The following is a 230,686-nucleotide window of genomic DNA, read 5'->3' as shown; positions in this document are numbered from 1 at the left end:
CCGACGTTGCCGCCTCGGTCGCAGACGCTAAAAACGGCATGTGGCAAAATGCGGTGAGCGTCGTACCGAATGGAACTTATCTCCGGATAATGGTCGATTACAACCTCAATATTCTGGCTGGGCGCTGGGCCGGGTTAATATTTGAAATGCGTCTGCCGAAGATCCTTGCGATGTTTCTGCTCGGCTTTTATGCCTATCGACGCGGTATTTTTCAGTCCCTCGGAGAAAATAAAGCCTTGATCAGTCGCGTACTTGTTTACGGACTCCCTGTGGGTATCGTTCTCAATCTTATTTTTGCTTATTATGCCGGCCGCGAATCTGTTCTGCCGCCGGAACCGATCGGATTGCTGGGCGTTGTCACATACGGCTTTGGCGTTCCGGCTTTGGCACTCGGAATAATCGCGCTGACTGTAACAGCATGGCAATGCAATTGGGGGCAGAAGATCCTATCGATCTTCGTTCCGGTTGGACGTATGGCCATGACCAATTATCTGCTTCAAACCGTCGTTGCGATCACTATATTCTACGGTTTCGGATTTGGCTTGTATGGAACAACGGGAGCCGCCAAGGCGACGGCGATCGCTCTGACGGTCTTTGTTTTTCAGATAATTCTGTGTACGGTGTGGCTTAAATTTTTCCAGTACGGACCGATGGAATGGATCTGGCGGCAGTTGACTTATCGCAAACGTCTGCCGCTATTGAGATCAAGCTAAGACCTTTTCAAAAACAAACTCATTGCAGCCGAGCCCAACCCCGCCGGATTTGACCTTCGTAAGGTTAAATCCGCGTGCCTTGTAGAATTCGAAGATCTCATCGACCGATGCTACTTCGTATGGATATCCGCCGACCCAGTCGATAATATCGTACCAATGGTTCATGCCGCGGCTGCCTTTGTAATGGGTCCACGAACGAATGTATTCGCCTGGATTCAAGCGTAATAGCGAGCCCGCAAAGCGTTTGGTTTCCTCGGGGAGGATCGTGAGGACGGCGAAAGGTGTCTTCAGCAAACCGGGGAGACGGCAATATGTTTTCTTGATCCAATGCCAGCGTTTCGCTTGATTTCCGGTGTCGTTGTAGATCGCAATGAATAGTTTCCCGCCCTGTTTGGTTGGAATTACGGCGTTCTCGAGAGCTTTCCACATTTCACCGGTGTGGTGCAGCACGCCCCACGAATATACGATATCGAATTTACCCAAACTTGCAACGTAATCGGCATCGAGAGCAGAGCCTTGCTCGATACGCCAATTTGGATCGTTGGGGAAATACCGTTTCCGCAGTTCCTTCGTACAGGCAAACGCATTGCTGTCAAAATCGAAGGAATGAACCCTCGCACCGAGCTTTCTCGCTGCAAGCGAGAACAATCCGCTCCCCGAACCGATGTCGAGAAATGTCTTACCTTCGAGCGTTTCGACCTCGAGCATTGACTTGAGCGAACTGACGGCGGTATCAATGCGTTCGTCATCGAGGACGGATAGAAACGCACTCCAGTTCTTGCCAAATTCGAACCTCTCACCATTCGCAACTTCGTTGCGATGCTGCTCAGCAACATTCAGATTTTCGACCATCGATGTGTTCATATTGAAAGTGGGCGTGGGAGTAGCCCGCTTATCCAAGAAAGGTAGAATAAGTAGTAAATTTCAAAGAATTACGGCATTTGAGCAGTCATCAACGCACGTAACTCATCAACTTTCGCATCCCAGCTTTCGTGAGCGATCGCGTCGCTGACCTCTTCGCGAGGTTTAGGATTGGCGATCGCGTCCTCGATCTTGGCGATAAAATCATCGTGATCCATACCCACCAGGCAGTCAGGCAGAATGCGTACTTCGGGGATATCGGTTGAAACGACGGGCAATCCGGCGGCAAGATATTCGCGGACCTTCAACGGGTTTGCAGCAAGGGTCAATTCATTGATGGCAAATGGATTCAGTGCAACATCAAAGCCTTTGCAATACGCCGGAAGCTCAGCGTACGGCTTTCGGCCGAGGAAGTGAACATTCGGAACATCGTTCAGAACCTTAACTTTCTGTTCGGCATCGACAGCGATCTTACCGATCAGAACAATCGAGCCGTCCTTAAAATGCTCGGCTGTCTTTTTGATCAACTCGAAGTCAACCCAATCGGCCAGAAGGCCATGAAATCCAATGATCGGCTTCGGCAAATTCGCGATCTCATCCGGGAGCTTGGTCGATTCGTTTAAGGCAGTGCGGAAATGCCGCCAGTCGGTTCCGTGCCGAATGATGTGAGTGTTTGGGTTAAACTGCTTTTTAGAATCGTATAGTTTTTCAGCCGACACAACGACCAGATCTGACACGCGAAACAACTCTTCCTCGATCTCTTTAAGAGCAGACGAGCCGGTAAACGCGGTGTATTCATCGACGCAGTAATAGATCAGCGATTCCTCGCCGACCTTGCCGGCGATCATTCCCGCTGCCGGGTTGAACACCATGTTGATGACGTTCGAGAAACCGAGCTTTCGCATCGCCTTTTTGACCTGGCGAATGAGCGACCGTTGATTGAGGTTTACAACCGTCTTGTTGCCGTACGCGGGGATCGCGAGCGGATTAAGAAGAAAAATATTGGGCTCGACCTCACGAATAGGTTCCGTAAAGGCTTTTAATTTCTTGTAGATGCGCGACAGGTCTTTTGATGAGGTCGTCGGCATTCGGTTAGCGATCGCGTTGATCCAGAGAATGCGATTGTCTTTCGAAAGCACACGCATCAGATGTGTTTTCGACAGCGGATCGCCAGTCCAATCATGCGAAAAGCACAGAATATCCCTCCCACGAAGCACGCCCGTTTCTTTCGGTTTATTTGTTTCTTTTGGGTAGCTGACTAACATACTCTAATGCTTCTGCGGCTGGAATTCGAAGCCGAGTTCCGGAAGGTTATAAATACGTCGGATCTCAGACGGCTTCTTGAGAAGCCATGTTTTCCGATCGTAATTTTCACTCTCGAGGTTAAATTTCTTCAGTTTGCGAATCGAGGTTGTAAAGCGCGGCGGATTGAGAAGCAGAAACTGCAACGTACGGAAAGGTGCCTTTTTCAGATCTGCCGCCGTCGGATAGCATGCAAGCAAATTCATACAGATCGATTCGAGATCGACCTCGGCTGTCTTCTTATCGGCAAAATGAATCTCGGCCCCGTAACCAACGCAGATAACATCGGCTCCCCAATCGCTGCCGATGGAATAGCGCAAAACAGAGCTCGAAAGTTCCATGACTAATAGGCTGTCGGCATCCGCAGCAGACGAACGCTTAACCACTGCGACACCATCCGGGAAGGAAATGTTGTATAAATTTAATTCCTGAACGTCAGTTACACGAAGCGAGAATTTCAAACGGCGCAGCTTTTCTGCCGGAAAAAGCGTCATGCGTTTCGTTACATTTCGGAGTAGTTCGCCACGCAAACTTTCTGCGTCGTCTTCGCCAACGGTTGCTTTCAAACGCCGACCCACTATCTCAGTTTTATACTGTTCCTCGACCAGATGATGGAGACCGCCATCCCTCATTTCGCTGCGATAGGGCGAAGATGGAATCATAGTGGTTCCCTCAAGCCTGTCCCCCGAATACATATCCGCGATTTGCGGTTCGTATCCATTTTCGGCAAAGTGCTGCCGATAATACCCCGCGATTTTTGCTCTCGGAAAGCGGGCGTCGTTTATCCATCTTTGATCATCGTCAATTAGGCAAAAGTCCGCCGCAAAGGGCACGGCTACCGCAGGATGAAGTGCTTTGACGATACTACAAAAATTATGAACAAAAAGTTGCTCTCGCGCCAGGCTCGTTCTGTAATCGTCTTTGCCGGCAAGGTGCATTGTATTCGGAAAATAGCTTGCCCCGCCAAATCCGCAGAATAGCACGTCTATCTTCGGCCAGCGCTTTTTGATCTCATTGACGTAAAATGCAATCACTTTCTCGGACGAGGAATGGAGAGCGTCATTCGCATTGATGACAACTTTTCCGCCGCTTTCGATGACGATGACGCTGTCATGCGAGTTGATAATGAACGTGACTTCGGTCTTTTCGGAAATACGGTACTTCTTAAACGTGACGCATTCCCTTACGTCTTCAAAACCCATGCCTTCAATGTATTCCCTAGCTCCACCAAAATAGCTATATGGATAAAATACCTTCGCATCCTTGGGAAAGAGTGACAGTGTGGGTTCATTTAGGTGATCTTCGTGACCGTGTGAAATGAGTATCGCGTCAACCTTATCGGTAAAGCTGGTATTCACCGGTTTAGGGAAAACATACCATTTATCGCAAAAAACCGGAGCCGCCCACCATGGATCAGTTGCGATCCGGGCATCCTCGGTCTCGATAAATAAACATGCGTGGCAAATGTATTCGATCTTCATAGTAACGAGAATGGAATTAAGCGGCGACGAGCATCTCTGCCACAGCGTCTTGCTTGATCTCAAACTGTTCGCCGTCAAAGAACTGACGATGCCAGATCTCGAGATTTACCAATCGAAAGATCCTAGTCGAATTATCCTCACCGGAATTGTGGGCCAAAACAAGTTGGCGAACAAAATCGGAGTCAAAAATGCCGCGGTCAAGCGAGCGTTCACTGAGAACAAACTCGTCAACGATGTGTCTGTAGTCGTTACGAAGCCAGCCGCCGAGTGGAACGGGAAAGCCCATTTTTGGACGCGTGAGTATCTCCTGAGGCAGAAAGCCCTTCATTGCCTCACGAAGTATCCATTTAGTTGTTCCGCCGCGAAGTTTCATCTCGGTTGGCATTTGTGCGGTGAATTCAACAAGTCTGTGGTCGAGGAACGGTACACGGCTCTCGATCGATGCGGCCATAGACATTTGGTCCTGCTTCATCAGCAGTTCGTGCAGGTATGTTTTTGTGTCGACGTATAGAAGCTTATCCAGAACGGCTAGCGCATCAGTGTTGTTAAGCAATTCATTTTGCGGGGCGTAAGGGTTCAAATCGATGATCTTGTCGCGGGTGGCCCTCGAAAACATCCGGGCTTGCATTTTCTTTGGAAAGATAGCGAAGTTGTCAAAAACAAATTCTCAATATCCGCATCGCGAGAAAGAAACGTTCGGCCCAGCTTACGGTTGAGTGAATCTGGCAGCGTTGCAACCCCACCTCGAACGGCGTTCCGCAGAAACGCTGGGGTCATCTTCTCGTATCTTTTGCCATAATCTAACAGAGCGAGCGCCTTCTTGTATCTACCGTAGCCGGCCATCGTCTCGTCTGCACCTTCCCCGGTTAAGACCACTTTTACATGCTCCTGGGCGAGCTTCGAAACAAAATAGAGTGGGATGGATGACTCAAAACCGATCGGCTCATCCTCATGCCAGATCAGGTTTGGCAGCTCGGCAAAGAATTGTTCTGGCGAAATGGTTATCTCGTGATGCTCAGTTCCGAAGGCGTCGGCAACGAGTCGAGCATACTCCAGTTCATTCGCTTCGCGGTCGCCGAACGCGACCGAAAAGGTCTTTATCGGCTCACTTACCATCGTCGACATCATCGCCGCGATCGCTGACGAATCTATGCCGCCCGACAGGAACATTCCCAATGGCACGTCCGCCATCAACCTCAACTCGACCGACTGACGGAAAAGATCCCGCCATTCCTCAATATATTGTGCGTCGCTTTTGGGTTCGTGTTTGGGTTCGAATTTGAGGTCCCAGAATTCGCGAATATCAAGCCTTCCGTCTTTCCAGACCATTGTATGACCTGGCGAAAGGCGTTTGACTCCGGAAAAAAGTGTTTCGTCGCCTGACGTACCGTGATTGGCTAGTTGATCGGGTAAGGCGTTGTAATTGAGTTCGGGCTTGACGGCTCCGGCTTCGAGAAGTGCTTTTATCTCAGACGCGAAAAAGAGATTCCCTTCGCTGTCGTGAACATAGTACAGAGGCTTCACACCAAAACGGTCGCGAGCAATGAAGAGTTCCTGTTTTTGTTTATCCCAGATCGCAAAGGCGAACATTCCGCGAAGATGATCGACGCAATCGCGGCCGTATTCTTCGTAGAGGTGAAGGATCGTTTCGGTGTCGCTGCGGTTTTGGAACTTATAGCCTTTCGATTCGAGGCTCTCGCGATGGTCGGCGTGATTGTAAACCTCGCCGTTATATACAATTGAACACGAGCGGTCACTCGAGAACATTGGCTGTGCCCCGTGTGTGACATCCACGATGCTCAGGCGCCGATGGCCGAGCCCAATGTTTCCATCAAGATAAATGCCACCATCGTCAGGCCCGCGGTGATGAATTATGTCGCGCATTCGCACGATTCTTGCTTCGTCAACTTGTCTGCCCGAGCGTGGGGAAAATGCTATTCCGTTGATACCGCACATACCGAGATTAGAAAGAGAGAATAGAGTGGTTTTTGTAGATTTATTTCGCTGTGGAAGCGGCTATTTAGAGATTAACCGTTTTTAACACTAATTACCACGTTTTTTTCGTGTTGTGTGGTGGATTCTGAGGTCTTTTGGTCCTTTAATGTAAGCGTTGGAGAAAATGTGGAAAATCTGATCGTGGTAAATACAGTAAGAGTTAAACAAAAAGAAGTAAAACGCCGCCGTTCGGTGCGATGGCTTTTACCCGTTCTCGCCGTGCTCGTGATCTGCTCTGCGGTCGGCGGAAGCGTCATATATGAATGGAATTACGGCACCTTCGGCTTGATAGGTCCCCAGCCAACCGTCAAAGCGACCGCAGCAGGGCGAGTTATCAAAGTTCCCCCGGGCGGCAACATCCAGGCGGCCCTTGAACTCGCAACGAGTGGCGACATAATTGAACTTCAGGCCGGAGCCGTTTATTCGGGAACCATCACGCTGCCGAATAAGCCGTTGACGGATTATGTAACGATCCAGTCATCCGCCGTTGGGAATCTCGTACCCGACAAACGGGTTTCACCTGCACAGCGCTCGTCGATGGCGACCATCACAGCGGGAATGCTTGGTCGCCCCGCGATCGCAACCGCGAAGGGAGCTCACCACTACAAATTCATCGGGATCGAGTTTGCGGCAACGTCATCGACGTACAACTACGGTCTTGTCGTTCTGGGAAATGGCGAAACCGCCGTGAATCTGCCGCATCATATTGAGATCGACCGTTCATATATGCGGCCCAACAAGACCGGCGTCGTCCGCCGGGGCATCGCTCTGAACAGTGCCGAAACGATCGTCAAGAACAGCTACATCGAGGGATTCGGCTTTCCAGGGGAAGAAACACAAGGCATCTGTGGTTGGACCGGAACTCGGAACGTCAAGATTCTCAACAATTACATCGAAGGAGGAGCCGAGAACATCATGTTTGGGGGGGCTGATCCGGCATCGGCGGATCTGATCCCTATTGATATAGAGGTGCACGGGAACTACCTGAATAAACCGCAAGCGTGGGCTGACAAGGTGTCGGTCAAGACGCTGTTTGAGCTAAAGAACTCAAAACGTGTCCGATTCACCGGTAATCTGATGACCAACAACTGGAAAGGCTCGGCGTTCCGCATCACCATCCGAAATCAGGACAACGGAGCTCCGTTCTCGACGATCGAGGATGTTCTGATCAAGGACAACATCATTGATGGTGCGGGCGACGGAATCAACATTTTGGGCAAAGATGATCTTTATCCGAGCCAGGTACTCAAGAATTTAACGATCGAGAATAATCTATTTCTTAACATCCGAGGCGATAAGGAATTCGAAGGCGGCGGCTATTTGATCCAGGTGACACAGGGCGAAGGCATTACGATCGTGAACAATACTGCCTTTAACTGGGGCAGCACGATAAAATTCTACGACACGATGCCCAAAGCTTTCGTTTTCCGCGATAATATTATCGGGCACGGTTTGTATGGTGTTCACGGCATCGACAATCGCTCTGCGCAAGCCCAAACGCTGCTGCAAAATAACGTTTTTATGAATCTGAATCGCGTTCCGACCAGCGACTATGCCTTCCCTGCCGGAAACACGATCGTCGCGAGCATGGACGAGATCAGATTCGCGGATCCGAACGCAAAGGATTTCCGTCTAGCACCCGCCAGCAAATACCGAGGAAAAGCTAAAAACGGAAAGAACCTGGGCAGCGACCTGGCTCCGATGCCTAGGTAACGAGCATTTGTTCGTAGAGGTCGATCACTGCGTCGATATTATCCGTATCCCCAATTCCTCGCGGCTCCCTGTGTATTGTCTGAGAGATCTCCCGAACCTTCTCGAGGAAATTCTCCTTGTCGCCGATCTGGATCAAATGCGTACCTTCAGGCCTCATGCCATTTTCCGTTGCAATAACCGGCGTTCCGAGGAAAAGCGCTTCACGAACTGAGATCGCATCTCCGTCAAATAGCGTTGTTCGCAATAAAATATCGGCTTTGTCTATCAGGTGAAGCGTAGCGGCGTGTTCAACGTTGCCGGCAACCAGGATACTTTCAGTATAATTACTTCCGGCGACCGCATTTTCGACCTCGCTGCGGAGCGAGCCTTCGCCAACCAACAGCAACCCTGCTTTTGGAAAATCTTGTAAGACCTGCCGCATCGCCTCGATCTGAAACAATGGATCGTAATCCTTTTCAAGGCCGCCTACAGAAAGCAATAGCGGTGAATGATTTGCAATAAAGCGGGCTAGCTCGAGCGGAACGGCAACGCTCGCGTCCGGCGGCCTCAACGAAAATGGCAGTATCTTGTGTATTTTTTTATCCGCGACGCCAAATCGGCGAAAAGTCTCAGCAAGTGCATCGTTAACCGCAATGATCGCTCCAAAACGGCGAAACGTGATGCCGTGTTTCGAAAATCGCCTGGCAACTTTTGCTTCGTCGGTTAGCGGAAATGCTCCGGAATGTACGGTAAGCACACTTCTCTTACGGCCAAAGAGCGATGCGATCATGGCAAGGCTCAGCACTCGGCTATTAAGCTCGCCGCCGACATGGAGATGCACAATCTCGTATCTCAGCGACGACAGCAGCTTGAGAATTTCCGAAGCCCCGGTTGGATGGTAGACGTCGGGTTCGTCCCTGATCGAAGTACTTCGAGATGTGGCAATGATCGAGCATTTATCACCGCGTTTTACTAGCTCGTCTCGGATCGCAAGCATATTCCGGCTCACGCCGCCCTCGGGCGGCGGATATGGGCCTAGTTGTAAAACGTGGATCGACATCGGACATTATGTTACCGCAATAGGGACTCGTACAGCTGAACCGTTTGCTGTAACTGAGTCGATTCAGAGAAGCTTGAGGTTGCGATCCGCCTTCCTTCGGCACCAAGACGAGCCGCTTTCGAAGGATCGCCGAGGAGATCGAGCAGATGTACGGCGAGCGATCCGTCGTCATCAGAATTTATCAGATAGCCGCTTCGATCATGGACGATCGCCTCGCTCGCACCGCCAACATTCGTCGCGACGACTGGTTTAGCCGCAGCCATGTATTCGAGGATGGCATTTGAAAACCCTTCAGCAGTTGATGTGAGAACACACGCATACGAATTCGTAAGCAGTTCCGGAACATCGCTACATCGGCCAATGAAATGAACGTTGTTGCCGATACCAAGTTCAATCGCCATTGCCTGCAAACCGTCTTTTAAGCCACCTTCGCCGGCAATTACGAAATGTGCTGTAGTATCTGAAGCTAGTACGGCCGTGGCCGCCCGAAGCAGCATCGGGATATTCTTAACATCGTGACGCAGGTTCGCAACGAGTGTGATCAGTCGAATTCCATCATCTTCGGGCAACAAGTACTTTTGCAAAAAACCCGCTCGATCGTTCAAGGTAATGTTGAATCTCTCGGTATCGAGCCCATTGTAGATCAGGTGGATTTTCGTAGCTGGAATTCCACGGACCTTAAGATAATTTACGACTGATTCGGAATTTACAACGATCGTATTCGCCCGGCCAAAGGCGAACTTCTCTACCATATCCTGGCGAACGGACCTCATACCACCGGTTTCACGTTTCGAAGCAATTCGAGCTTTCACATTTGCCATCGAGGCGGCCGCCATTCCGAAAACATTCGTATAAAAATCATGCGTGTGGATGAGATCTATTTGATTTTCTTTCAGGTATTTAGCGCACGCACGTACCTGCTTGACGAAGTTCGCATTGTAGAAGGATGTTAGTGGAAATTCGGGAATCGCCGGCAGCCCGATCTCGTCGATCTCCGCCCGCAAAATGCCTTCATTGCTGAGCGTCGCGGCGAAAACTTCGAATGATCCTTCATTCTTCAGCAATCGTGATAGAGCTATCGCCTGGCGTTCCGAGCCGCCCTGGTTAAAGCTCCCGATAAACTGTAGAACTCGTTTTTTCACTGTTCGGCACGGCGGCGGTCGGAGTTTAGCAGACGGCGGTCTTTCTTTCTGCGGTCGATGAACCGGAGAGGGAAAGTACGCATTTCTTTCTGAGTCTTGACGTAAACATCGTTGCCAAGCCGCCGTATTGCAGCGTATTCGACATGCCCTGATTCGAACGCTTCATTTCCCTCGAGCAACAACTGATCTCCATCGATCAATACGAATTCGTCCGGGGCAGACTCTTCGCTGCTGAGCCGCGCCCACGAATATCTAAAACTTGACGAGAATATTCCGTTATCTAGCAAACCACGCTCGTCATTGACGACGAAAACGTCCATATATCCGACATATCGAATGACAAATGCTCTACCTGATGCCATCTCAACTTCAGAAACCTCGGGTGGCGTCACACCAGCGTCCATCGGCATTACGAAGGTAAAAAACTCTTGTTTCCCGCTGCCCTTGGAAATGAACCGCATGAACGGGGCATTTGTCCGGTTCCCGTGGTTCTTCGAGATCCAGCTTTCTTTATGATCCCAGCTACCGTTGTCTCCGAAAGTGTAGATGCGATGGTCAGTTCCGCCGATCCATCTGCCTTCGCCGCCTATATTTGTTCGAACGCCTGTATCGAAATGAAAATTCAGAGAGTATTGATGTTCGCCTTGTGTCTCAACCAGGTCACGAATGATCCAATAATCATTTTTCAAAAACAGAATGCTCCGACTGTGCGTCGCCGGGTCATTCAACCGCTCGTAACCGTTGTGCGATCCTTCAAACAGGTCAAATCGATCGGTAGATATCCAATTATCTCTTTTTGCCTCTGCTCTCGTCTTCCAGCTAAATGCGGTTGCCGGCTCAGATGAAGAAACGCCGTCGATCTCGAGCGTATTGTGTGCCGCCGTGGACCGGAAATAGTCGCGAAGCTCACAGGACTCGTGATATGTGTATGTTCCCGAATCAACAAGCAGCGTCTTACCGTGAACCGCAACCTCAATAGACATTGCATCGGCATGGCCGTGACCACCCGCAAGCGAACCAACTTCGCCGCAATCGACGATGAGATAATTGTCCGTGTCGCTCCATCCATCACGCATGACGCAATAGCCGCCGTTGGCGAAATCAGTTGAGGTTATGGCGGGTTCTTCTGCCTCGATGGCCGTGAATAACTTGATCGAATCCGGACCGGTCAACCAGAATAGATCTTCGCTCGGCTTTTCGCTCACATATTTTTGATCGCTGCGGTCAAAAATAACGGCGCTCAGAGCTAGAGTTCCGCGAAAATCGTCCGATTCGGCGGTCGTCAGCGGAAGCATACGGCCGCCGTCGTCGTCGCCGATGATCGGGGTTTTTCCGTCCGGCATCGTCACCTGCATAAGGAAGTCGAACGTTTGCTCTAATCGGTTTTCCAGATCAACAGCCGCGGGATGATAATAGGGCTCGCCCCACAGAGATCTCAGCACAACAAAGTGAGCATAAAAATCCGCTGTATATCGCTGATACCACGTGCTTTGCTCAAAATATACCCCATCACGGAACACTTGCTTTGGGATCTGGCTGAACAGGATATCTTCGCCCAACTTTCGCCAATGGGCCGCTTTGTCGAGAAACGGCAGTTGTGTTCCGAGGTAATAAAGACCGAGGGCTTCGCCAGTAATGTGCGTATTCGGGCTGTAGTATGTCGAGAGATATCGCTCTATATGACGGCCGTGAAGGTATAGATACTTGACAGCTCCGTGAAACAGCTCTGGCGTAAATCGGTCGGAATTCTTGAAGAAATGAAACGCCCAGATCCACGACATTGACCTGAACGCGACCTCTAGGCTGCTCGCCCAGTTTATGCCGAGTCCCGGAGGATTCTCCTTCATCCAGGAGTCTAGATGGCGGACAAAGGCGTCTGCAAAACGTTCTTCCCCGGTTAACCAATACGCCACGCCGAGCGTAAAGAAATGCTGATGACGGTTGAGTTCCCAAATGACCTTCTTGTTTCCAGTCTCTGAAGTATCGAGGTCATCGAACTTTTTCCAGTGCTTGAGTGGCGACCGCTTTGAAGACAGCGGCTCACGATGCCAATCTATCTCTCGGCCGACGTACAGATTCTTAAGCCCCATCAGATCGATGCGGCCTTCAACAATATTCTCAGCCGCAGAAATGAAGGACGTGGCGACTTCCTCGCCAAATGTCGAATTGAACACCTCGATTGAGGCATTAGGCTCTTTGAACGAAAGAAAGAACTTTTCCGAACCGTTTTTGAAGAACTTCTGCCAGATGGTTTCGGCAATGACCGGCTTTCCTGCGAACTGGTCCGCTTCGATCAGTTTTACGAACTCCTCATCGGTCGGTATCTCACCACCGCCGCCGCGTTGTTCCCGAAACACCGAAAGAGCCTGACCGCCGCGCGTTAGCACCTCATCCAGACTGCGGATCTTCTTGAATTTATCGAGCGGTTTTGCCATCGTCGCTAACGCCATCTCTTTACACAAAAACGCCCTGTTCACAGAAAATTCCGAAAGGAGCCCAAATAAATGCTATAGCTTTCAGAACCCGTTCTTTTCGCATTATCGAACGCAGCCTGTAATCCCTGAATTTATGAGGATCGCCCGTCTTACCGTCGATTGCGGCGAGAACCATGTTAAATGCCTCCCGTGCACTCGCAAAATGAACCTTAAAATCTCCTTGTTTCTCCGATCGCTCTATTATTTCGCTGAAAAAGCGCTTTGCACATTCACCGATAGTTGCGGATTGATCGTAATCAAAGAAGCCGTGGCAGTATAGTTTGATGAATACCCAGTCAGGTTTGCCCGCAACCGAGATATTTGCTGACCGCCAGCGACGGAAGCGGCTGAGGTTTAGGGGCTGGTTCGCCGCTAACGCGCCGTCATCAATTCGCGGAAACGGCAAACCAGCTATACGCCGGGTCCAGTTAAGGACCAGCGGTCCGGTAAATATCAGTGGTAATAGAGGAGATTTTCCATTTGTTGCGACCCGGACGCCCGAACGGTGCGGAACTGGTTCGTTCATAGGATGCGCACATTCGTATATTTTATTAAAAATGGGCACCTGCGACTGATCGGGAGCCGATGGCAAGGTCATATCGGCATAGCATCCGGTTTCCTGCAAAACCTCCATCTCGTTGTCCACGCCGCAATAAAGTCCTCCGCAGGAATTCGCCAGAGCTAGATTTCCATGAACGAACGCATACATTGGATCTCCCGTCCCGTCCATCCTCGACAGGCAGCCGTGCCTATCAGCAACCGTATCGCGAAATCTCAAGATCGTTGAACGGAAGTTCTCTGCCGTGTCGGGCTCATGACCCTCGTGATGAAGATGGACCTCGATCTCGCCGAGGCCCTCAGCTTCCATCTCGGCCATGATCTCCAGCAATTCGCGATCGTATTGTTCCGCCGGATAGAAGTTCGTATGCCGAAACGGAGTTCCGTCCGCATCAAGAACTGTACCGGCCTGTTCGCGAAACTTCTTTCTATACTCCTTCAACCGTTTCACCTGAGTGACTCGGTCGAGAAAACCGCCCTCCGGCTTCCAGCCGGGCTCGAAGTGATTGGCTACGGTGAATATGACGTGCTGCTTCTGAAAAGCATTCCTCTCGAGCATCGCCCCGGCTCGCACCCACGGGTAACGGACGAGCCACGGCAAGCTCCATTTAAGTTTTTTGATATTTGAGGGCTGTCCTATCGGCATTCTTATTTTTCACCGTCAATGTAGCGACGATGCCATAATTCGAGCATCCAGAGCGTCCAGAGCGGGTTAGAGTGATCGCGCCGTCCGCGGCGGTGTTCATCAAGTAGCAATTTGATGTACTTCGTGTCAAAGTAGCCACGTTCCATTGCCCGCTGATCCGAAAGATCGCTTGTCATGCGTTCCTTTAGCTGCACATTTATCCATTCGCTAATGGGCATCCCGAAACCTTGTTTTTCACGGTACAGGATCTCCCGTGGAACAAATCCTTCAACCGCTTTCTTAAAAATATATTTGGTTTCCTTTCCTTTCAGTTTCATCGACGATGGGATACGCGTGACAAATTCGATCAACTCGTGGTCGAGAAGTGGACTGCGGGCTTCGAGCGACGACGCCATCGACATGCGATCGACCTTGGTCAAAATATCGGACGGTAAATACGTTTTGCTGTCGAGATAAAGAAGATTCTCGACGGCGTCTTCGGAACGAACGCTTCCCGCGATCTCGCGGAAAAGTTTCTCACCACGTTCGAAACTGCCGTTCATTTTTGTTCGCTTTTCCGCAGAATATAGCTTCCGCTTTTTCGGACCGTTGAAATGCGAAATGCTGTCGATGTAACGCCCGGCCGCGTCGAGAGAAATGTTGAAAAGGTAGTTCTTGCCTCTAGTTCCGTGCGGCAGTGCTTCGCTCAAAGGCCTGAGAAGTCCCGAACGGAGGCCGTTCGGGAGCTTTTCGAAACCGCTTTTATCGCGATCCGTGACGTATCTTGTATAGCCTGCAAACAACTCGTCCCCGCCATCGCCCGACAGTACGACGGTTACGAAGTCCCTCGCCATTTTTGAGACCATAAAAGTCGGAAGTGAACTCGGGTCCGCGAACGGCTCGTCAAAATGCCATACTAGGTCGTCAACGATGTCAACAAAATCCGGTGTGAGAATAAATTCGTGGTGATCTGTCTTAAAATGCTCCGCCGCAAGACGTGCGTATTTCAGCTCGCTATAACTGTCCTCATTAAACCCGATCGAAAAGGTCTTGACCGGCTGATCGGTTATCTGAGACATCAATCCGACCACCGCACTCGAGTCAACCCCACCGGACAGGAACGCTCCTAACGGAACTTCGGATATGAGCCTAACGCCGACGGCATCACGGAGTTTTTCGAGCAGTTCGACTGCTATCTCGTCCTCCGTGCCCGTTAACGATTCTTGCGAATAATCGAAATCCCAATATTGCTCAGTGCGAACCTTTCCGTCCTTAAATATAAGAAAATGCCCCGGCTCGAGTTTGCGGACGCCCTTAAATATACAAAGCTCCTCAGGAACGTAACCAAACGTGAGGTAGGCGTCGAGTGCACCGGGTTCGATCTCTCGAACAACACCTCCATGTTCAAGCAGGACCTTCATTTCCGATCCGTAAACGAACTCCCCGTCAGTCGTGATCGTGTAGAACAACGGCTTCTTCCCAACACGGTCTCGAGCAACAAAGAGGCTTTCCTCCCGGCTATCCCAGATCGCGAAGGCAAACATACCGCGCAGACGCTTCACACAATCCGGCCCGAATTCGTCGTAGGCATGAATTATCGCCTCAGTATCAGAGTTGGTGCGGAATTTGTATCCGCGGGATTCGAGGTCTTTCTTAAGCTCCCGATAGTTGTATATTTCACCATTGAAAACGATCAGTTTGGATCTGTCTGTGTTGTAGATAGGCTGCTGCCCGGTGGCAAGATCAATGATCGACAGCCGACGCATGCCCATGGCGGCACGGCCTACGACGGCTGTCCCCTGCTCGTCAGGGCCGCGATGCGTGATGACACGGCACATCGCATCGAGCCGCACCCCGCGGCTGTCAGCGTGGTCGTCAGTTCTTGAAATGAATCCAGCTATACCGCACATAATTAGTTTTTTAGATCGACCAATGGAGCTACCCTTTGTTTCGGAAGAAATTTACGGATAAGGTTCATCACCGATCTTTTATCCGCCTCCTCGATCACGCCCCAGAAATTGGCTCCCAAGAGATAGATAGGCGCAAAGACCAGTCCGGAAATGAGTAGAACGAGGCTGCCGCCCACAAAATTCAATGTACTCGCCCTGTTCGTCGTAAAAGCCTCTTGGGCAAGCCGTTCGCCTATTTCCTCAACATAAACGTGAACGTTAACGTAAACGATATATGTGATCAGTCCGGCAAAAAGTGTTATTACCGCTACCTTTCCGACGTCTTTCAAAAGCGGCAGGTCTTTCCATCCAAGGCCGAGCTTCTTGATCACCATCGATTCGCCGATCACCTTTTCTAGTACGAGAGCGGCTACCGCAACCGTAATTACACCGGTCAGACTGAAATGGTCGAGCCAAAAATAAAGAACGCCGATCAAAAGCGTCAGAACGAATATTCGCGTCAGCAGAAAGAATCTACCAAGCTCCTTGTAGGATCTGACGATCGGGTCGGTGACCAGGATACTCAGTGGGATCAGCGTGAGATTGATCATGAATATCGGCGTACTCTGCAAATACTCTTTAGTAAAGAGTGTGAGCACAAATGTCTCAGCGGTTATCATCAGGAACGCGTATATGGGGAAATAGAAAAACGCGAGCTTCTGCGTGGCACGCACCGTAAGCCTCAGCATTTCCTCACGCTCGCCAACCTGCTGCAGTGCGTTCATCCGTGGAATTAAGACCGACGAGATCGACTCAGCAAGCATACTGATCAGCGGCAGCTGAAAACATCCATAGGCGTATATGGCAAAGTCAGCGGCGGTGAATTTATAAAAGACGAAATAATTGTGAATATCCGTCTGGGCTGTCCATAAGATCGCCGTTAGTCCGAACGGGATCGCGTACCTCATTTGTTCGCGGAAAAATGCGGGATCGAAATCTCGCCAGAAACCCGGAAATCTTGATCGTAAGTAATTCAGAAGGATCGCCGTCTGAATCACGCCGTGGATCATCGATGCGTAAATAAACGCCTCGACGGTGGCGAATCCCAAAACTGCCCCGCCCATCAGGAGCGTCTTCGAAAATGAGGCAAAAACAATAAAATACGTCGCTGCCTTGGCCTCTGAATTTGCGATAGCGACGGTCTCGAGAAAAGTTGAGAAGATCCATATCCAGATCACGATACCGATCGCCGGGCCGAGCCGGGTAAGTTCTTCGCTTCTGGTCAGACCGCCGAGAAGTTGTGGGTAAAGGAAAAGCGTCAGAGCTGCTAGTCCGCCGACTACGAAATTAAAAAGCAGAATATTCAGTACCGCAGCTCCGCGACGCTCCTTTTCGCGGGCAAGAAAATAGTACGCGCTCATCGAAAATCCAAGGGGCAGGATCACCAGAGCATTCGTAATTATCTGAAACGCTTCGCGATAATGCCCCACCTCGTTGAGCGGCATAAACCTCACTATCAAAAGCGGCAGTGCAAAGCTAAACCCGAAGGCAATGATCTTGGCGACCAATAGCCATGCGCCTTGCTCTTTTAGCGATTGAGTTTTTGTGTCTTCGTTTTTCAAGCTTTTTGACCTATTGGGAAGCAGCAGTTCTGTCGAGTTTGTGCACAAAAGCTATCTCATCCGCGTTATTAACCTTGTATATCTTCAACACCAGCCGCGGAACCAGACGCAGCATGACCGAGATAGCAGTGAGCTTTAGAGATCTGCGATGTCGATTTGCTTCGCGAAACGAGCGGCGCGCTAGATCAAAATTGCCGCCTATCAAGAAAGCCTTTCCCTTCTCCATTTCAAGATCAGACTCGAATCCTGCGATCCGCCGTTTGAGGATCGATCGCTGCTCAGAGCTAAGGTCCAGATCGCGATCGAGCCTCTTGAAAACATCTATCGCCCTCTCGACGCGGTTGACAGCGTGGCCGGAAAGCCCGTCAACACTTACTCGATATTTGAGGAGTCTCTTTCTCTGGTATCCGATTGGTTCTCCAAGGTGAGCTATCCTGACCCAGAGGTGAAAGTCTTCCGAAAGGACGCGTTCGTTCTCAAATAATCCCGCCGCCTCAACCACGCTTTTCTTGACGATCGTGCCGGAGGTGATCACGTTGCATCGCAGATCAAAAAGCGACTCAACCGTCACTTCGCCAGATGAAGGCGATCCTTCCATGAAAGTCTTACCGGCAACTGAAGGCGTCCCGAATAGGTCGGCATCGCAATAGACCATGGCAAATCCGCCGGTCTCTAAAAATTCGACCTGTGAAGCCAGATATTCAGGACTCCAAACATCATCACCATCAAGGAATGCGATGATTTCCCCACGCGATTTTTTGATGCCGGCGTTTCGGGCTGCTGCAGCCCCCGCATTTTGTTGCTTTATGTAGGTTATCCTCTCTAAATACGGCTTTATCACCTGTTCAAGCTGCTCGGTATCTGGTGAACCGTCGTTTATGATCAGGATCTCAAAACGCGGATCGGTTTGAGCAAATACCGATTCAAGTGTCTCGACGATGCTTCCCGCCGCATTATAAACAGGAATGACAACCGAAACTTTCGGGATTTCTGACGAACTACTTCGAAAGTCTCTGCCCATACTGAAGTTTTTGGCGTTACGTTTCTTCACAAGTCATTTTCGGACTGAGTATTTTCCGTACAAGATAACAAGGACTCACAGTCTTTCCCCGCAGGGTTAATATGTCCAATAGCGCTATCTTTTCACTTATTTGAGGGGCAAAAAGGGATAATTTGAAGACGGTTCAGAGCAGAACTATCTCAACCATTATAATACAGCCCGGTTCGTAACTGCTAGTAAAATATTACTGTTAGGATCTCTGGTTATTTGGGCGGGCGATATCTCTGCTCCTCCTGCGGATTTTTCCACAACTCCTTGCCGCTAATGCGAATTTTTTCCGCGTTCAGGGTATTAAATCCTCGAATTTTCACCCACTTCGACTGGCACGGCGCTTGCGAATGGAAGGTAGGCGGGTTTCAATCCTTCCGAATATTTCACTCGATCAAAGGAGTACTGCGATGTCACCAAAATTCTATGGTTCTTTATGGGTAGTATTTGCCGCTTCGGCTGGTGTGTTATGGCTTGCTAATTTCTTCACATTGCTTACGCTTGTGGTCTTCGGCTTCATCGCTTTTGGACTTGTATTTGCCGGCATGATCTGTGTACTTCCCGGTACGGTGAGCCATCCTACGGCAAAAAAAGAGAAAGGGTCGTCAGCCGAGAAGGAACCGCTTACGAAGAATTTCGGGAAGCCCGCCCATGCGTTTCGGAGCTATCGCTCGGCGTAACTTCGCGGATCGTTGAGTTGTCAGGCCAACTCTGCCATAAGAGCGACGGCCGCCGGTACTCCGGCGTTGAGCCGTGGGTCGATATCCTAGTGGGATTTTCCTCTTTTTGGAGAAGTCACTGATTCGGAGATCTGCATTTTAGATGGGCTGAAAAAGGAGAAAGAATGATGAGCGACAACCAGACACAATTAATGAAGGCAGAAAACCCGGAAATGGCCTCGCCGGTATTTGTTGAGGCCGAAAAGATGTTTGACAAGTTGGCAGAGATCACAAAGGAGACAGCTGCCAGGGCATATGATTTCTTTGTCGAGCGCGGAGCTCAGATGGGAACTCATTTAGAGGACTGGCTGAGAGCCGAAGCAGAGATGCTTCGTGCCGCACCGGCGAAAATCGCGGAAACCAAGAAGTTGGTTAAGGTACAGGTCGCCGTCCCCGGATTCAAACCGGACGAGATCGAGGTCAGCGTCAAGGACAACGTCCTGATCATCAGCGGCGAAACAGTCGCCGAGGAAAAATCAGAGGACGAGAACACCGTTTACAACGAATGGCATAGCGATCGATTCTTAAGGAAACTCGACCTTCCAGATCTCGTCGAGACTGATGACATCAAAGCGCTGCTGAAAGATGGCGTTTTGAAGCTTACGTTAAGAAAGAAGGCCGTGGTGGAAGCCACAAAAGTGGCCGTTCAATCTGCGTAGGCTCGAGGAGCGGCAGCGAATCTGTGAAGAGAGAGCCACATTTCCGCTGCCGTCTTTTTCGAAAAACTTTTGAAGTAGAGGCTGGCGAAAAAACTAGCCTCTTTTCATTTTTAGGGGTGAAAAAATGTGTTCGTTCATCGAAACGCCAATTTTTCATTCAAAAAGTGTGAATCGTTTCACACTTTAAATAAAAGCCCTGTTTATCGCTTTATCAAGACTCAAACGGCTATTTGGGTCTAAGGAAAATGCTGGGCTGTCGGCCCAAAATGGACTGATTGGTAGAGGTATTTGGCCGATTGGTCAAACGTTTTTGCCGCCAAACTACTCTACCAAACGAGCGTCGCCTCATTTTAGGACGGACGCCGCTTGTATTTGTGCGTGATCGGGCGGCGGCGGCCGACACCGATAGCATTTTTTGAAATGATCAGCGTCGGCGGAAGCTGCTGGCGTTTGAATTCGTTCGCCGGATGCTCGACCTTATTGAGGATGCCGTAAACAAGCTCGGCGTCATTCCCTGCGGCAATGATCGCTGACGGCGATGCCTTTTGCTCAAAATACATCTGCAGAACCGGATCCATCAGCTCATACGGCGGCAGTGAGTCCTGGTCGAACTGGTTCGGGGCGAGCTCCGCCGAAGGCTTTTTGTCGATGATCTTTTCAGGAATGATCTCACGGCCCGCCCTGCGATTTATTTCACGCGATACCTGCCATACCTCAGTTTTCAGTACGTCTCCGAGCACCGCCAGCCCGCCGTTCGTGTCGCCATAAAGCGTGCAGTAACCAACCGCGAGTTCGCTCTTGTTACCCGTCGATAGGAGCAAACGGCCTTCGGAATTAGAGATCGCCATCAGGATCACTCCGCGAATTCGGGACTGCATATTCTCGGCCGCGAGCGATTCGCCGCCTTTGGTCGGTTTGTGCAGGTTCATCTGTTTTAGCAGGACTTCGAATGTCGCCGAGATCGGTTCGATGCGGCTTTCGCAGCCAAGATTGCGGACCAATTCCTCGGAATCCTTAATGCTGCCCTCCGATGAAAACGGCGATGGCATCATCACGCAGAGCACGTTTTCCGGCGCCAGCGCTTCACACGCGAGTGCCGCGACCAAAGTCGAATCGATACCGCCCGACAAACCTAAAACTGACTTCTTAAATCCATTCTTCGCCGCGTAATCGCGAATTCCCAGCACCAGAGCCTGATGTATCGCCGAGATCTCACCGCCCGTGATACCGCGAGCGTCCGGCTTTCGCACGTCGAGTTCGACCGTCTCGACAAACTCCTCAAACGCCGCCGCCTGCAAGATAATGTCGCCTTCCTCGTCAGCGATCAGGCTCGCACCGTCGAATATGATCCCGTCATTTCCCCCGACGAGATTTACAAAAACTATCGGCTTCTTCTGCAGTTTTGCCCGATGGGCAACCATGTCGCAGCGAAGCTTGATCTTCCCTTTGTTATACGGCGAAGCGTTGACCGAAACGATCACGTCGGCTCCCATCGCGATCACCTCGTCGGTCGGATCGCTCTCGTAAAGCCTTTCTTTCCAAAAAGTTTTGTCGTTCCAGAAATCCTCGCAGACGACGACGCCAAGCTTCACGCCATTTATCTCAAACAGCCGCCTGTTCTTGCCATCGCTCGGTTCGAAATATCGCGGATCGTCAAAAACATCGTACTCGGGAAGCAATGTCTTGTCCGCAAATCCGATCAGTTCACCGTCAGAAATAACCGCTGCCGCATTATACAAACGCCGTCCATCAGTGTCGTCATTTCGCCGGATCGTACCGATAACTGCCGCAATTCCTTTAGTTACAGGAATAATATCCCGCAGCGGATCGCCGACATGCTCAATAATATCGGCATCCTGAAACCAATCCTGCGAAGTATAGCCGTGCGTCACGACCTCAGGAAAAACCACCAGATCCGAACCATCAGACTTCGCCTTCTCGATCGCCTGAATTATCTTCGCAGTATTCCCGACAATGTCTCCGTTGGTAGTATTGATCTGGGCGATGGTGACTCGCATTTATTTACTGTATTTCAAAATCAGCCGGTTTCGATTGGCTTGGTGTAAGACTCTTTAAAGTACTGAATGCGTCATCGTCGAAGATCAGTTTCACATCATCGCCGTCGTTGAGATTGAGCCGCTGCAATATCTCTTCTGGGATTGCGATACTGCCATCATCTGCGAGGATTGCTGAGAAAACTCCGTTTTGGGAAGCCATAGTCGTTTCTGTTAATCGATAGTTGCTTCAACCGCCTTCTTCACCATCGTCAACCTATTCCCGCGGTCGTTGTATTTGACCTCGTCCATGATGTTGTAGATGAAGAGGACGCCGCGGCCGCTGGTTTTGAAGAGGTTTTCGGGGTCGAGCGGGTCGGGGATGTTCTTGACGTCAAAGCCTTCGCCTTCGTCTTCGATGGTGAATTTGGCTTCCTGCTTTGAGACTTCGGCGGTGATTCGGATGAGTTTTTGGGCGTCGAATTTGTTGCCGTGTTTGACCGCGTTGACGAAGGCCTCGTCGAGGGCGACGAAGAGGTTTGACTGCTCGGGTTTGATCACACCGAGTTTCTCGACGCGTTTCATCAGATACTCGAGAACGATATGCATTAGCGAGATCGCACTGGGCAATTCGAACTCGATGTTTTCGTGCATATCGGCGACGACATCTTTTTTATCGACGAAGCGTATCTTGTAGTCGAGAACGGTCGCGACCAAGTCTTTCAATTGGTCTTCGTCGAATTCGTCACGGCGAAAATTAGCCGCACACAGCTTGAAGGCCTTGATGTGCTCGCCCGGTTTCGCTTCCGGCATATTAGGCAGGCATACGGCTCCTTTCCCATTGGCCGATCCGGCAGATTTGCCATCAACATCGAGGTCGGTGATCACCAGATCGAACGATTCGAGATCAAGCTCAAGTGCATCAACGCGGCGTTCAAGCACACTTACCTTGTGTCCAACGTGGCTAAAAACTTCATCGAGAGCCGTTGCGAGGTCGTCGTGGTCGTCGATGATAAGGATCTTTCGCTGCATAGGCGTTTTTGGAGAGGCAAATGGGTTACGATTAACCTGGAGTCGTTGTTGCAAATAATAACCCAAATTGATACTTATTTTCTACCTGTGCCGGAACAAATCGACAAAGTTTATCAGTTCAAACCGCTTGATGGCTACACGTTCAAGCAACGCGTGATGATCCGTCTCGCGGGATGGGTGTTCTATGTGCTGATCAAAGTTATCTCAAGAACTCTACGTTTTGAGACTGAAGGCGTAGATTGGCTCACGGACACATCGCGATCCTACGACCAGCCGATCATGTGCGTCTGGCACGATCGTATCTTCGCCGGAATGTACTATTTACGGAACCGCGGACTGGTCGTAATGTCTTCGATCAGCTTCGACGCGGAATATACCGCACGGAGCATTCAGCGGCTCGGCTTTGGCGTGATAAAGGGTTCGTCGACACGCGGAGGAACGCGGGCTCTGGTTGAAATGATCCGGCTGATGAAACAGGGCGTGCCGATGGCGTTCACGATCGACGGCCCGCGAGGCCCGCGTTACGTGGCGAAACCCGGCCCTCCGCTTCTCGCCAAACGAACCGGAAACCCGATGATCCCGCTCGGGGTCGAAGTCGAAAAATATTGGACTCTTAATAGCTGGGACAAATTCCAGATACCAAAGCCGTTCTCACGGGCAAAGATGTTCTTCGGTGAGCCTATATTTGTTCCGGCTGACGCGGACGATGATGGGCTCGAAGCAAAGCGTCTGGAGCTGCAGAAAGCGCTCGACGAACTCGTCGAGCGCGGTAAGGAATGGTCAGAGAGCCTGAGCTAAGGCAGGTCCTCAACCTCGGCACCTTCACCGATCGATTCCGAAGACAAGAAGCTTGCCGCAAACATCACAAAACTCATCCAGATCAAGTCCGCAAAAAGCAGATGCCCGAGCTGCATTACGATCGGAGCGAGGGTCAAAAGCGTCGCCGCACCGAATGCTATCTGGGCGAGGATCAGGATCGAAAGAATATTTGACCAACGGGATACACTCTTGTTCCCGGCTCTCTCTTTTGCCAGCCAGCCGCTAAGAAAGATCACAAAAACGCTGGTCAATATCGCCGTTATCGGGTGCAGAAGACGTAGCCGCAAAAGGATATGAGAAGTCTCAGAAAAGTCCTTTGCAATTCCCTCCGAAATAGTTCCCGACGGAAAGATCATGCTCGAAAGAGCCGCTATTGAACCGCTGATACCGACAATGAAGATCGCTATAACACCCGCGGCGAGTCCGCCGAGATACTTGGGCTCGACTCGAAAACTCAACCTTGGCAGTCCACTTGCCGAACGTGCCGTAAGAACCAGAAACGCGAGCAGCGTAAATGTATTGACCAGATGAGCAGCCATCCAGAAAGGCCGGGCGGCGGTCAGCGTTTCTGCTGTGTTGCCCGTTAATACCAAGCCGGCCCCGACAGCTCCTTCGGTCAGCACGAAGAAAAATGAAACCGCCGCCATGATAAGCGTGCTTTTCGCATTTACACCACGGCCCTTTCGCCAGGCAAGGAACGCCCAAACAAGCAATATCAGCATTAGCAGCCCGTCGGCGGCGCTCATTATGCGATGCGTAAATTCAATAACCGTTTTGAATTCGGGTGCCGTCGGCAGCACTTCGCCGTGACACGTCAGCCAATGCATCCCGCATCCGTCGCCCGACTTTGAAGCACGAAGAAAAACGCCCCACAAAACAACGAGAATATTGTATGCCAGAACGAACCACACGAATTTTGCAAGACCGGACAGCTTTGTTTTCATACCCATTTTGCTTAGAATATCACTTTCAGTCGCACAGAAAAATGAGACACATCGCAGCCACAATTTTGCTGCTGTTATCGCTTGCCGCTATCTCCGCAGGAGCGGTGCCGTATGTTGTCGTACTTGGGGTTGGACAAGACGCCGGAGTCCCCCAAATGGGCTGTGAAACGCCCTTTTGCCGTCGAGCTTGGAATGACAAATCCCTTAGACAAAATGTTTCGTCGATAGCCCTGGTCGATCCCGACACGAAGAGCCGATGGATATTTGACGCGACGCCTGATCTGCCGGAACAGTTTGAATTACTGAAGGCGATAACCGTCGATCGATCAAACACTATCTCGGGAATCTTCCTCACCCACGCACACATTGGACACTATACAGGCCTCATGTATCTCGGGCGGGAATCGATGGGATCGAAAGAAGTTCCGGTTTTTGCGATGCGGCGAATGAAGCAGATGCTAGAAACGAACGCTCCATGGTCGCAGCTCGTCAGCCTGCACAACCTAAAACTTACGCAATTAACTGACAAAGTTCCCTTCCGTTTATCCGATCACATTTCGGTCGAACCATTCCTCGTTCCTCATCGCGATGAATTCTCAGAAACGGTTGGATACCGGATCCGTTCTGGCGAAAAAACGCTGATCTTCATTCCTGATATCGATAAATGGCAAAAATGGGCGACTTCGCTCGCCGAGCTCGTACGTTCATCGGACTACCTTCTGATCGACGGCACTTTCTATGCAGATGGCGAGATAAATCGGCCCATGAATGAGGTGCCGCATCCGTTTGTTTCGGAAACGATGAATATCCTCAGGGAATTGCCGGCACGCGAACGTTCGAAGGTCTATTTCATTCACTTCAACCATAGCAATCCTCTCGTTCAGGGCAGCCGCAAGCAGATCAGTGAGGTCGAACGTAAAGGCTTTCACATTGCCAGACGAGGCATGAAACTATACTTGTGATAGCTAAGGAACGCATCGATAAACTACTGGTCGAGCTGGGGCTTGCCGACTCGCGCAACCGTGCTCAAGCTCTGGTGATGGCGGGCGTCGTCCTGGCAGATGACCGGCGCGTCGAAAAACCATCTGAAAAGATCAATATTTCTGCAACGGTCCGGCTAAAAGGAGCGTCTTTAGAAACTAAGTACGTCGGGCGCGGCGGCTTAAAGCTGGAGGCCGCTCTAAGGGAATTCGAGATCGATCCGACCGGATGGGATTGCATCGACATCGGGGCTTCAACCGGAGGATTTACGGATTGCCTGCTACAGCACGGGGCGAAGCGGATCGTCGCTATCGATTCCGGCACAAATCAGCTCGTATGGTCTCTTCGCAACGACGCGAGAGTTGAAGTTCGGGAGAGAACCAACGCCAGAGATCTGACGCCTGACGACTTTGATAGAACTTTCGACCTCGCCGTGATGGATGTTTCGTTTATTTCGGTCAAGAAAGTTATTCCGGCGATCATTCCGCTGCTCAAACCAGCCGGAATGTTAGTTGTGCTGATCAAACCGCAGTTCGAGGTCGGCCGCGGCGAAGTCGGGAAAGGCGGCATTGTTCGCGAGCCGGAAAAACACGAACGCGTAGTTACTGAGATAAACGCCTTTGCGGTCGAAAACGGACTGGCCGTTAAAGGTATTATCGACTCACCGATCCTGGGAGCCGAAGGAAACAAGGAATTTTTGGCACTTTATGCACGATAGTGTTCCACCGCGATCTCAAGGCGAAGAAAAACTAGAAACCTTTGTCGAAGGCCGCGATTTCTACTTTGAAGACGGCCTGATGGTGCTCACTCGTCGATACCTCGCGAATCGGGGTTTCTGTTGTGGCAATCAATGCCGGCATTGCCCATACGACCAAGGCGGAAGGCCGAGCTAGAGAAGGTATATCGGCAGCTCGTCGAACCGATCCTCGCCAAGGCTTGTATGCGAAATATCTTCTTCCGATCGATGTAATTCTTCTATTGCGTTGTTGTTTGCGATCACGGAATGGCCAAGAACGGCCGCGAGAGCGGAGTTCAGAACCGCTGTAACTGCAGGATCTGCCTGCGGCTCGATACCATAATAGATCCACTTACCGTCCCGTCGGGTTGAAACAAGCCCCGCGGTTCGGAGGTACGCAAGGTGCCTCGAGATCTTCGGCTGGCTCTCACCAAGTTCGTCTGCCAGAAAACCAACCGACACTTCTCCCGTAGCCATAAGACTCAATAATTTAATGCGTGTCTTATCCGACAATGCAAGAAACAGGTTCTGAAGCCCAGTCATTAGTTTATCGTTCATAGGATTTGCTTCTCGTCTGCTTTCATATTACCTCAGACATATATGTACTGCAAAAACGACTATCTGAGAATCCATAATTGCTCAGGATTGGGTTTCCGTTTACGATATCCACGGAATCAAGGGATAATACTCACAAATGACCAATAAATCACTGTTTACAAAAGCCGTTCACGCAGGCGACGACCACACGCAGCATTTCGGAGCACTTTCCGTGCCCATCTACACGGCATCGGTATTTGGCTTTTCGGATGCGGATGAGGCCGCATCGATCCATAACGAGGAAAAAGACGGTTACTATTACGGACGACTCGGTAATCCGACTCAACGTGCCCTTGAAAGGGCTGTGTCGGAACTGGAAAACTGCGAAGCAGCCCTCGCCCTCGCCTCCGGAATGGCCGCCGTCTCGGCCGCCGTATTCACTCTTGTCAAAACCGGCGACCACATCGTTGCACCCGAATCAGGCTACTCGACCACCACCAATTTTCTGAAATACATCGGGGAACGATTCGGGATCGAAACAACTTTTGTCGATGCCGCAAACGCCGAAAACTACGTGGCGGCGATCCGTCCCAATACAAAGTTGTTCTGGATCGAAACGCCGTCCAACCCGATCGTCCGCGTCACCGATATCAAAGCTGTCTCCGCGATCGCAAAAGAGCACTCGATATTGACGGTGGTGGACAATACGTTTGCAACTCCGTTCAATCAGAGCCCTTGCGAACTTGGAGCTGATGCTGTCATTCACAGTGCCACAAAGTATCTCGGCGGCCATAGCGACCTTACCGCGGGCGTTCTTACTGGAAAACGTGAGATCGTTGAGGCTGCCCGCCAGGGGGCGAACAAGTTCTACGGCGGAAACATCGCTCCGCAGGTCGCATGGCTCGTACTACGCGGGATAAAAACACTTGCTCTGAGAATGCGGCAGCATAATGATAACGCATATGCTATAGCGAATATGTTAGCCTCACACCCGAAGGTCATTGCGGTTCATTACCCGGGGCTTCCGTCCCACCAGAATCATAAGGTTGCGGTCCGTCAAATGCACGGCGGTTTTGGCGGAATGATCGGCCTCGATGTTGGTACGGTTGAGGCAGGAAAAACGTTTGCAAACAGCGTCCGGCTTTGCACACTTGCGACCTCGCTAGGCGGCGTGGAAACGATATTGCAGCATTCGGCGTCTATGACCCATTCCACGTTTTCCCGTGAAGAACGGCTAAAGGCCGGGATCTCTGACGGGCTGATCCGACTCTCGGTCGGGATCGAGGACGTAAACGACTTGATAAGTGATATAGAACGGGCTCTCGATAAGATCTAGATGATATGAACTATATTCTATCCTTCGATCAGGGCACAACGAGCAGTCGAACGATCATCTTTGACCGAGACGGTGTCGGGGTCGGCTTTGGACAACAGGAATATCGTCAGATCTATCCGAATAGCGGTTGGGTCGAGCACGATCCGCAGGAGATCTGGAATTCCCAGATCGAGACAGCACTGGCAGCCCTGTCCAACTCTGATCTGACCGCAAGCGACATTGCCGCCGTCGGGATCACTAATCAGCGTGAAACGACCATTATCTGGGACCGCCTAGCCGGTAAACCGATCTACAACGCTATTGTATGGCAGGATCGGCGAACATCAGCCTATTGCAATGACATTCGTCTGAAGTATGGTGACCTAATACGGGCTAAAACCGGCCTTGAAGTTGACGCCTACTTTAGTGCCAGCAAGATAAACTGGCTGCTCGACGAGATTCCGAATGCTCGAGCTCGAGCTCAGAACGGCGAACTAGCCTTCGGTACCGTGGACACCTGGCTCGTTTGGAATCTCACCCGCGGCAAACTGCACATAACCGACCCATCCAACGCCTCGAGGACGATGCTTTACAATATCAATACTCTGGCTTGGGATGACGATCTGCTCTCGATCTTTAATATTCCGAGGACGATCTTACCGGAAGTGCGTTCGTCTTCAGAGATCTACGGCGAGATCGAAACACCCGCCCAACTTCGCGGAATCAAGATCGCGGGAATCGCGGGCGACCAGCAGGCAGCACTGTTCGGGCAAGCCTGCTTTGAGGCCGGCTCAACAAAGAATACTTACGGAACAGGCTGTTTTATGCTCCGGAACGTCGGTGAAAAGCCGGTCGAATCGGCGAACAGACTACTTTCCACGATCGCCTGGCAGATCGGCGGACGGACCGAATATGCGTTGGAAGGCAGCGTTTTCATCGGCGGAGCAGTTATTCAATGGCTCCGGGATTCGCTTGGCGTGATCGGAACATCGCAGGACGTTGAGGCTCTTGCAGCTGAGGCGGTTGATAACGGCGGTGTTTACTTTGTACCGGCATTTGCCGGCTTGGGAACGCCGCATTGGGATCAGGACGCTCGCGGTCTGATCATCGGCCTGACCAGAGGAACCGGCCGGGCTCATATCGCCCGGGCCGCCGTCGAGTCGATCGCCTTTCAAACGGCCGATCTGCTTTCTGCAATGAATGCCGATTCTCATTTCGATCTTAGCGAACTCCGGGTTGATGGCGGAGCAACCCGGAACGCCGCTTTGCTCCAGTTTCAGGCGGACATTTTACAGATCCCGGTCGTTCGTTCAAAGACGGCTGAGACAACAGCCCTTGGAGCTGCCTATCTGGCGGGTCTCGCAGTGGGATACTGGAAAGGGGTGGAAGAACTTGCAGAACATTGGGAGTCAGATCGCAGGTTCGAACCCAGTATTTTCCAAAGCCAGGCGGCAGAACTCAGGGAAAAGTGGCACGAAGCCGTCCGGCGTTCGCTTGGCTGGGCAAAATAAAAAAAGGAAGCGGCTGTTGTTCCGCTTCCATTCATTCCTAAATATCGTCAAGTAGCTTAGACGTCGTTATTCTCGCCTTTTGATTTGCTCATTCCGGCCGCAACCTGCGAAGCTGGCAGCGGAAGTCCGACGGCATCGGCACTGATCAAGGGCTCATTGTCATCCGTCTCATCTTGTGGTGAGCCCGCAATGATCATCTTTCCGGACTGCTTCCGGAAGGTTAGCTGCTCCATCTCCTCATCAAAATCGACCACTACATAGTCGCCCGTTTCAACCTGTTCGGTCGCAACGAGATTCGACAAAGGATAGACCAGAAATCGCTCGACCGACCGCTTCAGGTGCCGGGCACCGTACTTGAGATCGATACCTTCGCTAAGCAAAAATTCCTTTGCTTCGGTCGTACACTCAAAAACGAATTTCGTACCGGCAGATTCGGTGATCCGATCCTGAACCGATCGCAGCTCGATCTCAAGGATCTGCCGCAAATGATGTTCTTTAAGGCTGCGGAAGACCACGACCTTGTCGATGCGGTTCATAAATTCCGGTGAGAATTTACGTTTCGCGGCTTCAAGAGCTGTGCGGTAGATCTTTGTGTCGATCTCGTTATCTTCTTTTGCCTGATCTGTCTTCGTCGGCATAAAGCCAATGCCGCCGGAGATCATGTCGGACATTTCACGAGCTCCAAGATTCGAGGTCATTATGACTATCGTTCTGGAGAAATCGACGCGGCGGTTGTCGCCGAGCGTCAACGTTGCTTTGTCCAAAATGCCTAATAGCAGCTGCCAGAGCGAGTCCGAAGCTTTTTCAATTTCGTCAAAAAGAACGAAAGTAAGCTTGGTATCTTCGGTATGAGCTTTGTCGAGATTCTCCTGCGTGAGCATCGGCGAGGTTTCGCGATGGCCTAGGTATCCCGGAGGCGAACCGATCAATTTGGCGATCTCGTGAGAATGCTGAAACTCAGCACAATCGATCTTGACGACCGAGTACTGGTCATTAAAAAGAACTTCGGATGCTGCCTCGACGACACGCGTCTTGCCCGAACCCGTCGGCCCGAGGAAGAGCATAGTTCCGATCGGGCGGGATGGGTTGTTCATCCCAGCCAGATAGATCTGGAATAGCCCGCTCATCCGCCTTACAGCCCTTTCCTGACCGACGATGCGCGACGACAGTTTGTCCTCGAATTCAGCGGCCCGCGGACTTTTTCGGTCCGGATCCAGTAATATCCCCGAGTCAGTGTTTTCTCTTTTTTTCGCCGTTTCCTGTTTCATCTTTCCCTCTTGAGGACCGTTCTGTCCCTCATGCTCTAAGAACGTTGTTCCCGGTACAAACTTGCTGTCACATTGACGACAGGTTTGTCGTCAATAATGATGATGTCAAAAGATTATAAGTTGGCTGGACTTTCGTGTCTGGGAGGGTATCGTCCAGAGGCAAGCGAGTATGAAGGCCCGCTATGCTTCTATAACTAGCACATCCAGAGTCCACCACGCAACAGAAATAAGCCAAAACCGGAAACTTTTTCTGGAAAGTACTTAGGATTAAAAATGAGGATGGCCGGCTTTCAAATGAAAAGCCGGCCATAAACAGATGATCAACTACGCCAAACTGACATACTTAGTCGTAGTATTCAAGCCCAAGGTGAGTAATTAACTCTTCACCCTTCATGTGACGGAGTGTGTTTTTCAGCTTCATCAGCTGAATGAAAATATCGTGCTCGGGGTAGAGGCCCGGAGCGGTCTGTGGTGCCTTAAAATAGAACGACAGCCATTCCTGAACGCCTTTCATTCCGGCACGCTGAGCGAGGTCCATGAACAACGCCAGATCGAGTGCGAGCGGTGCGGCCAGGATCGAATCGCGGCAGAGGAAGTTGACCTTGATCTGCATCTTGTAGCCGAGCCATCCGAAAATGTCGATGTTGTCCCAACCTTCTTTGTTGTCACCACGCGGCGGATAGTAGTTGATCTTAACAACATGGTCGAAATGGCCGTAAAGGTCAGGGTAAACTTCCGGTTGGAAGATATGCTCGAGAACCGAAAGCTTCGAAACCTCTTTCGATTTAAAGTTCTCTGGATCGTCGAGTACTTCGCCATCACGGTTGCCAAGTATATTTGTCGAATACCAGCCATCGAGGCCCAACATTCTAGATTTCAGGCCGGGAGCGAGGATGGTTTTCATCAGCGTCTGCCCGGTCTTGAAATCCTTGCCGCAGATCGGCATTTTCGTCTCGTGCGAAAGCTGGGTCAATGCAGGAATATCAACCGTCAGGTTCGGAGCACCGTTTGCAAACGGCACGCCGGACTTCAGAGCAGCGTAAGCATAGATCATCGAAGGAGCGATCATTGGATCGCTGTCATACATCGCTCTTTCAAACGATTCGATCGTCGCGTGGATCGCTGATTCCTCAATGTATATCTCGGTCGAAGCGCACCAGACCATCACAAGTCGGCTGCAATTATTGTCTGATTTGAACTTAGCGATGTCTGCGATCAACTGCTCGGCAAGTTCCATCTTGTTCTTGCCGGTTTTGACGTTCTCGCCAGTGATGCGTTTGACGTAGTTCTGCTCAAATACGGCCGCCATCGGTTTGAGCGATGAAAGCGGTTCCGAAAGTTGATTGATGAGGTCTTTGTCGAGGACGCCGGCGTTCATGGCCGCGTCGTACGCACTGTCGTGAAAAATATCCCAAGCACCAAATACGATGTCATCGAGCGACGCGAGCGGCACAAAATCCTTAATGAGCGGCGAACGGTTATCCGTACGCTTACCCAGACGGATCGTTCCCATCTGCGTGAGGCTACCGACCGGAGCCGAAATGCCTCTTTTAACCGCCTCAACACCAGCGACAAGTGTCGTACTGACAGCCCCAAGGCCGACCAGCAAAATTCCAAGCTTCCCTTCCGCGGGAGCAATCTCCACACCCTTCTCTACCATTAATTTCCTCCGAAAACCAAACATAAAGAATAGCTTTATCGAGTGATTTAGGCAAATACGATAGGAATTTAGTAGCAGCGGTATCGAAGGTAGGATTTCATGATAATTGCGAAAAACTAAGCGTCGACGTAAATCTAGCCTGCATAAACTCTAAAGTCGATCTCAGCGAAAATATTATCGCGGTTTTCTATCTCATTCAGCAGTTCGTGGTCGACGTCGCCGCAGTCGAGCATTTTGGCGAGCAGGTCGAAGCGGTGGATGTGGGACTGGAAGCGGCGAGACGAATATTCGACCGTCGTGCCCTGATATATCTGGAACGCCCAGTCGCTGGATTGGGCGAGGAGGAGTTCGCGGGCTAGTTGATTCAGTATCCGTCCGGCCGGAACGCGGGAGCCCTCGCCGTGGGCGCCGGTTCCTCCGGCGTGATGCTCGTTGGCCGACGAAGCGTCGCCCATGCCGACGAGGGCGTCGGCATTCCCGGCGAACTTATTCGCATACGCCGTCATTTTTCTCTCAGCGTCGTGCTGATAAGGATACATCCAAGAATTCCCTTCGTTGATCCATACCTTGTAATAGCCGTTCTCGCCCCAGCTTGAGGCGGTGGGCTGCTGGACCTGGATGGGCAACCCGCTGTCGAGGAAGTCGCCGGGTGTGATGCATTCGATCTCGTTTTGGTCGAAATGGATCTTGCGGAAAAAGTAATCGATGAACTGCGGCCCTTCGAACCACCAGTGGCCGTAAAGCTCTGCGTCATAGGGACTTACGACGAGCGGCGGATGGCCTTCGAAGGTTTCGCGGAGCTTGTGTGCCTGCTTGATACGTTCGCCGATGAAATGCGTCGCGTTCTCGGCCGCTTTGTCGCGGGCCATCGCAGGAATGTATGGTTCTTTGCGGTTCTGCGGCACGTCCCGGCCGGTAATGCGGTGATATTTCAGCCCAAGATGGCGGCGTTCGCCGCTCGAATGCAGGTGCGGCTTTAGGTAATCATAGGGAGCATCGAAGCCGATGTCGCGGTAGAACTCGCGGTAAAGATCGTTGCCCGGATAACCGATCTCAGCCGACCAAACCTGCTGACTCGTGTCCACATCGCGGGCAAAAACCGCCGTTCCGTTCGGGCAAACCACCGGAGCATGAACACCATAACGCGGCCGCGGATCACCGTAAAGTATGGCGTGCGTGTCCGAGATGAAATATTCGATACCGCTGTCTTTTAGCAGATCTTCGACGCCCGGCTCGTACGCACATTCCGCGAGCCAGATGCCGCGAGGCTGTCGCCCAAAGTGCTTCTTGTAATTGGCGACAGCGATCTGCACCTGCGCCCGCCGGGATTCCTGCGTCGAGATCAGAGGCATAAAGCCGTGAGTCGCACAGCACGTAATGATCTCGATGACGCCTTCGTCCTGCAATTCGCGAAACGCGTTGATCAGGTTTCGCTGATAGCGGTTATTCCAGAGATCGAGCGACGCCGAGAGGTTGTCGACGTACATTTTTGCCACGTCACGAAAATTCTGAGATTCGCTCTGAGTGCGGTGAAGTTCTTTTTTCGCGAGCTCAAGCAGGTTTTCGAGATGCCGCGTGTAGCGTTCCTGCAAAAGCGGATCAGCCAGCATCTCACACAGCGGCGGCGAAACATTCATCGCGAGGCGAGGTTTAATTCCCTGCTCGTGAAGCGACTGAAAAATGAAAATGAGCGGAAGATAAACCTCGGTGATGGCCTCGTAAAGCCAGTCTTCTTCTAAGAATTCAGGATATTCCGGATGCCGGACAAACGGAAGGTGAGCGTGAAGGATCAGGCTAAAGTATCCGGTTGGCATAGTCGTCAGGTTATAGCTAGTTTTCGATCAGAGCTTTGATCCTGGAAACAACCTTAGCGAAATGATCGTCCTTTACAGTACTGTATTTCCGGAGAATTTTCCCTTGATCGATCGTAAATAATTTGTGAGCTTTGACCAGCGAAGTTTCCGGTAGAACGCCGATCTCAAGATCATCGTCTGTTAACTCTACCGAATAGGCGTCCTTGCGAAGATTCGACGTTATGACACAGACCAAGACATCCTTAAATTTTTCGTTGTATCGATCATTAGAAATGATCAAAACGGGACGCCTTTTTGCGCTGCTTAGATCAGAATACGGAAATGGAACCAGTACTATATCCTTCTGGCGATATTTAGTGCCACTCACTTGCCGATTCCTCCCAAGCGTCGTCCATCACACTCTCGGTCAAGTCGCCGGTGTAATCGCCCATATACAGTCCATATTTGTCCTGATAAAGAATATCGATGAGCTTGTTTACATTCTCAAGCAATGCGCTGTCCTTAAGGAGCGTCAATTCCTCCTTCAGGCTCTGGTATTCACTAACTGGGATCTCAATAGTTTGCATAACTAAACCTTAACGTCCTAAGGAGTGCGAACTCACCGGATTGTATCTCGGTGCTAACTCTATTGAGGGCTTCTTGTTTGAAACTGTTTTCGTTTTCAACGTCTTCGGGAAATTCACGAGGCTGGCTCCGTAAACGGCGGGGCCGAATTCTTCCTCGGTAAATTCCGTTTCCTCGATCTCGAAATGCTCGGTGAGCGACGACATTGCACGTCCCGCGTTGATCTGTCCGGCATTCGCCTGAAGTATCGCAAACAGCGTGGGGCTTACCTTGCCGCGAAGCTCCTCGAGCGTCATTCCCGACGCGAGTGCGATCAGAGCGTAACGGAGTTCGTCCGACGAAATGCCCTCGATCTGCACCTCGCCGCTGCCGATAAAGCTCGTAAATGCCTGTTGCGAGGCGTCCTGAGCCAAAGCGATATCGTCGCCCGCCATAGCAACGTCAAACGCATCTCGCGAAAATCCGGCGACATCAAGAACCTCGGCAAACTTGTTTGCACTCACACGCCAGTCAGAATCCGTCGCCGCACGTGGGCTGGGCGAACGTCGCGGCGTCTCGATCGAATTCGAATGGAGGATGCGGAAATACGGGCGTCCCGGAGCAAAAAATCCGACCTCAGCCTGATATTTGCGGTCAGGTTCGACATCGAACCACCAATTCCCTTCGGCCTCGCACTGATTGATCGTCTCGTGGCCGTAGGTTTGATCGATAAGCTTGATTACGAGCGTGTAATTGCCCAGATCGCTGCCGAAAACATTTGTCAGTATCGCCCATGGGTTTTCCTTGACCGACCAGTAAAAATAGATCCGAGTCGGCGTCTGCATCTGCAAACGGGCACGGTTTTCTTTTTGCAGTTCGGGCAGTTTAACATCTGCGAGAGCTTTGAACGTCGGCGAAAGTTTGACCTTTGGCTCCTCGACGGCAAGTTCGGCTGTGATGTCGAGGTTTTTCTTTCTCGAATCAGCCTTGCCCGGAACTTTGGCGGCTTTGGACGCGGCTTTTAACGCTCGCGCAGTCGTTTTCGCAGCCCGCTTTTTCACCGGCGAAGCGGTGGCTACAGTCGTTGCGAACGGGTCAGATTCGATGGTCTTAGCCGTCTTTCTGACACGCTTTTTCGGGGCGGCGACCTCTCCAAAAACTTCTGCCGCGACCTTACGCAGACCCGTTTTCTTGACCGCTTTTACCTCAACCACAGATTCAAACGGATCAACCTCGGATTTTGCCTTCGCCGAACGCTTGCCTACAGGGGTTCTTTCTTCTTTATCAGTTTTCGTAGCCATAAAATAAATTACGCGACATTGAAGTATGCGGTCTTTTAAGAAAAGTTACAAGCCTTTAGCTCCAGGGCATTAGGAAGCAACCACTGAAATGCGCGAAAAAACACTAAAAAGATATCTTCTTTTTAGTACTCGTTTTGTGTAATTTCGTGGTTCCTGTTCCTAACTCGGCTTCGTCATGGCCTTGAGTTTGATCTCGACCTTACCGTATTGAGTATCGACTTGAGCCTTTACCGGGGTATGCAGTTTATCATCGGTGAGCCAAAGGACCATCTTGCCTTTCTGCTCGATCAGGCGGCCCGGTCCAAATATCTCGGGCTCGACCCGCAGGCACCAAAATTTACCGATCGCCGTCCCAAGTTGCTCACGCTTTGTAACTGCGACCGGCACCTTGTATACCAAACCGGAATCACTGACAGAAAGTTCGAAACGGTCGCCCACCGCCAGTTCGCGCAAACGCATTGCGTAGATCGCGGAGATCATGTCGTTCATCGGATCGGAGATCTCAGATGCGATGCGGCGGGGCGGACGATTGACGTCCTTCGGGTCGGTCTCAACATAAGTTACCCGCTTCATCTGGTAATCGAACTCGGCCTCGCTATCGCGAACACGCTGTTTCTGAACGTCCTTTTTAACCGTCTTTACAATGCGAAAAGTTGACAGATCCACGACCGATTCGTAGTCCTGCATAAAGCTGTAGCGAAACAGCTTCAGCATCGTGCCTTTTGATTCGGCGATCGATCTGATCGAGATCTGATCGCCTTTCGGTGTTATTGCGGTACTGAATGTAAGGTCGGCAATGGAGATGCTTAGCTTTAACTTGCTGGCCTTGCCCTCGAATGTCAGCTTTTCGCCATCGAATTTGCTTGCCGGCATGGAAGCAGAAGGCGACTTGTTTCCCGCCACACTCCCAGGCAGTGTTGGGCCCTGGGCCAAACCGACAACTGTGGCCGCGAATAACATTGCGGCAAAGAGCATCGATCTGAAAAACAACAGCTTCATAACTAAGTCAGAAAATACGCCTTCGCGGCTAATATTGCGACAACGACTGCGGCACCGATCGCCGCCCGATATTCGCGATACTGCGAGTATAGCTGAAAGTCGAATTTTTCGCCTGTATTCCGCCATACCGTGATACGCGGAATTAACAACGGGACATTCTTCTCGTATTCGTCGAATTCCTCGCCGAATATCCTCCGCATATCACCTATTTCGACGCGCATAACCGGCAAATAGATGCCGAGGAACAAAATACAAAATAGGATCGCGAGCCACCATACACCCGCCGCAACCGTAAAACCAAGCCCGAGGATCAGACTGCCGAGATAAAGCGGATTCCTCGTGTATCCATACGGACCGCTGACGGCTAAGGTTTTCGCCTTTCTAATATGCCCCGAAGCCCACGCTCGAATCAGTACGCCAACGCACACAACGGCCGAACCGATCGCGAGTGTAGGCAGCGTCGGCCGCGCAAAGATCAAAAAAACGATAGCAAAAATGAAACCAAGTGGAACCCGGATGCGTTGAACAATGCGTTTGTCGAATTTGATCATAAGCGTTTGAGTCGCTCGCCCACGGCGGTCAGAACAGTCTCAACCTCGATATCCATACAGATCCATTTCGAACACGTCCGCCGATGGCAATCGACGCGGCAATCGATGTCGTCTCGCTCGACGCAGATATCGTCGGCACGCGGACTGCCGTTTCGCCACCATTCCGTCGGGCCGAATATGCCGACGATAGGTGTTCCAGCCGCTACCGCAATATGCGTCGGCCCAGTGTCGCCTCCGACGTAAACTGTCGCCCTTTTTGCCAGCTCGTAAAATCCTTTCAGACTCGGCTCGGCAAGCGTAAGTTTACCAGAATGGCTATTCGCGGCTGCCTTTTCCGCAAGCTCCGACTCTTTTGGCCCCGTAACGACGACCGATGCCATACCGTGCTCTTCCCAGATCCGGTCGGCTAACACACCGAATTTCTCCGCATGCCAAAGCTTCGTTACCCAGCCGCCTGCTGGGTTGAGGACGGCAAAACACTCGCGTTGCACAAGCCCGCGCGTAAGCAAGGGCGAATCATTCGAGTGGAGCGTTTCGCTCTCGCTCACGCGCGGGCTTGTGCAGACAGCTTCAATTATCGCCTCAGCCTCTGCAACGTGTTCGGAAAAAGTCGCGATCGGAAACTCAAAATACGTATCAGGAACCTCAATATTCAACGCTCCCGCGGCGAGAGCGAGATTCTTTCTAATAATATGGATTCCAGTTGGAACGGCGACCTGATCGGTCAACAGCAGTCGGCTCGCGGGTTCCCGCAAACCATCTTTAGAGAATCCGAATCTTTGCCTCGCCCCCGACAACTTACCGATCATCGCCGATTTCAAAAGCCCTTGAAAATCGATCGAGACATCAAACTTGAACCGACGCAGCTCCTTGATCTGCTTAGTCGCCCCGAGCAATATCTCCTCGATCACCTTCCCGCCTCGAAGGCTCTTGGTATCGACCTCGATCAGGTTGTCGATCAGCGAATTCCCGCGCAACATCTCCGCCGATCGCTCCTCGACAACCCACGATATCTCTACATCCGGCAATGCCTGGCGAATAGCTGATAATGCTGGCAGCGTGTGGATAATATCCCCAATACTGCCGAGTTTTACGATAAGGATGTGCATCGAGTCAGAATAGTAAACAACCTAGTCGATAATAATAGCAAGAATATATGGTTCGACTATTCGCGAGGTTCGTCCGTCTAATTTCAGAGCTTGCGACGATTGCGTACTACCCTCACATGGGAAAAAATATCTTCTTATTAATACTCATCATGCTTTCAACCGGCCGGATATCTCTCGCACAGAGGCAAAGCTCGCTGATCTTGCCCCAAACTACCGACCCTGGTATCACTACCAACTTAAACAACCATTTCGTTTCGATCAACAGGTCGGTCACGCAAAAGAATCAGCTCTTTATATTCCTACCGGGAACCGGCGGCGTCGGAATTACCGCCAGAGAGATCAACTGGACAGCAGCCGATCTTGGCTTTCATGCGATAAACCTAACATATCCGAACGACGAGGCGATAAACGACCTGTGCTCCGCGACGGCCGATCTTGATTGCTATGCGAACGCCCGTCTCGAAGTCCTAGACGGCACCAACCGCTCCTCACTTGTAAACGTTAGCCGCCCGAACTCGATCGAAAATCGCCTGATCAAGCTACTGATCTACCTGCGGACTCAGTCACCGAATGATAATTGGGGCCAATTCCTGATCAACGATTCGACCATCGATTGGTCAAAGATCGTTATTACTGGTCATTCACAGGGCGGCGGGCATGCTGCGATCATCGGCCGATACCACGCGGTCGCGAGAGTGGTTATGTTCGCCGCGATGGACTTCAACGCCCGATCCAACGCCCCTGCTAACTGGATAGCCCAGCCGAACACAACGCCAAACGCCACGACACCCGACCGATTCTGGGGATTTTCACACACACGCGACGATCAGGTGAATTTTACGCTTTTGACGAATCGGATCTGGCCGGCATACGGAATGCCAACCTTTGGAGCGGTTTCGAATGTCGACACTCAAGGTCCACCATTTTCGAATACCCACTCGCTGACAACCGATCTGGACTGCGATGTAACTCACGGATGCATCGTCGTTGACGCGAGGCTTAGCAGGCTTCCAGACGGAACGCCGATCTACAAGCCTGTCTGGGAATACCTATTGTCAAACACCGTCGCATCCTCGGCATCCATCTCAGGCCGCGTCCTGTCACCGTCAGGTATCGCCATTCGAAATGTCATCGTGACACTTACTGATTCGCAAGGCATAAGGCGAACCGCCGTAACTGGCTCGTTCGGTACTTTCACTTTCGAAGACGTGCTGGCAGGACAAACCGTCATAATCGGAGCCTCCTCCAAGCGTTATCGATTCGCCCCGATCTCCATTTCCCTGACCGCTAACCTCTTAAATGTGGATCTGATCGGACTAGAGTAGTTTTACTCATTAGGCCGTCATCGCAGGGAATACAGTAATTTTTCATGAATCCCGCCAAATCCGCCGTTCGACATACCCGCGATGACATCGCCATCGGCCATTTGCGGAGCGAGGTGATCGCCCGTTGAATCGGTGTCGGGTAGAACTCGTCGAGTAAGCGGCAGCGTCTGTAGAAAATCGCCAATGCTGCCAGGAACTCCGATGAGAAGATATATCGCTCCCTATCGTAGCTGTTTGCTTCCTAGAATCGAACTGAAGAGCAGGGGAAAAAGTGGCAAATACCTTTTTCGCCGCCTACCTGCCGCTGGCCAGGACTACATCGCTTACAGCGGTTGATCGGCTGAGAACCACTTGCGTGGAGCCGGGGAACAGGGCGAAATCTTCAATTTTGTGCCATTCGAAATTAGTGATTTGCGTCGCCGTGCCGCCGTCCAGTGGTACGCGCCAAATATTTCCGATATCTCCATCGTTATCGACTAACATAAGCGACTTACCGTCGGTCGACCAACGTGCCACGCGATCCGTGATTCCATCAGGTACGTTCACACTTGGCCCCATTGGCCCTCCGTCTATTGACACGGTGCCAACTCTCCACTTGTCATCGTCCATATAAAAGAATGCTACGGTTCGCCCATCAAATGAAACAGTCGGCCGCATCGCAAAGTAATTAGTTAACTGCATCTCTTCGCCGCCGCCGTCGAGAGATATTTTCCAAAGGGTGGATTTGATCCCAAAGCCAAACCCCTTTTGAAAGACAACCGAACGATTGTCCGCCGAGCAGTTCGGGTAAAATTCGCCATCGCCGTTAGTCAATTGCAGCATTTCGCTGCCGTCGGGTCGGCTACGCCACAGATTTACTTTTCCTGATCTACGAGATGGGAAAACTACGTATTTCCCATCGGGCGTTAGACACAAGCCACGTTCGTCGACCTGACCGTCAACAGTTATCTGCCTTCTGGCTCCGGAGCTCTCAATGACCGACAAATTCGATCCTCCATTGGCATTTGAGCGAAAAGTAACTGCGCCACTGCTGGCTGCTGCAATTGTGTCTAGCTCACCCGTTTCTGATATGAGGTTTCGTGTGGTTAAAGCCCCTTGTCCAAGCGTTCCGAGCCAGAGGCTACTGGTTCGACTTTCCTGCACCGATACAAATTGTTTTCCATCGGGAGTCACGCCGATAAACGAATATTCATTCAAGTCGTTCGTCAACCGGCGAACTTCCCCGTCGGCCGCGGAGATAAACCAAACCTGACTCGGCGACTGCGCCGTGTCGCTCCCGGTTACGAGCAAACCACTTTCGTCCCTCAACCATTGTACGCTGTTGAGTGATCGCCACCTTTTTGCGGTCAGGGCTTTTTCTGAACCATTCGTAGGATCGACCCCGATAATATTTGAATAACTTTCATCTCCCTCCCGGAAACTGTGTATTACGGCGATCGTCCGCCCACTCGGTGACCACGAACAGGGCTGTCCCATAACTTGTAGACCGGCCGGTCTTCGTCGCGATATCAACTCGCGGCGTTCGCCGCCATCGAGACTGTCGATCAGCAGGATCGTTCGACTACTTCCAGAATCCGAGACTACGTGGGCGAATTGCCTTTTATCGGGTCCAAAGGACATTGAAAAGCTTGATAACGCAAGTTTTTGACTCAGGCCGCCCAAAGCGGGCACCGCGAATACCTCTGCGTCGACTTTGTCACCGGGAAAATACCCGTAATAAACGATTTTGCCGTCAGGCGAAAAGATGAAGAAGCTAAACAATCCTTTCTGCGGACCAACCAATTCAATTGAATTGCCTATATCGATCTGCCTTACCGAAAGACTGACGCCCTCTTTCCCCACGCTCTCAAACGCAATGAGGTTACCGTCCGGCGAAAGAGCGACTTTGCCGACGTTCCCCGAATTTGTCAGGCGACTTAATTTTATTTCCGGGAAAGGCTCGCCGGGGGTTTGCGTAGATTTGTACGCACGCCAACTCACGATCGAAATAGCCGATATCGCGAAAAGGCAAACTAACGCGAGCCTCCGACGCGATAGGAGGGGCTTACCGGTTCTGCCCGGCATATCCACCTCAGCAGCTACCTGCAGATCGGATGTCTGGAGCTCATAACCACGACTTGTGTCCGCATCTCTGCCAGCCGTTAGCTCAGGATTCTTGCCAAGGGTACTTACCGGCGTCACAAATCGATAGCCTTTTTTTGCGACCGTTTCGATGAATTTACTGCCGTTCTCGTCTACTCCTAAAACTTTTCGAAGCGTATGGACAATTCGTGTAACATTCGCCTCTTCGACAAATGAATCCGGCCAGACTAAGCCCATTAATTCTTCTTTTTCGACGAGATGTCCAGCGCGTTCGACGAGAATAACCAGCACGTCAAAGGCTTTTGGCGTGAGAGCTACGACCTGCTCACCTTTTATCAGTCGGCGCTCTTCGACATCAAGTTCGAAGGTACCGAATCTGTAAATACTTCTAATCTCCGCGTCGGTGCCCATAAGGAGAAAATTAGGAGAAAACTAAGATTTTATTCCAAAGACCGCTCGGCCTAAAAGAGCTAGATTACATAACAATTCGATGAACTGTCTCTGATTTTGAGACGGTAGTATAACTCAGAATCAGTATCGTTGGAACGAAAAAAATATCGACGATTCTGCTAAGGGTGTTGATGATGGATTTGCCAGAATCACGAGGTAACACGATGAAATACTTTTCGATAGCTCTCCAGGCTTTCTTAGTGACACTTTTTATAGTTTGCACCTTCCCGTTATTTGCAACCGCGGCTTCTGGATCGCTGGATCCGACTTTTGGAATCGGCGGTGTTGAAAGATTCTACGATTCGTGGGGTCAATCGATCAGAGTTCAGCCGGATGGCAAGTTAGTTGTCCTCGGGGCAGGACTCCGACGGCTTCTCCCGAATGGGCAGCCTGACCCGAGTTTCGGCATAAACGGGACTGCCTCAGTGCCCGCCGGATATGGCACTGGATTTAGCGCCAAGATCCAACCGGACGGCAAAATCGTTGTGGTTGGCGTTTACAGAGTGCATCCGTCGACCGGAGAATTTGCCGTTTGGCGATACAACCCTGATGGAACGCCGGATACGCTTTTTGGCAGCGCCGGTGTCATCTTGACCAATTTCAGGAATACGTCCGACACCGCAGCTTCGGTTACATTGCAAACCGACGGAAAGTTGGTTGTCGTGGGTTCGGCAGGCGACGGTGACAGCTTGGGCTCTTCAGTTGCGGTCGCGCGGTTTGCGGTGAACGGCTCGCTCGATCCCACTTTTGGCAACGGCGGAAAAGTTTTGACAAACCTCACCGCTACCCACGATGAAGCCACAGGAGTCGTCGTCCAGCCAGACGGCAAGATCGTGGTGGCAGGGAGCGGAGGCAATCAAACCAGCCTCCACGTGGTGCGATACATGGAGAATGGCTCTCTCGATCCGGCGTTTGGGTTCGGCGGCATCGCGACAATCGGGGACGCAATCGGCGATGCTGTAGTAATCCAAGGCAATGGTCGCATAATTGTTGCTGGCGGAAGCCTTATCGGCTTGAACAAGGTGTTTTCCCTCTTCGGATTTAACCAGAGTGGGAATCTTGATTCAACATTTGGCGAAGACGGTCTCGCTCGAGGCTTCGAAACAGGTTACGGCTCCGCAAACGATCTTATTTTGCAGCCGGATGGCAAAATTGTAGCAGTTGGTGGGGCGGCCAATGGCTCGCGAGGCGCCATAGCGGTCGCACGATTCTTATCCAACGGAGCGAAAGACGTCTCATTCGGCACTGATGGGCAGACGCTCACGCAGATAAGCGATTCTAGCGATTCCGCAATTGGAGTCGCACTGCAATCGGATAATCGCATTGTCATTACTGGTTTTGCTGGTTTTTTCGACTATGAATCGATCACCGATATGTTGGTTATGCGGTACGACAACGATTCCGCCCAGGCCGGTGTGACTGTCACGGGACGCGTGCTGCTCCCAAGCGGCGCTCCACTACGGAACACGACGGTTTCCCTGATCGATGCATTTGGGAATTCTCGAAGCACAACATCCGGATCGTTCGGCGTCTACACCTTTGAGGCCGTTGCCGCGGGCACCTCGTACACGCTGGTCGCAAGATCGAAACGCTACCGCTTCGCTCCGCGCATACTTACGCCGAATGAAAACATTTCCGGCTTTGACCTCATAGCTGTCGAATGATCCTAGAGGAGGGCGAAACGCAAATGTTATTTTGTTGGATCAATCAGGCACACGAAGGGTCACCACTGCCAGTTCGTTCGGTTTTTATGAATTTACAGCCGTCCAAACTGGCCGTTCCTATACCGTTTCGGTCGTCTCGAAACGCTACAGATTTCAAGCGAGAACTGTTACTCCGAGCGACAACATCACTGGATTTGACTTCACGGGGATGGAATAGCCAGTGAATCGATCAGCCGATCAGCGAGACCATAGAGGTTTCTATGTTTATAAGACTCAATCGTTATATCGTTGTCCGATTATTTCTCGCAGTTCTTTTTCTGTCTGGTACGTCAGCGGCACAGTTGGACCAAACCTTCGGGGTCGGGGGAAAAGTCGTTTTTTCTCCTTTTCCTGGTGGAGCAACTGCCCGGCGGGTTAGGATACAGCCGGACGGAAAGATCGTAACCTTTGGAACTACCACAATATGGTACGGCAGTTCATTTCTAAGCCGGCATGACTCAAATGGCGTGCTCGATCCGAGTTTTGCTGGTGATGGGATCGTCGAATTTTCCGACGGTTTCTACAACGACATGGTCGTTCTCTCAGGCGGCAATATCTTGGTGACAGGGGAAAGTGCTTATTTCGCGGGCGCAACGGGTTTTCGTACCTACGACTCAAACGGCACTAGACTGCTGCGACCAGCAGAAGCTAGCTGGGACGACACCCTGGGACGACGCCTTCTGGTGCAGCCCGACGGCAAGATCATAATCGTTACTTACACCGGAACACCAAACTTCGCCGCAAATGATCTGGCCGCCATTCGGTATATGGACACCGCCGAGTACTTTGACCCGTCATTTGGCAACTTTTCCCTGGCAGTTTCCAGTGTTCCAGTACGGCGGGATACAGAATTTTGGAATGATCTCTATGGAGCCGATTTCCTTGGTGATGCTGCGATCCAGCCGGATGGGAAGATCGTCATGATGGGTAGCGGGACCACAGGTACGAAGGTGGTACGGCTCACAACCACAGGAGTTCTGGATGGAAATTTCGGGAGCAGCGGGATCGCCTCGTTGCCAGGCAGCCTCGCATACGCCCACCCCGGCGGTATGGTGATCCAGAATGACGGAAAGATAGTTATCAACGGCGTCCTTACCGAATTTGGGCTCAACTCTTCGTTCATTGTCCGACTCAACGCCAACGGAACTCTCGACGACCAGTTCGGAACCGGCGGAATAGTTTCGATCTTAGAACCCGATCCGGACGCACGCGGTATCGGCACAGCTCTCGCGATCGATCCGACCGGCAAGATCATAACCGCCGGCGACCGGGGCGGAAGCTTTGCCCTGATGCGTTTCCGCCCGTCCGGCCTTCTCGACACCTCGTTTGGCACAAACGGTGTTCTCGTAACCCCGATGACAACGGAGCGAAGCTCGATCCACTCGATCGCGTGGCAATCCGCGGGCAAACTCATCGCCGTTGGCACCGTCGAGGGAACAAATCGAGCGGTCGGGATCGCCCGATACGAAATTACCAACAGCGGAATCACTATCTCAGGACGTGTTGTCACGCCCAACGGTACCCCAATTCGAAATGTGTCGGTAACTCTTGTCGATTCTCAGGGATCAAGACGAACCACGAACACAGGATCTTTCGGACTTTTCGTCTTTGACAACGTAACTGCAGGGTCTTCGTATACCGTATCTGCTTCGTCCAAGAGATTTAGATTTCCAGCGCGGTCGATCCAGCCAACCGGCGACCTCACCCTTGAAGATTTCGTAGGACTCGAGTGACTTTATGACGAAACTTAAATTGCTGTTCCCTTTAAACATCAACAAACCAGAGGATCTCATGAAAATAAAACTGGCAGTGTTGACCGTATTCAGCTTATTTATTGTAATGCTGAGCCATGTCAACTCGGTGGCCGCCCCAGGCGACCTTGACCCGACTTTCGGCGGCTCGGGGACGATCGGCATCTCGGCCAACACTATACCTACGCGTGTCAGAATACAATCGGATGGGAAGATCGTTACGTTCGGCTACTACCCGTATGGCAAGTATTCCTATATCTCGAGGAACAATGCCGACGGGACGCCGGACTATACATTTGGCTCCGGCGGAGTGGTTACGATCCATTACTATCCAAGCTTGGAATTTCTGGTTGACTATGTCGAATTGCACGATGGTAAATATCTGGTTGTCGGCACGAAAAACAGTGCTTTTGCTTTGTTCCGCTACAATTCAAACGGGACCCGAGATGCATCATTCGGATCAAATGGTGTCTGGACACCTCTGGGCAGTGACGGCCCCTCCGAGGGAAACGCGATCATCATACAGTCTGATGGTAAGGTCATTGTCTCTGGATTTTCAGACACGGGATTTCTAATTCGTTTCAACCAAAATGGCTCTCCAGATGAGAGTTTCGGCATAAATGGCAAGGTCATCTCAGCCTTTGGAAATTTAGGCGAACTAACGATCCAGCCCGACGGCAAGATCCTCGCATGGGTTGAGGGCCAGAGCCCAAAGATTGTCCGATACAACCCTAACGGAAGTCCCGACGGCAGTTTTGGGGCCGGCGGAGTTCTCACTCCTGCGATCGATTACCGAGGGGATATGGCCCTTTCGCCAGACGGAAAACTCGTTATCAGCGGGCGCTTGATCAATTTGCGGTCTGTGATTGCACGATACAATGCAAATGGAATTCTTGATGCATCATTCGGAATAAACGGGGAGGTTTCCCTAACGGAAACCCCGGAAAATTCGTACTCGTCCGGAAAAGCTCGGGCGTTGGTGGTGCAGAGAAACGGCAAGATAGTGTTCGCCGGAGATCGTGATGCTGTCTTTTCGATCTCTCGCCTCAATTATGACGGGACGGCCGATGAAACTTTTGGGACGAATGGTACTGTCATTACGCCGCTTGCTCCGATATGTCGATTTTACGACGTTACGATCCAAGCTGACGGCCGGATAGTCGCTGTCGGGGATGCTGGCAGCAGCAGTAGTGCTCAATATGTGGGCCTGATACGTTATATCGGCGATCCCCCGCCGGTTACACTGAGTGGCAAGGTAACGACGCCCAACGGCCGCGGGTTGCGAAATGCTGTAGTTAGGCTGACCGATCCGTTAGGGGTTGTCAGAACCGTAAACACCAGCTCATTCGGGCTCTACCATTTTGACGACGTGACACCAGCCGAATCGTACACCATCACGGTTTCGTCGAAGCGGTACCGCTTTGCTGCGGCTAACGTTTTGGTAAAAGGCAATATGGTAAATTTCGATTTAGTCGGAATGGAATAAGATCAATGCCTGAGGACTTCGAGGATCTTGTCGTGAATTGATCCGAATCCACCATTAGACATAACGGCGACGACATCGCCGTCGACCATTTCCGGAGCAAGGTACGCAACGATCGCGTCGGCGTCGGTCAAAGTCATGGCAGGTGTACCATTGGCGGTTATTTCGCCGACGAGCTTTGGGACGTCGAGTACATCGCCATAGTTTTTTGCGTCTTCGGGGTTGAAGACGCCGGCGATGATGACGAGGTCGGCGTGGGCGAAGGCGGCTTTGTATTTTTCTTCGAAGACCGACAGGCGTGACGAGCGGGAACGCGGTTCGAAGACAGCGATCAGTCGGTTATCGGTGTAGCGTTGGCGCAGGGCTTTTAAGGTTTCGTCCACCGCCGTTGGGTGATGGGCAAAGTCGTCGATGACGGTAACCCCGCGTTCCACTCCGCGGACCTCCATCCGGCGTTTCACGGACTCAAAGGTGTCGAATGCCTCCTGCATTTTCGCTTGAAATATTCCCCACGCATCGGCGGCTATAATTACGGCGAGGCAGTTGCGGACGTTGAATTCGCCGATCATCTTGGTAGTGAATTCGCCCCATTTTTCGCCGCTCTGAAAGATCTGAAATTTCGTTCCAGCGGCTGAAAACTCTATGTTCCGAGCCTGCCATTTCGCTTCAGGCGACAGGCCAAATGTCTCGACCGTCGTTTGCAGTTTGCCTTTCATCTGCTCGAGCACTTCGCCGACGACCGGCGAATCTATGCCGCAGATCAGGCGGCCGTTGCCGGGTACGAGGTTCATCAGCCGTGAGAATTGCCACTTGATCGCTTCGATGTCTTTGTAGATATCGGCGTGGTCGAACTCGATATTGTTGATGATCGCGATCTCTGGCAGATACGACATGAATTTCGGCTTTTTGTCGAAGAACGCCGTGTCATATTCATCACCCTCGATGACGAAATAGTCGCTGTCCGTCACGCGAAAGCTCTGCCCAAAATTCTGCACAACCCCGCCGACCAAAAACGTCGGATCGAGCCCGCCGACCTCGCACATCCATGCCGCGAGACTAGTCGTCGTGGTTTTGCCGTGCGTTCCGGCGATCACAAGCGATCGTCTGGCACAAGCCCGCGCGTCAGCAAGGGCGTCACCTCGACGAATGAAAACATCGCGGATCGTCTCCGCCTGCGATCGATACAAAAGCTTCCGGTTCAGGACCTCTTCGAGCTCCGGATTTCCACGCATTATCGTGTTACCGACAACGGTAACATCGCGTTCAACATCCGTGTTCTCCGCCTTGTAACCCTGCATGATCTCGATACCCAACGCCTCGAGCTGCGTCGACATTGGCGGATAGACATTCTGGTCCGACCCGGTCACCTTGTGCCCGCGTGCCTGCAGCATCCCGGCCAAACTCGCCATTGCGGTGCCGCAAATTCCAATCAAATGATAGTGCATTAACAGTTTCTATTTCCCTTTCAAAAGTGCTGCAAACGGCAGCTTTGCCGTCGTCAAATAATAATCAACCTCGTCTCGATCGTCGCCCATGACGCCGTCGGAATGTTTTTTTGGTTTCTTAGATCTTAGATCGAGGTATTTCTCGGTCATATGGATCTGCTTGCCTTTGTTGTCGAAAAACCTTCGACGGACGACCATGAAATCGCCCAGAAATGTGCGGTAATCAGACTCGATCATTGCCAACGAACCATCTGCCCGAAAGTAGTGATCGTTGTACTTCGCCCAGTCGCCGGACTGACTCGACAGCGTAAAAGTAGATTGCACGATCTTGCCGCCGCTCAGCCAGTTAAATGCGATGTCGTAAACTTCGTTCCTGCTTCTAAATGTCTCCAGAGCCTTTTCCGAGGCAAATTTCTGCCACTTTGCCGATTCGCTTTCCGTACCGGCCGTGTCACCGAAGATCAAGCTGGGTTTCTTCAGCTTTTTGCGGACCGCGTCAACCGTTTTCACGTAAGCGTCGATCTTTTTTACATCGGGCGAGACCTTACCCTGTGCCGATACATTAACTAATGCTCCAGCAAAACTCAGCGCAACAAGCGCGGCGATAAAAGCGATCTTTCTCATCTTCAATTCTCCGATCGAAACCCAGGCTTGCAAGATCCCTATTAATTCGCCAGCAATTCCTTTACTAGCCCATCTGCATCATAAACCTTTCGCAGAGACTCGATGATACCTGCAGAATGAACGCCGACCGCGCGTGAGCCTTCGTTTTCTTCGATGTACCAGTAGCGGTTCGAGAGTTTTTGGTTGTTGCTGTCGAAGTTAAGGCCGACTAGTTCGCCTTTGCGGTTGATGACGGGCGAGCCGCTGTTGCCGCCGATGGTGTCGGCGGAGTAGACGAAATTGAGCGGCGTTGAGAGGTCGATCTTGTCGCGACGCGATCTGAGGCTCTCTGGCAGGTGGAACGGGTCTTTTTCGCCAAAGCTCAGAGCTCGGTCGTAGAGGCCGAAGAAAGTCGTCTTGTACGGCACGAGAGTCGTGTCTTCTTCGTAGCCTTTGACAACGCCGTATTCGATGCGAAGCTGGCCGTTGGCGTCGGGCGGCATCGATTTGCCGTAGACGGCGAAGCGTGCCTGAGCGATGCGTGTGCCGTTGGCGGTCTCGACGTTGAGAACGTTTTTCTCGTTCCATTCGCGGAGCTGGCGAATGACAGGCTCGACACGCCGGGCGAGCGTGATCATCGGATCGGTCGAGGCGTTCACCGCCGCCGCACCGCCATCGAGCATTGCCTTGCGGACCGCCGGATCGCCGAGCTTTGTCTCGCGGATCGCGCGGCCAACAACCTCCGCCGGTTCGGCATCGCCGAGGGCCGCTTTGACGAACGGGTCACCGGCACCGAGCACCTTGACGCCTTCTTCCAGCCATGCCTGCAGTGCAGCCTGCTCCATCTCCGGATATATCGGAGCGGGCGAAAATAGTGCGGACTTGAACGCTTCGAGCCGTGTATCGCGGTATTCGGGATACCGCTGGCCGTCTGGTTTTGCCGTCTCGATATGGAAAGTCACGATCTGCTGGGCGATCGTCGCGAGGCGTGAAGCGGTGATGTTTGAGAAGGCGAGCTGTTTTGCCTTGCCGCGTAGTTCTTCATTGGCTTTCGCGATCGCAGTCCATGCCGGAGCATATAATTTGTCCAGTTCCGGCTTCGCCGCGAGTTTGTCACGCAGTTCTTTTTCCTCGGCCTCTTTGCGAGCGAAGTTTCGCGGATTGAGCAGGCCGTTCTGCTGGCCTTCGAGGCGTTTGAGTGAGTTGGCAAACGAACGCATCCCCGGATTTGCCTGACGCTGCTGCTCGGGCCCGCGTTTGGAATATTCCTCGAGAGCCTTGCGGCGGGTCTTCCAAACCTGTTCCTGCAATGGATTGCCGAGGTCCCGTTGATATGCAAGCTGTGCGACGGTCAAGAGCCGAGCGGTCGAGCCTGGATAGCCCGAAACAACAACAAATTCGCCCTCAGGAGCACCCGTCGCCGACCATTTGAAATAGTTCGGCGTGCTCGCTGGTTTGCCGTCTTCGTACGCACGCAGGAATGTGAAATCGAGGTCGAACCGCGGGTAAACAAAATTGTCATAGTCGCCGCCAAAGAACGCCGCCTGTTCCTCAGGAGCCATCACGAGTCGAATGTCGGTGTAGCGTTTGTTGCGGTAAACCCAATATTCTCCGCCGCTGTAAAGCGAAACCACTTCGCAACGAAGCCCGGCCGGGCAATCCTTCTCGATCGCGGCGATCTCAGCCGTGCGTTTGGCAGCCATTTCGGCGTCTGTAGTTCCGGTTTTTGCGGCATTGTGAACGCGTTCCGTGACGTTGTCATAGGACTGCAGGATAGACACGTTGCCGTCCGGCACTTTCAATTCTTCAGCCTGCGTTTTAGCGTAAAAACCATTCTTCAGCAGGTCCCGTTCCTTGCTCGAAAGGCGTTCGATAAAACTCGATGCGACATGATGATTGGTAGCGATCAGGCCATTCGGCGAGACAAAAGCTCCCGAAGCTCCCGGAAACTTCGGCGAAGCCAGCCGCACCTTATCAAGCCACTCCTTCGAGGGCTCAAAACCATACCGTTCCTTCCACTGCTTCAGCGGCGGATTATCGAACGTCCACATGCCGTCGTCGGCAAGGATGAATGGAACGCTGCTAAAAACGAAGGATGCGATAATTAGATAAATGGATAACTTTTTCATGGTTCTAAAACAGGTACGGAGCTAATTTCAACTATTTCCTCACCGGATTTGAGCAGTTCGACCGCATCAGCCAGCGTGTTTGTCAAGATTTTCTGAAGGAATTGGTTAGAAGTATTTCCACACGTCAGCCAAATAACCTTTGGCGGAGGACCAAAGCGTTCCAACAAATCCAGAAAATCGCGATCCTAAGTTAAAACGACAGCGTCTTCTTCACGCGCCGAATCAAATATTTCGATATCTTCAGAGTCGCGTAGCCCCAGCTCGCGGATCGCTATCGCTTCAAACTCAAAAAATTCGCCGATCCAAGCGGCGATTCGAGGCGATAGTTGGGCGTCGATCCATATCCTCATGCAAAGGCCGGCAAAATTGGATGGTCAAATCTACGAGCCGCATATTGAAGAACCGCATCAATGTCCTCCATCTCAAGATCCGGCATTTCGTCGAGTATTTGTTCCTTTGAAAGGCCAGAGCCAAGTAGATCAAGAACATCCGTCACACGGATTCTCATTCCGCGAATACAAGGTCTTCCGCCGCACTGTTTTGGATTGATCGTTATTCGCTCGTTGACACTCATAAGCGTATTTTACACCCGATTTGAATCAATTATCGCAAAACTCGTTGCAGTTTTTCCATCGCACCTTCCAACACCGCGTCCTCACGGGCGATGCAGATGCGCACATACGCGTCCCAATCATCGCTGTCGGCGAAGGCTGAGCCTGGTGTCATGCCGACTCCGGCGTCGCGCATGAGCATTTCGTTGAAGGCGATGGCGTCGTTGTATTGTTCGGGAATTCGGGCCCAAAGATAGAACGCCGAGCCAGAATCGTAGATCTTGAAGCCTAGGTCGGTGAATATCTCGGACGTGAATCGACGTTTGCCGTCGAACGTGTCGCGGAGCCGTGGATAATAGCCTTCGTCAGCCATCAGAACTTTTGACAGAGCCGTTTGCAGCGGTGTCGCCGGGCAAACGTAGATGACGTTCGCTGCGGCGTTGACCTTTGAGATCAGATCGCCGGGGCCGTAAGCGTAGCCGAGACGCCAGCCGGAGATGTTCCAAGATTTGGAGAAGGAATTAACCGTGATAGTCCGTTCCCACATTCCCGGAAACGAAGCGATCGGCGTGTGCGGATTTTCGCCAGTGACGTAGTGCTCGTAGACTTCGTCTGAGACAACAAGCAGGTCGAGTTCTTTGGCGACTTCCGCGATGGCCTCGAGTTCGGTCTGCGACATAACTTTGCCGCTCGGGTTTGCGGGCGAGCAGACGATGATCATCGTGAGCGGAAATTCCTTGCGGTCTTTCAGTTCTTTACACCGAGCGAGCAGCGCGTCTTTTTCGAAGCTCAGGTCCGCCGGGTTCAATTCAAAGGTTTCCGTTTTCGCACCAAAATCTTCGAGAATGCGGCGATGATACGGGTAATATGGCTCAAAAACAAGAGCTGCATTGCCTCGCAAAAAACTCTGTGCGATGCCGATCAATGCTCCGGTTCCGCCGTTCGTGATCATCAGCTCGTACGGGCGGGCGTCGACATCGACGTCGATGTTGTTGTATTTCGCGATCTTTTCGGCGACGGCTTTTCGCAGTGCTTCTACGCCTTCGCTGCCGCCATAGTGGTTTTGGCTGGCGGCGATAATTGCGGCGGCTTCGGCGGCAAGCTGCGGGTCAATGGGCAGTTCTGACTGGCCCTGAACGAGGTTTCCGCTCGGCGGCACGAGCCGCGTGATCGCACGGATATCCGGTTTTACTTTCATACGCTTTGGTTCTGACATAAACTAAGAATGTAGCACGTTTTGACTGGAGAATCCTAGATGCCTGACGGTGGAAAAACAACCTCGATCGCAATGCCGCCGACGCTCAAACTCGGCTGGCTCGACCGCCGTTTCCCGATGATCAGGCTCGACCGGCTTGAGTTTTTGACTGCTCAGTCGGAACTCGGCGACATCACGCATTTCCGGGCGGGGCCGTTCACGGTATATTTCATAAATCACCCCGATCTGATCCGCGATGTGCTGGTCGTCAATGCCGATAAATTCATTAAAGGCAGAGCTTTACAGCGTTCGAAGACGATGCTCGGCATGGGCTTGCTGACGAGCGAAAAGGAATTTCACCTGCGACAGCGACGGATGATCCAACCCGCATTTCACCGCACACGCATCGCCGAATATACGCGGGCGATGACGCACTTTTCCGACGCCATGGCCGAAACCTGGCGTGACGGCGAAACGCTCGATATCGACCGCGAAATGATGCGGCTAACGCTCCAGATCGTCGCAAAGACACTGTTTGATACTGATGTAACAAAAGATGCTGACGACGTAGGCCGTTCGTTGACAACTCTGGTTGAGATGTTCAATTTGCTGTTGCTGCCGTATTCAGAGATACTGGAAAAGCTACCGTTCCCACAATCGATCAAGCTAAAGAAAGCACGCAAAACGCTCGACCGTATCATCTACGGAATGATCGACGAACGCCGTGCCTCCGGCGAAGACAAAGGCGACCTGCTCTCGATGCTCCTCGCCGCCCGCGACGAGGACGACGGCGGCCAGATGACCAACGAACAGGTCCGCGACGAAGCCCTGACGCTCTTCCTCGCGGGCCACGAAACCACGGCAAATGCCCTGACATGGACCTGGTATCTGCTCTCACAAAACCCCGAAGCCGAAGCAAAATTCCACGCCGAGATCGACCGCGTACTCAATGGCCGCGTGCCGACGATAGACGATATTCCAAACCTAAAATACACCGAACACGTCCTCGCCGAATCCATGCGGCTCTTCCCACCCGCCTGGGCGATCGGCCGTCAGGCGGTCGAAGATCACGAACTCGGCGGTTTTAAGATCGCAAAAGGTTCGACCGTTCTCATGAGCCCATTCATCCTCCAGCATGACGCTCGTTTTTGGGATGATGCGGACAAATTCACACCCGAAAGGTGGGAAACCCAAAGCGTAAAAGAAGCCGGCAACCGCAACATCTATTTCCCCTTCGGCGGCGGCATCCGCCGTTGTATCGGTGAGAGTTTCGCCTGGTCGGAAGGCATTTGGGTGCTGGCGACAATGGCGAGAAAATGGAAACTCCGTTTAGATCCGAATCAGAAGATAGGAACAAAATCCTTGATCACCTTGCGGCCTAAGTTTGGGATGAGAATGGAGTGTCAGAACCGGGAGCGATAGCGACTGGGTATTTCGATGGCGTCTATGCTATTCGGCGAAGAACCCAGTCGCTATCGCTCCCGGTTCTGACCCTTGCTGACGAATTCGTTCCGCGAGATCCAAAACCGCCAAGGCTTTTCCGCATCCTCGCCTGCGTAATCAATCCCAACGCGTTTCCCGATCGCAATTTCTTCATCACGGAAAGTTTCATATTCCTCCAGCCATATATTTTCACCGCTCAGGTTTTCGCCGTTAACGCGACGATCGATATTGAGGGCGATGCAAAGTTTGCCCGGACCGGACGTGAGATTTTTATCGGGCATCTGCCGATTCGCTATCGCTCCCGGTTCTGACTTTTTACGGCTTCGACGTTCCCGCATGATCTCGATTCCCTCTACTGGTTCGACCGCTCGGATCAGAACGACGTGGGGCGTGTCGACCTCACCGCAAACTATGTTTAGCTGGTAGTACATTCCGTAAATAAAAAATACGTAAACGTGGCCTCCGACGGCGTAAGTGATCTCATTGCGGGCAGTTCGTCGGCCGCCGAAGCTGTGGGCGGCACGGTCGGTGGTGCCGAGGTAGGCTTCGGTTTCTACTATCATGCCTGAGACACGTTGGCCGTTTTCGTCGGGGACGACGAGAAGTTTGCCGAGCAGGTCCCGGGCGATCTGGACCGTGTCTTCGCGAAGGTAAAAGCCGCTTTTCAGTTTCATTCCTTTCGATTTTCGCATCGAACGAACTCCAGGCCGAAATAATGAATCATAAATACTTGCGGGCAGTTGTCGATCATTACGGTATCGTCGACCACGATATTTCGGTTCAGCAACGAATTGATCGTCCGAAATTTGTTAGAATTACTGAACATCTATGAGACCTCTTTTTGTTTTTGTATTCCTTATTATTTTGTCGCTCGCCGCATTCGCCCAAAAGCCAGAAGATGTGCTTGGAACCGCTGCGGGCCGATCGATCAAATTGGCCGATCTCAGCCCTGAGACGCAGCAGGCTGTGAGCAGTTTACCGACGCGGCGGTTTGGGACGCGATCCGCGATACTCGACCAAATGGTGAGCCAGAGGCTGCTTGACGCCGAAGCAAAGGTAACTGGTATTTCGGCGGGCAAGCTCATCGCGGCTGAGAAAGCAAAGGTCGCAAACCCGACTGATGCCCAAATTAAAGAAGTCTACGACGCTAATCAAAAAGCACTTGCCGAATCAACCCCTGAGCAGGCAAGAAAGCAGATCATCGCCTACCTCAGACGCGAGCCTGAGCAGCAGATACTCGGAGCATTCTTCGCCAAACTCAAAACGAAATTCAAATACACAGCCGGCAAGCCGGTAAATTCGACTCCCTTAGCTGCAGCCGACGTCGTTGCAACGGTCAACGGCGTGCCGATAACCGCAAAGGAATACGAAGAATTCGCTGCCGTCGCTCTTTACGAACTCAACGCAGACGTCGCGGATCTCATCATGCAGGACCTCAACGAAGCTCTCTACAACGCGATGATCGAGGAAGAAGCAAAAGCTTTGAAGATGGAACCGAGTGCTCTGCTTGCCCGTGAGATCACCAACAAGTTGAAGGATTTCTCGAACGAAGAGCGGGCAAACCTTGAAATCGCGTTCAGCAAAACTCTCGCGGCGAAATACAAACCCGCGATCACCTACAAATACCCCGATCCGATCGTTCAAAAAATATCGGTCGATGACGATCCCGCGATCGGCCCGGCGAACGCCCCGGTGACTGTTGTGATGTTCAGCGATTTTCAGTGTCCGGCGTGCGCCGCTACACATCCTGTCTTAAAGAAAGCGATCGAGGCGTTTCCGGGTAAGGTGCGTTTCGTCGTTCGCGATTTTCCGCTCGAGAGCATTCACGCGAACGCCTTCAACGCCGCCCGAGCCGCCTCAGCCGCAAACGCACAGGGGAAATTCTTTGAATATGGCGAGTTCCTCTACAAACACCAGGATGCACTCGACACGCCTTCCCTTCTGAAATACGCGGCTGAAATGGGTTTGAATGTAAAACAATTTGAGATAGACTTTAACTCCGAAAAGACCGCCGCTGAGATCCGCAAAGATCAGGCAGATGGTGATAGTTACGTCATAAATTCGACGCCGACGATCTTTGTCAACGGAGTCCGTATTCGTGATCTTTCATTCGAGAGTTTCAAGGCCGCTATTGAAAGGGCTTTGCCGAAACAATAGCCGCCGAGCGAGATTTAATATATGCGTTTCCTTATCATTTCCCTTTCCTGTTTCATCGCCCTCGGATGCTCGGGCTCTGCAAACTCGACCAATTCCAACGTCAACACCGGAAAAACCGGCAGCTCGAATTCAACAAAGGCCGCCCCGCTTCCGGTCTATGGCTATGAGGTCGTCAAATCCTATCCGCACGACGGCAACGCCTTTACGCAGGGCCTCATTTTTCACAATGGTTTTCTCTATGAAAGCACGGGTGAATACGGCGAGTCCTCGCTCAGAAAAGTGGATATTGAGACCGGAAAGGTGCTGCAGAAATTCGACGTTCCGAAGAGCGATTTTGCCGAAGGGATCACGCTGCTTGACGGCAAGATCTACCAGATCACCTGGCGCGAGGGAATCTGCCGTGTGTACAACGTAGATGATTTCAAGCTGATCCGTGAATTCAACTATCAGGGCGAAGGCTGGGGCATCACCAACGACGGAACGAATCTCTATATGACTGACAGCACACACGTTATCCGTGTGCTCAACCCGGAAACCTTCAAATCGACCCGAATGGAAGCAGTCATGCGGGAAGACGGCAAGCCATTGATGAAGCTGAATGAGCTAGAGTTCGTGAAAGGCGAGATCTGGGCTAATGTATGGCATTCGGAACAGCCCGACACGCTCGGAAAGCCGAATTATATCGCGCGAATCGATCCCGCCACCGGAAAATTGCTCGGCTGGATAGATCTCGACGGCATTTCGCCGGACGATACCCGCCGCGACTCGGAGAATACACTTAACGGCATCGCCTACGATCCGGCAACCGACAGGATCTTTGTCACCGGCAAAAAGTGGAAGAAACTTTTCGAGATCAAGATAACGGGGCCGAAAACTCAATGACGGAACTAGATAAGCAATTCATGATGCGGGCCGTCGATCTCGCGAGGAGCGGTATGGAGGCAAATGCAGGCGGCCCCTTCGGATGTGTTGTGGTAAAGGACGGCACGGTTGTTGGCGAAGGCAACAATCAGGTGACATCGACCAATGACCCGACAGCCCACGCTGAAGTAGTAGCGATCAGGAACGCGTGCGCAAATCTCGGAACATTTCAGCTTGACGGCTGCACGATCTATACGTCCTGTGAGCCGTGCCCGATGTGCCTAGGAGCGATCTATTGGTCGCGTCCCTCGGGGATCTTTTTCGCCGGTACGCAGGCAGATGCGGCGGCAGTCGGGTTTGATGATGAACATTTCTACCGGGAACTCGCTAAACCCAACGAGGAACGGCAGCTCCCGATGGTGAATCTTCTTCGCGAGGAAGCCCAAAAGGTGTTTGCAGCCTGGGCTGAAAAGGCCGATAAGACCGAATACTAGTCCTCAATGTCGAATAACATCCTTCTACTTTTCGTCGCCCTTCTGGCAGGCGCGATGATGCCGACACAGGCAGCGACGAACAATAAGATGGCCGTCGTCACGGGCAGCCCGATCCTTGCTGCGTTCTTATCGTTTCTCGTCGGCACGGTTGCCTTATTTGCGTGTGTCATCGCCGCAGGAACGCCGCTGACGAGCTTTGCATCGATCAAGGAAGCTCCGCCGATCGCGTGGGCCGGAGGATTGTTTGGAGCATTTTTTGTCACGGCCGCGGTTATGCTCGTGCCGCGAATTGGTGTCGCGATGACCTTTAGTGCATTGATCGCCGGGCAAATGATCGTAACGCTGATAATCGACCACTACGGGCTGCTGGGTGTGCCGGTAAAGGAAATAAGCATTGCGCGAGTGATCGGTATCGTACTGATCGCGGCCGGAGTGATCTTGATACGAAGGTTTTAGAATCTGCCTGCGAAAAACGCCAAAGTGCGCGAAAAGTAGAATTCTCAGGGCTTGCCGCTTCGATAGGCTATCTCAGAATTAATCTGCTCTTGTAAGTTAAGCCAGAAGATCCGAATTCGCGTCATTTCGCGTATTTCGCGGGTAAATATTCACAGAATGATCTCATTCATCCTCAACAACGACGAAATCTCGACCGATCAGCCGCCAGGTTCGACGGTGCTTGATTTCGTTCGCTACCACAAAGATCTAAAAGGCACCAAGATCGGCTGCCGCGAGGGCGACTGCGGGGCCTGTACTGTTTTAGTCGGCGAATTGGTAGAGAAAAAGATGCGATACCGCTCAGTGACGTCATGCCTGATGCCTCTCGCCAACGCCGCCGGAAAACACATCGTCACCATCGAGGGCATCAATCCCGAAAACGGCTCGCTCACGCCTGTCCAACAAGCAGTGGTCGATGAAAGTGGAACCCAATGCGGATTCTGCACTGTCGGATTCGTGATGTCGCTGACCGGATTTTGCATTGACGGTTCCGCCAAAACGCGTGAAATGGCTGTATCGGCGATAGACGGCAACATCTGCCGATGTACCGGTTACAAGTCGATAGAACGAGCCGCTTGCCGTATCAGCGGCCTCATGTCGGAAGTGCCTGCGTCAGCGGGCGGAACGAACCATACTATCGCGAACGCCGTTGTCCCAATATATTTTGATGATATAGCCTCGCGGCTTAACGGCCTTTTATCAGCCCGTGTACCCGAAGATCGAGCATCGTCCCGCCCGCTTACGCAGGCGGTTCTGACCGGAGGCGGCACTGATCTTTACGTCCAGCGCCACGATCAGATGGCTGAATCCGAGCCAACGCCGCTTCTCTATCATGACGAGCTAAGAAGCATCCGCGACACTGGCGAATATATCGAGATCGGAGCCTCAGCAACGGTCACCGACCTTCTCGAATCGTCAGTAGTGCAGTCGACCTTCCCCGATCTTTACAAGCACCTGAAACTCGTATCATCCACCCCGATCCGCAACATGGCCACCCTCGCCGGCAACTTCGTCAACGCCTCGCCGATCGGCGATATGACGGTGTGGTTTCTGGCGTTGGATGCGGAGATCACGCTTCTTAACTCCCCTCCTTACACGGTTGGCGGGCCTACCGGCAACACTGGCACGCACTCTTTGCCAGAACGAGGGGTGGCAGCCGCTTCGGCTGACGGGGTGGTTCTCTCTCGCGCAATCAAACTTCGCGATCTCTACCAAGGCTACAAACAACTCGCGAAGTGGCCGGACGAAATCATCGCAAAGATCACATTCAAAAAACCCACGACCGATTTCCGCTTCAACTTCGAAAAGGTCTGCAAACGCACATACCTCGACATCGCAAGCGTAAATACGGCCATCTCACTGGAACGTCGGCAGCCTGCCGGCAAGTTTTCATTTGAGACCGTCCACATTTCCGCAGGCGGCGTAGCACCGATACCTTTATATCTAAAACAAACATCCGAATTCCTTCGAAACAAGGAAATTAACGATGAGACACTAGAACAAGCCAACGAGATCATGCAGTCCGAGATATCGCCGATCTCGGACGTGCGCGGAACTGAACAATACAAACGATTGCTATTGAGACAACTCTTCCATGCACATTTTGTCGAACTTTTCGGCTTCGAAACGCTATAATACACCTATGAAAACTCACGTCATCGAAGGTGAAAACGGCGATTTTACGATGTGGCGTCTCGGTAAAGATGTTAAGGAGATGGATCGGTCGTTTGACATCGAATTTTGGCAGCGACAGGGCGATGCCGCCATCTTCAACGCCGCATGGGAACTGATCGAGTTTTACCTTCGGTCAAAAGGGATAAATGAGTCCAGACTTCAAAGAGATATTGTCCATTTTCAACGAACACGAGGTTAAGTATTTGATCGTCGGAGCGTTCGCGGTGATGAAATACTCTGAACCCCGATATACCAAAGACCTTGATATCTGGGTCGAGGCTTCAGATGAAAATGCGCCCCGGGTTTTCGCCGCTTTAGCGGAGTTTGGGGCACCACTAAGCGGAGTAACTGTCAGCGATTTCGCTGCCGACGGCTTTTTTCAAATGGGCCAGCCACCGGTCCGGATCGATATCATGATGTCGCTGGAAGGCGTGTCTTTTGAGGACGCTTGGCCAAACCGGCAATACGGTGATTTCGATGGCATCCCATCGATTTTTATTGGCCGGGACGACTTGCTGATCGCAAAAACGGCGGCTGCGAGACCGCAAGACATCCTAGACATCACTTCGATCCAGACACCCCGTATAAAAGATTGAAAAACATCGATTCAAAATCCCACGTTCGCGGCGAATCCGTTTATTTGGATGACATTCCGGTTGTCCGCGGGACGCTGTATGCGTGTGTTTTTGATTCGCTAGTTGCTCACGGGAAGCTGAAGAGTATTGACACGAGTGCGGCAGAAATTTCAGAAGGTGTTTTCAGAGTTATAACTGCAAAAGACCTGATCGGCGAGAATCAGATCGGCGGGATCGTGCCGGATGAGCCTTTGCTGGCAGAGGGCGAGGTGCATTTTCAGGGGATGCCGATCGCGGTCGTAGTTGCGGAATCAGAGGAACTGGCAAGAAAAGCCGCTAAGAAGCTCAAGGTTGAGATCGACGAACTAGCTCCTGTCACCGACCCGCGAGTTGCGGCCGCGAATGGCGATCTGATCGTACCGCCGAAGAAATTCGTCATGGGCTCGACCGCCGACGCTTTTAGCACCTGTGAACATATCTTCGAGGGTAAAGCCGAGATAAACGGACAGGAACATCTTTATATCGAGACGCAGGGGGCGTATGCGGTCCCGACTGAAAACGGCGGTTTGAGGGTATATTCTTCGACCCAGGGCCCGACGGCGGTGCAGCGTGCAGTTTGCCGAGTTACCGGTCTTGCAATGCATGAGGTCGAGGTCGATGTTCAGCGGCTGGGCGGTGGTTTTGGCGGCAAGGAAGATCAGGCTAACGCGTGGGCCGGGATCGTCGCGGTCGCTGCACAGCTTACTAAACGTCCGGTAAAATATGCCCTTCATCGTATGGAAGACATGCGGATGACCGGCAAACGGCATCCGTATTCCGCCGATTACAAGATCGGCCTCGATAAAGACCTGAAGATCGTCGCCTACGAAGCCAGCTTTTATCAAAACGCCGGTGCATCCTGCGACCTCTCGCCTCCGGTGCTGGAACGCACGCTTTTTCACTGCACAAATTCCTATTTCATTCCGAACGTCACCGCAACCGCCTATTGCTGCCGCACAAATCTACCGCCGAATACAGCATTTCGCGGTTTCGGCGGGCCGCAAGGAATGTTCGTCATCGAATCAGCGATCGCTCACGCTGCCGATAAAATTGGCGTTTCAGCCGCCGAGATCCAGCGGCGAAACCTGCTCGAATCGGGGGACGAGTTTCCGTACGGCCAGATCGCCGTGAGCGAAGCTGTAACGAGCTGGGAACAAGCTGACAACACATACGGTTTGGCATATATGTATCGCGAGGCCGACGAATTCAACGCAAATTCCAGGTACTTCAAGAAAGGCGTCGCCATGATGCCGATCTGTTTTGGCATCTCATTTACCAAAACGCCGATGAATCAGGCGCGTTCTCTGGTCCACGTTTACACTGACGGCAGCGTCGCGGTCTCGACGGGAGCGGTTGAAATGGGCCAGGGCGTTAATACAAAAATGGCACAGGTCGCGGCGAAGGTTTTCGGGCTCGAACTCGCCGATATTCGCGTCCACACAACCAACACTTTACGTATCGCTAACACCTCGCCGACCGCCGCCTCGGCCGCCGCTGACCTTAATGGCAAAGCGACGCAGATCGCATGTGAAACGATCCGAGAACGACTGCTTGAGATCGCTCTTCCGCTCATCGAGGCAGCGAGCGTCGACGACCTTTCGATCGAGAACGGCATGGTTCACCGCTCCGGAGAAAAGACCTCGCTCTCGTGGCAAACGCTCGTCATGGAAGCCCACCTGAAACGTGTAAACCTAAGCGAGCATTCGCATTACGCAACGCCCGGCATCGGTTTCGACTGGTCAACAGCTAAGGGCCATCCGTTCGCGTATCACGTTTACGGGACGGCGATCGTGGGTGTGACGGTCGATTGCCTTCGCGGGCGTTACGAGGTCGACTATGTGAAATGCTGCCATGATTTTGGCACGTCGATGAACACCGCCGTCGATCTCGGCCAGATCGAAGGCGGCATCGTTCAGGGCCTCGGCTGGATGACAATGGAAGAGGTCGCTTACGATGAAAAGGGCAAGCTGCGCTCAAACGCCCTCTCGACCTACAAGGTGCCCGACATCTATTCCGTCCCAAAAGAGATCGCGGTGCTTCCGTTACAAACGGAAAAGAACAACCTCGCCATCTTCAACTCAAAAGCCGTCGGCGAACCGCCGCTGATGTATGGGATCGGCGCGTATTTTGCGATCCGCAATGCCGTTAAGGCGTTCCGCGAATGCGAACCCGATTTCGACTGCCCGTTCACGCCGGAAAAGGTGCTGATGAATCTATATCCGGCAGGCTAATTGAAACAGGATGGACTGGATCTACACGATATTTCTTAACTTCTATCCTGATCATCCTCTATACCCTGTTCGAATTTGGCTCAAGCTGAAGACGACTCTGCGGTAGAATCTTTTCAGTGTCCAAAGAACTCGAATTATGGCAGTTTATCGAAGCACAGCTCAGAGGAGCTGAACGGGTGATGCTGCTCGTCGTCGCCGACAGCTCAGGCAGTAGTCCCGGCCGTGCCGGCTACAAAATGGCGGTCGGAAAGAACGGCGAATTGTGCGGCAGCATCGGCGGCGGCTCGATGGAAGTGAAGCTTGTTGAACGAGCGAAAGCTCTTCTGACAGAACGGGAAGCGGAAGCGACGGTTTTCCCTTTTACAGAGATCATCGACCAGGTGCATCGACGGGACTCGAATAATTCAAGTGGAATGATCTGTTCGGGGCGGCAGACTGTAATACTCAGGGAGTTAGCTCCGAGCGACCTCACCACAGTTGAGCGGATCATCGAGTCCTTTTTCGAGAACTGGGGATACCTGTTGATCGTCGATTACACGTTTTTTAGCGCCGCACCGAACTTTTGCGGAACCGGCAGGCTCGAGCCCGGCGGATATGAGCCGATAAGCTTTCGCCGAGACGAGGATGGATTTACCTATTCAGAAGAGCTGAACCAAAGCGAACAACTCTACATCATCGGCGGCGGGCATTGTGCTCTGGCTTTGAGCGAACTGGCGGCGAAGTTGAATTTTCGGATCAGTATTTTCGACGACCGGCCGGAGTTGAACACGATCGCGAAGAATGAGTTCGCGGACGAGGTTGTGATCATCGATAACTACGAGGAGATAGGTAGGCATATCGAATCTGGCGAGCGTACGTACGTTGCCGTGATGACGCTCGGATATGCCTCGGATGCGGTAGTTATCAGAAAGCTTATTGATCACGACTTCAAATATTTCGGCGTACTCGGAAGCCGTGCGAAGATGGCTACACTATTTAAAGAACTGCGAGCTGAGGGCGTTAGCGGAGAACGACTATCGCTGATACGCACACCGATCGGGCTCTCGATCAATAGCCAAACGCCCGAAGAGATCGCAGTTTCGATCGCGGCGGAGATCATTTCGTTTAAGAACGCGTAAGCGACTGGAGCGCACGCGTCCCGCTTGCCAACGCCGGTTCCTCCGGCGTGACGCGTGGAAAGAAATTCAACATTCTTAATCCCCGGCCCCGTCAGCGTTCTTTCGAACGCTTGGCAAGCAAGATGCTTGCGTCCAGTCTGTGCTACAATCTCGTTTCGACCCGAGTGCCATGGACAGCAAGAACGTCTCTAAGCCAACTAAACGCAGTTATTTACGCAGCCTGCTCGGGCGCGAATATTATACGGTGCGGCGCCAGATTAAGTGGCTTGCCAACTCCCGCTCGTTTGGCCGTCAGGAACCTGAGACAAAGCTCGAACACTCGATTTTTCGCCACAAAACGATGATGCTGCGGCCGCTTCGGGATGTGGAGATGTATCTGCAGCACAACAAGATCACAAATTTGCGGCTCGCGATCGCACCTATCACTGGTGTGGTGATCCGTCCCAGGCAGAGTTTTTCTATCTGGAAAATGGTCGGCCGCCCGACAGCGTCAAAGGGCTTTCTCGAAGGCCTCGTGCTTCACAACGGCAAGATCGAAAAAGGCATCGGCGGCGGGCTTTGTCAGCTTGGGAATCTGCTGTATTGGATCGCTCTGCATTCGCCGCTCACGGTGACCGAACGCTATCGCCACGGCTTTGACGTCTTCCCGGACATCAACCGCAAGATACCGTTCGCCTGCGGTGCCACGCTCGCCTACAACTACATCGATCTACAGCTTCGCAACGATACCGATGCGGCATTCAGGATCGATCTCTGGATAGACGATGAATATTTGAACGGTGAGCTGACGTCGGACCGCGAGAAGGAATTTGAATTCGAGGTCTTCGAGACCGACCACCTGATCAAAATGCAGCCATGGGGCGGCTATACGCGCCACAACCGCATCTGGCAGCGCCGCACGAGCCTCATCGACGGGATGACATCCGAACAACTCATAACCGAAAACCACGCCATCATGATGTACAATCCGCTCCTCACCGCGTGACTTCTGATAAACCATATTTCGAGGGTAAAATACGTTTGACCAATCTCCGATTTACCTCTACCAATCAGCTGCTTTTTCGCCGACAGACGGTGATTCACGTTTGACCATACCGCCCCTTTTAGTCCAATTTTTGTCGAAAATACGCCTGTTTTTAAAAAGTGTGAATCGATTCACACTTTTTTGACCCTCTTTGGTCCGGCGCGTATTTTTACGGGAAAATTCTTCCCCCAAAAACGTTCGATCCTTGCGATCTTATTCGGGAACAAAACCCGAAGCCCGGTGTCTAACTTGTCAGCGGCTGGCACCGGCGCTCACACAGGAGGATCTGAAAATGTTTGATCAATTGGTAGAAAGCGAACCACAAGGAGCGGACTTCAAAAACCGCCGTCGTTATTTTATGGTCTCATCGGTCGTCGTCGGAGTGCTCTTTACGACCGCAGTCGTTATTAGTATCTTTGCCTCGGATTACGGTCTTGGAAATGGAAATTTCGAACTTGTAGAAATGATCGCCCCGGTTGCTCCGGAAGCAGCCGAACCGGAAGTCCGCGAGCAGCGGCCGCCTGCGAGTTCATCCTCGCAAAGCAACATCCCAACCAGGCAGGTAAATATGGCGAGGGTCGATGAACCAACGATCGCCCCGACGTCCGTCTCAACCGCCCCGAATACGGCGTTGGCAAGGCCGCAGTTCGGGCAATACAAGATAGGTACGATCGACATCGACACAGGAACCCCAGGCGGAATCGGCCGCGAACCAAACACGTCGGGACCGAGCACCTCTACCCTCGGTGAAACTCTCTCGAAATCCGAAAAGGTGGAACCAGAAGATACGACACCGCCGCCCGCGATCAGAAAGCCCGCCGTTAAGCCGCCGGCCATATCTAAAGGCGTATTAAACGGAATTGCGAAGGACCTACCGAAGCCGAACTATTCAGCTACAGCAAGACAGGTTGGAGCCCAAGGCCAGGTCAGTGTCCAGGTTACGATCGATGAAACGGGCCGTGTAATTTCGGCAAATGCAATAAGCGGCCACATCCTGCTTCGCCCGGAAGCCGAACGTGCCGCTCGCGGAGCACGCTTTTCTCCGACATTGCTTTCCGATGTTCCCGTCAAGGTTACAGGTGTGATCACTTACAACTTCGTTAAGTAAATTCTAAAGTCCTGTCATCAATTTTCGAGGTTTTTTGTAGAGGTTGCCGCCTTTACAAAAGGCCTCGCTTTTTTGACGAAACTTTGCAAAAGTCGCACTTTTTATAGCGTTTAATAATATTGACGGCACATATTTATATCCGTCGGAGGGCAATTATATGTTTGAAGAATTAGTAGAAACCCAGCCGCACAGATCAAGCGGTACAAATCGCAAGAGTTATTTTCTTGTCTCAGGAGCTGTTCTTTTCTTTGGATTGACGGGAGCATTGATATTCAGTCTATTCGCGGTTGACCTTTCCCTGGACATGAATGACATGGACATGGTCGAGCTCGTCGCGCCGGTTGATACAACCCCGCCGGAGAAGCTTCCGGAACCGGAAACCGCTCCGAAAGAGCAACCGAAATCTCAGCCGGGGCCGTCTGCCGCACCGCGGATGACAATGAGGCAGGCTATAGTCGCGAGCCTTGACGAATCGCCCCGCGAAGCACCGACGGCTGTTTCGACCGTCCTAAATAGCGAAAAGGCACGTCCGACGAACGGTTATGTTCAGATCGGTAAATTTGATGCCGATGGCACTCCGGACGGCGTTGCCGGACGCGGACCAGGCGGAACCGGAACAGGTGACGGCACAGGCGGGCTGGGTGATGGAACCGCCCTCGCGAAGGTTGAGACGAACGACGAACCACCGCCACCAGTAAAGAAAGATCCGCCGGCTCCCAAGAAGCCGCTGGTACTTTCGATGGGCGTAGTGAATGGTAAGGCAACGAGTTTGCCCAAACCGGACATTCCCGTGGCAGCAAAAACTGCCAATGCAGCCGGCACGGTCAGCGTTCAGGTACTTATCGATGAAAAAGGAAATGTTATCTCTGCGAATGCAGTTTCGGGCAATATTCTGCTGAGAAGTGCTTCGGAGTCTGCCGCGAAGATCGCCAAATTCAGCCCCACGCTTCTATCGGGTTCCCCGACAAAGGTTTCGGGAATAATAAACTACCATTTCTCGTGATATGAATCGTACGTGCACGATTCATTTCTCCGTAAGGCGGGTCTAACGATCCGCCTTTTTTTGTTCGAGCATCGAGATCAGGATCTCCGTATCAACCGGAATAATTGGGACCGGAAACTGTTGTTGAAGATCTTCGAACTTCATTCCGTCCAGGAAAATAGGCTCGTCTGACTTAATTGTTATCTTCGGGATAGTCACAAAATCACCGACGATCCGGTCCCTGACAGCCATGAAATCCTGTCCCGTCAACAATCCCGCAACCGAAACGTCACCGCCGAAATATGTATTTGGAACCGCTAAGACGTGAAGCCGCGAGCCGATAAGTTCATTGTATTTCTCGATCTGCTCGCGCAGGATCGGGGCGAACATCTCACCGGTAAGGATAGTGCCAAAGTCAGAACCGCCTGCGTAAGCGGGCGGAATAAACTCAGCATTGGGAACCAAAGCGGCCGCGTGTGTACGTAGGTCAACTCTCGCCGAATTCTGCTCTTTGGCTGAGGTTAAGAATTTCTCGAACGAATTCACAAACGACCGCACCATTCCGACGCCGTCCTCGATCTGAGGATAGTTGCCGTAATGCCGTCGCGACGGAATTTCGAGACCTCCCTTTATATAGATCTCGTCGCCTAAGAACGCGAAAGTAACGCCGAGCGTTTTTCGAAATTCCTTTTGCAGCTTTTCGACTTCTTTTACCGTTCGACGGCAGAATTCCGGAGTTACGCGGGTCAATCTTTCGTCGGTGTTGTAGCGGGTCAAAGCAACCGGAACCACGGCTGTCGAAACGACCTTAGGATAGTGAGCGGCAAGATCACGGAGTGTCTTTTCGAGGACCGCTCCGTCGTTGATCTCGGGACAAAGAACGACCTGTGCATGAAGTTCGATATCCGCGGCAAGCAGGCGTTCCAATTTATCCGAGATATCCGCACGAGATTCTTCGACACCAAGCAAATACGCCCGCGTTTTAAGATCCGTCGCGTGAACCGAAACATATTGCGGCGACAAACGCTGTTCGATGATGCGTTTCATCTCGTCCTCGGTTATCGACGACAGAGTTGTGTAATTGCCGTAAAGGAACGAGAGGCGAATGTCTTCATCGCGGACAAAAAGCGACGGGCGTGCGTCTTCAGGATTGCCTTTGCAGAAGCAGAACAGGCATTCGTTTGCACATTGCCGCGGGACGATCTGCTCGAACATCAAGCCGAAATCTTCGGACTCATCGCGGTCGAATTCGATCTCGATCGTCTCACCGTCAGGCTTTTTGACCTGAAACGTAAGGTCCGTTTCTCCCGCAGTCTGAAATCTGAAGTCCAAATAATCACGAACCAGTCTGCCGTTAACCCTGACGATGCGGTCATTTGGCTCAAGTTCTAGCTCCTCGGCGAGACTCTCCGGCGCGACCTCTGTAATGATCACGCCCGGACGGCGAAGCTGAGTAACGGCTGGTGTAACGGCAAATTCGTACATATCGAAACTACCTAGTGTAAGTTTTGTGCCGCGGGTTGGCAACAAGTTATTTCCTCGGCTTCCCAAACTTGTGCCAACCGAATCCTCTCGTTTACACTCAAGCTATGTTAGAAACAGAACTAAAAAAGACGCCGCTGAATGCAGCACATCGGGAACTTGGCGGAAGAATGGTCGATTTTGGCGGCTGGGATATGCCGGTCCAGTATCCTGCAGGCGTGATCGAGGAACACATGCGCTGCCGCACGCGTTCGGGCCTTTTTGATGTCTCGCACATGGGCGAGATCTGGGTCGAAGGACCTGATGCGACCGCCTTTGTAAATCGTCTCACAACAAACGATGTCACAAAACTTATTGACGGCCAGGCACACTACTCGGCTCTCACAAACCAGAACGGCGGTGTTGTCGATGACTTGCTCGTTTACCGTTTTAGCCACGATAGGCTGCTACTCGTTGTAAACGCAGGAACGACCGAGAAGGATTGGGCTTGGATCAAGTCGCATCATTCGGAACATGACGACCTTGGCTTACGAAATGCCTCTTCCGACTATTGTCAGATAGCCGTCCAGGGGCCGGATGCAACGGGTATCCTGCAGAAACTGACCGGAACCGATCTCGGCGCGATCAAGTACTATCACTTCACGACCGGCCAGGTTGACGGCGTTGACGCGATCATCTCGCGTACCGGTTACACGGGCGAAGACGGTTTCGAGGTCTACGCCTCACCCGAACACGCCGAGCATCTCTGGAAAAAGCTCCTCGAGACGGGCGAATACGGCGATCCCGAAGGCATCCTTCCCTGCGGACTGGCCGCGAGAAATACGCTGCGTCTGGAGGCCGCTATGTCCCTCTACGGCCACGAACTCGGCGACGACATAACGCCTCTCGAAGCCGGCCTTGGCTGGATAACCAAGTTACAGAAGGGAGACTTTATCGGGTCGGCAGCACTGGCAGCTCAGAAAGAAGCCGGATTGAAGCGAAAGATAGTGGGCTTTGAGATGACAGAGCCAGGAATCGCCCGCGATGGTTTTGACGTTTACGTTGGCGACGAAAAGGTTGGCATCGTCACGAGCGGCAGTCCTGCTCCATATCTCAAAAAGAACATCGGTCTCGCGTTTTTGCCTCTGGAGTTTGCAAATGTCGGACAAGAAATTAAAATTGACGTTAGGGGCCGACACATTGGGGCAATAGTAGTTCCGACGCCTTTCTATAAGCGGGCAAAATGAGTTCTCAGCAGTACGCGTGCAGTAAGTGCGGCGGCAATATGACCAAGGGCTTTGCTGCTGACAAGAGCGAGCATTATTATATGAAGCTCGGTTGGATCGACGGCGAACCCGAACACGCTTCCCTGCTCGGAATCAAAGGCGATAACGTCAAAGTTCACGACCGCGTTCGTCGCGATGTGCGGGGGCTTAGATGCGAAAAATGCGGTTTCCTCGAACTTTACGCCGTCTGATCAGAAAATAATTTTTATCTAAAAACCTATGTCAAACATTCCTGAAAATCTACGTTATAGCAAAGACCACGAGTGGGTCGCTGTTGTTGGCGATACTGCTACGATCGGCATCACCGATTACGCTCAACATTCGCTCGGCGACGTGGTCTACATTGATATGCCCCGCGTCGGCGACAAGCTAAACGCTCACGAAGCTTTCGGCTCGGTCGAGTCGGTCAAAGCCGTGTCCGAAGTCTTCACGCCGCTTGCCGGCGAGGTAACCGAGGTAAATGACGGTATTAACGATACGCCGGAAGCCGTAAATAACGACCCGTATAATGCTGGATGGATGATCAAGGTCAAGCTCGATAATCCGGGCGATGCCGACGCGATGCTGTCCGCAGAAGAATATGAAGAGTATCTCGCTGCCTCCGCATAATGGTCAGAGATCGTACAGAACGACAAGACGAAATTCGAAATTCCTTTCGTACCGGTCTGGCCGGTCAAGTTAGTTTTGAGCCGTTGGCATTTGCTGACGGCTTTTTCGCTTTGAATAAATGATTTTGATATCATCATAATTTGCTGAATAAGTTTGATTATACCTGTTTTCATACCACCGAAATTAGATGAGATATATTCCAAATTCGCCCGAAGAAAGAGACGAAATGCTTAGCGTTGTCGGTCTCTCGAACGCAAAAGATCTTTTCCGCTCGATACCAGAAAATGTTCAGCTTAACCGTGCCTTGAATGTGACCGATCCGCTTGCGGAATCCGAAGTCATCTCGGCAATGGAAGCGATGGCTGCGAAGAACACCGCTGCGACCAAACCCTCGTTTTTAGGAGCGGGCGTTTATTCACATTTTTCGCCGACAATCGTCGATCATTTGATCCAGAGATCGGAATTTTTCACATCCTATACGCCCTATCAGCCTGAGATCTCGCAGGGGACGCTGCAGTACATTTTCGAATTCCAAACCCTCGTCTGCCAACTTACCGGGATGGAGGTTGCGAATGCCTCGATGTACGATGGCTCGACCGCCATGGCAGAGGCGTACCTTATGGCTCAGCGCGTAACTCGCCGGGAAAAGATCGTTGTCGCAAAAAGCGTACATCCTGAATACCGTGAGGTTGCCGCGACCTATGATCAGCACGGCGACAGCGAGATCGTCGAGATCGATTTTGACGAGCATAGTGGACGAATTAGCGGTCTCGAAGCTCTGGATGACAAGACCGCGGCGTTGGTCGTACAGTCACCCAATTTTTTTGGATGCATCGAAGATCTGAAGTCTTTGGCCGATGCGGCACATGCAGTTGGAGCGTTGTTCGTTGTGGCAGTGACAGAGGCGATATCGTTCGGCCTGCTTAGATCGCCTGGCGAATGCGGTGCTGATATTGTGGTGGGCGAAGGCCAATCGTGGGGCATCCCGATGAGTTTCGGCGGCCCGCATCTCGGCCTGTTTGCCACGCAGGAAACATTCGTTCGCAACATGCCGGGCCGACTGTGCGGCGTCGCATATGACAAGAACGGCAACCGCGGCTTCGTGCTTACATTATCGACCCGCGAACAGCACATCCGCCGAGAAAAAGCGACATCCAACATCTGCACTAACCAGGGATTGATCGCCCTGGCGGCAACGATCTATATGGAATCGATGGGCAGAAAAGGCCTGCAGGAAGTCGCGGAGCAGAATGCTCAAAAAGCGGCGTATGCTGCAAAACAGATCGCAGCCGTAGACGGATTTGAGCTTGCATTTTCGGCACCGTTCTTCAATGAATTTGTCGTTCGTGCCCCGAAACCGGCGGCTGTCATCCTGGAGAATATTCGAGCCAACAACGGGATCGTTGGCGGCCTCGCTCTTTCAAAATACTACGGTGGGCATGACAACGATCTTCTGGTCTGCGTGACGGAAACGAATACGCGTAACCAGATCGACCACCTCGTGAAGAGCCTGGCGAATGTCTAGTGACCTTCGCCTATAGGAGGCAGATGGCAGGAAGAACCCAGCAACCGACCATTGCCCACATTTTACCGTGGAAAGCGATAGGCGGAACCGAACTTGCCACCCTGCGAATGGCTCGCGTTACCCGCGAGGCTGGTTTTCGCAATGTATTTTTTGTGTTGCGTGATTGTGACGAAGTAGCTGAGCTTTTTCGGGCCGAGAACTTCGAAGTGTGCGAATTTACGGAGATCGAACCAAGCATAAGACACTTCGTAAACTACAAAGCCGAATCGTCGAAGTTAGCTCGACAATTCCGCGAGGTCAAAGCAGATCTAATTCATTGCGCTGACTTGAGAGGCTCCTTTTATGCTACTTTGGCCGCATTCCTTTCGAGGATCCCGATCGTTTCACACGTTCGCGGCCAGCAGCCAGAAATACCTAAGCGGGATCAGCTCTTTCTCAAAGCTGTTAAAAAGTGGATCTTCGTTTCCAGAAACTCACGGCAGTCTTTTGGAATGCATGTTAGAGATTCACGGGCTGCGGTGATCTACGACGGTATTGACATAGATAACGTTGAGGACTCGGACAGAGCGCAGAATCGGGCCGAGATTCGAAGGGAATTCGGGATCGAAGGTAAAACCAAGATCATCGGGATGGTCGCAAGAGTCGCTCCTCAGAAGGATTTTTTTACGTTAGCCAGGGCCGTCCGTGAATTGAAGGGAAAAGGGATCGACTTCAAGGTTTTGATCGTTGGTTCGATTTCTAAGGAAGCAGTAAATAAGACCCACTTCTTAGAAATTCAAAAGCTGTTGGGTGAACTGAAGATCGCCGATAGATTTATCTTCACCGATTTTCGGACAGATGTAGAGAAGTTCTTCGATTCCTTTGATGTAAATGTCCTCTCGAGTCATGGCGAGGGGTTTGGGCTGGTGCTGCTGGAGGCAATGGCGAGAAAGATACCGGTCGTCGCAACTAACGTCGGCGGCATTCCGGAGATCATAGAACATGGCATGAACGGGCTACTCTGCCAACACGAAAATAGCGAGGAATTAGCAGCAGCGATAGAAAGTCTGTTACTGAATTCGAACTATCGCAGCAGAATTGCTGCCGCAGGCTTTAAACGGGTCAAAGAAGACTTTAGTCGACAGAAATTCGCAATTGACATTGTCGATTTCTATCGTGGCATACTTAATTAACCACTTCGGTTTCGAGGAGCAAAAATGATAAGAAAACAACGTTTTGATAAGGACATCGATCGAAGGAGTTTTCTATCGACCGCCGGCAAAGGCCTTGGCCTGATGGCACTTTCGTCAGCCGCAGTTGGGTCGCTCTTTGAAAACATTAAGGCGGCCGGCCGAAGCATCGATCATCTTTCGCCCCTCGAAGCCGCGATGGATGAGGACTATTGGTCGACGATCCAGCAGGCGTTTTCGGTCACTCGCGGGATCGTCAATCTTAACAACGGAGGGGTTTCGCCGAGTCCACGAATGGTCACCGAGGCGTTCGTCCGCTACACGTGGCAACAGGAAGACGCGACTGCCTACACGATGTGGCAGATCCTCGAACCGCAATCGGAGACGATAAGAACCGGGCTTGCTGAGGTCTTTGGCTGTTCACCCGAAGAGATCGCGATCACGCGCAACGCGAGTGAATCGCTCGAAATTCTCCTGATGGGAATGGACTTCAAGTCCGGCGACGAGATCCTGACCACAACGCAGGATTATCCACGAATGATCACCACGCTCAAACAGCGTGAGATGCGCGAAGGCCTGAAATTAAACCTTATCAAGATCCCGCTCGCACCGAATAATGTCGACGATATCGCGGCTGCATTCGAACGAGCGGTTACGCCGAAAACTAAACTGATCCTCGTCTCGCATCAAATAAACCTAACGGGACAGATCCTGCCGATCAAAAAGATATGCGAAATGGCTAGGTCGAAAGGGATCGAAACGATCGTTGACGGAGCACACGCGTTTGCCCAGTTCGATTTCAAACGCGACGACTTGCAGTGCGATTATTACGGCACTTCCCTGCACAAATGGATCTACGCCCCTAAAGGTACGGGAATGCTGTATGTCAAAAAAGACAAGATCGCGAAGGTCTGGGCTCTGATGGCATCGGAAGATAAGAATCGTAACGACATCCGTAAATACGAAGAGATAGGTACGCACTCAGCCGCGATGCGGCTCGCGATCGGCGAAGCGATCCTGTTCCACAATGCGATCGGCGGCAAGCGAAAAGAGGAACGCCTGCGCTTCCTCGCCCGCTACTGGATGAACAAATTGAAAGACGTGCCGAAGGTCGGCTTTAACACCTCTTTTGACCCCAAACAGTCGTGTGCGATCGCCAATTTCAAGATCGACGGCATCGACCCGGTGGCCATCGGCGGTTATTTGATGTCAAGGCACAAGATATTTACAACACCCATCGTTCACGAGGAATTTACCGGCATTCGGATCACGCCGAATGTCTACACGACGTTATGGGAACTCGACCGTTTTAGCGAGATCGTTGAGTCGATAGCTAGGAAAGGGCTGCCGAAAGCCTGATGTTAAAAGGACCATATTGTAGAATAGAAAAGATACTATGGCCGCTCTTACAACATTGCCGCACGAGTCAGTCGCAACGTACTTAACGGACGGCGGCCTCGAGACAACGCTGGTCTTTTTGGAGGGTTTCGATCTACCTTGTTTCGCAGCTTTTGATTTATTGAAGGATGAAAAAGGGTATCTTGCTCTGAAAGGATACTATGAACGATATTTGAATATTGCCAAAAACTTTGGCTTTGGCTTTGTCTTGGAGAGCCCAACATGGAGGGCAAATCCAGACTGGATCGAACGGATCGGATATCCTAATCTGGCGACGACAGAAGTTAACAGAAAGGCGGCCAGGCTGATGTTCGACCTTAAGGAAGAATTTGGCGAACCATCAACGCCGATAGTCGTAAGCGGATGCGTTGGCACGAGAGGCGATGGCTATCAGGCGGAATCCGGCATGAGCCCTAAAGAAGCTCGTGACTATCACTCGGAACAGATACGCGCGTTTGGGGAAGTTCAGGTCGATATGATCTCGGCAATAACTATGACAAATGTTGAGGAGGCGAGCGGCATCGCTGCTGCCGCCGCCGACGCTAGATTGCCATCGGTCATCTCGTTCACGTTGGAAACAGATGGAAAACTGCCGTCAGGAGCCAGTTTGAAGGAGGCCATTGAGACTGTTGACAGCGAAGTCGAAACACCGCCGATATACTACATGATCAATTGTGCCCACCCGAGCCACTCTGCTGATGAACTGATTCTCGGCCGAGGGCAGCCGTGGATCGAACGGATACGAGGCGTCCGTGCTAATGCGTCGCGAAAAAGCCACGCGGAGTTGGATGACTCTACCGAGCTTGATCGGGGAGAGATTGACGATTTTGGCAGTGAACATATGTGGATCTCAGATCTACTCCCTCAACTGAAAGTCTTCGGCGGATGCTGCGGTACTGACGAAGAGCACATTCTGGAGATAGTGTCCGTATTGAGGGGAAACCGCCGCATTCCCGTTACCAGGAATTAGGAAGAAAAATGAGCATTAAAAAAGTAACACAGCACCCGAGCCAGAATGAAGGCTTGATTTTTGAACGTTCGCAGACGGGCCGTGTTGGATATCGTTTGCCCAAACTTGATGTCGATGCCGTAAGCCTCGATGAGCTTTTACCGGCTGACCTTCGTCGTAACGACGATCTCGAAGGAGTTCCCGAAGTCTCGGAAGTCGATGTTGTCCGCCACTTTACGCGGATCTCGACCTGGAACTACTCGATCGATCTCGGAATGTATCCTCTTGGTTCGTGCACGATGAAATACAATTCGCGGCTCAACGAGAAGGTCGCCCGAATTGGTGGATTTACCCAGCTTCACCCGCTTGCTCCGGAGCAAGAATCGCAAGGTGCGCTCGAGCTTATCTTTCGCCTCCAAAAGGATCTCGCAGAGATCACAGGCCTCCCGGGAGTTTCGCTTCAGCCTGCGGCCGGTGCTCAGGGGGAAATGACTGGCGTTATGTTGATCCGGGCATTTCTCGATCACCGCGATGGCGAGGAATCCAAGAATCGCCGCGTAATGCTAATTCCCGATTCGGCTCATGGCACAAACCCCGCTTCGGCAGCGATGTCAGGCTTCACGGTCAAAACCATCCATTCGACGGCTGAAGGCCTGACCGATATGGATCACCTTCGCCAGTTATGCGACGAAGGCGGTGTTGCCGGATTGATGCTTACCAACCCAAATACGGTCGGTATTTTTGAACGCAATATTAAAGAGATCTGCGATACGATCCACGCCGCAGGCGGCCTCGTCTACATGGACGGAGCTAATATGAACGCCCTCGTCGGCGTTGCACGTCCGGGCGACATGGGCGTTGACGTGATACATCTGAATCTCCACAAGACCTTCTCAACCCCGCACGGCGGCGGCGGCCCGGGCTGCGGACCATGCCTTTGCACTGCGGATCTGGCACCATTTCTTCCGACTCCGAGGATCGAAAAAGACGGCGATCGTTATTTCCTTAACTATGACGTCCCCAGCTCGATCGGGCGTGTTAAGGCGTTTTTCGGCAATTTCGGCATGATGGTGCGCGCACTTGCTTACATCTATACTCACGGAAACGACGGACTGAAGGAAGCGACCGAAGCGGCCGTTCTGAATGCCCGCTACGTCTCACACGCTCTCGCGGGGGCGTTCGACAAGCCCTATGAGTCAGATTGTATGCACGAAGCGATCTTTTCTCACAAAAAACAGGCACCGACCGGAGTTCATACTCTCGACATTGCTAAACGCCTGATCGATTACGGATTTCACCCGATGACCGTTTACTTCCCGCTCGTGGTCGAAGGTGCGATGCTGATCGAGCCGACAGAATCAGTCGGACGTGCCGATCTCGATGCATTTATCGAAGCCATGATCGATATCGACAAGGAAGCTCAGGAAAATCCGCAGCTCGTCATCGACGCTCCGCATTCGACACGTATCGGCCGGCTCGATGAAGCCAGTGCCGCGCGTAAGCCTGTTTTGCGATGGAAGAAAGATCTTGATTCTCTGAGCACAGCGGCTTGAGCAGCTCGCGTTTTGGGGGAAGTTTTTTCGTGTAAGACCAACTGACGTTGGTTTTCACGTTCCAAAAGTGTGAATCGTTTCACACTTTTGCAAAATAGGCGTGTTTTTGGTGTTTTTTGAGCAAAAACTGTCTGCTTGGTCGAATGATTTCCTCCTTTTGTCGATCGAAAACTACCCGATTGGTAGAGTTATTTTGATGATTGGTCAAACCTTTTTTGGGAGATAGATCTTTTTGCCAAACGACATTTGTCGTTTATAAAGGGCGTCACCGATCGGGCTGCATCACCATCTAGCTCCCATCGTGGGTCCCATTTCGCAAGTTTCGCTTCCGCGGTTTTTCCTCGTGAACCAAGGTCCTTTGTGAGAACATATCACGTTGAAAACACGGATCTCTAAAACAACCTCTATCGTCAGAACGATAATCCTCGTCATCTGGGCGACGATCGTTTTGGCATGTATCGGCACATATCTTGCCGATCCCTCCAGGTTCACGGCGGAAAATATTGCGGAATTTCTAAGGCGATTCAGCGGCTCTATCTGGTTGATCTATCTTGCCTTCTCCGCTCTTCGCGGGATAACGCTGCTGCCATCGACGCCGCTTGTGATCGCGGGCACTCTTTTGTTTCCTGAACAGCCTTTCGCCGTGCTGCTCGTTTCAATGACAGGGATAATGCTTTCGTCGACCATGATCTATTTCTTTTCGGAATATCTCGGTTTCAGCGAATATTTCGAGGGACACAAGCCTGAACTAAGCCACAAGATAAAGGCGAAGCTGGAACATCCGCTCGGCTTCCTGTTCGTCGCGGGATGGGCGTTCTTCCCGCTCATCCCAACCGATCTGGTCTGCTATCTCGCGGGCTCGACGAAAATGAATTACTGGGAGTTCATCGCCGCCGTTTTCGTTGGCGAGCTAATTCTATGTGTTTGCTATATTTATTTCGGCGGATCATTACTAGAATTCGTGCGATAAAATAAAAATTATCGTATTTTAGAACGCGTCAGTATTTTTATGCATCGAAGAAGCGGAGGAATTAACAAATTGAAAGATTGTAATGAAGTTATAGATTGTTCGAGTCGCCGGGAATTTTTGGTCAAGGCTGCCTTTATGGCCGGTGGTTTGGCACTGACTGTGTCGGGAGCAGGAAAACTACTCGGTAACACGGTTGAAGATCTCGTCGTGTCGATCGACGAAAAAAGCCCGCTGAACAAGGTTGGCGGTTCGACCGTTGTTGCATCTCCGGCAGGCAAGATCATTATCGTTCGCACGGGCGAAACAACATTCGTCGCCTACTCAGCCAAGTGCACGCACAAGGGCACGACGATCGAGTACGACGCTGCGAAGAAGCAGTTCGCTTGCCCGAATCATGGTTCGACATTCGATGTCGCAAGCGGTGCCCGTACAGGCGGCCCGGCAAACGACCCGCTTCCGGCCTTCAAGGCATCGGGAACAGCAGCCTCAGTTACGGTAAAGACCAGCTAGAACGATCGGCTTCACAATTTTTAATCATGCCCGCGTGATCATTTTTTGATTGCGCGGGTTTTGTTTTTGGATATATAATCCCGCGCATCGTTTTTACCACAAATACTTGGCTCTCTCACGTACATCGATCAGGAGGGATCTATGACGGAAACAATTCGATCAACAGAGATAAATGAAGACAAAATGCATGCCTTTATGGGAAAGGTGGTCGGTGATTTTGGCGCGAGCCTGAGCACCATCCTCGGTTACATCGGCCACAAACTCGGGCTTTATAAAGCTCTCGCCGATTCTGACGGGCTAACGCCTGCGGAGCTCGCGGCAAAGACGAACACGACCGAACGCTACGTCCGGGAATGGCTGATAAATCAAGCTTGCGGTGAATACGTTCATTACGATCCGCAGACGGGCAAATACTCGATGCTGCCGGAACAAGCGGTCGCCTTGACCGACGAGGAAAGCCCATTTTATGTCGGCGGCGGCTTTTACGTGATCAAGGCTATGTTAAACGCTCAGCCGCGCATCGCCGAGGCATTTGAGAATGGAGGCGGGATCTTGTGGGGCGAGCATGATTCGGACCTTTTTGTTGGAACTGAGAAGTTCTTTCGTCCGGGTTATACCGCTCACCTTGTCGGTGAATGGATACCGGCACTTGCCGGCGTTAAGGAAAAACTCGAGGCCGGGGCAAAGGTCGCGGACGTCGGATGCGGGCACGGAGCGTCAACGATCATCATGGCAAAAGCGTTCCCAAACTCTCAATTCTTCGGCTTTGACAATCACCAGGCATCTATCGCAACCGCCCGTACCAAGGCGGAAGCAGCAGCCCTCGCCGGCCGGGTCCATTTTGCCGTTTCTAACGCGGGCGAGATCCCGCTCGACGGTTACGACCTGATCTGCTTCTTTGATTGCCTGCATGATATGGGCGACCCGCACGGGGCTGCACAAAGAGCTCGTCAGGCTCTCGCCGCCGGCGGAAGCTGCCTGATCGTCGAACCTATGGCAGGTAACACTGTCGAAGAAAACTTCAATATCGTCGGCCGAACTTTCTCGGGAGCTTCGACTCTCTGCTGTACGGCGAATTCTCTTGCGCTCGGCGGCCCGGCACTCGGAGCGGTGGCCAGCGAGGACGCATTACGCGAGGTTGCAGAGTCTGCCGGGTTCGGTTCGTTCGAGCGGGTGTCCGAAACACCATTTAATCGCATTTATGAGGCGAAAGTGTGACACGTATCACTCAAACTGACCTGGAACTGACAGAAAATTAGTTCATGTTCAGGCCGTATCTCGAAATATCACCGCCGTTGCCCAAAATGGGTCGGCGCTTTTCTACGCGCTGAACATCTAGGAGGAGGAAGTATGTACACAAGAATAAAAACAGTGGGTATCTTTCTTTCATTGATATTTTTAGTTCTCGCCGTTCAGGCCGCATTCGCAAGTCCGGTCATTCCGCAAACATCGCCGACACCGGATAAAAGTTCGTACACGGGATACAAGGGACTGCTCATCGGAGTGTCCGCCGCGGACGTTCGCGGTAAGCTCGGCGGCCCAAAAGAAAAATCCGACACAATGGATCTGTTTGTGATGTCGGAAACGGAATCCGTGCAGTTTTACTATGACGCAAGCCAGGTAGTGACCGCTATAATGATCACCTATTCCGGCGACCTAAAACTAGCACCGACACCGACTGATATTTTTGGCGAAGACGTCGCACCGAATGCCGAAGGCGGGATCTTCAAGATGGTCCGCTATCCGAAATCGGGCTTCTGGATCTCATATAACCGTTCACCGGGCAGCGATGCTGTCGTCAGCATCGCCATCCAAAAGATGTAGCGAGCAAAACGGTTATCGCAGAGTTTTAACTGCCTAGGGGTTCACGGCGGTTTGTCACAGGAGTGCTTATCGCTTAGAATTCCTAAAAGCCGCATCCTTTGGCCCTTTCATTGGCGAGATAATTTATGACAACGATCGGTATTCCGAAAGAAATACATCCGGGTGAAAAGCGCGTTGCCGCGACCCCGCAAACCATTCTGAAACTAAAAAGCTGGGCTTTGACGTCGTTGTCGAATCCACGCCGGCCACGGTATCAACTGCGATCGACAGCGAATACCGCGAGGCCGGTGCGACCGTGATCGAGGGCACCAAAGAGCTTTGGGCAGCCTCCGACGTGATAATGAAGGTTCGGCCGCCTGAGGAGAACAAGGAACTGGGCGTCCACGAAGCCGACCTTTTGAACGAAGGGGCAACGTTGGTCGGTTTTATTTGGCCCGCCCAAAACAAGGAAATGCTCGACCGCCTGGCGAAACGCAAGGCTACGGTGTTCGGCATGGACTGCGTTCCGCGTATCACGCGTGCTCAGAAGATGGACACGCTCTCGGCAATGGCAAACATCGCCGGATACCGTGCGATCATCGAGGCCGCGAATCATTTCCCGCGTTTCTTTACTGGCCAGATCACAGCCGCCGGCAAGATCGATCCCGCAAAGGTTCTGATCATCGGTGCCGGTGTCGCCGGGCTTTCGGCGATCGGTGCTGCGAAGGGTTTAGGGGCGATCGTTCGTGCGTTTGACCCGCGTTCGGCAACTAAAGATCAGGTCGCCTCGATGGGAGCGGAATTCCTCGAACTCGACGTCAAGGAAGAAGGCGAAGGCAAAGGCGGTTACGCCAAGCAGATGTCGGACGACTTTCTCAAAGCCGAGATGGCACTGTTCGCTGCTCAGGCAATGCAGGTCGATATCATCGTCACAACGGCTTTGATCCCTGGCAAACCGGCTCCAAAACTGATCACGCAGGGCATGGTCGAATCGATGAAGCCCGGCTCGGTCATCGTCGATCTCGCCGCCGAACAAGGCGGCAACTGCGTCCTCACCGAACCCGGAACCGTCGTCAAACACAAAGGCGTCTCGATCATCGGCTACACCGATCTGCCGTCAAGAATGGCGTCGATGTCGTCACAGCTTTACGGTGCGTGCATCGTCGCGTTGCTCACCGATCTGGCGAAGGAGCCTGTGGCAGAACCAGGAGCGGTTGCGGCTGAGACAGCCGAGGCTGAAACCAAGATCCACGTCAATCTCGAAGACGAAGTGGTCCGCGGAGCCATCGTCCTGAACCAAGGCAAGATGATGTGGCCGCCGCCGGCACCGCCGACTCCGGCTGCACCGCCTGAGCCTGGAGTTCCGACAAAAAGTTCTGCCAGCGTCGCCGTCGCCAAGGCCGCCTCAAAGGGACACGGACACGGCGAAAGCGATGGCATAAATCCGTGGGTCCTTGCAGTTGCCGGCATCGTGCTATTTGGCATCGGCTACCTGGTCCCGTCCGAGATCAAAGCGGCCGGGGGCGATACGCTCAGCCATCTGACGGTGTTCATTCTCGCGTGTTTCGTCGGCTTTCAGGTCGTCTGGAGCGTCAAACCGGCTCTTCACACTCCGCTCATGAGCGTCACCAACGCTATTAGCGGCATCATTTTAGTAGGCGGCATGCTCCAGCTGATCGGAACCGATCTCAGCGTAACTACGATACTCGGAGCCATTGCCGTACTTGTCGCCGCGATCAATATCGCGGGCGGATTCCTGGTAACTAATCGCATGTTGGCGATGTTTAGAAAATGAATCAAAGCCTAATCACAGTCGCTTACATCGCCGCGAGTGCGTTGTTTATTTTGAGCCTGGGCGGGTTGTCGCAACAGTCGACTGCCCGGCGCGGAAATCTTTACGGCATCCTCGGAATGCTGATCGCCCTGGTCGCCACCGTATTCGCGATGAAGGACGGAAATTATGCCGTTCTCGCAGGTGCTCTCATTCCCGGCCTCGTTATTGGAGCGATACTCGCCGCGCGGGTGCAGATGACCTCGATGCCTGAGTTGGTGGCGATGCTGCATAGCTTTGTCGGTCTCGCAGCCGTATTGGTCGGGTTTGCGACTTATCTCGGGCCGCATAAGGCGATGTCGTCAGGCGAGAACACGCTGCATCTGGTCGAAATTTTCCTCGGCGTCATTATCGGTTCGGTCACATTTACCGGTTCGGTAATCGCATTCCTCAAGCTTCGCGGAACAATCGGCGGAAAACCGTTCATGCTTCCCGGGCGCCATGTGATCAATCTGATCATGCTCATCGCCACGGTCGGACTCGGAGTTGCTTTTCTGATGTCGCCTGATACGGCGTCCGGACAATGGCCGCTCCTGATCGCGACCGTACTTACGGGAATCCTCGGCGTTCATTTCATCATGGCGATCGGCGGAGCTGACATGCCGGTTGTCGTGTCGATGCTGAACAGCTACTCAGGCTGGGCGGCGGCGGCAGCGGGCTTTATGCTCGGCAACGACCTGCTCATTATCACCGGTGCACTGGTCGGCTCAAGCGGAGCGATCCTCAGCTATATCATGTGTCAGGGCATGAACCGCTCATTTGTGAGCGTGATGCTCGGCGGTTTTGGAACCGACAGCAGCTCGAGTTCGAGTTCGGCCGCGGTGCCGGCGGGCGAGGTCCATTCGGTCGACGCGGCCGGTGCGACGGAACTCCTGCTCGACGCAAAGAAAGTCATTATCATTCCCGGCTACGGCCTCGCGGTCGCACAGGCACAGCATTCGCTGGCTGAGGTTTGCAAGATCCTCAAAGAAAAAGGCGTTGACGTAAAATTCGCCATTCACCCGGTCGCCGGCCGCCTGCCCGGCCACATGAACGTTCTGCTCGCCGAGGCAAACATCCCGTACGACATCGTCTTCGAAATGGATGAGGTCAACGATGATTTCCCCTCGACCGACGTCGCCTGGGTCATCGGAGCCAACGACATCGTCAACCCCTCAGCCATGGACGATCCCGGCTCACCCATCGCCGGTATGCCCGTCCTCCACGTCTGGGAATCACGCCACTGCATCGTCATGAAACGCGGAATGGCCAGCGGCTACGCCGGCGTGGATAATCCGCTATTCTACAAAGACAACACGCTGATGCTGTTTGGTGATGCTAAGAAGGTGGTGGATGAGATATTAGGTGTAATGAGGGGATAGTTTCCTCGCTCCCCTCCTTACGAAGTGGGCGTTATCGAGTTTTTTTTCTTTTCTTTGGTGCGGCCAAACCCATGTTTATCCGCCCCTCCTTCTCTCCCCCCCAATATTTTGGGGGAGAGGCGGGGGCCCCCTTTCGCCCCCCGCCCGGCCTCTTGGTCTAAGTTCCCAACCGCCCCACTCTGACGAAAATAGGTGGGAATGCGGACAATCATTTTCGGCCAATTTTGTCTTGATGTATTCCAGCTCCTTGACAAGTAAATCAACACCTTCGGAATCAAGGTGCATGAATATTTGATTTTCTTGATAAACCAGGCTAATAGTCTTTTCTCAATCTTTTCTGTAACCATACAATCGAGACCTCTCAAACCTAGAAGTGGCCTTCTAGCTGCATCAACGCCAACCTCTCCACAACCTCGCCACCCTCAATATGCTTCTCCACGATCTCCGCTACATCTTCCGCCTGAACTTGCCCGTATAAAGTCCCGTCCGGATAGACCATGACGGCGGTTCCGACGGTGCAGAAGCCGATGGAGCCGCATTCTGTGAGCAATATAGAGCCCATTGGGTTGCGGCCTTTGGATTCTTTGCCTTGGCGGATGCCTTTTTCTTCGAGGATGCGTTGGAACTCGTCCCTGACGTCCTGGGCCCCGACGGCGTTGCAGGATTTTCCGGTGCAGACGAAGACCTGGCGTTTGATCGGAGCCTTGAGCATCGGGGCGAGCTTTTCCAGTTCGTCGCGATCGGAGATGAATTTGGGCTTGGCCATATGAGTTTTATTTTGCCACGCGGACGCAATTATTACATAGGCTTGCGTTCTCTTTATGTTAGAATTTCATCAACGAAACACGTTCTATCACGATGGCGATCGGCATTATCATCCACATCACAGTCGGCACCGAAAAACGGACCGAATTCTTCTCTCAGGAACGAATTCGGATCGGTTCGGATGAGACCTGTGACCTCCAGATCCATGCACCGCAGACAGGCGAGGAGAGGCCGTGGTTCGATCTCGAAAATGCCGAGGGCGTTTATCGTATCGTCGAATTTGAGGATTCCCTCTCGCTCAGGATCAACCAAAATCCGATCCGCCGCTACATCGCGATAACCGACGGCGACCTGATCGAGATACCGGACGCGGGAATTTCGTTCGCGTTCTTTTCGCTCGAGACGAAATCCTCGCTCATAACTACTAATCGCGATCAGCCGCATATTTCTCGGTTCATCGAGGACGCGGCGCTCGAATCGGCTGCGTCGGTCAAACGCGACGACGCCAAGAACTTCCTTCGCGAATTCGTTCGCGAGCTGTTCCGCGAGATTTCATGGACGACGAAACTTATCAGTTTCGTTCTCATCCTTGGCTTTATTACCGGGATCCTGTACATCGGTTTCGCCGTAAACAGTGAGCTTCGCGAGAGCCGAAAACAATCGGAACAGCAAAGCGCAATAATTACCAAACTCGAGGAAAAACTCGGTCAGACGACCAACCAGATCGAGGAACTCGACGAGACAAACAAAAAGCTCATTAAAACCGTTTCGCTCGCCCCGAATCTGCGGGTGGAATACGGCAACGCTATTTGTCTGATCGTCGGTGTCTATGACCTCGTCGATAAAAAGAGCGGCAAAGTGCTTCGTTACGCTGATCCACAGGCGTTCCGGCCTAATCCGTATGAGACCCAGACGGAAGATCCCAGCCGACCGATGATGCCGCCGCAGGTCGGTTTGACGACCGAGGGCAACGGCTCGACGGTCGAATACGATTTTATCGGCACCGGATTTCATGTCGGCGGCGGCTATATCGTGACCAATCGCCACGTCGTACAGCCATGGGAGGAAGATGACCAGGTTCAGCAGATGATACAAGCCGCAAATGGCCGAGCTCGTCTGAAACGTCTTGTTATTTACTTCCCGAACTTCGCTCAGCCCTTTGCTTTAAAGATCCGCCAACTTGGTGGACGCGAAGATGTGGCGATCGCCACGATCGATCCGGCGATGCTTCCCTCGGAGATACCGACGATCCCGCTTGATGTTGATACCGATTCGGCGACCGTTGGGAAAACCGTTGTAACTATGGGCTATCCGAGCGGACCGGATCGTCTGCTCGCGATGGTCGATGACGATGAAGCGAAGTCTATCAACCAGCGCTTCGGCAATTCGCGCCAAAATCTGATCAATTTCCTCGCCCAGTCTCAGAAGATCGTTCCACTTCTCACGCAAGGTGCTATCACGGACCTGGACGCCCGGCGTATCGTTCACGATGCGAAAACCGCCGAGGGCGGCTCAGGAGCTCCGCTGTTCGGTCAATCAGGCAAGGTTATCGGGGTAAACTTCGGAGTTTTCACCGAAAATACAGCCGCAAACATGGCTGTACCAGTTCGGTTTGCCCTCGAACTTCTGAGAAAGGCCGGATGGAGATCGCCGGAAGAGATGCAGAAAGCCGCTGACCAGGATTCGCAGATCGCAGCGAGCCCGGGCAATTCCAACTCGGCTCCGCAAACTAAACCTCAATAATTAATCGATCTTGTCGCTCGCGACGGGTTGATTTCTGGCATTGATCGTCGTCTGCTCCGCCATTAGCATTGTTTCCCCGCAATCATCGTCCGCCTTCGGATCATCGATTCCATGGCGCCGCTTCGGAAGTGCGAATGAAACTATCAGGGCCATAAGGCATACGCCTACCCCGACCCAGAAAACCGGCCGAACCGCGGCCGCCATCGCCTCCTGTAAAACGTCCAGCGTCGCAGCCGGAATGCTTGCTCTGGCAGCCGGTTCGATGAGAGCATTCGGATTCGATGCAAACGCGGCCGCTTGTTCTACTGTAAGAACGCCGTCCCCGCTCGCGGCTGATCTCATTAACTGGTTACTCAAGCCCGCGGTCAACACCGCCCCCATGATCGCCACTCCAAATGCACCGCCGATCGCTCTTGAAAACTGGTTTAGTGACGTAACGCTACCAAGTTGGTGGCGTTCGACCGCCTGCTGAACCGCGATCAGCAGCGTCAGCATGGTCATGCCAAGCCCGCACCCGATGAGGATCAGATCGATGTACAGAAAGTAAACGGGCGTCTGGCGGCCAAATGTTGCCAGAAAAACAAACCCCGACGTCATCACAACAAAACCAGAGATGGTTATCGCTCGATAACCAACTTTTAAAAGCAGACGTCCGCCGATAATCGACATCGATACCCAGCTAAGCATAAGGGGCGTCAGCAACGACCCAGCTTTGGTTGCCGTCATTCCCAGTGCTCCCTGGGCGAAAAGCGGGATGAATGAGATCGCCCCGAACATCGCGATCCCGGCCAAAAACCCGCAGGCGACCGAAACAGCGACCGTCCTGTCGCGGAACAAATGAAAAGGAATTATCGGATCTTTCGCCCGCTTCTCTGCCCAGCCAAACAAGACCAGCAACAGCCCACCACCTGCAAACAGCACCAAATTTCCGGGTGCGAATAGCGACTGCATCGAATTCCCGCCCTCGACCATCGCCAGCATCAGCAGGCTTATTGCGAGCATCAGCGAAGCGGCCCCTGCATAATCGACAACTGGTTTTTGAGTTTTCTTAGGCTCTTTGAGAGCAAAACCGATGATTATCGCCGCTGCGACGCCTATGGGCAAATTGACAAAAAATACCCAACGCCAAGAGAGCTGATCGGTAATAAAGCCTCCGATTATCGGCCCGATCACGCTGGACAAACCCCAGACGCCGCTAAAATATGCCTGCATCTTGGCACGTTCTTTCAGCGTAAACGTATCGCCTATGATCGTCATACCGAGCGGCACGAGAGCTCCCGCTCCAAGGCCCTGAATGGCGCGAAAGACGATCAACTGCGTCATTGACCCTGCCATTCCCGAGAGCAAAGTTCCAAGCAGAAAGACACCGATCCCGATCTGATACAGAAGCCCGCGGCCGTAAAGGTCAGAGAGCTTTCCCCACACGGGAACGGTGACCGTCGAAGTTACCAGATATGCCGAAAATACCCAGCTGTAATGATTGATCCCGCCGAGCGAAGCGATCACCGTCGGCATCGCCGTTCCTACAACTGTGGCCTCGAGAGCTGCGATCGCCATGCCGGTCATGACGCCTATAGTTACGGCCCAACGACGGCCATTGGACATTTCCAGAGTCGGCCGTTCCCCTTGCTGGTTTATAGTTTCTGAGGTTGCTTCCACTTGCCTATTGTAAATATTCGAACACAGGATCAAACGAAGTTATGTATTCAAGCGAACTTTTCGCGATCCATTTCGCCAAGCTCGGCTATCTTCGTCATAAGAAAATCGGAGATCTCCTTATGAGTTCGCAGGCGGTCGCCCTTCTCGTAAAACGGGGTCAGATCCACCTGCTCCCCGAACCAGATGCGAACTTTCTCGCCGCCGGTCCAGTTCCCGAGGATCTGTTTTGGAAGATCATTCCCGAGACCGGCTATAAAGACAGGTATTACCTGCGGATGTGCCGAATAAATAACCTTCCCGATCCCGGGCTGTGCTGGCAGCATGTCATACGGCCCGCCCTCGAGATTGCGCCTGCCTTCCGGGTGAAAACCGATCATGTGGCCGCGGCCTTGGCTGCAAAGCTGGATGAGCCGACGCATGGAATATTTGTCGAATTCACGCTTTTTCACTTCCCTGTCTTCGCGAAAGAACGGCGGATACATCGAGAACCAGCCCATCACAAAATTAACGAACCAGCCAACCGGACTGTCATAAAAAAACTTCGCGCGTACCGGGAAGAACAGAGTGACCGGACGCTTTGTACGGCGAAATATCACGCTCGACACCGTGTACATATCGAAGAAGGAGCGGTGATTGGCGACCAGCACCAATGGTTTATCGACCGCAGCATTTTCAACATTCTCGATGCCGAAAACGTTCATCAAATTGTAGGTCGCGATCAAGATCCACAGCGATCCGATATGGCGTTGGCAAAACGTCATCAGGCGTTTCCAAACGCCAAGGTTCATACGGTGAGCCAGACGAAAGCCTATCCGTTCGCTGCCGTCAAGAACTGCAATTTCGGCCGGCTCAGGCACAAGTGCCTCAGCAGCCAGTTCTAATGCGGTCTGTTGGGATCTTTTCCAGCGATCTTGGCTCCATAAACAAGCAGATAGTCTAGCATTTTAGAGCGTTGCCAACGAGGGCTGATCTACTTCGAACTACGACGAGTGATAGTACTTTGCGTACTAGGCTGAAAATTATGGACAGGCATGAACATTTTTCATAAAATGAGATAGTCAACTCAACTACGGAGCATATCGCTCGACCCATTTGTCGGTTAGTCAAGTATTTTATTTTTAGGAGAATTTTTAAGAATGTCATTTTTTAGGACAATAACAACAGCACTTGCCTTTCTTATGCTCGTGTCGTCTGCGGTCGCTATTTCGGCGGCTCCGGCTATGGGAGACATCTGGACGGCGATCGATGACAGTGAACTTAGCCGTCGGCCCGCAGAACGGACCCGAACACCGGAAAACTACCGGACATTTCGGCTCAATAAAGAAGAATTACAAAAGCCTTGGCTTCGGCTCCGGAAGAATTCTCTCGATCGGCGGAGGAACGCACCATCGAGCTTCCGATGCCGGATGGCAAGCTTGCCCGATTCAGCTTCGAACACTCCTTGGTTGGTGGAGCCCGGACTCCTCGGAAAAATATCCTGAACTGGGAGCAACCTATGTAGCCCGAGGTATTGACGACCCGACAGCAACGGCTCGATTCGATTTCCTGCCGAACGGTTTCCACGCCATCATCTTGTCCGCGGAGGGAACCGTTCTCATCGACCCTTACGCAAAAGGCGATACCGAAAATTACGTAACCTATAGAAAGAACGACCTGCATCGCCTGAACGATTTTAATTGCGAGGTTGGCGAGGCGACCCTGGATTCACTTCTTAATGCCGATCTGCTCAAAACACAGGAAATTGTTGATGGCCAGCGACCGGATGTCACTTCAGGCGGGCAGCTTCGTGTATACCGTCTAGCCCTCGCGGCAACCAACGAATACGCAGTAGCGGTCGGCGGCAACACAATAGCCGGTACACTTGCCGCTCAGGTGCTTATCATGAACCGCGTCAACGGCGTTTATGAGCGGGACGTTGCCATCCGAATGGTCATGATCGCGAACAACGACCAGATCGTTTATGCAGGCGACAATATGAATTGCCCGGTCGGCACCGGAGGTTCAGCGTGTACAGCGGCAAATGACCCATACACGAATAACAGTGGCAGCACGATGCTGGGCCAAAATACGACCACCCTTAATGCCGTTATCCTTACGGCCAACTACGACATCGGCCACGTTTTCAGCACCGGCGGCGGCGGCGTTGCGACGCTCAACGGCCCGTGCGGAGGCAGCAAAGCCCGCGGCGTGACCGGCCTGACAAACCCCATCGGCGATGCCTTCGCGATCGATTACGTCGCTCACGAGATCGGACATCAATGGGGCGGAAATCATACTTTTAACGGAAGCGTCGGCAGTTGTTCTGGTGGAAATCGGGCAGGCTCTGCTGCTTACGAACCCGGCAGCGGCATCACCATCATGGCGTACGCCGGAATTTGCGGAAACCAGAATCTTGCTCTGAATAGTATCGACACGTTCCACGTCAAGAGCCTCGAAGAGATCATCGCATACAGTCAAACCGGTAACGGCAACACGTGCGCAGCATCGACCGCGACCGGAAATACGCCGCCCACAGTTTCGGTCGTTGGCGGTCCAACTTTCGACATACCAAAACAGACTCCCTTCACGCTTACAGCGGCGGGAAGCGATGTTAATGGCGACACGATCACCTACGATTGGCAGGAATATGATCTCGGAGCCGCGACCTCGGCGGTGCCTAATACCGACGCCGGCGGTGCAATGCCGATCTTTAGGCCGTTTCTTCCGACTACAAACCCGGCTCGAACGTTTCCATCTCTTGCCTACGTTCTCAACAACGCAAATATACCTCCGGCGACCTTCGGCGCAAGCTTGTTGACGGGCGAACTCTTGCCGCAGATCGGCCGTACTATGTTATTTCAGGTCATCGCTCGCGATAACCGGCCAAATGGCGGTGGTATTAACACGGCAACAGCAACGGTCGTTGTTGAGGGCAACAGCGGCCCATTCCAGGTCACGTCACAGTCAACCGCTGCGATTTACACCGGAGGATCCACCCAAACCGTAACCTGGGATGTGAATGGAACAACTAATGCCCCGGTAAGCGCGGCAAATGTAAAGATCTCATTCTCGACTGATGGCGGCCAGACATTCCCGACCGTCTTGAGTGCAAGCACGGCTAATGACGGTTCGGAGAGCGTCACGATCCCGAACACGCCGACCACGTCAGCACGAATCAAGGTCGAAGGTGTCGGAAAGATATTTTTCGACATCAACGATACGAACTTCCAGGTGATTGCAGGTGCCGGGACTCCACCCAGCGTTTCATCGGTTACAACCAACGTTACGACAGCGGGTGCAACCGGACACACGATAACCAATACCTACACCGACGACACGGGCATCAATATCAGCACCCTGGACGGATCCGACATGGACGTTTCGGGACCGAATCTTTTTGGGGCTACGCCAGTGTTCATATCCGTAAATATTAATTCCAATGGCACGCCTCGCGTCGCGACGTATTCATTGATACCTCCAGGCGGAAGCTGGGATGCGGGAGACAACGGTACTTACACCATCACTATGCGAAACAACCAGGTTGCCGACATTAGTGGTAACTTCGTGCCTGGAGGCGTTATCGGAACATTCACAGTGAACATTCCGGGAGTTCCGACGCCGACGCCGACGCCGGTTGCAACGCCGACCCCAACGCCGGTTGCTACACCTACTCCAACTCCTGTCGCTACACCGACGCCGACGCCGGCTGCAACGCCGACGCCAACGCCTGCTCCGACACCAACGCCGGGAACGAGGACTATCCGTGCAGTCAATGTTGCAACGCAGCCCGGACAGCAGGTGACGGTGTCGTTCGAATTACTTGCTCTCGGTGACGAGTCATCAGCCAGTTTCTCGGTATTGACCAATCCGGCGATCCTGAGCAATCCGGTCGTGACGCTCGGAACCGGTGTGCCGGCGGGAACCAATTTGGGAACGAACCTAAATGACGCTGCCAATGGCCGCGTTGGTATCCTCGTTGATTCAACAAACACTTACGCCGCGGGAACGCGACAGATGATCACGATCAGGTACAATGTGGCAGCAAACGCACCGATTGGCCTGACCCCGGTAACATTTGGCAGCGTACCAACGTCGCAAAGTGTTTCAAATGCTCTCGGAGCGTTGCTGCCAACGACCTATCAGGCGGGCAACGTGCAGATCGGATCAACTGCCGCGGGCGTTATCGTTTCCGGTCGGGTCCTGACGCCTGATGGCCGCGGCGTGAGAAACGCTACTGTGACCATAATCAGCCCTGACGGAACGAGACGCACGGTCACAACGGGATCGTTCGGTTTCTTCCAGTTTGTTGATGTTGAGAGCGGACAGTCCTACGTGATCGCCCCATCTGCCAAACGATACAGGTTCAGTCCGCGTGTCGTTCAGGTGGTCGACACGCTGTCAGACCTCGATTTCATTGGGTTAGAATAGCTGAATAAGCGATGAAAAAAAGAGGCTGGCCGGAATTCTCCGGTCAGCCTCTCTTCTTTTGTGTCATAGATCCTATTCGATATTAAAGTACTTCGCGTCCGGATGATGAATGATGATCGCGGATGTCGATTGTTCGGGATCTAGCTGGAATTCTTCCGTCAATTCAACCCCAATACGTTCCGGCTGAAGAAGTTCGAAGATCTTGACCTGGTCTTCCAGATCGGGACAAGCCGGGTATCCAAAACTGTAGCGCGATCCTTGATACCCTTGATGAAATAGTTTCGCCATCTCCGGAGCATCTTTTCCAGCAATACCAAGTTCCTCGCGAATGCGTTTATGCCACATCTCCGCCAATGCCTCAGCAGATTCTACCGACAGTCCGTGGAACAAAAGATAATCAGTGTAATTGTCGCTCTTGAACAGCTTTGCCGAGTGCTCGCTCGCCTTGCGGCCCATTGTGACCAGGTCGAACGCCACAACATCGATGACGCCGGATTTAACCGACGCGAAATAATCAGCAAGACAAAGATTCTTGCCGCCCCGCTGCTCAACTGGCTGACGCGGAAACGTGAACCGCATTCGTTCCGTCTTTTCATCATCTTGATAAATGATCAGGTCATTTCCTGATGACTGACACGGAAAATAGCCATATACGAGCTTTGCCTGAAGCAGCTTTTCGCGGATCGCCTGAGCCTTGATCTCTTTGAATTTAGGATAGACGGTCTGTTTTAAGATCAGGTCGTATTCCTCTTTCGTTTTGCGGCCCTGTTTGTACTGCCACTGGCCCTTGAAAAGAGCGGTCTCGTTTATGAAGTCGAAAACCTTGGTCAGATCTGTTATCTCGACTACCTTTGAACCGTAAAACGGAGCCTTTGGCCGATCGACATTCTCCGCGATATCCGATCGCGTAGTGTGCGTCGTATCACCGGCCGACCGGGTCGAAACGCGAGCCGCAGCCTTGCCAAGCTTTGCGTCCTCTCCGACGAGGTCTTCCTCGTCACCGACCGTGACAATATCCGTGTCCGCAGTCAGGTCAGAACCGGGAGCGGTAGCGACCCGGTTCTTCTCGCCGCCGTCAGGGAACCCGGTCGCTATCGCTTCCGGTTCTGACCCGCTGGTCAATTCATCCATCGCGTGCAAACCGTCAAAAGCATCGCGAGCGTAGAACAATTTCCCGTTGTAAAGCGGAATAAGATCGGCGTCGACATAACGCCGGTTCAACGCCGCGCCGCCTAGAATGACGGGCGTTTTTATCCCACGTTCGTTCATCAATTCTAGGTTGTCACGCATGATGAGCGTCGATTTGACAAGTAGCCCGCTCATTCCGATCGCATCGCAATTCGATTCTTCGGCAGAACGCAGAATGTCATCGATCGGCTGCTTAATACCAAGATTTATTACTTTGTAGCCGTTGTTAGTGAGGATGATATCGACCAGATTTTTCCCTATATCATGAACGTCGCCCTTTACGGTCGCGAGAACCAAAACGCCCTTGTTCGAGCCCTCGACCTTCTCCATGAACGGTTCGAGGAATTTCACCGCAGCTTTCATCGATTCAGCCGACTGCAGGACGAATGGCAGCTGCATCTGCCCCGAACCGAAAAGTTCGCCTACCGTCTTCATCCCGTCGAGCAAAATATCATTGATGATCTCGAGCGGCGGATATTTCTCGAGAGCGACTTTGAGCGAATCTTCGAGCCCGATACGTTCGCCGTCAATGATGTGATGTTTCAGCTTTTCTTCGATGGGCAGATTCGAGATGTCAGGCTTGATCGACTGAGCCGATTTGCCCTGAAACATATTCGAAAAATCGCCAAGCGGATCGTAAGTGCAGATATCGCCCTCGAATTTCCGACGGTCATAGATCAGATCGCGAGCCGTGTCGATCTCAAGTTCTGAAAACCGCATCAGCGGCAGTATTTTTGAAGCATTAACGATCGCCGAGTTCATTCCAGCATCAACGCAATCGTGTAAAAACACCGAATTTAGAACGACACGAGCCGCCGGATTGAGACCGAAAGAGATATTTGAAACGCCGAGAATGATATTCGCGTCGGGCATTTCCTCGTGGATCGTTTTGATCGCGTTGATCGTCTCGACAGCGTTCTTGCGGTCTTCCTCGATCCCGGTCGAGATCGGCAGAGCCAGCGGATCGAAGAAGATATCGTGTGATTCAATGCCGAATCCGACTGCCTGCTTGTACGCACGGCGGGCGATCTTGACCTTGTCCTCGAACGAGCGAGCCATTCCGTCTTCGTCGATGAGACCGATGACAACACCAGCACCAAAACGTTTTGCAAGATCGAGAACTTTTAGGAAACGCTCTTCGCCGTCCTCGTAATTTGTTGAGTTCAGAAGAGATTTGCCGCCCGCGTGTTCGAGCCCGGCCTCCATCTTTTCCCACTCGGTCGAATCGAACATGAGCGGAATTTTGACAGCCGTCGCGAGTCTCGAAGCAAGTTCGTGCATGTCCGCAACGCCATCGCGACCGACGAAATCGACGTTCACGTCAAGAATGTGGGCACCTTCTTTCTCCTGCGACTTGGCGAGGGAAACCAGTCCGTCCCAATCCTCGGCATCGAGCAGATCACGCATCTTCTTTGAGCCAGAAGCATTTACGCGTTCGCCAACGATCAAAAACGAAGCATCCTGAGTGTAAGGCTGTTGAAAATAGATAGACGAAGCCGACGGAATCAGTTTCGCATCACGCTCCTTCGGCGAAATGCCGCTCAGACGCTCGACGACCTGCCGCAAATGTTCGGGCGAAGTTCCGCAGCAGCCGCCGACGATATTGGCTCCAAAATCGTTAGCAAAATGCTCGACCTGTGCCGCGAAACTCTCGGGGGTCTCGTCGTAGTGCTGCTTACCATCCTTGACCTCAGGCAATCCCGCATTTGGCAGAACTGAAACCGCGATCGGCGAATTTTCGCAAAGATAACGGAAGCTATCAGTCATGTGCTTCGGCCCGGTACCGCAATTCATACCGATAACATCGATGGGAAACGGTTCGAGTGCGGTCAAGGCAGCCCCGATCTCCGTCCCGTTGAGCATTGTCCCAAAAACTTCGATCGTGACAGATGCGATTACCGGCAGCTTGATCTTGTGCTTTTCAAAATGCTCAAATATCGCGGCCAGAGCTGCCTTTGTCTGCAGCAGATCCTGACACGTTTCGACCATCATAAGATCAGAACCGCCATCGATGAGCCCTCGGACCTGCTCGCGATAGGCGTCCTTTAGGTCGTTATAGGTAATGTGTCCGAGTGTCGGCAGCTTAGTTCCCGGCCCGATAGAACCGGCGACAAAACGAGGCTTGTCATAGGTTGAATAATCGCCGGCCAGCCGCTTTGCCAACTCTGCTGCTTTCTTGTTCACATCGTAGGTCTTTTCAGCAATGCCAAACTCCGTCAGCACAACTTCGCTGCCGCCGAAGCTATTCGTCTCGATGACATCACAGCCGACGTCGAGAAAACTCCGATGAACCGTTTCGATCGCATCCGGCCGCGTGTAGAGCAGATTCTCCGAACAATTCTCAAAATTTGACCCGCCCCAGTCGTCTATCGTCAAATTCAACGCCTGCAGATTACTACCCATTGCACCGTCAAAGACGATGATCTTTTCCTTCAAAAGTTCAAGAAAGCTCAAGCTCATAAAATTACGCACCTTCAACGGCCGCTGATCTGAAAAATATTGCCTTCGGGGTCGGCACCGTCGCAGACTTCGATCTCGCCATATCGCACCGTCTCATTCATCCGTACGCCGCGATCAAGTAAATATTGACGATCCGCCGGCACATCTGCCGAATAAAAAACGAACTTAACGTAAGTATCTTCGCGTTTCGGATACTCGCCGCTTTCAGATCGATACTCTGCCGGCAGGCTGTGAAGGCAAACCTGCGATGCACCAGCCGCAAAACAAACAAAACCATCCGATCCGCCCGGAAGTTTGTCGAGACCCAAAACGCCCTCGTAAAACTCAGACATTTTTTCAATGTCGTCAACAAACAATATCAGCCGTGACAGTTCCGCTTTCATAGCAAGTGCACTAAATCAAAAAACTCTATGCTAGACAAGCACAGAGTTTCGACAAATCGTGAATTTCACTCTTGCTGTTTAGCGGTTTATTTTACGTGGCCGCAAGTTGCTTTAACTCACCACTATAACAAGATACGAGTTTAGATAGTCCTTGCTTGCGAGTCAAATCGCTTTTCTTGCACTGAGGAATGCCACGGGCCAAAAAAGAAATGCAACTAATCAATTATCCAGGCGTTTATTTATACTGGAACTCAAAATTAAGGCGTTGGATTCCACTGACATAATACATAAACTCAAAGGCGGGTAATGATTTCCCCGCCTTTTTTCTTTGTCGTTTCTTATGGTTTGATCGCCGCTTTCAGGGCCGCTTCCTGGGCGGCGACGAACTGCATCGCTCCCGGATTGTCCTTGAATTTAACCTTCAGCATATCGATCGCCTCCCGACCGCGAGGATCAGCAAGTTTTACGATCGCCTGAATACCGTTAACGATTCCCTGCACGTTCCCCGCATCATATGCCGTCTTGAATTTCTCAAAGATCAGCGGATAGGCCCGAGCATCGCCTTTGCCGGTCGCACCGACAACGCCAAGAGCGGCCGTTCTGACATTGAACGGCAACGTTTTGTCCGTAGCGGCTTTAAATCCCGCATCAAATCCCCGTTTATCAGCGAGTTCTGCCAGAGCGTTAAAACCTGCGATCTGAATACGGCCCTTCCACGACGGCGTCGCCGCTAATTTGGCGAGAGCGTCATAAGCTCGGGCATCCTTTATTCGTCCCAACGCGAGGGACGACTGGTCGATAACCTCATAGCTGCGATCATTCACCATACCCAGAGCGAGATCTACATACTTTTTATCCTGCGTCTCGCCGAGCAGTTCGATCGCATCACCGCGGACCGCTGATTCTTTGTCCCTGGTCAGACGGATCAGCATCGCCTCGACATTCGCATCGAGCTTCGCGGCAGGACGCGGCTGGCCGGGACGCGGATCAGGTGAGTAGAGATTGGCGATCACCGACAAAGCCGCTCGGCGAATACGCCAAAACGGATCCTTCTCCGCCGAAACGATCAATGCATCTATCACTCGCGGACGTACGCCGGCATCTGCGGCTTTTTTCTCAAGCTCGCCCATCGCCCAACGACGGCCTATGACGTCTTTGTCGTTCGCCATCTGGTAGAGCAGGTCGTCGGTCGATTTTTCGAACTTCATCTCCTTGAGCAAAGTTCCTTCGTAATCGAAATTCACGAGCTTCGGCTTCGTGGCCGAATCGAAGGTAAAAACATTCTCAGCCTTTGGCTCGAGCCAGACACGTTGGACCTTGTTGTCTATCGCGACATCTATGTATGTCTGGAAGAATTCGGTCTGCGGATATTCGTTGTTTACATCGATCTTTTGAGTTTGTTTTACGCTGAGCGTCAGCTTTTTCGCTGCTTCGTCATAATTTTGCGTGATCTCAAAGATGGGATGGCCCATTTTGTAGAGCCATTCGTCAAAGAACCAATCCATCGACTGCCCGGTCGTTTCCTCGATCGCGATACGCAGATCCTCGGTCGAGACAGGCTGATGGGCGTTCTGGGTCAAATAATGTTTGAGCGAAGCCGAAAACAGCCTGTCACCGAGATGTTTACGCAGCATGTGCAGAACCGAACCGCCGCCCGGATAGGCGTAAGTATCGAACATCGCGTCCTTGTCCGCATAGTATTTGGTAACGATCGGTCGGCGAACGCCCTGATTCCACGTACCTATAACGCTGTTCTGATTACCGCGGATGTCCGTGTATAAGAATTCGTCATGGCCCTTGAGTTTCTCGGTCCACATCGTCTGCATGTAGGTCGCAAAGCTCTCGTTCAGCCAGATCTGGCCCCAATCCCGGCACGTTACATAGTCGCCAAACCACTGGTGAGCCAGCTCGTGTGACTGCAGCGATTCGCTGTCTCCGTCGAGCAGTTCGCGTTCGTCGTGGATCATCTCCTCGATCTGCGTCGTCGCCGAAATATTCTCCATTCCGCCGCCAAAATCCTCGACAAATGCTTGTGAATATTTTGGATACGCGTATTTAACGCCGGTTAGCTCGGAAAAGAACTTCATAGTCGCGGGCAGATTTTTGACCGTCGCCGCAACCTCTTTGGTCTCGTTCGTATAGCCGTAGTTGTAAACCGGAATGCCTTCGAAATCCTGAACCACCGGCGTCGTCTCGCTTACCACGATCGACGAGAGATAGTTGGAGAACGGAATGTCCATCTTCCAGTAAAACGTCCGCGTGTTGTTGCCGTTGTCCTTGGTGTCCATCAGCTTGCCGTTCGAGACGACAAAAAACGGCTTTTCGACCGTTGCATGCAATTCCTGGGTGTGAAAATCGTTGGGTGTGTCGTATGACGGGAACCAGTAGCGGTTAAATTCCGATTCGCCTTGAGACCATATCTGACGCGGTTTCGAAGGGTTGTCTGCCGTCGGCTTGATAAATCGAAGCCCACGCCCAAACCCGCCGATCGCGGTATCGCCCTCGGCTTTGTTAACGTAGTTGGTTGCGTAATCGACAACGACCTTTACGTCCTCACCCGCCTTGTAAACGTGGTCGAGCGTGACATCGAGATTGTCACCGTCTTTTTTGCCGTCGTAGGTATATTTGAGGTCAGGACCGCCCACGAGCTTGACCGAATTGATCGTCATCATCGCTGCATCGAGCTGGAAGATGTTTGTATCGTTGAACGGTGAAAAGGTCACGGTCGTCCTGCCCATCGCCTGTTCTTTATCCCAGTCAAATTTAAGATCGATCGCAATATGCTTCACATCGATCTTGCGGCTGCGGATGTAATTGACCGGCGGCAGCTTTTTCTTCTCGTCCTGCTGAAAAACCGACGGAACCGGCATCGGACGAGCCTGAACAACGCCCGAAACAGCAAATGTCGCAAGCATCAACCCCGCAAACACGCGGCGGGCAAAACTATTACGCATAAAATTAAAACCTCTGATAATCGAAAATACGGTAATTTCTTAGATGCAGGTATAACGAGGCGGGCGGAAGATTTGTTTCAGCTAACTCTATTGGGATGCTATGAAGCGTTTAGCGAAGATTCCAACGATCCCAAACCGCCTTCGCGACCCGAGCAATTACAGTCTCGCGAGCGTCCTGATCAGCCGGAGAATCTGAGACGAAAACCGCTATCGCAATATGTTTGCCGTTTGGCAGCGTAATAATGCCGATGTCGTTCGTCGCGGCTGTGATGCCGTTTTGCGTGCCGGACGTGCCGGTTTTGTGGGCGACGATCGTATTTGGAGGCAGTGAGCCTTTGAAGCGTTTTGCCCCGGGGATAGATGCTTCCATGAACCACATTACCAGTTCGTCGTTCGCCTTGTCCTCGGCAAGTTTGTCGCTTGCGTCGTTATCATCAAACCTTTTCGGCGTTGCGGTAGACGTTTGTAGCCATCGAAGCAGTTCGATCGCGTCGTTTGGAGTCGAATAGTTCTGATACTGCTTCTGCCAATCGAGTGCGAGATCCTTCTCAGTATTCAGGACCCGCATATTTTTGACGCCGATCTGCGTTAGAAAATTCTGGATCTGCGGCCCACCGCCGGCGATACGCATCAGAACATCACTCGCCGTACCGTCGCTTTCGACCAAAGCGAAGCGGATCAGTTCGCGGATGGTGAACTCGCCGCCGTTCGGATTTGCGTCGCGAAGCGGCGAATGCTGGCTTTCGCCGACCATGTCCTCTTTCGTGACGCCGATCTTTTCATCGAGATCGAGTTCGCCGCGGCGGGTCTGATCCATCACCGCCATCGAGATCGGCAGTTTGTAGACGCTCTGCATCGGGAAACGCTGGTCAGAATTGAGCATTGCAGAATCACCCGTTTCAAGCAAAACCGCCGCGACGCCGACCTTGCCTTTCGCCGACTCAGCGATCTTTGCGATCTGTTTCTCAAGCTCGGCATCCGGCTTGAGCGTCATTTTTTCGAGCGGCGTCGCCGGAGGAACCGGCGGCGGAGTTGGAAACTCGGTCGGTAGATCTTTAAGGTTACAGCCAGCAATCAACGACGCAATCAACAGCACAAAAAACAGCTTCTTCATCGCATCAATGCCTCCACATGTGATTTGACCGTGCCGCCGAGCGTTTCGAGATTGTAACCGCCCTCAAGCACCGAAACGACGCGTCCGCCGCAAACTTCGTCAGCCCATTTTAGGACCGTTTCGGTCATGGAAATGTAATCCTCATTCTCGAGCCGCAATTGCCCGAGCGGATCGGTCAAATGGGCATCAAAGCCTGCCGAGATGAGAATAAAATCAGGTTTGTAGTTGGTCGAAATATCCTCTATCGCCGCCTCGAACATCCGTTTCTGCTCCGCCGCCGGCGTGTTGGCTTTGACCGGCAGATTCATCGTCGAACCGAGCCCTCGGCTGTGGCCCATTTCCCCTCGCGTTCCAGTTCCCGGATACCACGGATATTGGTGCATAGAAAAGAAATGTACGCTCGGGTCGGCGTAAAAGATCCCTTGCGTACCGTTGCCGTGGTGGACGTCCCAATCGATGATCGCGACGCGGTCGACGTCTTTGTAATTCTGAGCGTGCTTTGCGGCAACGGCGACGTTATTAAATATACAAAACCCCATCGCATGCTCACCCGAGGCGTGGTGCCCCGGCGGACGTGCCGCCACAAAAGCGTTCTTCGCCTCGCCCTTCATCACCGCATCCACCGCCGCGACCGCTCCGCCCGCCGCAAACATCGCCGCCTCGAACGACTGCATCGAGATCGTCGTATCAGCATCCAGACGGTCCAGCCCATGCTCGATCGCACCCTCGACAAACTTAAAATGATTAGGCGTATGCGCCGCCTGAATGTGCCCTTTCGAAGCTCGTTCTGGCGTGATCTCGGTCAAATTCGCCCAAAACGTGGCGTCCTGACGAAGGGCGTCCATAACCGCCGTGTATCGCAGCGAAGTCTCGGGATGTCCCGGGCCGGTGTTGTGTTTTTGATAGATGGGATGGTGAATGAGTGCGGTTTTCATAAAGGTAATATCCACAGATTAACACAGATGGACGCAGATATTTTTGACGAAAAAATCGATTTACTCTCAGTGTAAATCAGCGTCCATCTGTGGTTTAATTCTCGATATCATATGTCCGAAGTTAAACGAATCAAGGCCATCGACTCGCACACCGGCGGCGAACCGACGCGCGTGGTCATCGGGGGTTTTCCTGATCTTGGAAGCGGAACGATGGCGGAACGGCTCGAGACTTTCCGCCGCGATCATGACAAATTGCGATCCTCGATAGTCCGTGAACCTCGTGGGCACGATGCTGTCGTCGGTGCACTTTTGTGCGACCCGGTGGATCCGGATTCGGCTGCTGGTGTGATCTTTTTTAACAACGTCGGCTTTCTTGGCATGTGCGGCCACGGCACGATCGGGCTCATCAAAACCCTCGAACACGTGGGCCGTATTTCCGCTGGAATGCACAAGATCGAAACGCCCGTCGGCACGGTCGAGGCCGAACTCAGCACCGACGGAATGGTCACGATCACCAACGTCCCGAGCTATCGCCACACAAAAGATGTCGCCGTCGATGTCGAAGGCTACGGAACGATCCGCGGCGATGTCGCGTACGGCGGCAACTGGTTTTTCCTCGTCGGCGATCATCCCTTGACGCTCGAATTCAAACACCTCGACGATCTGACCAGTTTCTCAGCCCGCATTCGCGATGCTCTGGTAAAAGGCAACATAACCGGAGCAAACGGAGCCGAGATCGACCACATCGAGCTTTTTTCGCCGACGCGGACAGCTGACAGCCGCAATTTCGTCCTCTGCCCGGGCATCGAATACGACCGCTCGCCCTGCGGAACCGGCACGAGTGCAAAACTCGCCTGCCTATACGCCGACGGCAAACTAGCCGAAGGCCAGATCTGGCGTCAGGAGAGTATTATTGGCAGCGTTTTTGAGGGAACGGTATCGATCATTGACGGCAATATCATCCCATCGATACGTGGCTCAGCATTTGTGACGGCGGAGGTCGAATTGATTCTTGATCCGCTCGATCCATTCTGCTTCGGTATTTGAGCACAAAGGGAGAACCAACTGCGTAAGCGGGTGGTCGCTATAGGGCCTATGCTATCTGTACATTTGCGTCGACTTTTTGCTAATAATGACACCTCGACCACCCGCCAACGCAGGTGGTTCTCCCTTTAGTTTTATGACTTTCGATGTTGCCATTGTCGGTGCAGGTATCGTCGGTGCAGCCGGCGCCGCGAGCCTTTCTTCGGCAGGGTTACGCGTCGTTGTTATAGATGCGAACGAAGTGGCTACCGGAACGACAGCCGCCGGAATGGGACATATCGTCGTTATGGACGACAGCGAAGCCCAGTTCGCCTTGACGAACTATTCGCAAAAGCTCTGGAATGATCTCGCCCCGACGCTGCCTCAAAATAGCGAATACGAACACTGCGGCACGATCTGGGTTGCGGCCGATGATGAAGAAATGGACGAAGTTCGCCGCAAAAAAGATTTCTACGCGAGCCACGGTGTCGAAGCAGAAATACTAAATGAAACGGCACTCCGAAAGGCCGAACCAAACCTCCGCGAAGGCCTCGCTGGCGGTTTGCTCGTAAAACAGGACAGTGTCGTTTATCAGCTTTGTGCGACCGATTTTTTGATCGAAAAGGCAAAGCATAACGGATCCGTGGTAATGAAGGGCAAGAAAGCGGTCGAGATCTCAGACGGAGGTGTAAAACTTGAAAACGGAGCGCTTATTGCGGCCGGAAAGGTAATAAACGCGGCCGGAGCGCTTGCCTCAATCTTGTCACCTTCGCTTAAAATATTGAAAAGAAAAGGCCATCTCGTGATCACCGAACGTTATCCGGGCTTCGTTTCGCACCAGCTTATCGAACTTGGTTACCTGAAATCAGCCCATGGAAAGGACACGGATTCTGTCGCATTTAACGTCCAACCACGAAGCACTGGCCAGATCCTTCTCGGTTCGTCGCGGCAGTTCGGTTCAGAAGACACGGAGATCGATTACAATATTTTGAATCGAATGGCAGCACGGGCATTCGAATACATGCCAAAATTGAGAGAGCTATCGGCCGTGCGGACATGGACAGGTTTTCGCCCGGCAACGCCAGATAATCTGCCGTACATCGGCCTGATCCCGGGATTCAAAAGCGTCTACGCGGCGGCGGGTCACGAAGGTTTGGGGATCACGACATCGCTGGGAACGGGAGAGTTGATCGCCGATCAAATCCTTGGCAGACAGTCGATGATCGATGCGAGCCCATATTCGCCGTCCAGGCTCGCGGCAGCGTGACTGGAGCGCAAGCGTCCCGCTTGCCAGCGTCCAAAGGACGCTCAAGCTCCGAGATAAAATTAAACGTTAAATGCCAAGCAGCATAACACCGCAGAAGCTGCGGCGTGGCAAGCAGGGATGCTTGCCGCTCCAGTCGATTGAAAAATGCCAGCGATCACGATCAACAAAACTCTGATTTCAGTCGAACCGGGCACAACCGTCGCCGTAGCGATCTTGAACGCCGGTGTCGATCATTTTCGCACTTCGGTTAGTGGTTCCGAACGCGGCCCGCTGTGCGGAATGGGAATCTGCTTCGAATGCCGCGTCACGATCAACGGCATCACAAACCTACGAAGCTGCACGCTGCTCGCAGAAAACGGAATGGAGGTCACCACGTCAGAACCTCCTGCGTGAGCGGGCGGAACGAATCAAACCTCCATCCATGTCGATTGTAGAAACAAACATCCTAATAGTCGGCGGCGGCCCGGCCGGAATGGCGGCGGCTCTCGCAGCGTCGTCGAAAACTGATGCCAGCGTCACACTTGTCGACGACAACCCGCGTCTCGGAGGCCAGATCTGGCGTGCGGAGTTGGGAAAGACCAAATCCGAGGACGCAGCCAACCTCATCGCCGCGATCGACTCCAAAAAGATCGATCTCGTAACCAACGCTCAGGTTTTCGCCGCGTCTACCCCAAATACTCTCAAAGCCGAAACATCGACCGGCGCAGTCGAATTCCAATATGAAAAACTGATCCTAGCCACCGGCGCCCGCGAGAGATTCTTGCCGTTTCCGGGTTGGACGCTTCCCGGCGTTTTTGGTGCGGGCGGATTGCAGGCGTTAGTAAAAGGTGGGCTAAAGGTTGAAAACAAACGCATTGTCGTCGCGGGCACTGGCCCGCTGCTTCTCGTCGTTGCGGAATCTCTCAAATCCAAAGGAGCACGAGTTCTCGCTATCGCCGAACAAACGCCAGCGTCAAAACTCAATAAATTCGGCCTGAGCCTCTGGCGATATCCGTCGAAGGTGAAGCAAGGAATAGCACTCAAAGCCAGGATCCTCGACATTCCATACCTAACGGACACATGGGTAACGCATTGCACAAGCCCGCGCGTAAGCAAGGGCGAAACTCGAACGTTGAATGATTCGCCCTTGCTAACGCGCAGGCTTTCGCATCTCGGCTCAGTAACGCTCAGCCAAAAAGGAAAACTCCGCTCCATCGACTGCGACTACCTCGCCATCGGCTTCCATCTGATCCCAAATACCGAGCTTGCATCAATTCTCGGCTGCCAAATAACAAACAGTTTCGTATCCGTCGATGAATTTCAGCAGACAACGTGCGAAAATGTATTTTGTGCAGGCGAACCAACTGGAATTGGCGGTGTTGAGGCATCTCTGGTCGAGGGCAAGATCGCAGGATTTGCAGCGACCGGTCAATTCGAAGAGGCTCGGAACTTATTCCGCCAACGCGAGAAAACACGGCGGTTTGGGGAAGCTCTTAACAAGACATTTGCACTGAGAGATGAATTAAAAACGCTCGCAGATAGCGAAACGCTGGTTTGCCGCTGTGAGGACGTGAGTTTCGGACCTCTTAAGTCGTTTGACTCGTGGCGAACTGCAAAATTACAGACTCGATGCGGCATGGGGCCGTGTCAGGGCCGCATTTGTGGGGCGGCGACGGAATTTTTGTTTGCTTGGACGGTTGGAGCGGCGAGGCCGCCTATATTTCCTGTAAAATTGGAGAATCTATGAGACTAGAATGGACGGGCGTGATGCCCGCGATCACGACTTGTTTTGATGAGAATTTGCAGATCGATCACGAATTTACGGAACGCCACGTAAAATGGCTGGTCGAGAACGGTTGCACCGCTATTGTCACTAACGGCAGCCTCGGCGAAGGCGGAGCTCTGTCGATCACGGAAAAGATCGCTCTTTGGAAAACGGTCGTTGCGGCAGTAGGCGACAAAGTTCCGGTCGTTGCCGCGATCGCCGCGATGACGACTGCTGACGCGTGTGCCCAGGCGGTCGAAGCGGCTGCAGCCGGCTGCACCGGCCTGATGGTTTTGCCGCCATACGTCTATCGCAGCGACTGGCGCGAGACCAAATATCACATCACCGAGGTCTGTAAGGCTACCGAACTCTCGTGCATGCTCTACAACAATCCGGTCGCGTACGGGACGGATTTCATACCCGAACAGATCGCCGAACTTGCCGCCGAGATCCCAAATTTGCACGCTGTTAAGGAATCCAGCACAGACGTCCGTCGCGTCACGGCGATCCGTGCTTTGCTCGATGACAAACTCACGATCCTCGTCGGCGTGGATGATTGCATCGTCGAGGGCGTGAACGCCGGAGCCACCGGCTGGATCGCTGGTCTCGTCAGTGCATTCCCTAAAGAATCGGTCGATCTCTACAAATACGCGATGAACGGCGAGGCGGACAAAGCCCGCGTTCTTTACGAATGGTTTCTCCCGCTTCTGCGTCTCGACACGGTTCCAAAATTTGTTCAGCTCATCAAGCTCGTCCAGGAAAAGGTCGGCATGGGCAGTGCCCGTTGCCGTCCGCCGAGGATGGAACTTGTTGGGCAGGAATTGGCTGATACTTTGAAAATAATCGACAAGGCGATCGCGGAGAGGCCGTAATCCTGTGCAAAAGCCCGCGCGTTAGCAAGGGCGATTCGCTAACGTTGAATGATTCGCCCTCGCTCACGCGCGGGCTTTCGCATCTAAGTTTCATCATGGAAATCACACTCACAGGAAGATCGATCATTGGTTCAGCCCGCGGCAACGAAGGCGGCAAGACTTTTCGTGCCTTCAACCCGCAAACCGGCGAGGCAGTCGAGCCGTCGTTCCACTCAGCCTCGCTCGAGGAACTAAACCGTGCCGCCGAACTCGCCGAACAAGCTCGAATTCCCTACAGCCGCCTTTCTGGAAAAGAGCGTGCGAAATTCCTGCGGGCGATAGCGGACAATATCGAGACTCTCGGCGACACGCTGATCGAACGTGCAACTCTTGAAACCGCATTGCCAAATGCCCGGTTCGTCGGTGAACGCGGCCGTACATGCGGCCAACTCCGAATGTTTGCCGATCTGCTCGACGAAGGCTCCTGGGTCGATGCCCGTATCGATCATGCGATCCCCGATCGCCAGCCGATACCAAAGCCCGACGTACGATCGATGCTTCGTTCACTTGGCACGGTCGCGGTCTTTTGTGCGAGCAATTTCCCGCTCGCTTATTCAGTTGCAGGCGGCGATACAGCATCGGCACTCGCCGCCGGCTGCCCCGTCATCGTCATCGCCCACACCGCTCATCCGGGAACCGCTGAACTAGTAGGCTCCGCGATCGCCAAAGCAGTAACCGATTGCGGCATGCCCGAAGGCGTGTTTAGTCTCCTGTTTTCAGACGGTTACGAGATCGGCCAAGGTCTCGTCAAACATCCGTCGATCAAAGCGGTCGGCTTCACGGGTTCGCGTCGCGGAGGCCGTGCGCTCATGGACATCGCCGCCGCCCGCTCAGAACCAATTCCCGTTTACACCGAAATGAGCTCGGTCAACCCCACATTCTTCCTGCCAAGCGCGATCGAAAAACGCGGCGAGGCTCTTGCAAGCGGCCTCCACGCGTCGGTCACCGGCGGGGTTGGGCAATTTTGCACAAAACCAGGACTCGTGTTTCTATCACAAACGTCTGAAAGATCAGGGTTTATCTCAAATTTCAAATCTCAAATTTCAAATACCGTACCTGCTCCGCTACTGACCGGAGGAATACAAAAGGCCTACGACGAAGCCAGCAACCCGCGGAAAAGCGAGGTCGATCAATTTACCGAAAATCTGTCGACCGAACTGAACGGCTTCGACGTAAATCCGTCTGTTTTTGAAGCGTCTGCGACGGAATTCTTGACCAAACCTGAACTCAGCGATGAAATATTCGGCCCGACGACTCTGCTTGTAAATGCAGATAATAAGGAAGATCTTCTCGCGATCGCACGTTCGCTCGAAGGGCAATTGACCGCTTCCGTTCATGGCGATGAAATCGACCTCGCTGAATACGCTGATCTCATCGCTATCCTCGAAACCAAGGTCGGCCGCTTGATATTCAACGGTTTTTCAACCGGCGTTGAGGTTTGCCCATCCATGGTCCACGGCGGGCCGTACCCGGCGACGTCGGATTCGCGTTCGACGGCGGTCGGTTCGCGGGCGATCACGCGGTTTGCACGATTAGTTTGTTTTCAGAATTTTCCTGACGCGTCATTGCCCGAGGAATTGAAGGACGCAAATCCGCTCGGGATCTGGCGTATAGTAGACGGGGAATTTGGGAAATAGTCCGTAGGCACGAGCCCGCGCGTAAGCAAGGACGAATGCAAGAGTTCAGATATCGCCTTGCTTACGCGCGGGCTTGTGCCATAGAAATCAGATCACTCCGATTCAAAACCCGATAGTTTCAATACAAACTCGGGAACCATCGGCTCATCCGGCAACACATTTTCACGGCCGCGATCTAAAGCCCAGCGGTGGAGCCACGAGATTCCCGCTCCGCCCGTGAATTTGTCAGGTAGGCGGTAGGCGTCGTCTTTGAGAGCAGTTTCAAGATCGACGAATTTGTAGGCGCGTCGCTTAAACATCGCGGCCAGATCGTCAAAATAATCCGAGTTAATAAAATTCGCGTGAATCAGCAAAGTCTGGCTCATTTCCCTGCCGAATAGCTTCATCGACTGCCTTTCCCAATATTCCAGCTTCTTTTCCATGTAAGGAACGTACGCGTTTCCTACCTGCTTCATCAGTTTTTTGTCGTTTTTATCGAAGGCTACATCGTAAGCCCGCGAGAAAATGTAATCGGCGTTGTCGAACGTGATCGGGGCGATCCGATAGCCGTGCTCGCTCAAAAATGCATCGAACTGAGCCTTGGTCTCGAGCGTCCGTCCCGTCTGCAAAAATGGATGGCGAAAAAATCGGATCTCGCGGCCTTTTTCCCCTAGAAGTTCTTTCGTGATCGTCTCGCCTTTCATGAGATCCGCCTCGTAGTCGGCAATCGGGATCTGATTTAGACTGCGATGTGAAAACGTGTGATTTCCAAGCTCAAGTCCGGCTACGAGCCACATTCGCAGGAGATCGATCTGCTTTTCGTCACGCTTATCGCCTGCATAAAGCTTGTTCTCATTTACGAACGCGATTGCCGGAACCTTAGCTTTGGTGATGTGTCCGATCAGCTTTTTAGTGATCTGTTGACGGTTCTTCAGATCGCTCCGCGTCGAGACGACAGGCAGATCGTCGATGGTGATCGCCACGGTGCGATTCGTCGGCTGTCCGGAAATTGAAATCGCGGCCATCGCCGCGACAAAGATCATTCCAATAAACTTCATAAATATATGCTATCAGTTTACCGCTATCAGCTTTCAGCTATTTCGAAGTAGCTGAAAGCTGATAGCGGTAAACTGATATTTCTACTTCGCGAACACTTGCGAAAAATCGTTGAACGCCTTAAATTCCAAAGCGTTCCCGCTCGGGTCGAGGAAGAACATCGTCGCCTGTTCGCCGACCTCGCCAGCGAAGCGGACCTTCGGTTCGATCACAAATTTCACGTCGCTTGCACGCAGACGTTCCGCCAATTCGTGCCATTTATCCATCTCCATCACGATCCCAAAATGCGGGACCGGCACGTGATCGGAATCGACCTCATTCGAAGCCTTAATGCCGGCATCAGGAGCGAGATGTGCGACGATCTGGTGGCCGTAGAGGTTAAAATCGATCCAATGCTCCGAGCTGCGGCCCTCTTCGCAGCCAAGCAGGCCGCCGTAAAACTCGCGTGCAGCGTTAAGATCGTTGACCGGAAAGGCGAGGTGAAATAAGTTTTTCATTTTGTGCTAACCTTTTTCTAATGTCAGAGAATGCAGATAAATTTTTAGGAACTCTTGCTGAGAGCCTGGAAAAACAGACTTTTGTTAAGTTGACCCTCGGCAATTATAAAGGCCCGGACGATCAACTGCAAAAAATGCTCGTCCGACTCGTCACGACCAAAAAAGGCACGCGGTTATACTTTCTTTATCGCGGAGCAACGCGCGATACGGCGAAAAACTACGATCTTGATACGGGGATCGCGTTGATCGGTGATGCTCTCGATAATGGCTTCCGCAGCGCTCATCTTTTCACCACTGAGCACGACTATCAGCTCGAACTCGGGAAAAAGGGTAAGTCGCGGCTAAATGTTGGCAAGCCGACGTTTACGGCGGCTCCGGCGGCAACGCATGATCGCGATAAAAAAGAGCAGGTCGACCCGAACAGCTTTTATCTTCGCTCGCTCGGCATCACCGATGACAACGGCCGCGTTCGTGATCGTGACCAGCATAAATGGCGGCAGATAAACAAGTTCGTCGAGGTGCTCGCGAGCCTCGTCGACAAATCGGAACTGAAAGACCGCAAACAGCTTCGCATCGTCGATATGGGCTCGGGCAAAGGCTATCTGACCTTTGCGGCGTACGATTATTTCAAGAATACGCGAAAAGTCGATGTGCAAATGACCGGCGTCGATACCAAGAGCGAACTCGTCGAACTTGGAAACGGGATCGCGGCAGCCGCCGGCTTTGAAGGGCTCAATTTTGTGGTCGGCAGCATCGCTAACTATGACGTTGGCGATGTTGATATCCTCATCGCGCTTCACGCCTGCAACACGGCGACGGACGACGCTATTTTCAAAGGGATAACGGCCAAAGCCGATCTCATCGTCGCCGCTCCGTGCTGCCATCAGGAGATCCGCCCGCAAATAAAACCGCCCGCGATGCTTCGCGATATCCTCAAACACGGTGTCATGCTCGAACGCACCGCCGAAACCCTGACCGACGGCCTGCGTTCTCTCCTACTCGAACGCAGCGGCTACTCGACCAAACTCTTCGAATTCGTCGCCCTCGAACACACCCCAAAAAACAACATGCTCGTCGGCACCCGCTTGAAAAAGCCAACGGAGCCCGAGCAATTTGAACAGCAGATCGCCGAGATCAAAGCGTTTTACGGCATAGAAAAACAGCATCTCGAAACGCTTCTGAAAAAATCTGATCCAACGTAGCTTTTTTTTCAAAAAAATTGAGCCCCTTTTTTGTTGTCCGTCGCATGTATCAGTAAAAGCGGAGGATCACATAAAATGCTCAAACAAATAAAAAGCTACAAAACCGTTCTTACATACACCTTAGCAGCCGGGATCATCTGTCTCGCCGCGTTTGCGATCCCGATGAGTTGGCAACGAATCACGGCATCGAGTGCCGGCATTGTGCAAAAGCCGGCGGACGACGCAGTCCTATCACCGTCTGCAACTAACGGCAAGATCGTTTTCTCAAGCGGCCGAGCTCCCGGCACCGCGAGCAATCTCAAAGTCCATACGATGAACGCGGATGGCAGCGATGTCAGCTGCCTGATGTGCCTTGATTCGCGTATAGGGCGGCTGCCGGCGATCTCGCCGGATGGCAGCAAGATCGCATATGTGGACACCGCAAGTCCGACCTCGATACGCGTGATGGACGCAAACGGAGGCAACGACCGTGTCCTGACAACGGGTTCGTCACCTGCTTGGTCGCCTCAGAGCGACCGGATCTTATTTACTCGGAGTGTTTCAACGCCAACTCCACATAACGAGCTTTTTATCATCAGTGCCAATGGTGGCACCGAAATCCCGCTCAATACTTCAACGAGCCACAATAATGTGCTGCCGGCCTGGAGTATCGTGACGCCCGCATTCCCTGACGGACGTATTGCATTCCGGACTTCTCGCGACGGAAATTCAGAGATCTACGTAATTGCCCCAACCGCCGGCCAAACTTTCCAAACCGCGGCCCAGATCAACGTTACAAATAATCCGGCAACTGATTCCGACCCAGCATGGTCACCCGACGGCACCAAACTGGTGTTTCAGAGCGACCGCTATCAAACCGGGGCTCTGGGAGAGATATACACGATGGCAATGGACCCCAACCCGGGAACAGTCACGCGATTGACAAACGATGGACCATCGCCCAACGGATTCCAGGACTCGAGTCCGGTGTGGTCGCCCGACGGCACGAAGATCGCCTACGTCAGCTTTAGGAGTAATTTTGAGATCATCGTCATTAATGCAGTTACCGGAGCCCCGATCGAACCGCCGGTGGGCGGCAATATCACGAACAACGCGGCCATCGATTTTGATGTCGACTGGGCACCAGGCACTGCCAACAGCCGCGTGATCCGCGCCGTCGATGTGTCAGGCACTGCCGGGCAGCAGGTTGTCGTTTCGTTCGAGCTAAACTCGCTCGGTGACGAAGCCGCTGCATCTTTCACGGTAAATTTCGAGCCGACTAAGCTTTCTAACCCAGTCGCGACCATCGGCAGTGGAGCCCCGTCCGGAGCGCAGGTCGGGACCAATATCAGCGAGGCTGCGAGCGGCAGGGTCGGCGTTCTGGTCGATTCGGCAACCGCCTTCACAGCCGGAAATCGCCAAATGTTTACCCTGAGATTTAATGTGGCATCGAGCGCGACGGCGGGCGCCTCTGCCATCACTTTCGGGAATACACCAACTGCTCAGTCAGTCACAAGCGCACTCGGTGCTCTGCTTCCGACAACCTATACTCCTGGCAACGTCAATATAACCGCTGCGACGGTGACGAACGGCAAGATCGCTTATCAGCAAGGCGGACGGGCTTCATCGAGCATCTATACGATCACGCCGGGCTCGGGCATATCTACGGGACTGCGCCGCGGTTTTCATCCGGCTTACTCGCCGGACGGGACAACAATAGCGTTTACGGACAATACGGCGGGTCCAACTGACGGCTTCCTGATGCTGATGAACGCCAACGGCACTAACGTCCGTCAGCTCGCGACTCCGCGCCAGGGCTTCACGCCTACGTGGTCACCCGACGGATCGCGACTAGCGTTTATTCGCGGAGATTTCAATAGTGTCGGCGATAACGGCAAGGGACAGCTCTATATCATTGACATGACCCAAGGCAACGAAGGCGGGAGCGAAGTTTTGATCCCGACGGGAACCCGGTCGATCTCGAAGCCGTCGTGGGGCGCGACAAACCGTATCGTTGCCGCTTGCTACGATCCGTTTGGAACCAGCGGTACCGATCCTAAAGGAGTGTGCGTCACGGGCCCGATTCCGCCATCCCAAGACATACCGGCTAATCCGCCGACGTTTACCCTGATCTCCGGGCAGAATACCAACGACCGCGAGGCAACTTGGTCTCCTAACGGTAGTCGGGTAGCCTTCATAAGTACGCGCGATTACCCTATGTTCAACGCGTCCGAGATCTATTCCGCAAATCCGGACGGCTCGAGCCCGACGCGGCTGAGTAACACTGTCGACTTCAAATCGCAGCCCACGTGGTCGCCCGACGGCACAAAGATCGCCTACTCCCGCGGCGGTTCGCAGGGCTCAACCAACGCCGTCCTACGCAGCGTCAACGCCGACGGCAGCAACCCAACCACTCCCGCCATCATCACAAACTTCGGCTCCGGCGACGTATTCCCGAACTGGGGAGCCCTTTCAACGACTCCAACGCCAACGCCGACACCGACGCCGACACCGACGCCTGCTGGTATAGATTTGTCGATGGACTCGATGAACGACGATTCTGATCCGGTTGCGGTCGGTAGCAACTACAATTACCAGTTCTCGCTTCGCAATCTGAGTATCACTGCGGCTACGGGTGTAAAGATCGTTTTCGATCCGATTCCTACCAATATACGAGTTCATCCCATCATGTTGAATTGCAGCATGGCAGCCGATCGTAGGGTAACTTGCACATTCGGTAATATCGCGGCAGGTGCAGTGAGTTCGCCGAGCGTCACCTTTATAGCCGAGCAGGAGGGCTTTATCTCCGTAAGAGCGACGGTTTCGGCGAACGAAACCGATCCGACGACCTCTAACAACAGCCGAACCGAGACAACAGCCATTTTGCTCCCGGTGGACCTCGCGGTCTTGAACGTCGTAGCTATCGACCCAGTCACCGTAGGCGACACATATTCATACACGGTCCAGGCGCGGAACAACTCTACGACCACTCCCGCAACAGGCGTAAAACTTGTATTTGGTCCGATTCCGACAAACGTACATTTGCGGCCGGGATATTACCCGTGCACGGTGGGTTCAGATCGGAAGATCGAATGTCCAACAGCGAATCTGGATCCGGGTGCGATCAGGAGCGTGTCGGTCCCATTTGTCGCCGACACGGCAGGGACGATCGTAGTCCCGGTGACGATCAGCTCGGCTGTGCCGGAAAGCCCGTCCACGATCAGTGATAATTCACAATCGGCTACGACGCATATCAATGGTCCGCCAGCCCCTCCGTGTACGTTCAATATCGACCCCGCGGACATATCGTTTGGAGCGAGCTCCAACACCGCAACTGTTAACGTAACTCAAACATCAAGCGGACCGCCGTGTCCGTGGCGTGTTCAGACCAACCCGTCATTCGGCGGAGATTTTCTAACCGTAGTCTCCGGTTCGAACGGCAGCGGGACCGGAAGCTTCACATTTGGTGTTGCCGCGAATACTTCCGGATTCACAAGGAGTGGCGAGGTCATGCTGATCGATACAGGCGCCGACCGTTTAGCGTCGAGGGTCTTTGTAGATCAACTTACAACCGATGGAAGCTGCACATACAAGATCTCGCCAAAGACAGCGTTCTTCGACATTCCGGGTGGTGAAGGCACCTTTGATGTGATTGCTCCCGCCGGGTGCACCTGGACAGCGGAAGAATCCAATCCGCTATCATGGCTAACCATCGTTGGACCGAGCAGCGGCACCGGAACCGGCGTTGTCCGATATACGATAACCCCCAATGACGGCCAATACCACGCCTGGCGCGTGGGTAGTATAATAATTAAGGAGATCGCACATTCGATCTCTCAAACAGACGGCTCAGACTGTCCGCAGAATAACATGAATCAAACGGCCTTATCTTCAGCAAGTGAAGACTCGCCCGTTCAGAAAGGCATGTTAAACCTCGACGAAACACGAGCGTTTCGCGACCAGGTCCTTTCTAAAACCGCACGCGGCCAGCAGTATACACAGGATTATTACGAGTACGCAGGTGAGATAACCAGGATGCTTGTCTTCAACCCAAGGCTGTTTTACCGCTCCAAGGAAGCGCTTTTAAGATACCAGCCGGTCGTGGGCTCCGTGCTTACTCGCGAACAAGCTAAGGCCGATCTAAAACAGCGTGGTGAAACGGCCGATCAAACGGCCTTGGAAGCCACCGTCGTTAATGACGCCGAACTGGACGATATTGACGAGTTGTTGGCGTCGCTCGCATCTGAGGCCAGCGCTCAACTACGTCAAAAAATAGACAATGCTCGACGCGACATCCGCGACCCGCAGGTCCACGCGGAGTTCGGCATTCGAATTGCCCACGGTGACAAGCGGGCGTTGCCGGACGAAGGTGGAAGGCTGACACGAGTGCTCGGAGCCTTATCGACCTTAAACTTTGGTGCGGCAGTGCAGTACCTCAACCCATTTGGCTCGTCGCCCACCGTTGCGGAAATAGCGCGTGGTGATAGATCGACGCCATCCCGACCGCCCCTCACCGGCGATGCTTATGGTCAGATCCCCCTTAGCTTCGAGGCGAATCGGGGCCAGATCGACCCGCAGGTCAAATACCTCTCACGCGGGATCGGCTATAGCCTGTACCTAACCCGCGACGAGGCCGTCATTGCAATGGGAGAGCAGCCGAGAGTTAACGGCAAGGCCGAACTCAGCAAGGTGGTCGCTGATCTTTCCAGTTCACGAGCCTCAGCTTCGTCAACGACGCTTCGTATGGGGCTAAAGGGTGCCAACCGCGCACCCCGTGTTGACGCAATCGGCGAGATGTCCGTTAAAAGCAACTACTTTATCGGCAATGACCCGGCCAACTGGCAAACCGGAATAGCGAATTACTCCGCCGTTGAATACAAGCAGATCTACAAGGGCGTGGACCTGGTCTATTACGGCAATCAGCAACAGCTCGAATATGACTTCAAAGTAGCACCCGGCGCCGATCCGAGACAGATCGCAATGGGATTCTCCGGGGCCGATAAGGTCGAACTTAGCGATTCGGGAGATCTCCTGCTCCACACTGATGGCCGTGAGGTGCGAATGCGTGCGCCCGTAACGTATCAGGAAAAAGGCGGAGTAAGACAGGAGATAACCAGCCGCTACATTCTGACGCAAAGTTCAAACCCCGAAGTGCAAGGTCCAGGGTCGGCGACTGTCGGGTTTGAGGTCGGGGCATACGATACGAAGCGACCGCTCGTGATCGACCCGGTGCTGGTTTACTCGACATACTTAGGCGGCAGCGGCGATGACAGTGCCAACAGCATAACCGTCGACTCCGCGGGCAATGCCTACGTGATCGGCTATACCGATTCGACCAATTTCCCGTTAGCCGGTGCAATGCAAACGACTTATGGGGGGAATCCGCAGGATATCTTCGTCTCGAAACTGAATCCCGCGGGTACAGCTCTTGTGTATTCAACTTATATCGGCGGCAGCGGCCAGGACAATGGCAGCGATATTGCCGTCGATGTGGCCGGCAATGCCTACATTACCGGATTTACCGGATCTACGAACTTTCCAACTGCCAACGCCTTACAACCGGGCCGCACGGGGCTATTCAACGCATTTGTGGCGAAACTGGATCCGACCGGTTCTCAACTGATCTATTCGACCTATTTCGGCGGTACCGTCGGTGAACAGGGCAGTTGTATCGCCGTGGACGCCGCCGGTAATGCTTATGTCGCTGGCGTCGCGTCATCGCCGGACTTTCCGAAACTTAATGCCTTCCAGTCACAATATGGCGGCGACCTTGCCGATGGATTCGTGACGAAGTTCAGCCCCGATGGAGGCCAGATCTTATATTCGACCTACCTCGGCGGCAGCGGGAACGATGGGGTAACGGGCATCGCCGTTGACACCACCGGTAACGCCTACGTAACCGGCGTCACATACTCGACAAATTTTCCAACGGCAAATCCGGTGCAGGGAACATACCGCGGCGGTTCCTTCGATGCGTTTGTTACAAAACTGAATCCAACCGGCAGCGCGCTGGTCTACTCGACTTATCGCGGCGGCTCGGACGAGGATCGAGGCTATCGTATCGCCGTCGATGGCTCAGGGAACGCCTATTTAGCGGGTCACACTTTGTCGGCGGACTTCCCTACAACCGCAGCGTTGCAGCCAACTTTAGGCGGCGCCAGCGATGCTTTTGTAAGCAAATTCGCCCCATCGGGGGCGGTAACGTATTCCACCTTTCTCGGCGGCAGCGGAGACGATGGAGCAACGGGAATCGCTATAAGCCCGGCTGGCGATGCCTACCTGACAGGTTTCACCAGCTCCACGAACTTCCCGCTGGCCGAACCGTCTCAGGCAATCTACGGCGGCGGTCTGTTTGATGCCTTCGTGTCGAGGTTGAACCCGGCCGGCTCCGCGCTCACATACTCCACCTATCTTGGCGGCGGCGGGTATGATACCGGTTTTGATATCGCGGTCGACGCGGTCGGGAGCAGTTATGTTTTCGGCAGAACGGCGTCTGCCAATTTTCCGACAATAGGCCTTCCAACCAACTAACGGCGGCGGCGAGACCGACGTTTTCATCACCAAACTCGCCGCAGGCGTTACCGTTTCAGGCAGAGTGGTAACCCCGTCTGGAATAGCTCTGCGGAACGCACGGGTTTCGATCATAGATGCTCAGGGTGTTCGCCGAACGACTACGACGAGTTCGTTTGGCATATTCTCGTTTACGAATGTACCGAGCGGAGAAACGTTAACATTCTCGATCGGATCGAGACGCTATCGCTTCACGCCCCGAATCCTGCAGATCGTTGGCGATATAACGCTTCCCGATTTTGTCGGCCTCGAATGAGATCTTGAGGGCTGATCTGGTTTTAACGTTTGGACACGGTCAATATCGTTGGCCGTGTCCATTTATTTTTGCTTGATATAGATCGTGATATTTTGAACGGAAATGTTTTCAGGAGGTCATTTACACACGCCGAAAAACAACATGCTCGTCGGCACCCGCTTGAAAAAGCCAGCGGAACCCGAGCAATTTGAACAGCAGATCGCCGAGATCAAATCGTTTTATGGCATCGAAAAACAACGACTTGAAGATCTGTTATCCGACGGCAAACCGGCGTGATAATCCTTCCCTCTGTTATTTACAATTTTTTTTTCAAAACTTGAGCTTATTTTTTGAGATCTGTCGCATGTATCATTAAAAGCGGTTAAAAGCGGAGGACCATCAGAAAATGCTCAAACACATAAGAAGCCACAAAACCATCCTTATTTACACCTTAGCAGCCGGGATCATCTGTCTCGCCGCGTTTGCGATACCGGTCAGTTGGCTGCATATCGCCGCGTCGAGTGCCGGCACTGTACTGCAGCCGGCGGACGACGCCGTTCTATCGCCAACCGCACCAAACGGCAGAATTTTTTATTCCGACGGCCAGAATGCTAGTTCCAGCATCATTTCTTTTCTACCGGGCGGTAACCCTGGCGGCGCGGGGACAAATCTGGGCCGAGGTTTTCAGCCAGCAGTTTCCCCCGACGGAACTAAAGTGGCATTTGTCGATAACACCGCAGGGGCGGTTGCGAACGGTGGGCCGATAATGCTCATGAACCCGGACGGCACAAACAGGCGTGCGTTGCCGAATCCAGCAGCCGGTTTCACTCCCGCCTGGTCGCCGGACGGAAACCGACTTGCGTACGTTGTCGGCAACGATTCGGGCGGCAGCGGTGGAAGCGGTGAGATTTGGGTGATGGACTTGACTCCCGGATTTGTAGGAACGAATCCAGTAAAGATTCCAAATACGCGAAACGCCCAGGCACCGCACTGGGGCGTGAATAATTTCCTGGTATGGTGGAGCCGTGACGGCGTATTCGGCATTGCTAAGCTCGGGCCGGTACCGCCCACTTCACAGATCGCGACGGGTTCGCCACTTCCGACTAGGCTGCCGGGTGTGCAGACATTCGACGTCGAGCCTGTCTGGTCACCCGATGCTACTAAGATCGCTTTTAATAGCGTACGGGATTATCCGAGCGGCGGCGGTTCGGAAATTTACACGATGGACGCGAACGGCGGCAGCCAGACTCGCGTTACCAATATTGCGGGATCCAAAGCTTCGCCTACTTGGGCTCCCGACGGTACCGCGATCGCGTTCGAGCACGACTTCGTTCTCAAAAAAGTAAACCCAAACGGGAGCGATGGCGGAAACCCGCCATCCGTTCAGACCAGCGGCTTCATCTACAACCGTTTGCACTGGGCGGCCGGAGCTGTAAATAGCCGGGTTATCCGCGCTGTCGATGTGTCAGGCACCGGGCCGCAAGTTGATGTTTCGTTCGAGCTGAACTCGCTCGGTGATGAGGCCGGGATCTCTTTTTCGGTAAATTTCGACCCGACCAAGCTTTCTAACCCGGTCGCGACTATCGGCAGCGGCGCTCCGTCCGGTGCGGTAGTCGGGACCAACGCCAGTCAAGCGTTGATCGGCAAGGTCGGCGTCCTTTTAGACTCGACCACGGCCTTCACCGCCGGAAATCGCCAGATGTTTACGCTGAAATTCAATGTCGCATCGGGCGCCGCACCCGGTGCGAGCACGATAACTTTCGGAAATACTCCGACTGTTCAGAGTGTTACAACCCCACTTGGTGCCCCGCTAACCACGACCTATCAAGCCGGAATCGTCAATATAACCGCTGCGACGGTAACCAACGGAAAGATCGCCTACCAGCAAGGCGGACGAGCTTCATCGAGCATCTATACGATCACGCCGGGCTCGGGCATATCAACCGGACTGCGCCGCGGGTTTCATCCGGCTTACTCGCCGGACGGGACAACGATAGCGTTTACGGACAATACGGCGGGTCCAACGGACGGCTTCCTGATGCTGATGAACGCCAACGGCACTAACGTCCGTCAGCTCGCGACTCCGCGCCAGGGATTCACGCCCACGTGGTCTCCCGATGGAACACGGCTGGCGTTTGTTCGCGGAGATTTCAACAGTGTTGGCGATAACGGAAAAGGACAGATCTATGTCGTTGACATGACGCCAGGCAGCGAAGGAGCCAACGAGGTTTTGATCCAGACCGGCACGCGTTCGATCTCGAAGCCCGCCTGGGGCTCGACCAACCGGATCGTCGCAGCCTGTTACGATCCTTCCCAATTTGGCACCGATCCTAAAGGAGTGTGCGTCACAGGCCCGATCCCGGCAAGTCAGGACATAGCGGCTAATCCGCCAACTTTCGCTCTGATATCCGGCCAAAACACCAACGACCGCGAGGCAACATGGTCGCCCGACGGCAGCAGGGTGGCTTTCATAAGTACGCGCGATTACCCTATGTTCAACGCGTCCGAGATCTATTCCGCAAATCCGGACGGCTCGAGCCCGACGCGGCTGAGTAACACGGTCGACTTCAAATCGCAGCCCACGTGGTCGCCCGACGGCACAAAGATCGCCTACTCCCGCGGCGGTTCGCAGGGCTCAACCAACGCCGTCCTCCGCAGCGTCAACGCCGACGGCAGCAACGCAGCCACACCCGCCATCATCACAAACTTCGGCTCCGGCGATGTATTCCCGAACTGGGGATCTGCACCACCGGCTCAAGCGGACGTTCGAATTACCAGCATCGGTGATACCCCCGACCCCGCCGTTCTTAATCAGAGAGTTTTCTATCAGGTTCAATTGTTCAACGCCGGGCCCGCGGCCGCCACGGGAGTGAGACTCACCACCGACCCGCTGCCGGCGAGTGTGGATTTTTCAAATCAGAGCCCTTCCTATTGCGCCTTTGGAGGCGATCGCGTAGTGACCTGCACGCTGCCGAATGGTCTTGGGACGACCGGCCTCGATAATAGCCTTCGGGTAGATATTGCGGTGATCCCGCGGCAGCTTGGCACTATCGATTTCAGGGCTCGCGTTACCGCGAATCAACAAGATACAAATCTCACGAACAATGAAGCGACTGCAACCACCAGCGTTGTGCCCTCCTCGGATCTGTCACTGGATGTGACGGGACCGACCCAGGCAACTATTGACAGTAATGTTGTCTATCAGATGTTGGTGACCAACAACGGCCCCGACTCAGCTTTGGGCGCCCGGGCCGAGTTCAATATGCCTACCGGGGTTGATTTTGTATCAGCTGAGCCAAGCGTTTTTAGCTGCATTCCCACGTCGATCAGCGGCGGCACCAAGGTCACCTGTAATCTAGGTACCGTAACGCTCGGAACCCTCAGCACGATCCCAAGGATAACCGTTAAGCCGCGCGTCCTCGGGCCGATCCTCGTTGGCGGCCAGGTTTTTGTCACAGGATCGAGCGACACGGTGCCGGGGAACGATGCTGATTCGGTGAGTACCGTGATCGTCGATGTTCCGCGAGCGGATCTGGGAATTACGGTTGCGTATTCACCCAACGTTCTTAATAACACAGTGAGGGTCGGAGATCAGTATTCCCAATATTTCACCGTCAGGAACTTCGGCCCCGCTGCGGCGACGAACGTGACCATCATATTCACGACCGCGGCCGGAGCCACGGCCGTGCCAAACCTTACCGATCCGCGTTGTGCCTCAACGACCAATGGAGAGGGAGCAACTCTCTACGTTTGCAGTCTTGGAAACCTGGCAAATGGAGCAACTGTTGATTTCGTCGGAATCACGGTCACTGCTCTCACCGCTGGTACCCGGCATGACACCGCGTCTGTAACGGCAAACGAACCAGAGCCGACCGGCACAACAGGCAATAACACGGTGACGACAAATGTATCGGTTCTGGGTGGATTGGTTGATCTCGAAATGATCGCAGATTTCCCTCCGCAGATATTTTTGGGAGATAACGCGACCATAACGGTCCGCGTGAGGAATAACGGGCCTTCATCCGCGTCAAACGTTCGGATCCAAATCCAAAGATTCTCTGGAACATTTTTCGTTTCGGTCAGCAGTCCCAGCTGTACGGAGACCCTTGGGGTTCTTACCTGTCCGCTCGGCAACTTAGCTGCGGGGCAATCAAGCGAAATACTAACCGCAGCGTTCCTTCCGGCTAGTCAAGGGAACATGCAACTAGCCCTAAGTACAGATTCCAGTACTCAGGAGCAGAGTCCGGACCCACATCCCAATAGCGGTAACATAAATGTCCCCGTATTGCCTCGAGTTGAGTTCCTCGGAATGGAAGTTACACAGGGCGTTCAGGACCTGAGTAATAGCATTCCGGTTATCAAAGGGAAACAAACCTATGTGCGCGCCTACATAAAAACACAGGGTTCGGCCTCAGTCACACCCGAACTTACCGGCCGGCGCACGTCCGGAGGCGGTTCAGCTCTGCTTGGCACTTTACCGCTCAGTAATTCGGGCCGAACTTCGATCTCTACAAGTGCCGATCCTGACCGGGATTCCTTTGAAAACAATCCGTATTTTCTGATCCCTGAGACGTGGAGAGATGGAACGGTCGTTTTTGAACTTTCATTAAAGGGAAATCCAGGCCCGCTTATATGTAGTGATGTGGACGGCGTCGGGGATTGCAAGTCAACCGTTACGTTCAGAAACCCGGTTACCTTGCCAGTTGAGTTTATCCGCATGACCTATACGTCGGGAACAACGAACTACTCGCCGTCAAAGGAGCAGCGCCAACTTGCAACCGATCAGATCGACTCGATATTCCCGGTGACGTCAATTACATGGAACGAGACCTATATGACGATCGACCCGAGCGTTTCAGGTTTTCCGTGTAGAGCAAGTACGGATCTAACCCGGATCTTGAACCTGGTGGCAGGCAAACGCGCACTAGACTGTCCGTCGGGCCAGTGCACGAAACGATATCTAGGCCTAGTTGCCCCATCGGCCCTTCCTACGGGGGCGACAAATTGCAACGGCGGGATCGCATTTAGTCCAGGTTTTGCAGGAATGTCTTTCGTCTATCCCATTACAAGTAATGGCGAACTGAATCCCGCCCATGAATTAGGCCATAGCCTAAGTCTGCAGCACACTGCTTACACACTTAGCCCAGGCGGCACGGCTGCCGGCCCCGGTCCCCATGATCCACCTGACGGTACCATCAGCGTAAAAAAAGACGACTTCGACAAAGACACTGTTTACGGCTTCGATGTGTGGAATCTGAATCGGTACGACACATCCCCGACGCCGGGAACCCAGAGAGTTTTCGGTCCGAATACCCCGAATTTCATGAGCTATGCAAACGCTCGTAAATGGGTGTCAGAGCTCGATTATAAGCGTCTCTTATTCTATCTCGAAGGCGACGGAGCAATTGCAACTACCAGGCCGACGGAAGCGGATAGGATCGAGGTTGACGATATCGTTCTGGTTAGCGGGCTCGTTCCCTTGCTCGCCGGCGGCACAGCCGAACTGAGCCCTATCTATACTGTGACATCACCCCGCGCGATCGTTCTGCCGACATCAGGACCTTATGAACTTCGGTTCGAAGGTTCTCAGGGACAATCCCTCGCCAGTTACAATTTCGAGCCCGAACGCGGCTCGGATGGCATTGGTAGCCTGACCGGATCCTTCACTTTCGTGCTGCCGCGGATACCCGGAACCACCCGCGTTTCTGTCTGGAACAACGGACAGTTGATCACGGCTCGGCAAAGCTCTCCAAGTGCACCTCAAGTTGCGGTTGTCTCGCCAAACGGCGGCGAGACCCTTAGCGGTGCGACAGCAAACATCAACTGGACGGCCACCGATGCCGATCCGGGGACAACGCTGAGCTATATCCTTCAGTTCAGTCCTGACGGCGGTACGACATGGCAGACCATCGTAAACGACTGGCGCTCGACCACATACGCGCTGGATCTGAGAAACCTCCGTGCCACAACGCAGGGAATCGTTCGCGTTCTTGCGAGCGACGGTTTTACAACGTCGCAGGATCAATCAAATTCAACGTTTACCGTAACCCAGCACGCCCCTGAGGCTGAAATCAGATCACCGCGAAGCAATGCATCCATTGTGGGCGAGCAAACGCTCCTGCTCGAAGGCGAAGCGTATGACGTTGAAGATGGCCTGCTGGCAGATGCCGGCCTAACGTGGAATTCAAATAGAAACGGCGATCTGGGTACTGGACGTTCACTGGCCGTAAGTGCATTAACACTGCAAGAGGGTACTCATACGATCACCCTGACCGGTCGTGACAGTAACGGCCAGACCGGAACGGCCACTATCACACTGGTTGTTTCGCGTGTCGCTCCGGTCCTACCCCCTAGCCTGTCGCTCAATCTGTCACAGGCATTCTTCTCGGCGTTCGCAGGCAGTGTTCCTACCACACCGCAAACGGTAACTATTACTAACAGCGGCAGCGGAACTCTTTCCTGGAATGCGTCTGCAGACCAAGAGTGGATCAAGCTTGGATCACAATCTGGAACGGCTCCCTCGAATCTCGACGTAAGGGTCGACCCCACGGGCCTCGCGATCGGAACCTATTCCGGCAAGATTACTATCACCGGTCAGGGCGTCGCAAATAGCCCGCAGATCGTAAACGTCTTCCTGGCTGTGGTTCAGGCTCCACCAGCGACCGTGACCGGAAGAGTCCTCACGCCAAGCGGCTTGGGTCTGCGAAACGTGGTGGTCTCGCTGATTGCCGAAAGCGGTGTGCGGCGGGTCGCTTCGACCAGTTCGTTTGGGTTATTTTCGTTCGCTAACGTTCCCAGCGGAGCGACCTACACGATCTCGGTAGCTTCAAAACGTTACCGGTTTGCCCCGCGGATCGTTACGGTCAACGGAGATGCGAACCTTGGTGATCTGGTCGGGTTAGAATAGTAATTTCCCATATTGGCAAGAGATGGGCACGGTCAAGATCATTGGCCGTGTCCATTTATTTTTGCTTGATATAGATCGTGGTACTATGATCTGAAATATTTATAAGGAAGGCATCCACTATGCAATCAACTGCAAAAACTCCGGATGAATACATCGCCGGGCTTCCGGAGGATCGGCAGATCGCGATCTCGGAGATCCGCAAGGTCATTAATGACAATCTTCCGGCGGGATTTAAGGAATGCGTGATGTATGGCCACATCGGTTGGGTTGTGCCGAAGGAGACGTATCCGCCGGGCTATCACTGCGATCCGAACCTGCCGCTCGGGTTTATGAGCCTTGCGTCGCAGAAGAATCACATCGCACTTTATGCAATGTGCCTTTACGGCGTTGAGGAGCAACTCGACTGGTTTAAGGCCGCGTGGCCTAAGCACTCAAAGAAAAAGCTCAACATGGGCAAATCCTGTATCCGGTTCTCAAAACTTGAGGACGTGCCGCTCGATCTGATCGCCGAACTCGCCGCCCGGGTCACGCCGCAGCAATGGGTCGAGATCTATGAAAAAGCCCGAGGCGTCGCTGCCTGATATTCAAAACTAGATTGGTAAAGTAGTGAACGTTTGACCAAACCCGCAAATAACTCTACCAAACAGGCAGTTTTGCCACGAAAGAACACCAAAGACCATCGACCAATCCGGCAACTTTTCTCGTAATTTGTCCTAAAAGACGCCTGTTTTGAAAAAGTGTGAATCGATTCACACTTTTTCTGTCGTTTTTTGCGATTGCACAAAATTTTCCCCCGGAAAATGAAAAAGGCCGCTCGAAAATTCATTCGAGCAGCCCATTTTTTTATGGCGACTATTTAGTCGTCTTCCTCATCCATCGCGAGCAGCGATGCACTTGTGACCAGATCGTCGTCGCCGCATTTGATCAGCGTGACGCCCTGAGCCGAGCGGCCCGTCTCGCGGATCTTGTCAACGCCCAGGCGGATCAGCTTCGCCTGCTGGGTGATGATCATGATCTCACTGTCTTCCTCGACCGGGAACGCCGCAACGACCTTGCCCGTCTTCTCGGTCGTTTTCATATTGATAACGCCGATACCGCCGCGCTTGGTCAGGCGATAGCTGTCCACCATCGTCTGCTTGCCAAAGCCTTTTTCGGAAACGGAAAGGATCTTCTCAGTTCCCTCAGGAGAAACAGAGCAGACCGATACGACATAGTCGCCCTTGCGAAGATTGACGCCCCTCACACCTCTCGCCACACGGCCCATCGGACGAACGTCGGATTCGTTAAATTTGACCGCCATTCCGTCATGGGTCGCGACAAATATCTGCCGCTTTCCGTCGGTGCGGATGACCTCGAGCAGCTCGTCGCCTTCGTCGATGTTGATCGCGTTAATGCCCGACGCACGGATGTTCTGATAGTCGGCAAGCGAGGATTTCTTAATAATTCCCTGCTTGGTGACCATCGTGAGATAGATTTCCTCAGCAAAATCGCGAACCGGCATAACCGCCACGAGTTTGCGTTCTGATGAGAGTTGGACGAGATTCACGACCGCCTTTCCGCGAGCCGATGTATCTCCCTCAGGGATCTCATGAACCTTCATCTTAAATACCTGCCCGTCGTCTGTGAAGATCATCAGATAAGCATGCGTCGAGGCGATAAACAAATGCTCGACGAAATCGTCATTCTTGGCCTTCGCCCCCAAACGCCCTTTGCCGCCACGGCCCTGCCGGGTGTACGCGGTGACCGGTGTTCGCTTGATGTAGCCGGCGTTTGTGACCGTGATCGCGACGTCTTCGTCGGGGATCAGATCTTCGATACTGAGTTCCACTCCGGCATCGACGATCACTGTACGGCGTTCGTCTCCGAAAAGGCGTTTCACCTCGGTCAACTCATCAACAATGACCTGCCGGAGCACGCTTTCGTTCTGAAGGATATTCTCGAGCTCGGCGATATATTTAATGAGCTCCGCGTATTCGTCGAGGATCTTCTGACGTTCGAGGGCCGAAAGTCTGCGTAACTGCAGATCGAGGATCGCCTGAGCCTGGATCTCAGAGAAGTCAAGGCTAGAGATCACCTTGTTGAGTTCCTTAACGAACTGCTCTTTCGACTTCTCACCGGTAACACCGCGCCAAGTTGAGATCTCGCTTGCCGTGGAAAGATTGGCGGTCAGCCATTGTCTGGCCTCATCCACCGAACGCGAATTACGGATCAGCGGAATAATATAATCAAGAGCGTCGATCGCCTTGTTCAAGCCCTCCAAAATATGAGCGCGCGCTTGAGCTTTCCTAAGGTCAAATTCCGTCCTGCGACGTACAACCTCGCGCCGAAACTCAACGAAAGCCTCAAGCATATCCTTGAGCGTCAGCAATTTCGGCTGCCCGTCAACGATCGCGATGCTTATGATGCCGAACGACGACTGCATTGGCGTCAGTTTGTAGAGTTTGTTAAGTACGACTTGCGGCACGGCATCGCGTTTGAGTTCAATAACGATGCGCATGCCCTCGCGGTTCGATTCGTCGCGGATCTCCGAGATGCCGTCAAGGCGCTTCTCATGAACCAGTTCCGCTATCTTCTCGATAAGCTTAGCTTTATTTACCTGATACGGGATCTCCGTGATCACGACCGCATCCTTAACACGGTCGCCGCGGCCGATCTCGTCAACCACTGCCCGGGCACGCATTTGAATGATCCCACGGCCCGTTTTGTAAGCACGATGGATCTCTTCGCGGCCATAGATAAAGCCCGCCGTCGGAAAATCGGGCCCAGGAATGAAACTGATCAGTTCGTCGATCGTCATCGCCGGATTCTTGATCAGCTCAATAGTTCCTTCAAGTATCTCGGTCAGGTTATGCGGCGGGATCTTTGTCGCCATCCCGACGGCGATACCTTCTGATCCGTTGACCAGAAGAAGAGGAACCTTGGTCGGAAGAACCTTTGGTTCCGAAAGCGACTCGTCGTAGTTAGGCTGAAAATCGACGGTTTCCTTCTCAATATCGTCGAGGACCTCGGTCGTGATCTTCGCCATGCGGACCTCGGTATATCGCATCGCGGCAGCATTGTCGCCGTCGATCGAACCAAAGTTTCCCTGCCCGTCAACGAGCATGTAACGCATGGAAAATTCCTGAGCCATTCTCACGACAGTATCGTAAACGGCCGTGTCGCCGTGAGGATGATATTTACCGATAGTGTCGCCAACCACACGAGCCGACTTTTTATACGGCTTGTTGAAGGTATTGCCAAGTTCGCTCATTGCCCAGAGTACACGGCGATGAACAGGTTTGAGCCCGTCGCGCACGTCGGGCAAGGCTCGGCCAATGATGACGGACATTGCGTAGTCGAGATACGACCGCCGCATTTCGTCTTCGATATTGATCTGATTGCGTTCTAAGAGTGAATCCATTTATATTTCGTTCCGCTTTTTGTGGATCAGTGCCAGGGCGTGAATTTCCAATTTCTGGAATAGTGCGCTGCTTAACTATTTCTATATTTTACAGGCAAAGAGCCTGGTTAGCAACCTGTCGATATTCCCACTTAGCCGTGTATTTAAGCTTATTCTGTCATTAAAGATGCTTACCGCAACGCCCGAACAGACACGCTCCATAACACCCGTCGCTCCTAAACCGACGGTCGTTAAGGAGAACCGTCGGATCCAGCGAATTTCGCTGCCTCTGCCAGTTCGGGTCGAGTCTAAGATCGACGCCGAGACGAGTTGGAACGAGATCACGCGTCTGAGTGATGTTTCAGCTTTTGGAGCGGGCTTCGTCCTAAAGCGTCCGTTAAAGCGTGGCCGCTTGGCGGTACTAACGCTACCTATGCCGAGACAGCTTCGCTCATTTGATTTCACCGAACCGCAATACCGGATCTGGGCTGTTGTTCGCCGATGTATATCAGTTGGCCGCACCATCGACAAACCGGAATATTCCGTCGGGGTCGGCTTTATCGGCAAAACACCTCCCGATAGCTATTTGCATAACCCCGCGCAGCTTTTCGACATCTTCCACCGCGAAGACAATGGCCAGGGCTTCTGGCATGTCGGCCCGGCCGATCTCCTTGCCGATGACAGCAGCCTTCCGACTGATATCCGAAAACAGACCCGCTTTCACATACCCGAGAGTCTGAAAATAGACCGCGTCGATGCTCTGGGAAATATATTGGAATCCGAAACAACCGTCACCGAGAACATCAGTCTGGGTGGAGCCGCTGTTTTTACTTCAATGAAAGCGGATGCAGGTACTTTTTTGCGTGTCTCCAGCGACCGATTTAATGTTACAATACTATCGGTGGTGCGTGCTTCCCGCGTCGGTCAGGATGGCATTACGCGGCTGCATCTGGAGTTCATCGACCGTCTATTCCCTCTTGAGGGTATCAGCTAGGTTTATTTTGCTCTCCGCCCGCCACAACTCTCTCTCATTTTATGTCTTCAGATATTAGTTCTAGTACAACAACTGCGCCGGAGAATCGTCGGGTGGATAGAGCAGACTCAGAGTTACGAACAATCGTTCAGGTCAAAGAAAGTGACACTGAAACATGGAAGGAAGTTACGAAGGTAACCACTGTTTCGCGTAACGGAGCCGGGTTCAGCCTGCCGCGTCCAGTGATCGTCGGACGGCTTATCACCTTGGTTATGCCGCTCGCCCCTGAACTGCGTGCGTATGACGAGGACAAGGAACTTTACCCTGTACTCGGCCTGGTGCAGTATTGCAATCAAGGAATGGTAGATGGCAAGGCCGTATACCATGTTGGGGTAGGATTCGTCGGGAAAAATATTCCTGACAGTTTCAAGGCGAACCCCACGCAAAGCTATCGCATTAGCGGTATGAAAAAAGACGGCCTGTGGGAAATAACCGAGGCCGAATCTCAATTTAAGAACCGCAAACAGCCAAGATACTGGATCTCGCTGCCGGTCACGATCTCATTGCTGCAACGTGCAGAACAACCGGTCGCCCGTGAAGAGACATATACGCAGAATATTGCGGCCGGAGGGGTGTCAGTACCCTGCTCCCTTGCCGCAGGGGTCGGTGATAAGGTCAAGTTCGCGTGCAAAGAGATCGATTTCTATGCTGTCGCAATAGTTCGCAACCGCAAGGTTCCTTCAAATGAAAGCCCAACGCTTCATCTTCAATTCGTCGATGTCGAACTTCCGGTTGAGAAGGTCATTGCTTCGCGAACCGCACAGATGTCCTGATCTGACTGCGTGAAAGATACGGCATCGTTCAAATACCCTTCCCTCCTGGTGATGGATCTCCTGCGTCTGATCGGTTATACGATCAGCAAGATCCTGTGGCTTCTTCGCTACGAGGGTGTTAAAAACATCCCGCCGAATGATTCGCCCCCATTTCTGGTCGTCTCCAACCATCAAACTTACATTGATCCGGTTTGGGTCTGCCTGCCGATGCGGAGGCGTATCAGGTATATGGCGTTCGCTCCTGCATTCGAATGGCGAATCGTCGGCCCGCTGATCAGATACATCGGGGCTTTCCCTGTTTTGTCCGATCCAAGATTTGCGGTCACGGCAATGAAAGAAGCTGTCAGATCGCTGCGCGACGGGGCGATCCTGACCATCTTTCCCGAAGGAGCACGAGAATTTGCAGACGGCGAAATGATGGAGTTCAAGACCGGTGCCGTCCGGATCGCTCTCGATGCCAACGTTCCTGTTCTGCCGGTAACGATCAGTGGAGCTAATCGCATCTGGCCGCAAAAACAAAAATACCCTCGCCTTTTCAGGCGAGTAACTGTCAAGTATCATCCGTTGGTTGATGTCGTCGAAGATAGTTCACTCAACCATCGAGAAAACCTCGAGTTTTGGACTGCGAAGATCAGATCGGTTATCGAAAATGACGCTGCAAACGCAGACTAATTCTCAGGTTTTGGCGAAGCCGGCGGTCGAAGCTCTGGATTATTTCGCAGGGCGCGCTGCAGTTTCTGCCGCTGCGCGGGCGTTAACTTGCGCATGTCAAAATTCGGGGGCAAAAACGGGTATGGGCCATCAGTCGGTGGAGGACGCTGTGCATTCGGCGGCCCGATCGGATTGACGCGCAGCGTGGTGATCTTACCGTTAGAGTCGCGATCAGTTAACACGACACCGCCGCGCGGTATATCCGGATCATCGATCTGGACATCCATCACGGTTTCATTTGGGTCGTTCGTATTGCTTGCCTTCGACGAGCCGGTCGGTTTAGTTACGTTTTTCGTTGTTTCAGCCGGTTTCTCCGGTACCGCGGGCCGAACGTCTTCCGTCAGCACCTTGGCGGTATTTGCCTCGCCCTCTGGGATATTCTGCGTGGAAGTCGCATTTGCCGAAGCTGTACTCGAATTCGAACTAACGCTCGAACCCGCCGTGACGGGAACGGTTGTTCCGGTATCAGCCGTTTTTCCGCTGTCTCCATTAATACCGAAGACCGACGGTTTGACCAGATAAAGGCCGCCCGCGACCACGACACCGACAAGCAGCATCATCAGAGCTCCCGCCGCAACGCCCAGCCCACGGCCTTTCGCTGGCGGAACCGAAGTCAGCGGAGCGGCGGCCAGATTTGTTTTCGCCTCCGGATCACCACCTCGAACCGAAGTAACCTGCGAACCATAACCCGGCAGGACTTCAGTCTTCGCATTTGGATCGCTAAATATTGGCTTCGTGCCCTCAGGCATCAATTGCGTCGGCTGGGCAAAGACCTTTGGATCCAAATTGCGGTCGATAAATGTCGCTGGCTCCGCAAGATAGGCATAATCTTCACTCTCGCGAAGCATTTGCCGCATCTCTGCGGCGGACGCGGGACGTTCGCTGGCGTTTAGATCCATCGCCTTCTGCAAAACACCCGCAATACCTCTCGGAACCGCAGGATTTAACGAACTCGCCGGTGCAAGCGGATCAGGCTTCTGACTCAAAACGCTCATCGCCCGTGTCAAAGCGTCCTCGGGAGCAACGCCTGTCAACAAGTGATATAGCGTCGCAGCAAGCGAATACAGGTCGCTTCGCGGATCTGTCCCGGTTCCCTGGATCTGCTCGAGCGAGGCGTAGCTCCGTGAATATCCAAATATGCTCTTAGCCGCCGTCTGGTGGCTCACATCCGACGGATTGCCTTTCGCGAGGCCAAAATCCAGCAGAATGACCTGCCCCTGCGGAGTGAGCTTCAGGTTTTGGGGTTTGATATCGCGGTGAATGACCGGGACTTCCTGATTATGAAGAAAATCGAGAGCGTCGAGCAATTGATCGCCCCATTTGACCATCTCATCTACCGGAAAGGGTTTCCCTCGTTCATCGAGCACGCAGCATAGATCCTCTCCCGGAATGTATTCCATCACGAGGAACATGATCCCGTTTTCTTCAAAGTGATCTGTAACTTTTGGCAGTGCAGAATGTTTGAGACTGTTGAGCAGACGAGCTTCGCGTTCGATCGCCTTGCGGAAATTGTCGTCCATGCAAAGCGTTTCTTTGATGGCAACCGTGCTGCCAAACCGCTGATCAGTCGCAACATAGACCGCACCCATTCCGCCCTGGCCGATCTGTTTGTCGATCTTATATCGCTGCTGCAGTACTGTTCCGGTCTCGATCATCGCTTTTGCCTCATCCGCTTCGAGTTTTGCAACATAATACTACAAAAAACCGTTCGCGTGAATTTCGTCTGGCCTCACAAACACAATAAGCAGCCCCGCTCACGAGCCTGCTCATTATTACGTTGATGCTGGCGTTTTGTTCTAAGTTGTAAGCGATCGCTCAAGCAGGCGGAAGAAGATTAACGCAGCAGGTCAGCGGAAAGGCAACCAGTTCGGTTCTGCCACGGCTTAAGATCTTCCGGCTAGATCCGATCCACGCCCAGAGAATTGCAAAGCCTCCGCAGGCTTACTCAGCCGTATCTGACGCGGCCGCATCCTCCGTTATCCACTTCTCGGTCATATCACACCAAATAACGAGGCCACGCCACTCACCGAATCTTTCATAGTGTTTTTCGATCTTTTTGTCGTCGCATTTCTTTTCGCCATTGTGATTTTTATAGAACTGCGAGCGGAGCCAGGAATCCAGGGCGAGGCCGTCGTAGCGGCCTACTTGTTTAAGCAGGTTTTCGGCCGCGTAATCCCCAACGCCCTTGACCTTTTTCATTTCTTTCTTCAGGTCAGCCGTCGGGAGGCCACTGGTTAGCCATTGTTCAGGATCCAGTTTGCCAGAAGCGACGGATTCGGCGAGCTCGACGAAATAAGGAGCTCGGTAACCGGCTCGCATTTCGTTGCGGTAGAAATCTTCATTCATCGACGCCATAGCTTCGGCGGTTGGGAATGTTCTGAACCCAGTCGCTATCGCTCCCGGTTCTGACCCGGCCGCTACCCCGAGTTTTTCGACCAGATTCCCAACCATGATCTTCGTCAGCGCCCAGGAGCAGTTGGTGGTGCAGATCGTCTTTACGAGATCCTCAAAAACGGTGGGCGAACGCAGCAGCCGGCCGGCACGTCTGTCGCCGACCCATTTCAGGCGTTCGTGGCCGGCTATCGAATCATAAAAGCCTCCAAGATCGTCATCCAGTCTCAGCAAATGCCGGACATCGCTAAGCACTCGTTGCTCGTCAAAACCATTTCCGCCGAGATCGATCCGGATCTTCTTTTTTTCCTCGAAAATAACTGCCGGGACCGCTCCGATCTTTTCGTCACGAAAAACATAGCTCAGCCGCCAGTTCTCGGTGTCCAATGTGAATGGCGCCAGTTCGCACCAGCCATGGCTATAAACCGTCGCTCTAAAACTGAAGTTCTCCGGCGTATCGATAAATACTGTATTTGGCATAGTTAGCAGTTGGTACAGAATAAGCCGATTTACATATCTTTACATTTATTCGGCTAACGCAGTATATTGTACGTCTAAGTAAGCAGTAATTCATTTTGCACCTTATTGTGCGGTAAATTTTAGTACTTGTTTTTATCGCGAAATTGGTGTAATTTTATATTTGTAAAACATTATTTAACGAGTGTAGTTCCCGCGTACTCGGCAATCTTTTTTTTCAGTAGATCAGTTCAGTTTGTTTCTTCAGGAGGACCGTATGACTAGCCGAATATCGCGAACATTTTTGCGAATTTTGACTTCACTGGCATTGGTCTCGGCAGCCGTGATGGCAGCCGCAGCCCAGGATGGCGACCCGAATTCGCCAACACCGGTATTACTTAGCGAAAGCGATTCGACCCGTGCACTGGCTCAGGAACCGGGGAGCATTCGAACAACCGCCGACCTCGCGAGAGCGAAGAGCCCGGCATTCCTCCCTGAAGATAAGGTCGAACTATTCGTCACCAGCCTCGACCTGATGGACGACGAAGGTGCGAACGCATTCCGCGTTTATGCAATTGACCGAAATCAGCACCAATTCCGTTTTCCTGTCCTCGCCATCGAACCGATGGAAGGCACGGGCGGCGTTTACCGCGTCACGATCCTCCTCAAAGACGAGATCAGATTCTGGGACGCACCGGCCGCTGACGGCGACCTGCTCATTTATCTGACATGGCGCGGGCTTTCGAGCAACCAGGTCAGGCTCGGCTTCGGCCGCATCGGCGGCGATATCAAGGAAGATCCCTCAGCACGCCCAACACCATTTGGTACAAAGGGCGAGCGGGCGGCTTCACGCATCGATTCGGTCAACGATATCTCATACCGCTGGGCGGGTGACCGGTTCCGCTTTGCTCAACAGGCCACATTTGGTCCGAACACGACCCTCGACAACAAACTCCGCCGCATTGGTTTGCGAGCATGGATCAACGAGCAATTCGCGGGTCCATATCCGTCGACGGGAAATCCTTTTCCCACCAATGTTCTGCAGCCCGTCAATGCTCCGGCCTTGTGCGACGGCGGTGCGGACGACGCTCCGGCGAATTGTTTTCGTGACACCTACACTCAATATCAGCCGCAGACATGGTTCATGAGAGAAGCTCTCTACGGCGATAATCAGCTCAAGCATCGCGCAAACTGGGCCCTTTCTCAGATATGGGTGACATCCGGCAACGACATTCAGCAAGGCCGTCATATGGTCGAATGGTGGAAGATCATTAACAGAAACTCGTTCGGCAACTACCGCAACCTGATGAAAGAGATGACGCTCAACGCAACGATGGGCGATTATCTCAGCATGAGGGAAAGCACGCGAACGGCTCCGAACGAAAACTATGCTCGCGAGATCATGCAGCTGTTTACGGTCGGGCTCTTTATGCTTAATCAGGACGGCACCCTGCAGCTTGATGCCCAGAACAATCCGATCCCTACCTACACGCAGGATACGGTAAATAACCTGACGAGAGTCTTGACGGGTTGGAGTTTCTGCAGCGCACCTGGTGCAAACTGCCCAACTCTGGGAACACCGGAAGTTCTCGCAGGCGTTGTCAATTACATTGACCCGATGATAGTCAATCCTGCCCTTACCACGGGGGCAAGTAATCGCCATGATATTGGAGCAAAAACACTCTTGACCTATCAAGGTTCAACAACCTCAAACATTCCCGCGTGTCCCACAACCGGCGCCGGAGCCTGCGGACTGACATGCCCGCAGACGGGAAATTGTTCTCTTGTTGCTCCAACAACCAACGCTCAGGCTCTGGCTGGTGTTCAAGTTTACTCGAGTGCTTCCCTCGAAACCGCTCTCGACAATATTTTCAATCATCCAAATGTCGGCCCGTTCGTCAGTAAGATACTGATCCAGCATCTGGTGACCAGCGATCCGACGCCGGCGTATGTCGCTCGTGTGGCTGCTAAGTTCAACAACAACGGCTCCGGCGTTCGCGGCGATATGAAAGCCGTTTTCAGAGCGATCCTGCTCGACCCGGAAGCCCGCGGCGACCTCAAGACCGACCCGAACTACGGCAAGCTTCGTGAGCCGGTCTCGTACGCGACTAATTTCCTGCGTGCCTTCAACGCACGCGGTGCTGCTGGTACGGGACAGTTCGATGGCTACATAACGGGCCGCGGTGAGTTTAACGGAATGGCTCAGATACCATTCATGGCACCGACCGTATTCAACTACTTCCCGCCGGGATACGGAGTTCCGGGAACGACTTTGATAGGTCAGGAGTTCGCCATCATGAACACCGGAACCTCGATACAGCGAGCAAATTTCATGAACCGTATGATCATGGCCGGTGGCTTAGGCAGCACGACCGTTCCGATCGCGGTCGCATTGCCAAACTCACCAACGGGTTTGTCGCTCGATCTTGCCGACCTTCAGGCACTTGTGACTGCTGACACGACCAGCAGCCAATTGCTCGACGAACTCAATCGCCGCATGCTGTATGGCAGAATGACCGCACAGAACAAGAGCACCATCCAGACGGCTGTTAATGCGATAACTCTTTCGCCTACGCCGACGGCCCAACAGATCCTGAGCCGTGTTCAGCAGGCAGTTTATTTAGTCGCGACATCGTCGCAATACCAGGTACAGAGGTGATCAATATGAAAGAATCAAGACGCGATTTTATAAAGAAATCCGGCAGCTGTGCACTCGGCATGGCGGCTATGGCCACTCAAATGCATCACCTCGGCACGATGACCGCAATGGCCCAAAAGGTCATTGACAGTCAGCCGGATGGCGGAGCGAACTACAAAGCGCTCGTCCTGCTTTACTGGGACGGCGGCAACGACACCAATAACATGGTGATCCCGATGCACAATGACGCTAACGTCAGCAATTATGCGGCCTATGCTGCAGAACGCAGCTTTTCGGGGCTCGCTCTGACGCAAGGCCAATTAACCAACACCCAGATCAACGTGCCTCGGCTCGGCCTTCCGTATGCTCTTCACCCGGCTCTCGGGATCGGAACCGCAGGTGCAATCAATAACGGGATCCACGAGCTATATACGCAGGGCAAATTAGCGATCGTCGCTAACGTGGGAACACTTGTCCGTCCGCTAACAAAGGCCCAGTATCAAAGCTCAGCTTTTGCAAAACCTTATCAGATCGGGTCTCACTCGGATCAGAAATCGCAGTTCCAAACGAGTGTTTCGAATACCCAGGCTTACACCGGCTGGGGCGGACGTGTATCGGATAAGTTGACCGCATCGCAAAACCCAAGCGGACTGGTACCGATGATAACATCGATAGCAGGTGCCCAGCTTTTCACATCCGGACAAACAACTCTGCCGATTGCTATCGCGGACGCGGGAACTGGGGCAAACAATCTCAACTCCGTATTAAATCCGGCAGGATTTGGTACTAGCCCAACAGGTTCGACGCTTGCTCGTCTGAACGCGTTCAACTCACTTAGAACACAAGATCTGAATTCAAACTATATCTCCGCCGCCAGTCATGTAACGGATCTTGCGATGCAGGCGAATGCCGCGCTGCAGACGTCACAGGAGGTAACGGTTCCCTTTCCAACTACTACCGGAATCGGCCGACAACTCAAGCAAGTTGCTCGTCTCATCAAGAGTCGCGATACCTTGAACGTCAATCGCCAGATCTTCTACGTGCAGATCGGCGGATTCGATACCCACACGAACCAACTGGGCCAGCAAACCACCTTGTACAGCCAATTCAGCCAGGCGATGCGTGCGTTTTATGACGAAATGGTCGTTCAAGGCGTCAGCAATGACGTTACGACGTTCACAATGTCGGAATTTGGGCGTACGTTTAATCCGGCTGGAACCGCCCCTGGTACTGTCGGGTCGGATCACGGCTGGGGCAGCCACATGTTCGTTATGGGCGGCTCGGTCGCCGGCGGAGATGTATACGGCAGCCGAAGACCGGACGCCACCGGGAGCGGCAACTATTTCCCGACGCTCACCAAAGCCGGCCTCGACGACGCCGACTCAGGAACCGGCGCACGCGGACGGTGGATACCAACAACATCGGTCGATCAATACTCCGCCCAATTTGCGAAGTGGTTTGGACTTCCGCAAGACGCGGCCACGCTCGCAACGGTGTTTCCGAACCTCGCAAATTTCAATACGGGCACCTTTCCATCGCTCAACTTCTTGCCGTAGATCGTTTTGGCGAGGTGATCTTAAAAAGGCGGGCTTCGGTCCGCCTTTTTCAATTGGAGAGCCGACGGCTCGCCCGGCTTGTTCCTTTTCTGGCGGGCAAAATACACGCTCTCCGGCCAATTGAATTTTCGCCCTGTTCGACCTAAACTCTAATCAACCGTGAACCTGCCAAATTACATTACTGTCGGCCGCATCGTCGTAGTTCCGCTCCTCGTGGTGGTGCTGCTGACGCCGGTTGCTGAAAAGTGGTTCGGCATGAGCGGCTATGCTCTGGCGATAATACTTTTCATCGTAGCCGCACTCTCAGATATTGTTGACGGCCAACTCGCTCGCCGCCGCAAACAGGTGTCGACACTCGGCAAATTCCTCGACCCCATCGCCGATAAACTGCTGATCTCAGCCGCCCTGATCGTTCTCGTAGAGAAACATCTAGCCCCGTCATGGGCGGTCGTCGTGATAATCGGACGCGAATTCATAATCACCGGACTCAGATCAGTCGCGGCAACCGAAGGTATAGTGATCCAGGCTCAAGGCATGGGCAAGATAAAGATGTGGGCCCAATGCGTCGCCATCGTCGCCCTGCTCGTATGTGCAGCAAATGGCACGCCGCCCGTCTCAAACTTCGGCCTCGATTACCCGGCAGCCTTTTGGGAAGTCCCCGAGGTCCAAACGGCGTTCGAAAATCTCGCAAAATTCACGATCAACCCGAACGACTGGAAGGTCTTCGGCTATCTGGTCGGCAGATCGGCCCTGTGGGTTGCAGTTCTTACGGCGATCTGGTCAATGTACGGTTACTTCGCATTCTTCATAAAAGAAAGATCCGCGCGAACGGACGCCTGAGATACCTGACTGGAGCGCAAGCATCCTGCTTGCCAACGCTTGTTCCTCCGGCGTAAGGCCGCAGCCGTCACACGCAGCCGTCACACGGGTGTCCAAAAAAAGAGCAAAGCCGGACGTTCGAACGCCCGGCTTTCTTGGCTAAAGTAGTTTATCCGTTACTGGATCTCAACCCAATCGCCGGTGTGGATCTCCTGGCCGGTTCTTGTAATAACAACGGTCGCTGTTCTTTCCTTGACGTTAAGCACGACTGCCTCGCCAACGACCTTTCTTAGGTACTTCGGGCGATCCTTCCGGGCATTCTGCGTTCTGACTTCCTGGTCGTTCGCTTTGTCACCGGTCTTTCGGGCAGACTGATTTGAGAATTTGCCGCCTTTATAAACGTCGCTCTCAAAACCATAATCGCGCGAACTTACACCTTCCCGATCGGAATTAAGGAACAAGTTGCCCTTCTCCAGCGGACGGAAAACCGTAAGTCGGTCGCCGATCTTCACGCTGTCATCCGCTCCGAGATCAACGTACGCGATCTGGTCACGGGTCAACATCTCATGCCCGTCGCGCGCCATTAGAATGCGGCCCATGGCTTTGCCCGACGGGTCGCCAAAGCGGTCAAACGGAGCTAGCGGTTCGACGACAGGGCTCGTCCTGATAGGAACAAGTTCGATCAGATCACCGAGCAGGAAGTTATCGCACGACGTTTTGACCCGCACAACCGAAACTTCGCGTTTCACATTCACGACCTCGACTGCTCCTACCTCCTGCACGTAAAACCCGACGTCCTTAGTGGTCCATTTGCTCTTCACACCTCCACGCGGCCGCACAACGGCAAAGACGTCGCCGACATTCACGCCCTTATCATTCCCCATATTTATATAGAGATAGTCATTCTGAGCGTAAAAATATTTGTCTGACTCGTCCTGGCCGGCAATGATCTTGTTCGCGGTGCTGATCGCGTTCGACTGGATGTAGCCGGCACAGTATAAATTGTTTCGTCCCGCGATCGCCTGCGCCGGTTTCGGCCTCTCATTCAGCGTCACCTGGACAACAGGTTGTTCGCGATTACCTTGGGCAAACGCGACAAACGGCATTGCAACGGCCATTAAACTCAATAAGATCAGACGGGATGAGAATGATTTTTGAAAATTCACGATTTTCTCCTTTTGCGTTTCGGATAATTTCGCCGCGAGAACTCTGGAAGGGTCATCAAAGCACGGCTCTAGACGGTGATACCCACTGGGCCACAAGTATTATAAAGCCGCACGGGATGTTTGGTCAACAAGTTTTTACAATCTTAAACACGCCCCGCGATTTGCGTGTAGGAAGGCACTTTTGCTAGTATCTTCGTTTGCGGTCAAACACCCAGTTCGACCCGTCAGCCGGTGTAGCTCAGTTGGTAGAGCAGTTGATTTGTAATCATCAGGTCGTAAGTTCGAGTCTTATCACCGGCTCCACATTAAACCTAATAAATTCAACCATTTATGGGAAATTAAAGACAGCTCTAGGGGCTGTCTTTTCGCGTGTTGGACTAAATGTTGGACTATTGCGAGACTATCTTTTAATGGTTAAAATAGATTCTAGGCACGGTTCGGCGTGCCGGTTCATCTTTCCGATCACCTAGTGCCGATTGCATCACATGCACAATGAGCGATGAATTTCCTTCACCCGGCACGTTGAACATTTAAGTAATTTGGAGGCATGAGCATGAATAGCATTACGGACAATCCAAATCCTGATGTGACGATGTTACAAAAAACCACGGGTAATCGGGGCGGTAACAACGCTAAGACGATCGCGACGAGAAAAATCTTCATCGAGGCATACGAGGAGCACTTCGGTAACGTGACAGCGGCATGCAGCATCGCGGGAATTTCTCGTCAGACATACTACCGTTGGATGAAAAGCCTTTCGCGGACAAACGTGAAGTTTCGGGAACGACTGCGATTAACTAACCCTAAAGAACGATATCTCGATTTTCTTGAGAGTGCTCAGGTGAAGCGGGTGCTAGAGGGTTCCGATGCGATGATCAAACTGGGTCTCGAACGGAAAGGACAATCACGAGGGTGGGCGGGTGAAAGACCGAAAGAAGAACAGGAGAAGATCGATCAAATAGGGGAGGCTTATCTCGGGTGGGTAGCAATCCATCCGGATGGCACGTTGAAAGACAAAAGAAGATGGCTCGGCATATTCGCTGAGAAGGCCGGTGTCTCCGCTGAGGAACTCGGCGAAAAGGTTGGACTCCCTCTCGCTAGGACAACCGAATTCGGTAGGTAAACGTTCTGAACCAGACTCCAAAGACAAAGTTGTAGACCTCGAACAGCGTGTAAGTATGGGCGTGACTTTCGACCTCGATCTTCGAGATCGCGATGATCGAAATGCTCACGCTAAGTTTATTCCAATGGCAGTACGGGCTTGAGCAGACCGTGACGCGATCCCAAACCCGGGAGCGTCAAATGTACCCGTGGTTGGAACAGGGGAAGCTGCCCCCCCCCCCCGCGGGCATAAACAACGGTAAAACGCTACCGTTTCAACGCCCGCGTCGTAGACCTGACCGACAGCCTGACCGACGTGAACTTCATCGGAAACGAATAGCATCGTTTCCTTATCGAACTGAAGACCGGCCGCAGATCCGGTCTTCACAAGAATAGAAAAGCGTCGCATTTAGGGTCGCTTTTTTTATCTTGGAGGCGGCACAAACGAGGGACAATTACCATTTCCAACGGGTAATCTTATTAGGTTCTCGGTGAGAAGAAAATGACGCCAGATAAGCACGGGCTTCGGAGTAATTACTCGCCAGTAAGGAATTTGTACTGTCGATCTGGCTGATCCGGTCGAAGATCGTCAGTGATTCCTTCAGTTGGGTAAGCCCGGCTTCTTTCTGGCCACTCATGATCAGGGCATTTCCGAGGTTGCTTTTCGAGATCGCCACATCAATTTGTGATTCGAAATATTGTGGATCGCTTTCGAGTACTTGCCCGCTCAAATCGAGGGCCCGACGAAGATAAGGGACAGCGATCGCTGCGCGGTTTTGTTTGATCAGGATCTGTCCCAGCAGAATACCTGATATAGCTGAATTTCGGTGATATCCGATATCTCGCGGGCTGGTAGCCAAGAGGTTTTTCATCATTGATAGGGCCGCTTGAGCGTGTTCGAGAGCTTTTGCAGGCGTTCCGCTTAAGTCTTCCGCCGCCGCAAGGCGGTGGTTCGTTAGCCAAAGATAGTAGCTAATACTCGTGTCATTTGGATTTGCCGCCTGCTCCGATTTGAAACCACCCATTGCCGTTTGCAACTCAGAGATCGCGGTTTTGTAGTCACCGGTCAAATTTAGTGCGGTGGCCATCTGAAGGTGTGAGCGGGCGATCAAAAACCCGACGTCCGCAGGTGAATTCGCTAGACCGCGTAGTTCCTCGCTTATTTCCACTGATCGGCGGCTTGCCGCAAGACTTCCGGGGATATCGCCTGACATTGCCTCAAAGGCCGCCAGTTGGCCATAGGCGTCATGAAGATGCCTAAGATGAATAGAATTCCCTGGCTCGTCCTTAGCGATCTGATCGAAGATCGACACCGCAGTTTTACTGAGTGTGAGTCCTTCCGCGACCGAGCCTCGAACTTTTTCTGTGTCGCCGAGTTCGGTATATGTCACACCAAGCTGCTCGCGGTAATGGATATTATTTCGCTCGCTGCGCAGCAGATTTTCGTATATTCCGACAACTCTCCTCAGAACTTTATCCTTTTCATCCACCGGCATGTCCGGAAGCGAGGCACGATTGAAATATGCGGTTGCGAGTTCGTCCTGCAGCGAGTTGTCGTTCTCAGATTCTTCAGCGAGTAGGTCGAGCTGATCGACCGCACGCCTGAGGAGGAGCCGCCGGGCCGGCAGGCTGCCTGGAAGGTTTTGGATCGCACCGTGAACCTCGGTTACGAATGCATCCGAAAGCTTTCGCAGATTCTCAAAACGCTTTTCGGCAAGCTCACGTTCGCGTCGTGCCTCGCGGGCATTCAGAATTGTCGCTGTCAGTCCGACGAACAGGCTTAGAACAAGCAGGGCCGCAAGGGCAACCATGGTTCGATTCCTCTGAACAAATTTCTGTGCCCGATAAGAATATGAGATACGCCGAGCCGATACCGGCAGATTCTGGCTGTAACGCAGTAGATCATCGGCAAGACGCTCGATGGAACCGTATCGTAGATTCATATCATCATGGGCGGCCATCGCCAGAATATTTTGTAGATCGGATCTTCCGTTCCGTTTCCGCCGGTGATGTCCCCCATCTGCCGTCGCACGCACCTGGGTCGAGCGATCGAGCAGTTCACCAAGTATCTTTCCTAAACTGTAAACATCACTCGCGGTGCCTATCACTAAACCCGCTGCTTGTTCGGGCGAGGCGTAACGAGGCGTCATTACGCGCTGGTGCTCCTGCGTGGCTCCAGCATCTGTATCATCGAGGAGTTTCGCTATACCGAAATCAAGCAATTTCGGCTCGCCGCCCGCTGTGATGAGAATGTTCGAAGGTTTTAGATCGCGATGAACGATCAGTTTCTGATGGGCGAACGAGACCGACGAGCAGACCTTTCGAAATGTCTCTAAGATCTCTTTCTCCTTAAGGTTTTTGCAGAACTCATCGATGGGCACGCCATCGACATATTCCATTACAAAAAACGGGAGGCCGTTTTCCGTCGTTCCTCCATCCAGTAGCTTTGAGATATTTGGATGATCAAGGCTTGCAAGTATCTCGCGTTCACGCACGAACCTCGCCAGGATCGCGTCCGAGTCCATTCCGCGCTTAATGATCTTTATCGCAACCTGCTGCTTAAAATCTGCTCGTTCGCCCAGGAAAACTATTCCCATTCCGCCGCGTCCGACCTCTCTGACAACCCTGTATTTATCTATTAGATTCCCGATGAGATCTTCACTCAAGATCTTTTGGTAGGAATTTTGAATAACGCTCGCGGCCGAAAGGCCTTCTAGAAATCCGTCTGCTTCCTTCTGGAGCTGAAACAGTGAATCTACCTCTTGTCGCGTAGCCTGGTCAGTGCAATTCTGGACCAGAAATAGCACACGGCTTGACGCATCGAGGTCGAAGGCGGCCGCAAAAACCTCTTTAACTTTCTTGTAATCGCTAGAATGCATGAGCGGATTTAGATACGCAAAACACCCACATTCAGTTTTGAATTGTCTTGAGTTCTCGAAAAAGCCAGATCCTGGCCATTTCCCAATCGCGTTTTACGGTAGCCGGCGATATATCGAGTAACTCTGAAACTTCCTCGATCGTTAAACCACCAAAAAACCTGAGTTCCACGATCTCTGCCTGTCTTTTATCTAGATCTTCAAGTCTTTCGAGAGCTTCGTAAAGTGTAAGAATATCTATGTTTTGCGTCTGAAAGAAGCTTATAGCGTCATCCAACGCTACCATCGATTGTCCACCGCCGCGCTTTTCTCGTTTATTAGCGATCGCGTGGTTGACCAACACCTGACGCATTAAACGCGCCGCTATACCAAAAAAATGCGCCCTGTCCTTCCAGGATATTCGGTCTAAATCTCCGACCAGCCGAAGGAATGCCTCGTGGACAAGCGCGGTCGGCTGCAAAGTGTGGTTTTCGCGAAACTCTCCGCGGAAAACTCTGGAAGCGACCGCACGCAATTCGTCGTAAACGATTGGCAACAACTTTTCGAGTGATTGCTTATCACCTGCTTGAAGAAGTTGTGTGATCTCACCGGCCTGATCCATTTCCTTGCTAATAAAGGGTTAGATTACAAGGTTTATCGATCCATGTCGATAAAAATGAGCCGGTTTACGGCTAAATATTGCATGAAGTAATAGAGATATAAATAAACAAAACACCGCTCGCGGCGGACATAAGACGGAAACGGGTCGAAACCATAGTCGTCACGAGATATACCCAAAAAATATGTTAAAAAACCAGAGGTCGTTAGGTTTCTTACGCAGCCGCGTCGCGTTGCTCGCAATAGCTGGAATTTCGGTCCTGTCAGTCGTTGCCGGTAGTTCGGCGAGCAGCTTTTCGGGTTCGATCCGTGAATTTTTTGGTGCAGCCCCCACCGAACAAACCGTCCTAACGGAGAATATTTCAGTTTTGGATGAACGCACTGCGGCCCCGCTGGTTCTGGCGAACGGGCCGATCATCTTTCAGAGAGGTGCTTCAGCAGCGTTTGATACTCCCTATAACCGCGGCGGCCAGCTTTACAGAGTTGATCCGACAAACCTAAGCGAAAACCCATTCGGCGAGGGCAGTCAGCCGAACTATTCATTCGACGGGTCAAAGATAGTTTTCTTGCGCAATACTCAACTGACGACGAGCCCCGCGAGTAGTTATTCACCAACGGGCTTGACGCTATTAGGCGGTGGCTCAAATATTGTCGGCCTTTATCCAAAGTACTCACCTAACGGAAATGCGATCGCATATAATTCGACAGCAAACATCAACGGTTCCTTGTACTATCACACAAAGATCATCGGCGGTAGTTGCTCCGCATGTGATACCACAACCAACACCCACGACTTTAATCCCACCGGCCCAAGTTCGTATCTTTATCCGTCGTGGAACCCGCTCCCGACCGCTCCGGTAACTGCCCAAGTCGTATTCGTGAGAACCTCTGCCGTCAAGGCTGATGTAGACAGCGGTAATTTTACTGGCGATCTTTACACCGAAACTTTCACGATCAACCCTGACAGCACAATAACCGAGGGCCAACGCCAGCCGCTCACCAGCAGTCCGGCTCATTATGCTTTTCCCGTATACTCGCACGATGCTGCGAAGATCGCTTTCGTAAAATTCAACGCTGACGGCACCAGTTCGCTGAACGTGATGAATGCGAACGGCACTAACGCCACGGTGCTCGTCACGTTGCCCAACGGTTCAACCGCAGTACACCACCCAGGCTGGTCGCCGGATGATACGTCGATCGCATATTCAGATACAAACCGAATCTACCGCGTCGCGGTCGCTACCAATCAGGTCACTGCCGTAACGAGTGCCGCGAATGCCGACTATGATCTATGGCCGACATGGGCTCCAGGAACTCGAACGATCCGGGCCATAGCTGCGTCCGGACTCACTGGACAGCAAGTTACTGTCCCTATCGAACTCGACGCTCAGGGCAATGAATCGGTAGTAAGTTTTTCGGTAAACTTTGACCAAACAAAACTCTCGAACCCCGTCGTAACCCTCGGCAGCGGGTCACCCGCCGGTACGTTTCTTGGTACTAATCTAAGCCAAACCGCGGGCGGAAAGATCGGCATACTTCTCGATCGCAATGGGGCAGTTTTTGCATCGGGCACGCGGCAGATAGTTGATCTTCGCTTCGATATAGCATCGGGCGCCGCGATGGGAACGACGCCGGTCAGTTTCGGCTCCACGCCTACCGCTCAGTCCGTCTCCGATCTGTCGGGAGGAATTCTCCCAACGGCCTACACCGGCGGAACCATAACGATCGCTCCCGGAGCGACACCAACGCCCTTTCCTGCCACGCTTTCTTATGAAGGGCGGCTGAGGGACCGTGTGGGCAAGAGCGACTCAGGTATTCCCGTCGATGGCGAGACGGATGGCACATTTACTCTGACGCTGCCAGCGGCTACTTCAACAAAATTGATGCAAACGATCGTTCTCACCGGGCCGAACGGCAACGAATGGGACACCATACCGCAGCCGCCGCCCGTTCCGGCCAATCAGGTGAAATGGGTTGTCGGAATTGCTGACGGCCTCGATGCTCCTCTACTGAACTGTTCGAATGGCTCACTCTGCAGTACTCCCCAGGTCGGAAATCTCGGTGTTTTTAAACTCTTTGTTCCCGATTCCACACCAACTTCATTCTCGTTGAATTCGACGTTCAATCTCACTATGACATTTACGGACGGAACCAGGGCGACCGGCTCCGCAACCATCGGACGCACGCAGGCAGACGTTTCCGTGGTCTTTTCGCCTCGGCCGTCAGCCACGGCGACAGTGGGCGACACGGTAGCGTTTTCGGCTATCGTCAACAATAATGGGCCTGAGATTGCGTCGGGTGTAACGTTCGACGGCTTTATCGATACTGGCTTTAGCAATCTTGCAACAACCACCAATGGCTGCAGCGTTTCAGGCAGCCATGTCATCTGCTCGCTCAGTAGCATCGACCCAGGTCCGGCGGGAGCAACCTCTGGAAGTTCGACGCGCCGGATCAACTTTACCGCCCGGGCCGCGACCGTAATCTCAGCCAACATACGTCTGACGACCTCGGTCGATGCCAATAATACTATCGACCCAAACCCGGCCAACAACCTCGACAACGCTCCGGTCGCGATCGCGGCTCCGCAGGCCGATCTCGAAGTGCGATCAGTCGCGGTTCCGCCCGCTGTTTCGAATGCTGGCGACAACATAACGTATCAGCTATTACTTCGTAATCTGGGCCCGTCTCCGGCCACGGGCGTACAATTCAGGTTAAACTTTTCGGTTCCGGCGCAGGTCGTGACGATCTCGGGTCCGGGATGCAGTTTGGCGGGCGGTTTCCTCGTCTGCAATATAGGAAATATTGCGTCGTCGGTCAGTAGTTCGACGATCAACATTACCGCACAGCCGCTAAGTGCCGGAGATTTCGTCGCTACAAGCACAGTAACTGGATCCGAACAGGATCCCAATCCGGCTAATAACACTTTGAACTTACTAACCGTGGTAAAGCCGAAAGTCGCACTTACCGGCCTTGAAGTAACGCAGGCAGTTCAGGATCTTAGGAACAGCGTACCGTTGATCGCGGGAAAACGTACATTCATTCGGGCCTATGTAAAGGCTCTCAACTCTGCGTCGGCCGGCGCCACTATATCGGCTAAACTCATCGGCTCAAATTCCGCCGACGGCATCAGCCGTACTATCAAACAGTCCAAAAACTTTGGCGGTCAGATCGCCGTGAAGGAGATGCCTGATCGCATAGATCCGGATCAAGGCTTTTATTTTGAACTGCCTGATGAATGGACTGCCGCAGGAACATTGCAGTTCCGTATCGAAGCCGATTATCCGCTCACCTGCAGCGAGCCGGACCCGACACCGAATTGTGCGACGAGTGTTACGTTCAACGCTCCCACCAGCGCGCTCGACATCAGGTTCTTTCGCCTCGCATATACGGTTGGCACGTCGACATTTCAAACAACGACGACAGATGTAAATCAGGTCGTTGAGGAATTCAAAGCGATCTTCCCGACAAAGGATGTCTACTTTGACAGTTACAGCAGTTCGGTTCCCGCGGGCGTAGGCAGACCAAGCACATTGGCGGATTTTCAAAGCATCGATAGCAAACTTCTTACCCAATTCCGCCTTGATTGCCGCAATCGAGCGTCAGTTTGCCCGAAACACTACGTCGGTTTACTCACCAACAGTGTAGGTGGTGTCGTCGGTCTCGCCAATGATATCCCGGGCGATGTGTGCGCAACCTACGTCGACGGTACGCTGATCGCCCCGCACGAGTTAGGCCACGATCTCGGGCTCAGTCACACTAACTACAACCTTCAGAATGGTATAGCACCTGCCGAACAGGGCTCCGGGCCACACACGCCAGCCGACGGGACGATCAGTAAGAACAAGATAATGTACGACCCGAGCGCCATCTATGGTTTCGACGTCAACGATACGGGACGCTACCTGACCACCAATCCCGGCCGGGTGTATGGACCGTATACGCCGGATTTCATGAGCTACGCGCCGCAGCGTCACTGGATATCGGAACATAACTACGGCCGCTTACTCACCAGCATGCAGGGTATAACCGGTAGCGATCCGAATAACCGGCCTGCGAGTGAGCCAAAAGTCGTCCCTGAATCGGTCGAAGCAAACGATATTGTTTTCTTAAGCGGAGTTTTATCTCTCGGTCCCGGCGTCTCTCCGCAATTGTCCTCTGTTTACGTGGTAAATTCTCCAGGTCCGGTCGATCTTCCCACCGCAGGCGGCTACGCTGTGCGATTCGAGAATATCAACGGCCAGCCGATCGCGACCTTCCCCTTCGAGCCCGATCATCCATCCGAAGCCGGTGATCAGGCTACGTTCAACCTGATGCTACCGTGGGACAACGGCACAAAACGCATTACGATCCTGCACGACGGTGTACCGGTCATCTCGCGACAGGCGTCAGCGAATGCTCCGACGGTCACTGTCACCTCGCCAAACGGCGGCGAGATCCTCACCGGGCCAACCGCAAACCTGACGTGGACATCCGCGGATGCTGACGGCGAAACGTTGAATCAAATAATTCAGTACAGCTCGGACGGCGGCACGACCTGGCGGGTTCTTGCCACAGACGTAACGACCAATTCCTACACTTTAGATCTTACGACCATCCCTGGCTCCGCCCAAGCACTGATCCGCGTGATCGCGAGCGATGGCATAAACACCTCACAAGACCAGTCAAATGCGACATTCACCGTACCGGCGCACGCACCAGAGGCGACCATCTCGCTACCGCCCAACGACAGCATGTTCGTGGGCGAACAGACGATAATTCTCAGGGGCTCGGGATACGATGCAGAAGACGGCCTGCTGCCGAACGCAAGGCTTACCTGGACATCAAATCTGAACGGTGCCGTCGGCACCGGCTCTTCGGTTTCTTTTGACGCAACAAGCCTCCAGGAAGGAACACACACAATAACGCTAACTGCCACCGACAGCTCAGGCCAGTCAGGCACCTCGACCCGGACGATACGGGTATTCCGCTCGCGGCCCGTTCTGCCGGCCGCCCTTGCAGTCAGTTCCGCCCGACTGAGCTACGTTGCGATCTACGGCTCACCCATACCACCTCAGACACTGTCCATTAGCAACTCCGGCGATGGCATATTGACTTGGACAGCTACATCAGATCAGCCTTCGATACAGCTCGATCTCGGAACCGGGATGGCGCCGTCAAGTATAAACGTGAGCGTAGATCCATCGGGCCTCAATCTAGGCGTCAACACTGGAAGGATCACGATCACACCTACCGGCGGAACCGCTAGCCCAAAGATCGTTGACGTAACGCTCATTCTCACGCCGGGCTCAACCTCCACGATCAGTTCCAGGGTAACCACCCCGACGGGCATCGGCCTTAGAAATGCTCATGTGACACTAATAAGTTCCCAAGGTGTTTCGAGATCAACGACCACGAGCTCATTCGGCGTTTTCTCCTTCAGCGGTGTGGCAAACGGCGACACTTATACCATCAGTATTTCGTCGAAAAGGTATCGATTTGCTCCCCGAATTACGCGGATATTGACTGATCTAAACCTTGCAGATTTTGTAGGACTCGAGTGAGAGTTTGAGTGTTGATCTGGTTTTAGCATATGAACACGGTCAAAATCATTGGCCGTGTCCATTTATTTTTGCTTGAAATGGATCGTGATATTTTGATCGGAAATTTCTTAAAGAGGTCATTTATAACCATCTAGAAAACTTCCTACAGTTCGAAACTTAGCCCCTATTCTTGGACGTGTGGCTGCATCGGAAAACGATTACATAGGAGGCGACGTAAGTCGCCACATCCGCCAATTTGTATCTTCTAAATAATCTGTGTCGTTTAACTGCAAATATGGCCGGTATGCACTTCATTTCGGGTGGCCGATCCTTTTTCGGCAGCGAGCCTTGTTTCTGCGGCTACTTGTTCAACGGGAGATCCTGCGAAAAGAAATTGCGTTGATAATCGAGAAATAAATCAGGCACGGGAGTCGTTACGTCGATCGATCCGGTTGAGTCGACAGCCCATCGAGACCCGGTGTCAAAAAACCCATTGAAAATCGTTTGAGAAAAAGGCAGATCTTTACGGGATTTATACTCCCGAAATGAAGATGTCAGAAATCTAATGTTTATTGGCGTTCACAAGTGGCTCCATTGCAAGCGACACATCGTATTCTTTGTCACGGATTTCGTCAGGAGGGCTCGAATTTATGGTTGGCCTGAACGTTTCTGAGAACAAGATCTATAAGAAATGGAAATGCGGGCTCGAGAGTCCGCATTTCCATTTAGTTTATCTCTCCGAAGATCGTACAGATAAATTTATTTTATTCCAGGCCGACCAGGTTCACATCGCTTAGGTTTTCCGTGAGGTTTACTATGCGGGTTGCGAATCTGAATCGTTTGCTGGCCACCGTCAGCAGGTAGTCGCGTCCGACCTCGAGCCCTTCGAACTGGTAGGCTCCGAATGAGCTTGTTACCGTTGTTCTACGGTTGCCCGCCGTGTCGATGATCGTGACCGTCGCGTTTCTCAGGCCCTGTCCGGCTGCGGTTGTTACTCTGCCGGAGATCGTGGCTCCGTCAAGCAGTGTGCCGCCGGTGAATGAGACCAGCCCGTCCGTCCAGTACAGCATCGGCAGCGGGTTGTTCTCCGCGTTTCTCACGTCCCTTTGAGTTGGGAAGTCGCCGAATCTGATCTGGGCACTCGTCGCCGGGCTTTGGAACGTCGGGAAGGTGATCTTCACGAGTTCTCTTGTTCCGGCCGGTAGTGCCGCCGTCGGGGTGATCGTGATGCCGACCTTGCCTTGCAGCGAGTTGTTGACGGCCAGTGTGCAGTTCACTGCTCCCGTGCCGCATGTCACCGTCGGGATGCCCAGTGCCGTTACCGGATATTCCACCGTAAAGGCGACCCTGGTCTCAACACCCGTCGTCGTCATCAGCACCGGAACAGTTACAGGCTGTCCCTGCGTTGCTATCTGGCTCACCACCCTCGCCGTTCTCGGTATCGCGTTCGGGCCCGGTACATCGTAGGCGATGAAGTCCCCGCCCGTGATATTGCCGGCCACGTTGGTGTACGTTCTGCTTGTCGCCTCAAACGCCTTGCCGAGGCCGCTTGGGGTGATGGTATAGCTGCCGCCGGTCTGCGTTACTCCGAATGAGTAGTTGCCGTTTGCGTCAGTTGTTGTCGTTGTGGCCTGCTGCGTTGCGGTGTTCAGCAGGGTCATTGTTACGCCCGCGAGGTTCGTGTTCGTGCCGAAGGCGATGAACTGCTTGACGTTGCCCGTCAGGCCGATCACCACATTGTGCTGGACTGCCTGTGACGTGCTGCCTCCGAAGTTCGCATCGCCGGCGTAGGTCGCCGTGATGGTCTTCGCTCCCAGTGTCGAGGCGAGGCTGCATGTGCCCGCTCCGACCGCTGCCGTACATGTGTTGCCCGTACCGTCGCTCACTGTCACATTACCCGTCGGTGTTCCCGCTCCCGGGGCGACCGGGCTCGTTGTCCAGTTGACCGGGTAGTTCTGCCCGACCACCGTTGAGCTGCCGAGGGCTGAGGCGTTCGTGATCGTTGTCGTCGTCGCCGCCTGTGTCACCGTCAGGGTTCCGTTAGCTGTCGCGAACGTGTAGTTCGGGGCTGCTAAGGTTCCCTGTGCCGCTGTGATCGGGTACGCTCCCGGACCCGATGTGCTCGTTGCCGAGGTCGAGATGTTCGGTGTTCCCGTCACTCCGCTTGTCGCCAGCGTCTCTCCGTTCTGGAAGCCCGTGATCTGGAATGTCAGGGCCGGGTTAGCGGCTCCAAACACTCTTGTCTGGTTATTCGCCGTCACCGTCAGTTGGGATTGGGTGATCGTCAGTATGCCGTTCGTGAATGTTGTGAACGCGTAGTTCCCTGATGCCAGTGTGCCCAGTGCTGCCGTGATGGCATACGGGCTGCCCGCGACCGGGCTCGAAGGCGTCGCCATCGTTGACAGCAGCGGGCTTCCCGTCACGTCGCTTGTTCCAAGGTTCTGGCCGAGGACAAAGCCCGTGAAGGTTGCCGTCAGCGTGGGGTTCGCGGCTCCGTAGGCACGGCTCTTATTATCCGCCGTTACCGTCAGGCCTTTCTTGTTGACTGTCACGTTGCCGTTCACATAGTTGAAGCTGTAGTTGTTCGAGACCGCTCCCGTACAACTGGACGGATACTGCGAGCCTGAGACCGGTGAGCCCTGGACATACGTCGTCGAGCACGTCGGCTGGGTCGTCAGGTTGGCCGTCGTTTCACCAAGCACGAAGCCCGTGATCGCTGCCGTGATCGCCGGTGCCGCATCGCCGTATGTGACCGCCGCCGATGAGGCCGCGACATTGAGCGGTGCCTTGCCGATCGTCTGGGTCGTCGAGCCGTTGCTTGTGAGGTAGTTCGCATTGCCCGAGTACACTGCCTGGATGACCTTGCCCACTCCCGCCGGCAGCTGGTTCGTCGTACAGACCGCCGAGCCCAGTGCCGTCACCGCTACATTCTGACAGCCCGCTATCGGATTGCCGCCGTCATTGAAGTTCACCGTCCCCTGCGGCGTTCCCGATCCCGGTGCCACCGCCGTAATGGTCGCCGTCGCCGTCAGCGTCGAACCGTAGTTCGGTGCATTGATCAGCGTCTGCACCGTCGTCGCCGTCTGAGCCGGGTCCACCTGATGAGGTGCCGTCGCTGCGGTGCTTCCGTTAAAGTTAGTATCGCCCGAATAAGCCGCTGTCAGAGTCTTCGGCCCGGCCGATGTGCTTGCGAGCTGGCAGCTTGTCGCCGGCAGGATCGCCACACACGTATTCGTGCCGTCCGAGATAGTGATGTTGCCCGTCGGCACGCCCGCTCCAGGTGCCACAGGTGCGACCGCGATCGTAACCGTATAGTTCTGGCCCACAACACTTGGATCCGGCGTGTCGGAGAAGATCGTGGTCGTGGTGCCAGCTCTGTTGACCACCAGCGTGAACGATGAATCCGTCACCGCTCCGCAGTTGTCGGTCGAGCGGACCGTGATCACGTGCGATCCTGTCGGGCCCGCATTATTGATAGTCACCGTTCCGTTGGCCGGATTGACCTTGGGAGTTACTGTCATTGCCGGGACAACGCTCTGCAGCACGTACCCCGTGATAGAACCATTATCCGTCGCCGTCGCTGTCGGTACGCTGAAACCGGACTGGCCGAATACCACGTTCTGAGGGCCGTTAAAGGTGACGGCAGGCGGCGTATTCGCAGTGACTAGCACCGTCAGATTCGTATTGGTCGAAAGCCCGCCGCCGTCCGTGACCGTCAATGTAAAGTTCCCTGGGACCGCGAGGCAGTTGGCTACGATGTCCGCAGTCACAACTCCTGCCGCACTCACAGCGATATTGCTCAAGGTAACGAGGCCGTCGGTCGCCGTCGCTCCGCCGTTCACCGTCACACCGAGGCTTCCAAGCGGTGTCTCGATGTCCCCAACATTCGCGATCACCGAATTCGTCAACGCCGATCCCCGCTGCCGCGTCACACCCGCTGTCGGAGTGATCGTTGGAGGCGTATTCGGCAACTCAAAGGCCCCGATATCGACGTGCGAACCGACCTTTCTTGCAAAACCCGCTCCTCGCTGATCCGTCGTGAGTCCGACGACCGGGTCGTTCGCACCGCAGCCATTTGCCGTCAGCACACAGTCGTTGCCGGCGTTTATCGCAGGTGAGCCATTGAGTAGAGCATGTGTTTGGGTAGTCCCGCCGTTATTTGCCAGCGATGCAAGCTGGGCGTTTATCGGCAATCCAAGCGATCCAACAATATCCCCGTTCGCTCCGTTCACAAAGCCGCTAGTGCCATCGCTGTCAAGGTTGTAGCCGTCAGAGACGATCATTGAATTTGGAAGGGGCACGACGTTTACATCCTGCGTAGTGGTGCTGAAATTCCTGCCTGTGTTGCCGCCCACCAGCGTATTCCGAAGAGAAGTTATTACCGAAGGTGATGCGGCATCTTCATTGACCCAAACCGCTCCGTATATACCGACCGAAGTGTTACCGGTGATGGTCGTGTTGATCAGATTCAACGAATGGACCGTCGCGGTCGAAGAAATATTTGCGATGCCGCCATTGCTGTTTTGACTCACGTTCCCGCTGATGGTGCTATTGGTGATCGTCGCGTTTGCATCCTGAATATTCAAGCCTGCTGCCTGGAACGTCGTTGTATTGCCGCTTACTGTCGACCCTGACATATTCAGGCTCGCGTTTCCCTGGAAAAATCCGCCGGCATTGCCCGCCTGATTTCCCGAGAATGTCGAGTCGGTAATTGTCAACGCTCCAAAACTGAACAGACCGCCGCCGAACCCAGAAGCTGTATTACCGGATACGGTACTGTTTCTAAGTGTCAAAGTGCCGTTACTGCTGATGCCGCCGCCATTTGCTTCGTTTCCGTTGCTGATGGTCAGCCTTCGTAGTTCGACCGTGGTGCCCCCGTTTACCTGGAAGATCCTAAAGTTAGGTGCCACGGCGGAGCGCGTTACGGTCGCCCCTGTTCCACCGTCAATCGTCAGATTCTTATTGATAACGATCTGCCCTGTGGTCAGAGTTACCGGTGAAACTCCGGCTTGGAAGGTGATCGTATTGCCCGGACATGCGTCGATGACTGCCTGACGAAGGCTGCCCGCTCCGCTGTCGGCATTGGTCGTCACAATCGGATTCGTCGTACATGCGGTCGTGAAGGTTAGCGTGAAGTTCGGCCCGGCCGAGCCGTTGCTGTCGCCGTCGAGCTGATTTCCGGCGGGGTCAGCAATACTGGCCGACACTCCCGTCACCGTGCAAAGCACACCTGCGGGGAGTGTATTGCCAGGATCGATGACGATCGACGTGACGCCATTCTGCGGAAGTGTCGGTGAAAATGCTTCTGCACCGCCGCAGTTGACCGTTATGCCGCCGGCCAGGATATTCACCGGTTCGGAGAAGTTAAGCGTGATATTGCCGTTGCGGTCAACGTTTATCGCGCCCTGGAGCGGCGTCGTGCTGGTTACCGTGGGGGGAACGTTGTCCACCGTGAGGACGACATCGTTGCCAGTCCCGCCGGTGTAGCTAATAGTTGCGTTCACTCCCGGAGCCCCGAGGAAATTCGATATGGCCGCTCCCTGAGCAAGGCCATTAAATGTTCCAACGATCAAGTCGCCACCGTCGTTATTGACAATAGTGAATTGCTGCCCCGCGGTTGGGACATGAGTACCGCTCAGCACGAGCGAAACTCCCGTCAGGTTTACCGCACCGACGACGTTGAGCTGAGTGTATTGTGTGTCAACCGTGGTTCCGTTAATAACAATCGCCAGATCGCTGCCGAATGAGAGCGTGCTGGCTGTGACATCGGTCAAGGACTTGGTCGGCTTGACCGCGAAAGGCGAAACGCCCGGATCGAGCAGCAGTGTTCCACCGCCCGTATCTATCTGGCCGCCGCTGATCAGGACATCGCCGGCGGTTACGAGATTCACGTTGGTCGCCGCAGGGCGTGTGATATCCGCACTCGTAGTGATAGTTCCGCTAGATGAGTTGCCTATATTGAGCGTGCCGGCGGTGATGCGGTCGAGTTCGGCGTCGGAGAGTTCTAACGTCGATGGGGTTGTGTCGATGGCCGAGCCGAGGTTGATCGCAACGTCGTTGGTCTTTTGCCTGAGCGAAACCGGCCTGCCGGGAGCCGTGATAGTGCCGAGCGCCGTGTCGATAAAGATCGTATCCGCGTTCACCGTTACACTGCCGCCGGTCGTGGCGAGGGTTCCGGCTGTGCCGAGCAGGCCGCCGAGCTGGAATCCGGCGTTGTTTGTCGTGTTGCCGCCCGTACCGATGACCTCGATGGATCCGGTCGCCGTCGAAACCGTCGCACCGTTGCGTACGATGACGCCGCTGGTCGGGAAAGCCGGAACGGCGGCGGTGGCCGTACCCCCTGTGCCTGTGATCGTGACATTTCCGTCACCTGTTGCGGAGATATTTGCACGTATGTGCGATCCGAAACATCCGTCGACACAGGTGCTGGACGTTCCGGTGATACTAATATCGCCATCGACGGTGCTCAGCGCTCCATCTTGTCTAAATGCCTGCGCGGCGCCGACGTTTGTGTTGCCTGATGTACCTAGGAGAGTCATCGAGCCTGCATTTGCTCCTGTTCCCGATGAGGCGATCGTCCCGGTTCCAAAGATCATGACACCAACGGAAATCAAGTTGCCACTTGTGCCCACGCCCGTCGTATTGCCGCCAACACCGGTCACGCTGATCGGGCCATCGACCGTCGAAATCGAACCGCCGTTAAATAGACCATACGAACCAGCTTGGCTGGACGTCACGTTTCCGCCCGTCGCGGTTATGGTTATCGAGGCCGCGCTCGGTACCACACCCGTCGAAGTGATGCTATTCGTACTACCAGATAAGCCGAGGCCGTACGAAGAAATGACCCCATCTACGCCAATGGTTTCGCCACCGACAGCGTCGAGCGATATATCACCCGAGACCGAAGCGATCGTGGCCTGCCCCGCAATCAAAACTCCAACAGTTCCGGTTGCACCCGTGTTTCCGCCCCTTCCGTCTATGGTAATAAGTCCCGCATCCGCCGCCGAGCTCGTGGAACGTATCGAACCCGTACCATTGACGAAAAGGCCTAAAGAAGAAAACACCCCAGGGGCCGCAACGGTGTCGCTGCCGCCTTTGCCGTTGATCACGATGTTTCCGCGTCCGCTGGTAGTAAGAGTAGCGTTCTGAAGGTCGACGGCGTAGAAGTAGCCTGGGGTCGGTGTCGCCTGCTGATTTGCATTGAGCGTCAGGTTACCGTTGACCGTGGTAATGCTGGAACCGCTAGCCATCGCGATATTGCGGCTGGCCGCGAGGGTTGCGGCACCCGTTCCGGTTAGGATTAAGTTGGCATTTGGGCCGACATTTATCGTGTCGGTTCCAGCAGGATTGGGAGCGTTGTCGTTTTGCAGGTTTACATCCAGGTTATTGCCTGCCGCGAAGTTGATGTCGGCATTCAGGCTAACGGTGTCGTTGCCGGTACCGCCGTTTATTGTCAGCGAAGCTGTAAATCCGCCGCCGCTTGTGCCGAAACCATTGACGTTGATCGTGTCATCGCCCGTATCGCCGCCGTTGATCTGGAGCGAAGTGGTCGGGTTAACGAACGAGACGGATTCGCCGCCTACATTGGAATCGACTAGCGTCTGCGCCGGCGTTCCTGCGTCCTGCGAAACAGTTATCGTTTCCGTAATTGTGCTGTAATTCAAAACTACATTCGCCGCCGTGACGGTCGAGCTCACCGGTTCGAGGCCGGTGTAGTTGATCGTTCCCGAGCGCGCTCCGCCGGCGAGAACTACGCTTCCGTCGTGTTCGTTGGTGAAGTTAAACGTTTGCGTGGTCGTCGAACCGCCGAGGATGATCAGCTTATCTCCGGGCGCAGATGTCGGGTCGCCGCCGTTGAACGTCACGCCGTTCGCCGTAAAGTTGCACCCCGCAAGGTCGAGCGTCAGCGAATCGTTTCCGCCAAGCGTATTAACCGTAATGTTGCCGGTGATCGAGCTGAGCTCGAAACTCTGATTTAGTGAGTTCCCCGGATCGCTGATAACCACCATAGTTGGCGGCGGCGCAGTCGTGCAAGAGATCGTAATGTTATCGTTCGACGTGCCGCCGTTAGCATCCGTGATAACAAGATTGCCGGCATCGACCACGGCCGTCGTTTCAGCCAATACATTGACCGTTTCGTTATCCTGAACCGGAACCACGAGGTTATTACCCGCAAGGTCGCTGATAACTGAGCCCGTCGGAATTCGAAGGATTATTGTGCCGGCCGTGGTCGGCGTGACCTGTACGGAGACGACTCCGGGAGTTCCCTCGATGACGGTTCCGATGGTGACCATTGCAGTTCCCGCATTATTGAAATCACCCGCAGTGACCGTTGCTCCATCAATATCCTCTGAGAACGTTACCGTATACGTCAGCATCGTGTTGATCCCGATACTGTCGTCGGCGTCGCCGTCGTCTATCGAGGTAACGGTGGGCGGCGTCGCATCTTCGAATTCGAACGCACCGATATCCGTCCCGTCGGCGACATTTGCGATCGACGGATCGTTTATGATGCGGGGGAATCCCGTGCCGCGTTGGTCAAAGTCGAGGGGAGTCGGGACCGTGTTCGAGCCGGCATCGATCGCGGGGCTATTGGCGACGAGTGCGTGGGTCTGCGTCGGTCCGCCATTATTAGCCAATGTCGTATTTAGAATGGAGCTGACCGCGAAGCCGACCTTATTGCCGCCGACGCCGTTTACGATACCGCCCGAGGTCGCTGAGTCGCCGATGAGGCTGTTCGCGGCCGATGTTATTGGGTGCCCTGACAGGTCATTGGGCGTCGTTCCTGTGCCTATCAGGTTGCCCGCCACGATCGTGCTGTTCAATGTTGAGTTGGGAATCGGAAGGGCAGGCTCCGCATAGATCCCGCCTCCATCACCACCTAGATTACCGGTATTCGCCCGGTTACCCGTGATGGTGCTGTTGGTGACTTTAAGTTGGGTGGAACTGTCCACCATGTATATACCGCCCCCTTTGTAGCTGGCACTATTGTTGGAAATGGTGCTGTTGGTGATCGTCACCGGAGAAGCCCAAGTGTTTATTCCGGCACCTGAGCCTGCGGTATTGCCGGAGATGGTGCTGTTAACGATCGATATGGGCACGCTGTTCGATGAGTACCACTTGCTAATGCCGCCGCCGCCTTGACGTGCGGTGTTTCCGGAGATCGTCGTGTCCGTGATCAAAACGCCAGAGCCGCCGTATAACTGAATGCCGCCAGCGTATTCACCGGAATTGCCTGTAATGATGCTCCTCGTGATCGTCAGGAATCCCCCATACAAGCCGATACCGCCGCCGTCGCTTTGAAAATTGGTCGCAGAGTTATTGGAAATGGTGCTGCCCGTGATCGTCATCGTTGCCGTAGTGTAAATTCCCGCTATCCCGTAAGTAGTACTATTTGAGTTTCCGGAAATGGTGCTGTCCGTGATCGTCATTGTCCCAGTGTTAAAAATTCCGACCGTCGTGTTACCCGAGACGATACTGTTAATGAGGTTCAAGGTCCCGAGATTCCAAATACCAATTCGCCCGGTGGCGACCTTAATTCCATCAATCGTGACCGTGCCCGACGCGATCTTGAATACATTTGAGGTGTTGTTCCCGCTCACCGTTACCACGCTGGCTCCGGGACCCTGTATGGTCAGCGAACCGTTATTCGTGATGACCAACTCTCCGTTCGCACCGATATTTATCGTTTGCGGGGTCCAAACACACCCGCGTCAAACGTGATCGTGTCGTTACCTCCATTCGCGTTGGCGTTACCGATAGCTCCGCGCAGGCTGCAATCACCCAACGTGCCGCCCGTACATGCATTTAGAGCAGCGTTGTCAACCGTCGTGTCGACCGAATAGTTCAAGTTCGCGAAATCGTTGTCCGTGATCGCAATATTCTGAAAAGTAGTCGCACCAAGCGTTATTCCCGCTGACGGATTGCTCTCGGTGATCGTTGCAGTTTCCGGGCCCTCGATATCGGTATCGTTGACCACCGTGAATGTGGCCGTACCGATCGTCTGGCCATTTAGGATAGTGATGGTCGTCGGTGCGAGGGAGTAATCACCGGCAGTAATTCCGGTTCCCGTCACCGCAAGATCCACTGTTTGATTACCCGTAACCGGGCTCGAGGCGGTCGCGGTCACCGTGATCGCGGTCGCCGCCGCCTCTGTCCCGGCGTTCGCACTGACCGACAGGTTAACCGACGGTGGAGGGTCAAGGGCAAAGACCCACGCCGCCCCGTGGACTTCGCCTAGGATTTCGTTGTCAGTGTATCCCCCGATTATCGCCGTATTTCCGTCGGCTGAGATCGATACCGAAAATCCCTGGAGAGCCGTCCCGGCGTTACCCGTTCCGACAAGTTTGCCGCTCTGCTGCGTCCAGACGCCGCCGCTCCGTGTCCAGACCCACGCCGCCCCCTGGCCGCTGTTGTCGTTTGGCCCCCCGACCAACGCCCTATTTCCGTCGGCTGAGAGTGAGACCGAATTGCCTTGAAAAGCCGCCGCGCTGTTATCCGCGACAAGTTTGCCGCCTTGCTGCGTCCAAACTCCGCCGCTCCGTGTCCAGACCCACGCCGCCCCCTGAATGCCGTTGTCAGTGTATCCCCCGACTATTGCGGTATTTCCATCGGCTGAGAGTGAGACCGAATTGCCCTGCTGAGCCGCCCCAGCGTTACCCGTGCCGACAAGTTTGCCGCCCTGCTGCGTCCAGACGCCGCCGCTCCGTGTCCAGACCCACGCCGCCCCCTGGCCGCTGTTGTCGAACTCCCCGCCGACTATCGCCGTATTTCCGTCGGCTGAGAGTGAGACCGAATGGCCTTGCCCAGCCGCCCCGGTGTTACCCGTACCGACAAGTTTGCCGCCCTGCTGCGTCCAAACGCTGCCGCTCCGTGTCCAGACCCACGCCGCCCCCTGGGCGCTGTTGTCAAGGTATCCCCCGACTATCGCCGTATTTCCGTCGGCTGAGAGCGAGACCGAATGGCCTTGCACAGTCCTCGCCCCGATGCTACCCGTGCCCACAAGTTTGCCGCCCTGCTGCATCCAGACACCGCCGCTCCGTGTCCATACCCACGCCGCCCCCTGGGCGCTGTTGTCGTTTACCCCTCCAACCAACGCCGTATTTCCGTCGGCTGAGATCGATACCGAATAGCCCTGCTCAGCCGCCCCGGTGTTACCCGTGCCGACAAGTTTGCCGCCCTGCTGCGTCCAGACACCGCCGCTCCGTGTCCATACCCACGCCGCCCCGTGGCCGCCATTGTCAGCGCGTCCCCCGATAAGAGCCGTATTCCCGTCGGCTGACAGTGAGACCGAATAGCCCTGCTGAGCCGCCCCGGCGTTACCCGTGCCGACAAGTTTGCCGCCCTGCTGCGAAGAGGCAAGTATCGCCATCAGATCCGGTGCGTGCCCTTCGGCTGTCGCCGTCTCATCAGTGAGCGCGATGGTGCCCGTTGGCGTCGTCGTGGACGCCATTCCAAAAAACTCACCCACAGACCGGATAAACCCAAAGCGTGGCGATGCCCCAGCCGTTGCAGTCAGAACAAGCCCGCTAGCGAGGGCGATCAGGACAAAACCATTAACAACGGCAAAACGTGATGGACGGCGGTTTTTCAACATCTTAGATCTCACTCCAACAAAATATTCCCTTTACGTGACTAAACGACTTTTGAATGAAAAGAGGGGCATGAGCGCCGGAAAATAGTTTTTTATTTCGACTTACTGTTTTATACTAGGCGTGTAAATCCGGCGTAAAAGAAAATCGAACGATGGATGATGCCTCGCATCAGATCACAATTCTTCTGACTGACTGGAGCAAGGGCGACGAACTTGCACTTGAGCAGTTGATGCCGCTTGTTTATGACGAGCTGAGGCGGATGGCGAGGAGCTATATGCGAAGCCAGCCGTCCGGGCATACGTTTCAGACAACGGAGCTGATCCACGAAACCTACGTAAAGCTCGCCAAGCAGGACGGACCAAACTGGCAGAACCGAGCGCATTTTTTCGGAGTTGCCGCGCAGGCGATGCGGCATATTCTGGTCGATTACGCGCGCTCGAAGAAACGCCAAAAACGCCGTGGCTGGCGGGATCGAGTGACGCTAGCCGACAGCATGGCAGTTTCAAACTTTAAGTCAGATCAGATCGTCGCTCTGGACGACGCTTTAACGACGCTGACCGCTCTCGATGCACGCAAGGGCCGCGTCGTCGAGCTCAAATTCTTCGGCGGGCTAACGATAGAGGAGATCGCCGAGGTACTGAAGATATCGACCGATTCGGTGAAACGTGACTGGCGTTTTTCGCGGAGGTGGCTGATGCGTGAATTGGCCTTGATTTCTTAAGGGCCGCGATCTCAAATGGCCCCTTCCTTATGAACCCGGAACGCCTAAAACAGATCGAAGAGATCTACCACGCCGCGTCTGAAATGCCGGACGCTGAGCGTGAGGCTTATCTCGTTGAAAAGTGCGGCGATGACAACGATCTTCGGAGTGAAGTCGACTCACTCCTCTCGATTGAAAGCTCTTCTGATGTCTTTATCGACGCCTCGCCGGCTTCGCTGGCCGCCGATATGTTTTCTGTCGAGGAAAAACCGGCCAACCTCGTCGGAAAAGTGGTCGGACATTATAAACTCGTTAAACTCATCGGCACGGGCGGTATGGGCGAGGTGTATCTCGCAGAGGATTCGATGCTTCGGCGTAAGATCGCACTCAAAATATTGCCATCGAGGTTCGAGAACGATCCGGAACGAAAAAAACGTTTTGAAAAGGAAGCCCGGGCCGTTTCAGCACTAAATCATCCAAATATAATCACGATCCACGAGATAGGAACGGTCGAAGACTTCAGCTTCATGGCGACCGAGTATATTGACGGGCAGACACTTCGTAAACTGATCGCCGAAAGGACGTTTTCGTGGCAGGAAGCCGTCAAAATTGCCATTCAGATCGCCGACGCCATGGAGTCGGCGCATTCGGTCGGCATTATCCACCGCGACATCAAACCAGCCAATATTATGATCCGCCGCGATGGGATCGTTAAGGTGCTGGATTTTGGCCTGGCGAAACTGACCTCACCGGATTCGAATGATCTCGAAACCCGCGAACACACCGCCCCGCATCGCGTGATGGGCACGATCAACTATATGTCGCCCGAGCAGGCGATGGGCGAAATAATTGATGAGCGTACCGACATTTTTAGTTTCGGCGTCGTGCTTAATGAAATGGCTCACCGGCGTGTCGCCATTCACGGGCGCCAGTGATAGCTTAATTGCTAAATCTGGAGTTCCTAAGACTCTGCCCTCGATCTCAGAATCAAACCCTGACATTCCTTCCCCGCTGGACCAGATCGTCAAACGAGCGCTGAAGAAAGATCGTGACGACCGATATCAGTACTTTTCACAATTGCGCAACGACCTTAAAGGGCTTCTCCGCGATTCACACACCGAGTCGTTCGATTATTCCTTTGACAACAGAACCCTGCTGCAATCGGACCCTGACAAAGACACGCGAGGCGCGAGATCAACGAAGAATATCGCTGCGGTCCGCAGGATTTCCGCCGCCTGGGTTATCGCTCCGGTCTTGCTGATCGCTCTCGCCCTTGCGGCATATTGGGAGTTTTTGTATGCCGCGAGTGACGGTATCAACCCTTTTCAGTCGACAAAGCTGGACATTTTGACCGCTCACGGCCTTGCCCTTGCCGTTGCGATCTCGCCTGACGGCAGATACATTGCCTACGCAAAGAGCGAGGAAGATGGACGCCAGAGCGTTTGGCTGCGCCAAACGGCCAGCGTCGGCGATACGCAAATTTCCCCTCCGGGCCAGACGAAATACGATTTTTTGAAGTTTTCACCCGATGGGAATTCACTGTTTTCGGTCGCGACCGAGGGCGAAGGCCAGCCGCCGTCGCTTTTTCAAATGACGACCCTCGGGCTTAATCGCCGCAAAATGGTCGCCGACGTTAACAGCCAGATCACCTTCTCGCCGGACGGAGCCAACGTTGCGTTCATCCGCGTCACAAAAGCCGATAATTCGATCATCATCGTTGATAATCTGGGAGCGAACGAGCGAATTTTGAAGACCCGAACATTTCCCGAGGTTTTTGGGGATGAGATTTCATGGTCACCGGATGGACGCCTCATCGCTGCTCCAACGCTGACCCGCGGCGCGACGTACGCGGGCGGAATGGCCGTGGTCGACGTTGCTACCGGTACCGAAACCCGAATTCCATTGAAAGAAGTGAACCTGCTGCGCATCAGCCAACTCGCCTGGGTCAACGATGGCCAGGGGCTGATCTATATGCCCTATGCCGCGAATATGGGACAGCGTTACCAGATCCGATATGCGGCTTATCCGACCGGCGAGATCCAAAATGTCACAAATGACCTCACGAGCTACGATGATTTCAGTATGACGGCTGACTCGCAGACTATCGTTGCAGTACAGCGTGAATATTCGATGGGCATTTGGCTAACGGCGGAAAACGATTTTTCGACGGCGGTCGGGATTAACTCAAAAACGGCCGCAGATGATGGCGAACGCGGTGTTACGTGGACGAAGGATGGCAGGATCGTTTTTGTTTCCAGCGAGGGCGGGGCTCAAAATATCTGGCGAATGAATCCCGACGGCAGTGATCCAAAACCCCTGACCACCGACTATAAGGTGGGAAAGGCGTATCCGTCACTTTCGATGGCTGGTGACGCGATAACTTATCATTATCGAGACACTGACCCGGTTACCAAGGAGCCCTTGCCGGGCAACACTTTTTATCAGATGGACTCAGACGGGCAGAACAGCCGTCGTTTAATAGCTCATCATGACGTTGCGTACGCAACAGCCTCTGTAAATGCAGAATGGGTGGTTTACACCAGCCGAGCAGACGGGATATTGCGGATCTGGAAAGCACCGATCACCGGAGGCGAGGCCGTCAGGCTAACGGATGTCGATTCCACCTGGCCGGCACTATCGCGGGACGGCCGAACAATCGCATATTTTATCAATGAAAAAAGCCAACCTTTAAGAATCGGCATCAGCTCGATAGACGGCGGCCCACCGCTTAAGACCATTGAACTCCCCTCGACAACAACCATCGACGCCGGCCTCGCATGGAATAAGGCCGGCAATGGCGTCCTCTTTGTGAATACGCTCGGTACTACTTCAAATATCTGGACCCAGCCGCTCGATGGAACAAAACCGTCTCAACTCACCGCCTTCAAGGAGTTTCAGATCGCCAGTTTCGCCCTTAACGCGGAGGGCAATCGACTGGCCGTCGCCCGCGGTTCGCGAAATCGGAATGTTGTGTTGATAAAGAATATTGAAAAAAAATAAATATTAGACTTTAGGCCATTGAGAACTTTTATCAACTTGGTTCGATCTACACATGTCAGAGACGAAACTATCAGAAACCATCATTTGTTTTTGTTGCATAGCGATTTGGTTTGGTCAAAAAGAAAGCGAATCGCTTCAAATAAGTGTATACAATATTGATTTCTTATATATTGTATTTAATAGGGTTATGGCGTCACTTGGCTCCGACCCTCGGCATACCCCTTCGTTTTTAGTTTCGAGACTTGGAACCTTCATCAACAAAACTATCCGCGTAATAACGGACAGTTTTAGGTCATACACTAATTAGGTCGAAAGGACGGCGAAGCCCTTGCCTGGGTCTATGCGAGAGGAACTCTGTCGGCTCTGGAGCTCGTGCGAGGGCGTGGAAAACGCTCGAAGATGCTGCGCGATTATCACAAACTTTGATAGGTCTAGGAAAGCCCGGGGAAATGATTCTAACTTAGACGCGTATGTGTCCTCGGTACAGATATTAGCCTTAAGCCTTTAAAACACTTCAAAAAAGGCAGATCTTCACGGGGCAAATCAGTCCCAAGCAGCCTCGATAGATGACGAAAAGGCGGGCCCGCGAGCCCGCCTTTAGTTTTTGATCTTTCGATCGTCAATGGTTATTCCAAGCCGACCAGATTTACGTCGCTGAGGTTTTCCGTTAGGCTCACCTTTTGTGTTGCGAATCTGTAGCGGCGGCTGGTGACTACGAGCATGTAGTCTTTGCCCGTTTCCAGTCCTCGAACGTGTAGTTTCCGAAAGAGCTGGTGACCGTGGTGCGTCTGCCTCCCGCCGTGTCGATCAGGGTGACCGGAGATCGAGGCTCCGTCCAGCAGTGTGCTGCCCGTGAAGGAGACCAGGCCGTCTGTCCAGTACATCAAGATAAATCAAGCCGGTGCGATCGCGTTACCGCCCGCAGATATTTCCGGAAGGGTTGTGACGCCAACCGGCTTAGGATTGCGGAACGCTGTCGTCATTCTCACTGACGCAAACGGAAATCGTTGCACCGCGACAACAAGCTCGTTCGGTGTCTACACTTTCACTGGAGTCGCGCCCGGGAGCGGATATATCTTGAGCGTCTCATCCAAACGCTATCGATTTGCGCCAAGAAATCCCGAAATCGTCTTTTCATTAACAGACGTTGACTTTGTAGGTTTGGAATAAAATCAACTTGCCGACCAATGACTATTTAACGAAGGAACTAGGCCGTCGTCGCGTGTTCTTGTTTTTTCAAAATACCGATCACTGACCCACGCGAGATCTTAAGTCGCTTGGAAATTTCAGAGTTGTTCATACCCTGATCGCGAAGTTTTTGGATTTCTTTGAGTTTTAAGGCAGCGGTCTTTGGGCGTCCATGCGGCCTCCCTTTTGCCCGAGCATTAGCTATGCCCGCAATAACCCTTTCGCGAATGATATCTCGCTCGAATTCTGCAAACGTCGACAACATGCCTGCCATTGCCCGACCAAGCGGAGTTGAAAAATCCAGAGACTCAGTCAGCGATATGAACGCGACGCCAAGATCTCTCAGCTCGTTAAGCGAAGTGATTAAATCGGCCAAACTCCGACCAAATCTATCGAGCTTCCATACCAGGACCGCGTCGATCTGTCTTCGTCTGGCCAACTTTAACAGCTCTTCCCTTTTCGGCCTTGTCTTTGCGCCGGAGCCGACTTCTTGAAATTCGGCGGCTAATGTCCATCCACGATTCGCTATGTACTCCTTCATTTGTTCGATTTGCATCGGAAGAGTTTGCTGATCGATCGTCGACACTCTCGCGTATATTCCAACTCTCATAAAAATGAGAATAAACGACTTTCCTCATAGTGTCAAATAACTACAGTTTTTTGACAGCCGTCATCCATCTCTTGAAATCTCGGTAAACACTGAAGTATTTTGGGGCAGAAATGTCGGGGTTTTTTGACACTCAGTAGATGGGATTCTTTGGGTTGTCTCACTCTTTAGCGGGATGTGATTGTCTCCACAGTTCCCATATCGAGCTTTGTTCTTAAAAATCTAGGTAGGACATGCTCGATTGCGCTAAAATGTCGGAAGTTCTCATGCCAAACCAAAATCCAGAACAACTCGCCCGCGATAATATCGATGCGCAATTAGTTGCGTGCGGCTGGGTTGTGCAGAGGAAAAACGAGATCAACCTTGCTGCTAATGACGGCGTTGCGGTACGCGAGTATCAGACTGACGTTGGGCCGGCAGATTACGTCCTGTTCGTCGACAAGAAGCCTGTTGGCGTAATCGAGGCAAAGCCCGAGGACATGGGGTATCAGCTCACAGTGGTCGAAGAGCAGTCGGCCGACTATGCGCAGGCCAAACTGAAGTATCTGAATAACGATCCGCTGCCGTTCGTCTACGAAAGTACTGGCGAATTGACCAGATTCACGGATTATCGCGATGATAAGCCTCGATCCAGAGTAGTTTTTTCGTTTCATCGACCCGAGACGTTTCGCGAGTGGCAAAAGGGCCGAACGTTGCGGAATAGTCTTCAAAGCCTTCCTGAGCTGCCCGAGACCGGCCTGCGTGAGTGTCAAATTGCGGCTATAACCAAACTTGAGCGTTCGTTCAAAGCGAACAAGCCCAAGGCCCTGATTCAGATGGCGACTGGTTCCGGGAAAACATTTACTGCTATCACGTTTATCTATCGGCTGCTGAAATACGCTGGGGCGAAGCGTATCCTATTCCTCGTCGATACCCGCAATCTTGGTGAACAGGCCGAGCAGGAGTTTCGGGCCTTTCTGCCGAATGACGACAACCGCCTATTTACAGAGCTGTACGGAGTCCAGCGGCTCATCTCAAGCCATGTGCCGACAGACAATCAGGTATATATCAGCACGATCCAGCGCCTTTATTCTGTATTGAAAGGCAGGGAACTAGAGGACGCGGCCGAACAGGTAAATCCGCACGAAAACTGGCAGCCAAGGGAACCGCAGCCCGTCGAGTACAGCGAAAAGCTTCCGCTCGAGTTCTTTGATTTTGTAGTGATCGACGAATGCCACCGATCCATTTACAATCTCTGGAAGCAGGTGCTCGAGTATTTCGATGCGTTCCAAATCGGCCTAACGGCGACGCCGGATAACCGCACTTTCGGCTATTTCAATCAGAACGTGGTCAGCGAATACACCCACGAACAGGCGGTTATTGACGGGGTGAATGTAGGCTTCAACAATTATCTGATCGAAACCGAAATCACTCAAAAAGGAGCGGCGATCTGGAAGGGCGAGTACGTCGATCATCGCGAAAAGCTATCGCGTAAGAAACGCTGGGAGCAGCTTGAGGAAGACGTTGCATACACTGCCAAGCAGCTCGACAAGGATGTTGTCAATCCGAATCAGATCCGCACCGTGATCCGCACGTTTCGAGAACACCTGCCGGGGATGTTCCCAGATCGCATCGATGCTGACGGCAATTTCGAGGTGCCCAAGACGCTGATCTTTGCAAAGACGGATAGCCATGCCGACGACATCATCAACATCGTCCGCGAGGAATTTGACGAGGGCAACCGGTTCTGCAAGAAAGTTACGTACAAGACTGAGGAAGACCCGAAATCGATTCTGGCGAGCTTTCGAAACGAATATTACCCGCGTATCGCCGTCACGGTTGATATGATCGCGACGGGCACGGACGTAAAGCCGCTCGAAGTGTTGCTCTTCATGCGTGACGTTCGCAGCCGCAATTACTTCGAGCAGATGAAGGGCCGTGGTACTCGCACTATAGCTCTCGACGACCTCAAGAAGGTGACGCCGACCGCCAAGTTTGCCAAGGACCATTTTGTCATTGTTGATGCTGTCGGCGTGACTAAGAGCATAAAGGCCGACAGCCGCCCACTTGAGCGCAAGCCAAGCGTCGCTCTCAAAGACCTCATGCAGGCAGTCGCGGTCGGTGTACGTGACGAAGACACTTTCTCGACGCTCGCTGGTCGATTGATACGACTCGATAAGCAGATCAGCGACAAGCAGCGTGAGATCTTTAAGGAAAAGACCGGCGGCAAGACGGTTTCTGAGGTCGCGGCGGCACTTGTTCGCGCACACGACCCTGATACCGACGATGTTATTCGAGCACAAGTCACAAGCGAAACACCTGACTTGGCACCCGAGGCGATCGAAAAGGCGGTCGATGAGCGGCGAAATGAGATGATCGAGCAGGCGGCTGAGGTCTTTACGGGTGATCTGAGTGAATACGTTGAGAACGTTCGCAAATCGCTCTACCAGATCATCGACACGATCAACCCGGACAAGGTGTTAAATGCGGGCTGGAACGAGGACGAGGCAGAGCGAGCAAACTCGCTTATCGCGGATTTCGCGGCGTGGATCGAAGAGAATCGCGACGAGATCACGGCGTTGCAGATTTTCTACTCACAGCCGTACCGCCGCCGCGAGCTGACCTACGCGATGATTCGTGACCTGTGCGAGATACTGAAAACCGAGCGGCCGACGATCGCACCTCTCAACGTATGGCAGGCTTACCAGCAGCTTGGCGAAACCGATGGAGCGGCAAAGACCGAACTTACTTCGCTTGTCGCTCTCGTGCGGCGGGTCTCCGGCATCGACGCACGCCTAACCGATTACTCAAAGACGATCGACCGCAATTTTCAGAACTGGGTATTTGGTAAGCAGGCAGGCCCGGTAAAGTTTAACGAGGAACAGATGGCGTGGCTCCGCATGATCAAGGATCACGTCTCAAACTCATTCCATATCTCGCGAGGTGATTTTGAGTTTGAGCCATTCGCTCCCGTAGGCGGCCTCGGGAAGATGTATCAGCTTTTTGGTGAACAGATGGAACCAATCATTGTGGAATTAAACGAGGCTTTGGCAGCGTAATGAATCAAGACACGTTACCGAAAACTTGGGAACTAAGGCCGCTCGAAGAAGTGTGCACAATAATCATGGGCACGTCCCCTCCGTCAAGTACGTATAACTCTGACGGAAACGGTTTGCCATTCTTTCAGGGGAAAGCCGATTTTACTGATTTGCATCCCGTTGCCAGAAAATGGTGTACAAGTCCTGAACGTATCGCAGAGCCGCAGGACATACTTCTTTCAGTCCGTGCCCCCGTAGGGGCTGTGAATGTTGCGGACGAGAAAAGTTGTATAGGTCGAGGACTTGCAGCACTTCGGTATTCTAACCATAAGTTTCTTTTCTACTATCTTTTAGGTATTAAAGAAGAACTTGATCGCAAAGGAACGGGCACAACGTTTAAGGCTATTTCTGCTGGAACGGTCAAAGAAATCAACTTCCGCTCCCACCTTCGGGGGAGCAGGAGCGGATCGTTGCCAAGATCGAGGAACTCTTTTCAGAATTGGACGCCGGAGTCGAAAGCCTCAAAAAAGCCCAGACCCAACTAAAGACCTACCGCCAAGCTGTCCTCAAACAAGCATTTGAAGGCAAACTATTCGTACCCCAAGATCGACCAAAGTGGCAGTCCGCTGATGTGAGTTCAAATGTGGCAAAAATGAAGAAAGATCGAGAATGCGAATTGGAAAAAGCCGGCATTCGGTCTCGACAATCTTCACCCGTCTCGGTTGCGAGCGAGACATTAGGCGAGTTGGCAGAAGGATGGGTTTGGGTAAGGCCCGATGATATTAGCGCCCCGGAAAAATACGCTTTGGGTATAGGTCCCTTCGGTAGCAACTTAAAAGTAAGCGACTACCGAGAAAGGGGCGTTCCGCTAGTATTCGTAAAAAACGTGACCAGAAATGACTTTAATCGTGATGTTAAATTTATTGATAACGCGAAATTTGAAGAACTCATTGCCCATTCTGTTAAACCTCTTGATCTAGTGATCACTAAGATGGGTGACCCTCCGGGGGACTGCGAAATTTATCCCGAAACCGCCCCACCGGCAGTCATTACATCGGACTGTTTGAAATTCAGGATCTGGGATAAGTATGCTAACAGGAAATTCTACCGGTATTGTATTGAGTCTCAAATGATTCGGAAGCAGCTTGGTGTTATTACGAAAGGAGTAGCTCAGAAAAAGATTAGCCTTGATAGATTTCGTTCAATTTTTCTTCCATTTACGACCAAAGAGGAACAGGATCTGGTGGTCGAAGAAATCGAAAGCCGTCTGAGCGTCTGCGACAAACTCGAAGAAACGATCGCCGCGAGCCTCAAACAATCCGAAGCCCTCCGGCAAAGTATTCTGAAACAGGCATTTGGCGGGAAATTAGTAGATCAAGACGAGAACGACGAACCCGCCTCGGTGTTACTCCAGAGGACTCGATTCGAAAGAGAAGCAGTTGAGGAAGAGCAAAAAAAAAACAAGAAAAAAACTAAGAGGGCAGGAATGACTGAAAAACTCAAGACGATCTTAGAAATCCTACAGGAAAGCCGAGGACCAATACCGACCCGCAGGGTTTGGCAGGCTTCCACCCATAAAGACGACATCGACGCATTCTACGTTGAACTCAAACAGCTTTTCGACCAGAAGAAGATTAAAGAGACAGAACGAGATGGACGGGAGTCGTTTCTTACTCTTGCCGCTTAAAAATGAGAATCGACAAGGTTTACATAAAAAATTTCAAGAACCTCCGAGAGTTCAAGATCGACCTCGATGAGACCGAGATGAAGACCGTTTTGTTAGGACAGAATGCGTCTGGTAAATCGAATTTCATCGAAGCCATAATACTTATCTTCAAGTATCTCGATCTAAGTAACGGGACCACAAGAAAGTATCCCGAGTTCGATTTTGCTATCGACTACAAAGTCAAAAGAAACCACATTAGAGCGATTTGCGAAAACAGTTCGTACAGCATCGAAGTTAATGGTCAAGCCTTAAGCCTGAAATCATTCTTTTCCGATGAGGGGAAATTGAAGTACCAGCCGAAAAACGTCTTTGCGTATTATTCTGGTATCTCAAATAAACTGAAAGAACTTTTCTGGGACCATCAGAATAGGTTTTATGAGGAAATAATAAAGCCCGACTTTGACGCGAAGCGTATAGACGATCTTCGCAAATTGTTCTACGTTCAACTCGTCCATTCCTACTTTGTCCTGCTTGCCTATTTCTCATTCGAGACCGAGGAAAAGGACTCTGTTGCCTTTCTTAAAGGGGTCCTCGAAATCGAAGATTTGGAGTCTGTTCTTTTTGTCCTAAAAAAACCCGATTGGGCCGAATCTCGGGCTAGGAAAAATCCGTCGGATATTTTCTGGACAGCAGAAGGTTTGGTGAGAGATTTCCTTGATTTATTGTGGAAATATTCAACCGCGCCAATTTCTAATTCTGAGTCTATTAGAACTGATTTTCGCTCGCATGTTACCGAGGACCGCCTTTATGTTTTCATAAAGGACAAAAAACAGCTCAAATCCTTGGCACATAACTATCAACAGAATACGGAATTTTTTAAGGCTCTTGAAAGTACGTATATTTCGAAACTGATAGCCGAAGTTAGAATCAAGGTCAAGAAAAAGAACGTCGATTGCAGTATAACGTTCAGGGATCTCAGTGAGGGTGAACAGCAACTTCTGACCGTCCTTGGATTATTGAAATTTACAAAGGACGAAGAGTCATTGATTCTGCTGGACGAACCGGACACACATCTTAATCCGATTTGGAAATGGCAATACCTCGAATTTTTGGAAAATGTGGTTAAGCGACCAGAATCGACGCAAATCATTATAAACACCCACGACCCACTGGTCATTGGAAGTCTCAAGAAAGGGGAAGTGAGGATTTTCAGAACTGATCAATCTGGGAATATTTACACCGAAGAACCCGATATGGACCCGCGCGAACGAAGCGTCGCGGGCATACTAACTAGCAAACTCTTTGGGTTGCCGTCAGTAATGAGTAAAGAGGTCGAGGACAAGTTAAATCGAAAACGCTTCCTCCAGTCCCAAATCGAAAGAGAACAACTGTCGCCCAATGAGATCGTCGAGTTTGAAACCCTTCGAAATGAACTTGATGACATAGGTTTCTATGACACCACGATTGACTCTCGATACAACAAGTTCTTAGAGCTAACAAGCAGGCATCCAGTTTTTCAGAAATCGATTTTAACGAAAGAGGAAGAGGCAGAACTCGAAAGAATATCGCAAGAGGTCGCGAACGAGATTCTTAACCCGGCTTGAAAAGTATGCGATATATTCAGAAAGAAGAATTGGTGAACGAGAAGCTGATCCGAGCGTTTGAACGGCTTGGGAAAATCTACGTGCGTAAAATGGAGGCGATGACTACCGACGAACGCAAACAATTCATTCGCGATCGAACAATTTGGAACAGATTGCAAGAACTAATGTTTCACTTATCTCGCTCAAAATGTTGGTATTCAGAAGCCCCGCCCGGCGCCGGAGATTATGAGATTGATCACTTTCGCCCCAAGAACCGGTCGAAGCAATTTGATGGAAGTGTGCTTAGGGCAGATGGCTACTGGTGGTTAGCTTTCGACTGGACTAATTACCGCTTAAGCGGTGGACTTGTAAATAAGAGGCGTCGGGACCGGCTAGGTGAGAATGAGGAAGTTAAGGGCAAAGGAGATTACTTTCCGTTAGATTTCGAAAATGGTAGCCAAGTGGCCGAATACGGAAGGAACCTGAACATTGAGCTTCCAATTTTGTTAGATCCTACGGTGTTGTACGATACATCGCTGATCTCCTTCGATAAGAACGGACAAGTAATAATACCTTCTGGCATTCCTGCTTCGGATAGATTCCGGGCTGAAAAATCTATTTTCTTTTATCATCTGGATCTCGAACAACTCGACTTGTATCGGGCTCAAGTTTGGAAAGTCTGTGAAGATGAACTCAAGGACTTTCATGAAGCAGTGACCGATGCTCCAAATGAGCACACGAAGCGTGAGGTGCTGAGAAAAGCAGGAAAGCGCTTGATTGAAATAACCGGCAAGGAAGCACCCTTTTCACGCGTCGCTTGGGCATGCATTGAAGCCAACCTTGAGACGTATTCGGCGTGGTTGCGGAATCTTCACCGCGCCCTCGTGTAAAGAAGGTTACAAAGGAGTGAAATTGATGGAATCACAAGGCCTGATTCAAAAGGTTTGGAGTTTTTGCAATGTCCTAAAGGATGATGGCGTCTCTTACGGCGATTACTTGGAACAACTCACATATTTGCTGTTCTTAAAAATGGCGGATGAATACAGCAAGCCACCTCATAATCGACCGTTGGGTATTCCGGCTGAGTACAGTTGGGAAAGTCTGACCGGGCTTCGCGGCGCGCCACTTGAGATTCACTATGTAAACGTCCTTCGAAATCTCGGCAACGAAAAAGGCATCCTCGGACAGATCTTCATTAAGAGCCAGAACAAGATCCAAGACCCCGCAAAGCTCTTCAAGTTAATCGACATGATCGGCAAGGAGACTTGGACGGTGATCGGCGCCGATGTGAAAGGGGAAATCTACGAGGGCCTGCTCGAAAAGAACGCCGAGGACACCGAGAGCGGTGCTGGACAATACTTCACGCCAAGGCGACTTATCGAGGCAATGGTTGAGTGCATTCGCCCTGAACCGATGAAGACGATCGCCGACCCCGCATGCGGCACCGGCGGCTTTTTTCTGAAGGCGTATGACTTTATCGCAGCGAATTATGATCTGGACAAGGAGCAGAAAGAGTTCTTGCGGTTCAAAACGTTCTTCGGCCACGAGATCGTCGCCTCGACGCGGCGCCTGGCGCTGATGAACCTCTTCCTGCACAACATCGGCGATATCGATAGCGATAACTTCATCTCGCCGGCCGATGCCCTTATCGCCGCCGACGGGCAGGGTTTCGATTACGTCTTGGCCAACCCTCCGTTTGGAAAAAAAAGTAGCCAGACCTTCACCAACGACCAGGGAGAACAGGAAAAAGAAGACCTGACTTACAACCGGCAAGATTTCTGGGCGACTACGAGCAACAAGCAGTTAAATTTTGTACAGCACATCAAGACGATGCTCAAGACGACGGGACAGGCGGCAGTCGTCGTGCCCGACAACGTACTATTTGAGGGCGGAGCAGGCGAGACCGTCAGAAAGCGGTTGCTCGAAACTACTGATCTTCACACCATCTTGCGGCTCCCAACCGGCATCTTCTACGCTCAAGGCGTAAAGGCAAATGTGATCTTTTTCGACGCCAAACCCGCCGCCGCAAAGCCGTGGACAAAGGAGGTCTGGTTCTACGACTATCGGACGAATATTCACCACACACTCAAGAAAAATCCGCTAACGGCCAGTAGCCTGAAGGACTTTGTCGAGTGTTACAACCCAACTAATCGCCACAAACGGCAAGAGACTTACACTGACACCAACCCCGACGGCCGCTGGCGGAGCTTCACCTACGACGAGATCACCGCCCGCGATAAAACGAGCTTGGACATAAGTTGGATCAAAGATCAGTCACTCGCCGATCTCGACAATCTTCCAGATCCAGATATTCTTGCCGGCGAGATAGTTGAGAATATTGAAGCCGCCCTTTCTAATTTTAAGGCGATCCAGATCGAACTCGCCCGGTGATCTAGGGGTTGCTTAAAGGTCAGCCAGGACCGGCCCTTCCGAATATTGGATAGCCCGGTGATTCATGCGCAGCAATCCACGGCTAGGCGATTGCGAATCAATTCACGAGCTTTCGGTCGAGGTTGACGACACTGCATTGTTCAATTTAGAGTGCCTGGCTGTTCAAAGGACAGGGGCTCTAGTGCCGTAAATCACAATTTATAAGTTTGCTATATGGCCCAAAAAACAAATAATTTCCTTTTTGGGGCCGGTGCTAGCTACGGTAGTGTAGATTGCCATCCATCGGTTCCGCCGTTAGGAAAGGATCTATTTGCAGAGTTGGAGAAATTAGGAGGCGTTGCAGCTTCGCTATCGGACGCTCGACGGGAGGCATTTAGATCGCGTTTTGAAACCGCAATGTCGGAGTTGTATCTAAATGATTCACGACTTGCGACTGCTCTGCAGCGGGAAATGAGTACGTATTTCTCTTGGTTCGAGCCAAAGGCCAACAATCTTTATATCAAGCTTTTTCGTTACTTGATTGATGAACAGCGAAAATTCCACATTGCTACGACAAATTATGATCTGCTGATAGAGCACGCGCTTAATGTTAACGGACGCAATTTTATCTACAAGCGACCGATGATGTCGAAAACAATTCAAGTTTTGAAAATTCATGGATCATGCAACTTGGTTCCAGATTTACCTGACGGACTATTTTCGTCATGTACTTTCATAGGTCCAGGAACACATGTGCAAACAACAGGTCTGCGTGTCCTCACCCCGCTTCAGATAAGAGATTATTGCGTCAGGAACGACTCAATCTCCCCAGCGATCGCGATGTATACTCTCGGCAAGGAGATTAAAATCTGCCCGGATCAAATCAAAGTCATGCAGCAAGCATGGAAGAATTATGCCCAAGCAGCTAGGGTGAATTTCGTAATTGGATTGGCGGTGGAAGTGAACGACCGCCACATCTGGGATACTTTAGCCCGGTCTACCGGCGAGCTGGTGTATGTGGGTCTAGAAGAAGATATTATGACCTGGGCCGAAAACACAAAGAAAAGAAACGTTACTTGGTTAGGCGAACGATTCGCCGATTGTTTTTCGCGAATCGTCAAAAAGGTTCGATAGCCTTAACCCCGCTTTCTTTATTCCTGTTTGATCGGTTTTATTGCCTTGCTCTACTCAAAGGTTCGGGAAATTCCTCGAAGACTATTCCAAAAATCACTTTGATTAGGGTGATACTAGACGCGGCAGTATATCAGACGGCTTTCTCAACCGATACCCGAATAATAATCCTGAAAATCTCATTAAAAGGAATTAGGAAAAGCAACCGTAACAGGAAGTTGGTAGGTTCAAAACTCTGCAAGATATAAACACGGAAGTGCTCAAAAGGAGGATCGTCTTATATGGAAAAGCTAGAATTTATCGCTCGCCAACTCGCAAAGGCGCAAACCAAACGTTACGAACACTATGTCGTCCAGCGCATTTGGCACCGACTGGACCGCCCGGATCTCAAGATGATAACGCAACAGTTTGTCAGTCGACCTAGCCGCGAACCCCGCCGAGCAATGACCGATATGTATTTTCCACAGCTAGGGATTCACATTGAGATTGACGAGCCGCGTCACCTCAAGCACGTTGCAGCGGACCAGCTACGCGAAGCCGACATTATCAACGCAACGGGACACGAATTCATCCGCGTTCCGGTTTTAAACGATCTACCCGCGTTCAACCGGCTGATTGATGACGCGGTCGATCAAATCCGAGCCGCTGCGGACTTTTCCGATTTTGAAGCATGGAACCCAGAGGTTGAAATGAGTCCCGCCACCCACATTTCAAAAGGATACATTGACGTCGACGAAGATGTCGCGTTTAAAACTATGGCCGACGCTGCGAGTTGCTTCGGTAAAGCCTATGCCGGACTTCAGCAAGCGTTTATTCCGCATCCAACAGAACCGGCAAAGTTTCTTTGGTTTCCGAAGCTATATGAGAACGCTCAATGGCTGAACACTCTCTCACCGGACGAAATGGTTATTACCGAAATCTCAAAAATTCCTGAACGCCGCAATTCACAAGTAGATTTGAACGTCAGGGATTTCGACCGGAATGGACGGAGGCTTGTTTTCGCAAGGGTGAGAAGCCCACTCGGCGATCTTATGTATCGGTTTAAAGGTGAATACCTTTTGGACATTACGGCTAGTAATTATGATCGGGGAACAGTACTAAATCGCGTAGACAAGCGAGCAAAAACTTACGAACAGAGACTAAAGACAAAATAATGAGAATTACAGCAGAATCCATGACGATCGATAGTGTCATAGGTGTCATACAGAGCAAGGAAGCGGACAAAGACAGACATAAACGCTGATGTTCTCGTAGCGGCGATTCAATTTGGGCTCCGAGGTTCAGAGTTAAAGAAAGTAAGCCGGATGAACCACCGCCGAAGTACAAAACAAATGTTAGTTGACACGACCTTTAATGTTCACACCGACGCGCGCGGCGGCGATCCGGACAGTACGAGTCCGACTCTACGCTCATACCATAAATTCCTGTGGAGCAAACCTTTGCCTAGTGGAGCCACATTTGAATTGACTGACCAAAAGAAAGGAGTCTACCTGTATCACAGTTCAGGGCTCGGAGAATATTTCTTTGGAAGTGATGCGATAACGCACTCATATAAGAATCATAAACGAAAAAAGTGGTTTACAGAACACATTCAACACGAGGTAAACGAACTCTTTGACGCAGGTTCAACCATCGGTGCTTTCACATTGTTCCCGAACAACCGAATTGATAGACAGCACACCATAAATCAAGCTCGGGGAGTAAACGGACTAATTGACGATAGATTTGACTTGACGCTAGAGTGCATACGCCGCTTCTATTTGGGACAGGAAAGTCCGCTTTACGGCACATTATTGCGATACAAATCCTTTTTCCATTTGTTTGAAAGTTTTGAGGGTTATTTCAAATACTTTTTACTCGACGACCTAGTTGGCGAGAATCAACAAGTGATTTTTTACCTTCCATTCGACGACTTCAAAACGGCACCCAGATTCTCCAGGATTGAGGAATATTCGATCTACAAAAAAGGGGTCATGAACTTTATTCGATCACGAAACACGAGAATTGAAACCTATGTAAAGCAACGAGCGGTAGAAACGCCAGAATGTTGTTCACGACCGAAGCCATGATCGCCGACGTGCCCGACGACAAGGGCGACCCAATGGTCGGCATGGGCGGCGGGGCATGGGTATGTAAGACTGAAGCGGCAAACATCCCTGTTTGCCGCCTCTTTAACAACTTGGTGTAAATTGAGAGGCTTCGTTTTTTTACCGGCGATAACCAAGCTTCCGGAAGCCTTGGCTCCAGAAAGCCTCCCACCATCGCATTCCATTTTCGAATGCATAAACTACGTCCATTGGCTCATAGCCCTTATTTCTTTGCCTTTCTTTGTCATTTATCCATACAAGCATGGAGCCGACGGACTTTACCACGTGGCTGAATTCAACTCTGGAGTGCACACGGCAATAGAAATCGTCCTTGACTAAGTCGCTCCTTCCTAGTTTAGTCATCAAAGTCGTGAAGAACTTGGATATAACTAATCCTGGATACTCGATGGCTCCCAAATATCCGATCGCCTGAGCTTCGCTTGCCGAATCTAGAAGCCGCATAAATTCCTGCAACATCGCCTCTGACTCGCGATCGGGTTTCAGGGAACCGCCAAGGCTTTCGACCAGCCGTTCCAAGTGCCACCAGTGAGGCTGATGCAACTTTTTCCTGAGACCGGATTCTTCAATCGCATTTGGAAATATCTCTGCCTGATCTTCCTGATCCGGGAAAATAGACATCAGGCGCCAAAGTGTTTGTGGTTGAAATCTTGAAAGCCAGAACCACCAGTTAACGAATTCAAAGAAAAACTCGCGATCGATCTTTTCTTTCTCACCAAGCCAACGAAGATAGGGATTATTATCGTCGGCAATAAACGGGGCTCTATCCGAAAATTGTTGAATATAGCCTTCAGCCTTTTGTCGTTGGGCATGAAGGGTTCTAGGGATCAATGTGAAATTTCGTAATTCTTCTTGACTTAACATTTTAAACTCCTAATCTTAGAATTGCGACGGTCAATGCAGTCGCAATTCGAACTTTATGAATATTGGTGCGATTTTGTATTTAAGCAATCTGAAGAATTCTTAAGGTTTCTTTCGATCGAAAATACGTGGATTCTCAGTCCCAAAAGTACAAATTTGGTGAGTTTGTTCTAGACCCCGCGAAACGCTCGTTATTGTTGAATGGTGCCTCGATTCGGCTTGAACGGAAGGCGTTTAACGTTTTGTGTCTATTGGTCGAGAAGGCTGGAATTTGTCTAAGTGAACAGCAAATTCTTGATGAAGCCTGGGGATCAGATACTTTTGTCGAGGAAGGCAATGTTGCGGTTGCTGTCCGTAAAATTAGAAAAGAACTTGGTGACCTTGTTCGGCCGTATTCCTTTATTGACCACGAAAAAAAGAAAGGTTATACGTTTATTTATCAAGTCGAACCAGTTGGACCTGAAGCCGTTAATGAACATCGGGGTATCGATTCCCTGAATTTTTACAGTCTCAAACAGAAGCAAACGAATTACCGCAGATGGACCAATGAAAGTGGAAGCGAAGAAATAGTCAAAATCGGCTGGTGCTGGCCTGCATTTTTCTTTGGTGGACTTTGGGGCTTAGCCAAGCGAATGGGGTTGATTGGAGCTTGCATGCTCCTTGGAAGTTCCCTAATTGGATATTCAGTTGCGTCTGTAGAATCAGATGATGACCTTAGTCTCTTCGGAATCGCAACCAGCATTGCTGTAGGGTTGTTTTTCGGCGCCTATGGAAACTCTTGGCGTGAATGGCACCTACGCCGACGCGGATTCTCGCCAATAGGGACGTTTACCTACAGCCCCGTTAAGGTTTTTTTGACGGACCTATTCGTGAAATCGAAGGCAGTATGGAACAGAAGTGTTTGGATCAAGGTATTTGCTGGAATGCTTCTGCTTGCTGTCGGGAGCGGAATTTACTATTGGCGTTCGAATCTTCCACGTACACAGGTCGGATGCGGAAGCGCCAGATTGTTCGCGCACATAGAAACCAATGACGTTAAGACTTCGGTATGGTTTGAATGGGGTGATACGCCCGATCTAGGGAGTCTAACGATGAAGCAGTCATTTGCCGAGAACAACTACTACTACCAAGATCTTATAAATCTGGAGAAAGATACAAAATACTTCTATAGAGCCATGGCGTCAAACATGATTGATAAGTCCGTAGGACGAGTTGAATGGTTCGTCCCTAATCGTTGTCCATCCGAATGACTAATCATAACTCCAAAGGCGAAAAACACGGTAAGCTTTTCGATTTTGCGATTCTCAGCCACGGCTACGCCTTGGTCACCGTCGCGGCTCATTTGGAGGGCCGTGCTTCCGCAGTAAACGTCGCCTGGTTCCCCCATTGTTTCCAACTATCGCTGCCGCAGCACCAGTGAAGACCGGGAGTATCGATCATGGCTCTGCTCGCGGGCTCGCCGGGGATCGAAATGACTTCGACCTCGGGCTAGGAAGAGTAACCACTAAATAACACGAAAATACACTAAACTTTCCGCGGGACTGAGGGCTTGGGTCGGGGATTTGAAGGGATGGGTCGCAGGACTGAGGCTCAGAGAAAGGCATAGGCCTGCAACACTTCGTCGCATGGCAACGGCTGATCGAAACGGTGGCAAGACGATTGAAAAACGCCGGCCACTGGAGGCCGGCGTTTTGTGTTTTGAACGTGTTAAGGCTTACTCACATCTGCTGCCTTTTGGGCTGGTGAGGATGCCGGTTGCTTTGAAGCATGGAACGGGGCTGCCGACGAAGTTTGCTGGATGGTCTTCTTTGTACAGGTCAAACTCCGCGGTTGAGTACAGAATGACCCTGACGCTGATCGGTTTCCCAGCCGACGTGTTTCGCGGGATGTTGACCATTCTCGCCACGCCAAGTGCCGGATTTAGGACCCCGGAATTTACGACTATCGGTACCGATACCTTAGCGGCACCGCTGCCGAAATCCTGCCAGTAGGTGACCACGATCCCGGCGTTAAACGCAGCGTTATTCTCAAACCTGAGCTGCCAGCTGTCGCCAGACGTGTCGCCGATGTTGTCGGCTTTTGACGATATCATATACGGCCCTCCATTAAGGTCGTTGACGAACCTCAGAGCATCGCCGATGTGTATCTGATTCACCTCAATTATGCTGGGGTAAAACGTGTTCTTAGGATTCATGTCCTGCCATTGGGCTTTTGCGGCATTGAGAAAGGAGTACTGGTTGAATGACCGCGAAGTGAGCTCGTCCGTCAGGGCGGACTTGAATGCCCCCATCACCAACAACTTGTTGCCGGTGCGTGCGTCATCGGCTTTGTCCTTTGAATACTCGTTGAGGTTGCCGTACCCAGGGGGAGTTAAGGCCCCATAACTGAGGATCTCCATATACTTGTTATCCACGACCTTATATTTTGGCGTCGCATATTTGCTTTCACCCGTGAGGCCGCGATAGCCCAGAGCGTAGATCTTGTCGTCGCTGACCTGAAGGATAAGTCGCTGGTTCTTTCTTACCAATTCCGACTTGGTCTGCCATTTGTCGTCGTCAGGGTGTCTGTAAATGCCGGTCTGCAAACCGGCCGCCTCGATCTCTGTATCGAGCTGAGCTCCGTTCGCACTGTTGTTCTCCATCAATACGATCACGATCTCGTTGGGATTCGCGATCAACCATTTGTCGATCTCCTTCAGGATCGTGCTAAATCTCATATACGGCGTCGGATGCGTCCATCCCGGCAGTTGGAACGGCCACGAGGTCTGGTTCTCTTTCTTGCTCGCAAATCGATTAAGCTCCTCGTTGCTCAGGCTGTGCGGCGCCGCCCCGCAGTGGCAGACATAGACACCCGTGGCAAATCCAGCTGGCGTGTCCTTAACGGTATCGATCTCAAGCGCCCGTGCCCCGCGATCAAGCTGAGCAGTTACGCTGTCGCGTTGTGAGTTTTGGATAAAAAATCCGTAATACGTGGAGGCAATGGCGTTGTGTGTGCCGAGCCAGGTGATCTCGTTGATCGGCTTCTCGGGCGCCGGACCAATGAAACATTGCTTCAGGACATTTGGCACAGGATCGTAACCGAATGCCGCAACGCCGCAAGTCACGCCGTCTCTAAAGGTCCTACTCGCAAAGATGCCGTTCGCACCGTAATTAACTGTCTTAACGCCGCTGAATTCGCACTTCCCGCCTTCGCCAGCACATTTCTTGGTGGTCAGCTGGCAGGTCTTTAACACGTTCTCTGCCGGATCGCCGCCAAACGCAGCGACACCGCATTGTATCGAGGATGTCGCCACCTTTGTGGCCCAACGATTCCCGGCACCGTATGCGACCTCGGCCGTTCCCGCAAATGCGCAACGTTCACCTTCCTTTGCACACTCACGGCTGGTTACTTGCGCAGGCGATATCTGGTGAAAGATCAGCAGAATAAAAAATGGAAAAACAAATTTGAAGATCCTAAAGCGCGTGTTTTGGTTAAACGGGTTCATGTCATCCACCTGGTCAAATGAATACGAAAAGCCGGCATTTTCTGACGACCGCCAATTTCAAAAACTTTCTGGGTGTTTGGGAAATACTACTCGCATTGATCGGAAACCTCAACCAGAGAGAATCGATGGGCCAGCCTGCAAGAAAGGCGGTGTCAGGCGTGCCCACCAAAAACATGAGACGTCTGGAAACGGCGGTATAATATCCACCCGTTATTTGTCTATGTCACCGCCTCGGGGGGTTCGGACGGATTCCCGGCTCCAAAAGGGCGGCACTGCCGCAGTGCTGTGCGGAATGGCTATGCCTTTCCGGATGGCTCTTTATAAAGATGCGCGAGGCTCCGCCTCCCGCATTTCCGGGTCGGAAAGATCGTGGTCATCTATGAAGTTACCCCTTGGTGTCAAGCGCACGGGTATTGGTACATCGGGTTGGTGTCTGTTAGGTGCGTGTTTTTTTGACAAAAGAACGTAACCGCCGCCTTATTAAAGCGATGCAATCATCTATTCGTGCAGGGACTCGCGTCCCGCTACATGAAACCAAAATTGGCTCATCTCCGACTATTCGAAAATGGCTGGCCGTACCATCAGGCCTTCAGAGACTGAGCTGGGTTTCCCCTTTTCACCTCTCCTGCCCCCTCGTACAAGCCAACTTCGCCCCGACGGGTGAATTCCTCATAACTCAGCGGCTATGCCGCTAGGCTAGGCATGATGGGGGGCTCAGTTAGAGCGGTCAAGGTCGAGCGTCAAGGCTAGGCTGCCGTTATCGAGGCTGAGCTTTCTAGGAACACTAATAGTAGATTCCTACAATACCTAGAAAACCCACGATGAAAGAAAAGGTGCCCTCTTCCTAAACGGCGAAGAACCTCATGTTCTGCTTGTGCAACTCTTGTGCAACAAATCTCCTAAAACTACTCTGCTCAGACGAAACTAAACAAACAGAATCAAAATAAACCCCAGTGTCTTCCGTAGTGAAATAATCCAGGGCAAACAAGATAAAACTGAATTTGAAGACTCTTAATCCGCTGGTCGTTCGTCCAATTCCGGGAAAAGCATCGGTTACCTCCGGTCGCCCTTTGTAGTCCTCGGTTCGATCTCATGATCCACTTGATTGGTCACACTTCCCGATTATCCACTCTGGCACTGACTCACTCGACTCGTTCCCCCCCCTTATAAAGGGGGGGGGCACCAGTCCAGTCACTAGCACTGGCACTGGAAACACTTTTCACCGGAACTAGTCGCCGGAACTAGTGGATATCGGACGGTACTGCCGACACTCCTGCCCGCGTTTTCGTACATTTTCATATTCGACTCGGCCGCTTTGCACGAGTGCCCCAAGAAGTCGACCGATCCTAGCCGGTCCAATTCCAACGCGAGAGGTCAACCCCTTTGCGGTGTCAGGTTCGCGCCTTAGAGCAATGAAGATATCCTCCATACCCTTGTCATCCTCTACCTGCTTCTTCTCCTCGTGCCGTGTCCTGCGGCCTTTTAACGCAGCCGCGTCCAAATCTGCCGCCCGCCTCCATATCGGAAACTCCCAACGCAGCGGAAGAGGCTCCACTGGTTTCCAGGAGCGGACAACCGCCTCGAGGACCGCACACCCCTCTTCCTGGTGCGGGCGCAGGACGATGTGTGTATCGGCGGCACGCGATTGGGCTCCTGCTCCAGCCCCCACGTCGGTGACATCTTTCTCCCCCTGTCCACCTTTCGTAGCATGATGCACTAATATGATCGCGGCACCTGTCATTGCTGCATACTGATCGATTCGGTTATACACCTGGGCAAGCCCGTCGTTTGCGTTCTCGCTAATACCTGCGGGAAGCATACGGTACAGGGCGTCGATAATAATCACCTTGTAGCCATTATTTTTGAGTCCATCAAAGGTTAGGAGCATTTGGTCGATGTTTAATAATCCTCCCCTTAGCGTAATAACGTCGATTCGGTCGCAGTAGTCCTCGAGCCTGATCCCTAACGCCCCAGCAACCTCGGGTATCCTATGGGCGAGGGTTTCGGGATGCAACTCGTTGTCTATCAATAACACCGGTCCCGCATCGCACTGATATTCGCCGAATAGCTTTATCCCGCAGGCGACACAAAGCCCAATGTAGTACGTCAACCAAGACTTCCCTACCTTTGACTTCGCGATCAGATTTGCGACCTCACCTGCTCGTAACAGGCCGTCGATAACGGATAATCTTAGCCGCGGATAGTCCGCAATAAGCGATTCGATCGAGATCGGTTGCAACGCCGCGTGATGACTAGTGTTTATATCTGGAGGATATTGCGTGACGGACTTAACAATTCTCTGGACCTCATCATCCGGAAGCCGCGGAACGCACCTAGCGGCGTTTTCGGCTAATAATGCTGCAAGAATTGAATCTTTGGACATGCCCCGGCGCTGCATGCTCCCAGCAAGGCTGGTTAATGTCGCGTTACGGCTGCCATTATTGATGACATGGGAGTTGGTCTCCGCGGCTTTACCTTGTACGAGAGGCTTTTCCGGAGCCCGAAGCGTCCTCCAGTCAAGTGGAGCGCCGCTGTGGATGCGGAAGTAGTAGGGCAATCCCGTACCTGCTAAGGCGGGCTTATAGTAGATTCTTGAGGGGTCTTTCGCAGCTTCGTCAACGGGAACGCCTAGTGCTTGCTTACCCGCTGCCCAGACAGACGGATACTCGTGGCAAGGAATAGGCTCTTTCAGACTGATAACGATCCGGAACCGCGGTTCCGCACGTCTTCCGTCGATTTGCCGCATATGTGAGTGGGTCGACCCGACAATCGCGGCGCAGCCTAGGCGTTTAAGCGATGAGTTGATCCCCTCGACGTCGGCGTCGTGATCGATGTCATAGATCAGGAGTGATAATGCTTGAACGTTTACTTTCGCTCGTTGGGGCGGACTGAAAGTCGCCGGCGAAAATAGGGGAACATTATCTTTCACAAATTCGACGATTGGCTCTTCAAACATTTTGCAGAGACCCGCCCACGTCAAAGTGCCGACTTTCGCCTGATTGTCAGTCGTGCGATTAAAATACGACACTGCGAATACTGCTTCTACCGCCCCACCCTGCTTCATTGCCGTCCTCCCCGGTCGGTTCCGTCTACGACCCGAGTCTGCTCGCGGACAATATGTTCGGCATGCTGTTGGCAGCGTTGGCAATAGCCGTTGACGGCGAAACGCATATATTCCGAGCGGCAATATTTACATTGAGCAAGAGGCGGAAATTGCGTATACTCATCAGAGATAAACCTCTTTGACTTGCGTGTTAAATGTTTTTCGTCTGAGCGGACCCCGCGAAGGTCCGCTTTTCTATTCCTTCCCATGTTTTTCGTCTCCTTTAGCCATTGCTTGGCCGAATCGTCCAGACAATATGAACGGCCATCATCTGGGCGATCACCTGCCCGGCCCCATAATCACTCTTAAGGTGTGCCGACCTGCGATGGGCTGCGGTTCTACATTGCGCTGCGCGTCTTCAGGCTGGGTTTGGTTAAAGCTCGCGTAATGCTCGGTATGACTTCTGTGCATCAGGGACGCACCGTGGTAGGAGCGGGTTGCGTACACGATCGCATAATTATTATCAACCTGCATCTCGAGCCTCCCCGCCGTTCGTCGAGGCCGCCTTCCAGGATCGAGGTTGGCAAAAATGAGATTCTAGGTCTTCAGGCCGATAGCAGACGTAAGCCCCCAAGCGTGTGAACGGCAAGCCTTTTTTACGCGCACGGATGAGCGTGGCCTTACTTATTCCCCATTGTTTAATTACATCAATCTCACGGATATATTCGGGGAGACTCGGAGGTTGATAACTCGTTCCTACGATTGCAGTACAAATCGTGATACATACCAACAGAAAAACGAACATTGAATTAAACCATCCTTTGATTTGATTTCGACGTTCCCTGCAAAAGCAAAAAATCGTCCAGCCACTTTGTGACATAGGACGATTTAAGAACACTTTTTGACGAGTTAGCGGTTACGTAACCGGTTACGTTTTTATTTTTTTTTCTATTTAAGCCTACTTATCCATTCGGATGCCTCGCGTTGGGTGTCTTTGAAGTTTTCGGCCCTTCGATGGTCGGGGATAATCAATTCGAATCCTTTTTTGCTCCTTCCAGTCAATAAGGCTAGAAATTCCGACTGCTTCGCCACACTCATTTCAGAAAATTTTGGTATCAGTTCTTCTATCAACAAAATTATGACTCTGCGCTTCATTTGGTCAGGTTCTGAATCGTGACTCCCACCGATCGTCACGTCTGGTCGCTCGTCAGGCTCGGTTTGAAGCAACAACAGCCGCTCGTACTTCGCCATTTCAATATCGCATTTTCGACCAAAACTAGTTTCTGAATCTGATGTTTCGCTATGAGAGTTAAATTTCCTTTCCCAAACGGATTTTTCCTCTAAAATCTTGGCCATTTTTGTTCGAATGTCCGGAATAGCCTCAAGTTGTTCCAACAGCACATCAAAATGATCCATGTTCTGAAGAACACGTTCATATTCTTCCAACTTGTCTGAGTCAAAGTTATATAGAGAGCGAAACCTTTGAACATCTTTCAGACGCACTGAAAGACTTAGCCCGCCGTGCTTTCGCTTCAATAGTTCTACACATATCCGATCTCTCCAATCCCACATGATTTTGATCCACCTGAGGTATCTGGCCTCGGCGACGGCCTTAGAAGGAGATTCTAAGGATTCGATATTCCGGATTGTTTGAAGGTCGATGTAATGAAAGACGAGCAGCGGGGCTGAAGGTTTGACGCAATAGAAGTCAAATAACTCATTAAGTTTGGAAAGCAAAGCGAAAAGTCTTGACAGGTTTGCATCTCTACTGCCTGGCATCTCGACAAGAGCTTCTAGAAACTTATCCGAGAAAATTTCTGCGATTTGCCTTTCTGTGGCTAATAGTAGAAATGCTTCCTCTAGCGAATCAGTCTCGGGCCGATCTAGCACCTCAACAATCTTCGCCTGACGCTCATCAGAATATCCTAAAGTTCGAAGGCTCTCGCTCTGATCGCCTTCCGCTTTCTTCTTACTAGATGCCATTAGAACCTCTCTTTACCAGATAGTCTTTCTTTGATGAAATTGTCTCCAGCCCCGCCGGGAAATCGGGCTGTCCGCAAGTACGAACGGGAGCGATAACGGCCCGAAAAGATACTATTCGAGAGTATCTGGCCACTGATTATTCCGTATTTCATTCGCCGCGTTAATCCTCGCCGCCACGTCCAGCACAACCGCCGCGTTATCGGTCGACGTGTAGTGTTTTTGAGTTGTTTCAAGCCGCGAATGCCCAGCAAGCTCTGCGGCAATGCCGATCGATACTCCACCCGCTTGAAGCCGCGTCACGAAAGTACGTCTAAGATCGTGAAAGGTTAGCCCGTCAATTCCGGCAACTCGCAACGCCGTTGCCCAAGAGCGTTTGAAATCATTGAAAGGAAAAACCTTGCCGGAGGAATCAAAGGTTGGAAGTGCAAGCAACTCAGCTATTGTCCGGCTAGTCATGGGAACGGATCGAGTCCGCTGTGTCTTAGTATGCGTTCCAAGGATCTTGATAATCCCAGTGTCGAGATCAATGTCGTTCCAATCAAGTGTTAAAATTTCGCCGCGGCGTAAACCAGAATCCAGCCCCAGCAAAATCAATGCTTTCAAATAGGGGTTGTCCGCCTCGACTGTAGCCTTAACATCCTTCCCTTTCCGTTTGTATTCAACGGTACGGGTTCCGGAACACGACGCGAGCAAGCGCAACTCTTCAGAGTCTGTAAGCGTCCGCGTCCTAGCTGTCTCGGCGTCTGCATCGATGGCCTTTGATCCTTTGGTGACATTCTTAGCAATCAATCCGACATCGTGCGCCTCGATCAGCAAATGTTTTAAGATCGCAAGCCCTCGGTTCACCGTAGCGAGTTTAACCGCCGACCGTTCCTTGGATTCGAGCTTGCCCTTTTCCCCACGTCTATCACCTTGCTCCAAGCGCCATATCTTGTAACGATCGAGATCGTATTTCGTAAACTTAGCAAGTGGCTTATCCCCAAAACACTCAATGAGTTGGTCAATCAGAATATGTGTTGGCCTATGAGCCTTAATGCCCGCAACCTTTCGCCCTTCGGTAATTACGGCTGGTCGGTAAAAGTCCTTTTTTGCATGCTCCGCCCACTGCTTGAATGTTTTAATGTCGCCAAGATCTAATCCCTTGTTTTCGACAAATCTGATTAGCTCCGCTTTACGATTCTCAACGTCCTCCTTCGCATCCTGTTTTGTCGCATACTGCCATGTTTTACTCGTTCTGTTTTCACGTTCATCGATGTGCGTGAGACGTAGCGTCCACGTCTTGTCGATCCTCCCGGTATCCCCGCCCTTCTTACCTCGATTGAAGATCGACTGACTGATTTTCATATATTCCCTTGCTGCCAACATGTTGGACTAAATGTTGGACTAAATGTTGGACTTTGTTGGACTAAATTCCGTGGAATATTGTGACAAACTCTGAAACGACATGCAACAGCGAATCTGCGTTTTCGCCCTTGTTTATTGGGGATTGCGATTTTAGAAGGCCCAGAATTCGGGGCTCATCACGAGTTAGCCTAGTTCATTTGTAATCATCAGGTCGTAAGTTCGAGTCTTATCACCGGCTCCAGATCAAACGTAATAAACACAATGGTGTAGAAAAGCAGAAGGCGGCCGGTCAGGTCGTCTTTTTGTGTATTGGTCACGAGCTGCTGAGAAGGCTGGTTTTTGATGATATGTGTCTTAAGCAGTCCAGCCTGACCCGAGGGTATTGGGCAACCCTCGTAATTTCAACGACCTGCGTGATGAATATTCATTTACAACTTTAAGAAAGTTTTGTATCATCGCAAAAGAATTTGTTTAAGCGCAGGCAAATTTTGCAACTCAGACAATTGAATTTTCATCAATCAACCGGTTCACAAGACCGGTCATTCAACTAAAGCTATCTGGTGTTCGGTTGTGTTTACGCGTATGCGGAGGAAATATGTTGTTTAAGCCCAGTTATTTACGTGTCTTTGCGTCCTCGTTTCTGATCCTCACCCTATCGATGCTCTCATTTGCAGATACGCTGCGTCTTAAGGACGGCAGCATTATCAAGGGCAAGATCACCGGCTTTGGCGGCGGAAAATTCACCGTTGCGATCGGCGAGGGTTCACGCAGAAAGCAGATGACGTTTGCGGCAACCGAGGTCGAATCGATCGCCTTTGACGCTCCGCAGCCGCAGCTTTCGGACAATTCGAACCGCAATGCGACATATCGTGAGCCTGTTTCTGATAAGCCTCTCATGGTGCCGGCCAAGGTAATTACTCCGGATGAACCGGTCCGGCAGACCTCAAATCCAAACCGCTCGTCCGAACCTATGAAGCCGATCGAATGGAGAATAAAGGTTCTTGCCGACAACACCGCCAACGGATGGACAAATTCCGGCTGGGTCGTCCGTAAGGGCCAGCGGATCCGCATCAGTGGCGACGGCAAGGTTAGCCTCGGCCGCGGCAACAGCACTTCAGCATCGGGCCTGCCAACGCTTAACGACGATCAGAAACTTCTGAAAAACGTGGCCACCGGGGCCCTGATCGCGGTAATCGGCGATGACAACAACGATTTCATATACATCGGAGCCGAACGCGAGTTCGTCGCGACTCGCGATGGTGCTCTCTTTCTCGGGATCAACGAAGGCTACCTTGACGACAACTCAGGCTCGTTCAACGTAAAGGTCGAGATCATGCCCGATACCGACCGATAATCTCTACAAGATCAAATTCTAAAGGCTGTCCGGAAATTTATTCCCGACAGCCTTCTTTTTAGTGCAAACCAACAGATCATTTAGACACAGAACGAACTGCAAAACAGCATATGAAGAGAATTTTTCGATGGGTCTGGCCAATTAGTATTCGTTGACTATAGCATCGCGGAAATCCACAGAGCTTACGACCGTATCGTAAAGACCGATCTTCAATCCCTTATGCTTGGAGATTCCCGTATATGAAAGACTTGCGTCTTCGTATCGCTTGAATTTATAGACAGCGTCATTCATTAACGAGCTATTGAAAACGTTTAGGCTTACGAGCAATTCAAAATCCTTCGTATCCAAACCAGTAACCTTCTTAAATAGCCCGGGCTCTAACTGCGTGATCACGTCTTTCAAACTATATTCGCGGAAGTCCGTCAGATACATAAAGACGGGAATTCTCGTCGCAAATTTGATCAGCTTTTCCTGAATCTCCTTTCGCTTGCTCTTAAATTCTTTTTCGTCCGCCGAGAGCTGTTTCTTTTCTTTTTCAGTTAGATCTTCTTCGCTGGCTTTTGTTTTTGCCTTCTTTATCGCATCGGATTTGTTGATGATTGTTTCGATATCCTGATTGAGACTTCGGAAACCCTCGATATTCATCAACGCTCGCATCGCGTCTTCATTCGCCATCAGTTTCGCGAGCGTGCCGTTATCTACATTAACTAATAACGCGCTTTCCCAACGTTTGGCCAGCAAAGTCGCGGACGTTCCGCTCATTGCCCAATCGAGGATCGCGGCGGCATCTATTTCTTTCATTGTGCTGCCGTCGTATGCGAGAACTGGCAGAAACTGAATAAACTCGGAAACCTTTGTTTCCGGGTTTGTTTCTTCTACGTCCAGTTTGCAGCTATAGTCTGCGATCTGTCTCAAGGCTCGATCCGGGGCGAAGTCAAAGACATAACATTCCTGTTTTATGATCTCTTCTTTATTCGGAGAGTTTCGGTCGGGATTTTATATTATCCATGGCGACTGAACTCTGAATGCACATTGGAAATATGTTTCCGGACTCTTCGTACTGCGGAGCATGAAGATTCCAGTCCACGGTCTGACCGTTACTCCGGTCGTTAATTTTCCGCAGGTAAGAGTTATTGTCTTGCTTTCGAGCGGTTTGTGCATTGATTCGAGAACCGGGCCGAGAGCATTCAGCCCAATTCCCGCCGAGGTGCCGGCGCAAACATTCACTGTGTATTCGTGATAGAAAGCATTGTTCCGTTTCTCCAACAGATTCTTCATCGCCCAGCACGACGCAACGTTTGGAAGGAACCAGAGAGTGTGGGAAAGAACACTTAATAACGGCGCGTGCGAATATGGCATCGGTGGCTTCTTCGCACCGAGTTTTAGATTATCGAGCGAAGTCGCCATATATTGGCCGCGGATCAGGTCGAGCCAACTCTGGACCTCGTTTTCATACTTAAACTTTGCCGTCTGAAACGAACCTTCAGCAGAGAAGAAGGTATTTAGATCAAACTCGTCAAATTCACCGCCTTTGGCGATCTCAATAATCGAATCAGGTAACTGATAAGTCATCAAAACCATTCGCGGCAACGAAAGATAAGGATTATCTGCTCCGGCCCAAGTTGTCTTTGCCCGCTGTTCGTCTGAATACGTCCAATTGTATATCTGTTCCTCTATAAATTCGCCTGTGCCGATGGCCCGGAACGGAGTGCCGGAAAGATAGAGATAATGGCCGGTTGTGATCGGCAGGATTTCTTCGTCAACGAATTCCTGACCGTCTTTATACTCTGCCTCAACCTCGCCTTCTTCTGATTCGTCCGCGGCGAATAAACCTTTCGCTCCTTCACGCCATGCGCCGAAATGGTATTCGTCAAAGATGACGCAATCCCAGTTTATTTCATGAACCCATTCGTTCTTTGGCTTTATCGCACCGATCTTTGTCTTTCCTAGATAATCCTGAAACGACGCGAAACAAACAAATGGTTTCGATCTGTCTGCATCTTCAAACTTCAAACCATCCCGCGAGATAAATTGCCAGCCCTCAAAATCAACGTGCGATTTTATATCTTCTTCCCAGGCACTTTGAACCGCCGGTTTGAATGTCAAAACCAAAACCTTTTTCCAGCCCATCTTCAACGCAAGCTGATAGGCGGCAAATGTCTTGCCGAAGCGCATTTTCGCGTTCCAGAGAAAATGCGGAACCTTGCCTTTCTCATCTTTGTAGCTTTCAAAGTAATCGACGGCTTTCTGAACCGCTTCGCGCTGTTCCGGACGCATCCCAAAGGTTTGCGTTCGGCTTTCTTCGTTTAATTGATTTGTTTGCAGAGCAATGACGGCAGCCTGAATATCTTTAATCGTACAATCAAACCATTCGCCATCAGGATTTCTAAATCCTTTCTTTCTCAAATAGCGGTGAATATCGTGATCGGTGAACGAAGTTCCGTCTTTCCGCATAGCGGATTCTTCGAAATGAATCTTATACGGTGCGCCGCCCGGCCGCTTGGTCGGATATTGTTGAGCAACGCGCTTTTTTGCATCGCCCGTTGTATATCCAACCTTTAGCAACCCGGAATATTTCGGATGGGTATCCTCGTAGGCATAGATCGTTGGGCTCGACTCTGGGCGTTTTGGGAAGAATTTATTCGGCATTGATATCAAACGTCAAGACGTTACGCTCCGTGTTTCCCTTCATCGAAAAGATAACGCTTATCGGGAGGAATAGAATTGCGAATTACCTCGTTATCGTGCCTGTCACCAACTCTGAACCCGATTCGGACAAGCATATACCATAATCCATTGTTATTAACGCGCTTAATACCTTCAGTCTGCCCGGCTCGAACCTCAATCCCAGGACCAAAATCCAAATCTTTCGGGGGATTAGGAAAATAAATTCGAAGCTCAGCTCCATACTTATCAACATCGCCAAGAAGCATAACGCTCGGATGCTCTGTAGTCACCGTTTCACCACTCCAACTCGTATAATGAGAAAGAAAATTAGCAACGACATGATTTGGAAGCTCTGCGTCAAAACGAGCCCGATCCGAAAGATATCCAAGGGTCCAGAAATAATCGTCGGATGTGGAAGGATGGCTTGAGCGATACTCTGCAAGGATATTGTTATGGATTCGCCCCTTTATTTCCAAGGACTGAGCACCGATCTTTTCTTGCTTCCCATCGTCGTATCGGACAACCATACTACCGTCTGAAATGGAGATTACCTCATATCCCTGATTCCGGTCTCGGAACTGGCCACCTACAAAAAATGGATGTTTCATATTTTAATCGAATAGTTTATTTTCCATCGGTCTTATAATTGAATCAATAAAACTGGCTTCCTCGTCGGATATACCGTATCTAAAATTAAGATCGGCATCCGTCCAGTGTTTCGACATATCAAGCACGGGCACAAATTGATATGCGTTCTTAGTCAAATGATGGGAATACATAAACTGCGATACCAAAAACCGGAAAAAAAGAGTCTTCATGTAACTCACCAGATTCTGAGCCTCAACTTCGGTTTCGTAACTGCCCGTTACAATATATGTTTCGTTACAGATTGTGCCCGGCGGTAAAATGCTAATCTTCGACAATACTCGTCGCCTGCCGTCTTTGTCAGGTTGGCCAGCATGGTCAAATCCTGCATATGAGGTAATGACCTTCCATTTGTCGATAAGTTCGACTCCTACTGTTACGTCTTCCCGCCGATATGGTCCTTCTCCATTTAGCCAATGCAGAATGATATCGCCGTTCTTCTGCGGGCGTGCGGACGTGTCTAGCCCGAAGGGTTTTCTAGAAGTGACTTGACGATCCATCTTCGGCTCATCCTTTGCAAGTACTTTCCGAATTATTGGTATCGATCTACCATCTCTAATAAAGACCTGAAATTCGTTCAAAGGACGAATTGAAGTTTCAATCGAACCGTTGCGTGAGTTGATAACCGTACAATCTCCTTCGTAGTCCTTCTCCCAAAGGAAATAACAAATACCACCGGCGATATCTACGCCAGGAAATACCTCCCTTGCGTCTAGGAAATCGACTATTTTTCGAATCCGTCGGTCCGCAAGCATCTCTGCCCGAAAGCTGTCAAGACCTTTTCCGCCGCCAAACCAGCGGGACGGGATTATCATAACGAGGTTCCTAGGATTCAAGGCCTTGGCCTGAGTCACGAATTCTTGATAAAGCGGGGAAGCGCTGGCCTTAAAACCCCCATCACTTAATTGATAGGGCGGATTGCCGATAATTACGTCAAATTTCATATTGAAAATATCCTCCGGCTTATCGGTGTGAATCAGTTGGTAGGCGTGCGTCTCGAGTTCTTCGCCCCTTTTATATTCACTTTTGCTTGCTCCACAGAATTCGCACTTTTCTCCTTTCCATTTGTGCTCGGTTCTTTCAAAAAGGATGTTCCCTTGTTCATTATCAAACGTGGAGATCGAAAACTCTCCATTTGCGGTTTTTGAGCAGTACAATGAACGGCGAGCGAGCAATCCGGTCAATTCCGTTATCGCGATGCCATAGATTTGGTTATGGAAAATGTGATCGATCCGCTTTTGCAGATCGGGAATCTCTTTTTCAAGCCCTTTCAGCAATCGCTTTGAGATCTCGCGAAGAAAAACTCCCGATTTGCACACCGGATCAAGAAACTTTGCGTCCTTATTCGACCAAAGATCCCCCGGCAGCAGATCGAGCATCTCATTCGCCAGACTCGGCGGTGTAAATACTTCGTCACTGCTCAAATTTGCAAGGCAGCTAAGAACATCAGGATTGTAGGAGGTATTCGATAACATTTTTGTCTTTGCCCGCGTAGCGGGTATCAGCATAAAGCCACGGGTGCAAACCCGTGGAAAGCATCCAAAAATTATCGAGCTATCGTAGATAGCGACAGAGCACCGAAATGAACCCGTTACGATCGCGTCGAATGCTGCGTATGCTATTCGTCTGTCGCCCGTTCACACGGGCTTGATCCGCATTGCCATTTATTCCACGGGTTTACACCCGTGGCTATATGCTTTTGCCCGCTACGCGGGCTAGGAATCAATCAATAACATCTGCGATCTTCAAAAAATGGGTTAAAGGAAACTCGCGTGTCGGTTTTGGGATAAATCCCTCTTCCCCCGTATCTTTGAAAAGCGAATCCATCGGGATTCCAGGAGATAAATGTTCGAATGCAAAATCGCGGCGTTGAACAGAACTGCCATTAACAAGCGACCATTCAGAAAATACTATCGGAACATCGCTGCCCTTGGCAATAGTCATCTCCAAAGCATCGCCAACAACGATATTCTTCTCCAGAATAAAGCGAATTGATCGAATACAATCGGCTTTTACATCTGATCTGAAAATCCGCGAATATCGCTCTGTAAAAATACCAAGCAATCTTTCTCTCGCTTCCTTAACGTTGTCGGGCTGTAGATCAATGCCGTAAATACTGCCGACCGCAAGAACCGAACATCTTTCGAACTCAAGCTGACTCTTCTTATATCTTTCCTCGACAACATCCAGCTTTCGCGTGAGTATCGCCGCGAGGAAATTCCCATGACCACAAGCGGGCTCAAGAAACCGCGAATCGATCCGCTCAGTCTCCTGCTTAACAAGATCAAGCATCGCCTCAACTTCACGGGACGAAGTAAAGACCTCACCGTGATCGGATACGCGTTGCCGTGATTTTACCTGACCTTGCATCATCTAACTATAGTTGATTGTCGCCGTAGTAGAGAGTATTCATTCCGGGAAGAACGGTGAAAAATTTATTAGAACATTAGCACAACTATCGGCGTCTGCAAAAAGCGGTGCATTTGGCATGTGACTGCGTTTCAACGAGGACTCAAAAATTGACTCGCGGCAAACACGAACGGATGCGATCTGGTTGGAAAAGTCGGTCATTTAAACGTTCGACCAATCTCGGAAAGTCCTTTGACCAAACTCACTGTTTTGCCGTTGGTAGAGGTCCAATTCCTTTGACCAATCGGGCGGTTTTGTTTGTGGAGTGTCGGAAAACAGGGCGTTTTTGAGAAAGTGTGAATCGATTCACACTTTTTGAGGTCGATCTTCGTGCGCATGTGTTTTTGCACGAAAATTCCACCCCAAGTTTTTGCGTTTGACTACTCTAATCCGACAAAATCGATGTTCGCCAAATTGGCAGTAGGCGTTATCGATCGGGGAGCAAACCGGTAGCGCTTTGAGCTGACGCCGACTACGTATAGAACTCCGGTCGGGACGTTACTGAATGAGTAGATGCCGAACGAACTCGTCGTTGCGGTTCGCCGGACGCCTTGCGGATCTGTCAGTACGACGACGGCGTTTCGAACGCCCAATCCAGTCGGCGTCGTGACCCTTCCACTGATGCTCACCGTTGACGGAGCAGGCTCGGACTGAAGTTCAAACGCCCCGATATCCGCGCCGTCGCCGCCCGTTGCATTAGCCGGCGAGAGGTCAACTAGCCTGAGAAAACCTGATCCCCGCTGATCCGTAGCCGAAGCAAAACTCATCCCGGCATCGATCGCTTGACTCGCCGGCAGCAGAGCGTGCGTCTGCGTCGGGCCGCCGTAATTTGCGAGCGTAGCGAGGCCGGCCTGGGCGTTGAGCCTGTCGGATGGCTGAGTCAGGAAGCCGTTGCCCGTTCCATTCGTGAGGTTAAATCCCTGAGAGGTGATCGATGCAGGCGTATTTTGAGTACGCAGGTTTGGTTCGGTGTTGTTCGCCACGATCGAGCTTCGGATAGCCGCGGCCGCAGTCAATGCTCCTGAAGACGGGCCGGAAACCAGGATGCCGCCGCCTGAATTTGCGGGAGCGGTATTGTTTGCGATCGTACAGCCGGTTACCTGAAGCGAGGCGTTTCCGTCCACCGCGTTGATCAGCAATCCGGCGCCGGCCGCGATGGCGTTATTCGCTGAATTTCCACTGACAGTCGAATTTGAAATGCTAAGGCTCCCGTCCTGAACGAGCAGGCCGCCGCCCTGTGAAACGGCGGTGTTGCCGCTGATCGTCGAACGGCTGATATTGGCTGCAGCATTGAGAAAAAGATCCCGCCACCCAAGCGGGTCGAGTTTTCACTGATCGTTGAATCATTGATCGTCAACGTGCCGCCGTCACTCAATACGCCGCCGCCATATCCATTGGCACTATTTCCCGAGATCACGCTGCCGGTGATAGTCAGCGGGCCATCGAAATTGTCGATCCCGCCACCGCCGCCGAATGAGCTTGTGCCGGGAACCGTGTTGCCCGAAACAATGCAGTTACTAATGGTTAGGTCGCCGAAATTCTTCTCGATACCGCCACCAAAATCATTATTCGGGGCCCGGCCGTCGCTTATCTTCATTCCGGAGATCGTGACCGTAACTCCAGGCGAAGACCCGCCGATATTGAAGACCCGGACGGCGTTATTGCCAGAAACCGTCAGCAAATTCGGCCCCGGCCCGGTGATTGTAAGATTCTTGAAGATCCGGAGTTCACTCTCCAGAATGATAGTCTGCTGACCAGCAAAAAGCGGCGAGAATCCTACGTTTCCACCCGATACGACATCGTCGATCGCTTGCCGCAAGCTTCCTGCACCGCTGTCGTTTGTGTTTGTGACGAGAACCGTATTCGGAGGAGGTGTCGGGGATGGCGTTGGTGTCGAGGCAGCGATCGTATACGTCGGGCCGGTCGTGAAATTTCCATTCCCCAAGCCAGTTCCGCCGAGCTTGGTTCCAAGGCCGTTGACGATCGTATCATTATCGATCACATCAAGCCGCAGATTTCCGATTCCCGCACCGGTGTTGACCGACACCGTATAGATCGTCCCGCTGCCCGAGACATTTAGAATGCTCGCTCCCGAAATGCCACTTGATGTTAAAGTAAAATCAGTCGCATCAACGCCCGTGACGGCCGTGTTAAAAAAAACACTGTAACCGACCGTACTTCCAGGAGTTGTGGGATTCGGACTCGTTCGCTGGAGCAGGTCGACCCGAGGGATGGTCGGCTCGAACCTCAACGTGTAATCACCGAGGCCGCCCGGAGCGTTTGAACCGGCAACGATCGTATAATCGCCGTTTGCTGGTATCGCGAAACCCGTGATCCGCCGGCTGCCGTTGCCCGGATCAGTACCGGTCGCGACGACCGTACCGCCCGGATAACTGCCCTGCACGAGCCGCAAACTCGGCACAAAGGCTGCCGAAGCCATGACGATCTCGATCTGCTGTCCGGCGATCCCGGTGAATGTATATCCGTCGTAAAGAGCCGTGTTCGCATCGATACAATCGCCGTTTTCGAGAACCCCGTTAAGGAAATCACCAAACCCGATCGGCACCGCACCGCAAACGAAAGAGCTCCGGGTATCAGGTGAACTGACTCCGGAGCTGTGAATAACATCTCTACCCGAAAACAGGCTCGCCGCCAAGACTGCCACGAACAAAGCTAGGTTAAGAAATTGACGCATGCGGTACTTCTTTTTGTGCTATCAATTCCTATTGTACAACAACCTGCCTTACTCCAAACCTAGCAGATCGAGGCCGGTAATATTGCCGGTTGGCGTAACACTCTGCGGGGCGAACCGGTAGCGCTTGGACGAAACCGTCAGGAAATAAGTCTGGCCTGACGCAACATTCGAGAATGTGTAGATCCCGAATCCGCTGGTCGTAGCGAGGGCAACTCGATTACCTTGGGCATCATTCAGGAAAACACGCGTGTTCGAGATCGCACTTCCCGATGGCCGACGGACCACACCGCTGATCGTCACCGTCGCGGGTGGTGGTTCAGTCTGCAGTTCGAAGGCTCCGATATCAGCACCGTCACCGCCCGGAGCGTTTGGCCCAAGCAGATCGATGACACGCAGGAATCCGGGGCCACGTTGGTCGTTGAACGAACCCGAGCTATTACCACCGTCGATCGCGGGGCTTCCTGCCAGTAGCGAATGTGTCGGCGTCGTGCCGCCGTTGTTTTGCAGCGGAGCAAGGAGTGGATTTGTGTTTACCTGATCGGCAATGCCGTTCAGAAATCCGCCGCCGCTATCGCTCGAAAGGTTGTAGCCTTGCGAGGTATAGACATTCGTTCCACCCAACAAACCCGTCGCGAGGTTGGTTGGCGTGTTGTTCGCAAGTATCGTGTTGCGAAGCCTCGTGGTGGATGTATTTCCCGTCGGCGCGGATGTCAGAATCCCACCGCCGAGATTTGTTGCCGTATTGTTGGCGATCGTACTGTTCGTGATCTCGACAATGCTGTTCGTACCCGATCCCTGATTGAGAATAGCTCCGCCGAAACCACCGCCGTTGTTGCCACTGAACGTGCTATTAATGATCCGCAGGGTTGTTCCGGAGTTAGCTTCGTAATTTATCGCACCCGCCTGAGAATCGGCCGTGTTGTTGCTGAACGTACAACCGCTAAACACACCATTCCTGCTGAACAGAAAAACCGCCCCTCCGCCAAGCCCGGCTCGATTATTGGTAAAATGCACGTCCGTTAAATTGAGTTCGCGCTCGCTATTAATTCCGCCGCCAAAACCAGCCGGATTTCCGCCGATCGCATTACCGCCCGTGATCGTCATGCCACTGATATTCACAACGCCCGGTCCCGAAGTGATGGTGAACACCCTAGTCGCATTGTTTCCGGAAACGGTCAAGAGATTCGCCCCCGTCCCACTGATCGTTACAGCTTTATTGATTACCAATGTTCCGCTCGTTAGCGTGATCGTTTGCGGGGCATCGGGCTCATTTATCTGTTCCGGCCCGCTGAACAAGGACGAAAACGCGATCGTCCCGCCCGAAGCCACATCAGCGATCGCCTGCCGCAAACTGCCTGGGCCGCTGTCATTCGTGTTCGTCACAACGACATTCGTCGGAGCAGGTGTTGGCGTCGGTGTGATCGACGGCGTCGGCGTCGGCGTCGGCGTCGGTGTAGGTGTCGGCGTTGCCGACGGTTCATTCTGCTCTTCGTACGCTCCGATGTCCGAACCGTCGCCGCCGACTGCGTTTCCAATTGCAACCAGATCACGTGGACGAGTCAGCCCTCGCTGATCGGTTGTCACTCCGGAACCTGAATTGCTTCCCTTATCGATCGCCGGACTGCCCGCGAGCAGCGCATGAGTCTGCGTCGGGCCGCCGTTGTTTGCGAGCGGGCCGAGGAGCGGATTGGTATTGAACTGGTCGGTTGACTGGTTGAGAAATGCATTCGTCGGGTCGTTAGTCAGGTTGAAACCCTGCGAGGTTATCGTCGCGGTTCCACCTCCTTCCACGAACGTTCGTAGATTGGGAGAGCTGTTGCCCGCAATAATACTATTTCGGAGCAATATGGTTGCTGGAGCCCCAGGAGTTCCCGAACCAACAAAAACTCCGCCTCCCGTGCTTGCCGTACCCGATATGTTGTTGGCAATCGTAGAATTGGAAATTTGAAGCGTACGGCTGTTGCCGTCGCCCTGAAAATATACACCCGCTCCTGCAAGATTAAGACTATTCGCCGTGTTGCCGCTGATGGTGGAGTTGGTAATCGTGCTGTTTCCCTGCTGAAAATTTACGCCGCCGCCCGAAAAGGTCGCCGTATTTCCCGTGATCGTACTTCCAATAACATTCACGGTACCCGCGCTCGCAATACCGCCGCCGTTCGCGGCTGTATTTCCGGAGATTGTGCAATTGGTCACCGATAGCGACACACTGGTATCGATCCCGCCGCTGAAACCGGTCGCAGTATTGTTAGTGACCGCACAATTCGATAGATTCAGTGTGCCGAAAGCCCGGATTCCGCCCCCGTCGCCGTTTACTGACCCGTTTGTTATTGTCAGACCGCTTATCGACACCGAGGTACCGCCATCTGTCTCAAAAACACGTCTGGCATTGCTGCCGGAGACTGAAATAACACTGAGCCCCGGTCCGTTTATCGTTACGCTGTCCGTTATCGAAAGTTGATCGCTCGTCAGCGTGATCGTGCCAGTTAATCCCGCGTTGAAATTGATCGTATCGGCGGCGGGGCTGTTGGCGTTGGCGTTGAGGATCGCCTGCCGCAGGCTGCCAGGGCCTGAATCGTTAAGAGTGGTCACCGTAAATGTAGTGGGCACAACGAAAGGTGAGGTTTCGATGCTTGTATAGGTCACCGTAGAGCGGTTGGTGAATGTCACTACACCCGCACCGGGAGAACTTGGTGTAAACGATTGCCCGGTTACTCCGGCTAGATTTACGGTCAGTGTGTCGCCCGGTTGTGTTGGCAACACGGGGCTGCCGCCATCAATGTTGATGGCAATGTTCGACTGCGGTGTGACGTTTATCGTGTCGTCAGCCGCTCCACCCGTAATATCAACCGCTTCGATGCCGGAGGTAGCCATCGAACCGCCGATGAAATTCCGATATGTAGTCGTGACGCCATTGATAGTCGCGAGCAGGAAGCCTGAACCGTCGACTGCGAGCGTGATAGTGTCTCCAGCCGCCGTGCCGGGCATCAGTATCCGGTCATCCAGAGAAGTTCCGGCACCGGCTCCAATATTGTCGGCACCGCCATTCCCGATAAATGTGTCGTTTCCGGCCCCGCCGTCGAAGGTATCATTGCCTCCACCACCAACCAATGCGTCGTCGCCGTCGTTTCCATTTATCTCGATCGAACCAAGTCCCGCGACCGTCGCCGCGGCATTGATCTGATCGTTTCCTTCCTGCCCATTGAGGGCCAAGATATACGACCCTGATCTTGCAAGCGCAGTGACGACGTCATTATCCTCGTTACCATTAAAGGTTAAGCCAGACAACGCCGCCGGCGTATTTGTGTAGTTCACGGTAATCGTGTCTACAAGATCACCGCCCGCAGTGCCGTCTCCGCCATTGATAAAGACCTTCGTCTTGTTATCGAAATCGATCGGTTCAAAGGCATCGACCGCAACCCGCAAACGCGGCGACGCGGATGCATTCGTGACCGCGATCGTGTTTGCAGCGTCGGTCGCGTTCACGGTGAAATTATTGACAGCCACAGTGTCAACGATTGGAGCAAGTCCTGTAAACCTAATATCGACCGGATTCGCGCCCGTAAACCGGACCAACCCGTCGCCGTTGTTGCCGGCTCCACCACCGATCGGAGGTGTGGTCGTGCCGACGAAATATGTCTCGTTAAAGCCCGGTCCGCCGCCGCCGAGCAGATTCATGTTATCGCCGGATTGCCCGCCGCCGTTGAAATCAATACCGCCCGATGGAGCAAACAGGCCGCCCGCCTGATTGTTAATGGTAAACGTATCATTCCCTCCAAGACCATTAAGGGTAAGCTGCGTGACGCCCGCCATTGGCACCAGAGAGCCGCCATTGAGTGAATAGCTGCCGGTGTTCGGTCCTGTCGCATTGATCACAAGTGTGTCGTCGCCATTAGTTCCATCCACAACGATCGCAGACGGTGCGGGTTCGCTTTGTTCCTCGTAAGCTCCAATATCACTGCCGTCCGGGCTTGCTCCGTTTGGAACTGCGACCAGATCACGGGGACGCGTCAGTCCACGCTGATCCGTCGTCACACCTGAACTTGCGTTACTCCCTTTATCGATTGCGGGGCTGCCCGCGAGCAAGGCATGAGTCTGCGTCGGGCCGCCGTTGTTTGCGAGCGGGCCGAGGAGGGGGGTGAGCACCGAGGCTCCCGTACCACTTTGGTCACCAGTTCCACTAAAAGTCACACTGCCGCGATTACCAATAAGATTGAAACCATTGGAAGTGATCGCTCCGCCGCCTGCAACGTCAGGTAGTGATGTGTTGTTTTGATTACCTGCGATGATGCTGTTGCGGATCGTTGCCGTGGCCGCTGGCGTTTGTGAGTCGACAAAGACACCGCTCGAGCTGTTTGCTCCTCCCGCAGAGTTGTTAGTAATAGTACTGTTCAAGATGGTGAGGGCCGCGCCGTTGTCCGCTCTGATCCCGCCGCCATTTCGATTATTGTTTGGGGTTGAGTTGCCGCTTATCGTTGAACTCACAACGGAAAGCGATCCGCCGCGCACGGCTACCCCGCCGCTCGAGCTGCCGGAGAAACCCTGCGTACTATTAGACAAAATGGCCGAGTTGATAATAGATATCGTTCCGTCGAGACCAAAGATAGCGCCTCCAGCGAACCCAGCACTATTATTGAACATCGTTGAATTGGTTAATGTCAGCGTTCCGGAAGTATTGATCGTACCAGCCCCGACCGAGGCATTTCCAGTTAGAATTGCTCCGGTAATGTTCAAGTTCCCGTCATTAAAGATCGCTCCGCCAGCACCGCTAATAAGGGCTGCGACTCCATTTCCTGCGGACATTGTGAGGGCACTGATACTAACGGTCGTGCCAGCATTTATCGTAAATATCCGGCTCGCGTTATTGCCGCTTACGTTAATAACACTTGCTCCCGGCCCATTTATGGTCACACTATCAGTGATGACAAATTCACCACTTGCCAGCGTTATCGTCCCCGTCAAACCCGCCTGAAAATTGATCGTGTCAGCTTGCCCGGTATTGGCGTTGGCTGCCGTGATCGCTTCCCGCAACGTGCAGTTAGCACCATTGCAGATTCCGTCGCCGGGATCGGAAAGCGAGTTTACAACGAATGTCTGAGGCGCAGGGATATTCACCGTGAACGTCCCGATCGTTCCCGCTGCCACGAAGTTGCCCGACGTGTCGGCGACCTGATTGGCCTGCATGACGATGTTGTAGTCGCCGTTCTTCGCAGGTGTCCAGCCACCGGGCACGGGAAATGGATAGTTGGCGGTTCGCGGCGTTCCGTTACCGCCAGGGTTAACGTTCTGAAAATCAGTGGGCACATCAAAACCATTCGGCCCCGTGATCCTTATATCGCCGATCCCGACAGTACTCGCATTGATCGCGACGTTGTCTGTGTAAACGACTGTGGCGGTGTGCGAGGTTGCACCGGCAGTTGTGACAGGTGGAGCTGTTCCACTCGCGGTCGGAACCGTCGTGTCGGCCACTTGTTGCGATAGCGTAAGCGTATATGCTCCGGTCTCGCCAACCGCGAAGGAGTTTGCGAGGATCGTGTATGTTCCACTGACCGGAAGGCTGAAAAATCCGGATGTTGCCGGAATTCTAGCATTCGTACCGCCACCGCCATCATTATCCTGAACCAGCGTCGTTCCGCCGGGATAGTTGCCTTGAACCAAAAACAGAAATGCGTTGAATGCACCTGAGTTCATCGAGATCGCGATCTGCTGACCCGCAGTTCCGGTGAAGGTATAGGCATCGTAATACGAGCCATCCGTGTAATGGCAGTCGCCGATCTGCAGCGTCCCGTTTGCCGTACCTCCAACCGCGATCGGCGTCGCTGACACCGAACAGGATGGAATAGTCGCCGACTCAAATGCCCCGATGTCCGTGCCGTCTCCGCCAGACGCATTCTGGATGCCCAAATCTACTATTCTCGCGAATCCCGCTCCGCGCTGATCGGTCGTCGGAAGCGGGCTGCCCGAGTTACTTCCCCTGTCAATTGCGGGACTGCCGCCGAGCAATGCATGCGTCTGCGTCGGCCCGCCGTTGCTTGCGAGCGCTCCAAGGCCTGGATTGAGCACGGCTGCTTCGGTGCCCGCTTGGTCTCCCGTCTGAATAAAGACCGTTACCGTACCTCGATTGCCGATGAGATTGTACCCACTCGACGCAAAACTGCCGCCGAAGGTGCCTACATCAGGCACGGTCGAATTGTTAACATTTGCAGCCACGATACTGTTGCGGACTGTGGGTTGAGACCCACTCGCAAGAATGCCGCCAGCATTATTTAATCCCGTTGCCGTATTATTGGTAATGGCAGTGTTGACGATCGTCGCGGAAGAAAAACTGTTAAGGCCGCCCGCGGAGGCATTTCCGCTTGCTACATTTCCGCTGATCGTTGAATTTGTAACGGTCAACGTTTGGCTGCTAGCGTAAATTCCTGCCGTTCCGCTAGATGAACTGTTATTGGAAATTGTGCTGCCGATCACCGCCAGCGACGTACCGGGACCGCTACTGGCAAGAATACCGCCTCCATTACTTGCGCTATTGCTGGTGACGTTGCAATTCGTCAAGGTTACTTGTCCCGCAAAACTAAGAAGTCCACCACCGGCTCCGCTGTTCGTTGTCCCGGCTCCATTCCCGCCGGTAATCGTCATTCCGCTCAACGCTGCTGTAACCCCATTTACGAAAAACACCCGGCTAGTACCGCCGCCGGATACTGTCAAGAGATTTGCCCCTGGCCCGCTAATGGTAAGGTTCTTGTTGATCGTAAGTTCGGTCCCGCCAAGCGTGATCGTTTGAGCCGAATTGAACAGCGGCGAAAAAGTGATCGTATCGCCCGATGTCGCGGCGGCGATCGCCTCGCGCAAACTGCAGTCGGCATTGCACACACCGTCGTTCGTGTCGGCGGTCTTGGTGACGGTTAGCGTGCTGACAACTGTAAAGTTCAGCGACCAGCCGCTGCCGATACTGCCAGCGTCGGTTCCGGCGTCGTCGACGACATAGAGTTTCCAAATGCCGTTCGCATTGAGTCCGTTGAAGACATCCAGATTAGCCGGAGCGTTTACCAGTGCTCCGGGCCCCGCCCCCGGAAAGGTATCGGTCGTGCTGTCTGTCGCGTGATTTGTCGGAAGATAGGTGCCGGACGTAATTAAGGCTGCGTCAGGCAATGCTGCTGCAGCCGTCTGGGAAAAGCTCAAGATCAAACCGCTCACATCCACGCCGGCACCGGCGTCGGACATCAGCATCGAGCGAGCTCCCGTCGGCCCCTCGAGAATGATATCGACATCGTCAGGGAACGTATGTGTCAGACCGCCGAGATCGACGGTCACCTTGGTCGGATTAGCCGTGAGCCCGCTGACCGTGATCTGCGAAGGATACGGAGACGCGATCGTCGGCGGCGTCGCGCTGTCATTGATCGTTATAGTGCTGATGTTACCGAATTGAATGATCGCATCCGGCCGTTCCTGCCCTTGATCCTGACCAGAAACCTGAAACGCCGAAACGAGCTCGGATCGCCAAAGTGACGATCCCACAACGATCCCGCTGATAAGCAAAAAGCTAACAGCCAAGCGAATAGTCTTATTTGAAGAAAAGGTGGTATATTTTCTCGACATAGCGACCTCAGGTTTAATGATCAGCACAACATACGTAACAAGCCGGTAATCGGGATTCCGCGAAGCATCGAATCTAATTAAATGAAAATTAAGGGATTATCTCACAAAAACGTCAAACCCGTGAACAAATTTACCTACTCGGTTATTTCATTGATTTTAACCAACTAAAAGCGGACAATCGGTATCTAACATCTCAGGCAATAAAAGATTATGAAAATGTTTTTCTTCCGAAATTCACGCGTCGTCGTCTCGCTTCTAGTTGGCATTGTGCTGCTCGTTCAGGGCACCGGCTCGACCGCCCTTGCTCAATCGAAACCGCAGAAGGGCACGCCGCCGACCGAAAGCGGGAAGAAGAATCAGCGCCCCGTCCCGATGACCGAGGAAGAGAAGAAAAAAGCTGAGGAAGAAAAAAAGCGGCTCGAGGAAGAAAAGAACGCGATCATCGACACGACCGTTGAAAAGATCGAGTCCAACATCGTCAATGTTGATGCTGTTGTCATCAATAAGAAATCCGGCCAGATCATCAGCGGTTTGAAGAAAGAAAACTTTGCGATCTTTGAAAACGGCGTCAAACAGACTCTTTCGAACTTCGCGACGCCGGAAGCCCCGATCACGGTTTCGCTCGTCGTTGAATACAGCAAATGGTCCGAACTTTTCGGTTCGGCTGCCGGCGGTTATTTTGAACCGGGAGCAAACGAGGTCATCAAACCCGTCGCCTATTTTCTCTCACGATTCATCAAGCCGCCCAATGATTACGCTTCGGTCATTGCATTTGACCTGCGGCCGACACCTATCACTGATTTTACAAACGATCCGCGAAGGCTTAGTCAGACGGTTGATCTCCTCTTTAGAAACCGTCCCGCATTTCGCGAGAATAATCTCTTTGACGCCTTGAAATTTGCCTTGATCGGCGGGCTAGGCGATTCTGTCGTTTTGGAAAATTCCGAAAAGGAAAAAGCAATGTACGGCGGTATCACCGAGGTGAAATCAAAACGCCGTGCGATCATTCTCGTCGCCTCCGGCATCGATACGTTCAGCAAGATCAATTACGATCAGGTCCGCCGTATTATCCAGGAAGCAGGAGTGCCGATCTACATCATCAGCACCGGAAATCTCTTTTATAAACGATACGAACAATACCTCGGTGCAACCGACAGCCTCACGGGAATGCCGGGACGCTTGACGTTCCTCCAGGCCCAGAACACGATGAACACTTTCGCCAAGGAATCAGGCGGAATGCATTACCCGATGACCTTCGAAGGCGAAATTCCCGGATACCTCAATTCGATAAACTCATTGCTACGCAGCCAATATTCGCTTTCCTACGACCTACCTGAAAAACACGAACCCGGCAAGAAATACAAACTTGAGGTCAAGGTCGATGTCGACGGCGACGGAACTTTCGATGACAAGGCATTTACTGTCCAGCATCGCCCATTTGTCTTGATGCCCAAAGACAATCCGAAAGACGCAAAGAAAAAGTAATCGAAGAACTTTTGCCCGCAAATAAAGCGAATAAAACGAATAAGAGTAGATCCAATTCGTTTTATTCGCCTTATTTGCGGACGATTCTTTGTTTTCTGTTAAACTAGAAATTTAAGTCAAGTATGAGCAAACGCATTATCGAAAGTTACAAAAAGAAACTCGCCGCGGAAGAAGGCTATATAGTCTCGCAGCGTGCCGGGCTTCGCATCGCGCTTTGCTACCCAAATACGCATTCCATCGGCATGGCCAATCTCGGCCTGCATACAATGTATGAGTTGTTCAACTCGATACCGGACGTCGTCTGCGAGCGGGTTTTCCTGCCCGATAAGGCCGAAATGGCGGAGTACGAAAAGACTGGCACGCCGCTGATGTCCCTCGAAACTCAGTCGCGGGTCAAAAGCTTTGATGTAGTAGCATTTTCGATCTCGTTCGAGACCGATTACCTAAACATGGCAAAAATGCTGCAGCTCGCCGACATCCCCGTTTGGTCAGCGGAACGCGAAGAGCATCATCCTCTCGTCATCATGGGAGGCGCCGCGTCGTTCCTGAATCCTGAACCAATCGCCGATTTCACAGACGTTATAGCGGTCGGAGAAGGTGAGATCCTTGCGTTTCAACTGGTCGATGCGATCGTAGATAACGTTTCGAAGGACGAGATCCTGCTCAGCCTCGCGAGAATCGGACGCGGTTTCTACGTCCCATCGCTCTATGACGTGATCTACAACGACGACGGCACCGTTTTCGACTATCTGCCGAAACAGATCGGCGTTCCCAAACGCGTCGGTCGTGCACTCGCTTCCGTTAACCCCAAAGAAGGAACTCTGCGGCGTGCTCTCAAACGCGGCGAAACCGAGCTAGCCGAATTCCTTCTGAGTCAGGACACATTCTGCCCTTCGACCGCGATATGGTCGCCAGGAGCAGAAATGGGCGACCGTTTGCTCGTCGAGATCTCACGCGGATGCTCACAGGGTTGCCGTTTTTGCTGGGCGGGTTACAACTACTATCCACCGCGCGTCGTTCCGGCAAAAGACATTTTGGAGAAAGCGAGAGAGTGGCGTTCGAAGACGAACAAGATCGGGCTTGTTTCCACCGCAGTTTGCGATCATCCTGAGATCTCGACCATCCTGCGGGAACTACGGGCGATGGATTACCGCATCTCGGTTTCGAGCCTTCGACTTGATCAAATCTCGGACGAATTGCTCGACGCACTCGTCGAATCTCGTGACCAACAGATCGCCGTCGCTCCGGAGACCGGCTCGGACCGGCTGCGCCGCGTGATCAACAAGAATTTGACCAACGACGAGATAGTCGATATCTGCGGAGCGGTTTTTGACCGTGGAATGCTCACCATCAAGCTCTACATGATGGTTGGCCTTCCGACCGAAACCGACGAAGATCTCGACGAAATGTTTGTTCTTGTTGAGAGAATTAAAGACCGCATGCTCGAAGCAGGAAAGAAGTTTGGCCGTGCGGGAAAGATCATTCCGTCGCTTAACGGCTTCGTCCCGAAACCAAATACGCCGTTGCAGTGGGACGCGATCTGCGAGGAACGCGAACTGAAACGGCGGATTAAGTATGTATCGAAAGGTTTGAGTAAGATACCGAATGTCGAGGTCCGATATATGTCGGCCCGCATCGCTCACGAACAGGCTCTGTATTCGTCCGGCGACCGCAATATTTCCAAGGTGATTGATGCCGCAGCTCGTCACGGAGATCTGAACCGGGCTTTACGTGAGACGAATACCGATCCGGCGTTTCACACCTCACGGAACCGCACATACGAAGAATTCCTGCCGTGGACGATCGTTGATTCGGGGTTGTCGTTTGAATTCTTAAAGACCGAGCATGAAAAGGCTCTCGAGTCACTCTCAAGCCTTCCATGCCCGGCCGTTGAAAAATGTACTACGTGTGGTGTCTGTCCTAGCACTTGGCTCGCTGACGCTCCCGAGGGGCTGATCCAGATCCAGCCGCTAAAGATCAGGCAGGCGTTGGGAGTAGCGGCCTTAGCTCGCTAAGCGGCGAAGGAGGCCGCGTTAAGGCGGAACTCCGAGCCTATTTTGCTCCTGTTTTGGCCTCGGTTTTTGTTGCTTCGAGCAGGAATCCGCTCGGCGTCGCCGTGTGGTCAAAAACAAAGATATAATTGTAAATGCCGAACGGAAGAATACCGACTTCCTTTGAATAGGCTACGCGTGCTGTCACGGCAGCACCAGCCTGTTTAACATCTAGGATCGCGTTCTCAGGAACGTGATTTACGATCAGGGCACGCTGTATCCTCGCCTTAACATTGTCCACCGGGCTTAGTTTCCCGGGCGTTGCCAGGCCCTGCAGAACAGCGGTCGACATCTCGCTTTTCACGCTTTCGGCTTCGTAGGCGATGGGTACGTAGTTGTATCCTGCATTTGCAACAAGCAGGATGATGACCATCGTAATGGCGAATTTCGTTCCGGCACTTCCGCGCTCGGACTCACGGTCTCTGATCTTTTCGTTCATTTCTGTAGCTCCTGAAAAAGTAGCGGCCAAATGTCAGGCCCATTTTTGCAGAAGGTTTTTGAGGACTTTTTGCACCGTTGTGCGAGGGATGTCTTTTTCGGTTAAGATCACCGGTTTGCCAATACCCTTTAATAGGATCATTTGCAGCGAACCGGACAAATGTTTCTTGTCGAATTTGAAGGCCTCAAAAACTTCGTCTCCGTCGATATCGCCAAGCGGCGGCAGAGAGCCGACCGATTGCACAACATCGTTCAACAAGTTTACATCTTTTTCGCCACACAAAGCAAGAGATTTTGATAGCTCGGCCGCGAACGAAATTCCATACCCGACAGCCTCGCCATGCTTGAAATACCGATAGTTCGTGAACCTTTCGAGAGCATGCGCGAGCGTGTGGCCGAAGTTCAATATTTTCCGGGACTTACCGTCAACGCGACCCGAAGATTCCCGCTCATCGCCGGCGACAATTTTTGCTTTGAAAGCAACATTCGCCGCAATCAAATTTGAAATTTCAGATCTAAAATTCTCGCTTTCATGGTTGTCCGCAAAGGTTTCAACCGGAAAATTCGCGAGCAATTTCTGAGTTTGCGTGAGCAGCGGCTTTCCCGAGATCGCTCCGTGTTTGACCATCTCGCAAAGTCCGGCGGTGAGTTCTCGCACCGGCAATGTCCGCAAAACGCCCGGATCGATCAACACGCCCGAAGGCTGATGAAATGCCCCGATCAGGTTCTTACCGAACGCCGAATTCACTCCAGTCTTTCCGCCGACCGACGAATCGATCATCGACAGCAGCGTCGTCGGAATCTGTAAAAAGCCTAACCCGCGCAGGTAAATTGCCGACGCAAAACCAGCCATATCGCCGACTACGCCGCCGCCGAGAGCGACGACCGCATCGGTGCGCGTTATTCCGGATTCAGAGATGAATTTTAGAGCTTGTTCGGTAGTTTTTAGGCTTTTGTGCTGCTCTCCGTCCTCCATGAGGAAGTGCGTGACGGTGAAACCAGCTTCAGCGAGACTTTCTGTAACGACTTTTCCGTAGAGCTTGAAAACGGTGGGATTCGAGATAACGACGATATTGCCCGCACCATTGCCGAGGCATTTTCGTGCCCATTTGCCGCTTGTAGCAAGCTTTTCGTGGCCGATGATGATCTCGTAGGCCGTCGGCTGGCCGGAGAGTTCGATCTTTAGCGTCTGCGGTTTCATCCGAGAGCACTCCCGATGACGTCAGCCAAACGCTTGGCCTGAGCCTCGATCGAAGCCTGGTCCTTGCCCTCGATCATAACACGAGCCAGGTTCTCCGTTCCGGAATATCGAAGAAGCATCCGGCCCTCGCCATGAAGTTCGCCTTCGATGATCTTTGCCGCCTCAACGATCTCGGGAACCTGATCAAACGGCCGTTTTTCGCCGACTTTGACATTGATGAGGATCTGCGGATACGCAACAAACCCTTCAGTTGCCTGAGAGAGCGAGAGCCCGCGTTCGCTAATCGCCCTCAGCAATGTGAGAGCCGTCATCATTCCATCGCCGACCAGGCTCGTGCGTGGAAAAATAATATGCCCGGACTGTTCACCGCCAACCTCGGATCCAGTTTCAAGAAGCTGTTCAAGAACGTACTTATCACCGACGCTCGCCCGCAAAAGCTTGATGTCCTTGGACCTCAGGGCAAGCTCAAGGCCGATATTGCTCATTACCGTCGCGACGACCGTCGCATTCGCAAGTTTTCCGTGATCCTGTAGATACTGTGCCATTATCCACAGCGTCGCGTCACCATCGACGATCTTGCCGTTCTCATCGACAAACAAAGCTCTGTCCGCATCACCGTCGAACGCCACCCCGATGTCCGCTTTTTCTTCCAGAACTCTTGCCTGCAGATGTTCAAGATGAAGCGACCCGCAGTTTGCATTGATATTTCGGCCGTCGGGTTGGTTATTTATAACCACAACACCGCCGCCGAATTTGTTGAATACCCGCGGCACAAAATCGGATGCTGCTCCGTTCGCGCAGTCCACGACGATCTTGTAATGATTGATCTTGATGTGATCTGCGGCTTCGCTCAGGTAGTTCGCGTATGCAAGCTGATACTTTGCCTCGGCGTCAGCATCTATATGCGGTGCTGCGGACATTTGGGGAACGCGTTCGTCGTAAATGTCTCGTTCTATCAGCCTTTCCGTCGCTTCGTCGATCTTGCTTCCAGTCGGTAAGAAGATCTTAATACCGTTGTCTTGAAATGGATTGTGCGAGGCACTGATAACGATACCCGCATCAAAATCGAACGCTTTCGTCAGATAGGCGACTCCCGGAGTCGTAATAACACCTGCCGATTTGCAATCAGCATTTTCGGCAGCCGCCCCGGCTCTAAATGCTGTTTCGATCCAGTGTCCCGATTCTCGTGTATCCCGGCCGGAAATAAATTTGGGATCACGGCCGAGTTTTTCGCGAAATTGCCGAGCGAGAGCTGCGCCGATGATCTGAACCGTCTTTTCATCTAACGGAAATTCCCCCGCCAGGCCGCGAATTCCGTCTGTTCCAAAGAGTTGCTTCATAGGGAATTTATGCCATAAATACCAGCAAACACATAGTTATACCTTATGCAGAAGGACTAAACAACCGTTAAACATCCATAAGCAATGATTGTATATGCAATAATTTATCTGAAAACTATTGACAACTGCTTAAGGTTTGCGAGAATCTTATACGTGAGTCAGCCTACAGTCGCTTCGAAATCGGACAATTCCAAGCAGCTCTCCGCGATAGTCATATGAAAAAACGCGTTTTATTCGGCCTCGCCATCACCGTAGTCTCAGTAGTTTCGAGCTTCGCACAGTCGAATACGTCGGTCCGCTCAGATCGTGTCATCGTTACGAACACAATGCCAACTCCCGTGCCGCAGGCTGCGAGAACGCCGCTCCCGACGCCGATGCCGTTCGTGCAGCCACGCGTTTCGACGACACCGATAATCGTCGGGCAGGGTCAGAATTTCGCCAGCAACCTGACGTATAAAGGCCTCAGCTTTTCGCAGATCAAGTCCAAACTGGCCGAGGCAAAACGCTATCTTCAAACAAAGCCGTTGACAACTGCTTCGTCGGAACCGGTTGTTTTCACAAGTATTATTCGAGTAGCTTATTACGATACAAAGGATAAACGTGTCGATTCAGTCGTGATGACTAAAGACCAGTTCCTGATGCCGGACGTGCCGACGATGCTTCTGTCAGCCGCCGGACAACAGGTTACGAGCCGCACGATCCGCGGGAACGGCGTCAACACGCCGGTCGTAATAACCGACATAAACGGCGAAGCGTATCTTCCACTTGTCGTCCAATACCCGAGAGAAAATCGCGGCGTCTATCAGGAAATGGCGTATTACACATCAACGCACCCTGGTCTGGTCACGCCAGAAGTAGTTAGTGCGGGAAGGTTCTACGTTCACAACGTCATCGAGATCGCTCGCGACCAATTGCGAAATAAAGGCTATTTTATCCAGCCCAAGGTCGCCGATATTGCTGAGCGTCTCTCCACCGTTGAGCACGTCGACCACTTGCGTTTCCGCACTGAATTTCATCCGAATATCTACAACGATATCTTCACGCTTTACGCTCTGAATGAGGGGAACACGTATCGATATTCCGTCAGTTCTGCCGGAGCGGGCGGAATGGTGCAAATGATCGGGCCTACATACAGAATGGTACGCGAACGGTTTCCGAATGCGGGATTGATGCCTGATTTTGTAGAAGGAATGCGTAACCACGTAAACGCGACGCAGGCGATGTTGCTCTATATGCAGATGACATGGAACGACCTCTCAGCGAGTCCTGTCGTATCAAACGCCCTACTTACCGGCATTGCCACGCAGGAACATCTGATGGCCGCCGGCTACAATTCAAACCCCGCAAAACTCCCCGGCTATATCAGCCGCGGCGGCGAAAACTGGCGCGAACTTATCCCGCGGGAGACGAAGATCTATCTGCAGATATGGAATTCACTTGAAAGTGCGGTGGCTATGGCACCCAGGAAGCAATAGGACTGGAGCGGCAAGAATCCCTGCTTGCCATACCGCAGCTTCTGCGGTGTTATGAACTCGCGTATTACGTAACTTTGTTACAAACCTAACTTCTCAATTCCGTAACGCCGGAGGAACCGGCGTGGCAAGCAGGGATCCCCGCCGCTCCAGTCAAAAGCCATAACCTTTTATTGCCCGCTTTGGCCCAGGATCTCAACTTCGTTTTTGATCTCCGCAAAAGTTTTGGTTACCAAATTCTCGCCCGAAAAGAACGGATCATTCGATGCTTCAAAAATAAAGAACGGCGGCGGAATGTAGTTTTCCATCGCCTCTTTTGTTTCGAAATCCACGCGAGCCGTAGTCAATCCCTGCAGAGGCCCGAGGAAGATGTCGAACGCGACCGCTACTAGATCGATCTCGTGAAAATAGCGGTTCTTGCGAATTTCCTGGCTCGCAGATCTCTCGAACGCGCCATATTCGGCTTCATTCAGATATATTTCCGCCAGTTTCGTAACCGTTCCGTGATCCTCGACGACGGGAAATCGCTGCTGCAGAACACGCGTCCACTTGCTTGAATACGGATCGCGTATCTGCCGAAGCCGGATACGCGTATTCTCGATATAATTGTCGAAGATCTGCAGGTGGCTGCTAGCCGGCGTCAAAGGCTCTGGAAGCCCTTCGACCAGGAAAAGGCGGTGCAATTCAACTTGTGCAGTTTTGTTCATTTACGTAAACTTATTATACTCAGGATTCTGAAAAGTTAGGAGACGTTTCTGTTATGACAGCACGAATTATTTTACTTTCTGCACTCGTTCTTATCTCGCTTCTATCGTTTGGATGCGGCGGCGCAGCGAACACGAACACAGGGGCAAACAATTCACCTGCGAATAGCTCCAACGCAAATAAGCCAGCCAAAGACGAGGTGACAAACGCAGCCCCGACACTCACTCCGGTCTTCAAGGCATACTGTGAGGCGTGGGCCAAAAAGGATGAGGCCGGCATTCGAAAAGCTTATTCCGCAGACACGCTGAAGTATTTCGAGGAAGGAATGAAGGATGAGAAGATCAAGTCCCTCATGAAGTACCTCGAGGACGACGCGATCACAGGAAATATCTGTGAGGCACGTAACGAGGTTATAACCGGCGATAAGGCGATCGCTGAGATCCGCGCGGATAAGTTCCCGAACGGTATCAAGATCGAGTTTGTCAAAGAAAATGGCGAGTGGAAAATGACCAATAAGAGCCCCGAAGTCGATGCCGTTAAGGCGGCCGGAAAAGATCCCGTGGCTCCGGCAAATGCTGCGAATAGACCGGCGGCAGACCCGGCGACGAAAAAAGATAAATAAGACAGTCTTCCAATAATAAAAAAGATCAGATCGAGGCTCGAAACTCTTTTCGAGCCTCCTTTGATTTTGGCTTGCATTCGGGTGCAAACCTGCTAATATCTGCAATTTGTTTGTGGGCAAGAAAGATCTCGCAGACAAGATCAAAACAACTTTGGAGAAACTGGAAACAAAATGAGAACAAATACGATTATCACTGCGGGCATCTTGGCCATCTCGGCCGGCCTCGTCGGCTGCGGAGCACCTGCGGCTAACACCAACGCTAATAAACCAGCGAACACTAACGCTAACAAACCGGCTGCTAACGCTCCGGCAAATACAACAGCAGCGAACACTGCCGCAGCTCCGGCAAGCGACGGCCAGGTTATCAAGCTTGACGAAGCAGGCATCATGATGACGGTGCCCAAAGGCTTCAAATTCAGCAAAGACGGCGAAGACACGATCGTCAAGACTGAGGATGAGGGCGTCGACATCCGTTTCACCGTTCCTAAAGACGGCGATTATGAGAAAGCCATGGGCGATGCTGGAACCGAGATCGACGACTATCTGGACGATGTAAAGATCGAAAAGAAGGATGTCAAAACCGTCGTCGACGGCATGGAAGCAACCACTCTGAGCGGAACGGCGAAGAACGCGGGCGAGTCTCTTGTTTGGAACCTGACGATCATAAAGACGCCGAAAAAGCCGGTTATCGTCAATATTTACGCTGAAAAAGCAAGCCTCGACAAAAACGGAGCCGCCGTCAAGGCCTTCTTCGAAAGCATTAAGAAGCAGTAATTAAAGCATCTACCAATAAAAAATAGCCGTTCGAAAGGCAAGTCTTTCGAACGGCTATTTTTATTTGGCTTCCGATCAAATACCAGCAAACTCCGTTAGTTTCACCTTTATCTCATCCCGTACGCGGCGAAAAACGACGAGTTGCTCATCTTCCGTGCCCGAGGCGTCTGCCGGATCATCAAAACTCCAATGAATACGGGTCGCTTTGCCGGGAAAAACGGGACAATTCTCAGCCGCATTGTCGCAAACGGTTATGACGTAATCGAATGGCTCGCCCAGAAACTCGTCAAGGCATTTCGAACGATGCCCTGAGATATCGATCCCGATCTCTGCCATCGCCGCAATTGCCTGCGGCCGCACAAAACTCGCTATCGTACCGGCACTTTCAACTTCGAACCTGTCACCACCGATCTCACGCAACAGCCCCTCAGCCATCTGGCTGCGTGCAGAATTTCCGGTGCACAAGATCAGAACTCTTTTTTTATTCATACTTTACTCGGTGCGGGCAGCCTGCCCGCCTTTAGAACAAATTGTCGACTAATAAAAAACAATTGGGCTGGCAGCATACCCGCGGTCCGATCAGGTTGCAAAATACCGCTTCTGAAAAAACAAAGCGACATTCACGAGCCCGATAAGCACTGGAACCTCGACCAATGGCCCGATCACTGCCGCGAGAGCTGCACCGGAATTGATCCCAAAAACCGCGACCGCGACTGCGATCGCAAGCTCGAAATTATTACTGGCGGCGGTGAATGACAGCGTCGCCGTTTTTGAATAATCCGCACCGACCTTTTTGCCCATATAAAAACTGACAAGGAACATCACGACAAAATAGATAAGCAGAGGTATCGCTATCCGTACGACGTCAAGCGGAAGTTTTACGATCAGATTTCCCTTGAGGCTGAACATCACAAATATCGTAAAAAGCAATGCGATAAGCGTCAGCGGGCTGATCCGCGGGATAAACTCGCCCTCGTACCACTCCTTGCCTTTCGCCTTGATCAGCACGAACCGCGTTAGCATTCCGGCAACGAATGGTATCCCCAGATATATGAAAACACTTTCAGCGATCTGCCAGATGCTGATGTTAACCGCTATGCCCTGCAGCCCGAAATACGGCGGTAGAATAGTGATAAAAAACCAAGCGTACACGCTGTAAAAAAAGACCTGAAAGACGCTGTTGAATGCCACCAACCCGGCTGCATATTCGCTGTCGCCCTTAGCCAGCTCGTTCCACACGATCACCATCGCAATACAGCGTGCGAGGCCGATCATTATGAGGCCGACCATATATTCGGGCTGGTCGCGTAGAAAAATGATCGCGAGTGCGAACATCAAGATCGGCCCCATCACCCAATTCTGAACAAGCGAAAGGCTCAGGATTTTGGTATTGCGAAAGACTTCGCCGAGGTTCTCATATTTGACCTTCGCGAGCGGTGGATACATCATCAATATCAAACCGATCGCGATCGGAATGTTGGTGGTACCCCAATTAAATTGATTGATCACGCCCTCGACCGCCGGATAAAGATATCCCGTCATCACGCCGGCAAACATCGCCGCGAAGATCCACAACGTCAGAAACCTGTCTAAAAATGAGAGCCGCGTCATAGGATTGCAATTATTTGCTGTCATATTCTTAAGTTGCTCGGCCCTAACGACGCAAGGGCGCATCATTCAACTTTTACCTGGGTTTGCCGGTGCGGTAAAACCCGATACTTCGCGATCCGCCCTCGCACATGCCCGGGCTTTTGCACCTTATTCATCAGCAGCAAGATGTCTGGACTTCATTTTTTCCGCCGATGCCGACAAAAGTTGGCGTGCAGCACGTAGCATCGTTGCTTCTTGCCTCGGGGAGATTGTCCTCGAGCACGGTGAAAACTTCCCATTCGTTTCCGTCTGGGTCGTTGACCCAGGCTTTATCCTGCAAGGCATAGCAGCACGTTGTCTGCATCTCTTCGCGAGGCTCGAGGCCGCGTTCTTTCCATTGTTCACGCAGGGCGATCACATCTTCGGTCGCCGCAACCTGAATTCCCAAATGCGACAAAGCCCCGTGTCCGCTGAAAACGTTCTGATTCAGTGTCAGATTCAACGGCGGCTTCTGCACATCAAACTTCGCATAGCCCGTTCGAACCTTGCTCGGCTCGATCCCCAGCATCTTCTTGTAAAACTCAATGCTCGTCTCAACATCCTTAACGTTCAATGCCAAATGTGCTTTTAGTGTATTTATTGCGGTCATTTTATTTCTCCTTTTCTCGTTATGCAGAAGCCCGCACGAAGTAAGGGCTCTCTTATATATATTTCAATCCAGCTTCTTTCCAACAGAGCCCTTAGTACTGCGTGGGGGCTTCTTCACATATCATTTATGTCTATCCATAATTGATATTCAAACAATAATCCGACACGACATTTATGTCAAGCCATAATTGTCATATGTTATAGTTATTTTGTGGACACTGCTGATAAGTTCAAATTAGAAGAGTTTTTCGCCGCCCTAGCCGACCGCACGCGTCTCCGGTTGCTTAACCTGATGCGAGACGGCGAGGTCTGCGTTTGCTTTTTCGCAGAAACCCTCGGCACCAACAACCCAAAGATCTCACGCCATCTCGCCTATCTAAAACGAGTTAACCTCGTAACCGCCCGTCGCGACGGCAAATGGATGCATTACAGCCTTAACCGGCCGACGGAGCCTTCCGCCGTCAAGATGTTCGATTCCCTTCTCGAGACGTTACAGGCTGACCAGGAAATGCGAGCGGACATCGCGAATCTGTCAAATGTTTGCTGTACCCCGAAATTTGTGTCGATCGCTAGCCGATCAGCAACCGCGGTTGAACGGTGACAACATCGCGAGATTTTGGCATATTTTTAGTGGAACTTTTAGTTTTTAGAGTTCGTAAACATTTCTGACAAGGCGAGGCCCGCGTGCTTTGTAGTTTTAATGGCCTAGGGCAAGATGTTTTCTGGAGAGAAACGCGTTGGAAGCATTAAAGGCTGTGACCGAAATTGATGGAGCGGAACTCGTCAGGCGTGCCCGAGCAGGGGACGGCGCGGCTTGGGAGGACATTGTCTCTTCGTTTTCGCGACGAATTTTCAATCTTGCTTACCGTTTTACCTCCAACATCGACGCCGCCGAAGATCTGACGCAGGATGTTTTCATTCGGGTCTATCGCTCGCTCGATCAATACGATCCTAAACAGGGCGATCTGGCGAATTGGCTGATGCGGCTAGCCCGCAATTTGATAATTGACGATTACCGCCATCGGCAGCGTAACCCGCAAAATACGATGGCAGACGCGGTGGACGACCACCAATACCACCTTCGTGCCGCCGGAACATCGGCCCACAAGGACATGGAACGCAAAGAACTCGCGAGCCAGGTCCAGGAAGGAATTGACAAATTACCCGAGGATCTCAAAACGTGCGTGATCCTGCGTGACATCGAGGAGCTGACCTATCAGGAGATCGTCGATGTACTAAGAATTCCCGAGGGAACTGTAAAATCACGCATCAACCGCGGCCGCATTGAGCTGGCGAAGATCTTGAGAAGAATGAGAGTGGTAACGATTTAGACAAGGGGCAGAAGTTTTTATGATTAAGGAGCAGGAAAACATAATTAATTGTTCGACGTTCGAAGAACTGTTGACCGATTATTTGGACAAGACGCTTGAGAGCACGGCTCACAAGTCTGTCGCGGCACACGCCTTAGCGTGCCCGCTGTGTCATTCCCTGCTCAATGACGTTAAGGATTCGCTCGAAGTTTGCCGCAAGATATCCGCACCGGCGATGCCGATGACGCGTCTCGAGGCCCGTGTGCTGTCGATGACGATGCCGGAGACGGCGATGACCTGCGAGAATTTCGAGGATCACCTGACCGATTATCTTGACGGATTTTTACCCGCAGCGGCATTCCACCGCTGGGAACGCCACGCAGCTCTCTGCAACGCCTGCGAAGACCTGCCGGGCATGGTCGTCCGCTCCATCGCTTCGCTCTATACATATAAGATGGACGAACTCGCGGTTCCCGCAGGGCTTCACGAACGGATCATGAACCTCACGCTCGGCACCGCTAAGCCTGAAGAAGTTAAAGCTTCGCTCACGTCACGCGTCGGCGAATGGGTCCGTGGGCTTAGATTCCCGATCGGCGTTCCGCAGCTTGCTCCGGTCGCGATGATGATCATGCTCGCGTTCTTTATGTTCAGCCAGACGGTGTCGGCTGACGGCTCGATCGCCGGTGTTTATCAGGAAAGTGTTCAGCTTGCTAAGCAAACGTACCAGCAAGGTGCAGATGTTTGGAACGGAAAGGCTGCAGCCGAACAGGCGCCGAATCAGGATCCTGTCACCGGAACCGTACCTGTCTCGAACGGGGGCAATAATTAATGAATTGTGCTTATCACAGTCAAAACGCGGCAGTAGTTAGCTGCAACGGTTGCGGAAAGGCACTCTGCCCGGCGTGCGACCACCGGATCAAAGGCTTCCCGTATTGCCAGGACTGTATAGTTTTGGGCGTAGACCTTCTTCGCCAGCAGCAGACTCAGACGAATCATATCCCTTACGTTAAGAAGCGAACTTCGCCCGTCATCGCGACATTGCTCTCAATGTTCTGCCCGGGCCTTGGAGCCGCATATAACGGACAAACCGTTAAGGCTCTCGTCTATTTCGGTATCTTTATAGGCCTGTTCCAAATGGCACTTTTGTCCGGCACGCCGCTGTTCCTGTTTGGAATGATGGGAATGTGGGGCTTTGCTGCACTTGATTCGTTCCGAACGGCTCAGATGATCCGCTCCGGCCTGACGCCGGATGTGGCGGATGATATTCTGGTCAGGCGTTTTTCGGGGAACCCGAAACTTTGGGGTATCGCTTTGCTCGCTCTCGGATTTGCGTTCGTCTTGCAGAATCTGTTCCCGGTTCGAGGGCTTGTTCGCGGGCTTTTACCGCTGATGCTAATTGGTCTTGGTATCTATTTACTGAAAGGCTATATCTTCAAACCGAAGACCGACACGTCAAAATGGAACCAGTCATCTGCATCCACTAGCTTCGCTTTGACGAATCCGCGCTATAATGAGGCTGACTACAGGGTCGCTCAAAACGATTTTTCCGATCGCTCGCGAAGCGGAAGCTGGAGAGATATCTAGTAAGCAGGAGTTTTATTTATGCTAAAAGTCGCATCCGTCGGTGGCAGTATTATCGCGATCCTCGCGCTTGTTATCGTTTTGTTGAAAGCACTGGTAGGCTTTGTCGGGTTCATTTCGGTAGCGATCAAAGTGTTGATCGTCCTGGCATTTATCGCCGTTTTTGCTGGGGTCGGATTCATGATATTTCGCGGAATGCAAAATAGCCGCCGCCGGGATCAGTAGAAAATAGCTCGCATTCGGGCCATGAGCCGCTCCGATAGATCAAGCTTTGAAAGCTTGCCTTTTCGAGCGGCTTATGTTTTTATAATAGTTCCTGTAAGGTTTTTTTAAGGAAGTTTAAAAATTGGTCACCCACGACAGCAAGAGTTTGCCTGGAAAGGTAAACGCTTGTCTAGGTTTCGCGTTAGTCGCTCGCGGCTATTCTTGCGTGATTCCAAGTATCGTAACTGCAATATGTTACGGTGCGCAAGATCATTAAAAGGAGCTTTAAGGCACAATGCAGAAAAACGATAAGTCGTATACTTTTCTTTTAGCGCATTCATCAAAGACGAAGATCTATATTAAGCGAGTAGCTGTTAGAAAAAGCTATTTGCATTTTGGTACCGTAGGCATTTTTCTATTACTTGGTATTTCAGCCCTCTCGATCGGAATGAGCGGCATCGTTAGAAATGCAGCCCTCGCTGAATCGGCAGCTACTACATCGGCAATTACAACTCAGATCGCAGCCCAACCCGTAGAAATTCCCGCAGCCCAGCCAGAAACAACCTACTACACACGCCCTTCTACCCCGACCGATCTCGCTCTCAACAGCGGCGGCCCGGATGATGGTGCTGAGGTAGATGGCGAAGACAACGAGCTCGAGAATCAACTCAAACAGATCCGTGCCACCACGAATCCGGCATTCCTGCCGACCATGTGGGCACACCTCGGCAAGATAAATAACGAATTTGGCTTCCGACGCAATCCGTTCGGCGGACGCTCTTACGAGTTTCACCCGGGCATGGACATCGACGGCGAACGCGGCGACATGGTCATCGCTCCGGGCAACGGAACGGTCATCAAAGCCGGCTTTACCGGCGGTTATGGCAACATGGTCGAGATCGACCACGGCAACGGCCTGACGTCACGCTACGGCCACATGTCGAAGATCGAGACTGAGGTCGGAGCCACCATCACCCGCGGCCAGCTCATCGGCCTGATCGGCTCCACCGGCCGCTCGACCGGCCCGCACCTTCACTACGAACTCCGTCTCAACGACAAATCGATCAACCCACGCCACTTCCTCCCGGCCGAGCCGACGGACCTGACGAAGATCGAGAAGAAGTAGTTTTTCTTAACAAGAACAATGCAGAGAGAGGCCATCCGAAAGGGTAGCCTCTTTTCAATTACGTCGCACTCGAATTGAAAGTTTGGTCGAACGAAATACGCTCTTTATCGAGGACGATCGCTGTGATTGGTAGAGTTATTTTGCAGATCGGTCGAACGTGTTTGGTCGTAAGATCCTGACCATCGCTTGATCTTGCTCAAAATTGGTTCATCGAACGAATCGGCAACTCGAATCGCCGATCTATCTCTCGCGAAAATTTAGTTTTTCGTATTTCGGCTCCGCCTTGAGGTCGTGCCTTTTCAGGAACTCCCAAGCCTTAGAGTTGATCTCGCCCGACTTGCCGTAATAGTCGTGCGTGTGGCCGTTCATCTCGTGATAGTCGACTGTAAACCCTGCGGCGGTCAGAGCATCGCGCGTCGAACGCACCGCAGCCACCGGCACCATCCGGTCGTCGGTTCCGATAAATATCGAGAATGGTACCTTACGCTTAGCCTCGTTGATCATCGAGCTGTTGCTCTTCGGCAAAGCCCCGGCGTGAATCGCCGTCGCCGCAAAATACTCCGACTCCAGCAGAGAAAAATAGATCGCGATCCCCGCACCCGCAGAATGCCCGAACAAATACACCCGCTTTGCGTCGACCGGATACTTCCCTTTCAGACTCTCGACCAGCTCATAAATATAATCGGGCCCGTCCGCCGGTATCGCCCAGCCCTTCAAGTCCGAAGCGTCCGGCCCCGCGATAATAAACCGCTCCTTCTTGGCCAGGTCCTTCCACTTCTCGGCCAGCGACATCCCGTTTCGTCCAGAACCATGAAGCAAAACGACTAAAGGGACTGGCTTCTCAGCATCCAACCTCTCCGGCACAAACAAATAATAGACCCGCTCCTTCCCACCCGACTTGATCAGCGTCTTCTCAATATTCTGAGCGGAAACTGTTATTTGAAGGCCGCCAAGAGCTGCCAGAAATAAGGTGAATGTGAGTGTGAGAGTTTTCATATTCTGATTTTTGTCTTCACATCTTACTCCGTGCCGTTCCGTGTTTTCCGTGGTCGGTCACTTCTAACCACGGGATACCCGGACAAGGAAACTTAAGGCTTAACGGATACCCATCGACGCGGATTTTCCGGATCTTGCATGATCGCCCCGCCCATCCAGCCGGTTTTATCATCGTAGTAGACCGCTTGAAATGTAATATGCAATCGGGCTAACGAATCGAGCGGTTGTCGGCTCTCGATGTATTTTTTTAGACGCGGATACTCGCTCTCATCAAGACCGAATTCAAAAACTCCATCGGGCGGTATCGGTGTTTCGGCTTTATTATGCGCTTGCAAGTTTGTAACTCCCGGCGGAGGGCCGTAAGCGAGATCGTAAATCATACGCCCCCCAGATCCATTCGTCTCACTAAAATCCAAGCTGAAATTCATCCGCGTGATGGTTTTTCCGGAAGTATTCTTGATCTTGATCGCAAGCCCGTTTAGCCAGTCGGGCCGAGCCGAAATGTCCTGGTCAAATGAAACAGGATCTTTACCGATTGAAACGCCAAGTATCTTAACAGGCAGATCAAGCCAACTCGCCCCCATACTGATGCGTTTCGGAGCACCAGGAGCGGAGGTCGCTCCAAGACTTCTTTCCAGATCGGCTATTCGTCCCGGAATGCCCTTTACATCCCCGCGGATCTTCAGGCTTTCACGGAACGAAAACAAACCAACGCCGTATCCGCGCATGAAACCTTCCTGTTTGCGCGTCCAGTTTCGTATGTCTCCTGCGTTTTCAGGAAAATTCGGAGGGCTGTTAATGAACTTGGTCAGCTTCTCATCGTCAGCTTCCGATACAAGGCTTTTCGAATCTGCGATCACGCGTTTCAGTCCGTCGAAGAAATTGACAACAAAATCCGCATCACCCGATGCTCTCGTTCCCCACATCCCGCCGTCCTGGAGCAGAACGAAGTCAATCTTAGCCAGATGCTCACCAGTCAGCGGATAGTCAAGGACTATGAAACTCTTCGTCGTTCCGGGCAACAACGGAGCTTCTAGAGGAACCGCCCTCTGTGTCGTGCCGGGCATACCGTTAACCACAAAACCGATCACATTCGCCGTCCCATTGTTCTTAACTGAGTAGGTCAGCATTTTTCCGTCGTTTGGAAACACCTGCAACTTACCGATCGTGATCTGCAAAGGGCTTTTCGGCTGCTCCACAACCTTCAAATTCTCCGGCGGCGGCAGATAGTTCGGTTGGCCAAACGCGGACAGCGAGAAAAGGGTCAGCAAAAACAATGCACCAAAGCTCGCATTACTAAAATATGATCTTTTCATTCGTCTACTCCTTTGTTAGGGCGGCGACCCATCGTTGTGGATCGTTCGTGTCCTGCTGTTGTAATTGTCCGCCCATCCAGCGCGTGTTGTCGTTGAAATATATCGAGGAGATTCCGACCGATATTCTGGTTATGTCGATCGTCGGGTAATGGCGCCCGAGAAAATCTTTCAGAGCGACGGCCTCTTTGTCGTTCATCATTATTTCAAAGGTTTCGCCCGGGGCTACGAGTGGTTCGGCCTTGTGATATTCTTCCTGCCTTACCCTCGGGCTCGGGTGCGGGCCGTAATACATCTCAAAAAGAAATGGAGCCCCCACACGAATCGTTTCGGGAAACTCCACATCGTAAGAAACGTGCCTGATCGTTTTTCCCGAAGTGTTCTTCGGCCTGATCTTGAACCCACTCGCCCAATCGCTGCTGCCCGCGAAACGTTCATCGATCGAGTAGTTCTTTCCACCGACCAAAAACCCCAACACTTTGACCGGTTCCTTAAAAACATTCCAAAGCGAGACCTGCATTAGGTTGTCGTTGTTAGGCGGAGCAACCCCGAGAGCACGTTCCAGATCGCGAATACGCGCCGGAATACCGCTCAAGTCTTCGCGAGCCTGCATGTCTCCCTGCATTTTCAACCGGGCCGTAAAGAATCCCGCTTTGAATCCCTCTTGCCGCTTCGTCAGCTTCGGAAGATCGCTCATCTCCGGCAGCATTGGCTCGCGGGTGATCAGCGATCTCAGCCCCGCGTCATCTTTGCGGGCAATGAAGCCTTTTAACTCAGCCAACAGCTGTTTTTGCCCGTCGATGAACCCCAGCAGATAATCACGCTGCACTTGAAGATCCGGCCCCCACGTCGTCCCGTCATCGAATAGTACAAGATCCACACTCATCAACCACGAACTCGATCGCGACCTGCCGTCATAAGCCAAAACCGGACATGAAAATGGCTTGCTGGCTCCGACAAGGAAAGGTTTTTCGAAGGCAAGTTGATCGATATTCGACGACGGCAGCCCCAGATAGATCGGATAGATCACGCCTTCCTTTTCACTACGCAATACGATACTGCGAATATCTTTCACTCCCGCGTTGCGAACGGTGTATCGGAACATCTTCATGCTGCCGCCCATCGCGTAAACGCCGTCGATCGTGATCTGAACCGGGCTTTCGGGCTGGTTAACGGCCTTGATATTTTCCGGTACGGGATCGAGTTTTTGCTGGGCTAAGCTTACGCCGACGAAGCAGAGCAATAGGATCGCCGAAATGCGGGCCACGGCCATTTTCATGTAATCGAAATTCTTCATTCTGGTGCTTCGTCAAAGTACTTTATTCGGGTTATTTCGATCGGATATCCTTCGAAGACGTTCGACGCTGGAAAGCGCAGCGTGAAAAAGGCGTCGATCTCGATCAACGGTTTTATTCCCGACGACTGACTTGAACCGCTCACGTCCCGGCCAGTACTACACTGGATCGCGATCTCACGGATCGGCCGTCCCGTTCGGTTTTGGATCTTGATCTCGAATTGATCGAGGGGATCCTCCATCTTGCGGGTGACTTCAATAACGACGATGCCTTCGACCCTTGAAACCACTTCAGGGAGCTTTTTACTTGGTTCCGCTGAAGATTCCTGCCCAAAAGCCTGTTGTGCAGCTCCGGACAGACACACAACTACTAACGCGGCCAGCACGGTTAGGATAGGACGATTTATTTTGAGCATTTACGCCTCCTTCGCTCTCGTAGGAGAGTGGGGAAAAACTGGACAAACGAGCGTGAGAACGGGCATTTGCCGGCGATGAAAACTTATGGGGAATGATAATCCTGATCCGAATCAGTGTCAATAGTCTTTTTGAGCCCATCTTAAGCAGAGCGCGTGTCCCATAGCAACTTGGGGTTGGTGTCGGAACTGCCCAGTCGCCACCTAGCCAGGGCATCGAACCCTGGTATGAGAATTTTCCGCTCGCTGAAGGCGAGCAACGATCGTGAACCCTGTTCGTCGCCTTCAGCGACAAGACTCAATAACGGACTTACCTAGGGTTCCGATCGCTGTCGCTCATTTCACCCCAGGCTTTGATGTTGGTCGCCGTTGGCGTCAGGACCGACGGACACATCCACATCTTCGCGATTTTTCAGGCAACGGAGATTCGGTTTTAGGCACTAAATTACAGAGTTTCGGGTGTTTACGTTATACTTGTATAACAGATATTCCGAAAAATCTTATTTCAACAAAGCCAACTATATGAAACCTATTAAAGATCGCTTTTTGTCGCTCGCGATGATCTTCGCGGTGCTCGTTTCGACCTCGTCGTTCGCCCTCGCCTTTGACGAAGGCATGTTCGCTCCCGGCCAGATCGCCGCACTTCCTCTGAGCAAACGCGGGCTAAAGATCAAGCCAAATGAAATTTATAATCCCGGCGGTGTCGGGCTGACCGATGCGGTTATCCGTTTGTCAGTGGGCTGCACGGCGGAATTCGTCTCGCCCGACGGCCTGATCCTGACCAATCACCACTGCGGATTCGACGCTCTGGTCAAGGCTTCGACGCCGGACAAAGACCTCGTCGAAACCGGTTTTAAGACAGAGAGCCGTGCCGGCGAGATCTCCGCTAAGGACTATTCGATCTTCATCACCAACCGCGAAGAGGACGTCACCGCCCGCGTCAAAGCCGGGACCGAAGGCTTGACCGGAGCTGCACTCGCTGACGCTTACAAGAAAAATTCCGATGCCGTTGCCGCGGCTGAACAGGCGAAGGCAAAGCCCGGTGCGGTCGTCCGTGTACAGATGCTGAACAACGGATTTTTCTTCTATCTCTACGAAACGCAGCAGATCAAAGACGTTCGCGTAGTTTACGCACCGCCGCGTAACATCGGTATCTTTGGCGGCGACCCTGACAACTTTGAATGGACGCGGCACACCGGCGATTTCACGTTTCTCAGAGCCTACACGGCTCCGGACGGATCTTCGGCAGCCTACTCGCCAAACAACGTGCCGTTCAAGCCAAAGAAATTTCTCACAATGAACATCGGCGGCCTGAAAGACAACGATTTCGTTTTTGTGCTTGGTTATCCGGGCGGGACGACGCGTTACCGCGAGAGCTGGTCGATCAAATATGCCCGCGAGGCCAACTTCCCTTTCCTCGAAAAGTATCTCGATGCTCTGAGCACGTCATTGCGAAAGATCGGGGAAACGAACGAGGAAAAACGGATCGCTTTCCAAAGCGACATTGCCAATTATGACAATTCGCGCAAGGTTTACGGCGGCGGCGCTTTCCGGCTTCGTCGTGCGAACGTCGTCGAGCAGCGTCAGGCCGAAGAGGCCAAACTCGCTACATGGATCGCCGCTAATGCCGATCGTCAGAAAAAGTATGGCAATGTGCTCGCAGAGTTAAAGTCGCTGTCAGAAGAAACAAATGCCACGTCAAAGCGTGATGTGATCGTCCGTCGTCTACCCGATCCGCTGTCGATGCCGACATTCGGCCAGATCTATGCAGCCGTCGCCGCAACCAGCGGCCCGAACGCCAAGCCATTCACCGACGAGCAGCGTGCCGCCAAGCTCAAAGAAGTCGAGGAGGCATATAAAGAACGAGAGCCAGCCCACGAACTTGAGTTGCTCAAGGCATTCCTAAAATGGCTCGACGAGCTGCCAGCCGACCAGAAGTTTGCACCCGCCGAGACTCTTTTCGGTTCGCTCAAGGGCAAAGCCCGCCGCGATGCCGAAGCTAAATTCGCCGATACCATCGTGAATGGCGAATATTCGTCGGCACAAAGAGTTGCTGGGCTTTACGGTCCGCGTACGATGGACTTCAACAAGGAGCGCGAGGATATCCTCGGCTTTGCCCGCGGCCTGAACCAGGAGCATCAGGCTCTCGGAGCTCGAACGGCTAACTTTAACGCAAACATCAACCGGCTTCGGGTTGCCTACATGGGTGCTTTGACCGAGATGCAGGGCAAATCGCCGGTCTATCCGGACGCGAATTCTTCGCTCAGATTTTCGTACGGCAACATCAAAGGCTATGCCCCGCGCGAAGCCGAATTCCGTACACCTTTCACCACAATGAAAGGTATGCTGGAGAAGGACACGGGCATTAATCCGTTCGACGCTCCGCAGAAACTCAAAGATCTGCAAGCGGCGAAAGATTTCGGACGATACGGTGAAGGCGACAGCGTCGTCGTCAACTTCCTCTCGACCACGGACATCATCGGCGGCAACTCCGGCTCGCCGATCCTCAACGGCAACGGCGAACAAGTCGGCCTCTGCTTCGATGGCAACTACGAGGGCCTGGGCAACGATTTCTACTACGATCCTGACTACAACCGCACGATCTCAGTAGATATCCGCTACGTTCTCTTCGTCGTAGAAAAATTCGGCGGAGCGAAATGGGTCGTGGACGAAATGAAGGTCGTCGGCAAGAAATAGTGCTTGGTATTTATCGGGCATTTCTGCTTAAGTCGGCGTGGAAAATCTCTGGATATCCACGCCGCTTTTTTGTTCGTAAATAATAGTTATGCAGCCAAAGATCCTCTCAATTCTCAAAACCCTCTCGCTTACCGTCGGAGCGGTCGTATCGACGGTAGTAATGCTGCTCGTCCAGGATGGCGGGTTTGACAGCTCGCTGCTGGTGCTGCTGTTGATGGGTGTTGCCCCCTACGTCATTTTTTTGTTCTGACGCTGCTGCTGGAACGTTTCACAAAACTCCCCCGAATTCATCTGATCGGCTTTATTATCGCCGACCTGATGCTGATGTTCACTGCCGGCATTTATGCTCTGACCTGGAACGATCGGACCTCGCCTTTTTACGCGTTTCTTTTCTTAGTTGTTCCCATCTATCTATTGATCGGAAGCCTCGTTCTGCTCGCCCTCAGCGTCGGCATCTCAT

Annotated in this window: 169 protein-coding genes, 1 tRNA gene, 3 pseudogenes and 1 riboswitch (1 of these 174 running past the window's edge); of the genes and pseudogenes, 94 read left to right on the top strand and 79 right to left on the bottom strand. The window is 52.4% G+C overall.

Features of this window, described 5'->3' with window-relative positions:
• On the top strand, window positions 1–713 hold the 3' portion of the coding sequence (locus IPG22_14515; GenBank protein ID MBK6589500.1) for a DUF418 domain-containing protein. 517 nt of this gene lie to the left of the window's left edge; only the last 713 of its 1,230 coding nucleotides appear in the window; its start codon lies off the left edge, out of view; it ends in the stop codon at window positions 711–713.
• Here IPG22_14515 and IPG22_14510 read toward each other — a convergent pair.
• The 5 genes from IPG22_14510 to asnB (IPG22_14490) form a co-directional block, all read right to left on the bottom strand.
• Window positions 705–1,565: a class I SAM-dependent methyltransferase gene (locus tag IPG22_14510; GenBank protein ID MBK6589499.1), complete on the bottom strand. Its 861-nt coding sequence runs from the start codon at window positions 1,563–1,565 to the stop codon at window positions 705–707. The genes IPG22_14515 and IPG22_14510 overlap by 9 nt on opposite strands.
• Window positions 1,566–1,645: 80 nt before the next feature.
• Window positions 1,646–2,839: a glycosyltransferase gene (locus tag IPG22_14505; protein MBK6589498.1), complete on the bottom strand. Its 1,194-nt coding sequence runs from the start codon at window positions 2,837–2,839 to the stop codon at window positions 1,646–1,648.
• A gap of 3 nt (window positions 2,840–2,842) precedes the next feature.
• Window positions 2,843–4,420: an MBL fold metallo-hydrolase gene (locus IPG22_14500; protein ID MBK6589497.1), complete on the bottom strand. Its 1,578-nt coding sequence runs from the start codon at window positions 4,418–4,420 to the stop codon at window positions 2,843–2,845.
• The gene (locus IPG22_14495) at window positions 4,374–4,973 is read right to left on the bottom strand and encodes an asparagine synthase C-terminal domain-containing protein (GenBank protein MBK6589496.1); all 600 of its coding nucleotides are present in this window, start codon (window positions 4,971–4,973) and stop codon (window positions 4,374–4,376) included. The genes IPG22_14500 and IPG22_14495 overlap by 47 nt, the downstream gene beginning before the upstream one ends.
• Complete coding sequence (gene asnB / locus IPG22_14490) at window positions 4,934–6,313, bottom strand: asparagine synthase (glutamine-hydrolyzing) (protein MBK6589495.1); 1,380 nt, start codon at window positions 6,311–6,313, stop codon at window positions 4,934–4,936. The genes IPG22_14495 and asnB (IPG22_14490) overlap by 40 nt, the downstream gene beginning before the upstream one ends.
• A 165-nt stretch (window positions 6,314–6,478) precedes the next feature.
• Here asnB (IPG22_14490) and IPG22_14485 point away from each other — a divergent pair, with 165 nt between their 5' ends.
• A complete protein-coding gene (locus tag IPG22_14485) occupies window positions 6,479–8,065 on the top strand; it encodes a right-handed parallel beta-helix repeat-containing protein (GenBank protein ID MBK6589494.1) in 1,587 nt (528 codons plus the stop codon).
• Here the strand turns inward: IPG22_14485 and IPG22_14480 are convergent.
• From IPG22_14480 to IPG22_14450, 7 genes are read right to left on the bottom strand one after another with little or no spacing between them, the layout of a single operon-like run.
• Window positions 8,058–9,104, bottom strand: coding sequence for a glycosyltransferase family 4 protein (locus tag IPG22_14480; GenBank protein ID MBK6589493.1), 1,047 nt, complete (start codon window positions 9,102–9,104; stop codon window positions 8,058–8,060). The two genes, IPG22_14485 and IPG22_14480, sit on opposite strands and share 8 nt — an antisense overlap.
• A gap of 11 nt (window positions 9,105–9,115) precedes the next feature.
• Entirely contained in the window at window positions 9,116–10,246 is a 1,131-nt protein-coding gene (locus IPG22_14475; protein ID MBK6589492.1) for a glycosyltransferase, read from the bottom strand.
• Window positions 10,243–12,696 (bottom strand): alginate lyase family protein, encoded by a 2,454-nt coding sequence (locus IPG22_14470; protein MBK6589491.1) that lies wholly within the window; start codon window positions 12,694–12,696, stop codon window positions 10,243–10,245. The genes IPG22_14475 and IPG22_14470 overlap by 4 nt, the downstream gene beginning before the upstream one ends.
• 4 nt (window positions 12,697–12,700) lie before the next feature.
• A complete protein-coding gene (locus IPG22_14465; protein MBK6589490.1) occupies window positions 12,701–13,924 on the bottom strand; it encodes a hypothetical protein in 1,224 nt (407 codons plus the stop codon).
• A gap of 2 nt (window positions 13,925–13,926) precedes the next feature.
• Window positions 13,927–15,813 carry an asparagine synthase (glutamine-hydrolyzing) gene (asnB, locus tag IPG22_14460; GenBank protein MBK6589489.1) on the bottom strand — a complete coding sequence of 629 codons (1,887 nt, stop codon included), beginning with the start codon at window positions 15,811–15,813 and terminating at the stop codon, window positions 13,927–13,929.
• A gap of 2 nt (window positions 15,814–15,815) precedes the next feature.
• Entirely contained in the window at window positions 15,816–17,414 is a 1,599-nt protein-coding gene (locus IPG22_14455; protein ID MBK6589488.1) for an oligosaccharide flippase family protein, read from the bottom strand.
• Window positions 17,415–17,424: 10 nt separating this feature from the next.
• Complete coding sequence (locus IPG22_14450) at window positions 17,425–18,465, bottom strand: glycosyltransferase family 2 protein (GenBank protein ID MBK6589487.1); 1,041 nt, start codon at window positions 18,463–18,465, stop codon at window positions 17,425–17,427.
• A 407-nt stretch (window positions 18,466–18,872) separates the two neighbouring features.
• Between IPG22_14450 and IPG22_14445 the strand changes: the two genes are divergently transcribed.
• The gene (locus IPG22_14445; protein MBK6589486.1) at window positions 18,873–19,142 is read left to right on the top strand and encodes a hypothetical protein; all 270 of its coding nucleotides are present in this window, start codon (window positions 18,873–18,875) and stop codon (window positions 19,140–19,142) included.
• 167 nt (window positions 19,143–19,309) lie between these two features.
• Entirely contained in the window at window positions 19,310–19,840 is a 531-nt protein-coding gene (locus IPG22_14440) for an Hsp20 family protein (protein MBK6589485.1), read from the top strand.
• A 350-nt stretch (window positions 19,841–20,190) separates the two neighbouring features.
• On the opposite strand, the gene IPG22_14435 is transcribed toward IPG22_14440, so the two are convergent.
• Genes IPG22_14435 through IPG22_14425 form a run of 3 tightly spaced genes read right to left on the bottom strand, consistent with a single transcriptional unit; the run spans window position 20,191 to window position 22,866 of the window.
• On the bottom strand, window positions 20,191–21,858 hold the full coding sequence (locus tag IPG22_14435; GenBank protein MBK6589484.1) for an NAD+ synthase: 1,668 nt from the start codon (window positions 21,856–21,858) through the stop codon (window positions 20,191–20,193).
• A gap of 4 nt (window positions 21,859–21,862) precedes the next feature.
• Complete coding sequence (locus tag IPG22_14430; GenBank protein MBK6589483.1) at window positions 21,863–22,057, bottom strand: AbrB/MazE/SpoVT family DNA-binding domain-containing protein; 195 nt, start codon at window positions 22,055–22,057, stop codon at window positions 21,863–21,865.
• Window positions 22,058–22,068: 11 nt separating this feature from the next.
• Complete coding sequence (locus tag IPG22_14425; protein MBK6589482.1) at window positions 22,069–22,866, bottom strand: ATP-binding protein; 798 nt, start codon at window positions 22,864–22,866, stop codon at window positions 22,069–22,071.
• Window positions 22,867–22,953: 87 nt separating this feature from the next.
• Here IPG22_14425 and IPG22_14420 point away from each other — a divergent pair, with 87 nt between their 5' ends.
• Window positions 22,954–23,664 (top strand): lysophospholipid acyltransferase family protein, encoded by a 711-nt coding sequence (locus tag IPG22_14420; protein MBK6589481.1) that lies wholly within the window; start codon window positions 22,954–22,956, stop codon window positions 23,662–23,664.
• On the opposite strand, the gene IPG22_14415 is transcribed toward IPG22_14420, so the two are convergent.
• Window positions 23,661–24,629, bottom strand: coding sequence for a COX15/CtaA family protein (locus tag IPG22_14415; protein MBK6589480.1), 969 nt, complete (start codon window positions 24,627–24,629; stop codon window positions 23,661–23,663). The two genes, IPG22_14420 and IPG22_14415, sit on opposite strands and share 4 nt — an antisense overlap.
• Window positions 24,630–24,670: 41 nt before the next feature.
• On the opposite strand from IPG22_14415, the gene IPG22_14410 reads away from it, so the two are divergent.
• From IPG22_14410 to IPG22_14400, 3 genes are read left to right on the top strand one after another with little or no spacing between them, the layout of a single operon-like run.
• Window positions 24,671–25,591 carry a pyrroloquinoline quinone biosynthesis protein PqqB gene (locus IPG22_14410; GenBank protein MBK6589479.1) on the top strand — a complete coding sequence of 307 codons (921 nt, stop codon included), beginning with the start codon at window positions 24,671–24,673 and terminating at the stop codon, window positions 25,589–25,591.
• Window positions 25,591–26,328, top strand: coding sequence for a TlyA family RNA methyltransferase (locus tag IPG22_14405; protein ID MBK6589478.1), 738 nt, complete (start codon window positions 25,591–25,593; stop codon window positions 26,326–26,328). Before IPG22_14410 ends, IPG22_14405 begins: the two co-directional genes overlap by 1 nt.
• Entirely contained in the window at window positions 26,318–26,503 is a 186-nt protein-coding gene (locus IPG22_14400; protein ID MBK6589477.1) for a hypothetical protein, read from the top strand. The genes IPG22_14405 and IPG22_14400 overlap by 11 nt, the downstream gene beginning before the upstream one ends.
• Here IPG22_14400 and IPG22_14395 read toward each other — a convergent pair.
• Entirely contained in the window at window positions 26,500–26,904 is a 405-nt protein-coding gene (locus IPG22_14395; GenBank protein ID MBK6589476.1) for a winged helix-turn-helix transcriptional regulator, read from the bottom strand. The two genes, IPG22_14400 and IPG22_14395, sit on opposite strands and share 4 nt — an antisense overlap.
• Before the next feature lie 136 nt (window positions 26,905–27,040).
• Here IPG22_14395 and IPG22_14390 point away from each other — a divergent pair, with 136 nt between their 5' ends.
• Both IPG22_14390 and glpK read left to right on the top strand, forming a co-directional pair.
• A complete protein-coding gene (locus IPG22_14390; GenBank protein MBK6589475.1) occupies window positions 27,041–28,219 on the top strand; it encodes a PLP-dependent transferase in 1,179 nt (392 codons plus the stop codon).
• Window positions 28,220–28,224: 5 nt separating this feature from the next.
• Entirely contained in the window at window positions 28,225–29,709 is a 1,485-nt protein-coding gene (glpK, locus tag IPG22_14385; GenBank protein MBK6589474.1) for a glycerol kinase GlpK, read from the top strand.
• A 56-nt stretch (window positions 29,710–29,765) separates the two neighbouring features.
• Here glpK and IPG22_14380 read toward each other — a convergent pair whose 3' ends face one another.
• The 9 genes from IPG22_14380 to IPG22_14340 all read right to left on the bottom strand — a co-directional run bounded on the left by IPG22_14380 (window position 29,766) and on the right by IPG22_14340 (window position 38,954).
• Complete coding sequence (locus IPG22_14380; GenBank protein MBK6589473.1) at window positions 29,766–30,977, bottom strand: ATP-dependent Clp protease ATP-binding subunit; 1,212 nt, start codon at window positions 30,975–30,977, stop codon at window positions 29,766–29,768.
• Window positions 30,978–31,320: 343 nt separating this feature from the next.
• Window positions 31,321–32,637 (bottom strand): inositol-3-phosphate synthase, encoded by a 1,317-nt coding sequence (locus tag IPG22_14375; protein MBK6589472.1) that lies wholly within the window; start codon window positions 32,635–32,637, stop codon window positions 31,321–31,323.
• A gap of 134 nt (window positions 32,638–32,771) precedes the next feature.
• A complete protein-coding gene (locus tag IPG22_14370; GenBank protein MBK6589471.1) occupies window positions 32,772–34,451 on the bottom strand; it encodes a DUF1957 domain-containing protein in 1,680 nt (559 codons plus the stop codon).
• A 16-nt stretch (window positions 34,452–34,467) separates the two neighbouring features.
• Entirely contained in the window at window positions 34,468–34,818 is a 351-nt protein-coding gene (locus IPG22_14365) for a type II toxin-antitoxin system PemK/MazF family toxin (GenBank protein ID MBK6589470.1), read from the bottom strand.
• A complete protein-coding gene (locus IPG22_14360) occupies window positions 34,805–35,017 on the bottom strand; it encodes a hypothetical protein (GenBank protein ID MBK6589469.1) in 213 nt (70 codons plus the stop codon). Before IPG22_14360 ends, IPG22_14365 begins: the two co-directional genes overlap by 14 nt.
• A 9-nt stretch (window positions 35,018–35,026) precedes the next feature.
• Window positions 35,027–36,295, bottom strand: coding sequence for a DUF4912 domain-containing protein (locus IPG22_14355; protein ID MBK6589468.1), 1,269 nt, complete (start codon window positions 36,293–36,295; stop codon window positions 35,027–35,029).
• Window positions 36,296–36,454: 159 nt separating this feature from the next.
• The gene (locus IPG22_14350; protein MBK6589467.1) at window positions 36,455–37,294 is read right to left on the bottom strand and encodes a DUF3108 domain-containing protein; all 840 of its coding nucleotides are present in this window, start codon (window positions 37,292–37,294) and stop codon (window positions 36,455–36,457) included.
• A 2-nt stretch (window positions 37,295–37,296) separates the two neighbouring features.
• Window positions 37,297–37,845, bottom strand: a complete 549-nt coding sequence (locus IPG22_14345) for an isoprenylcysteine carboxylmethyltransferase family protein (GenBank protein MBK6589466.1) — start codon at window positions 37,843–37,845, stop codon at window positions 37,297–37,299.
• Entirely contained in the window at window positions 37,842–38,954 is a 1,113-nt protein-coding gene (locus tag IPG22_14340) for a glycosyltransferase family 9 protein (GenBank protein ID MBK6589465.1), read from the bottom strand. The genes IPG22_14345 and IPG22_14340 overlap by 4 nt, the downstream gene beginning before the upstream one ends.
• Window positions 38,955–39,070: 116 nt before the next feature.
• Between IPG22_14340 and IPG22_14335 the strand changes: the two genes are divergently transcribed.
• Complete coding sequence (locus tag IPG22_14335; GenBank protein ID MBK6589464.1) at window positions 39,071–40,279, top strand: carboxypeptidase regulatory-like domain-containing protein; 1,209 nt, start codon at window positions 39,071–39,073, stop codon at window positions 40,277–40,279.
• Between the two features lie 294 nt (window positions 40,280–40,573).
• Here IPG22_14335 and IPG22_14330 read toward each other — a convergent pair whose 3' ends face one another.
• Window positions 40,574–42,772, bottom strand: a complete 2,199-nt coding sequence (locus tag IPG22_14330; protein ID MBK6589463.1) for a winged helix-turn-helix domain-containing protein — start codon at window positions 42,770–42,772, stop codon at window positions 40,574–40,576.
• Window positions 42,773–42,975: 203 nt separating this feature from the next.
• Between IPG22_14330 and IPG22_14325 the strand changes: the two genes are divergently transcribed.
• From IPG22_14325 to IPG22_14315, 3 genes are all read left to right on the top strand, one after another.
• On the top strand, window positions 42,976–44,475 hold the full coding sequence (locus IPG22_14325; GenBank protein MBK6589462.1) for a carboxypeptidase regulatory-like domain-containing protein: 1,500 nt from the start codon (window positions 42,976–42,978) through the stop codon (window positions 44,473–44,475).
• 260 nt (window positions 44,476–44,735) lie between these two features.
• Entirely contained in the window at window positions 44,736–46,247 is a 1,512-nt protein-coding gene (locus IPG22_14320; GenBank protein ID MBK6589461.1) for a carboxypeptidase regulatory-like domain-containing protein, read from the top strand.
• Between the two features lie 4 nt (window positions 46,248–46,251).
• A complete protein-coding gene (locus IPG22_14315; GenBank protein ID MBK6589460.1) occupies window positions 46,252–47,751 on the top strand; it encodes a carboxypeptidase regulatory-like domain-containing protein in 1,500 nt (499 codons plus the stop codon).
• A gap of 2 nt (window positions 47,752–47,753) precedes the next feature.
• On the opposite strand, the gene mpl is transcribed toward IPG22_14315, so the two are convergent.
• From mpl to IPG22_14285, 6 genes and pseudogenes are all read right to left on the bottom strand, one after another.
• Window positions 47,754–49,193: a UDP-N-acetylmuramate:L-alanyl-gamma-D-glutamyl-meso-diaminopimelate ligase gene (gene mpl / locus IPG22_14310; protein ID MBK6589459.1), complete on the bottom strand. Its 1,440-nt coding sequence runs from the start codon at window positions 49,191–49,193 to the stop codon at window positions 47,754–47,756.
• Window positions 49,194–49,202: 9 nt separating this feature from the next.
• Window positions 49,203–49,817, bottom strand: coding sequence for a hypothetical protein (locus IPG22_14305; protein MBK6589458.1), 615 nt, complete (start codon window positions 49,815–49,817; stop codon window positions 49,203–49,205).
• A gap of 41 nt (window positions 49,818–49,858) precedes the next feature.
• Window positions 49,859–51,925 (bottom strand): S46 family peptidase, encoded by a 2,067-nt coding sequence (locus IPG22_14300; GenBank protein ID MBK6589457.1) that lies wholly within the window; start codon window positions 51,923–51,925, stop codon window positions 49,859–49,861.
• Window positions 51,922–52,275 (bottom strand): annotated as a pseudogene (locus IPG22_14295) (DUF5615 family PIN-like protein). Before IPG22_14295 ends, IPG22_14300 begins: the two are co-directional and overlap by 4 nt.
• The gene (locus IPG22_14290) at window positions 52,272–52,499 is read right to left on the bottom strand and encodes a DUF433 domain-containing protein (GenBank protein MBK6589456.1); all 228 of its coding nucleotides are present in this window, start codon (window positions 52,497–52,499) and stop codon (window positions 52,272–52,274) included. The pseudogene IPG22_14295 and the gene IPG22_14290 overlap by 4 nt, the downstream one beginning before the upstream one ends.
• A gap of 29 nt (window positions 52,500–52,528) precedes the next feature.
• The gene (locus tag IPG22_14285; GenBank protein MBK6589455.1) at window positions 52,529–53,692 is read right to left on the bottom strand and encodes a pyridoxal phosphate-dependent aminotransferase; all 1,164 of its coding nucleotides are present in this window, start codon (window positions 53,690–53,692) and stop codon (window positions 52,529–52,531) included.
• A gap of 72 nt (window positions 53,693–53,764) precedes the next feature.
• Between IPG22_14285 and IPG22_14280 the strand changes: the two genes are divergently transcribed.
• Window positions 53,765–55,093 (top strand): cytochrome P450, encoded by a 1,329-nt coding sequence (locus IPG22_14280; protein MBK6589454.1) that lies wholly within the window; start codon window positions 53,765–53,767, stop codon window positions 55,091–55,093.
• 50 nt (window positions 55,094–55,143) lie between these two features.
• Here the strand turns inward: IPG22_14280 and IPG22_14275 are convergent, their stop codons facing one another.
• Window positions 55,144–55,788: a DNA-3-methyladenine glycosylase gene (locus IPG22_14275; protein MBK6589453.1), complete on the bottom strand. Its 645-nt coding sequence runs from the start codon at window positions 55,786–55,788 to the stop codon at window positions 55,144–55,146.
• Window positions 55,789–55,942: 154 nt separating this feature from the next.
• Here IPG22_14275 and IPG22_14270 point away from each other — a divergent pair, with 154 nt between their 5' ends.
• From IPG22_14270 to IPG22_14215, 12 genes are all read left to right on the top strand, one after another.
• Window positions 55,943–57,271 (top strand): thioredoxin domain-containing protein, encoded by a 1,329-nt coding sequence (locus tag IPG22_14270; GenBank protein ID MBK6589452.1) that lies wholly within the window; start codon window positions 55,943–55,945, stop codon window positions 57,269–57,271.
• 21 nt (window positions 57,272–57,292) lie between these two features.
• Window positions 57,293–58,153 (top strand): glutaminyl-peptide cyclotransferase, encoded by an 861-nt coding sequence (locus IPG22_14265; protein MBK6589451.1) that lies wholly within the window; start codon window positions 57,293–57,295, stop codon window positions 58,151–58,153.
• The gene (locus IPG22_14260) at window positions 58,150–58,626 is read left to right on the top strand and encodes a nucleoside deaminase (GenBank protein MBK6589450.1); all 477 of its coding nucleotides are present in this window, start codon (window positions 58,150–58,152) and stop codon (window positions 58,624–58,626) included. The genes IPG22_14265 and IPG22_14260 overlap by 4 nt, the downstream gene beginning before the upstream one ends.
• Window positions 58,627–58,632: 6 nt before the next feature.
• Window positions 58,633–59,082, top strand: coding sequence for a DMT family transporter (locus tag IPG22_14255; protein MBK6589449.1), 450 nt, complete (start codon window positions 58,633–58,635; stop codon window positions 59,080–59,082).
• A 156-nt stretch (window positions 59,083–59,238) separates the two neighbouring features.
• Window positions 59,239–60,756: an FAD binding domain-containing protein gene (locus tag IPG22_14250; GenBank protein MBK6589448.1), complete on the top strand. Its 1,518-nt coding sequence runs from the start codon at window positions 59,239–59,241 to the stop codon at window positions 60,754–60,756.
• Between the two features lie 7 nt (window positions 60,757–60,763).
• Window positions 60,764–60,994, top strand: coding sequence for a hypothetical protein (locus tag IPG22_14245; GenBank protein MBK6589447.1), 231 nt, complete (start codon window positions 60,764–60,766; stop codon window positions 60,992–60,994).
• Window positions 60,942–61,391, top strand: a complete 450-nt coding sequence (locus IPG22_14240; protein ID MBK6589446.1) for a hypothetical protein — start codon at window positions 60,942–60,944, stop codon at window positions 61,389–61,391. Before IPG22_14245 ends, IPG22_14240 begins: the two co-directional genes overlap by 53 nt.
• Entirely contained in the window at window positions 61,388–63,640 is a 2,253-nt protein-coding gene (locus IPG22_14235) for a molybdopterin-dependent oxidoreductase (GenBank protein MBK6589445.1), read from the top strand. Before IPG22_14240 ends, IPG22_14235 begins: the two co-directional genes overlap by 4 nt.
• Before the next feature lie 116 nt (window positions 63,641–63,756).
• Complete coding sequence (locus IPG22_14230) at window positions 63,757–64,758, top strand: XdhC family protein (GenBank protein MBK6589444.1); 1,002 nt, start codon at window positions 63,757–63,759, stop codon at window positions 64,756–64,758.
• Window positions 64,759–64,927: 169 nt separating this feature from the next.
• Complete coding sequence (locus tag IPG22_14225; GenBank protein MBK6589443.1) at window positions 64,928–65,743, top strand: VanW family protein; 816 nt, start codon at window positions 64,928–64,930, stop codon at window positions 65,741–65,743.
• 331 nt (window positions 65,744–66,074) lie between these two features.
• Entirely contained in the window at window positions 66,075–66,890 is an 816-nt protein-coding gene (locus IPG22_14220; protein MBK6589442.1) for a TonB family protein, read from the top strand.
• A gap of 157 nt (window positions 66,891–67,047) precedes the next feature.
• The gene (locus tag IPG22_14215; protein ID MBK6589441.1) at window positions 67,048–67,893 is read left to right on the top strand and encodes an energy transducer TonB; all 846 of its coding nucleotides are present in this window, start codon (window positions 67,048–67,050) and stop codon (window positions 67,891–67,893) included.
• 42 nt (window positions 67,894–67,935) lie between these two features.
• Here the strand turns inward: IPG22_14215 and IPG22_14210 are convergent, their stop codons facing one another.
• A complete protein-coding gene (locus IPG22_14210) occupies window positions 67,936–69,357 on the bottom strand; it encodes a DUF512 domain-containing protein (protein MBK6589440.1) in 1,422 nt (473 codons plus the stop codon).
• 104 nt (window positions 69,358–69,461) lie between these two features.
• Here IPG22_14210 and gcvT point away from each other — a divergent pair, with 104 nt between their 5' ends.
• The 14 genes and pseudogenes from gcvT (at window position 69,462) to IPG22_14140 (ending at window position 84,297) form a co-directional block, all read left to right on the top strand.
• The gene (gcvT, locus tag IPG22_14205) at window positions 69,462–70,580 is read left to right on the top strand and encodes a glycine cleavage system aminomethyltransferase GcvT (protein ID MBK6589439.1); all 1,119 of its coding nucleotides are present in this window, start codon (window positions 69,462–69,464) and stop codon (window positions 70,578–70,580) included.
• Window positions 70,577–70,810, top strand: coding sequence for a hypothetical protein (locus IPG22_14200; GenBank protein MBK6589438.1), 234 nt, complete (start codon window positions 70,577–70,579; stop codon window positions 70,808–70,810). Before gcvT ends, IPG22_14200 begins: the two co-directional genes overlap by 4 nt.
• Window positions 70,811–70,838: 28 nt before the next feature.
• Entirely contained in the window at window positions 70,839–71,228 is a 390-nt protein-coding gene (gene gcvH, locus IPG22_14195; protein ID MBK6589437.1) for a glycine cleavage system protein GcvH, read from the top strand.
• 187 nt (window positions 71,229–71,415) lie between these two features.
• Window positions 71,416–72,753 carry an aminomethyl-transferring glycine dehydrogenase subunit GcvPA gene (gene gcvPA / locus IPG22_14190; GenBank protein MBK6589436.1) on the top strand — a complete coding sequence of 446 codons (1,338 nt, stop codon included), beginning with the start codon at window positions 71,416–71,418 and terminating at the stop codon, window positions 72,751–72,753.
• A gap of 23 nt (window positions 72,754–72,776) precedes the next feature.
• Window positions 72,777–73,925 (top strand): glycosyltransferase family 4 protein, encoded by a 1,149-nt coding sequence (locus IPG22_14185; GenBank protein ID MBK6589435.1) that lies wholly within the window; start codon window positions 72,777–72,779, stop codon window positions 73,923–73,925.
• A 24-nt stretch (window positions 73,926–73,949) separates the two neighbouring features.
• The gene (locus IPG22_14180) at window positions 73,950–75,281 is read left to right on the top strand and encodes an aminotransferase class V-fold PLP-dependent enzyme (protein ID MBK6589434.1); all 1,332 of its coding nucleotides are present in this window, start codon (window positions 73,950–73,952) and stop codon (window positions 75,279–75,281) included.
• Between the two features lie 37 nt (window positions 75,282–75,318).
• Entirely contained in the window at window positions 75,319–76,290 is a 972-nt protein-coding gene (locus IPG22_14175) for a homocysteine S-methyltransferase family protein (protein MBK6589433.1), read from the top strand.
• Between the two features lie 8 nt (window positions 76,291–76,298).
• Entirely contained in the window at window positions 76,299–77,822 is a 1,524-nt protein-coding gene (gcvPB, locus tag IPG22_14170) for an aminomethyl-transferring glycine dehydrogenase subunit GcvPB (GenBank protein ID MBK6589432.1), read from the top strand.
• A 376-nt stretch (window positions 77,823–78,198) separates the two neighbouring features.
• Complete coding sequence (locus IPG22_14165) at window positions 78,199–78,792, top strand: TVP38/TMEM64 family protein (GenBank protein MBK6589431.1); 594 nt, start codon at window positions 78,199–78,201, stop codon at window positions 78,790–78,792.
• A 69-nt stretch (window positions 78,793–78,861) separates the two neighbouring features.
• A complete protein-coding gene (locus tag IPG22_14160; GenBank protein ID MBK6589430.1) occupies window positions 78,862–79,302 on the top strand; it encodes a Rieske (2Fe-2S) protein in 441 nt (146 codons plus the stop codon).
• A 141-nt stretch (window positions 79,303–79,443) separates the two neighbouring features.
• Window positions 79,444–80,520 carry a methyltransferase domain-containing protein gene (locus IPG22_14155; protein ID MBK6589429.1) on the top strand — a complete coding sequence of 359 codons (1,077 nt, stop codon included), beginning with the start codon at window positions 79,444–79,446 and terminating at the stop codon, window positions 80,518–80,520.
• A 132-nt stretch (window positions 80,521–80,652) separates the two neighbouring features.
• Window positions 80,653–81,126 (top strand): hypothetical protein, encoded by a 474-nt coding sequence (locus IPG22_14150; GenBank protein ID MBK6589428.1) that lies wholly within the window; start codon window positions 80,653–80,655, stop codon window positions 81,124–81,126.
• Between the two features lie 125 nt (window positions 81,127–81,251).
• Window positions 81,252–82,900: pseudogene (locus tag IPG22_14145) on the top strand (Re/Si-specific NAD(P)(+) transhydrogenase subunit alpha).
• On the top strand, window positions 82,897–84,297 hold the full coding sequence (locus IPG22_14140; GenBank protein ID MBK6589427.1) for an NAD(P)(+) transhydrogenase (Re/Si-specific) subunit beta: 1,401 nt from the start codon (window positions 82,897–82,899) through the stop codon (window positions 84,295–84,297). The pseudogene IPG22_14145 and the gene IPG22_14140 overlap by 4 nt, the downstream one beginning before the upstream one ends.
• 17 nt (window positions 84,298–84,314) lie before the next feature.
• On the opposite strand, the gene IPG22_14135 is transcribed toward IPG22_14140, so the two are convergent.
• Both IPG22_14135 and IPG22_14130 read right to left on the bottom strand, forming a co-directional pair.
• The gene (locus tag IPG22_14135; protein MBK6589426.1) at window positions 84,315–84,644 is read right to left on the bottom strand and encodes a hypothetical protein; all 330 of its coding nucleotides are present in this window, start codon (window positions 84,642–84,644) and stop codon (window positions 84,315–84,317) included.
• Window positions 84,645–84,664: 20 nt separating this feature from the next.
• A complete protein-coding gene (locus IPG22_14130; protein ID MBK6589425.1) occupies window positions 84,665–85,063 on the bottom strand; it encodes a (2Fe-2S) ferredoxin domain-containing protein in 399 nt (132 codons plus the stop codon).
• Between the two features lie 92 nt (window positions 85,064–85,155).
• Here IPG22_14130 and IPG22_14125 point away from each other — a divergent pair, with 92 nt between their 5' ends.
• Window positions 85,156–86,805, top strand: a complete 1,650-nt coding sequence (locus tag IPG22_14125) for a trypsin-like peptidase domain-containing protein (protein MBK6589424.1) — start codon at window positions 85,156–85,158, stop codon at window positions 86,803–86,805.
• On the opposite strand, the gene IPG22_14120 is transcribed toward IPG22_14125, so the two are convergent.
• Together IPG22_14120 and IPG22_14115 are read right to left on the bottom strand one after the other, a co-directional pair.
• On the bottom strand, window positions 86,806–88,464 hold the full coding sequence (locus IPG22_14120; GenBank protein MBK6589423.1) for an MFS transporter: 1,659 nt from the start codon (window positions 88,462–88,464) through the stop codon (window positions 86,806–86,808).
• A 47-nt stretch (window positions 88,465–88,511) separates the two neighbouring features.
• Window positions 88,512–89,321: a 1-acyl-sn-glycerol-3-phosphate acyltransferase gene (locus tag IPG22_14115; GenBank protein MBK6589422.1), complete on the bottom strand. Its 810-nt coding sequence runs from the start codon at window positions 89,319–89,321 to the stop codon at window positions 88,512–88,514.
• A 394-nt stretch (window positions 89,322–89,715) separates the two neighbouring features.
• Here IPG22_14115 and IPG22_14110 point away from each other — a divergent pair, with 394 nt between their 5' ends.
• Window positions 89,716–92,871 (top strand): carboxypeptidase regulatory-like domain-containing protein, encoded by a 3,156-nt coding sequence (locus IPG22_14110; protein MBK6589421.1) that lies wholly within the window; start codon window positions 89,716–89,718, stop codon window positions 92,869–92,871.
• Between the two features lie 72 nt (window positions 92,872–92,943).
• On the opposite strand, the gene metH is transcribed toward IPG22_14110, so the two are convergent.
• From metH to IPG22_14085, 5 genes are all read right to left on the bottom strand, one after another.
• Window positions 92,944–96,519, bottom strand: coding sequence for a methionine synthase (gene metH, locus IPG22_14105; protein MBK6589420.1), 3,576 nt, complete (start codon window positions 96,517–96,519; stop codon window positions 92,944–92,946).
• A 14-nt stretch (window positions 96,520–96,533) separates the two neighbouring features.
• Entirely contained in the window at window positions 96,534–96,902 is a 369-nt protein-coding gene (locus IPG22_14100) for a VOC family protein (GenBank protein ID MBK6589419.1), read from the bottom strand.
• Window positions 96,903–96,959: 57 nt separating this feature from the next.
• Window positions 96,960–97,035, bottom strand: a riboswitch (SAM riboswitch).
• Between the two features lie 205 nt (window positions 97,036–97,240).
• Window positions 97,241–99,856: a M1 family metallopeptidase gene (locus tag IPG22_14095; protein MBK6589418.1), complete on the bottom strand. Its 2,616-nt coding sequence runs from the start codon at window positions 99,854–99,856 to the stop codon at window positions 97,241–97,243.
• Between the two features lie 109 nt (window positions 99,857–99,965).
• A complete protein-coding gene (gene bla, locus IPG22_14090; protein ID MBK6589417.1) occupies window positions 99,966–100,850 on the bottom strand; it encodes a class A beta-lactamase in 885 nt (294 codons plus the stop codon).
• A 116-nt stretch (window positions 100,851–100,966) separates the two neighbouring features.
• Window positions 100,967–101,905 (bottom strand): histone deacetylase, encoded by a 939-nt coding sequence (locus tag IPG22_14085; protein ID MBK6589416.1) that lies wholly within the window; start codon window positions 101,903–101,905, stop codon window positions 100,967–100,969.
• Between the two features lie 111 nt (window positions 101,906–102,016).
• Here IPG22_14085 and IPG22_14080 point away from each other — a divergent pair, with 111 nt between their 5' ends.
• The 6 genes from IPG22_14080 (at window position 102,017) to IPG22_14055 (ending at window position 108,487) form a co-directional block, all read left to right on the top strand.
• Complete coding sequence (locus IPG22_14080) at window positions 102,017–102,952, top strand: 4-hydroxyproline epimerase (protein ID MBK6589415.1); 936 nt, start codon at window positions 102,017–102,019, stop codon at window positions 102,950–102,952.
• 133 nt (window positions 102,953–103,085) lie between these two features.
• Window positions 103,086–104,195 carry an FAD-binding oxidoreductase gene (locus tag IPG22_14075; GenBank protein ID MBK6589414.1) on the top strand — a complete coding sequence of 370 codons (1,110 nt, stop codon included), beginning with the start codon at window positions 103,086–103,088 and terminating at the stop codon, window positions 104,193–104,195.
• Between the two features lie 144 nt (window positions 104,196–104,339).
• A complete protein-coding gene (locus IPG22_14070) occupies window positions 104,340–104,588 on the top strand; it encodes a (2Fe-2S)-binding protein (GenBank protein ID MBK6589413.1) in 249 nt (82 codons plus the stop codon).
• Between the two features lie 28 nt (window positions 104,589–104,616).
• Window positions 104,617–105,921, top strand: a complete 1,305-nt coding sequence (locus tag IPG22_14065) for an NAD(P)/FAD-dependent oxidoreductase (GenBank protein ID MBK6589412.1) — start codon at window positions 104,617–104,619, stop codon at window positions 105,919–105,921.
• Window positions 105,918–106,811, top strand: a complete 894-nt coding sequence (locus IPG22_14060) for a dihydrodipicolinate synthase family protein (GenBank protein ID MBK6589411.1) — start codon at window positions 105,918–105,920, stop codon at window positions 106,809–106,811. Before IPG22_14065 ends, IPG22_14060 begins: the two co-directional genes overlap by 4 nt.
• 95 nt (window positions 106,812–106,906) lie before the next feature.
• The gene (locus IPG22_14055) at window positions 106,907–108,487 is read left to right on the top strand and encodes an aldehyde dehydrogenase (NADP(+)) (protein MBK6589410.1); all 1,581 of its coding nucleotides are present in this window, start codon (window positions 106,907–106,909) and stop codon (window positions 108,485–108,487) included.
• A 92-nt stretch (window positions 108,488–108,579) separates the two neighbouring features.
• Here IPG22_14055 and IPG22_14050 read toward each other — a convergent pair whose 3' ends face one another.
• On the bottom strand, window positions 108,580–109,524 hold the full coding sequence (locus IPG22_14050) for a polysaccharide deacetylase family protein (GenBank protein MBK6589409.1): 945 nt from the start codon (window positions 109,522–109,524) through the stop codon (window positions 108,580–108,582).
• A gap of 81 nt (window positions 109,525–109,605) precedes the next feature.
• Window positions 109,606–110,019: a VOC family protein gene (locus tag IPG22_14045; GenBank protein MBK6589408.1), complete on the bottom strand. Its 414-nt coding sequence runs from the start codon at window positions 110,017–110,019 to the stop codon at window positions 109,606–109,608.
• Window positions 110,020–110,039: 20 nt separating this feature from the next.
• Here IPG22_14045 and IPG22_14040 point away from each other — a divergent pair, with 20 nt between their 5' ends.
• The 6 genes from IPG22_14040 (at window position 110,040) to IPG22_14015 (ending at window position 125,493) form a co-directional block, all read left to right on the top strand.
• Window positions 110,040–111,221 (top strand): SAM-dependent methyltransferase, encoded by a 1,182-nt coding sequence (locus IPG22_14040; GenBank protein MBK6589407.1) that lies wholly within the window; start codon window positions 110,040–110,042, stop codon window positions 111,219–111,221.
• Between the two features lie 75 nt (window positions 111,222–111,296).
• Window positions 111,297–117,731 carry an SBBP repeat-containing protein gene (locus tag IPG22_14035; protein ID MBK6589406.1) on the top strand — a complete coding sequence of 2,145 codons (6,435 nt, stop codon included), beginning with the start codon at window positions 111,297–111,299 and terminating at the stop codon, window positions 117,729–117,731.
• A 64-nt stretch (window positions 117,732–117,795) separates the two neighbouring features.
• Window positions 117,796–118,026, top strand: a complete 231-nt coding sequence (locus tag IPG22_14030) for a carboxypeptidase regulatory-like domain-containing protein (GenBank protein ID MBK6589405.1) — start codon at window positions 117,796–117,798, stop codon at window positions 118,024–118,026.
• Window positions 118,027–118,128: 102 nt separating this feature from the next.
• Window positions 118,129–118,302, top strand: coding sequence for a hypothetical protein (locus IPG22_14025; GenBank protein ID MBK6589404.1), 174 nt, complete (start codon window positions 118,129–118,131; stop codon window positions 118,300–118,302).
• 109 nt (window positions 118,303–118,411) lie between these two features.
• Window positions 118,412–124,912 carry a PD40 domain-containing protein gene (locus tag IPG22_14020; GenBank protein ID MBK6589403.1) on the top strand — a complete coding sequence of 2,167 codons (6,501 nt, stop codon included), beginning with the start codon at window positions 118,412–118,414 and terminating at the stop codon, window positions 124,910–124,912.
• Between the two features lie 119 nt (window positions 124,913–125,031).
• Window positions 125,032–125,493, top strand: coding sequence for a DUF1801 domain-containing protein (locus IPG22_14015; GenBank protein MBK6589402.1), 462 nt, complete (start codon window positions 125,032–125,034; stop codon window positions 125,491–125,493).
• Between the two features lie 275 nt (window positions 125,494–125,768).
• On the opposite strand, the gene gyrA is transcribed toward IPG22_14015, so the two are convergent.
• Complete coding sequence (gene gyrA / locus IPG22_14010) at window positions 125,769–128,312, bottom strand: DNA gyrase subunit A (protein ID MBK6589401.1); 2,544 nt, start codon at window positions 128,310–128,312, stop codon at window positions 125,769–125,771.
• 166 nt (window positions 128,313–128,478) lie between these two features.
• Between gyrA and IPG22_14005 the strand changes: the two genes are divergently transcribed.
• From IPG22_14005 to IPG22_13995, 3 genes are all read left to right on the top strand, one after another.
• On the top strand, window positions 128,479–129,285 hold the full coding sequence (locus IPG22_14005; protein MBK6589400.1) for a PilZ domain-containing protein: 807 nt from the start codon (window positions 128,479–128,481) through the stop codon (window positions 129,283–129,285).
• Window positions 129,286–129,377: 92 nt separating this feature from the next.
• Window positions 129,378–130,097, top strand: a complete 720-nt coding sequence (locus tag IPG22_14000) for a PilZ domain-containing protein (protein MBK6589399.1) — start codon at window positions 129,378–129,380, stop codon at window positions 130,095–130,097.
• Window positions 130,098–130,106: 9 nt separating this feature from the next.
• The gene (locus tag IPG22_13995; protein ID MBK6589398.1) at window positions 130,107–130,769 is read left to right on the top strand and encodes a 1-acyl-sn-glycerol-3-phosphate acyltransferase; all 663 of its coding nucleotides are present in this window, start codon (window positions 130,107–130,109) and stop codon (window positions 130,767–130,769) included.
• Here the strand turns inward: IPG22_13995 and IPG22_13990 are convergent.
• Window positions 130,766–132,463 carry a serine/threonine protein kinase gene (locus tag IPG22_13990; protein ID MBK6589397.1) on the bottom strand — a complete coding sequence of 566 codons (1,698 nt, stop codon included), beginning with the start codon at window positions 132,461–132,463 and terminating at the stop codon, window positions 130,766–130,768. The genes IPG22_13995 and IPG22_13990 overlap by 4 nt on opposite strands.
• Before the next feature lie 286 nt (window positions 132,464–132,749).
• Window positions 132,750–133,679, bottom strand: a complete 930-nt coding sequence (locus tag IPG22_13985; protein ID MBK6589396.1) for a DNA-3-methyladenine glycosylase 2 family protein — start codon at window positions 133,677–133,679, stop codon at window positions 132,750–132,752.
• Window positions 133,680–133,932: 253 nt separating this feature from the next.
• On the opposite strand from IPG22_13985, the gene IPG22_13980 reads away from it, so the two are divergent.
• The 3 genes from IPG22_13980 to pgsA all read left to right on the top strand — a co-directional run bounded on the left by IPG22_13980 (window position 133,933) and on the right by pgsA (window position 138,689).
• The gene (locus IPG22_13980; GenBank protein ID MBK6589395.1) at window positions 133,933–136,314 is read left to right on the top strand and encodes a DUF1800 family protein; all 2,382 of its coding nucleotides are present in this window, start codon (window positions 133,933–133,935) and stop codon (window positions 136,312–136,314) included.
• A 5-nt stretch (window positions 136,315–136,319) separates the two neighbouring features.
• On the top strand, window positions 136,320–137,849 hold the full coding sequence (locus IPG22_13975; protein MBK6589394.1) for a DUF1501 domain-containing protein: 1,530 nt from the start codon (window positions 136,320–136,322) through the stop codon (window positions 137,847–137,849).
• 159 nt (window positions 137,850–138,008) lie between these two features.
• Window positions 138,009–138,689, top strand: coding sequence for a CDP-diacylglycerol--glycerol-3-phosphate 3-phosphatidyltransferase (gene pgsA, locus IPG22_13970; GenBank protein MBK6589393.1), 681 nt, complete (start codon window positions 138,009–138,011; stop codon window positions 138,687–138,689).
• Between the two features lie 155 nt (window positions 138,690–138,844).
• Here pgsA and IPG22_13965 read toward each other — a convergent pair whose 3' ends face one another.
• Window positions 138,845–139,834 (bottom strand): hypothetical protein, encoded by a 990-nt coding sequence (locus tag IPG22_13965; GenBank protein ID MBK6589392.1) that lies wholly within the window; start codon window positions 139,832–139,834, stop codon window positions 138,845–138,847.
• Between the two features lie 227 nt (window positions 139,835–140,061).
• On the opposite strand from IPG22_13965, the gene IPG22_13960 reads away from it, so the two are divergent.
• Window positions 140,062–140,137 (top strand) — tRNA-Thr (locus IPG22_13960).
• A 250-nt stretch (window positions 140,138–140,387) separates the two neighbouring features.
• Window positions 140,388–140,957, top strand: a complete 570-nt coding sequence (locus IPG22_13955) for a hypothetical protein (GenBank protein ID MBK6589391.1) — start codon at window positions 140,388–140,390, stop codon at window positions 140,955–140,957.
• Window positions 140,958–141,390: 433 nt separating this feature from the next.
• Here IPG22_13955 and IPG22_13950 read toward each other — a convergent pair whose 3' ends face one another.
• Entirely contained in the window at window positions 141,391–143,814 is a 2,424-nt protein-coding gene (locus IPG22_13950; protein MBK6589390.1) for a protein kinase, read from the bottom strand.
• Between the two features lie 31 nt (window positions 143,815–143,845).
• Window positions 143,846–144,412: a sigma-70 family RNA polymerase sigma factor gene (locus IPG22_13945; GenBank protein ID MBK6589389.1), complete on the bottom strand. Its 567-nt coding sequence runs from the start codon at window positions 144,410–144,412 to the stop codon at window positions 143,846–143,848.
• Between the two features lie 181 nt (window positions 144,413–144,593).
• Here IPG22_13945 and IPG22_13940 point away from each other — a divergent pair, with 181 nt between their 5' ends.
• Complete coding sequence (locus tag IPG22_13940; protein MBK6589388.1) at window positions 144,594–149,948, top strand: carboxypeptidase regulatory-like domain-containing protein; 5,355 nt, start codon at window positions 144,594–144,596, stop codon at window positions 149,946–149,948.
• Between the two features lie 743 nt (window positions 149,949–150,691).
• On the opposite strand, the gene IPG22_13935 is transcribed toward IPG22_13940, so the two are convergent.
• Both IPG22_13935 and IPG22_13930 read right to left on the bottom strand, forming a co-directional pair.
• The gene (locus IPG22_13935) at window positions 150,692–159,589 is read right to left on the bottom strand and encodes an Ig-like domain repeat protein (protein MBK6589387.1); all 8,898 of its coding nucleotides are present in this window, start codon (window positions 159,587–159,589) and stop codon (window positions 150,692–150,694) included.
• A 20-nt stretch (window positions 159,590–159,609) separates the two neighbouring features.
• The gene (locus IPG22_13930; GenBank protein MBK6589386.1) at window positions 159,610–161,523 is read right to left on the bottom strand and encodes a hypothetical protein; all 1,914 of its coding nucleotides are present in this window, start codon (window positions 161,521–161,523) and stop codon (window positions 159,610–159,612) included.
• Between the two features lie 149 nt (window positions 161,524–161,672).
• Here IPG22_13930 and IPG22_13925 point away from each other — a divergent pair, with 149 nt between their 5' ends.
• The 3 genes from IPG22_13925 to IPG22_13915 are packed head-to-tail and all read left to right on the top strand — an operon-like array spanning window position 161,673 to window position 165,221.
• The gene (locus IPG22_13925; protein ID MBK6589385.1) at window positions 161,673–162,242 is read left to right on the top strand and encodes a sigma-70 family RNA polymerase sigma factor; all 570 of its coding nucleotides are present in this window, start codon (window positions 161,673–161,675) and stop codon (window positions 162,240–162,242) included.
• Between the two features lie 29 nt (window positions 162,243–162,271).
• Window positions 162,272–163,156, top strand: a complete 885-nt coding sequence (locus IPG22_13920) for a serine/threonine protein kinase (GenBank protein MBK6589384.1) — start codon at window positions 162,272–162,274, stop codon at window positions 163,154–163,156.
• Window positions 163,113–165,221: a PD40 domain-containing protein gene (locus IPG22_13915; GenBank protein MBK6589383.1), complete on the top strand. Its 2,109-nt coding sequence runs from the start codon at window positions 163,113–163,115 to the stop codon at window positions 165,219–165,221. The genes IPG22_13920 and IPG22_13915 overlap by 44 nt, the downstream gene beginning before the upstream one ends.
• Before the next feature lie 626 nt (window positions 165,222–165,847).
• Here IPG22_13915 and IPG22_13910 read toward each other — a convergent pair.
• A complete protein-coding gene (locus IPG22_13910) occupies window positions 165,848–166,105 on the bottom strand; it encodes a hypothetical protein (GenBank protein ID MBK6589382.1) in 258 nt (85 codons plus the stop codon).
• On the opposite strand from IPG22_13910, the gene IPG22_13905 reads away from it, so the two are divergent.
• Window positions 166,074–166,391, top strand: coding sequence for a carboxypeptidase regulatory-like domain-containing protein (locus tag IPG22_13905; protein MBK6589381.1), 318 nt, complete (start codon window positions 166,074–166,076; stop codon window positions 166,389–166,391). The two genes, IPG22_13910 and IPG22_13905, sit on opposite strands and share 32 nt — an antisense overlap.
• A gap of 37 nt (window positions 166,392–166,428) precedes the next feature.
• On the opposite strand, the gene IPG22_13900 is transcribed toward IPG22_13905, so the two are convergent.
• Window positions 166,429–167,019, bottom strand: a complete 591-nt coding sequence (locus tag IPG22_13900) for a recombinase family protein (GenBank protein MBK6589380.1) — start codon at window positions 167,017–167,019, stop codon at window positions 166,429–166,431.
• Between the two features lie 263 nt (window positions 167,020–167,282).
• On the opposite strand from IPG22_13900, the gene IPG22_13895 reads away from it, so the two are divergent.
• The 9 genes from IPG22_13895 (at window position 167,283) to IPG22_13855 (ending at window position 178,971) form a co-directional block, all read left to right on the top strand.
• Entirely contained in the window at window positions 167,283–170,054 is a 2,772-nt protein-coding gene (locus tag IPG22_13895; protein MBK6589379.1) for a DEAD/DEAH box helicase family protein, read from the top strand.
• On the top strand, window positions 170,054–170,578 hold the full coding sequence (locus tag IPG22_13890; protein ID MBK6589378.1) for a restriction endonuclease subunit S: 525 nt from the start codon (window positions 170,054–170,056) through the stop codon (window positions 170,576–170,578). The genes IPG22_13895 and IPG22_13890 overlap by 1 nt, the downstream gene beginning before the upstream one ends.
• The gene (locus IPG22_13885; protein MBK6589377.1) at window positions 170,533–171,720 is read left to right on the top strand and encodes a restriction endonuclease; all 1,188 of its coding nucleotides are present in this window, start codon (window positions 170,533–170,535) and stop codon (window positions 171,718–171,720) included. The genes IPG22_13890 and IPG22_13885 overlap by 46 nt, the downstream gene beginning before the upstream one ends.
• Before the next feature lie 2 nt (window positions 171,721–171,722).
• Entirely contained in the window at window positions 171,723–173,303 is a 1,581-nt protein-coding gene (locus tag IPG22_13880) for an AAA family ATPase (protein MBK6589376.1), read from the top strand.
• Between the two features lie 5 nt (window positions 173,304–173,308).
• Entirely contained in the window at window positions 173,309–174,172 is an 864-nt protein-coding gene (locus tag IPG22_13875) for a hypothetical protein (protein ID MBK6589375.1), read from the top strand.
• Window positions 174,173–174,197: 25 nt separating this feature from the next.
• Window positions 174,198–175,673: an SAM-dependent DNA methyltransferase gene (locus IPG22_13870; GenBank protein ID MBK6589374.1), complete on the top strand. Its 1,476-nt coding sequence runs from the start codon at window positions 174,198–174,200 to the stop codon at window positions 175,671–175,673.
• A gap of 213 nt (window positions 175,674–175,886) precedes the next feature.
• A complete protein-coding gene (locus IPG22_13865) occupies window positions 175,887–176,786 on the top strand; it encodes a hypothetical protein (protein MBK6589373.1) in 900 nt (299 codons plus the stop codon).
• Between the two features lie 278 nt (window positions 176,787–177,064).
• Window positions 177,065–177,937 carry a hypothetical protein gene (locus IPG22_13860; GenBank protein ID MBK6589372.1) on the top strand — a complete coding sequence of 291 codons (873 nt, stop codon included), beginning with the start codon at window positions 177,065–177,067 and terminating at the stop codon, window positions 177,935–177,937.
• Between the two features lie 890 nt (window positions 177,938–178,827).
• Entirely contained in the window at window positions 178,828–178,971 is a 144-nt protein-coding gene (locus IPG22_13855; protein MBK6589371.1) for a hypothetical protein, read from the top strand.
• A gap of 19 nt (window positions 178,972–178,990) precedes the next feature.
• On the opposite strand, the gene IPG22_13850 is transcribed toward IPG22_13855, so the two are convergent.
• The gene (locus IPG22_13850; GenBank protein ID MBK6589370.1) at window positions 178,991–179,752 is read right to left on the bottom strand and encodes a hypothetical protein; all 762 of its coding nucleotides are present in this window, start codon (window positions 179,750–179,752) and stop codon (window positions 178,991–178,993) included.
• A 125-nt stretch (window positions 179,753–179,877) separates the two neighbouring features.
• On the opposite strand from IPG22_13850, the gene IPG22_13845 reads away from it, so the two are divergent.
• Together IPG22_13845 and IPG22_13840 are read left to right on the top strand one after the other, a co-directional pair.
• The gene (locus tag IPG22_13845) at window positions 179,878–180,999 is read left to right on the top strand and encodes a winged helix-turn-helix domain-containing protein (GenBank protein MBK6589369.1); all 1,122 of its coding nucleotides are present in this window, start codon (window positions 179,878–179,880) and stop codon (window positions 180,997–180,999) included.
• Window positions 180,996–181,169, top strand: a complete 174-nt coding sequence (locus IPG22_13840) for a hypothetical protein (GenBank protein ID MBK6589368.1) — start codon at window positions 180,996–180,998, stop codon at window positions 181,167–181,169. The genes IPG22_13845 and IPG22_13840 overlap by 4 nt, the downstream gene beginning before the upstream one ends.
• 294 nt (window positions 181,170–181,463) lie before the next feature.
• On the opposite strand, the gene IPG22_13835 is transcribed toward IPG22_13840, so the two are convergent.
• Complete coding sequence (locus IPG22_13835) at window positions 181,464–183,233, bottom strand: hypothetical protein (GenBank protein ID MBK6589367.1); 1,770 nt, start codon at window positions 183,231–183,233, stop codon at window positions 181,464–181,466.
• A 17-nt stretch (window positions 183,234–183,250) separates the two neighbouring features.
• Here IPG22_13835 and IPG22_13830 point away from each other — a divergent pair, with 17 nt between their 5' ends.
• Window positions 183,251–183,433, top strand: coding sequence for a hypothetical protein (locus IPG22_13830; GenBank protein MBK6589366.1), 183 nt, complete (start codon window positions 183,251–183,253; stop codon window positions 183,431–183,433).
• 1,028 nt (window positions 183,434–184,461) lie between these two features.
• Here IPG22_13830 and IPG22_13825 read toward each other — a convergent pair.
• The 3 genes from IPG22_13825 to IPG22_13815 form a co-directional block, all read right to left on the bottom strand.
• Window positions 184,462–186,297, bottom strand: a complete 1,836-nt coding sequence (locus tag IPG22_13825) for an AAA family ATPase (GenBank protein ID MBK6589365.1) — start codon at window positions 186,295–186,297, stop codon at window positions 184,462–184,464.
• Window positions 186,298–187,224: 927 nt separating this feature from the next.
• Window positions 187,225–188,259, bottom strand: coding sequence for a hypothetical protein (locus IPG22_13820; GenBank protein ID MBK6589364.1), 1,035 nt, complete (start codon window positions 188,257–188,259; stop codon window positions 187,225–187,227).
• A 111-nt stretch (window positions 188,260–188,370) separates the two neighbouring features.
• Entirely contained in the window at window positions 188,371–189,603 is a 1,233-nt protein-coding gene (locus IPG22_13815; GenBank protein MBK6589363.1) for a site-specific integrase, read from the bottom strand.
• A gap of 595 nt (window positions 189,604–190,198) precedes the next feature.
• Here IPG22_13815 and IPG22_13810 point away from each other — a divergent pair.
• On the top strand, window positions 190,199–190,957 hold the full coding sequence (locus IPG22_13810; protein ID MBK6589362.1) for a hypothetical protein: 759 nt from the start codon (window positions 190,199–190,201) through the stop codon (window positions 190,955–190,957).
• Window positions 190,958–191,098: 141 nt separating this feature from the next.
• On the opposite strand, the pseudogene IPG22_13805 reads toward IPG22_13810, so the two are convergent.
• The 7 genes and pseudogenes from IPG22_13805 to IPG22_13775 form a co-directional block, all read right to left on the bottom strand.
• A pseudogene (locus tag IPG22_13805) lies at window positions 191,099–193,606 on the bottom strand (GIY-YIG nuclease family protein).
• Window positions 193,607–193,626: 20 nt separating this feature from the next.
• The gene (locus IPG22_13800) at window positions 193,627–194,232 is read right to left on the bottom strand and encodes a hypothetical protein (protein ID MBK6589361.1); all 606 of its coding nucleotides are present in this window, start codon (window positions 194,230–194,232) and stop codon (window positions 193,627–193,629) included.
• A 3-nt stretch (window positions 194,233–194,235) separates the two neighbouring features.
• Window positions 194,236–195,744 carry an Eco57I restriction-modification methylase domain-containing protein gene (locus IPG22_13795; GenBank protein MBK6589360.1) on the bottom strand — a complete coding sequence of 503 codons (1,509 nt, stop codon included), beginning with the start codon at window positions 195,742–195,744 and terminating at the stop codon, window positions 194,236–194,238.
• A gap of 247 nt (window positions 195,745–195,991) precedes the next feature.
• Entirely contained in the window at window positions 195,992–196,639 is a 648-nt protein-coding gene (locus IPG22_13790; GenBank protein ID MBK6589359.1) for an SAM-dependent DNA methyltransferase, read from the bottom strand.
• Window positions 196,640–197,058: 419 nt separating this feature from the next.
• The gene (locus tag IPG22_13785) at window positions 197,059–197,817 is read right to left on the bottom strand and encodes a carboxypeptidase regulatory-like domain-containing protein (GenBank protein MBK6589358.1); all 759 of its coding nucleotides are present in this window, start codon (window positions 197,815–197,817) and stop codon (window positions 197,059–197,061) included.
• A complete protein-coding gene (locus IPG22_13780) occupies window positions 197,811–199,373 on the bottom strand; it encodes a hypothetical protein (GenBank protein MBK6589357.1) in 1,563 nt (520 codons plus the stop codon). Before IPG22_13780 ends, IPG22_13785 begins: the two co-directional genes overlap by 7 nt.
• Before the next feature lie 48 nt (window positions 199,374–199,421).
• The gene (locus IPG22_13775; protein ID MBK6589356.1) at window positions 199,422–206,966 is read right to left on the bottom strand and encodes a CSLREA domain-containing protein; all 7,545 of its coding nucleotides are present in this window, start codon (window positions 206,964–206,966) and stop codon (window positions 199,422–199,424) included.
• Window positions 206,967–207,176: 210 nt separating this feature from the next.
• On the opposite strand from IPG22_13775, the gene IPG22_13770 reads away from it, so the two are divergent.
• Both IPG22_13770 and IPG22_13765 read left to right on the top strand, forming a co-directional pair.
• Window positions 207,177–208,451 (top strand): VWA domain-containing protein, encoded by a 1,275-nt coding sequence (locus tag IPG22_13770; GenBank protein MBK6589355.1) that lies wholly within the window; start codon window positions 207,177–207,179, stop codon window positions 208,449–208,451.
• A gap of 122 nt (window positions 208,452–208,573) precedes the next feature.
• Complete coding sequence (locus tag IPG22_13765) at window positions 208,574–210,466, top strand: radical SAM protein (protein MBK6589354.1); 1,893 nt, start codon at window positions 208,574–208,576, stop codon at window positions 210,464–210,466.
• Between the two features lie 37 nt (window positions 210,467–210,503).
• On the opposite strand, the gene IPG22_13760 is transcribed toward IPG22_13765, so the two are convergent.
• The 3 genes from IPG22_13760 to glmM are packed head-to-tail and all read right to left on the bottom strand — an operon-like array spanning window position 210,504 to window position 213,481.
• Window positions 210,504–210,941, bottom strand: a complete 438-nt coding sequence (locus tag IPG22_13760; protein MBK6589353.1) for a hypothetical protein — start codon at window positions 210,939–210,941, stop codon at window positions 210,504–210,506.
• A gap of 33 nt (window positions 210,942–210,974) precedes the next feature.
• Window positions 210,975–212,141, bottom strand: a complete 1,167-nt coding sequence (aroB, locus tag IPG22_13755) for a 3-dehydroquinate synthase (protein ID MBK6589352.1) — start codon at window positions 212,139–212,141, stop codon at window positions 210,975–210,977.
• Window positions 212,138–213,481, bottom strand: a complete 1,344-nt coding sequence (gene glmM, locus IPG22_13750) for a phosphoglucosamine mutase (protein MBK6589351.1) — start codon at window positions 213,479–213,481, stop codon at window positions 212,138–212,140. Before glmM ends, aroB begins: the two co-directional genes overlap by 4 nt.
• A 215-nt stretch (window positions 213,482–213,696) precedes the next feature.
• On the opposite strand from glmM, the gene IPG22_13745 reads away from it, so the two are divergent.
• Window positions 213,697–214,956: a hypothetical protein gene (locus IPG22_13745; protein ID MBK6589350.1), complete on the top strand. Its 1,260-nt coding sequence runs from the start codon at window positions 213,697–213,699 to the stop codon at window positions 214,954–214,956.
• A gap of 167 nt (window positions 214,957–215,123) precedes the next feature.
• On the opposite strand, the gene IPG22_13740 is transcribed toward IPG22_13745, so the two are convergent.
• The gene (locus IPG22_13740) at window positions 215,124–215,660 is read right to left on the bottom strand and encodes a hypothetical protein (protein ID MBK6589349.1); all 537 of its coding nucleotides are present in this window, start codon (window positions 215,658–215,660) and stop codon (window positions 215,124–215,126) included.
• A 53-nt stretch (window positions 215,661–215,713) separates the two neighbouring features.
• Here IPG22_13740 and IPG22_13735 point away from each other — a divergent pair, with 53 nt between their 5' ends.
• Window positions 215,714–216,280 carry a hypothetical protein gene (locus IPG22_13735; protein MBK6589348.1) on the top strand — a complete coding sequence of 189 codons (567 nt, stop codon included), beginning with the start codon at window positions 215,714–215,716 and terminating at the stop codon, window positions 216,278–216,280.
• A gap of 171 nt (window positions 216,281–216,451) precedes the next feature.
• Window positions 216,452–217,054: a hypothetical protein gene (locus tag IPG22_13730; GenBank protein MBK6589347.1), complete on the top strand. Its 603-nt coding sequence runs from the start codon at window positions 216,452–216,454 to the stop codon at window positions 217,052–217,054.
• A gap of 75 nt (window positions 217,055–217,129) precedes the next feature.
• Here IPG22_13730 and IPG22_13725 read toward each other — a convergent pair whose 3' ends face one another.
• The 3 genes from IPG22_13725 to IPG22_13715 form a co-directional block, all read right to left on the bottom strand.
• A complete protein-coding gene (locus IPG22_13725; GenBank protein ID MBK6589346.1) occupies window positions 217,130–217,543 on the bottom strand; it encodes an arsenate reductase ArsC in 414 nt (137 codons plus the stop codon).
• Window positions 217,544–217,633: 90 nt separating this feature from the next.
• Window positions 217,634–218,665, bottom strand: coding sequence for an ACR3 family arsenite efflux transporter (arsB, locus tag IPG22_13720; GenBank protein MBK6589345.1), 1,032 nt, complete (start codon window positions 218,663–218,665; stop codon window positions 217,634–217,636).
• 154 nt (window positions 218,666–218,819) lie between these two features.
• Window positions 218,820–219,284, bottom strand: a complete 465-nt coding sequence (locus tag IPG22_13715; protein MBK6589344.1) for a VOC family protein — start codon at window positions 219,282–219,284, stop codon at window positions 218,820–218,822.
• A gap of 219 nt (window positions 219,285–219,503) precedes the next feature.
• Between IPG22_13715 and IPG22_13710 the strand changes: the two genes are divergently transcribed.
• The 6 genes from IPG22_13710 (at window position 219,504) to IPG22_13685 (ending at window position 223,513) form a co-directional block, all read left to right on the top strand.
• On the top strand, window positions 219,504–219,893 hold the full coding sequence (locus IPG22_13710) for a metalloregulator ArsR/SmtB family transcription factor (protein ID MBK6589343.1): 390 nt from the start codon (window positions 219,504–219,506) through the stop codon (window positions 219,891–219,893).
• Between the two features lie 136 nt (window positions 219,894–220,029).
• A complete protein-coding gene (locus tag IPG22_13705; protein MBK6589342.1) occupies window positions 220,030–220,623 on the top strand; it encodes a sigma-70 family RNA polymerase sigma factor in 594 nt (197 codons plus the stop codon).
• Between the two features lie 19 nt (window positions 220,624–220,642).
• Window positions 220,643–221,431: a hypothetical protein gene (locus IPG22_13700; protein MBK6589341.1), complete on the top strand. Its 789-nt coding sequence runs from the start codon at window positions 220,643–220,645 to the stop codon at window positions 221,429–221,431.
• Window positions 221,431–222,186, top strand: coding sequence for a hypothetical protein (locus IPG22_13695; protein MBK6589340.1), 756 nt, complete (start codon window positions 221,431–221,433; stop codon window positions 222,184–222,186). The genes IPG22_13700 and IPG22_13695 overlap by 1 nt, the downstream gene beginning before the upstream one ends.
• An 18-nt stretch (window positions 222,187–222,204) precedes the next feature.
• Window positions 222,205–222,408, top strand: a complete 204-nt coding sequence (locus tag IPG22_13690; GenBank protein MBK6589339.1) for a hypothetical protein — start codon at window positions 222,205–222,207, stop codon at window positions 222,406–222,408.
• A gap of 274 nt (window positions 222,409–222,682) precedes the next feature.
• Window positions 222,683–223,513, top strand: a complete 831-nt coding sequence (locus IPG22_13685) for a M23 family metallopeptidase (protein MBK6589338.1) — start codon at window positions 222,683–222,685, stop codon at window positions 223,511–223,513.
• A gap of 240 nt (window positions 223,514–223,753) precedes the next feature.
• Here the strand turns inward: IPG22_13685 and IPG22_13680 are convergent, their stop codons facing one another.
• The 4 genes from IPG22_13680 to IPG22_13665 all read right to left on the bottom strand — a co-directional run bounded on the left by IPG22_13680 (window position 223,754) and on the right by IPG22_13665 (window position 227,532).
• Window positions 223,754–224,509 carry a dienelactone hydrolase family protein gene (locus IPG22_13680; protein ID MBK6589337.1) on the bottom strand — a complete coding sequence of 252 codons (756 nt, stop codon included), beginning with the start codon at window positions 224,507–224,509 and terminating at the stop codon, window positions 223,754–223,756.
• Between the two features lie 92 nt (window positions 224,510–224,601).
• Entirely contained in the window at window positions 224,602–225,825 is a 1,224-nt protein-coding gene (locus tag IPG22_13675; protein MBK6589336.1) for a hypothetical protein, read from the bottom strand.
• Between the two features lie 4 nt (window positions 225,826–225,829).
• Window positions 225,830–227,119: a hypothetical protein gene (locus tag IPG22_13670; protein MBK6589335.1), complete on the bottom strand. Its 1,290-nt coding sequence runs from the start codon at window positions 227,117–227,119 to the stop codon at window positions 225,830–225,832.
• Window positions 227,116–227,532, bottom strand: a complete 417-nt coding sequence (locus tag IPG22_13665; protein ID MBK6589334.1) for a hypothetical protein — start codon at window positions 227,530–227,532, stop codon at window positions 227,116–227,118. Before IPG22_13665 ends, IPG22_13670 begins: the two co-directional genes overlap by 4 nt.
• A gap of 519 nt (window positions 227,533–228,051) precedes the next feature.
• Between IPG22_13665 and IPG22_13660 the strand changes: the two genes are divergently transcribed.
• Window positions 228,052–230,226 carry a S46 family peptidase gene (locus tag IPG22_13660; GenBank protein ID MBK6589333.1) on the top strand — a complete coding sequence of 725 codons (2,175 nt, stop codon included), beginning with the start codon at window positions 228,052–228,054 and terminating at the stop codon, window positions 230,224–230,226.
• An 88-nt stretch (window positions 230,227–230,314) separates the two neighbouring features.
• Window positions 230,315–230,476: a hypothetical protein gene (locus IPG22_13655; GenBank protein ID MBK6589332.1), complete on the top strand. Its 162-nt coding sequence runs from the start codon at window positions 230,315–230,317 to the stop codon at window positions 230,474–230,476.
• Window positions 230,477–230,686 lie beyond the last annotated feature (210 nt).

Source organism: Acidobacteriota bacterium (assembly GCA_016703965.1).
In the GTDB taxonomy this organism is placed as follows: Bacteria; Acidobacteriota; Blastocatellia; order Pyrinomonadales; family Pyrinomonadaceae; genus OLB17.
Note: the sequence above shows the minus strand (reverse complement) of the source record. Positions and strands in the feature narration are given on the sequence as shown.

Bases quoted from the DNA above. Each gene is read 5' to 3' on its own strand.
- IPG22_14510 (MBK6589499.1), bottom strand. From the start codon at position 1,565: ATGGTCGAAAATCTGAATGTTGCTGAGCAGCATCGCAACGAAGTTGCG.
- IPG22_14505 (MBK6589498.1), bottom strand. From the start codon at position 2,839: ATGTTAGTCAGCTACCCAAAAGAAACAAATAAACCGAAAGAAACGGGC.
- IPG22_14495 (MBK6589496.1), bottom strand. From the start codon at position 4,973: ATGTTTTCGAGGGCCACCCGCGACAAGATCATCGATTTGAACCCTTAC.
- asnB (MBK6589495.1), bottom strand. From the start codon at position 6,313: ATGTGCGGTATCAACGGAATAGCATTTTCCCCACGCTCGGGCAGACAA.
- IPG22_14480 (MBK6589493.1), bottom strand. From the start codon at position 9,104: ATGTCGATCCACGTTTTACAACTAGGCCCATATCCGCCGCCCGAGGGC.
- IPG22_14470 (MBK6589491.1), bottom strand. From the start codon at position 12,696: ATGGCGTTAGCGACGATGGCAAAACCGCTCGATAAATTCAAGAAGATC.
- IPG22_14465 (MBK6589490.1), bottom strand. From the start codon at position 13,924: ATGCCGATAGGACAGCCCTCAAATATCAAAAAACTTAAATGGAGCTTG.
- asnB (MBK6589489.1), bottom strand. From the start codon at position 15,813: ATGTGCGGTATAGCTGGATTCATTTCAAGAACTGACGACCACGCTGAC.
- IPG22_14445 (MBK6589486.1), top strand. From the start codon at position 18,873: ATGTCACCAAAATTCTATGGTTCTTTATGGGTAGTATTTGCCGCTTCG.
- IPG22_14440 (MBK6589485.1), top strand. From the start codon at position 19,310: ATGAGCGACAACCAGACACAATTAATGAAGGCAGAAAACCCGGAAATG.
- IPG22_14435 (MBK6589484.1), bottom strand. From the start codon at position 21,858: ATGCGAGTCACCATCGCCCAGATCAATACTACCAACGGAGACATTGTC.
- IPG22_14430 (MBK6589483.1), bottom strand. From the start codon at position 22,057: ATGGCTTCCCAAAACGGAGTTTTCTCAGCAATCCTCGCAGATGATGGC.
- IPG22_14425 (MBK6589482.1), bottom strand. From the start codon at position 22,866: ATGCAGCGAAAGATCCTTATCATCGACGACCACGACGACCTCGCAACG.
- IPG22_14415 (MBK6589480.1), bottom strand. From the start codon at position 24,629: ATGAAAACAAAGCTGTCCGGTCTTGCAAAATTCGTGTGGTTCGTTCTG.
- IPG22_14410 (MBK6589479.1), top strand. From the start codon at position 24,671: ATGAGACACATCGCAGCCACAATTTTGCTGCTGTTATCGCTTGCCGCT.
- IPG22_14400 (MBK6589477.1), top strand. From the start codon at position 26,318: ATGCACGATAGTGTTCCACCGCGATCTCAAGGCGAAGAAAAACTAGAA.
- IPG22_14395 (MBK6589476.1), bottom strand. From the start codon at position 26,904: ATGAACGATAAACTAATGACTGGGCTTCAGAACCTGTTTCTTGCATTG.
- IPG22_14390 (MBK6589475.1), top strand. From the start codon at position 27,041: ATGACCAATAAATCACTGTTTACAAAAGCCGTTCACGCAGGCGACGAC.
- glpK (MBK6589474.1), top strand. From the start codon at position 28,225: ATGAACTATATTCTATCCTTCGATCAGGGCACAACGAGCAGTCGAACG.
- IPG22_14380 (MBK6589473.1), bottom strand. From the start codon at position 30,977: ATGAAACAGGAAACGGCGAAAAAAAGAGAAAACACTGACTCGGGGATA.
- IPG22_14375 (MBK6589472.1), bottom strand. From the start codon at position 32,637: ATGGTAGAGAAGGGTGTGGAGATTGCTCCCGCGGAAGGGAAGCTTGGA.
- IPG22_14370 (MBK6589471.1), bottom strand. From the start codon at position 34,451: ATGCCAACCGGATACTTTAGCCTGATCCTTCACGCTCACCTTCCGTTT.
- IPG22_14360 (MBK6589469.1), bottom strand. From the start codon at position 35,017: ATGCAAACTATTGAGATCCCAGTTAGTGAATACCAGAGCCTGAAGGAG.
- IPG22_14355 (MBK6589468.1), bottom strand. From the start codon at position 36,295: ATGGCTACGAAAACTGATAAAGAAGAAAGAACCCCTGTAGGCAAGCGT.
- IPG22_14350 (MBK6589467.1), bottom strand. From the start codon at position 37,294: ATGAAGCTGTTGTTTTTCAGATCGATGCTCTTTGCCGCAATGTTATTC.
- IPG22_14345 (MBK6589466.1), bottom strand. From the start codon at position 37,845: ATGATCAAATTCGACAAACGCATTGTTCAACGCATCCGGGTTCCACTT.
- IPG22_14340 (MBK6589465.1), bottom strand. From the start codon at position 38,954: ATGCACATCCTTATCGTAAAACTCGGCAGTATTGGGGATATTATCCAC.
- IPG22_14335 (MBK6589464.1), top strand. From the start codon at position 39,071: ATGGGAAAAAATATCTTCTTATTAATACTCATCATGCTTTCAACCGGC.
- IPG22_14330 (MBK6589463.1), bottom strand. From the start codon at position 42,772: ATGGGCACCGACGCGGAGATTAGAAGTATTTACAGATTCGGTACCTTC.
- IPG22_14325 (MBK6589462.1), top strand. From the start codon at position 42,976: ATGAAATACTTTTCGATAGCTCTCCAGGCTTTCTTAGTGACACTTTTT.
- IPG22_14320 (MBK6589461.1), top strand. From the start codon at position 44,736: ATGTTTATAAGACTCAATCGTTATATCGTTGTCCGATTATTTCTCGCA.
- IPG22_14315 (MBK6589460.1), top strand. From the start codon at position 46,252: ATGACGAAACTTAAATTGCTGTTCCCTTTAAACATCAACAAACCAGAG.
- mpl (MBK6589459.1), bottom strand. From the start codon at position 49,193: ATGCACTATCATTTGATTGGAATTTGCGGCACCGCAATGGCGAGTTTG.
- IPG22_14305 (MBK6589458.1), bottom strand. From the start codon at position 49,817: ATGAGAAAGATCGCTTTTATCGCCGCGCTTGTTGCGCTGAGTTTTGCT.
- IPG22_14300 (MBK6589457.1), bottom strand. From the start codon at position 51,925: ATGAAAAAGTTATCCATTTATCTAATTATCGCATCCTTCGTTTTTAGC.
- IPG22_14290 (MBK6589456.1), bottom strand. From the start codon at position 52,499: ATGAGTGTCAACGAGCGAATAACGATCAATCCAAAACAGTGCGGCGGA.
- IPG22_14285 (MBK6589455.1), bottom strand. From the start codon at position 53,692: ATGTCAGAACCAAAGCGTATGAAAGTAAAACCGGATATCCGTGCGATC.
- IPG22_14280 (MBK6589454.1), top strand. From the start codon at position 53,765: ATGCCGCCGACGCTCAAACTCGGCTGGCTCGACCGCCGTTTCCCGATG.
- IPG22_14275 (MBK6589453.1), bottom strand. From the start codon at position 55,788: ATGAAACTGAAAAGCGGCTTTTACCTTCGCGAAGACACGGTCCAGATC.
- IPG22_14270 (MBK6589452.1), top strand. From the start codon at position 55,943: ATGAGACCTCTTTTTGTTTTTGTATTCCTTATTATTTTGTCGCTCGCC.
- IPG22_14265 (MBK6589451.1), top strand. From the start codon at position 57,293: ATGCGTTTCCTTATCATTTCCCTTTCCTGTTTCATCGCCCTCGGATGC.
- IPG22_14260 (MBK6589450.1), top strand. From the start codon at position 58,150: ATGACGGAACTAGATAAGCAATTCATGATGCGGGCCGTCGATCTCGCG.
- IPG22_14255 (MBK6589449.1), top strand. From the start codon at position 58,633: ATGTCGAATAACATCCTTCTACTTTTCGTCGCCCTTCTGGCAGGCGCG.
- IPG22_14250 (MBK6589448.1), top strand. From the start codon at position 59,239: ATGATCTCATTCATCCTCAACAACGACGAAATCTCGACCGATCAGCCG.
- IPG22_14245 (MBK6589447.1), top strand. From the start codon at position 60,764: ATGAAAACTCACGTCATCGAAGGTGAAAACGGCGATTTTACGATGTGG.
- IPG22_14240 (MBK6589446.1), top strand. From the start codon at position 60,942: ATGAGTCCAGACTTCAAAGAGATATTGTCCATTTTCAACGAACACGAG.
- IPG22_14225 (MBK6589443.1), top strand. From the start codon at position 64,928: ATGGACAGCAAGAACGTCTCTAAGCCAACTAAACGCAGTTATTTACGC.
- IPG22_14220 (MBK6589442.1), top strand. From the start codon at position 66,075: ATGTTTGATCAATTGGTAGAAAGCGAACCACAAGGAGCGGACTTCAAA.
- IPG22_14215 (MBK6589441.1), top strand. From the start codon at position 67,048: ATGTTTGAAGAATTAGTAGAAACCCAGCCGCACAGATCAAGCGGTACA.
- IPG22_14210 (MBK6589440.1), bottom strand. From the start codon at position 69,357: ATGTACGAATTTGCCGTTACACCAGCCGTTACTCAGCTTCGCCGTCCG.
- gcvT (MBK6589439.1), top strand. From the start codon at position 69,462: ATGTTAGAAACAGAACTAAAAAAGACGCCGCTGAATGCAGCACATCGG.
- IPG22_14200 (MBK6589438.1), top strand. From the start codon at position 70,577: ATGAGTTCTCAGCAGTACGCGTGCAGTAAGTGCGGCGGCAATATGACC.
- gcvH (MBK6589437.1), top strand. From the start codon at position 70,839: ATGTCAAACATTCCTGAAAATCTACGTTATAGCAAAGACCACGAGTGG.
- gcvPA (MBK6589436.1), top strand. From the start codon at position 71,416: ATGAGATATATTCCAAATTCGCCCGAAGAAAGAGACGAAATGCTTAGC.
- IPG22_14185 (MBK6589435.1), top strand. From the start codon at position 72,777: ATGGCAGGAAGAACCCAGCAACCGACCATTGCCCACATTTTACCGTGG.
- IPG22_14180 (MBK6589434.1), top strand. From the start codon at position 73,950: ATGATAAGAAAACAACGTTTTGATAAGGACATCGATCGAAGGAGTTTT.
- IPG22_14175 (MBK6589433.1), top strand. From the start codon at position 75,319: ATGGCCGCTCTTACAACATTGCCGCACGAGTCAGTCGCAACGTACTTA.
- gcvPB (MBK6589432.1), top strand. From the start codon at position 76,299: ATGAGCATTAAAAAAGTAACACAGCACCCGAGCCAGAATGAAGGCTTG.
- IPG22_14155 (MBK6589429.1), top strand. From the start codon at position 79,444: ATGACGGAAACAATTCGATCAACAGAGATAAATGAAGACAAAATGCAT.
- IPG22_14150 (MBK6589428.1), top strand. From the start codon at position 80,653: ATGTACACAAGAATAAAAACAGTGGGTATCTTTCTTTCATTGATATTT.
- IPG22_14140 (MBK6589427.1), top strand. From the start codon at position 82,897: ATGAATCAAAGCCTAATCACAGTCGCTTACATCGCCGCGAGTGCGTTG.
- IPG22_14135 (MBK6589426.1), bottom strand. From the start codon at position 84,644: ATGGTTACAGAAAAGATTGAGAAAAGACTATTAGCCTGGTTTATCAAG.
- IPG22_14130 (MBK6589425.1), bottom strand. From the start codon at position 85,063: ATGGCCAAGCCCAAATTCATCTCCGATCGCGACGAACTGGAAAAGCTC.
- IPG22_14125 (MBK6589424.1), top strand. From the start codon at position 85,156: ATGGCGATCGGCATTATCATCCACATCACAGTCGGCACCGAAAAACGG.
- metH (MBK6589420.1), bottom strand. From the start codon at position 96,519: ATGAGCTTGAGCTTTCTTGAACTTTTGAAGGAAAAGATCATCGTCTTT.
- IPG22_14100 (MBK6589419.1), bottom strand. From the start codon at position 96,902: ATGAAAGCGGAACTGTCACGGCTGATATTGTTTGTTGACGACATTGAA.
- IPG22_14095 (MBK6589418.1), bottom strand. From the start codon at position 99,856: ATGCGTAATAGTTTTGCCCGCCGCGTGTTTGCGGGGTTGATGCTTGCG.
- bla (MBK6589417.1), bottom strand. From the start codon at position 100,850: ATGACGCTCAAGCCGGATGCCGAGCTTGAGAAACAGATCGCAAAGATC.
- IPG22_14085 (MBK6589416.1), bottom strand. From the start codon at position 101,905: ATGAAAACCGCACTCATTCACCATCCCATCTATCAAAAACACAACACC.
- IPG22_14080 (MBK6589415.1), top strand. From the start codon at position 102,017: ATGTCCGAAGTTAAACGAATCAAGGCCATCGACTCGCACACCGGCGGC.
- IPG22_14075 (MBK6589414.1), top strand. From the start codon at position 103,086: ATGACTTTCGATGTTGCCATTGTCGGTGCAGGTATCGTCGGTGCAGCC.
- IPG22_14070 (MBK6589413.1), top strand. From the start codon at position 104,340: ATGCCAGCGATCACGATCAACAAAACTCTGATTTCAGTCGAACCGGGC.
- IPG22_14065 (MBK6589412.1), top strand. From the start codon at position 104,617: ATGTCGATTGTAGAAACAAACATCCTAATAGTCGGCGGCGGCCCGGCC.
- IPG22_14060 (MBK6589411.1), top strand. From the start codon at position 105,918: ATGAGACTAGAATGGACGGGCGTGATGCCCGCGATCACGACTTGTTTT.
- IPG22_14055 (MBK6589410.1), top strand. From the start codon at position 106,907: ATGGAAATCACACTCACAGGAAGATCGATCATTGGTTCAGCCCGCGGC.
- IPG22_14050 (MBK6589409.1), bottom strand. From the start codon at position 109,524: ATGAAGTTTATTGGAATGATCTTTGTCGCGGCGATGGCCGCGATTTCA.
- IPG22_14045 (MBK6589408.1), bottom strand. From the start codon at position 110,019: ATGAAAAACTTATTTCACCTCGCCTTTCCGGTCAACGATCTTAACGCT.
- IPG22_14040 (MBK6589407.1), top strand. From the start codon at position 110,040: ATGTCAGAGAATGCAGATAAATTTTTAGGAACTCTTGCTGAGAGCCTG.
- IPG22_14035 (MBK6589406.1), top strand. From the start codon at position 111,297: ATGCTCAAACAAATAAAAAGCTACAAAACCGTTCTTACATACACCTTA.
- IPG22_14025 (MBK6589404.1), top strand. From the start codon at position 118,129: ATGTTTTCAGGAGGTCATTTACACACGCCGAAAAACAACATGCTCGTC.
- IPG22_14020 (MBK6589403.1), top strand. From the start codon at position 118,412: ATGCTCAAACACATAAGAAGCCACAAAACCATCCTTATTTACACCTTA.
- IPG22_14015 (MBK6589402.1), top strand. From the start codon at position 125,032: ATGCAATCAACTGCAAAAACTCCGGATGAATACATCGCCGGGCTTCCG.
- gyrA (MBK6589401.1), bottom strand. From the start codon at position 128,312: ATGGATTCACTCTTAGAACGCAATCAGATCAATATCGAAGACGAAATG.
- IPG22_14005 (MBK6589400.1), top strand. From the start codon at position 128,479: ATGCTTACCGCAACGCCCGAACAGACACGCTCCATAACACCCGTCGCT.
- IPG22_13990 (MBK6589397.1), bottom strand. From the start codon at position 132,463: ATGATCGAGACCGGAACAGTACTGCAGCAGCGATATAAGATCGACAAA.
- IPG22_13985 (MBK6589396.1), bottom strand. From the start codon at position 133,679: ATGCCAAATACAGTATTTATCGATACGCCGGAGAACTTCAGTTTTAGA.
- IPG22_13980 (MBK6589395.1), top strand. From the start codon at position 133,933: ATGACTAGCCGAATATCGCGAACATTTTTGCGAATTTTGACTTCACTG.
- IPG22_13975 (MBK6589394.1), top strand. From the start codon at position 136,320: ATGAAAGAATCAAGACGCGATTTTATAAAGAAATCCGGCAGCTGTGCA.
- IPG22_13955 (MBK6589391.1), top strand. From the start codon at position 140,388: ATGAATAGCATTACGGACAATCCAAATCCTGATGTGACGATGTTACAA.
- IPG22_13950 (MBK6589390.1), bottom strand. From the start codon at position 143,814: ATGCATTCTAGCGATTACAAGAAAGTTAAAGAGGTTTTTGCGGCCGCC.
- IPG22_13945 (MBK6589389.1), bottom strand. From the start codon at position 144,412: ATGGATCAGGCCGGTGAGATCACACAACTTCTTCAAGCAGGTGATAAG.
- IPG22_13940 (MBK6589388.1), top strand. From the start codon at position 144,594: ATGTTAAAAAACCAGAGGTCGTTAGGTTTCTTACGCAGCCGCGTCGCG.
- IPG22_13930 (MBK6589386.1), bottom strand. From the start codon at position 161,523: ATGTTGAAAAACCGCCGTCCATCACGTTTTGCCGTTGTTAATGGTTTT.
- IPG22_13925 (MBK6589385.1), top strand. From the start codon at position 161,673: ATGGATGATGCCTCGCATCAGATCACAATTCTTCTGACTGACTGGAGC.
- IPG22_13920 (MBK6589384.1), top strand. From the start codon at position 162,272: ATGAACCCGGAACGCCTAAAACAGATCGAAGAGATCTACCACGCCGCG.
- IPG22_13915 (MBK6589383.1), top strand. From the start codon at position 163,113: ATGAAATGGCTCACCGGCGTGTCGCCATTCACGGGCGCCAGTGATAGC.
- IPG22_13910 (MBK6589382.1), bottom strand. From the start codon at position 166,105: ATGTACTGGACAGACGGCCTGGTCTCCTTCACGGGCAGCACACTGCTG.
- IPG22_13900 (MBK6589380.1), bottom strand. From the start codon at position 167,019: ATGAGAGTTGGAATATACGCGAGAGTGTCGACGATCGATCAGCAAACT.
- IPG22_13895 (MBK6589379.1), top strand. From the start codon at position 167,283: ATGCCAAACCAAAATCCAGAACAACTCGCCCGCGATAATATCGATGCG.
- IPG22_13890 (MBK6589378.1), top strand. From the start codon at position 170,054: ATGAATCAAGACACGTTACCGAAAACTTGGGAACTAAGGCCGCTCGAA.
- IPG22_13880 (MBK6589376.1), top strand. From the start codon at position 171,723: ATGAGAATCGACAAGGTTTACATAAAAAATTTCAAGAACCTCCGAGAG.
- IPG22_13875 (MBK6589375.1), top strand. From the start codon at position 173,309: ATGCGATATATTCAGAAAGAAGAATTGGTGAACGAGAAGCTGATCCGA.
- IPG22_13870 (MBK6589374.1), top strand. From the start codon at position 174,198: ATGGAATCACAAGGCCTGATTCAAAAGGTTTGGAGTTTTTGCAATGTC.
- IPG22_13865 (MBK6589373.1), top strand. From the start codon at position 175,887: ATGGCCCAAAAAACAAATAATTTCCTTTTTGGGGCCGGTGCTAGCTAC.
- IPG22_13860 (MBK6589372.1), top strand. From the start codon at position 177,065: ATGGAAAAGCTAGAATTTATCGCTCGCCAACTCGCAAAGGCGCAAACC.
- IPG22_13855 (MBK6589371.1), top strand. From the start codon at position 178,828: ATGTTGTTCACGACCGAAGCCATGATCGCCGACGTGCCCGACGACAAG.
- IPG22_13850 (MBK6589370.1), bottom strand. From the start codon at position 179,752: ATGTTAAGTCAAGAAGAATTACGAAATTTCACATTGATCCCTAGAACC.
- IPG22_13840 (MBK6589368.1), top strand. From the start codon at position 180,996: ATGACTAATCATAACTCCAAAGGCGAAAAACACGGTAAGCTTTTCGAT.
- IPG22_13835 (MBK6589367.1), bottom strand. From the start codon at position 183,233: ATGAACCCGTTTAACCAAAACACGCGCTTTAGGATCTTCAAATTTGTT.
- IPG22_13830 (MBK6589366.1), top strand. From the start codon at position 183,251: ATGAATACGAAAAGCCGGCATTTTCTGACGACCGCCAATTTCAAAAAC.
- IPG22_13825 (MBK6589365.1), bottom strand. From the start codon at position 186,297: ATGAAGCAGGGTGGGGCGGTAGAAGCAGTATTCGCAGTGTCGTATTTT.
- IPG22_13820 (MBK6589364.1), bottom strand. From the start codon at position 188,259: ATGGCATCTAGTAAGAAGAAAGCGGAAGGCGATCAGAGCGAGAGCCTT.
- IPG22_13815 (MBK6589363.1), bottom strand. From the start codon at position 189,603: ATGAAAATCAGTCAGTCGATCTTCAATCGAGGTAAGAAGGGCGGGGAT.
- IPG22_13810 (MBK6589362.1), top strand. From the start codon at position 190,199: ATGTTGTTTAAGCCCAGTTATTTACGTGTCTTTGCGTCCTCGTTTCTG.
- IPG22_13800 (MBK6589361.1), bottom strand. From the start codon at position 194,232: ATGAAACATCCATTTTTTGTAGGTGGCCAGTTCCGAGACCGGAATCAG.
- IPG22_13795 (MBK6589360.1), bottom strand. From the start codon at position 195,744: ATGTTATCGAATACCTCCTACAATCCTGATGTTCTTAGCTGCCTTGCA.
- IPG22_13790 (MBK6589359.1), bottom strand. From the start codon at position 196,639: ATGCAAGGTCAGGTAAAATCACGGCAACGCGTATCCGATCACGGTGAG.
- IPG22_13780 (MBK6589357.1), bottom strand. From the start codon at position 199,373: ATGCGTCAATTTCTTAACCTAGCTTTGTTCGTGGCAGTCTTGGCGGCG.
- IPG22_13775 (MBK6589356.1), bottom strand. From the start codon at position 206,966: ATGTCGAGAAAATATACCACCTTTTCTTCAAATAAGACTATTCGCTTG.
- IPG22_13770 (MBK6589355.1), top strand. From the start codon at position 207,177: ATGAAAATGTTTTTCTTCCGAAATTCACGCGTCGTCGTCTCGCTTCTA.
- IPG22_13765 (MBK6589354.1), top strand. From the start codon at position 208,574: ATGAGCAAACGCATTATCGAAAGTTACAAAAAGAAACTCGCCGCGGAA.
- IPG22_13760 (MBK6589353.1), bottom strand. From the start codon at position 210,941: ATGAACGAAAAGATCAGAGACCGTGAGTCCGAGCGCGGAAGTGCCGGA.
- aroB (MBK6589352.1), bottom strand. From the start codon at position 212,141: ATGAAACCGCAGACGCTAAAGATCGAACTCTCCGGCCAGCCGACGGCC.
- glmM (MBK6589351.1), bottom strand. From the start codon at position 213,481: ATGAAGCAACTCTTTGGAACAGACGGAATTCGCGGCCTGGCGGGGGAA.
- IPG22_13745 (MBK6589350.1), top strand. From the start codon at position 213,697: ATGAAAAAACGCGTTTTATTCGGCCTCGCCATCACCGTAGTCTCAGTA.
- IPG22_13740 (MBK6589349.1), bottom strand. From the start codon at position 215,660: ATGAACAAAACTGCACAAGTTGAATTGCACCGCCTTTTCCTGGTCGAA.
- IPG22_13735 (MBK6589348.1), top strand. From the start codon at position 215,714: ATGACAGCACGAATTATTTTACTTTCTGCACTCGTTCTTATCTCGCTT.
- IPG22_13730 (MBK6589347.1), top strand. From the start codon at position 216,452: ATGAGAACAAATACGATTATCACTGCGGGCATCTTGGCCATCTCGGCC.
- IPG22_13725 (MBK6589346.1), bottom strand. From the start codon at position 217,543: ATGAATAAAAAAAGAGTTCTGATCTTGTGCACCGGAAATTCTGCACGC.
- arsB (MBK6589345.1), bottom strand. From the start codon at position 218,665: ATGACGCGGCTCTCATTTTTAGACAGGTTTCTGACGTTGTGGATCTTC.
- IPG22_13700 (MBK6589341.1), top strand. From the start codon at position 220,643: ATGATTAAGGAGCAGGAAAACATAATTAATTGTTCGACGTTCGAAGAA.
- IPG22_13695 (MBK6589340.1), top strand. From the start codon at position 221,431: ATGAATTGTGCTTATCACAGTCAAAACGCGGCAGTAGTTAGCTGCAAC.
- IPG22_13690 (MBK6589339.1), top strand. From the start codon at position 222,205: ATGCTAAAAGTCGCATCCGTCGGTGGCAGTATTATCGCGATCCTCGCG.
- IPG22_13685 (MBK6589338.1), top strand. From the start codon at position 222,683: ATGCAGAAAAACGATAAGTCGTATACTTTTCTTTTAGCGCATTCATCA.
- IPG22_13680 (MBK6589337.1), bottom strand. From the start codon at position 224,509: ATGAAAACTCTCACACTCACATTCACCTTATTTCTGGCAGCTCTTGGC.
- IPG22_13675 (MBK6589336.1), bottom strand. From the start codon at position 225,825: ATGAAAAGATCATATTTTAGTAATGCGAGCTTTGGTGCATTGTTTTTG.
- IPG22_13670 (MBK6589335.1), bottom strand. From the start codon at position 227,119: ATGAAGAATTTCGATTACATGAAAATGGCCGTGGCCCGCATTTCGGCG.
- IPG22_13665 (MBK6589334.1), bottom strand. From the start codon at position 227,532: ATGCTCAAAATAAATCGTCCTATCCTAACCGTGCTGGCCGCGTTAGTA.
- IPG22_13660 (MBK6589333.1), top strand. From the start codon at position 228,052: ATGAAACCTATTAAAGATCGCTTTTTGTCGCTCGCGATGATCTTCGCG.
- IPG22_13655 (MBK6589332.1), top strand. From the start codon at position 230,315: ATGCAGCCAAAGATCCTCTCAATTCTCAAAACCCTCTCGCTTACCGTC.